215 protein-coding genes, 4 tRNA genes and 1 pseudogene (2 of these 220 only partly in view) are annotated in these 224987 nt (G+C 70.0%); 122 read left to right on the top strand and 98 right to left on the bottom strand.

Translation table 11 applies throughout. The features are described from left to right. Nucleotides 1–2139 carry the 3' portion of a DEAD/DEAH box helicase gene (locus tag MTO99_RS11815; protein ID WP_243553811.1) on the top strand. The gene continues 1014 nt to the left of window position 1, outside the view, so the window shows 2139 of its 3153 coding nt (coding positions 1015–3153); its start codon lies beyond the left edge, outside the window; the stop codon is at nt 2137–2139. 206 nt (nt 2140–2345) lie between these two features. Here the strand turns inward: MTO99_RS11815 and MTO99_RS11810 are convergent, their stop codons facing one another. From MTO99_RS11810 to MTO99_RS19085, 3 genes are all read right to left on the bottom strand, one after another. Then, nucleotides 2346–5081, bottom strand: a complete 2736-nt coding sequence (locus MTO99_RS11810; protein WP_243553810.1) for a cation-translocating P-type ATPase — start codon at nt 5079–5081, stop codon at nt 2346–2348. A 344-nt stretch (nt 5082–5425) separates the two neighbouring features. Then, nucleotides 5426–5680: a MafI family immunity protein gene (locus MTO99_RS11805; protein WP_243553809.1), complete on the bottom strand. Its 255-nt coding sequence runs from the start codon at nt 5678–5680 to the stop codon at nt 5426–5428. Beyond that, nucleotides 5677–6930 (bottom strand): EndoU domain-containing protein, encoded by a 1254-nt coding sequence (locus tag MTO99_RS19085; protein ID WP_290428386.1) that lies wholly within the window; start codon nt 6928–6930, stop codon nt 5677–5679. Before MTO99_RS19085 ends, MTO99_RS11805 begins: the two co-directional genes overlap by 4 nt. A gap of 459 nt (nt 6931–7389) precedes the next feature. On the opposite strand from MTO99_RS19085, the gene MTO99_RS11795 reads away from it, so the two are divergent. Further along, nucleotides 7390–8139 (top strand): M23 family metallopeptidase, encoded by a 750-nt coding sequence (locus MTO99_RS11795; RefSeq protein WP_243553807.1) that lies wholly within the window; start codon nt 7390–7392, stop codon nt 8137–8139. Nucleotides 8140–8146: 7 nt separating this feature from the next. Here the strand turns inward: MTO99_RS11795 and MTO99_RS11790 are convergent, their stop codons facing one another. The 4 genes from MTO99_RS11790 to MTO99_RS11775 all read right to left on the bottom strand — a co-directional run bounded on the left by MTO99_RS11790 (nt 8147) and on the right by MTO99_RS11775 (nt 10184). Further along, a complete protein-coding gene (locus MTO99_RS11790) occupies nt 8147–8554 on the bottom strand; it encodes an ATP-binding protein (protein WP_243553806.1) in 408 nt (135 codons plus the stop codon). A gap of 20 nt (nt 8555–8574) precedes the next feature. Further along, on the bottom strand, nt 8575–8775 hold the full coding sequence (locus MTO99_RS11785; RefSeq protein ID WP_243553804.1) for a hypothetical protein: 201 nt from the start codon (nt 8773–8775) through the stop codon (nt 8575–8577). 143 nt (nt 8776–8918) lie between these two features. After that, entirely contained in the window at nt 8919–9941 is a 1023-nt protein-coding gene (locus MTO99_RS11780) for an epimerase (RefSeq protein ID WP_243553803.1), read from the bottom strand. Between the two features lie 45 nt (nt 9942–9986). Further along, entirely contained in the window at nt 9987–10184 is a 198-nt protein-coding gene (locus MTO99_RS11775; protein WP_243553802.1) for a hypothetical protein, read from the bottom strand. A gap of 268 nt (nt 10185–10452) precedes the next feature. On the opposite strand from MTO99_RS11775, the gene MTO99_RS11770 reads away from it, so the two are divergent. From MTO99_RS11770 to MTO99_RS19185, 4 genes are all read left to right on the top strand, one after another. After that, the gene (locus MTO99_RS11770) at nt 10453–10773 is read left to right on the top strand and encodes a nucleotide pyrophosphohydrolase (protein ID WP_243553801.1); all 321 of its coding nucleotides are present in this window, start codon (nt 10453–10455) and stop codon (nt 10771–10773) included. Continuing rightward, a complete protein-coding gene (locus tag MTO99_RS11765) occupies nt 10760–12511 on the top strand; it encodes a DUF2075 domain-containing protein (RefSeq protein WP_243553799.1) in 1752 nt (583 codons plus the stop codon). Before MTO99_RS11770 ends, MTO99_RS11765 begins: the two co-directional genes overlap by 14 nt. Before the next feature lie 200 nt (nt 12512–12711). Next, nucleotides 12712–13974, top strand: coding sequence for a hypothetical protein (locus MTO99_RS11760; protein ID WP_243553797.1), 1263 nt, complete (start codon nt 12712–12714; stop codon nt 13972–13974). A 43-nt stretch (nt 13975–14017) separates the two neighbouring features. Next, the gene (locus MTO99_RS19185; RefSeq protein WP_354002535.1) at nt 14018–14146 is read left to right on the top strand and encodes a PH domain-containing protein; all 129 of its coding nucleotides are present in this window, start codon (nt 14018–14020) and stop codon (nt 14144–14146) included. On the opposite strand, the gene MTO99_RS11755 is transcribed toward MTO99_RS19185, so the two are convergent. The 3 genes from MTO99_RS11755 to MTO99_RS11745 all read right to left on the bottom strand — a co-directional run bounded on the left by MTO99_RS11755 (nt 14095) and on the right by MTO99_RS11745 (nt 16360). Continuing rightward, the gene (locus tag MTO99_RS11755; protein ID WP_243553795.1) at nt 14095–14316 is read right to left on the bottom strand and encodes a hypothetical protein; all 222 of its coding nucleotides are present in this window, start codon (nt 14314–14316) and stop codon (nt 14095–14097) included. The two genes, MTO99_RS19185 and MTO99_RS11755, sit on opposite strands and share 52 nt — an antisense overlap. Before the next feature lie 674 nt (nt 14317–14990). Then, the gene (locus MTO99_RS11750) at nt 14991–15530 is read right to left on the bottom strand and encodes a hypothetical protein (protein WP_243553794.1); all 540 of its coding nucleotides are present in this window, start codon (nt 15528–15530) and stop codon (nt 14991–14993) included. Between the two features lie 266 nt (nt 15531–15796). Beyond that, nucleotides 15797–16360 carry a hypothetical protein gene (locus MTO99_RS11745; protein WP_243553793.1) on the bottom strand — a complete coding sequence of 188 codons (564 nt, stop codon included), beginning with the start codon at nt 16358–16360 and terminating at the stop codon, nt 15797–15799. Nucleotides 16361–16676: 316 nt separating this feature from the next. Between MTO99_RS11745 and MTO99_RS11740 the strand changes: the two genes are divergently transcribed. Further along, nucleotides 16677–17552: a hypothetical protein gene (locus MTO99_RS11740; RefSeq protein WP_243553792.1), complete on the top strand. Its 876-nt coding sequence runs from the start codon at nt 16677–16679 to the stop codon at nt 17550–17552. Between the two features lie 106 nt (nt 17553–17658). Here the strand turns inward: MTO99_RS11740 and MTO99_RS11735 are convergent, their stop codons facing one another. Next, entirely contained in the window at nt 17659–18267 is a 609-nt protein-coding gene (locus tag MTO99_RS11735) for a beta-class carbonic anhydrase (RefSeq protein WP_243553791.1), read from the bottom strand. A 253-nt stretch (nt 18268–18520) separates the two neighbouring features. Between MTO99_RS11735 and MTO99_RS11730 the strand changes: the two genes are divergently transcribed. The 3 genes from MTO99_RS11730 (at nt 18521) to MTO99_RS11720 (ending at nt 20072) form a co-directional block, all read left to right on the top strand. Continuing rightward, a complete protein-coding gene (locus MTO99_RS11730) occupies nt 18521–19018 on the top strand; it encodes a hypothetical protein (RefSeq protein ID WP_243553789.1) in 498 nt (165 codons plus the stop codon). Then, entirely contained in the window at nt 19015–19410 is a 396-nt protein-coding gene (locus MTO99_RS11725) for a hypothetical protein (protein ID WP_243553788.1), read from the top strand. The genes MTO99_RS11730 and MTO99_RS11725 overlap by 4 nt, the downstream gene beginning before the upstream one ends. A gap of 98 nt (nt 19411–19508) precedes the next feature. Beyond that, nucleotides 19509–20072 carry a contact-dependent growth inhibition system immunity protein gene (locus MTO99_RS11720; RefSeq protein ID WP_243553787.1) on the top strand — a complete coding sequence of 188 codons (564 nt, stop codon included), beginning with the start codon at nt 19509–19511 and terminating at the stop codon, nt 20070–20072. Nucleotides 20073–20177: 105 nt separating this feature from the next. On the opposite strand, the gene MTO99_RS11715 is transcribed toward MTO99_RS11720, so the two are convergent. The 4 genes from MTO99_RS11715 to MTO99_RS11700 all read right to left on the bottom strand — a co-directional run bounded on the left by MTO99_RS11715 (nt 20178) and on the right by MTO99_RS11700 (nt 24689). Continuing rightward, the gene (locus MTO99_RS11715; protein WP_243553785.1) at nt 20178–21314 is read right to left on the bottom strand and encodes an epoxide hydrolase family protein; all 1137 of its coding nucleotides are present in this window, start codon (nt 21312–21314) and stop codon (nt 20178–20180) included. A 102-nt stretch (nt 21315–21416) separates the two neighbouring features. Beyond that, nucleotides 21417–22709 carry an MFS transporter gene (locus MTO99_RS11710; protein ID WP_243559076.1) on the bottom strand — a complete coding sequence of 431 codons (1293 nt, stop codon included), beginning with the start codon at nt 22707–22709 and terminating at the stop codon, nt 21417–21419. A gap of 35 nt (nt 22710–22744) precedes the next feature. Next, on the bottom strand, nt 22745–23185 hold the full coding sequence (locus MTO99_RS11705) for a nitroreductase/quinone reductase family protein (protein WP_243553783.1): 441 nt from the start codon (nt 23183–23185) through the stop codon (nt 22745–22747). A 46-nt stretch (nt 23186–23231) separates the two neighbouring features. After that, nucleotides 23232–24689 carry a sugar porter family MFS transporter gene (locus tag MTO99_RS11700; RefSeq protein ID WP_243553782.1) on the bottom strand — a complete coding sequence of 486 codons (1458 nt, stop codon included), beginning with the start codon at nt 24687–24689 and terminating at the stop codon, nt 23232–23234. A 208-nt stretch (nt 24690–24897) separates the two neighbouring features. On the opposite strand from MTO99_RS11700, the gene MTO99_RS11695 reads away from it, so the two are divergent. The 10 genes from MTO99_RS11695 to MTO99_RS11650 all read left to right on the top strand — a co-directional run bounded on the left by MTO99_RS11695 (nt 24898) and on the right by MTO99_RS11650 (nt 33731). Continuing rightward, nucleotides 24898–25695 carry an SDR family oxidoreductase gene (locus MTO99_RS11695; protein WP_243553780.1) on the top strand — a complete coding sequence of 266 codons (798 nt, stop codon included), beginning with the start codon at nt 24898–24900 and terminating at the stop codon, nt 25693–25695. Between the two features lie 52 nt (nt 25696–25747). Then, a complete protein-coding gene (locus tag MTO99_RS11690) occupies nt 25748–26341 on the top strand; it encodes a TetR/AcrR family transcriptional regulator (protein WP_149160989.1) in 594 nt (197 codons plus the stop codon). Between the two features lie 8 nt (nt 26342–26349). Continuing rightward, on the top strand, nt 26350–27372 hold the full coding sequence (locus tag MTO99_RS11685; RefSeq protein ID WP_243553779.1) for an NADPH:quinone oxidoreductase family protein: 1023 nt from the start codon (nt 26350–26352) through the stop codon (nt 27370–27372). Then, on the top strand, nt 27369–28157 hold the full coding sequence (locus MTO99_RS11680) for a glucose 1-dehydrogenase (protein WP_435520752.1): 789 nt from the start codon (nt 27369–27371) through the stop codon (nt 28155–28157). Before MTO99_RS11685 ends, MTO99_RS11680 begins: the two co-directional genes overlap by 4 nt. A gap of 89 nt (nt 28158–28246) precedes the next feature. Continuing rightward, entirely contained in the window at nt 28247–28591 is a 345-nt protein-coding gene (locus MTO99_RS11675; RefSeq protein ID WP_243553777.1) for a cupin domain-containing protein, read from the top strand. Nucleotides 28592–28742: 151 nt separating this feature from the next. Beyond that, nucleotides 28743–29507 carry an ABC transporter ATP-binding protein gene (locus MTO99_RS11670; protein ID WP_243553776.1) on the top strand — a complete coding sequence of 255 codons (765 nt, stop codon included), beginning with the start codon at nt 28743–28745 and terminating at the stop codon, nt 29505–29507. Then, on the top strand, nt 29504–30220 hold the full coding sequence (locus MTO99_RS11665; RefSeq protein WP_243553774.1) for an ABC transporter ATP-binding protein: 717 nt from the start codon (nt 29504–29506) through the stop codon (nt 30218–30220). The genes MTO99_RS11670 and MTO99_RS11665 overlap by 4 nt, the downstream gene beginning before the upstream one ends. Continuing rightward, a complete protein-coding gene (locus MTO99_RS11660; protein ID WP_149160993.1) occupies nt 30221–31099 on the top strand; it encodes a branched-chain amino acid ABC transporter permease in 879 nt (292 codons plus the stop codon). It abuts the gene before it with no gap. Then, complete coding sequence (locus tag MTO99_RS11655) at nt 31096–32433, top strand: ABC transporter permease subunit (RefSeq protein ID WP_243553773.1); 1338 nt, start codon at nt 31096–31098, stop codon at nt 32431–32433. Before MTO99_RS11660 ends, MTO99_RS11655 begins: the two co-directional genes overlap by 4 nt. Nucleotides 32434–32435: 2 nt before the next feature. Beyond that, the gene (locus MTO99_RS11650; RefSeq protein WP_243553771.1) at nt 32436–33731 is read left to right on the top strand and encodes an ABC transporter substrate-binding protein; all 1296 of its coding nucleotides are present in this window, start codon (nt 32436–32438) and stop codon (nt 33729–33731) included. Between the two features lie 88 nt (nt 33732–33819). Here MTO99_RS11650 and MTO99_RS11645 read toward each other — a convergent pair whose 3' ends face one another. Continuing rightward, the gene (locus MTO99_RS11645) at nt 33820–34014 is read right to left on the bottom strand and encodes a Rossmann-fold NAD(P)-binding domain-containing protein (protein WP_243553769.1); all 195 of its coding nucleotides are present in this window, start codon (nt 34012–34014) and stop codon (nt 33820–33822) included. A 2-nt stretch (nt 34015–34016) separates the two neighbouring features. Between MTO99_RS11645 and MTO99_RS11640 the strand changes: the two genes are divergently transcribed. Continuing rightward, complete coding sequence (locus MTO99_RS11640; RefSeq protein WP_290428385.1) at nt 34017–34283, top strand: winged helix-turn-helix transcriptional regulator; 267 nt, start codon at nt 34017–34019, stop codon at nt 34281–34283. Between the two features lie 70 nt (nt 34284–34353). Next, complete coding sequence (locus MTO99_RS11635; protein WP_243553768.1) at nt 34354–35298, top strand: hypothetical protein; 945 nt, start codon at nt 34354–34356, stop codon at nt 35296–35298. A gap of 55 nt (nt 35299–35353) precedes the next feature. Here MTO99_RS11635 and MTO99_RS11630 read toward each other — a convergent pair whose 3' ends face one another. The 5 genes from MTO99_RS11630 to MTO99_RS11610 form a co-directional block, all read right to left on the bottom strand. Then, nucleotides 35354–36949 (bottom strand): long-chain-fatty-acid--CoA ligase, encoded by a 1596-nt coding sequence (locus MTO99_RS11630; protein WP_243553767.1) that lies wholly within the window; start codon nt 36947–36949, stop codon nt 35354–35356. A 52-nt stretch (nt 36950–37001) separates the two neighbouring features. Further along, nucleotides 37002–38267, bottom strand: coding sequence for an acyl-CoA dehydrogenase family protein (locus MTO99_RS11625; protein ID WP_243553766.1), 1266 nt, complete (start codon nt 38265–38267; stop codon nt 37002–37004). Next, a complete protein-coding gene (locus MTO99_RS11620) occupies nt 38267–39391 on the bottom strand; it encodes a phosphotransferase family protein (RefSeq protein WP_243553765.1) in 1125 nt (374 codons plus the stop codon). Before MTO99_RS11620 ends, MTO99_RS11625 begins: the two co-directional genes overlap by 1 nt. Before the next feature lie 312 nt (nt 39392–39703). Next, nucleotides 39704–40117, bottom strand: a complete 414-nt coding sequence (locus MTO99_RS11615) for an acyl-CoA thioesterase (RefSeq protein WP_149161001.1) — start codon at nt 40115–40117, stop codon at nt 39704–39706. A gap of 36 nt (nt 40118–40153) precedes the next feature. Further along, nucleotides 40154–40861 carry a QsdR family transcriptional regulator gene (locus MTO99_RS11610; RefSeq protein WP_168209185.1) on the bottom strand — a complete coding sequence of 236 codons (708 nt, stop codon included), beginning with the start codon at nt 40859–40861 and terminating at the stop codon, nt 40154–40156. A gap of 89 nt (nt 40862–40950) precedes the next feature. On the opposite strand from MTO99_RS11610, the gene MTO99_RS11605 reads away from it, so the two are divergent. Together MTO99_RS11605 and MTO99_RS11600 are read left to right on the top strand one after the other, a co-directional pair. Beyond that, complete coding sequence (locus MTO99_RS11605) at nt 40951–42195, top strand: acyl-CoA dehydrogenase family protein (RefSeq protein ID WP_243553764.1); 1245 nt, start codon at nt 40951–40953, stop codon at nt 42193–42195. A 15-nt stretch (nt 42196–42210) separates the two neighbouring features. Further along, on the top strand, nt 42211–43455 hold the full coding sequence (locus MTO99_RS11600; RefSeq protein ID WP_243553763.1) for an acetyl-CoA C-acetyltransferase: 1245 nt from the start codon (nt 42211–42213) through the stop codon (nt 43453–43455). Between the two features lie 96 nt (nt 43456–43551). Here MTO99_RS11600 and MTO99_RS11595 read toward each other — a convergent pair whose 3' ends face one another. The 3 genes from MTO99_RS11595 to MTO99_RS11585 all read right to left on the bottom strand — a co-directional run bounded on the left by MTO99_RS11595 (nt 43552) and on the right by MTO99_RS11585 (nt 45869). Beyond that, nucleotides 43552–44490, bottom strand: a complete 939-nt coding sequence (locus MTO99_RS11595; protein ID WP_243553762.1) for an NAD-dependent epimerase/dehydratase family protein — start codon at nt 44488–44490, stop codon at nt 43552–43554. A 14-nt stretch (nt 44491–44504) separates the two neighbouring features. Next, nucleotides 44505–45404 carry a ScbA/BarX family gamma-butyrolactone biosynthesis protein gene (locus MTO99_RS11590; protein ID WP_494337198.1) on the bottom strand — a complete coding sequence of 300 codons (900 nt, stop codon included), beginning with the start codon at nt 45402–45404 and terminating at the stop codon, nt 44505–44507. 108 nt (nt 45405–45512) lie between these two features. Further along, nucleotides 45513–45869, bottom strand: a complete 357-nt coding sequence (locus tag MTO99_RS11585) for a hypothetical protein (RefSeq protein WP_243553760.1) — start codon at nt 45867–45869, stop codon at nt 45513–45515. A gap of 1006 nt (nt 45870–46875) precedes the next feature. On the opposite strand from MTO99_RS11585, the gene MTO99_RS19180 reads away from it, so the two are divergent. Then, the gene (locus MTO99_RS19180; RefSeq protein ID WP_354002534.1) at nt 46876–47352 is read left to right on the top strand and encodes a helix-turn-helix transcriptional regulator; all 477 of its coding nucleotides are present in this window, start codon (nt 46876–46878) and stop codon (nt 47350–47352) included. Nucleotides 47353–47580: 228 nt separating this feature from the next. After that, nucleotides 47581–48252: a ScbR family autoregulator-binding transcription factor gene (locus tag MTO99_RS11575; RefSeq protein WP_243553759.1), complete on the top strand. Its 672-nt coding sequence runs from the start codon at nt 47581–47583 to the stop codon at nt 48250–48252. Between the two features lie 341 nt (nt 48253–48593). Here the strand turns inward: MTO99_RS11575 and MTO99_RS11570 are convergent, their stop codons facing one another. Further along, nucleotides 48594–48779, bottom strand: a complete 186-nt coding sequence (locus tag MTO99_RS11570) for a hypothetical protein (protein WP_243553758.1) — start codon at nt 48777–48779, stop codon at nt 48594–48596. 102 nt (nt 48780–48881) lie between these two features. Between MTO99_RS11570 and MTO99_RS11565 the strand changes: the two genes are divergently transcribed. From MTO99_RS11565 to MTO99_RS11550, 4 genes are all read left to right on the top strand, one after another. Continuing rightward, complete coding sequence (locus MTO99_RS11565) at nt 48882–49523, top strand: hypothetical protein (RefSeq protein WP_243553757.1); 642 nt, start codon at nt 48882–48884, stop codon at nt 49521–49523. 73 nt (nt 49524–49596) lie between these two features. Next, nucleotides 49597–50697 (top strand): peptidoglycan-binding domain-containing protein, encoded by a 1101-nt coding sequence (locus MTO99_RS11560; RefSeq protein ID WP_243553756.1) that lies wholly within the window; start codon nt 49597–49599, stop codon nt 50695–50697. After that, nucleotides 50694–51335 (top strand): ABC transporter ATP-binding protein, encoded by a 642-nt coding sequence (locus tag MTO99_RS11555; protein ID WP_243553755.1) that lies wholly within the window; start codon nt 50694–50696, stop codon nt 51333–51335. Before MTO99_RS11560 ends, MTO99_RS11555 begins: the two co-directional genes overlap by 4 nt. A 134-nt stretch (nt 51336–51469) precedes the next feature. Then, nucleotides 51470–52558 (top strand): ABC transporter permease, encoded by a 1089-nt coding sequence (locus MTO99_RS11550; protein WP_243553754.1) that lies wholly within the window; start codon nt 51470–51472, stop codon nt 52556–52558. A 250-nt stretch (nt 52559–52808) separates the two neighbouring features. Here the strand turns inward: MTO99_RS11550 and MTO99_RS11545 are convergent, their stop codons facing one another. Then, a complete protein-coding gene (locus MTO99_RS11545; RefSeq protein WP_243553753.1) occupies nt 52809–54035 on the bottom strand; it encodes an IS256 family transposase in 1227 nt (408 codons plus the stop codon). Between the two features lie 1224 nt (nt 54036–55259). Here MTO99_RS11545 and MTO99_RS11540 point away from each other — a divergent pair. Then, the gene (locus MTO99_RS11540) at nt 55260–55592 is read left to right on the top strand and encodes a hypothetical protein (RefSeq protein WP_243553752.1); all 333 of its coding nucleotides are present in this window, start codon (nt 55260–55262) and stop codon (nt 55590–55592) included. Nucleotides 55593–55853: 261 nt separating this feature from the next. Continuing rightward, the gene (locus MTO99_RS11535) at nt 55854–56234 is read left to right on the top strand and encodes a hypothetical protein (protein WP_243553751.1); all 381 of its coding nucleotides are present in this window, start codon (nt 55854–55856) and stop codon (nt 56232–56234) included. A gap of 184 nt (nt 56235–56418) precedes the next feature. Here the strand turns inward: MTO99_RS11535 and MTO99_RS11530 are convergent, their stop codons facing one another. Continuing rightward, complete coding sequence (locus MTO99_RS11530) at nt 56419–56928, bottom strand: hypothetical protein (RefSeq protein ID WP_243553750.1); 510 nt, start codon at nt 56926–56928, stop codon at nt 56419–56421. Between the two features lie 201 nt (nt 56929–57129). Between MTO99_RS11530 and MTO99_RS11525 the strand changes: the two genes are divergently transcribed. Next, nucleotides 57130–57339, top strand: a complete 210-nt coding sequence (locus MTO99_RS11525) for a type II toxin-antitoxin system HicA family toxin (protein ID WP_149161005.1) — start codon at nt 57130–57132, stop codon at nt 57337–57339. Continuing rightward, a complete protein-coding gene (locus MTO99_RS11520) occupies nt 57336–57806 on the top strand; it encodes a type II toxin-antitoxin system HicB family antitoxin (RefSeq protein ID WP_149161006.1) in 471 nt (156 codons plus the stop codon). The genes MTO99_RS11525 and MTO99_RS11520 overlap by 4 nt, the downstream gene beginning before the upstream one ends. Nucleotides 57807–58181: 375 nt before the next feature. Here the strand turns inward: MTO99_RS11520 and MTO99_RS11515 are convergent, their stop codons facing one another. The 3 genes from MTO99_RS11515 to MTO99_RS11505 are packed head-to-tail and all read right to left on the bottom strand — an operon-like array spanning nt 58182 to nt 60588. Continuing rightward, nucleotides 58182–58667, bottom strand: a complete 486-nt coding sequence (locus tag MTO99_RS11515) for a MaoC family dehydratase (protein WP_243553749.1) — start codon at nt 58665–58667, stop codon at nt 58182–58184. Then, entirely contained in the window at nt 58664–59413 is a 750-nt protein-coding gene (gene fabG / locus MTO99_RS11510) for a 3-oxoacyl-ACP reductase FabG (protein WP_243553748.1), read from the bottom strand. The genes MTO99_RS11515 and fabG overlap by 4 nt, the downstream gene beginning before the upstream one ends. Then, on the bottom strand, nt 59410–60588 hold the full coding sequence (locus tag MTO99_RS11505) for an alcohol dehydrogenase catalytic domain-containing protein (RefSeq protein WP_243553747.1): 1179 nt from the start codon (nt 60586–60588) through the stop codon (nt 59410–59412). The genes fabG and MTO99_RS11505 overlap by 4 nt, the downstream gene beginning before the upstream one ends. Before the next feature lie 130 nt (nt 60589–60718). On the opposite strand from MTO99_RS11505, the gene MTO99_RS11500 reads away from it, so the two are divergent. Beyond that, nucleotides 60719–61897 carry a serine hydrolase domain-containing protein gene (locus MTO99_RS11500; RefSeq protein WP_243553746.1) on the top strand — a complete coding sequence of 393 codons (1179 nt, stop codon included), beginning with the start codon at nt 60719–60721 and terminating at the stop codon, nt 61895–61897. 93 nt (nt 61898–61990) lie between these two features. Here the strand turns inward: MTO99_RS11500 and MTO99_RS11495 are convergent, their stop codons facing one another. Both MTO99_RS11495 and MTO99_RS11490 read right to left on the bottom strand, forming a co-directional pair. Continuing rightward, entirely contained in the window at nt 61991–64123 is a 2133-nt protein-coding gene (locus MTO99_RS11495; protein WP_243553745.1) for an ABC transporter ATP-binding protein, read from the bottom strand. After that, the gene (locus MTO99_RS11490) at nt 64120–65898 is read right to left on the bottom strand and encodes an ABC transporter ATP-binding protein (protein ID WP_435520751.1); all 1779 of its coding nucleotides are present in this window, start codon (nt 65896–65898) and stop codon (nt 64120–64122) included. Before MTO99_RS11490 ends, MTO99_RS11495 begins: the two co-directional genes overlap by 4 nt. Nucleotides 65899–66100: 202 nt before the next feature. Here MTO99_RS11490 and MTO99_RS11485 point away from each other — a divergent pair, with 202 nt between their 5' ends. From MTO99_RS11485 to MTO99_RS11475, 3 genes are all read left to right on the top strand, one after another. After that, on the top strand, nt 66101–67156 hold the full coding sequence (locus MTO99_RS11485) for a hypothetical protein (RefSeq protein WP_243553744.1): 1056 nt from the start codon (nt 66101–66103) through the stop codon (nt 67154–67156). A 120-nt stretch (nt 67157–67276) separates the two neighbouring features. Next, nucleotides 67277–68884: a collagen-binding domain-containing protein gene (locus MTO99_RS11480; RefSeq protein WP_243553743.1), complete on the top strand. Its 1608-nt coding sequence runs from the start codon at nt 67277–67279 to the stop codon at nt 68882–68884. Between the two features lie 9 nt (nt 68885–68893). Next, entirely contained in the window at nt 68894–72805 is a 3912-nt protein-coding gene (locus tag MTO99_RS11475; protein WP_243553742.1) for a methionine synthase, read from the top strand. A gap of 57 nt (nt 72806–72862) precedes the next feature. Here the strand turns inward: MTO99_RS11475 and MTO99_RS11470 are convergent, their stop codons facing one another. Continuing rightward, a complete protein-coding gene (locus MTO99_RS11470) occupies nt 72863–73483 on the bottom strand; it encodes a TetR/AcrR family transcriptional regulator (RefSeq protein WP_243553741.1) in 621 nt (206 codons plus the stop codon). Between the two features lie 73 nt (nt 73484–73556). Here MTO99_RS11470 and MTO99_RS11465 point away from each other — a divergent pair, with 73 nt between their 5' ends. Continuing rightward, nucleotides 73557–75068, top strand: a complete 1512-nt coding sequence (locus MTO99_RS11465) for an MDR family MFS transporter (RefSeq protein ID WP_243553740.1) — start codon at nt 73557–73559, stop codon at nt 75066–75068. Here MTO99_RS11465 and MTO99_RS11460 read toward each other — a convergent pair. Together MTO99_RS11460 and MTO99_RS11455 are read right to left on the bottom strand one after the other, a co-directional pair. Beyond that, on the bottom strand, nt 74950–77898 hold the full coding sequence (locus MTO99_RS11460; protein ID WP_243553739.1) for an ATP-binding cassette domain-containing protein: 2949 nt from the start codon (nt 77896–77898) through the stop codon (nt 74950–74952). The two genes, MTO99_RS11465 and MTO99_RS11460, sit on opposite strands and share 119 nt — an antisense overlap. A gap of 7 nt (nt 77899–77905) precedes the next feature. Then, complete coding sequence (locus MTO99_RS11455) at nt 77906–78472, bottom strand: hypothetical protein (protein WP_243553738.1); 567 nt, start codon at nt 78470–78472, stop codon at nt 77906–77908. Nucleotides 78473–78633: 161 nt separating this feature from the next. Between MTO99_RS11455 and MTO99_RS11450 the strand changes: the two genes are divergently transcribed. Then, nucleotides 78634–79068, top strand: a complete 435-nt coding sequence (locus MTO99_RS11450; RefSeq protein ID WP_243553737.1) for an Hsp20/alpha crystallin family protein — start codon at nt 78634–78636, stop codon at nt 79066–79068. A 76-nt stretch (nt 79069–79144) separates the two neighbouring features. Here the strand turns inward: MTO99_RS11450 and MTO99_RS11445 are convergent, their stop codons facing one another. Next, nucleotides 79145–80038: an aggregation-promoting factor C-terminal-like domain-containing protein gene (locus MTO99_RS11445; RefSeq protein WP_243553736.1), complete on the bottom strand. Its 894-nt coding sequence runs from the start codon at nt 80036–80038 to the stop codon at nt 79145–79147. Between the two features lie 156 nt (nt 80039–80194). Between MTO99_RS11445 and MTO99_RS11440 the strand changes: the two genes are divergently transcribed. After that, nucleotides 80195–81973: an acyl-CoA dehydrogenase family protein gene (locus MTO99_RS11440; RefSeq protein WP_243553735.1), complete on the top strand. Its 1779-nt coding sequence runs from the start codon at nt 80195–80197 to the stop codon at nt 81971–81973. Between the two features lie 22 nt (nt 81974–81995). Beyond that, the gene (locus MTO99_RS11435; RefSeq protein WP_243553734.1) at nt 81996–83444 is read left to right on the top strand and encodes a phytoene desaturase family protein; all 1449 of its coding nucleotides are present in this window, start codon (nt 81996–81998) and stop codon (nt 83442–83444) included. 57 nt (nt 83445–83501) lie between these two features. On the opposite strand, the gene MTO99_RS11430 is transcribed toward MTO99_RS11435, so the two are convergent. Then, nucleotides 83502–84695, bottom strand: a complete 1194-nt coding sequence (locus MTO99_RS11430) for an FAD-dependent oxidoreductase (RefSeq protein ID WP_243553733.1) — start codon at nt 84693–84695, stop codon at nt 83502–83504. 19 nt (nt 84696–84714) lie between these two features. On the opposite strand from MTO99_RS11430, the gene MTO99_RS11425 reads away from it, so the two are divergent. Continuing rightward, entirely contained in the window at nt 84715–85326 is a 612-nt protein-coding gene (locus MTO99_RS11425; RefSeq protein WP_243553732.1) for a TetR/AcrR family transcriptional regulator, read from the top strand. 10 nt (nt 85327–85336) lie between these two features. Here MTO99_RS11425 and MTO99_RS11420 read toward each other — a convergent pair whose 3' ends face one another. Next, the gene (locus MTO99_RS11420) at nt 85337–85630 is read right to left on the bottom strand and encodes a DUF1905 domain-containing protein (RefSeq protein ID WP_243553731.1); all 294 of its coding nucleotides are present in this window, start codon (nt 85628–85630) and stop codon (nt 85337–85339) included. A 303-nt stretch (nt 85631–85933) separates the two neighbouring features. On the opposite strand from MTO99_RS11420, the gene cspE reads away from it, so the two are divergent. Further along, nucleotides 85934–86137, top strand: a complete 204-nt coding sequence (cspE, locus tag MTO99_RS11415) for a transcription antiterminator/RNA stability regulator CspE (protein WP_149161023.1) — start codon at nt 85934–85936, stop codon at nt 86135–86137. Nucleotides 86138–86204: 67 nt separating this feature from the next. Here the strand turns inward: cspE and MTO99_RS11410 are convergent, their stop codons facing one another. The 6 genes from MTO99_RS11410 to MTO99_RS11385 form a co-directional block, all read right to left on the bottom strand. Next, complete coding sequence (locus MTO99_RS11410) at nt 86205–87005, bottom strand: sulfite exporter TauE/SafE family protein (RefSeq protein ID WP_243553730.1); 801 nt, start codon at nt 87003–87005, stop codon at nt 86205–86207. Beyond that, complete coding sequence (locus MTO99_RS11405) at nt 87002–87847, bottom strand: NAD-dependent epimerase/dehydratase family protein (RefSeq protein ID WP_243553729.1); 846 nt, start codon at nt 87845–87847, stop codon at nt 87002–87004. The genes MTO99_RS11410 and MTO99_RS11405 overlap by 4 nt, the downstream gene beginning before the upstream one ends. Before the next feature lie 46 nt (nt 87848–87893). Then, entirely contained in the window at nt 87894–88436 is a 543-nt protein-coding gene (locus tag MTO99_RS11400; protein WP_243553728.1) for a VanZ family protein, read from the bottom strand. Nucleotides 88437–88516: 80 nt separating this feature from the next. Continuing rightward, nucleotides 88517–88927 (bottom strand): VOC family protein, encoded by a 411-nt coding sequence (locus MTO99_RS11395; RefSeq protein ID WP_243553727.1) that lies wholly within the window; start codon nt 88925–88927, stop codon nt 88517–88519. 91 nt (nt 88928–89018) lie between these two features. Continuing rightward, a complete protein-coding gene (locus tag MTO99_RS19045) occupies nt 89019–89261 on the bottom strand; it encodes a YbdD/YjiX family protein (RefSeq protein ID WP_256461010.1) in 243 nt (80 codons plus the stop codon). After that, nucleotides 89261–91540 carry a carbon starvation CstA family protein gene (locus MTO99_RS11385; RefSeq protein ID WP_243553726.1) on the bottom strand — a complete coding sequence of 760 codons (2280 nt, stop codon included), beginning with the start codon at nt 91538–91540 and terminating at the stop codon, nt 89261–89263. The genes MTO99_RS19045 and MTO99_RS11385 overlap by 1 nt, the downstream gene beginning before the upstream one ends. A 201-nt stretch (nt 91541–91741) precedes the next feature. Between MTO99_RS11385 and MTO99_RS11380 the strand changes: the two genes are divergently transcribed. The 3 genes from MTO99_RS11380 to MTO99_RS11370 all read left to right on the top strand — a co-directional run bounded on the left by MTO99_RS11380 (nt 91742) and on the right by MTO99_RS11370 (nt 93365). Next, entirely contained in the window at nt 91742–92119 is a 378-nt protein-coding gene (locus MTO99_RS11380; protein WP_243553725.1) for an ArsR/SmtB family transcription factor, read from the top strand. Further along, nucleotides 92116–92601 (top strand): SRPBCC family protein, encoded by a 486-nt coding sequence (locus MTO99_RS11375; RefSeq protein ID WP_243553724.1) that lies wholly within the window; start codon nt 92116–92118, stop codon nt 92599–92601. The genes MTO99_RS11380 and MTO99_RS11375 overlap by 4 nt, the downstream gene beginning before the upstream one ends. Nucleotides 92602–92762: 161 nt before the next feature. Further along, the gene (locus MTO99_RS11370) at nt 92763–93365 is read left to right on the top strand and encodes a hypothetical protein (RefSeq protein WP_243553723.1); all 603 of its coding nucleotides are present in this window, start codon (nt 92763–92765) and stop codon (nt 93363–93365) included. A gap of 11 nt (nt 93366–93376) precedes the next feature. Here MTO99_RS11370 and MTO99_RS11365 read toward each other — a convergent pair whose 3' ends face one another. After that, complete coding sequence (locus MTO99_RS11365; RefSeq protein ID WP_243553722.1) at nt 93377–94294, bottom strand: arginase family protein; 918 nt, start codon at nt 94292–94294, stop codon at nt 93377–93379. A gap of 54 nt (nt 94295–94348) precedes the next feature. Here MTO99_RS11365 and MTO99_RS11360 point away from each other — a divergent pair, with 54 nt between their 5' ends. Then, entirely contained in the window at nt 94349–95338 is a 990-nt protein-coding gene (locus MTO99_RS11360; RefSeq protein WP_243553721.1) for an aldo/keto reductase, read from the top strand. Between the two features lie 94 nt (nt 95339–95432). Here the strand turns inward: MTO99_RS11360 and MTO99_RS11355 are convergent, their stop codons facing one another. Continuing rightward, a complete protein-coding gene (locus MTO99_RS11355; RefSeq protein ID WP_243553720.1) occupies nt 95433–97880 on the bottom strand; it encodes a phosphoketolase family protein in 2448 nt (815 codons plus the stop codon). A gap of 96 nt (nt 97881–97976) precedes the next feature. Here MTO99_RS11355 and MTO99_RS11350 point away from each other — a divergent pair, with 96 nt between their 5' ends. The 3 genes from MTO99_RS11350 to MTO99_RS11340 all read left to right on the top strand — a co-directional run bounded on the left by MTO99_RS11350 (nt 97977) and on the right by MTO99_RS11340 (nt 100531). Next, nucleotides 97977–98897, top strand: a complete 921-nt coding sequence (locus tag MTO99_RS11350; RefSeq protein WP_243553719.1) for an AEC family transporter — start codon at nt 97977–97979, stop codon at nt 98895–98897. Between the two features lie 59 nt (nt 98898–98956). Next, nucleotides 98957–99706 carry a DUF1353 domain-containing protein gene (locus MTO99_RS11345; protein ID WP_243553718.1) on the top strand — a complete coding sequence of 250 codons (750 nt, stop codon included), beginning with the start codon at nt 98957–98959 and terminating at the stop codon, nt 99704–99706. A gap of 405 nt (nt 99707–100111) precedes the next feature. Then, nucleotides 100112–100531: an LGFP repeat-containing protein gene (locus MTO99_RS11340; protein ID WP_243553717.1), complete on the top strand. Its 420-nt coding sequence runs from the start codon at nt 100112–100114 to the stop codon at nt 100529–100531. A 19-nt stretch (nt 100532–100550) separates the two neighbouring features. On the opposite strand, the gene MTO99_RS11335 is transcribed toward MTO99_RS11340, so the two are convergent. Beyond that, entirely contained in the window at nt 100551–100820 is a 270-nt protein-coding gene (locus tag MTO99_RS11335; RefSeq protein ID WP_243553716.1) for a putative antibiotic biosynthesis monooxygenase, read from the bottom strand. 111 nt (nt 100821–100931) lie between these two features. On the opposite strand from MTO99_RS11335, the gene MTO99_RS11330 reads away from it, so the two are divergent. After that, nucleotides 100932–101570, top strand: coding sequence for a TetR/AcrR family transcriptional regulator (locus MTO99_RS11330; protein ID WP_243553715.1), 639 nt, complete (start codon nt 100932–100934; stop codon nt 101568–101570). A gap of 114 nt (nt 101571–101684) precedes the next feature. Further along, entirely contained in the window at nt 101685–104300 is a 2616-nt protein-coding gene (locus MTO99_RS11325; RefSeq protein ID WP_243553714.1) for a DEAD/DEAH box helicase, read from the top strand. A gap of 33 nt (nt 104301–104333) precedes the next feature. Here MTO99_RS11325 and MTO99_RS11320 read toward each other — a convergent pair whose 3' ends face one another. Continuing rightward, entirely contained in the window at nt 104334–105206 is an 873-nt protein-coding gene (locus tag MTO99_RS11320; RefSeq protein ID WP_243553713.1) for an EamA family transporter, read from the bottom strand. A 215-nt stretch (nt 105207–105421) separates the two neighbouring features. On the opposite strand from MTO99_RS11320, the gene MTO99_RS11315 reads away from it, so the two are divergent. From MTO99_RS11315 to MTO99_RS11285, 7 genes are all read left to right on the top strand, one after another. Beyond that, the gene (locus MTO99_RS11315; protein ID WP_243553712.1) at nt 105422–107677 is read left to right on the top strand and encodes a 5'-nucleotidase C-terminal domain-containing protein; all 2256 of its coding nucleotides are present in this window, start codon (nt 105422–105424) and stop codon (nt 107675–107677) included. 76 nt (nt 107678–107753) lie between these two features. Next, nucleotides 107754–108380 (top strand): hypothetical protein, encoded by a 627-nt coding sequence (locus tag MTO99_RS11310; protein ID WP_243553711.1) that lies wholly within the window; start codon nt 107754–107756, stop codon nt 108378–108380. An 89-nt stretch (nt 108381–108469) separates the two neighbouring features. Further along, the gene (locus MTO99_RS11305; RefSeq protein WP_243553710.1) at nt 108470–109174 is read left to right on the top strand and encodes a YcnI family protein; all 705 of its coding nucleotides are present in this window, start codon (nt 108470–108472) and stop codon (nt 109172–109174) included. Continuing rightward, complete coding sequence (locus MTO99_RS11300; RefSeq protein WP_243553709.1) at nt 109174–109788, top strand: copper resistance CopC family protein; 615 nt, start codon at nt 109174–109176, stop codon at nt 109786–109788. The genes MTO99_RS11305 and MTO99_RS11300 overlap by 1 nt, the downstream gene beginning before the upstream one ends. A gap of 219 nt (nt 109789–110007) precedes the next feature. Further along, nucleotides 110008–112026, top strand: coding sequence for a DNA helicase RecQ (gene recQ, locus MTO99_RS11295; protein WP_243553708.1), 2019 nt, complete (start codon nt 110008–110010; stop codon nt 112024–112026). Between the two features lie 71 nt (nt 112027–112097). Further along, nucleotides 112098–112508, top strand: a complete 411-nt coding sequence (locus tag MTO99_RS11290) for a DUF7144 family membrane protein (RefSeq protein WP_243553707.1) — start codon at nt 112098–112100, stop codon at nt 112506–112508. 203 nt (nt 112509–112711) lie between these two features. After that, nucleotides 112712–114808: an acyl-CoA dehydrogenase family protein gene (locus tag MTO99_RS11285; RefSeq protein ID WP_243553706.1), complete on the top strand. Its 2097-nt coding sequence runs from the start codon at nt 112712–112714 to the stop codon at nt 114806–114808. A 161-nt stretch (nt 114809–114969) separates the two neighbouring features. Here the strand turns inward: MTO99_RS11285 and MTO99_RS11280 are convergent, their stop codons facing one another. The 4 genes from MTO99_RS11280 to MTO99_RS11265 form a co-directional block, all read right to left on the bottom strand. Then, on the bottom strand, nt 114970–115143 hold the full coding sequence (locus MTO99_RS11280) for an HPP family protein (RefSeq protein ID WP_243553705.1): 174 nt from the start codon (nt 115141–115143) through the stop codon (nt 114970–114972). 101 nt (nt 115144–115244) lie between these two features. Further along, on the bottom strand, nt 115245–116489 hold the full coding sequence (locus MTO99_RS11275) for an acyl-CoA dehydrogenase family protein (protein ID WP_243553704.1): 1245 nt from the start codon (nt 116487–116489) through the stop codon (nt 115245–115247). Between the two features lie 108 nt (nt 116490–116597). Further along, on the bottom strand, nt 116598–117728 hold the full coding sequence (gene sfnG, locus MTO99_RS11270; RefSeq protein WP_243553703.1) for a dimethylsulfone monooxygenase SfnG: 1131 nt from the start codon (nt 117726–117728) through the stop codon (nt 116598–116600). 139 nt (nt 117729–117867) lie between these two features. Next, the gene (locus tag MTO99_RS11265; RefSeq protein ID WP_243553702.1) at nt 117868–118887 is read right to left on the bottom strand and encodes a malate dehydrogenase; all 1020 of its coding nucleotides are present in this window, start codon (nt 118885–118887) and stop codon (nt 117868–117870) included. Nucleotides 118888–119208: 321 nt separating this feature from the next. On the opposite strand from MTO99_RS11265, the gene MTO99_RS11260 reads away from it, so the two are divergent. Continuing rightward, nucleotides 119209–119634, top strand: coding sequence for a VanZ family protein (locus MTO99_RS11260; protein ID WP_243553701.1), 426 nt, complete (start codon nt 119209–119211; stop codon nt 119632–119634). Between the two features lie 176 nt (nt 119635–119810). Here MTO99_RS11260 and MTO99_RS11255 read toward each other — a convergent pair whose 3' ends face one another. Genes MTO99_RS11255 through MTO99_RS11245 form a run of 3 tightly spaced genes read right to left on the bottom strand, consistent with a single transcriptional unit; the run spans nt 119811 to nt 122575 of the window. After that, nucleotides 119811–121091 (bottom strand): ATP-grasp domain-containing protein, encoded by a 1281-nt coding sequence (locus MTO99_RS11255; protein WP_243553700.1) that lies wholly within the window; start codon nt 121089–121091, stop codon nt 119811–119813. A gap of 9 nt (nt 121092–121100) precedes the next feature. Then, nucleotides 121101–122285, bottom strand: a complete 1185-nt coding sequence (locus tag MTO99_RS11250) for an acyl-CoA dehydrogenase family protein (RefSeq protein ID WP_243553699.1) — start codon at nt 122283–122285, stop codon at nt 121101–121103. 26 nt (nt 122286–122311) lie between these two features. Beyond that, nucleotides 122312–122575, bottom strand: a complete 264-nt coding sequence (locus MTO99_RS11245) for an acyl carrier protein (protein ID WP_243553698.1) — start codon at nt 122573–122575, stop codon at nt 122312–122314. Between the two features lie 220 nt (nt 122576–122795). Between MTO99_RS11245 and acpS the strand changes: the two genes are divergently transcribed. The 12 genes from acpS (at nt 122796) to MTO99_RS11185 (ending at nt 139784) form a co-directional block, all read left to right on the top strand. Next, nucleotides 122796–123254: a holo-ACP synthase gene (gene acpS, locus MTO99_RS11240; RefSeq protein ID WP_243553697.1), complete on the top strand. Its 459-nt coding sequence runs from the start codon at nt 122796–122798 to the stop codon at nt 123252–123254. Between the two features lie 185 nt (nt 123255–123439). After that, nucleotides 123440–124402 (top strand): class-II aminoacyl-tRNA synthetase family protein, encoded by a 963-nt coding sequence (locus MTO99_RS11235; protein ID WP_243553696.1) that lies wholly within the window; start codon nt 123440–123442, stop codon nt 124400–124402. A gap of 95 nt (nt 124403–124497) precedes the next feature. Continuing rightward, nucleotides 124498–126126 carry a hypothetical protein gene (locus MTO99_RS11230; protein ID WP_243553695.1) on the top strand — a complete coding sequence of 543 codons (1629 nt, stop codon included), beginning with the start codon at nt 124498–124500 and terminating at the stop codon, nt 126124–126126. Then, complete coding sequence (locus MTO99_RS11225; RefSeq protein WP_243553694.1) at nt 126068–126733, top strand: flavin reductase family protein; 666 nt, start codon at nt 126068–126070, stop codon at nt 126731–126733. The genes MTO99_RS11230 and MTO99_RS11225 overlap by 59 nt, the downstream gene beginning before the upstream one ends. A gap of 234 nt (nt 126734–126967) precedes the next feature. Next, nucleotides 126968–130639, top strand: a complete 3672-nt coding sequence (locus tag MTO99_RS11220) for a beta-xylosidase family glycoside hydrolase (RefSeq protein WP_243553693.1) — start codon at nt 126968–126970, stop codon at nt 130637–130639. Nucleotides 130640–130845: 206 nt separating this feature from the next. Beyond that, nucleotides 130846–131898 carry a Gfo/Idh/MocA family protein gene (locus MTO99_RS11215; protein ID WP_243553692.1) on the top strand — a complete coding sequence of 351 codons (1053 nt, stop codon included), beginning with the start codon at nt 130846–130848 and terminating at the stop codon, nt 131896–131898. Then, complete coding sequence (locus tag MTO99_RS11210; RefSeq protein ID WP_243553691.1) at nt 131895–133013, top strand: DegT/DnrJ/EryC1/StrS family aminotransferase; 1119 nt, start codon at nt 131895–131897, stop codon at nt 133011–133013. The genes MTO99_RS11215 and MTO99_RS11210 overlap by 4 nt, the downstream gene beginning before the upstream one ends. 4 nt (nt 133014–133017) lie before the next feature. Then, nucleotides 133018–134076 carry a glycosyltransferase family 2 protein gene (locus MTO99_RS11205; protein WP_243553690.1) on the top strand — a complete coding sequence of 353 codons (1059 nt, stop codon included), beginning with the start codon at nt 133018–133020 and terminating at the stop codon, nt 134074–134076. Between the two features lie 67 nt (nt 134077–134143). Beyond that, nucleotides 134144–135937 carry an ABC transporter ATP-binding protein gene (locus MTO99_RS11200; protein ID WP_243553689.1) on the top strand — a complete coding sequence of 598 codons (1794 nt, stop codon included), beginning with the start codon at nt 134144–134146 and terminating at the stop codon, nt 135935–135937. Beyond that, nucleotides 135934–137088 carry an acyltransferase family protein gene (locus tag MTO99_RS11195; protein ID WP_243553688.1) on the top strand — a complete coding sequence of 385 codons (1155 nt, stop codon included), beginning with the start codon at nt 135934–135936 and terminating at the stop codon, nt 137086–137088. Before MTO99_RS11200 ends, MTO99_RS11195 begins: the two co-directional genes overlap by 4 nt. Nucleotides 137089–137311: 223 nt before the next feature. Beyond that, complete coding sequence (locus MTO99_RS11190; protein WP_243553687.1) at nt 137312–138622, top strand: glycosyltransferase; 1311 nt, start codon at nt 137312–137314, stop codon at nt 138620–138622. Further along, the gene (locus tag MTO99_RS11185) at nt 138612–139784 is read left to right on the top strand and encodes a glycosyltransferase (protein WP_243553686.1); all 1173 of its coding nucleotides are present in this window, start codon (nt 138612–138614) and stop codon (nt 139782–139784) included. Before MTO99_RS11190 ends, MTO99_RS11185 begins: the two co-directional genes overlap by 11 nt. Nucleotides 139785–139896: 112 nt before the next feature. On the opposite strand, the gene MTO99_RS11180 is transcribed toward MTO99_RS11185, so the two are convergent. After that, the gene (locus MTO99_RS11180; RefSeq protein WP_243553685.1) at nt 139897–141732 is read right to left on the bottom strand and encodes a DUF4082 domain-containing protein; all 1836 of its coding nucleotides are present in this window, start codon (nt 141730–141732) and stop codon (nt 139897–139899) included. Between the two features lie 288 nt (nt 141733–142020). On the opposite strand from MTO99_RS11180, the gene MTO99_RS11175 reads away from it, so the two are divergent. The 3 genes from MTO99_RS11175 to MTO99_RS11165 all read left to right on the top strand — a co-directional run bounded on the left by MTO99_RS11175 (nt 142021) and on the right by MTO99_RS11165 (nt 144849). Beyond that, nucleotides 142021–142719 (top strand): hypothetical protein, encoded by a 699-nt coding sequence (locus tag MTO99_RS11175; RefSeq protein ID WP_243553684.1) that lies wholly within the window; start codon nt 142021–142023, stop codon nt 142717–142719. After that, nucleotides 142716–143465, top strand: a complete 750-nt coding sequence (locus MTO99_RS11170; protein ID WP_243553683.1) for a YveK family protein — start codon at nt 142716–142718, stop codon at nt 143463–143465. Before MTO99_RS11175 ends, MTO99_RS11170 begins: the two co-directional genes overlap by 4 nt. A gap of 94 nt (nt 143466–143559) precedes the next feature. Further along, nucleotides 143560–144849, top strand: coding sequence for an O-antigen ligase family protein (locus tag MTO99_RS11165; protein WP_243553682.1), 1290 nt, complete (start codon nt 143560–143562; stop codon nt 144847–144849). A gap of 43 nt (nt 144850–144892) precedes the next feature. Here the strand turns inward: MTO99_RS11165 and MTO99_RS11160 are convergent, their stop codons facing one another. The 7 genes from MTO99_RS11160 to MTO99_RS11130 all read right to left on the bottom strand — a co-directional run bounded on the left by MTO99_RS11160 (nt 144893) and on the right by MTO99_RS11130 (nt 153647). Beyond that, nucleotides 144893–146134, bottom strand: a complete 1242-nt coding sequence (locus tag MTO99_RS11160) for a glycosyltransferase family 4 protein (protein ID WP_243553681.1) — start codon at nt 146132–146134, stop codon at nt 144893–144895. A 29-nt stretch (nt 146135–146163) separates the two neighbouring features. Further along, complete coding sequence (locus tag MTO99_RS11155) at nt 146164–147798, bottom strand: glycosyltransferase family 2 protein (RefSeq protein WP_243553680.1); 1635 nt, start codon at nt 147796–147798, stop codon at nt 146164–146166. Nucleotides 147799–147968: 170 nt separating this feature from the next. Then, nucleotides 147969–149672 carry a GMC oxidoreductase gene (locus MTO99_RS11150; RefSeq protein WP_243553679.1) on the bottom strand — a complete coding sequence of 568 codons (1704 nt, stop codon included), beginning with the start codon at nt 149670–149672 and terminating at the stop codon, nt 147969–147971. Next, nucleotides 149669–150658, bottom strand: a complete 990-nt coding sequence (locus MTO99_RS11145) for a glycosyltransferase (protein ID WP_243553678.1) — start codon at nt 150656–150658, stop codon at nt 149669–149671. The genes MTO99_RS11150 and MTO99_RS11145 overlap by 4 nt, the downstream gene beginning before the upstream one ends. Beyond that, on the bottom strand, nt 150655–151473 hold the full coding sequence (locus tag MTO99_RS11140) for a WecB/TagA/CpsF family glycosyltransferase (protein WP_243553677.1): 819 nt from the start codon (nt 151471–151473) through the stop codon (nt 150655–150657). The genes MTO99_RS11145 and MTO99_RS11140 overlap by 4 nt, the downstream gene beginning before the upstream one ends. Before the next feature lie 2 nt (nt 151474–151475). After that, the gene (locus MTO99_RS11135; protein WP_243553676.1) at nt 151476–152111 is read right to left on the bottom strand and encodes an acyltransferase; all 636 of its coding nucleotides are present in this window, start codon (nt 152109–152111) and stop codon (nt 151476–151478) included. Further along, entirely contained in the window at nt 152112–153647 is a 1536-nt protein-coding gene (locus tag MTO99_RS11130) for a sugar transferase (RefSeq protein ID WP_243553675.1), read from the bottom strand. Nucleotides 153648–154041: 394 nt separating this feature from the next. On the opposite strand from MTO99_RS11130, the pseudogene pip reads away from it, so the two are divergent. The 3 genes and pseudogenes from pip to ypfJ form a co-directional block, all read left to right on the top strand. Beyond that, nucleotides 154042–154992 (top strand): annotated as a pseudogene (gene pip, locus MTO99_RS11125) (prolyl aminopeptidase); the annotation flags it as partial. A 236-nt stretch (nt 154993–155228) separates the two neighbouring features. After that, a complete protein-coding gene (locus tag MTO99_RS11120; protein ID WP_243553674.1) occupies nt 155229–156032 on the top strand; it encodes an alpha/beta hydrolase in 804 nt (267 codons plus the stop codon). 67 nt (nt 156033–156099) lie between these two features. Beyond that, a complete protein-coding gene (gene ypfJ, locus MTO99_RS11115) occupies nt 156100–156990 on the top strand; it encodes a KPN_02809 family neutral zinc metallopeptidase (protein WP_243553673.1) in 891 nt (296 codons plus the stop codon). 418 nt (nt 156991–157408) lie between these two features. Here ypfJ and MTO99_RS11110 read toward each other — a convergent pair whose 3' ends face one another. Continuing rightward, complete coding sequence (locus MTO99_RS11110) at nt 157409–158113, bottom strand: alpha/beta fold hydrolase (protein ID WP_243553672.1); 705 nt, start codon at nt 158111–158113, stop codon at nt 157409–157411. Further along, nucleotides 158098–159063: a DMT family transporter gene (locus MTO99_RS11105; RefSeq protein ID WP_243553671.1), complete on the bottom strand. Its 966-nt coding sequence runs from the start codon at nt 159061–159063 to the stop codon at nt 158098–158100. The genes MTO99_RS11110 and MTO99_RS11105 overlap by 16 nt, the downstream gene beginning before the upstream one ends. A gap of 74 nt (nt 159064–159137) precedes the next feature. On the opposite strand from MTO99_RS11105, the gene MTO99_RS11100 reads away from it, so the two are divergent. The 6 genes from MTO99_RS11100 to MTO99_RS11075 all read left to right on the top strand — a co-directional run bounded on the left by MTO99_RS11100 (nt 159138) and on the right by MTO99_RS11075 (nt 165819). After that, nucleotides 159138–161630, top strand: a complete 2493-nt coding sequence (locus tag MTO99_RS11100) for an HAD-IC family P-type ATPase (protein ID WP_243553670.1) — start codon at nt 159138–159140, stop codon at nt 161628–161630. Nucleotides 161631–161890: 260 nt separating this feature from the next. Continuing rightward, entirely contained in the window at nt 161891–162934 is a 1044-nt protein-coding gene (locus tag MTO99_RS11095) for a zinc-dependent alcohol dehydrogenase family protein (RefSeq protein ID WP_243553669.1), read from the top strand. 41 nt (nt 162935–162975) lie between these two features. Further along, nucleotides 162976–163836: a sulfurtransferase gene (locus MTO99_RS11090; protein WP_243553668.1), complete on the top strand. Its 861-nt coding sequence runs from the start codon at nt 162976–162978 to the stop codon at nt 163834–163836. Between the two features lie 71 nt (nt 163837–163907). Further along, complete coding sequence (locus MTO99_RS11085) at nt 163908–164255, top strand: PadR family transcriptional regulator (protein WP_243553667.1); 348 nt, start codon at nt 163908–163910, stop codon at nt 164253–164255. Further along, nucleotides 164252–165085, top strand: a complete 834-nt coding sequence (locus MTO99_RS11080; protein ID WP_243553666.1) for a hypothetical protein — start codon at nt 164252–164254, stop codon at nt 165083–165085. The genes MTO99_RS11085 and MTO99_RS11080 overlap by 4 nt, the downstream gene beginning before the upstream one ends. A 50-nt stretch (nt 165086–165135) precedes the next feature. Further along, nucleotides 165136–165819: a hypothetical protein gene (locus tag MTO99_RS11075; protein WP_243553665.1), complete on the top strand. Its 684-nt coding sequence runs from the start codon at nt 165136–165138 to the stop codon at nt 165817–165819. A gap of 38 nt (nt 165820–165857) precedes the next feature. On the opposite strand, the gene MTO99_RS11070 is transcribed toward MTO99_RS11075, so the two are convergent. The 9 genes from MTO99_RS11070 to MTO99_RS11030 all read right to left on the bottom strand — a co-directional run bounded on the left by MTO99_RS11070 (nt 165858) and on the right by MTO99_RS11030 (nt 173612). After that, complete coding sequence (locus tag MTO99_RS11070; protein ID WP_243553664.1) at nt 165858–166556, bottom strand: DNA alkylation repair protein; 699 nt, start codon at nt 166554–166556, stop codon at nt 165858–165860. A 379-nt stretch (nt 166557–166935) separates the two neighbouring features. Next, nucleotides 166936–167814, bottom strand: coding sequence for a Fic family protein (locus MTO99_RS11065; protein WP_243553663.1), 879 nt, complete (start codon nt 167812–167814; stop codon nt 166936–166938). A 3-nt stretch (nt 167815–167817) separates the two neighbouring features. After that, on the bottom strand, nt 167818–168579 hold the full coding sequence (locus MTO99_RS11060) for a hypothetical protein (RefSeq protein WP_243553662.1): 762 nt from the start codon (nt 168577–168579) through the stop codon (nt 167818–167820). 356 nt (nt 168580–168935) lie between these two features. Then, nucleotides 168936–169847: a nucleotidyl transferase AbiEii/AbiGii toxin family protein gene (locus MTO99_RS11055; protein ID WP_243553661.1), complete on the bottom strand. Its 912-nt coding sequence runs from the start codon at nt 169845–169847 to the stop codon at nt 168936–168938. Then, nucleotides 169844–170845: a type IV toxin-antitoxin system AbiEi family antitoxin domain-containing protein gene (locus MTO99_RS11050; RefSeq protein WP_243553660.1), complete on the bottom strand. Its 1002-nt coding sequence runs from the start codon at nt 170843–170845 to the stop codon at nt 169844–169846. The genes MTO99_RS11055 and MTO99_RS11050 overlap by 4 nt, the downstream gene beginning before the upstream one ends. Before the next feature lie 134 nt (nt 170846–170979). Then, nucleotides 170980–171480 (bottom strand): hypothetical protein, encoded by a 501-nt coding sequence (locus MTO99_RS11045; RefSeq protein WP_243553659.1) that lies wholly within the window; start codon nt 171478–171480, stop codon nt 170980–170982. Beyond that, nucleotides 171401–172030, bottom strand: a complete 630-nt coding sequence (locus MTO99_RS11040; protein ID WP_243553658.1) for a hypothetical protein — start codon at nt 172028–172030, stop codon at nt 171401–171403. Before MTO99_RS11040 ends, MTO99_RS11045 begins: the two co-directional genes overlap by 80 nt. A 116-nt stretch (nt 172031–172146) precedes the next feature. Beyond that, a complete protein-coding gene (locus MTO99_RS11035; protein WP_243553657.1) occupies nt 172147–172569 on the bottom strand; it encodes a GntR family transcriptional regulator in 423 nt (140 codons plus the stop codon). Next, on the bottom strand, nt 172566–173612 hold the full coding sequence (locus MTO99_RS11030) for a hypothetical protein (protein WP_243553656.1): 1047 nt from the start codon (nt 173610–173612) through the stop codon (nt 172566–172568). Before MTO99_RS11030 ends, MTO99_RS11035 begins: the two co-directional genes overlap by 4 nt. 276 nt (nt 173613–173888) lie before the next feature. Here MTO99_RS11030 and MTO99_RS11025 point away from each other — a divergent pair, with 276 nt between their 5' ends. From MTO99_RS11025 to MTO99_RS11010, 4 genes are all read left to right on the top strand, one after another. Further along, complete coding sequence (locus MTO99_RS11025; protein ID WP_243553655.1) at nt 173889–174467, top strand: hypothetical protein; 579 nt, start codon at nt 173889–173891, stop codon at nt 174465–174467. 148 nt (nt 174468–174615) lie between these two features. Then, nucleotides 174616–175032 carry a hypothetical protein gene (locus MTO99_RS11020; protein ID WP_243553654.1) on the top strand — a complete coding sequence of 139 codons (417 nt, stop codon included), beginning with the start codon at nt 174616–174618 and terminating at the stop codon, nt 175030–175032. Nucleotides 175033–175176: 144 nt separating this feature from the next. After that, nucleotides 175177–175578: a hypothetical protein gene (locus MTO99_RS11015; protein WP_243553653.1), complete on the top strand. Its 402-nt coding sequence runs from the start codon at nt 175177–175179 to the stop codon at nt 175576–175578. Nucleotides 175579–175589: 11 nt separating this feature from the next. Then, nucleotides 175590–176276, top strand: coding sequence for a Pr6Pr family membrane protein (locus MTO99_RS11010; RefSeq protein ID WP_243553652.1), 687 nt, complete (start codon nt 175590–175592; stop codon nt 176274–176276). A gap of 30 nt (nt 176277–176306) precedes the next feature. On the opposite strand, the gene MTO99_RS11005 is transcribed toward MTO99_RS11010, so the two are convergent. From MTO99_RS11005 to MTO99_RS10985, 5 genes are all read right to left on the bottom strand, one after another. After that, a complete protein-coding gene (locus MTO99_RS11005) occupies nt 176307–176729 on the bottom strand; it encodes a hypothetical protein (protein ID WP_243553651.1) in 423 nt (140 codons plus the stop codon). Between the two features lie 274 nt (nt 176730–177003). Next, complete coding sequence (locus tag MTO99_RS11000) at nt 177004–177300, bottom strand: hypothetical protein (protein WP_243553650.1); 297 nt, start codon at nt 177298–177300, stop codon at nt 177004–177006. Nucleotides 177301–177610: 310 nt separating this feature from the next. Beyond that, nucleotides 177611–177683: transfer RNA gene (locus MTO99_RS10995), tRNA-Phe, on the bottom strand. Between the two features lie 92 nt (nt 177684–177775). Next, nucleotides 177776–177849, bottom strand: a tRNA-Asp gene (locus MTO99_RS10990). Between the two features lie 38 nt (nt 177850–177887). Continuing rightward, nucleotides 177888–177960, bottom strand: a tRNA-Glu gene (locus MTO99_RS10985). 258 nt (nt 177961–178218) lie between these two features. On the opposite strand from MTO99_RS10985, the gene MTO99_RS10980 reads away from it, so the two are divergent. Both MTO99_RS10980 and MTO99_RS10975 read left to right on the top strand, forming a co-directional pair. Then, nucleotides 178219–179583 (top strand): M23 family metallopeptidase, encoded by a 1365-nt coding sequence (locus tag MTO99_RS10980; protein WP_243553649.1) that lies wholly within the window; start codon nt 178219–178221, stop codon nt 179581–179583. Between the two features lie 85 nt (nt 179584–179668). Then, complete coding sequence (locus MTO99_RS10975; RefSeq protein ID WP_243553648.1) at nt 179669–180943, top strand: C40 family peptidase; 1275 nt, start codon at nt 179669–179671, stop codon at nt 180941–180943. A gap of 102 nt (nt 180944–181045) precedes the next feature. Here MTO99_RS10975 and ppa read toward each other — a convergent pair whose 3' ends face one another. Further along, nucleotides 181046–181540 carry an inorganic diphosphatase gene (gene ppa, locus MTO99_RS10970; RefSeq protein WP_243553647.1) on the bottom strand — a complete coding sequence of 165 codons (495 nt, stop codon included), beginning with the start codon at nt 181538–181540 and terminating at the stop codon, nt 181046–181048. Between the two features lie 75 nt (nt 181541–181615). On the opposite strand from ppa, the gene tilS reads away from it, so the two are divergent. Beyond that, nucleotides 181616–182791 (top strand): tRNA lysidine(34) synthetase TilS, encoded by a 1176-nt coding sequence (gene tilS, locus MTO99_RS10965; RefSeq protein ID WP_435520750.1) that lies wholly within the window; start codon nt 181616–181618, stop codon nt 182789–182791. Nucleotides 182792–182817: 26 nt separating this feature from the next. Here tilS and MTO99_RS10960 read toward each other — a convergent pair whose 3' ends face one another. Both MTO99_RS10960 and MTO99_RS10955 read right to left on the bottom strand, forming a co-directional pair. After that, nucleotides 182818–183162: a hypothetical protein gene (locus tag MTO99_RS10960; protein ID WP_243553645.1), complete on the bottom strand. Its 345-nt coding sequence runs from the start codon at nt 183160–183162 to the stop codon at nt 182818–182820. A gap of 106 nt (nt 183163–183268) precedes the next feature. Continuing rightward, on the bottom strand, nt 183269–183676 hold the full coding sequence (locus tag MTO99_RS10955) for a hypothetical protein (protein ID WP_243553644.1): 408 nt from the start codon (nt 183674–183676) through the stop codon (nt 183269–183271). A 179-nt stretch (nt 183677–183855) separates the two neighbouring features. Here MTO99_RS10955 and hpt point away from each other — a divergent pair, with 179 nt between their 5' ends. The 15 genes from hpt (at nt 183856) to cls (ending at nt 197054) form a co-directional block, all read left to right on the top strand. Continuing rightward, on the top strand, nt 183856–184407 hold the full coding sequence (hpt, locus tag MTO99_RS10950) for a hypoxanthine phosphoribosyltransferase (protein ID WP_243553643.1): 552 nt from the start codon (nt 183856–183858) through the stop codon (nt 184405–184407). Between the two features lie 222 nt (nt 184408–184629). Further along, complete coding sequence (ftsH, locus tag MTO99_RS10945; RefSeq protein WP_243553642.1) at nt 184630–186648, top strand: ATP-dependent zinc metalloprotease FtsH; 2019 nt, start codon at nt 184630–184632, stop codon at nt 186646–186648. Nucleotides 186649–186656: 8 nt separating this feature from the next. Further along, complete coding sequence (gene folE / locus MTO99_RS10940) at nt 186657–187256, top strand: GTP cyclohydrolase I (protein WP_243553641.1); 600 nt, start codon at nt 186657–186659, stop codon at nt 187254–187256. Continuing rightward, nucleotides 187249–188106 (top strand): dihydropteroate synthase, encoded by an 858-nt coding sequence (gene folP / locus MTO99_RS10935; RefSeq protein ID WP_243553640.1) that lies wholly within the window; start codon nt 187249–187251, stop codon nt 188104–188106. Before folE ends, folP begins: the two co-directional genes overlap by 8 nt. Further along, entirely contained in the window at nt 188099–188470 is a 372-nt protein-coding gene (gene folB / locus MTO99_RS10930; RefSeq protein ID WP_243553639.1) for a dihydroneopterin aldolase, read from the top strand. Before folP ends, folB begins: the two co-directional genes overlap by 8 nt. Then, nucleotides 188467–188961, top strand: a complete 495-nt coding sequence (folK, locus tag MTO99_RS10925) for a 2-amino-4-hydroxy-6-hydroxymethyldihydropteridine diphosphokinase (protein WP_243553638.1) — start codon at nt 188467–188469, stop codon at nt 188959–188961. The genes folB and folK overlap by 4 nt, the downstream gene beginning before the upstream one ends. After that, on the top strand, nt 188958–189431 hold the full coding sequence (locus MTO99_RS10920) for a DUF3180 domain-containing protein (RefSeq protein WP_243553637.1): 474 nt from the start codon (nt 188958–188960) through the stop codon (nt 189429–189431). Before folK ends, MTO99_RS10920 begins: the two co-directional genes overlap by 4 nt. Continuing rightward, nucleotides 189424–190005, top strand: coding sequence for a PH domain-containing protein (locus tag MTO99_RS10915; protein ID WP_243553636.1), 582 nt, complete (start codon nt 189424–189426; stop codon nt 190003–190005). Before MTO99_RS10920 ends, MTO99_RS10915 begins: the two co-directional genes overlap by 8 nt. Next, the gene (locus tag MTO99_RS10910; protein WP_243553635.1) at nt 190002–191675 is read left to right on the top strand and encodes a PH domain-containing protein; all 1674 of its coding nucleotides are present in this window, start codon (nt 190002–190004) and stop codon (nt 191673–191675) included. Before MTO99_RS10915 ends, MTO99_RS10910 begins: the two co-directional genes overlap by 4 nt. Then, nucleotides 191668–192456 carry a DUF2520 domain-containing protein gene (locus MTO99_RS10905; RefSeq protein ID WP_243553634.1) on the top strand — a complete coding sequence of 263 codons (789 nt, stop codon included), beginning with the start codon at nt 191668–191670 and terminating at the stop codon, nt 192454–192456. Before MTO99_RS10910 ends, MTO99_RS10905 begins: the two co-directional genes overlap by 8 nt. Next, nucleotides 192453–193316 (top strand): pantoate--beta-alanine ligase, encoded by an 864-nt coding sequence (panC, locus tag MTO99_RS10900; RefSeq protein ID WP_256461009.1) that lies wholly within the window; start codon nt 192453–192455, stop codon nt 193314–193316. Before MTO99_RS10905 ends, panC begins: the two co-directional genes overlap by 4 nt. 170 nt (nt 193317–193486) lie before the next feature. After that, nucleotides 193487–195001, top strand: a complete 1515-nt coding sequence (gene lysS, locus MTO99_RS10895) for a lysine--tRNA ligase (protein WP_243553633.1) — start codon at nt 193487–193489, stop codon at nt 194999–195001. A gap of 52 nt (nt 195002–195053) precedes the next feature. Beyond that, on the top strand, nt 195054–195200 hold the full coding sequence (locus tag MTO99_RS10890) for a hypothetical protein (RefSeq protein WP_243553632.1): 147 nt from the start codon (nt 195054–195056) through the stop codon (nt 195198–195200). 189 nt (nt 195201–195389) lie between these two features. Further along, complete coding sequence (locus MTO99_RS10885; RefSeq protein ID WP_243553631.1) at nt 195390–195569, top strand: hypothetical protein; 180 nt, start codon at nt 195390–195392, stop codon at nt 195567–195569. A 9-nt stretch (nt 195570–195578) separates the two neighbouring features. Continuing rightward, nucleotides 195579–197054 carry a cardiolipin synthase gene (gene cls / locus MTO99_RS10880; RefSeq protein WP_243553630.1) on the top strand — a complete coding sequence of 492 codons (1476 nt, stop codon included), beginning with the start codon at nt 195579–195581 and terminating at the stop codon, nt 197052–197054. A 227-nt stretch (nt 197055–197281) separates the two neighbouring features. On the opposite strand, the gene MTO99_RS10875 is transcribed toward cls, so the two are convergent. After that, entirely contained in the window at nt 197282–198340 is a 1059-nt protein-coding gene (locus MTO99_RS10875; protein WP_243553629.1) for a pirin family protein, read from the bottom strand. Between the two features lie 153 nt (nt 198341–198493). On the opposite strand from MTO99_RS10875, the gene MTO99_RS10870 reads away from it, so the two are divergent. Continuing rightward, nucleotides 198494–198958, top strand: coding sequence for a hypothetical protein (locus MTO99_RS10870; protein ID WP_243553628.1), 465 nt, complete (start codon nt 198494–198496; stop codon nt 198956–198958). Here the strand turns inward: MTO99_RS10870 and MTO99_RS10865 are convergent. From MTO99_RS10865 to MTO99_RS10855, 3 genes are read right to left on the bottom strand one after another with little or no spacing between them, the layout of a single operon-like run. Continuing rightward, nucleotides 198951–199193, bottom strand: coding sequence for a helix-turn-helix domain-containing protein (locus tag MTO99_RS10865; RefSeq protein WP_243553627.1), 243 nt, complete (start codon nt 199191–199193; stop codon nt 198951–198953). The genes MTO99_RS10870 and MTO99_RS10865 overlap by 8 nt on opposite strands. Then, a complete protein-coding gene (locus MTO99_RS10860; RefSeq protein ID WP_243553626.1) occupies nt 199193–199807 on the bottom strand; it encodes a hypothetical protein in 615 nt (204 codons plus the stop codon). The genes MTO99_RS10865 and MTO99_RS10860 overlap by 1 nt, the downstream gene beginning before the upstream one ends. Further along, complete coding sequence (locus MTO99_RS10855) at nt 199807–200424, bottom strand: hypothetical protein (protein ID WP_243553625.1); 618 nt, start codon at nt 200422–200424, stop codon at nt 199807–199809. Before MTO99_RS10855 ends, MTO99_RS10860 begins: the two co-directional genes overlap by 1 nt. A 176-nt stretch (nt 200425–200600) precedes the next feature. Here MTO99_RS10855 and MTO99_RS10850 point away from each other — a divergent pair, with 176 nt between their 5' ends. From MTO99_RS10850 to MTO99_RS10840, 3 genes are all read left to right on the top strand, one after another. Continuing rightward, nucleotides 200601–203129, top strand: a complete 2529-nt coding sequence (locus tag MTO99_RS10850; protein WP_243553624.1) for an ATP-dependent Clp protease ATP-binding subunit — start codon at nt 200601–200603, stop codon at nt 203127–203129. 215 nt (nt 203130–203344) lie between these two features. Beyond that, a complete protein-coding gene (locus MTO99_RS10845) occupies nt 203345–203848 on the top strand; it encodes an amino-acid N-acetyltransferase (protein WP_243553623.1) in 504 nt (167 codons plus the stop codon). 79 nt (nt 203849–203927) lie between these two features. After that, a complete protein-coding gene (locus MTO99_RS10840) occupies nt 203928–204572 on the top strand; it encodes a hypothetical protein (RefSeq protein ID WP_243553622.1) in 645 nt (214 codons plus the stop codon). Nucleotides 204573–204595: 23 nt separating this feature from the next. On the opposite strand, the gene MTO99_RS10835 is transcribed toward MTO99_RS10840, so the two are convergent. After that, on the bottom strand, nt 204596–205393 hold the full coding sequence (locus MTO99_RS10835) for a DUF8817 family protein (RefSeq protein WP_243553621.1): 798 nt from the start codon (nt 205391–205393) through the stop codon (nt 204596–204598). A 124-nt stretch (nt 205394–205517) separates the two neighbouring features. On the opposite strand from MTO99_RS10835, the gene MTO99_RS10830 reads away from it, so the two are divergent. Then, the gene (locus MTO99_RS10830) at nt 205518–205928 is read left to right on the top strand and encodes a dehydrogenase (protein WP_243553620.1); all 411 of its coding nucleotides are present in this window, start codon (nt 205518–205520) and stop codon (nt 205926–205928) included. Between the two features lie 222 nt (nt 205929–206150). On the opposite strand, the gene radA is transcribed toward MTO99_RS10830, so the two are convergent. Then, complete coding sequence (gene radA / locus MTO99_RS10825; RefSeq protein WP_243553619.1) at nt 206151–207515, bottom strand: DNA repair protein RadA; 1365 nt, start codon at nt 207513–207515, stop codon at nt 206151–206153. A gap of 122 nt (nt 207516–207637) precedes the next feature. On the opposite strand from radA, the gene MTO99_RS10820 reads away from it, so the two are divergent. Continuing rightward, nucleotides 207638–207728: transfer RNA gene (locus tag MTO99_RS10820), tRNA-Ser, on the top strand. A gap of 172 nt (nt 207729–207900) precedes the next feature. Here MTO99_RS10820 and MTO99_RS10815 read toward each other — a convergent pair. Next, nucleotides 207901–208845, bottom strand: a complete 945-nt coding sequence (locus MTO99_RS10815) for an SDR family NAD(P)-dependent oxidoreductase (RefSeq protein WP_243553618.1) — start codon at nt 208843–208845, stop codon at nt 207901–207903. A gap of 91 nt (nt 208846–208936) precedes the next feature. Between MTO99_RS10815 and MTO99_RS10810 the strand changes: the two genes are divergently transcribed. The 5 genes from MTO99_RS10810 (at nt 208937) to MTO99_RS10790 (ending at nt 213233) form a co-directional block, all read left to right on the top strand. After that, nucleotides 208937–209485, top strand: a complete 549-nt coding sequence (locus MTO99_RS10810; RefSeq protein WP_243553617.1) for a TetR/AcrR family transcriptional regulator — start codon at nt 208937–208939, stop codon at nt 209483–209485. Nucleotides 209486–209600: 115 nt separating this feature from the next. After that, nucleotides 209601–210104, top strand: coding sequence for a MarR family winged helix-turn-helix transcriptional regulator (locus tag MTO99_RS10805; RefSeq protein WP_243553616.1), 504 nt, complete (start codon nt 209601–209603; stop codon nt 210102–210104). A gap of 49 nt (nt 210105–210153) precedes the next feature. After that, on the top strand, nt 210154–211467 hold the full coding sequence (locus MTO99_RS10800; protein WP_243553615.1) for an acyltransferase family protein: 1314 nt from the start codon (nt 210154–210156) through the stop codon (nt 211465–211467). A gap of 93 nt (nt 211468–211560) precedes the next feature. Further along, nucleotides 211561–212865: a peptidoglycan-binding domain-containing protein gene (locus tag MTO99_RS10795; protein WP_243553614.1), complete on the top strand. Its 1305-nt coding sequence runs from the start codon at nt 211561–211563 to the stop codon at nt 212863–212865. Continuing rightward, the gene (locus MTO99_RS10790) at nt 212862–213233 is read left to right on the top strand and encodes a hypothetical protein (RefSeq protein WP_243553613.1); all 372 of its coding nucleotides are present in this window, start codon (nt 212862–212864) and stop codon (nt 213231–213233) included. The genes MTO99_RS10795 and MTO99_RS10790 overlap by 4 nt, the downstream gene beginning before the upstream one ends. A gap of 7 nt (nt 213234–213240) precedes the next feature. On the opposite strand, the gene MTO99_RS10785 is transcribed toward MTO99_RS10790, so the two are convergent. The 3 genes from MTO99_RS10785 to MTO99_RS10775 form a co-directional block, all read right to left on the bottom strand. Beyond that, a complete protein-coding gene (locus MTO99_RS10785) occupies nt 213241–213987 on the bottom strand; it encodes a glutamine amidotransferase (protein WP_243553612.1) in 747 nt (248 codons plus the stop codon). A gap of 220 nt (nt 213988–214207) precedes the next feature. Then, the gene (locus tag MTO99_RS10780; RefSeq protein ID WP_243553611.1) at nt 214208–215302 is read right to left on the bottom strand and encodes a DNA polymerase IV; all 1095 of its coding nucleotides are present in this window, start codon (nt 215300–215302) and stop codon (nt 214208–214210) included. Between the two features lie 15 nt (nt 215303–215317). Further along, the gene (locus MTO99_RS10775) at nt 215318–216031 is read right to left on the bottom strand and encodes a LysR family substrate-binding domain-containing protein (protein ID WP_243553610.1); all 714 of its coding nucleotides are present in this window, start codon (nt 216029–216031) and stop codon (nt 215318–215320) included. Between the two features lie 59 nt (nt 216032–216090). Between MTO99_RS10775 and MTO99_RS10770 the strand changes: the two genes are divergently transcribed. After that, nucleotides 216091–216480, top strand: a complete 390-nt coding sequence (locus tag MTO99_RS10770; protein WP_243559065.1) for a DUF5997 family protein — start codon at nt 216091–216093, stop codon at nt 216478–216480. 178 nt (nt 216481–216658) lie between these two features. Here the strand turns inward: MTO99_RS10770 and MTO99_RS10765 are convergent, their stop codons facing one another. Beyond that, nucleotides 216659–217288 carry an alpha/beta hydrolase gene (locus MTO99_RS10765; protein ID WP_243553609.1) on the bottom strand — a complete coding sequence of 210 codons (630 nt, stop codon included), beginning with the start codon at nt 217286–217288 and terminating at the stop codon, nt 216659–216661. Nucleotides 217289–217487: 199 nt separating this feature from the next. On the opposite strand from MTO99_RS10765, the gene MTO99_RS10760 reads away from it, so the two are divergent. After that, complete coding sequence (locus tag MTO99_RS10760; RefSeq protein ID WP_243553608.1) at nt 217488–218066, top strand: NUDIX hydrolase family protein; 579 nt, start codon at nt 217488–217490, stop codon at nt 218064–218066. 16 nt (nt 218067–218082) lie between these two features. Here MTO99_RS10760 and MTO99_RS10755 read toward each other — a convergent pair whose 3' ends face one another. Beyond that, nucleotides 218083–218583 (bottom strand): nitroreductase/quinone reductase family protein, encoded by a 501-nt coding sequence (locus MTO99_RS10755; RefSeq protein WP_243553607.1) that lies wholly within the window; start codon nt 218581–218583, stop codon nt 218083–218085. Between the two features lie 164 nt (nt 218584–218747). Next, the gene (locus MTO99_RS10750) at nt 218748–219254 is read right to left on the bottom strand and encodes a GNAT family N-acetyltransferase (RefSeq protein ID WP_243553606.1); all 507 of its coding nucleotides are present in this window, start codon (nt 219252–219254) and stop codon (nt 218748–218750) included. Nucleotides 219255–219416: 162 nt separating this feature from the next. On the opposite strand from MTO99_RS10750, the gene MTO99_RS10745 reads away from it, so the two are divergent. After that, nucleotides 219417–220922: a S1C family serine protease gene (locus tag MTO99_RS10745; RefSeq protein ID WP_243553605.1), complete on the top strand. Its 1506-nt coding sequence runs from the start codon at nt 219417–219419 to the stop codon at nt 220920–220922. Between the two features lie 188 nt (nt 220923–221110). On the opposite strand, the gene MTO99_RS10740 is transcribed toward MTO99_RS10745, so the two are convergent. The 3 genes from MTO99_RS10740 to MTO99_RS10730 all read right to left on the bottom strand — a co-directional run bounded on the left by MTO99_RS10740 (nt 221111) and on the right by MTO99_RS10730 (nt 224286). Beyond that, complete coding sequence (locus tag MTO99_RS10740; RefSeq protein ID WP_243553604.1) at nt 221111–222667, bottom strand: DEAD/DEAH box helicase; 1557 nt, start codon at nt 222665–222667, stop codon at nt 221111–221113. Between the two features lie 402 nt (nt 222668–223069). Next, complete coding sequence (locus tag MTO99_RS10735; protein ID WP_243553603.1) at nt 223070–223699, bottom strand: DUF1684 domain-containing protein; 630 nt, start codon at nt 223697–223699, stop codon at nt 223070–223072. Further along, a complete protein-coding gene (locus MTO99_RS10730) occupies nt 223696–224286 on the bottom strand; it encodes a hypothetical protein (RefSeq protein ID WP_243553602.1) in 591 nt (196 codons plus the stop codon). Before MTO99_RS10730 ends, MTO99_RS10735 begins: the two co-directional genes overlap by 4 nt. Nucleotides 224287–224374: 88 nt before the next feature. Between MTO99_RS10730 and MTO99_RS10725 the strand changes: the two genes are divergently transcribed. Next, nucleotides 224375–224987: the 5' end (the start) of a hypothetical protein gene (locus tag MTO99_RS10725; RefSeq protein ID WP_243553601.1), read on the top strand. The gene runs 644 nt beyond the window's last position; the window shows 613 of its 1257 coding nt (coding positions 1–613); the start codon lies at nt 224375–224377; its stop codon lies off the right edge, out of view.

Below are 224987 nucleotides of genomic sequence, written 5' to 3'. Positions count from 1 at the left end.
TCCGGTCGGCCCGTGGCATCCGATTCCGGCGGTGCATCCGGTCAGCCCGTGGCATCCGATCCGACCGACGCGACCGGCCTCGACGACGACGCGCTCGACGTGCTCGCCCGCGTCCGCGACGAACTCGGCGGGCTGCCGCTCGGCGCGATCGTGGTCCGCGGCGAGGATGTCGCGTGGTTCGCCGACCGAGCGCTTCCGCGACTCGAGGCGATCGAGCGCGTGCGCGTCGAGGTGCGCGGCGAGCGGCCCGATTACCGCGAGCTGACCGAGGCGCCCGAGCTGACCGTCTCGACCGTCGAGTCGCGGCAGCGCGACTGGTTCGATCTGGGCGTCATGGTCACGGTGCAGGGGCGGAGCATCCCGTTCATGCCGCTGTTCCGGGCGCTCGCGCGCGGGCAGAAGCGGCTGCTGCTCGTCGACAAGACGTACCTGTCGCTCGAGCAGCCGGTGTTCGAGCCGCTGCGCGAGCTCATCGAGGAGGCCGGCACCCTCGCCGAGTGGGAGACCGGGCTGCGCATCCATCGCAGCCAGGTCGGGCTGTGGGCCGACTTCGAAGACCTCGCAGATGTCGCGGAGCCCGCCGTGGCGTGGCGGAATCTCGTGACGGGGCTCGCGTCCTCGCAGACGGAGGTCGCGGGTTCCGCCTCCGGCGGGGATGCCGCGGCGCCCATCGACCCGCCCGCCGGGCTCGCGCTGCCGCTGCGTCCGTACCAGCTCGACGGGTTCCGGTGGCTGCACGCGCGGTGGGCGAACGGGGTCGGCGCGGTGCTCGCCGACGACATGGGGCTGGGCAAGACGGTGCAGACCCTCGCGCTGGTGGCGCACGCCGCCGGACGCTCATCGACCGGCGGGCACGGCGCGCCGTTCCTGGTCGTGGCACCCACCTCGGTGGCGTCGAACTGGGTCGCCGAGGCGGCGCGCTTCACGCCGGGGCTTCGCGTGGCGTCCGTCACCGCGACCGAACGGCGGCGGAGCGGGTCGGCACCGCTCGCCGAGCTCGCCCGAGACGCCGATCTCGTGATCACGACGTACGCCGTGCTGCGACTCGAGGCGACCGCGTTCGCGGCGATCGAGTGGGGCGGGCTCGTGCTCGACGAGGCGCAGTTCGTGAAGAACGCGGCGACGAAGGTGCATGACGCGGCCCGTGGCATCCGGTCGCCGTTCGTGCTCGCCGTCACCGGCACCCCGATCGAGAACAATCTGTCCGAGCTGTGGGCCATCCTGCGGCTCGTCGCGCCCGGGCTCTTCCCGAGCCGGCGCGCGTTCGACGAACGGTACCGCCGCCCCATCGAGCTCGACGGCAATACCGAGCGGCGCGAGCGGCTGCGCCGGCGCATCCGACCCCTCGTGCTGCGCCGCACGAAAGAGCAGGTCGCACCAGAACTGCCCGACAAGCAGGAGCAAGTGCTCACCGTCGAGCTCGCGCCCAAGCACCGCCGCCTCTACGACGCGACCCTGCAACGCGAACGGCGGAAACTGCTCGGGCTCCTCGCCGACGAAGACGACCGGCAGCGGTTCATCGTCTACCGATCCCTCACGCTGCTGCGCATGCTCGCGCTCGACGCGGCGCTCATCGACCCCGAGGCGCACGACGGCATGCCGTCGGCGAAGCTCGACGCGCTATTCGAACAGTTCGACGACGTGCTCGCCGAGGGGCACCGGGCGCTCGTGTTCAGCCAGTTCACGTCGTTCCTCGCCCGCGCGAGCGCGCGCCTCGACACGGCGGGGGTCTCGTACGCGTACCTCGACGGGTCGACCCCCGTGAAGCGTCGCGACGCCGAGATCGCGCGGTTCCGCGCCGGCGAGGCATCCGTCTTCCTGATCAGCCTGAAAGCCGGCGGGTTCGGCCTGAACCTCACCGAAGCCGACTACGTGTTCCTGCTCGACCCGTGGTGGAACCCCGCGAGCGAGGCGCAGGCCGTCGACCGCGCGCACCGCATCGGGCAGACCCGCCCGGTGAACGTGTACCGCCTTGTCGCGGCCGGCACCATCGAAGAGAAGGTGATGGCGCTGAAGGCGCGCAAGGGCGAACTCGTCGCGTCGGTGCTGGACGGGGTGGGGCTCGATGGGGTGGAGGCCTCTGCCTCGCCCGATGGCGCCCTCACCGCCGCCGACCTGCGCGAGCTGCTCGCCGACTGACGGGCGGGCCCGGCGGACCGCCGGCAGCCCGCCGGCCCGCCTTCATGCCGTCCCGCCTTCGCGCCGTCCCGCCTTCCCACCCTCCGCTCTGCGCCACTTCGGCCGGGTGCGCGCCAGCTCATCTGGCGCGGACCGCGCGCAAGTGGCGCAGCCGCGAGCGGGGCTACGCCGCCCGTCGCGCGCAAGTGGCGCAGCCGCGGGCTGGGCTACGCCGCCCGCCGCGCGATCCGCCGCCGCTTCAGCCACTTGTCGCCCTCGACGACGGCGAGCGGCACGAGCAGCAGCGCGATGCACTCGAGCCACTGCCATCCGGTGAGCGAGACCGCGCCGACGATGCGCTGCAGGAACCCGATCTCGGTCGAGCAGACGATGATGACGACCGGCCACACCAGGTACTTCAGCGTCGTGCCGATGGGCGGCAGCAGGCCCGACTCGGGCGAGCGCCGCATGAGGATGCCGCTCAGCACGGTGCCGAACCCGACGATCACGTACACCATCGTCATCGAGGCGCTCGGCTCGAGCGGGTCGGGCTGGTCGGGACCCCAGACCAGCGGGATGAGCGACACGATGAAGATCGAGAACCCGTACAGCAGCCATTCGCCGATCGCCCGCGGGTTCGCCACGCCGAGCTTCGGGTCCCGAGGCCGGCGGTCCATGAGCCCGGGCGGCGACGGGTCGGCCGCGATCGCGAGCACCGCGAACAGGGTGACGAAGAAGTTCAGGAACAGCACCATCACCGGGAACAGCGCGACGCCGTCGTTGATGCCGAACGCGCTCGCCGCGACGAACAGCATGAGCAGCGAGAACAGCTGCGACATCTGGAACCGCAGGTAGCCGACGATCTTCTCGTAGACCATGCGGCCGATCTCGACGGCGTGCACGAGCGTCGCGAAGTTGTCGTCGGTGAGCACGAGCTTCGCGGCCTGCTTGGTGACCTCGGAGCCCGACCCCATCGCGACGCCGACGTTGGCCTGCTTGATCGCTGCGGCGTCGTTGACCGCGTCGCCCGTCATCGCGACGATCGAGCCCTGCCCCTGCAGCAGTTTCACGAGCCGCAGCTTGTCCTGCGGGGTGACCCGGCCGAACACGTGGAGGTCGGGCAGGTCGCGGTTGAGCTCGTCGTCGCTGAGCTGCTGCAGGTCGTGCCCGCTGATCGCGCCGGGGCCGAGTCCGAGCTCGGCGCCGATCGCGCCCGCCGTGACGGCGTGGTCGCCGGTGATCATGCGCACCTCGATGCCGGCGCGCTGCGCGACCTCGATCGCGCCCTTCGCCTCGGCGCGGGGCGGGTCGACGATGCCGACGATGCCGATCAGCACCAGGTCTTGCACGTACGACATCGGGTCGGCTTTGACCGCCGCCTCATCGCCGTCGGGCAGCACCCGCGCGGCGAGCGTCAGCGTGCGCAGGCCCTGCTTCGACATCTGCTCCATGGCGGCGGTCGCGGCGGCCGCGTCGACGGGCGCCGGGGTGCGGTCGGCGGTGAGCATCTTCGTGCACCGCGACAGCACGATGTCGGGCGCGCCCTTCACGAGCTCGAGGAAGTGCGCCTCACCCTGCCACGGGAAGTGCTGGAACGTCGCCATGAACTTGTAGTCGGAGTCGAACGGCACCTCGGCCACGCGCGGGTACTGGGCGCGGGCCGCGTCGGCGTCGACGCCGAGCTTCGCGGCGAGCACGATGAACGCCGCCTCGGTCGGGTCGCCGACGACCTGCCCGTCGAGGCTCACCGTCGCATCGTTCGGCAGCGACAGCACCGCGGCGAGGGGCGCGGCATCCACCTCGTCGCCGCCCGGCTTCAGCACCTTGCCGTCGAACGAATAGCCCTCGCCGGTCACCGTGTACCACTGCCCGGCGAACCAGACCGAGCGGGCGGTCATTTGGTTCAGCGTCAGCGTGCCGGTCTTGTCGCTGCAGATCGCGCTCGTCGCCCCGAGGGTCTCGACGTCGTTGAGGCTCGCGACGACGGCCCGCTCGGCGGCGAGCTTCGTCGCACCCCACGACAGCAGGCCCTGTACGAACACTGGCAGGCCCGTCGGAATCGCCGAGATCGCGACGGCCGTGCCGAGGAAGAGCAGCGAGCCCAGGTCTTGCCCGCGCACGAAGCCGATGACGATGATGAGCAGCACCGCGCCCCATGCGACGAAGCCGAGCACTTTGGTGAGCCCGTCGAGTTCGCGCTGGAGCGGCGAGCGCGACGTGCCGACGCCCGTGAGCAGGGTCGCGATCTGACCGACCTGCGACCGCATGCCCGTCTCGACGACGACCATGGTGGCGGTGCCGCGGGTGACCGAGGTGTTCTGGAACAGCATCGAACTGCGGTCGGCGAGCGCGGTCGCCGGGTCGGTGTTCGGTTCGACTCGCTTCGCGATCGGCAGGGACTCGCCGGTGAGGGCCGACTCCTGCGTCTCGAGGTTCGCGGCCCGGATGATGCGGCCGTCGGCCGGCACCAGGTCGCCGGCTTCGAGCTCGACGAGGTCGCCCGGCACGATATCGGGCGCCGGGAGTTCCTTCAGCACCCCGCCGCGGGTGACGCGGGCGTGCGGGGTCTGCAGGTTGGCGAGCGCGTCGACGCTGCGGCGGGCCTTCAGCTCCTGTCGGGTGCCGAGCACGATGTTGAACAGCACGAGCACGGCGACGACGATCGCGGTGGTGACCTGGGCGATCAGGAGCGACACGATCGCGACCGCGATGAGCATCAGCGTCATCGGTTCGACGAGTTGTCGCAGCGCGATCTTCCACCAGCTCGGCGGTGGCGCCGCGTCGAGCGTGTTCGACCCGAACTGCGCGAGACGGTTCGCCGCCTCGGCATCGGTCAGCCCGGTCGCCGCGTCGGAGCCCGCTTCGGCGACGGCCGCCTCGGGCGTGAGGGTCCACCAGAACGGGCCGGATGCTTCGCCAGCCGACCCCGCCGACTCGACCTGCGACGATGCCCCTGTGCTCATCTGCTCCCCCAAGCTGCCGATGGGTTCACCCTAGCCGCGGGCGTGCGCGTGCGGGAGTGGGGATGTGGCGCGCGTCGTGCGCCGCGCCGCGCGCCTGCTGGGCAGCCGTCGGCTCGCCCGCGTTGCACGGTTGGGTGCGGCGGTTCACGAAACCGTTCTGCCAGTCAGCCTGGGTTGACGTTGGGGCCGGCGACCGTTGGCAGCATCGATCTTGCCGGCGTCGGCATCGGATAGCACGACGCCGGCATGGCGGGCGCGTCCTGCAGGAACTCCCCGAACTCGCCCAGACGTCGATCACGATGGCTTCGGCAAGTCTCGGCCCCGAGGCGAGGATCTCACTTGCATCAACTCACCGTCAGATGACTCCAATTGCTCGAATCGAGGCTCATCGCGCGCCCGGCTGCCTCGAGGCGGAGGTAGGCGCTCCTGGCGATCGGAACGTCGTACTCGTAGATCTGTGCGCAGAGGTTCTCGAGCGCGACACCGGGTTCGCCAGCGTCAAGGAAGATGCGGGCGTTCTGGAGATCGGAGTCGGGGAGCTGTCCGCTCAACTCATTGACGACTTCGCGAATCGTCTGGGTGATGGTTTCGAAGTTCATTTCTTCTCCGTTGGGAAGGCAGTGATGATGCCTTCCCCTCGTGGTTCGATCGACACGAGGATGTCGATACCGTCGCGGTTGCCGATCACGCTATAACGTGACGGAGCGCCGTTCCGGGTGAAGTCCTGCCCCGCAATTCCCTTCGTCTGCGACCACTCGAGAGTTGGGTCCGTTGCGATGTCGAGCACGGCATCGATGATCCGCTCACCGGTCCACGATTCAGGGAACGGGGTCTTTCCTGGCTGTGCTGGATGAAGGTGACCCCCACCTGTCTTGTCGCCGTACAGGATGTGGATGCGGCGCTGCTCGCTGAAAACTTCATCGATCGACCCCAGGAGCGCAGCGTCGTTGGCGGTGGCTGGGCTGATGCGCTTGTTGGCTGGTCCTGCCCCGGGAACCCCTGCAATCGCCGCAGCAAGGAGTCCACCACCGAGGATGTCACCGACATTCTGCGGTTCATACCTCGGGTCGACCGCGGCGCGGAGTTCGCTGAACCCGATCTGGGCTGCCACCGCGGCAACCCCGGAGGCGATGGAATCCTTGACGAGGTGCGCCGCACCTCGCCCGGTGATTCGCGCCGCGGCCAGGGCGCCCCGCACGAGCGTGGCGAGCCGCCGGCAGACCTCCGCGATGCGCAGCGCCCATCGCCCGACCGTGAACGCGATCTTCGCGGCCGTCGCGGCAGCCCCGACGCCGGCCGTGAGGAAGCTCAGCGCGACGCCGACACCGATCTCCAGCATGATCTCGGCGGCCATCTGGCCGATGAGCCATCCGATCTCGTCCCAGGCCTTCGCGACGGCGTCGCCCAGTGCACGGGCGTACGCCGCGATCGCGTCGGCCGACGTCGCGGCGGTGTCGAGCCGCCTGGCGATGCCGTCGCGGCACGAGGCGATCCGTGCGTGGTTCGGCAGCCCGGGAGCGATCGAGGCGTGCAGGCTCGTATCGACCTCGGCTCGCGCCCGACGAAACGAGCCGGCCAGATCTGACCACGCCCGCTCGGCGGCGTCGATCTTGCCGGTGTCGGCATCGGGCAGTACGACGCCGAGCATGGCGAGCGCGTCCTGCAGGAACTCGCCGAACTCGCCCAGCGGGGTCGTCGGGCCCGGACCGAGGGCGCTCGGCACCCGCACCTCGGTCGAGACGAGTGCGGGCTGGACGGAACGGAAGATCGAACTGGACGGCTCGCGGCACGCGCCGACCAACTGGGCGACGTCGTAGGCCCGAGCGGTGTTCGCGAGCGCGGCGTCCATCGAGCGGAGCGCGTTCACCGTCTCGAGCGCGCCCTGCAGCACCTGCGTCGCGGATCCGTCGTACCCATCGGGGCCGCCGTCGCCGAGCGCGCACGCGCGGGCGGTCTCCTCGTCGCCGGCCATTCCGCCGGTGCTCGACAGCGCGGCCTCGCAGGCGCGTACGGATGCCTCGACACGGTGCCCGATCGCCCACAGCACGTCGCCCTCGGCGACGAGTCGGGCCGGGTCCACGAGCACCTGGGACATCCGCCTCCCTCCCTCTCAGTTGACGCGGATTCAGACACTCAGCCGAGGGAAGGACCGAGGGGCGTGGGCTCTCCCCAGTTGTGGATGGCGGCGACCTCGACTGTCGGGAGCCGGATATGCTGCGAGGTCGTCACCGCCGCTTCCGCGGGACATCCGGCCCGTACCTCCCGCGGAGGGAGGCGGCCGAGCAGTGCGCGCGGTATCGTCCGGCGCGTGCATGAGGAGCTTCGCGACCCCGTCGTGGTCGACTTCCCGCTGCGCGGCGAGGGGTGGATGGCCGTCACCACGCCCGCGCATCGCGTGCCGAGCCACGGCACCGACATGCTCGGGCAGCGGTTCGCGTACGACTTCCTGAAGGTGGACGGGCGCCGCGGCGCGCACGTGCACCCCGCGAGCACGTGGCGCACCGCGACCGTCGGCGTGCGCACGAGCGAGTGCTACGCGTGGGGTGAGCCGGTGCACGCCCCGTTCGACGCCGAGGTGATCGAAGCCGCCGACGGCATCGCCGAGCGGCAGTGGGTGAACATGTTCCGCGAGCTGTTCGGCGTGCTGCGCACCGCGATCACGTTCACGCCCGAGATGCTGCCGCGGGTGCTCGGCAACCACGTGCTGCTGAGGGCGACGGATGCCTCGGTGGGGCGAGCCTCGGCGGGTTCTCGTTCCCCGGTCTTCGCGGGTTTCGCCCACCTCGCGCCGGGGTCGGTCGCCGTCGCGGCGGGCGACCACGTCGCCACCGGCGACCAGCTCGGACGCGTGGGCCACACCGGCAACTCGACATCGCCGCACCTGCACTTCCAGCTGATGGATTCGCCCGACCTGATGACGGCGAAGGGGGTGCCGTGCGCGTTCACGGCGTACGAGGTCGAGCGCGATGGGTCGTGGCATCCGGTCGCCGATGGCGTGCCCGGGCGAACGGAGCGGATCCGGTCGGGGCAGGACTCAGCTCCCGGGCACTACACCTGACCAGAATTCAATGAGGGAGATCGGGCAGTTCACGTTCGACGATTCGTCTGAGGTGACTGTCGAGCTGGGCACCGCGGGCCCGGTCGGGCAGATCGCGGATGCCGGGGAAACCGGACCGGAGGATCTCGTCGGTGTAGTCGGCAAGCGTTGAACTCGGCTCGCCTTCGATCACCGGCGCCTCCCCGCGAAGAAGCTTGCGAAGCGACACCGTCGGCTGCACCAGGCCGCGTTCGGAGAACGCCAGCGGGCGCATGACGAGACTCACCATGCGGCCCGCATCGGAGTGAATCCGTGTGCCAGGGGTGACTTCGGCCGATCCGGCGAGAAGGAACTGCTCACCGGATCCGTCGTCATCCACACCGCGACGCACGTGGTCCCAGACCGGTGGATACAGTTGCCATTCGTCGATGAACACCGGTTTCGCCGACCGATCGATCAATCCGGGATCGGCCTCGAGCGCCGTGCGCTGCGGAAGGCCGTGCGCTGCGGAAGATCGTCGAGGGCGAACATCGTTCGGGCTCGTTGCCGCGCCGTTGCGGTCTTGCCGACGCCCTTCGCGCCCTCGAGCGCGATCGCGGCGAGAGAGGGGAACAGCTCGTCGATGACGTCATCGACGATGCGTCGGTGGTAGGTCACGCCCTGAATCCAACAAATCGCGGTGAATATATCTCACAAAATCGCGGAGAGGTGATCAGGCAGATCGCGGCCGGATTCATCGGACGGTTGGTTGGGCGCATCTGCTCGCCGTGAGCGCATCTGCTGGGTTGCGGGCTGAACCGCTACCGGGTCGTCTTCTCGCGCGCCCCGGTGATGTCGCGCACCGCCGGCTCGAGGTCGGGCCAGCCGAACGCGAAGCCGGCCGCGGTCAGCCGCTCTGGCAGCACCCACCGGCTCTTCAGCACCAGTTCGGGCTCGGTGCGCAGTGCCCACATGGCGGGTTCGAGCATCCACCGGTAGGCGGGCAGGCCGACGGGTGCGCCGACCGCGCGTCGGAACATCGCCATGAGCTCGCGATTCGTGCTCGGGCTCGGGGCCGCGAGGTTCACCGCGCCGTCGATGGTGTCGTCAGCGGCGAGGAACCGGATCGCCCCGATCGCGTCGTCGATGTGGATCCAGCTGAAGCGCTGGTCGCCACGGCTGCGATGCCAGGTCGGCGGCGCCGGCGTGGCATCCGGCCCGATGCCGCGATAGCGGCGCGACCGGAACCACGGCCCGTCGATCTGCGGGCCGCCGAGGCCGAGCCGAGCGAGCCGTTCGATGAGCGAGGTGGCCGGCCCGCCGAGCACGATCGCCATCCGCAGCGCCACGCGTCGCGTGCCGGGCAGGTCGCCGGCGAAGCACTCGGCCTCCCACGCGCGGGCGATGTCGACCGAGAACCCGGTGCCGAGTTCGCCGCTCGACTCGGTCTGCGGGCGGTCTTCGGCGTGCCGGTAGATGGTCGCGGTGCTCGCGTTCAGCCAGACACGGGGCGGTACGGATGCCTCGGCGATCGCCGTGCGCAGCGCCGCCGTGGTGGCGAGCCGCGATCGCAGCAGCTCATCGCGGTTGCGGTCGGTGTAGCGGCAGTTGACGCTCTTGCCCGCGAGGTTCACCACGACGTCGGCGCCGTCGACGGCCCGCGCCAGCGACGAGGCATCCGACCAGGATGCATCAGGGCCCGCGCGGCCGACGCGGAGGACCTCGTAGCCGTCCTCCTGGAAGCGGTCGGCGAGCCGATGACCGATGAAGCCGTTCCAGCCGGCGATCACGGCGCGAGAGCGTTGCGCGTGCTCGTCGGGTACGGCGGGGGAGGAGGCGGGCATGGGTTGATCCTGACATGGGCGAGCCCGGGGCGACGGCGCTACCGTCTATGCGACACGCCCCGGGCTGCTTGACACCCACTTGGTGTCTACCCCGAAGTACGCGTTCTGGTGGATCGCTTGGATGATCGCCACGAGCGGGAGGATAAGGAGGAGGTAGAGGGAGAACGTCACGACGACGCAATAGACCCCGATGTGCATGAGCACGGTGTCACGGTCATTGACCATCCCGATCAGGGCGAGCACGCCGACGATCCCAGGGATCGCACACAGGATGCAGAGCGCGACGAGCGCAGGCGGCGTGGGACTGCGAGAGGCTGCGGTGGTACGTCGAGGAGGTGCGGATGTCGGTTGCCCCGCGGCGGGCGAGCTGCCGGAGGGCGGGTACGAGATGAACGACGTTGCGGGATCGGATCCGTTTGTCATGTGAGCCATTCCGCATTTGCTGCTTCGCGCGCGTGTCGCGGATGCCCCGAGTCGCGCCTGCCGGGAGATCGGCTGCTACGCTCCCCTCGTGTTCGACGAAGCCGTACGCACCGCTCTCCGAAAGTTCGTCGCAGAGCGGGCCTGGGAGCGTTTCCACACCCCCGAGAACCTCGCGAAGAGCGTGAGCATCGAGGCTGCCGAACTCCTCGAGTGTTTCCAGTGGGACGACTCGGCAGACGATGCGCGCATCGCAGAGGAACTCGCTGACGTCCTCACGTACTGCCTGCTGCTCGCCGACAAGCTCGGCGTTGATCCCGACAAGATTGTCATCGACAAGCTCGAAGTGACACGCACCAAGTACCCCATCCACCGCGCGCATGGCCGGAGCACGAAGTATGACCAGCTTTAGGATCGAGCGCTTTCCGTTCACCCGCGCCATGGTTGGTCAATGGACCGAGGATGACGGCCGGCACGCGAACTGGCCGGTCGTCTATACCTTGAGCAGTGACGGCGACATCTATATCGGCGAGACGCTGAACGCGAGAGGTCGGCTTAGGCAGCACCTCGATACGGCGTCGAAACAGCACCTGACGGCGGCCAGGATCGTCATCGACGAGACCTTCAACAAATCCGTCTGCCTCGACCTCGAGTCGTATCTCATCCGCCTCTTCGCGGGCGACGGCAAGTACCAGGTCGTCAACCGCAACGAGGGCATCACGGATGCCGACTACTACGACCGCGTGCGGTACCGGGCGACCTTCGATGAGGTATTTGATGAGCTTCGCGCGGCGGGGATGTTCACACGAGACATCCCCGCCATCGAGAACAGCGACCTCTTCAAGCTCTCGCCCTTCAAAGCGCTGAACCAGGAGCAGGCTATCGCGATGGAGGGCATCCTTGAGGGGCTGTTCGAAGACCTCGAACTCGGCGGCGGAAGCACGATCGTGGTGCAAGGCGATCCCGGCACCGGGAAGACGATCGTCGGTGTCTTCCTGATGAAGCTGCTTCGGGACATCCAGATCTCGAATCCGAATGACCGACCTGAGTCGGACTCGCTCTTCTCAGAGTTCTTTGTCGAGGGGTACGCCGAACTTCTCCGCAACTTCAAGATCGGGATCGTCGTTCCTCAGCAGTCGTTGCGGAAATCGATCCAGAAGGTGTTCGCCAAGACGCCTGGGCTCGGTAAGAACCTGGTGCTCACCCCGTTCCAAGTCGGCGAATCCACAGAGGAGTACGACCTCCTCGTCGTCGATGAGACCCATCGATTGAACCAGCGCGCGAATCAGCCGTCGGGAGTGCAGAACAAGAAGTTCAGAGAGATCAACGAGCGGCTGTACGGCAACGACGACCTGACCAAGACGCAGCTCGACTGGATCCGCTCGCGGAGCCGTCACCAGGTGTTCCTTCTCGACGAAGCGCAGAGCGTGCGGCCGGCTGATCTTCCTGCCGCGGTTCTCGGTCCGCTCGTTCAGGGCGCTAAGTCCGCGGATCGCTTCTACCCGCTGGTGTCGCAGATGCGGGTCGCCGGCGGCGCCGACTACATCGACTTCATTCGCCGAATGCTTCGTGGAGAGGCATCCGAGTCGCGGACCTTTCCCAACTACGACCTCCGCATCTTCGACGACCTGGGCGCGATGCGCGATGCGATCCGGGTTCGCGACGTCGAGCATGGCCTCGCCCGGCTGGTCGCCGGCTATGCATGGCCATGGAAGAGCAAGAAGGATGCCTTGAAGCCCGACATCGAACTCGACGGCGTCGCATTGCAGTGGAATCGCACCGCCACCGACTGGATCAACTCACCCGGCTCGATCGACGAGGTCGGCTCGATCCACACCGTGCAGGGGTACGACCTGAACTATGCCGGCGTGATCATCGGGCCCGACTTGCGATACGACCGCGTCTCGCGGCGGGTCTTCGCCGATCGCGACTCCTACTTCGACACGAAGGGCAAGGAGAACAACAAGACGCTCGGGGTCACCTACGACGACGACGACCTGCTGCAGTTCATCGTGAACATCTACGCTGTGCTGCTCACACGAGGCATGCTGGGGACGTATGTGTATGTGTGCGATCCTGCGCTGCGGACGTATGTCGAAGAACTCCTTCAAGGCTCGAAGCCGACGGAGAAGCCCCGTCCCAACGGATAGCCGTCGGGGTGTCAGTGTGGTGACGGGCGGCTTGCGAGGAGGTGATCATCGCTTCGTGCAGGACGTTCGGCGAGATGATGGGGTTGGCTAGGCACGGAGGCTGAGCGCTCGCGTCCGGTCAGTCTGCTCCGCGGGTGTCGGCGGTACGCAGTAGCGTCCTGTTCCCCGGCACACACGCCGGAGTGCGATAGGAGCCTTCGTTGATCGACTTGTCCCGCGCATCCACAATGCCAGCGATCCGCGCCGAGTTTGGGCAGGGCCTGCCGGCGGATTTCGCCCGGGTGCTGCTCGGCGTGATTCTTGCGAGCTTCACGTTCATACTGATTGCATTCGAGCTCGCGGTGGCTGGGTACAGTGTCCTCGCTGGAGGTTTCCCGGACGGTCTCGGGGCGTTGGCAGCTGTTGCCGAGGGCATGAGCGAGTTCGGTAAAGCCGCGGCGTCGCACTCCCTCGAGTACACGACAACCATGCTCGGTCTTGTGGTCGCCTTGCATGCGGGGGCGGCGGTCGGGGCGAAGCGTTCGACAAGCCCCGAGGATGTCAGCGACCAGCGCCGCCTGCTCGCCGCGCTGGCCTTCTTCGCCGCGAGTGCGGTGGTCGTCTGGATGGCTGTCGTCATGCTGAGCGGGGCTGCAGATACCGATGCACCCGTCGTCGCCGCTTCGATTCTCGTCAGCGTCGTCATTGTGGTGCTCGCCGCGTGGGTGGGTCGATTTTTCGTGCCTGCTCTGGCGATGCAGATCTCGGTCGCCGAGTTGGACGTCGAACGAATCGAACTGCGTCGCAAGCGAATTGGTTCACCATCGACGACGCCGGCTTCGACGATTGCGGCCTGGATCGTGCTTCTCCTCTGGGTCGTGGTGCCAGCGTTCGTGACAACAGGTGGCATCCTCTCAACGTGGGTGACCGAGGGCTATGCGCGATCGATAGTGGTTCAGGCGTTCATGCCGCTGAGCGTTCTCGTCACCCTGCTGTTGTTTGCGGCGTGGATTGCGCTGATCGAGACACGCGCGGCGCCTCAACGGTGGATCCGTGTTTTCGGACGCGCTCTTGGGGTCGCACCGATTGCGCTGATTCTGCTGACGGTGATCTCGTACATGGGTGGTAGCCCCCAGCACCCCGCTGCGTCGACCTCGACGATCAGTTGGTACCTGGTGTGGGCTGCGGCCATCGCCCTTGGATTCGCCATACGGCCGCGGTCGAGAACGGGCGTGCGCCGATGGTCGGCGAGAGGTGCCCTGGACCTGGTCCTCTTCTATCGCCTCAGCCGCAACCTCGCGCGCGCCGAACAACGGCTTGAACTGCTGCGTGAGGAAGCCGCGGCCCGGAGTGCAGTCCTGGCCGTCTCAAACCCGCCGAATCCGGAGGCCGATCGGTTCCGCGCGCGCGCCCTCTCCTACCTCGCCGTGGGTGCGACCGCATCCGCACTTATCGGCTTGGTCGTGCGTCATGCACGTCGCTGACCGCGATTGAGGGGTATGCGGCGGGAAGCCGTCTGAACTTGAGATCCCTGTTCCAGCGGACGCGCAGGCGCTGCTAGTCAAAGGTGAGCACGCCATCACTTCGTTTCGGACGATCCGCGACTACGCGATCGTCAGCAGGAAGCGCCTTATCGTGCGCGACGCGCAGGGGTGACCGGCAAGAAGTTCGAGATCTCTTCGCCGGCCTAACGCGCCATCAACATGCGGTCGACCGAGAACGCACGCCGGATCCTCGATCGCGACGCCGAGGTCGAGCTTGGGACGTTCGCCGGTCACATCCCGGTCAAGCTGACGAAGGGAACTCCCCGGGTTCGGATCGAGCATGTTCCCGCCCCTGCCGTCGACGCGGATGCATCCCCGGCACCCCGGTCACGCCACGATGGCGCGAACTGGAGGGGATCAGGAATCGTCCTCGTGCCGCCGAAGGAAGATCCAGCGAGCGTCTGCGACGCAGAGCAGATTCCGATGACCGAGGATCTTCAACTCGTGGTCACCTCGAGATCGGGGCCGACGAGGTCCTCCAGGTCGGAACGGATGTCGGCCACATCCGTTCGTCGACCTCGCCGGCCAGAGGGGACAACTGCACGTGCAGCCGGACATGCCTTCCATCGACAGTGACACCGACAGCGAGCGCATTCCGTGGGATATCGACGAGGGACGCTTATACGGCCTGAGTGACGATGTAGTTCTCCCAAACCGGGGCGAGCCCGCGGTCGTCGGGCGTTGGAAACCTCACGGCGCCCCGTCCAACACTCCCAGTGCGCGCTCGAGGAGTCCTTCGAGTGACTGGTGGCCGTCGGATCTCACCCACGCGGTGAGCACGGCGTCCATGCATGCGAAAGCAGCGGTCTACCGCCATACCGGGGATCTGCTTCGTCATCGCGGGGCCGCGCGAGTTCACGCGCGCCGGAACGCGGAACGTCGACGCCTGAGACAGCGCGACATCCGACCAGCCCAATGTGATGCATCAGCCTCCGTGCAGGTGCTCACCCGGCGGCTCAGCAGCCGGGGCCTGAGGGGTTCTGGGTGCAGGTTCCGTTCACCAAGACGGTGTCGATTCGACCGACTTGGATGCTTCGGGCCTCGCCCGGAATCTCGAGGGCGCCGGGCACGGGGAGCCATGCGGATCCGTCGAACCGGTACTCGGCGAGATACGTCGTGGTCGGGGTCACGGTGAACGTGCCGCGCTCGGTGAACACGTGGCTCGTCGCGGTCGCCGTGAACTCGCGTTGGCCGAGTTCGGCCCACGTCGCGCCCGGGTCGTCGGAGGTGACGGTGGCGCCGTCGGAGAACTCCCACCGGTACCCGACCGGGGTGAACCGGACCTCGGCGGGCCTGCCGAGCAGGGTGCCGGTCGTGGTGTGCGCGGATGCCTCGTCGATGAAGTTCGCCGGAAGCCCGATGACCGCCCACCCATCGGGTTCCATGAATCCGCCGGGCTGAGCCGGCCGGAACTGCGCGACATCACGGATCGTGACCCCGGGCGAACCCGGCTCGGACGGCGCCCCGGGCTCGCAGAGATCATTCGGATCGAGCACCCGACAGTCATCGATCAAGCGAGTCCCGTCGGGAAGCTCCGTGACCGGCGGGGCCGCCCCTGCGCCGATGCCGATCACGCCGGGATTGTCTTCGTGCGGTCTACTGGCCGATGCGGGCCACCCTTCAGTGCCGACGAGCTCAACAGCATCAAGTTGATTCCCATCCTGATCGTGAACCTGACCGAGAAGGGCCTCCGTCGACGTCCAGTTGCTTCCTTCTCCGGGGGGCGCATCAGCCACGGTAGGCCCCACTGCAAGAGCGGCTGTTAGCAGAAGTTCTTGCCAGACCACAGCTGAACACCCTTCACGACGAGGGTCGACGGAGCATCGGTAGATGAGACGAGGAAGACCTGTTGTGGAGTGATCTCCTGTCTGCTCGGGAGCGTGATGTCGGCTCCCGTCGAGTCAAAGATGCGAGTTGGGGACACGTCCACGCAGACATAGATGGTTACCTCGGCAGCGCCGGCAGTCTCCGCTCGTTCGGCCAGGCTCGGCCTAGAGACCTGGGCGACTCCGGTCGTGTGTACGCCGCGCTCACGAAGAGTCTCGAATTGCTCGACGTTCTCGTCAACGAACGATGCAGCGACGGTGTCAGCGATGCTAGCTGTGTCGATCGAAGAGTCCGCGAGGATCGTCGCCGATTGCTCGGTGTACCGCTCGAATGCAGTCACCGCCGCGTCAAGCGCTTCCTCGTCCGACGCGAAGATCGGAGCGGCTTCGGTCGCGGTCGGCTCGGGCGGGCTCGTCGGCGTTGCCTCGCCAGCGCAGCCGGAGAGCAGCAGCACGCACGCGAGGGTGGTCGCGGTGATGGCGTGGAACGTGCGGGGCATGAGATCCAACGGTAGGCGAAGACCACACCCACGTTCTCGGTTCTCCACAGCCATCCGGTCCGTCCCGTGCGCGTGCCGTTGCGGTCATCTTCTCGCGGACGTTTTCTCGTCGAGGCTGGCGATCGTCATCGGGCCGTGTGGGATGTCGGTGGGGTGTCCGATGCTCAGAAGCACCGACTTCGAGAGATGAGAGATGGCGAATGATCGATCTGCTGTTCGAGCACTATCTGGACTTCGCGCTCATGGTCATCTGCACGGTGCTCTCGGTGATCCTCGCCGCGTGGCATTCACGATTCGGCCGCAAACGGGACCGGCGATGAGCATGTGGGTGACCATCTGCGCAAGTCTGCTCGGCGTGGTCGTCGGGACTCCGATCGGTTCAGCCTTCACTCCTCTGGTGTGGCAACAGGCCGATGGACGATCTCTGTCACTCGACGAAGCGATGGCGCACGCACGGTCGCGAACTGACTGGCGATTGTGGGCGAGGACACGTGCGTTCTTCTCGACTGGGCAGCCCGCAGTTCGCGGCGGTTCTTCGATGAACGACGACTCGGCCAAGATCGTCGCGGTTCTCGTGTTCGTGCTCTGGCTGGTGTATCTGTACGCCATTCATGCCGTCGAGGTCGCGACGGCGCTCGCGGTTGTCTCGGTCACAGTTGCCGTTGCGACGGTCCTCACCTTCACGATCCTCTACTGGCGAGGCGTCGTGCAGGGGCGGAGGCTCGCATGGGAGTTGCTCTTCCTACTGCTGTATGTGCTGGCGAGCATCACGAGTGCGATCTGGCTGCTTTATCCGCCGATGCATCCGGTGCTCTCGGACTTCGTCGCCCGCGTCAAGGATGCCTCCAACTTCACCATCGGAGCCGCCCTGCAAGCAGCGCTCGCCTCTCACGAAGGCGAGATACCGGTGCTCCTGTTTCAAGCGTTCGGCGCGATGATCGCCTTCGGAGCCATGATCCTCGGGTTCGCGCTCTGCGTCGCCGCAGTGGCGAGTGTCTACTGCATTCTGGGGGTGAGAGGTGAGAGGTGGACCTGGCTTCCCACATTCTGGGCGGTTCGGTGGGCGACGGAACCTCGCGTGCGGCGTCTCGCGCCGGTTCTCGCGGTCCTCGCGTTGCTGTTCACAGGCGGCTTCGTGGTTGAGGGGTTTGAGCAGTTGGCGGGTCTGACCTCATCCGCTGTCCATTCATGAGTGGCATCTTCGATGTGGCGCGCGCGCCGAGCACGCCACGGCGTGCCGTTCGGCGTCATCGACGCGTGGTGCGCGAAGCTGTGACCTCCGCTCGCCGAGTGGCTATCTACGCCACCAACCCCTCGCCCGAGGCATCCTCTTCGCCGATCTCGAACGACCCGGTCGCAGGTACCTCGATGAGCCGACCGCTGCGCACGTCGTACAGGTAGCCGTGCACGACGATGTCGGCGGGCACCAGCGGATGGGCGGTGATGCGGGCAATGTCCTCGCGGATGCTTTCGGCCTGATCTGCGATGGTCAGCCAGTCGATGTACTTCCCCTCGGCCGACCCCGGGCCGGTGCCGACGTCGACGAAACCCTGTTCGGTGAGGGGCGCGGTCTCGAGCGAGTTCGCCAGCAGGCCGCGGATCACCTCGTCGGTGAAGAATTCCATGCCGCAGTTCGAGTGGTGGATCACGAACCACTCGTTCGTGCCGAGCAGCTTGTGGGAGATGACGAGCGAGCGGATCGCGTCATCCGATGCGCGCCCGCCGGCGTTGCGGATGACATGTGCGTCACCCTCGGCGAGCCCCGCGTACTTCGCGGGGTCGAGCCGCGCATCCATACACGTGAGAATCGCGAACCCACGCGCCGGCGGAAGAGCCAGCTCGCCTTTCGCCCCGAAATCCTTCACGTAGGCCGCGTTCGCCGCGAGCACTTCGTCGAGCACCGACATCGGTTCCTCCTTCATCTGGCTTCGCTCGCGAGGGTAGAGAGGGCCCAACCGGCCGTCACGGATGTGTCGTGCGGTGACCTCGGGTGACGTCGCGTTGCGGAGCTGCTGGTCGAGGGGTGCCCGAGGGGACCGAGGACGCGTGGATCGAACCGTGAACCATACCCGCGAACGCGCGACTGCATCGATTGCCGTCCACAGCTGTGGAGAGCGTCGGCTCGGTGCTCCCGGTGCTGGATAGCGTCACTGCCCGTCGATGGTCGACGGAGAGAAGGGGTCGCTGTTGTCGCAGGTGGTGGTGGATCCGGCGCGTCTCGTCGCCGAGGGCGACGTGTTATGGGCGATCGGACATCGCGTCGAAGCATCCGTGCACACCTGCGAAGCAGCGCTCGCCGGCACCGGCGGCATGGCCGGTGACGAGGACACCGCGCGGGTGTTCGCGTTCGGTGACGGCGGCGACCCCGGCTACGACGCATACGCCGCTCAGGTCTTGCAGTCAGCACTGGAAAGCGTGAACGCACTGCGGGCGATGGATGCGGCGCTCGCGAACACGGCTCGCGCGTACGACGGTGCCCAACTCGTCGGCGCGTACCGCGAAGCATCCACCTCGATCTACCGGGCCGCCGAACCGCAGCTCATCCCCGCCTCGGTGCAGGTGCCGCCCGCGCTCGGCCCCGGCCCGTCGACCCCGTTGGGGGAGTTCGCCGCAGCCTGGGCAATCACACGCCGATCGTGTGGGATTGGTGAACGATGACTGATTACTGGAAGTTCGATGGGTTTCAGCACCTCTACCTCGAAGACAGCTGGGTGCTTCGATTCGCTTTCGCGCCGGGCAAGCTGACCATTGAGGTCGAGTTCGTCCTGCGCGAGTCCCACCCCGCATTCAGTCCGCCGTTGGCCGGCGAGCAGTACTGCTACCGGCGCGGATCGATCCACTTCGACGCTATGACTGCCTTTGCCTGGTCAGGGCGGAACGTCGTACCTGCCGTCGATGCGAGCGGCGAGATGGACCTGGGATCATTCGATGGTTTCGAGGCCCGCGACGATCGGTACATCATCACGGGCGAGTTCGGCCGTTTGGAGATTGTGTCAGTACCTCCTCGCGTCGATCTGGGCATCGATAGCTCTGCGAATTCGCCAGCGTAGGTGTGGAAGCGGGGTGAGTGTTCATTGCGCACCATGCCAGGCCGACCGGGCCGCAGAGTTGCCTCGACGCCGCGCCGAGGGTGCCCACCCGATTGGACTTGAGCGAGTTGGGTGATGCGCCAGTCTCGGTGACCAGCTTGGTACTGGCCGCCCTGGATTCGGTGAAGGGGCGATTGCGTGAGTTCGATCGGGCGAACGCGCAGAGTTTCATCGATCACGGCGAAGCCGTGATCGGGCTCGAGCTCATCTGCGATCAGCTCTACGAGTACGACGTCGCTGTTCCCTCCGCTGCGCGCGATCTGATCCGATCCGCGAGTGAGGCCGCACACCTCGACCCCGCGGGGTGGGCGATGTTGCGAATCGACGACTCACCCGCTGATTCGCATGGGCAGATCGTGTACCTGGCGCGCGCGTACTTTCGAAAGCGCCACCAACTCGAAGGCCAGAGTCCCGAGGAGGTCCTTCGCCGATTTCGTGAGAGCGAGGCGCCCGCCGATATCGAACAGCTCAGAGGTGAGTTGCGTTCCGCTCTTGCGTCGCACCGATCCGAGGATCAGCTCGCTTCGCTCTGGCTGGAGACGGCGGAAGGCTCGTACGATCCGCGCAACGATGGAATGACGATGACCGAGTGGCTGACAGAGGTTCTCGAGGTGCTTTCGTAGGCCGCCGAGGCGCAAGACGCCTGCGAGAACAGGATGAGCCGGGTCATCCGCCCCAGGCGGCGGGGATGACCCGGCTCATCCTGTTTTCGCACGACGCCGGCGGGATCAGGCGCCCACCAGCAACCCCAACTCGCGTGCAAACCCCCGCAACCGATCGGCGAGCACCTCGGGCACCTCGGCGGCCGTGAAGTGCCCGCCCTCGTCCAGCCGTTCGAACACCCGCAGGTCGCGGTAGTGCCGGCGTGAGATCGACTCGGGGTTCGACGCTTCGTGGCGCTGGATGTGCACCGACGCCGGCACCGAGGTCGGCGGGATCGGGGCGGGCTTGTCGGCGCCCTCGAAGTACGGGCGGAACGACGTGCCGATCGACTGGGTGACCCAGTAGATCATCGCCTCGGTGAGGATGCGGTCGCGTGAGATGCGGCGCTCGACGGCGGACGGGTCGCCGGGCGGGGTGTCGCTCCACTCGACGAGCTTCTCGGCGAGCCAGGCGATGAGGCCCGCGGGCGAGTCGTTCAGCGCCGCGGCGAGGGTGTCGGGGCGGGTCGCCTGCACGTGCCCGTACGCACCGTTCGGGCCGTGGTTGGCGGCCAGTTCGTCGAAGAACGCGCGCTCGGCCGGCTCGGTGAGCGCGGCACGTTCGTCGTCGGTCGGGAAGTGCGCGTGAGTCACGAGGATGCCGGCGACGTGCTGGGGGTAGGTCGCCGCGATGAGGTCACTGACGTTCGCCGTGACATCCTCGCCGTAGGTCAGGTACTGCTCGTAGCCCAGCGCCTCGGTCATGAGGCGGTGCATCGTCGCGGCGATGCGGGTCTCGCTCATGGGTCCGTCGGCGTACGGCGTCGAGAACGCGAACCCCGGCAGGCTCGCGACCACGACGTCGAACTCGGGCAGCGCGTCGGCGAAGTCGAGCTGCAGCGCGAACGTGTGCGGCCAGCCGTGCATCACGAGCAGCGCGGGCGCATCGGGCGCGGCGGAGCGCAGGTGCGCGAAGTGCACCACCGTGTCGTCGATCTCGGCGAGGAACTGCGGGTGCGCGTTCAGCCACGCCTCGCGCGCCCGCCAATCCCACTCGCGCCAGCTGTCGACGAGTTCGCGGAGGTACGCCGCGGTCATGCCCGACGGCGGCCGGCGCGGCGAATCGTCGAGGAACCGGGTGCGCGCGAGCCGCTCGCGCAGGTCGTCGAGCACGGCGTCGTCGACGTGGAGTTCGAAGGGCCGGATGCCACGGAGCGCGCGCATATCGTGACGCTACGCCGCCCCACCGACACCGACACCGACACCGACACCGACACCGACACCGACACCGACACGGACGTCAGCCCCGCCCCACCGACACGGACCTCAGCGCCCGCGCCGCCGCGCCCGCGGCTCGTCCAGCCCGATGTGCACCCGCGTGCGGGCCCGCTCGATCACGATGAACAGCGTGCCGATCGCCCAGATCGGCAGCTGCGTCAGGAACGCGAGGCGGAACGCGTCGAGCGAGTACGTCTCGGGCGAACCTGCGCCCTGCAGATCCATCGCGAGTCCGATCAGGAAGATCGCGATGAGCCCGGCGATGAATCCGCCGCCGTTCACGATGCCGGTCGCCGTGCTGAGCCGGTGGCTCGGGTTGTGGGTGCGGGCGTGGTCGAACGCGATCATCGACGCCGGGCCTCCGGTCGCGAGCGCGAGCGCGAGGGCGAACAGCAGCCAGAGCGGCGCCGGCCCGGGCCACGCGGCCACCGCGATCCACACCACCGCCTGCACAGCCACGACGGGCAGCACGAGCATCCGCGACCGACGAAGCGGATGCCTCGCCGAGAGCGCCCCGAGCACCGGGCCGACCGCCATGCCGAAGATCACGAACGTGCTGATCACGGTGGAGGCCATCGCGGGCGACAGCCCCTCACCGGCGGTGAGGAAGGGGAACCCCCACAGCAGCGCGAACGCGGTGCCCGCGAACGGCGTCGTGAAGTGCGACCAGAACGCGAGCCGCGTGCCCGGGTGCGACCACGACTCGCGGAAGCCCTGCCGCAGGTCGGCGGAGGACCGCACGACCTGGATGGCGCCGGTGTCGGTGTTCACCGAGACATCCGCGTCGACGGTCGGCGGGTGATTGCGGATGATCGCGACGGTCAGGATCGTGAACAGCACGCCGAGCCCGGCGAGGCTGCCGAACGCGATCGTCCAGTTCGTCGCGTGCAGCAGCGCCGCCATCGGCAGCAGCGCGAGCAACTGGCCGCCCTGCCCGATGATGCCGGTGAGCTGCACCATGAGCGGCGCCCGCTGCTGGGGGAACCAGGTCGCGATGACGCGCAGCGCGCTCGGGAAGATCGCGGCGTCGCCTGCGCCGAGCAGCACGCGTGCGATGAGCGCGGTCGCCGTGTCGGGCGCGAACGCCATCACCGCCTGCCCGACGGCCAGCAGCGCCATGCCGATCGTGATGATGGGCCGCGCGCCGTACTTGTCGAGCAGCAGCCCGACGGGGATCTGCATGCCGCCGTACACCGCCAACTGCAGCACCGCGAACAACGACAGCACCGAGGCATCCGCGTCGAACCGCACCGCCGCATCGACGCCGACGGCGGACAGCGACGACCGGTTGGTGACCGAGACGACGTACGCGGCGACCGCGACCGACCACACCAGCCACATGCGCCAGGGGCGCGCGAGGGGCGGGGGAGTTGCGGTCACTGCCCTCCATGGTACGTCGCGTGCAGGTGGCGGAACTCCGACCGATGCAGCAACCGCAGCACCCAGGAGGCGGGCGGCCCGAACGCGCGCAGGCCCTCCTCCGTCGAGATCGGCTCGATCGCGTCGATCGGCACCTCGCGCCGGCCGCGCACCACGACGCCGCCGCCCGCGGCGACGAGGTTGCGGTACCAGTTCACGTCCTCGCCGTAGGTGAGCTCGGCGACGAACCCGTCGGGTACCTCGGCGAGGATGAGCGGCGTCTCGTACGTGCGGCCGGTCTTGCGCCCGGTGGTGCGGATCAGCGAGAACGGCCCGCGGCCCCATCGCGCGAGCGCGCCGGTCAGGCGGTTGAGGGTGTGCTTCAGCGTGGTCAGCCACGCGCGGCGCACGCGGGCGGGCCACTCGCGGCGGCGAGGCATCCGCTCGTGCTCGGCCATCCGGATGCTCCGCCCTGTCGCGACCGTTTCGCCCGAGCCCTCGCCGTCAGGCCGACGTGCCCGTCTTCGCGCTGCCCTTGCGCGCGAAGGTGACCTCGGCCTCCTCGAGCGCCATGCCGCGCGTCTCGGGGATCTTCGCGATCACGAAGATGCCCGACAGCAGCGCGAACACCGTATACATGCCGTACGTGAGCGGCAGCGACCAGCCCGACAGCGCCGGGAAGCTGACCGTGATGAGGAAGTTCGCGATCCACTGCGCCGAGGCCGCGACCCCGAGCGCTTTGCCGCGAATACGGGACGGGAAGATCTCGCCGAGCAGCACCCAGACGATCGGCCCCCAAGACGCACCGAACGCGACGACGAACAGGTTCGCGGCGATCAGCGCGATCGGCCCCCACGCGCCGGGGAGCGTCACGTTGCCGTCGGCATCGGTGCTCGCGAACGCGAACGCGATCGCCATCACCCCGAGCGACACGAACATGCCGGCCGAGCCTGCGATCAGGATCGGGCGCCGGCCGACCCGGTCGACCAGCAGGATGGCGACGACCGTGACGGCGACGTTCGTGACCGAGGTGAACACGCTGATGCCGAACGAGTCGCTCTCGTCGAACCCGACCGCGCTCCAGAGCGTCGTCGAGTAGTAGAAGATCACGTTGATGCCGACGAACTGCTGGAACACCGACAGAATGATGCCGATCCAGACGATGCCCTTCAGCCCGAGCTTCGGCCCGCGCAGGCTGGCCTGCTTGCCCGCCTGATCCTCGGCGATCTGCTGCTCGATGTCGGCGATCGACCGGTCGAGCTCGCTCGCCGGCACCAGCTGGGCGAAGATGTCGCGCGCCTCGTCCTCGCGGCCCTTCGTGAGCAGGAACCGCGGCGACTCGGGCAGGGTGAACGCGAGCACGGTGTACACGGCCGCGGGCACGACGCACGCGATGAACATCCACCGCCACGCGTCGAGCCCGAACCAGAACGGCTCGTTCGCGCCGCCCGCGCCCCACGCGAACAGGGCGTCGCTGAGCAGCGCGGCGAAGATACCGAGGGTGATCGCGAGCTGCTGCAGGGATGCCAGGCTGCCGCGAATGCGTTTCGGTGCGATCTCGGCGATGTACGCGGGGGCCACGACCGAGGCGATGCCGATGCCGATGCCGCCGATGACCCGCCAGAGCGCGAGGTCCCACGCGGCGAACGCGAAGCCCGAGCCGATCGAGCTCACGAGGAACATGATGCCGCCGAGGAACATCACCCGCAGGCGCCCCCACCGGTCGGCGATGCTGCCGGCGAGCCACGCGCCGAGTGCGCAGCCGAGTAGTGCGATGGCGACGACGAAGCCCGTGATCACGTCGTTGAGCTCGAAGTCGTGCGAGATCGCGTCGACCGCGCCGTTGATGACCGACGAGTCGAACCCGAACAGGAATCCGCCGACGGCGGCGGCGATCGCCAGGCCGATGGCCTTGGCCTGCATGGCTCTGGTAGGCCCGCCTTCGGTGCGCGACTCGGACATCATGCTCCTCTCGGGCGGGCGCTCGGCTCGCCGTCGGCGGACGGCGGCACTGCCTCGCCCGATTCCCCCTGGGCCGAGTCTTCACCTTCGGATGCGACGGGGGCAAGGCGGCAGGCCGAGGCTGTGATAAGTTGGCCAAACCGACCAGACGGTATGTCAGCAACCGGGCGATCCGAAGTCGACCGACGACCGCAGCGAAGGAGCAGCAGTGCAGCGATTCGAGGGCAGGGTGGCCCTGGTCACCGGCGGCAGCCGCGGCATCGGGTTCGCCATCGCCCGTCGACTCGTCGCCGAAGGGGCATCCGTCGTCATCACCGGGCGCAAGCAGGACTCGCTCGACGCCGCCGTCGCCGAGCTCGAGGCGGTGCTCGAGGCCGAGCAGGTCGCGGCCGGGAGCGGCGCCGGGCCGCGCGTGAGCGCGATCGCGGGCCGGGCGGATGACCCCGAGCACCGCGCAGCCGCCATCGCCCACGCCGTCGCGACGCACGGCCGGCTCGACCACCTGGTGAACAACGCCGGCATCAACCCGATCTGGGGTCCGGCGCTCGACGCCGACCCCGTCGTCATCCGCAAGATCCTCGAGGTCAACCTCGTCGCCGCCTTCGAGTGGACCCGCGACGCGGTGCGCGCCCGCGCCGAGTCGTCGCCCGGGCTGCGCTCGATCGTGAACCTCTCCTCGATCTCGGGCGTCGCGGCCGCGCCGAACATCCCCTTCTACGGCGTCTCGAAGGCCGCGCTCATCAACCTGACGCAGCAGCTCGCCGCCGAGCTCGCGCCCGGCGTGCGCGTGAACGCGGTGGCCCCCGCGGTCGTGAAGACCGACTTCGCCCGTGCGCTCTACGAGGGGCGCGAAGCATCCGTGGCATCCGAATACCCCCTCGCCCGGCTGGGCGAACCCGACGACGTGGCCGGGCCCGTCGCCTTCCTCCTCTCCGACGATGCCGCCTGGATCACCGGGCAGACCCTGCTCATCGACGGCGGCGCGAGCATCCGGCCGATCGGATGACCGCGGATGCACCGCCCGCACGGGCGAGGATGGACGCAGGAGGAAGCCGCATATGAAGGACGTCAGCGTCGCCGACGAGGTCACCAGGGCCGCCGTCGAGCTCTTCGCAGCACAGGGGTACGCCAACACGAGCGTGCAGCAGATCGTCGAGGCCGCAGGCGTCACCAAAGGCGCCATGTACCACTACTTCGAATCGAAGGACGACCTGCTGTTCGCGATCTACGACCGCATGCTGACCCTGCAGCAGTCGCGGCTCGACGAGATCATCGCGCGCGGGGGCGAGGTCGACGACGTGCTGCGCGCCGTCTGCGTCGACGTCATCGAGACGTCGATCGACTTCCTGCCCGAGGGCACCGTGTTCTTCCGCAGCCTGCACATGCTGAGCGCCCCGCGCCAGCAGGAGGTCACCCGACGCCGCCGCGTCTACCACGACCGGTTCGCCGCGCTGCTGCAGCAGGGGCAGGACGCCGGGCTGTACCGCACCGACATCCCGCAGCCCGTGCTCATCGCGCACTTCTTCAGCGACGTGCACTACCTGTCGCACTGGTACTCGCCCGAGGGTCCAGAGACGAAGTCCGAGGTCGCCGAGCAGCTCACCGACCTGTTCCTCACCGGGATCAGGCTCACGAACGGATCCGCAACCTAGGAGGACGGATGGCCCCCACCGACGACCTGCCCGCGACGATGCGCGCCTGGCGTGTGACCAGGCTCGGCGAGCCCGAGGACGTGCTCGAACTGCACGACGTCCCCGTGCCGTCGCCCGGCCCCGGCGAAGTGCTGGTGCGCACGCGCGCCGTCGCGCTGAACTTCCCCGACGTGCTGCTCGCGCGCGGCCAGTACCAGGTGCGGCCCGAACTGCCCTTCGTGCCGGGCATCGAGCTGAGCGGCGACGTCGTCGCGGTCGGCGGGACTCCGGATGCCTCGGGCCCCGACGTGTTCGCGATCGGCGACCGGGTCGTCGGATCCGAGATCGGGGTGCTCTCGGAGTACGCCGTCCTGCCGGCCGCGGCCGTGCGCCTCGCGCCCGACGCGCTCGACGACGAGGCCGCCGCCGCGCTCACGATCGCCTACCAGACCGCGTGGTTCGGTCTGCACCGACGGGCCGAGCTGCGCGCCGGCGACTGGCTGCTCGTGCACGCCGCCGCAGGCGGGGTCGGCGTGGCGGCGGTGCAGCTCGGTGTCGCGGCGGGCGCCCGGGTGATCGGCGTCGTGGGGAGCGACGCGAAGGCCGAGGTCGCACGCGCGGCGGGCGCGGAGGTCGTGCTCGTGCGCGGACGGGACGACCTCGTGGCCGCGGTGAAGGAGGCGACCGGCGGCCACGGTGCCGACGTCGTGATCGACCCCGTCGGCGGGGATGCCTACGACGCCTCGACGAAGTGCATCGCCTTCGAGGGGCGCATCGTCGTCGTGGGGTTCGCCGGCGGTCGCATCCAGCAGGTCGCGGCGAACCATCCGCTCGTGAAGAACTACTCGGTGCTGGGGCTCCACTGGGCGCTCTACCAGCAGCGCCGACCCGACCTCGTCGCCGAGGCGCACGACGAGCTCGCCCGGCTCGCGGCGTCCGGCGCGATCGCACCCGTCGTGGACGTGGTGCCGTTCGCGGACGCACCGGCCGCGGTCCAGCGGCTCGCCGGCGGGGCGACCACGGGACGCATCGTCGTGCGGGTCGGCTCGTGAACGAGGCATCCGTGGAGTCCGACGCATCCGTACCGCCCTTCGCAGCGCCCTCGTTCGCGCTCGACGGGCGCATCGCGATCGTGACGGGCGGGGCTCGCGGCCTCGGCGAGGCGTACGCGAGATCGTTGCACGCCGCCGGGGCGACGGTCGTGATCGCCGACGTGCTCGACGATGCCGGCGCGGCGCTGGCCGCAGAGCTCGGCGACCGGGCGCGTTTCGCGCATCTCGACGTGACCGACGAGGACGGCTGGGCCGCCGCCGTCGACGGGGTGGTCGCCGAGTTCGGCGGCGTCGACGTGCTCGTGAACAACGCCGGCATCGCGAACGCCGCGCCCATCGAACACTTCTCGCTCGCGAAGTGGGACGCGGTGATCGGGGTGAACCTCACCGGCGTGTTCCTCGGCTGCCGCGCGGTCGTGCCCGCGATGAAGGCCGCCGGGCGCGGATCGATCGTCAACGTCTCGTCGGTCGAGGGGCTGCGCGGCAGCCCGCACCTGCACGGGTACACGGCGTCGAAGTTCGGCGTGCGCGGACTGACGAAGTCGCTCGCCGTCGAGCTCGGAGCCGACGGCATCCGGGTGAACTCGGTGCATCCGGGGTTCATCCGCACCGACATGACGACGCGGATCGACCCCGAACGGCTCGACATCCCGCTCGGGCGGCCGGGCGACCCGGTGGACGTCGCGGGCGCGGTCGTGTTCCTCGCCTCCGACGCGTCGTCGTTCGTCACCGGCGCCGAGCTCGTCGTCGACGGCGGCATGGTCACCGCGATCGCGCACCGCTGACCGCGCAGCCCTGCCGGATCGGCCCTGACGGGGCGCGGGTCGATGCCGTAGCCTGACCGCACGGATCGTCGACGACGGAGGGTGGCAGCGTGGCGCACGACGAGAGCCTGGTCGAGCTGGTCGAGGAACTGCTCACGACCGCCCGAGCCGCGTCCAGCGGGCGTGCCGCCCGCACCATCCAGGGCGATCACGTGCACGCCCTGCGCGAGACCGTCATCGCACTGCAGGGCGGCCGGCAGCTCGCCGAGCACGAGAGCCCCGGCGAGGCGACGCTGCAGGTGCTCGTCGGGCGCGTGCGCCTGGTCGCCGGCGAGGACTCCTGGGAGGGCGCCGTCGGCGACCACGTCGCCATCCCGCCGCGCCGACACAGCCTCGACGCGCTCGAGGACTCGGCGGTGCTGCTCACCGTCGTGAAGCAGCCCGCCGCGGAGTAGCGCAGCGCGACCCAGCGCACGTCACGAGGTCTCGAGACGCGTGCTCCTTCGTCGCGCGCTCCTCGACCAACGGATACGCGCGCAACATTGACATACCGTCTAGTCGGTTTCTCGGGTACAGTGAGCATCACTCCGACACGAAGAGGTGCCGATGCCTGACCGAACCCCCACTCCATCCAGCGCCGACCCGCGCCTCGCGGTCGACGGGCTCACCGTCGCGTTCGGCGGGCTCGTCGCCCTCGACGACGTGACGTTCGACGTCGGCCACGGCGAGACCGTCGCCCTCATCGGCCCGAACGGCGCCGGCAAGACCACGGTCTTCAACGCGATCTGCGGCCTCGTGCGGCGCCGGGCGGGCGCGATCCGCCTCGACGGCCGACCCGCTCCGCGCACCTCGGTCGGTCTCACCGCGGCGGGCGTGGCGCGCACGCTGCAGGGTCTCGGCCTCTTCGACGGCATGACGGTCGCCGAGCACCTGCTCGTCCCGCTCTCGCGCGCACCCCGGGCAGGCGGCACACGCGCCGGCGAGGCATCCGATCGGGTCGCGCAGGTGCTCGACGACCTCGACCTGACGGCCGAGGCCGCCCGCCGCGTCGACGAACTGCCCTACCCGGTGCGCAAACGGGTCGCGCTCGCCCGGGCGCTCGCCGCCCGCCCGTCGCTGCTGCTGCTCGACGAGCCCGCGGGCGGACTCGGCTCCGACGACATCGACGCGCTCGCCGCGGTGGTGCGCAAGGTCGCGGCAGACGGATGCTCCGTGCTGCTGGTCGAGCACCGCGTCGACTTCGTCATGGGGCTGGCCGACCGGGTCGTCGTCCTCGACTTCGGCCGGGTCATCGCGCGCGGCGCGCCCGCCGACGTGCAGACCGACCCCGCGGTCGAAGCCGCCTACCTCGGCGTCACGGCGGCATCGTGAACGCCATCCTCGAACTCGACGCCGTCACCGTCGGCTACGTCGGCGTGCCCGTGCTCGACCGGCTCTCGCTCTCCATCCCAGAGGGGGCCGTCGTCGCCCTGCTCGGAGCCAACGGCGCCGGCAAGACCACGCTCATGCGGGCCGTCGCCGGGTTGCTGCCGACGCGGGCCGGAGGCATCCGCTTCGACGGCCGCGACCTCGCGGGCGTCGCCGTCGAAGACCGCACCCGCTCAGGGCTCGCGCAGGTGCCCGAAGGGCGCAGCGTCGTCGCCGAGCTCACCGTCGACGAGAACCTGCGGCTCGGCGCGCTCTGGCGGTACCGCGGCGCCGAACGCGACCGCGCCGTCGCCGCGATGTACGAGCTGTTCGAGCCGCTCGCCCGGCGCCGGCGCAGCCTCGGGCACCAGCTCTCGGGCGGCGAACGCCAGATGCTCGCCCTCGCCCGCGCGCTCGTCGCGAACCCGCGCGTGCTGCTGCTCGACGAACCCTCGCTCGGCCTCGCGCCGCTCGTCGTCGCCCAGCTCATGGGCGTGCTGCGCGACGCCGCCGACCGCACCGGACTCACCGTGCTGCTCGCCGAGCAGAACGTCACCAGTGCGCTGTCGATCGCCGACCGCGGCATCGTGCTCGGCCTCGGCGAGATCGTCGCCGACGCGCCAGCGGCCGACCTCGCCGCCGACCCCGCCCTCCGCCACGCCTACCTGGGATTCTGAATGGACCGCCTGCTCTTCCTCCTCGCCACCGGGCTCGCGCGCGGCGCGATCTTCGCGCTGTTCGCGCTCTCGCTCGTCATCATCTGGCGCGCCGCGCGCATCGTGAACTTCGCGCAGGGCGCGATGGCCGTGGTCGCCGCCTACGTCGCGTTCGCCGTTACCGGACTCACCGGGTCGTACTGGATCGGGCTCGCCTCGGCGCTCATCGCCGGCGCGCTCGTCGGCGTCGGCGTCGAACGCGGAGTCATGCGCTTCGCCCCCGCCCGGTCGCCGCTGGCCGGGGTCATCATCGCGATCGGGCTCGTCATGGTGCTGCAGTCGCTGCTCGGCATCCTGTTCGGGCAGCAGCACCTGCCGATGCGGGCGCCGTTCGACCAGTCGCCGATCGTGATCGGCGGGGTCCCGGTGCTCTCGCCGTACGACGTGTTCGTGCTCGTCGTCGCGATCGTCGTGATGGGCGGACTCGGGCTGCTGTTCACCCGAACCACGCTCGGCCTGCAGTTGCGCGCCTCGGCGTTCGCGCCCGAGGTGTCGCGCCTGCTCGGCGTGCGCGTGCCGCGCATGCTCACCACCGGGTGGATGCTCGCATCGGCGGTCGCCGCGCTCGCCGCCCTGCTGCTCGTGCCCACCGAGCTCGGGCTCACGCCGCACTCGACCGACCTGCTGTTCGTCTACGCGTTCACCGTCGCGGTGGTCGGCGGGCTCGACTCGCCCGTCGGCGCGCTCGTCGGCGGGCTCGTCGTCGGCGTGCTGATGAGCCTCGTCACCGGATACCTCGGCTCGACCGTCGCGCCCATCGCGGTGCTCGTGCTGCTCGTCGCGGTGCTGCTCGTGCGACCCGGAGGCATCTTCGCGATGCGGGAGGCGAGGGCGGCGTGAGCGAGACATCCGTGAGCGAGACGTCCGTGCCCGAGGAGGCGTCCGTGCCCGAGGAGGTGTCCGTGCCCGAGGCATCCGCGAACCAGCCGCTCCCAGCGGCGGTGCACCCCGCATCCGCTCGCGCCGCTGCCGCGCGACCGGCCGTCGCGCGCCGCGCCTCGACCGGCCGCCTCCTCGCGACCGCCCTGCTGGTGACCGCGCTCGCGATCGGCGGAACGTTCCTGCTCGACCCGTACCGCAACTACCAGCTCGCGCTCGTCGCGGCGACGTTCTGCGCGACCGGCGGCCTCACGCTGCTCATCGGCCTCAGCGGCCAGCTCTCGCTCGGGCATGCCGCGCTCATGGCGGCGGGCGGCTACGGGTACGCGCTCGCCGCGAACGCCGTGACCGAGGCGGGCGTCGACGGGGTGCCGCGGTTCCTCATCGGCATGGCCGGCGCGATCGCCGCGTCCGGCGCGCTGGGGCTGCTGCTCGGGCTCGCCGGGGCGCGGCTGCGCGGGCCGTACCTCGCGGGCGTCACGCTCGCGGTGGTCATCGCGTTGCCGGCGGTGACCGCGGTGTTCCCGAGCGTGTTCCGCGGCGACCAGGGCGTGCAGATCGCGTACTCGGGGGTGCCCGAGTTCCTGAAGCTCGTCATCGTCGTCGAGCAGTGGCAGGCGTGGGTCGCGATCCTCGTCACCGCGGTCGTCGTGACCTGGCTCGCGGCGCTGCGGCGCGGCCGGCTCGGGCTGCGCATGCGGGCCGTGCACGGCGACGAGACCGCGGCGCGCCTCGCCGGCGTGCCGACCCGGCGGGTCAAGGTGCAGGCGTTCGCGGTCAGCGCGGTCGCCGCCGGCGCCGGCGGCGCGCTGCTGTGCTTCATCGCGCAGTCGGTGAGCCCCGGCGCCTACACGCTCGCCTACTCGCTGCTGCTCGTCGTCGCGGTCGTCGTCGGCGGGCTCGGCAGCCTCGGCGGCGCACTCGCCGGCGCGGTCGTCGTCGTGCTGCTGCCGTGGGTCATCGGCACGTTGACCGCCGCGCTGGCGCTGCCGAGCGACCTCGAACAGCGGCTCAGCGGCAACCTGCCCGTGCTCGTGTTCGGCGCGCTGCTCATCGTCGTCATGGCCGCCTGGCCCGGCGGACTCGCGGGGGCGGTCGCGCGCGTGTCGACCCCGGCGCGCGGGTTCTCGAGACGCGTCCTCGCTGCGCTCGGGCGCTCCTCGACCGGCGGAGCACCGCAGCCCGTCGCATCCGTCTCGCCCGAGGCATCCGTCTCGCCCGTGGCATCCGCCCCGCTCGCTCCCGTGCCCGCCCCACCGCACCCGCAGTCAGTCCCAACCGAATCAGAGAGGTGATCATGTTCCACAGCACACCCCGCCGCCGCACCCTCGCGGCGCTCACCACGTCGGCCGCGCTCGTCGCCGCCCTCGCCGCCTGCAGCTCGCCCGCCGCCGTCTCGGGCGGCGGCGAAGCCGCGGCCGCACCCGGCATCACCGACGACACCGTGACGATCGGCACGCACACGCCGCTCACGGGCCCGGCCGCCGCCGGGTACTCGTCGATCTCGGCCGCCACGAAGGCGTACTTCGACTACGTCAACGACCAGGGCGGCATCAACGGCCGCACCATCGAGTACCTCGTGAAGGACGACGGCTACAACCCGGCGACCACGCAGACCGTTGTGCGCGAACTCGTGCAGGAGGACGAGGTGTTCGCCATCCTGAACGGCCTCGGCACGCCCACGCACACCGCCGTGCTCGACTTCCTCAACCAGAACGAGGTGCCCGACCTGTTCGTGGCATCCGGTTCGACGAGCTGGAACCAGCCCGAGACCTACCCGTGGACCTTCGGATTCAACGCCGACTACGTCGTCGAGGGGGCCGCGCTCGCGCAGTACGCCGAAGACCAGGCGCCCGATGCGACCGTGTGCCTGCTCGGCCAGGACGACGACTTCGGCGACGAGTTCATCGAAGGCGCCGAACTCGTCCTCGGCGAGGGCGGGCTCGCGCACATCGAGCGGTACTCGGTGTCGAACCAGGACGTGACCGCGCAGATCGGCGCCATGCAGGCCGCCGGCTGCGAGATCAACCTGCTCGCGACCATCAACGGGTTCACCGCGCTCGCCGTGGGCACCGCCGCGAAGCTCGGCTGGTTCCCGCAGTGGTACTCGTCGTCGTCGGGCGGCGACTACCCGACGCTCGTCGGCTACCTCGGCGAAGACCTCGGCCCGAAGCTGCTCCAGGGCTTCACGTCGTCGAACTACCTGCCGTTCAGCCCCTCGGGCGAGTGGGTCGCGCTGTTCCAGCAGATCAACGACGAGTACAACGACGGCGCGCCGTTCACCGGCAACACCGTCTACGGCATGAGCGTCGGCTACCTGTTCGCCGAGGCGCTCGCGCGCGCCGGCGAGCACCCCACCCGGCAGGGCATCGTCGACGCCATCACGTCGGGCGACCTGGTCGGCAACGGCATCGTGCCGCTCGCGTTCTCGGCCGACAGCCACGCCGCCTACCTCGGCGTCGGCATCACGACCGTCGACCAGGGCGTGCAGGACTTCGTCGGCGCGACGTACGTGCTCGACGGCGACACCGTCGAGGCGGTCGAGCCCGAGGACGTGCCGGTCGAGAACGCCGGAGTGCCGACGGGCGACTGAACCCTCACGGCGCACCCGGAACGGGCCGGCCCTCCACGAGAGGGCCGGCCCGTGCGGCGTCCGCTCGCAGCTGCACGATCGATCGCCGTCACGACCGCCCACGGATGGTCGCGAGGAGAGACCCGGTGATCCCCGCGAGGCGCTCGGCGTCGTCAGCGGCCGCGAGGAGCTGCCGACCCTTCGTCGGGTTGCTGCCCAGGGCGACGACGGTGTCGCCGCGCTCCAGCCGAGCGAGGGCGAGGGCACGCCCCATGCCGTCGGTGCCGCCGCTGACGACGACCACCCGTGGGCGGGCAGGACGGGAGATCGGATGAGGTGTCGAGTCGGTCACACCGCGGCATCGAGAGCATCAGCCAACGGATGCTGACGAGAACCTTGCGCGGTCTGGAGGCCGATGGGCTGGTGCACCGGGAGGTGTTCCCGACCACCCCTCTCAGCGTCGAATACCGCCTCACCCCGCTCGGCGAGAGTCTGCTCGTGCCGCTGTCCGCCCTCGCCGACTGGGTCGTGGAACACCGAGCTGAGATTGCAGCACGACGACGCTCGGACTGAGCCGCACCCACGGACGCCCGTAGGATGGCCGGGCCGTGTCGGTCCACGGCAGGGAGGGTGAGCACCGACGATGACGGATGCTGCGCCCGCAGATCCCGGTCGACCAGCCGACCGGGCGGCCGAAGCACACGCGCTCGCAGAGCGAGTCACGGCACCGTGGTTCTGGCGGCGCAGCAACGGCGGCGGGTCGCGGCCGCTGAGCGGCGCCGAGATCGAGTCCGCGCTGTTCGTCGAACTCGGCCTCCGCGACGAGTCGGCCCGCGTGTGGCGCGAGTCGCGCGCCGTCTCGGATCGCGCGCACCGACGGGTCGGAGCGCTGCTGCGTGCTCGGTACGGCATCCGCAGTCCCCGCGGCGGGCTGGTCACCGTCCTGGTGCTCGTGTGCGTGCTCGGCATGGTGGCGCCGCTCGTGCTGCTCGGGATCGGCTATCGCGGGCACGCGCTCGAACCCGATCCCCGAACCGGGGCACTCCTCACCGCGATCGTCGGCACGGTGATGCTGGCCGCGTCGATGCTCACGCTCGGACGGCCCGTCGCACGGCCCACCTTCTTCCAGTCGGGCGTCGTCTGCGTGCTGCTCGGCGGGTTCGCGCTGCTGTGGATCCTCGCGTCGGGCGTAGACCCGTCGACGCGGACCTGGTTGGCCGTCGGGGCGATCGGCCTCGTGCTCGCCGTCATCGTCTTCTGGTTCGGCCGGATCCGCGATCCCGAATCCACGGCCCGCATCGACGCCGCGCTCGAGACCGTGCGGGCCGAGGTGCTCGTCGAGGTCGAGCACGAGCGGCAGCGCCTGTTCGCCGAGCTCGAGCAGGTGTTCGCCGTTCGCGGCGACCGTGAGCTGCTGCGTCGCGCGCGCGCCATCGCGCTGGCGGTGCTGCATGCCGGCGGCAACGACGCCGACGACACGCAGCCCGACAGCGTGCCGGGCGCGTACATCGTGGTGGAACGCACGAGCGACTGGCTGCCGAAGCGATGGCCGCCGTCATCGCGGCATCGCGGTGACGTGACGCGCTGAACACCGTGCCCGGCGGACGCGGGGGCCGACCGGGGCAGCCCGGCCCGGCCCCGCCTCAGCTCGCGACGCCGGCGAACTGCTCCACCAGCGAGCGCTTCAGCACCTTGCCGCTCGCGCCGATCGGCAGTTCGTCGACGACGTGCACGACGCGCGGGTACTTGTAGGCGGCGAGGCGCTCCTTCACGAACGCGACGACCTCGTCGGCGTCGAGCTCGTGCCCGTCGTGCGCGATGACGGCGGCGTGCACCTCCTGGCCGTGCACGTGGTCGTCGACGCCGAACACGGCCGACAGCGCGACGTGGGGGTGGCGTGCGAGCACCGCCTCGACCTCCGACGGGTACACGTTGTAGCCGTTGCGCACGATCATGTCCTTCTTGCGGTCGACGATCGTGACGACCCGGTCGGCGACGGTGCCGAGGTCGCCGGTGCGGAACCACCCGTCGACCATCACCTCGTCGGTCGCGTCGGGCCGGCCCAGGTATCCCTTCATGAGGTTGTGCCCGCGCACGACGATCTCGCCGAGCGCGCCGGGCTCGGCGAGCAGCTCGATGCGGCCCTCGACCTCGGGGTCGGCGACCGCGACGTCGACGCCCCAGAGCGGGCGGCCGACGGTGCCCGGGCGGATCGGCTCGCCGAGGATGTTCGACGACACGATCGGCGCGGTCTCGGTGAGGCCGTAGCCCTCGTGCACGTCGGCGGCGAACGCCTCGCGGAACGCCTCGAGCACCGCGACCGGCAGCGCCGCTCCGCCCGACACGGCGAACCGCAGCGGCGGGCGCGCCTCGGTGCGGCCGGCCGCCTCGATCAGCCCGACGAACATCGTCGGCACCGCCGTGAACACCGTCGCGCGGTGCGCGACGAGCAGCTCGACGGCCTGGTCGGGGTCGAACTTCGGCAGCAGGATGATCGACGCGCCGACCCGGAACGCGATGTTCAGCACCGCGGTCTGCCCGAACGCGTGGAACAGCGGCAGCCCGCCGAACACGACGTCGTCGGCCCTGATGTCGAACGAGTCGATGAGCGAGCAGTGCACCTGCTCGACGACCGCGAGGTGCGATCCGACGGCGCCCTTCGGGAACCCGGTGGTACCGCTCGTGTAGAGGATTGTCGCGGCATCGGTCGGTTGCACCGCGACGTGACGCTCGATGGGCGTCGCCGCGGATGCCTCGTCCTCGAGCCGCGGCAGCGGCGGCACCCCCGCGACGGTGCCCGGTGCGGGCAGCAGCACGGTCACGAGCGGCACGCCCGCGGCGGTCGCGGCGGGCACGGCCTCGCCGAGCAGGGGTGCGGCGACCACGACGAGGTCGGCGCCCGAGTCGCGCAGCACGTACTCGATCTCCTCGGCCTTGAACAGCAGGTGCACGGGCACGACGACCGCGCCGAGCGACAGCACCGCGTAGTAGACGCGCGCGAAGTCGGGCACGTTCGGCACGATGATCGCGACCCGGTCGCCGCGGCCGATGCCGCGGGCCGCGAGGGCGCCCGCGTAGGCGCGGGTCTGCTGCCACAGATCGCCGTACGTGGTGGTCGCGCCCATGAAGTGCAGGGCGGGCCGGTCGGGGTGCCGCGCCGCGGTCTCGGCGAGGATGCTCGCGACCGAGAGGGTGCCGAAGCCGGCGCCGTCGACGGCGGGGTCGGGGGAGTGCGTCATTGCAGGTTCCTTCCGTTGGGGTTGGGTGGTGGTCGGATGCCTCGGGCCGGGGTCACTCGCCCGCGGCGTGGTCGGCATGCCGGGGGTCGGCACGCCGGGGGTCGGCATGCCGCAGTTCGGCCCGCAGTTCGGCCCGACCGAGCGAGGCGAGGTGCACCTCGTCGGGTCCGTCGGCCAGGCGCAGCGCACGCGCGCCGGCGTAGAGCTCGGCCAGCGGCTGGTCGGCGCTCAGCCCAGCCGCGCCGAACACCTGGATGGCCCGGTCGACGATGCGCTGCACCGCACGGGGCACGGCGATCTTGATCGCCTGGATCTCGGTCATCGCCCGCCGGTTGCCGACGGTGTCCATGAGCCATGCGGTCTTCAGCACGAGCAGTCGCAGCGCCTCGATCTCGACGCGCGCCTCGGCGACCCACTCGCGCACGACGCCCTGCTCGGCCAGCGGCACCCCGAACGCCACGCGCTCGCGCGCCCGGTCGCCGACGAGCGCGAGCGCCCGCTCGGCCATGCCGATCGCGCGCATGCAGTGGTGGATGCGCCCCGGCCCGAGCCGCGCTTGCGCGATCGCGAACCCCTCGCCCTCGCCGCCCAACAGGTTCGCGGCGGGCACGCGCACCTCGTCGAACACGATCTCGGCATGTCCGCCGTGGTCGCGGTCGTCGTAGCCGAACACGGTGAGCGGCCGCACGACCCGCACCCCGGGAGCGTCCCGCGGCACCAGGATCATCGACTGCCGGCGGTGGCGCGGAGCATCCGGATCGGTCTTGCCCATCACGATGAGCAACCGCGCATCCGGGTTCATCGCACCCGTCGACCACCACTTGCGACCGGTGACCACGTAGTGGTCGCCGTCGCGGCGGATGCGGGTCGCGATGTTCGTGGCATCCGATGAGGCGACCTCGGGCTCGGTCATGCAGAACGCCGAGCGGATGCGCGCGTCGAGCAGCGGGTCGAGCCACTCGGCCTGCTGCGCGGGCGTGCCGAACTCGGCGAGCAGCTCCATGTTGCCGGTGTCGGGGGCGGCGCAGTTGAACGCGACCGGCGCGAGGCGCGGGCTCCAGCCGGTCTCTTCGGCGAGGGGCGCGTACTGCAGGTTCGTGAGGCCCGCGCCGCGCTCGCCGGGCAGGAACAGATTCCAGAGCCCGCGGTCGCGGGCGGCGGCGCGCAGGTCGTCGACGATCGGGCGGAAGCGCCACTCGGCGGGCGTCGCGGCGAGCTGGGCGTCGAGCACCGCCTCGGCGGGGATCGCCTCGTCGCGCACGAAGGCGCGCACCTCGTCGCGCAGGGCGGCGGTGCGGGAGTCGAGTGCGAAATCCATCAGCGGATGCCTCCGGCCGAGGCCGCGGCGGCTGCCGGGGTTGCGGCTGCTGCCGGCGCGGTGGCTGCGCGCCTCGTCGCCCACGCCAGCCCCTCGCGTGCGAGCGGTTCGACCAGCTCGCCGATGCGGTCGAAGCCGTCGCCGACGGTGCCGCCGGCCTGGAACCGGAAGTGGATGCCCTCGAGGATCACCGCGAGCTTGTACGCCGCGAACGCCCGGTACCACGCCAGGTCGGGTGCGCGTCGGCCGAGCCGGGCCGCGTACGCGTCGACGAGCTCGTCGAACGACGGGTAGCCGGCCGCCGGGTCGACCGAGCTCGGCGCGATGCCGGAGCCGCCCGGCAGATCGGCGATGGTCCAGTAGAGGCCGAGCATGCCGAGGTCGACGAGCGGGTCGCCGATCGTCGCCATCTCCCAGTCGAGGATCGCCGCGATCCGCGGCGCCTCGACCGGCCCGGCGACGATCGCGTTGTCGAGGCGGTAGTCGCCGTGCACCAGGGTCGAGACGGATGCCTCGGGGCGGCGCTCGCCGAGCCGGTGCTGCAGTTCGTCGAGCGCGGGCAGCTCGCGCGACCGGCTGGCGTCGTACTGGCGCCGCCAGGTCGCGAGCTGCCGGTCGAGGTAGCCGTCGCCGCGGCCGAACCCGTCGAGGCCGACCCGGTCGGGATCGACCGAGTGCAGCTCGGCGAGCACCTCGGCGAGTTCGAGGCCGAGTCGGTGCAGCGCGGCGGGCGGCCGGCCGGCGTTGTGCCGGCGGTCGTTCAGCACGACACCCTCGACGCGCTCCATCAGGAAGAACGGCGTGCCGGTCACGCGCGCCTCGGCGGTGTCGTCGACGACGTCGATCGCGTCGGGTACCGGCACCGCCGAGCCCCGGAGCGCGTCGATCACCCGGTGCTCGCGGAACATGTCGTGCGCGCTCGAGAGCACGTGCCCGAGCGGCGGACGGCGCAGCACGAGCGGCCGCGCGGCGCCGTCGACGCGGTAGGTGAGGTTGCTGCGCCCGCCGGCGATGAGGGTCGCGGTGAGCGGAGCGGCGGGGTCGTCGCCCGCCACGAGCTCGGGATGCTCCGCCGCGATCCAGCGGGTCAGCCCCGCGGTGTCCAGGCCAGGGACGTCGGTCATCCTCGACCGCCTCTCGTCGTCTCGCGGCGCTGCGCGCCGTTCGTCATCAGGTGGTGCCGGCGTCGGCGCGAGGCATCCGATCGGAGCCCGGCGTCCGCCGCACCTCGACAGCATACCGCGCGGTCGGTATGTACCGCGACCGCCGGAAACCGACTGTGCCGGCCTGACCGCGTGCGCGGCGTAGGAGATTCCCGGCGACTCGCCGAGGATGCCGGCGGGCGATCGGCGTGTCGCTGCGAATCTCCTACGCCGCGCACCCGGTCGGCACCGGTCGGCACCGGTCGGCACCGGTCGGCACGGTCGGCACGCGGCTCAGGCGCCGAGCCGCGCCTCGATCGCGGCGCGCACGCCTGCCGGGATGTCCACCGGCCGCCGGTCGTCGGCCCCGACGAACACGTGCACGAACGAGCCCTCGGCGATCGGGGCATCCGAACCCGGCCGGAGGATCCCGAGCGACCAGGTGACGCTGGTGCGCCCGAGCCGGCCCACGCCGATGCCGACCTCGAGCTCTTCTGGGTACGAGGCCGACGCGTGGTACTCGCACGACGACGCCTTCACGACCGCGATCGGCCCGTCACCGTGCGGGTCGAGCCCGCCGTGGCGGATCATCCACGCGTTCACGGCCGTGTCCATCGCGGCGTAGTAGACCACGTTGTTGACGTGCCCGTACTGGTCGTTGTCGTTCCAGCGGGTCGGGAAGGGGTGGCGGTCGGGCCAGCGCGTCATCGGGGCATCCGTTCGGGTCGGGATCGGGGCAGGGGTTCAGTCGGCCCGCAGCAGCACGCGGAACGCGACCCGTGCGCGCTCGGCGCTGGGCTGGTCGCCGGTGATGAGGTCGGCGTAGGTGAACGACTCCGACACCCGCACGAGCAGGTACGCGAGCGACGCCGGGTCGATCGCGCCGCCGAGCGGCGTCTCGCCGAGGTCGCGCCGCACGAGCCACTCGGCGGTCGCGAGGTAGCGGCGCTGGATCTCGCTCTCCTTCGTGGTGAGCAGCCGCAGCGCCCGCGCAGGCTCGCGCCGCAGGAACTGGCGGAAGTAGTCGGCCCGGTTCAGGTCGGCGACGAAGTGGGTGAGGATCGCGGCGACCCGCTCGGCGCCCGCGAGTCCGGCCTCGTCACCGGCCTCCTCGGCCTGCGCGAGGGTCGGCATGGCCAGCGACCACAGCACCTCGCTGAGCAGTGCGTCGCGGTTGCCCACCCAGCGGAACAGCGACGTGCGATCGACGCCGAGCGAGGTCGCGAGCGCGCCCATGTCGATGCGGCGGCCCGCGATGAAGGTCTCGCGGGCCTCGTCGAACGCCCGGCGCGCGTCGGCGTGCGTCTCGAGTCGCTCGCTCAGCCACGAGGGCGCGGACTCGAGGCCGACGGTCGCGATCGGCGGGCGGGAGGGCGTCGCGGATGCTCCGGATGCGCCGGATGCACCGGATGCGCCGGGCTCGACCGTCGCGGTGGAGGACGTGGAGGGCATGCGGGAATCGTACCCCCGTGGCATCCGAATGATGCAACATTCTAGAAAATGTTGCATACTGCCTGTGATCACCGACGATCGGAGACCCCATGACCCTCACCATCACCACCCCCCTCGACGGCCCCGACGAGGCCGTCGGCGAGCCGGCCGCCCTGCTCGACGCCGACTTCTACCGCTTCCAGCAGAAGCTGACGCCCGCCGAGCAGGCGTCGATCGCCGACATCCGCGCGTTCCTCGAGCGCGAGGTGCGTCCGCACGCCGACGACCTGTGGGAGCGCGCCGAGAGCCCGCGGCACCTCATCCCCGGCTTCGCCGAGCTCGGCATGTTCGGCTCGGCCCTGCCCGAGGTGCGCCACTTCGCGAACAGCGCGGTCTACCGCGGCTGGGTCGCGCTCGAGATCTCGCGCATCGACCCGTCGTGCGCGACGTTCGTCGGCGTGCACTCGGGGCTCGCGATGAACTCCATCGCCGTCGGCGGCTCGCCCGAGCAGAAAGCCGAGTGGCTGGAGCCGATGGCCCGCGGCGAGCTGATCGGCGCCTTCGGGCTCACCGAGCCCGGGCACGGCTCCGACACCGCGCGCGGCCTCGAGACGACCGCCACCCGGCATACCGCCGCCGACGGCAGCGACGAGTGGGTGCTGAACGGCGCCAAGCGCTGGATCGGCAACGCGACGTTCGCCGACGTCGTCGTGATCTGGGCGCGCGACACCGCCGACGACCAGGTCAAGGGATTCCTCGTGCGCCAGCCCGCAGCCGGCTTCACCGCCACGAAGATCGAGCGCAAGCAGTCGCTGCGCGGCGTGCAGAACGCCGACATCGTGCTCGACGGCGTGATCGTGCCCGAGTCCGACCGGCTCCAGGCGATCAACGGATTCCGCGACCTCGCGGTCGTGCTGCGCCTCACCCGCGAGGGCGTCGCGTGGCAGGCCGTCGGCGTCGCCGTCGGCGCCTACGAGGCGGCGCTCGCCTACGCGAAGGAGCGCGTGCAGTTCGGCAAGCCGATCGCATCGTTCCAGCTCGTGCAGCAGAAGCTCGCCGAGTCGATCGGCGACATCACCGCGTCGATCGCGATGTGCGTGCGCGTCAGCGAGATGCTCGACGAGGACGAGCAGAAGGACCACCACTCGGCCATGGCGAAGGCGTACGTCACGAAGAAGATGCGCGAGGTCGTCGCCCGCTGCCGCGAGCTCGTCGGCGGCAACGGGATCCAGCTCGACCACGGCGTCGCCCGCTTCTTCGCCGACGCCGAAGCGGTGTACACGTTCGAGGGCACCTACGACATGAACACCCTCATCGTCGGCCGGGCCATCACCGGCATCGCGGCGTTCCACTGATCGGGGATGACACGCATGACCGAAGCCTTCATCGTCGCCACCGCCCGTTCGCCGATCGGGCGCGCCCGCAAAGGGTCGCTCGTCGATCTGCGACCCGACGACCTCGCCGCGCAGATGGTCGCCGCCGCGCTCGCCGCGGTGCCGGGGCTCGACCCCGCCCGCGTCGAGGACCTGCTCATGGGCTGCGGTCAGCCCGCGGGCGAGCAGGGCAACAACCTCGCGCGCATCGTGGCCGTGCTGCTCGGGCTCGACGGCGTGCCCGGCACGACCGTGAACCGGTACTGCTCGTCGAGCCTGCAGACCACGCGCATGGCGTTCCACGCGATCAAGGCCGGCGAGGGCGACGTGTTCGTCTCGGCCGGGGTCGAGTCGGTCACGCACTACGACCGCGGCGCGGCGGATGTCACGCCCGGTGTCGATGTGCGCAACCCGCGGTTCGCGGAGTCGTGGGCGCGCACGGATGCACGGGCCGGCGGCGAGGCATCCGATCCTGCCGTGCCGCTTCGCCCGTGGCACGACCCGCGCGACGACGGCGCGCTGCCCGACCCGTACATCGCGATGGGCCAGACCGCCGAGAACGTCGCCGAGCTGATGGGCGTGACCCGCGCCGAGCAGGACGAGTTCGCCGCACGCAGCCAGCAGCGCGCCGAGCGCGCGATCGCCTCCGGGTTCTGGGCGCGCGAGATCACGCCCGTCACACTGCCCGACGGGCGGATCGTCGACGCCGACGACGGCCCCCGCGCCGGGGTCACGGTCGAGGCGCTCGCCGGGCTCGACCCGGTGTTCCGCGCCGACGGAACCGTGACCGCGGGCAACTGCTGCCCGCTCAACGACGGCGCGGCGGCCGTGGTCGTGGTGTCCGAGCGCATCGTCGACGAGCTCGGCCTGCAGCCGCTCGCGCGCATCGTCTCGACGGGCGTCTCGGCGCTCTCGCCCGAGATCATGGGCCTCGGCCCGGTGGATGCCTCGCGGCAGGCGCTCGCCCGCGCCGGTCTGTCGATCGACGACATCGACCTGGTCGAGCTCAACGAGGCGTTCGCGGCGCAGGTGATTCCGTCGGCACGCGAGCTCGGCATCGACCCCGAACGGCTGAACGTGCACGGCGGGGCGATCGCGGTGGGGCATCCGTTCGGCATGACCGGCGCGCGCATCACCTCGACGCTGCTGAACGGCCTCGCCGCCACCGGCGGCCGCTACGGACTCGAGACCATGTGCGTCGGCGGCGGCCAGGGCATGGCGATGGTGGTCGAGCGGGTCTGATCTGCGCTCTACACAGATGGATGCCTCGCTCGCACCGGGCATCAGCAACGCTTCGCGTGGTGATCGACGGTTCGTCCCAATGGGATGACGCCGCCTCTACACCACCACCGGCCCGACCGTGGAGTGTTCGAGGTCATGCTCGCGGTACCACTGTCTTTCCGGGCGGCTCAACCGAAACGGGGCAGACAGGCTGGGACTATCCACGAGCGCCTGAATACGCGCCGTGGAGAACGTGTGCTCCACTTCGAGCAATGATGCGGCGTGAGCGAGGCGCGCATCCTTTTGGGCACTTGTCGGCGCCGTTGATCCGATTGCATGCGCCGGGACCGAGTCGATGACGCCCGCGAAGAGGGTTACCAACTCGGTCAACGAGAGGGTCGTTTGCGCCACGTTGACGGAACAATTCACCGCATCGGGGGCTTCCAAGAGATCGACGATGGCGTTGCCGAGATGCGAGACCTCGACCACTGAATGACGCGCGTCTCCCGACGAACGTGGGAATCCACCGAGTGTCCGCGCGTACCGAATCACGCCGGGCCCCACCCACTTGTCTCCGACGCCGAGCACCAGGTGGGGTCGGACGACGACGCCACCAGCGTCGAGCACTATTTGTTCGGCCCTCGCCCGACTCTTGCTCAATGCCGAACTCGGTCGAACGGACGTCGCGCGTTCGGACGCCATGTGAAATGGGCCGCGGCCGTACACGGCTGCAGTACTGACGTACATGAGCCGTTCACCGTTCGATCCTAGGAACGCCTTGGCGATATTCTCCGTCCCTCGCACGTTGATCTCATAGCAGAGATCCGGATCGTTGCCGATGTACGAAGCGGCATGGACGACTACTGCCGTGCCCGATAGTGCGGCATACACAGCGTCGGCATCGCGTACGTCAAAGGCAGCCGGCGATGCCGATCTCGCGATTTCACGTACCGCCCAGTGCGCTCGCTTGTGTGCCGCTCGAGCAACTGCGGATCCAATGAACCCTGATGCTCCGACTACCGAAAGTCCGGCCAGCGGTGTCAATCTTGACGACACGAGCGATCGATCCCTTAGGAAACTGATGTCGTTGCCACGGCAGATGCAACGACCGCCGAAGCGTCAACCGCTATGGCATCGTCCTGTGTAATAACGAAGCAAGCGCCATCGCCGCTCCGCTGGATCGAGGCGCGCGCGGGCGAACTGAATTCAACGGTGCGCACGAACTCCGCCTCGAATGTTCGGAGGTCGAGCGTGGGATCACCGGTCTCGACACAAGCAAGCTGTCGGCAGGCCTCGACAAGCGCTACGCCGGGTACGTGATCGAGTGGGTGATCGAAGTAGGTCGAATGGCTGCCATCGACAGCCACAACCCATCCATGGCGATCACCTTCCAGCAGGATGTCCTCTGAGGCGTCGACACCGACATCCGCAGGCGAAATGACGCTCTGGCGAATCCTTGCCGGTGGGTGCGCGCCCGCATGGCTGCCTCGCAGACGCAAGTATGTCGAGTCATCGACCAGCATCGCGTCTCCATGTCCTGACGCGATGGGCGCGCCATTCTGGCTGAACGAGAAGCCGATCCGAACGCTTCGAAGCCCGCGAGCGCTACGGCGAACTCTGCTTCCACTGGCGTGAGCGCGTATCTCGATCGCCTCACCCGGAAGTGCTCGCAATGGTTCCCCCGCGAGATCGAACCCGAGGCCGGTCATCAGGAATCGGGTTTGTGGCGAGACAGAGTACCCCAGATGGCACGTAAGGATCGTCGATTGCCTGATTGTCTCAGCGATCAAGCTCGATCGCAGCGGGTTGGTTTTCCAGAGCGGGTGCCGACGCGGCCACTGAATCGCGATCTCGAACGTATCTGCGCCGAGATCGACGAAGTCTGTTGGGAGGACTTCGTGCGTCGAACGGCGATGCACGAGCGATCTGTGCACGGGACGATCAAAGGACAGTGGGCGGGAATCCGACATGGTTCTCCGTTCGGCGCGACGACCCCCAACTTCACGAGGAGATTAGCATGCGTGATGACCGGTTTGTTTTTGACAGGTTTGCCACGACAGCTGCCCTGGCTTGACCCGCTAATTGAAATAGGTCGGCGGCGGGCACGCCTGAACGATCTCCTCGATCTGGCTCCCAGAGGTTCCCTGAACTGAGGCGATCGCGAACCACCACTTCGCCGTGTCATAGGTGTCGATGTAGTTCTGCTCAGACGGGGCGTCCCCGACGGTGTAGCCGAGCTCTTCGATACACGCCTTGTTAGCGAGTTCGAGCTGATACATCTCCCGGATTTGAGATTCGTTCAGCGGCACGTACGGGTTGTCGTCGCCGCACGAGGCAAGGGCGCTGTCGAAGCTCTCCTTCTGCGCCGACGGTACAGGAGGGAATGACAATGTGCCGTCGTCGGCGATGGTCCCCTCATATCCGAGCTGCGACATGCAGCTGATCAGAGCTTCGGCCCTACTCCCCGGGCTGGGCAGTGTTTCAGGTTCTGACGGAGGAATCGACGGTGATGCCCCAGCTGCCGCACACCCGGCGGCGCAGATGATCACAACGATTGAGAGGGATGCGAGGGTCAGGTTTCTTCGGATGGAGAGCACGGTGGCAGTGTTCCATTCACGGTCGGCTTCGTGATAGGCGTACGTGCGATCACACGATCCACAATCCGCAAAGGAGAGACGAAGTGAGACGACGATTAATGGGTGCGATCGGAGCTGCCGGCGCGATCTTGCTGTCAGTAGCCGTGAGCCTTCCGGCTGGGGCGACTGATGGTTTCAGCGGGCAGCGCGCATGCCCGGGAGGTGCTTCCGCGGTAGGGATGCAGACGGTTTCGTTCGGCTGGACCAGCGGTGGCACCGCGATCGACACTCACCAGTATTTTTCGCCTCTGACCGGGGATTGGGTCGGCCCGTTCAAGACCACACCAGGGTTTTTCTCGTCGAATTCTGGGCAGACCTCAGTGCAGTACCGAGCACAGACTCCAGGCACCTTCAGCAGCGCTTCGAGTCTCTGCATCTGAGCCTTCCGCGCGGTGACGAGCACCACGGTTCGGCAGTCTCTGGGATTGTCGGGCCGTGGTGCGCTCGCCCGATCTAGCCACAGCTCGCTCCCCGCGGCGCTCTGCTCGCCAGGGATTCTTCTACGCCTTAAGACACACCGGCCTGTTCACTTCCGCCCGATAGCAAACCGGTCAAATGGTTGGTTAGTGTGGTGGCGGCCCGTGTGGCTCCGGGGGTCTCTAGGAACTTCGGCGCTTCCCACGACCGGCGACCGTATTGATGGAGGAGAGACTTGAGCGCTTCTACTTCCGATGTGTTCTACTCGCGGGTCGTAGTGCTGTCCTCCCGCCCGATCTTTGTCGAAGGGGTGGCTTCGTCCATCCGTCATCGTGCTGGTTGCACCGTGGTGGGCTCGACCGCTTCGATCGATCAGCTCGGAGCGATCATGACCTCACGACAATGTGGGCTACTCGTCGCAGACATTGACTGCATGACAGTGCGAGACACGCGGACCGCGATTTCAAGTTGGCGCATTCCGAGGGGTACCCACGTTGTCGGGTTGGCGAGCATGCCGCAATCTCCGCTCGCAAGGGTGATCGCCCATTCGCCTCGATCGATCTTGCTTCCAGGTTCCTGCACGCCAGTCCAACTCGCCCACGCACTATCAACTCTGATGTCCGCCACAGTAGAAGGCTCGGCAATTGGTCACAAGCTGGCGCCCAATCGCGGATTGACCCCCCGCCAGATCGAAGTTCTCCGCACCGTCTCACACGGTCTGACGAATCAACAAGTGGCGGTGGAACTCGGCATCGCGGAAGGTACGGTGAAACGACATCTCTACGAGAGCTTCGTGTTTCTGGGTGCACAGTCCCGACTCGACGCCGTAAACCGGGCTCGTGCAAGAGGAATGATCTCCTCATAGACAGCAAGGCAGTCGATCCGACGAAGACGCGGGTTCTTGGCGTTCGAATACGGTTTCGGGCGCATCTGCACCTGGGCTGCGAAGGTTCGCTACGCCAAATCTGAAGCACGCATGGTTGGCTCACTCTCGACCTGGATGGGATGTTGACTGCAGCGGCGATGCAGCTGTATCCGGCGATGCACGCTTCGCTAGCATTGCTGGACGCGGCAACGCAGAAACCGGAGGCGCATGGTTCAGCAGGCCAGGGCACGAGTCACTCGTGACAAGATCATGCAGGGGGCCGCCGAGGTTATTCGCGAGGTCGGTTACGCGAACGCCTCGCTGGGGCAGATCAGCGAAGCCGCTGGCGTAACAAAGGGGGCACTTTACTTCCATTTCAACTCGAAGGAAGAGATTGCGCGCGCGTTGATTGATGAGCAACACCGGATCACGCGCGAAGCAGCAAAGAAGATCATGTCGCATGATGCTTCGGCCATCGAACACATGGTGCAACTCACTGCGGATCTCGCCGGACGGCTCGTCGGCGATCCGATTGTCAGGGCAGGGATTCGACTCACGACGGACTCTTCCACCTTCGACTCTCCCATCGCGGGTCCCTATCAGGATTGGATGGAGACGTTCGAACAGCTCGCCATGCGCGCGCAGCACCAGGGAGAGACGAACGGAGTGATCGCCCCCGATCTACTCGCGCGCTTCATCATTCCAGCGTTCACGGGTGTGCAGCTCGTGTCTGAAGCGTTTACCGGACGTCGCGACCTTCCCGAGCGCGTGCATGAGATGTGGAAGATCCTTATCGCCGCCGTCGTTGCCGAAGATCGGCAGGAACATGTGCTCGGAATGATTGAGGCGACGTTCTCTCGTCTTGAGCGTGATACGCGCCGACGGCAGTCAGAGGCGTAGTCGCAGCACATCCCGGAGCTTCTCCGACCGCCACTCGACCGGTCAATGCACAAGGAGCCGACCCGCAAAATCCCTGGAATGCTGATCTTCATTTCCGAACCGGTGTAGCGGATGCGCGCCTCTATCGCCGCCCAGCTCCCTTGGTTGAGAAGTCAGCGACGGAGGGGAACGTAGCTTCAGCATCCGTCGTACTGATGGGTTGGTCGCTGAGTTCGAACGTTTGTGGCTGATCAGCTCGATTCCGATGTGGCGTCGGACGTGTTGATCGCCGATTCCTAGCCATCCCTTGGATTCTCGCTTCCCCAGCACGGTGCTGGAATCAGCGTGTCCAAGATCAGGGGTCAAGCGCCAGTCACGTTGAACGTAATGCTGCCCCATCCGGTCTGATCCACGGTCGCCCGCTGCGTGCGGGGGCTCGAGCAGATCTGGTTGAGGGTTTCCGTGGCGGCGAACGCCGGGGCAACGGCGCTGACGACCAACGCGGCGGCAACCGCCAATGACGCCATTGCCATACTCCGCTTCTTCATGATTCTCCTATCCAGTGCAAGGGTCCGAACTTGCGGGTCGGAGTATTCGTCGCAAAAACCGGCTGTCAAGTATTGTTTTGATGGAGCAAGAAGGGTGGATCGATGGTTATGCCGATTCGTGGCAGTGCGCGACTCGGGGTCGCGCTGCTCCTCGTATGGATGATGACCGGGTGTGCCGCAGATGGTCCGCCACCGTCGGCGAGCCGCCAGACTGAAACGTACGACGCGCTGACTCTCGACCTGATCGATCAACGCTGGGAGCAGGTGGCGAGCCAGTTTCCCAACGCAGTTCGGCCGGAGGTTCGGCTTGTCCGTTATGTCACGCCAGAATCGGCCCCGGCGGAGCTGGCCGGATGCCTTGTCGACGAGGGGTTCCCAGATGCCGAGATTCGCGCAGACGGCAATCTCGAGACAGGGCCGATGTCCGTTGCCCAGCAGCAGGCGTATGCGGTCGGACTCTGGAAGTGTTCCGCTATGTTCCCGTACGATCCGGCGTTCAATCAGAAGCTGACGGAGCAGCAGATCGGGCGAATCTACGAGTACTACACCCAGGAATTGACTGATTGTCTTGATCGGGAGGGGTACATGGTGGAGGAACCCCCGAGCGAAGCGAGCTTCATCGAGGGCTACTACAGCGAGCCGGAATTATGGTCGCCCTATGCCCGTCTTGCGATCTCTTCGGAGTCCGAATCGATGAGGCTGCACCGCGAATGCCCCGCGATGCCTGCTGACCTGTTCGAGTAGGGGTCGCCAAGCCGTACGGAGGTCAAGCAATGCTCGTTGGCGAGGTTCGCGGTGTGATCGCGGGAGGGTGGCGATGACCGGTAACACCGAGGTGTCCGGCGCCCGCCGCCGTGGTTGGCCGTTGGTTGCGGCGGGTGGTGTGCTGGTGCTGGCGGTGGGTGCTGGGGTGGGGTGGGCGGTGTCTGCGGTGTTTGCTCCGCCGGAGGATGCGTTGGTGGAGGCGCCGTTCACGTTCGTAGAACTCGTGGATGGTGAGGTGGGGTCGTCGGTGTCGTTGAACGCGGTCGCGGAGTGGCCGCAGGCGCCGGCGGGGACGAATCAGGCGGTCGGGACGGTGACGTCGGTTTCGGTGGCTGCGGGGGATGAGGTTGCGCCGGGGCAGGTGTTGTATTCGGTGAATCTGCGTCCGGTGGTGGTCGCGGCGGGGGCGACGCCGTCGTTCCGGTCGATGAGTCGGGGCGTGTCGGGGGCGGATGTCGCGCAGTTGCAGGGGCTGTTGGCCGGGCTCGGTCTGTTCGACGGTGACGCCGATGGGGTGTTCGGGTGGGCGACCGAGGCTGCGGTGCGGGACTGGCAGGACTCGCTCGGCATCGAGGACGACGGGGTCGTCCAGGCAGGGGACGTGGTGTTCGTGCCCTCGCTCCCGGGCCGGGTCGCGGTGGACGAGGAGGTCGTGTACCGGGGCGCGAGCCTGGCGGGTGGTGAGGAGGTGGTGTCGGGGTTGGCGGTCGAGCCGACGTTCACGATTCCCGCGACGGCGGCGCAGGCGGCGATGATGCCGGCCGGTACCAGGGTGGAGTTGACCGCACAGGACGCGGCCTGGGGTGCGGTCGTGGCGGGGCAGGAGCCTGACCCGGCCTCACCGGATGTGGTGAATGTGGGGTTGCAGGCTGATGGTGACGGTGCGATCTGCGCGGACCGGTGCGGGCTGATCCCGGTGACCGGGCAGAGCCTTTTGAGTGCGAAGATCATCACCCAACCGACCGTGACCGGTGTCGTGGCCCCGTCCGCTGCCCTGCGGTCGGACCCGGATGGCAGCGTGTCGGTGATCGACGAGACCGGGGTCGCGCATGTGGTGACGGTGGTTGCGTCGGCGAAGGGCATGTCGGTCATCGAGGGCGCTGCGGCTGGGTTGCGGGTTCGGGTGCCGGCCACGGGTGAGGCATCCGGGTGAGCGCCTTGTTGGAAGCGGACGCGGTGTCGTTCCGGTACGACCCCGGCACCCCGCTTTTGGAGGGGTGGTCGGCGGCGTTTCACCCGGGTGAGGTGGTCGCGGTGACCGGCCCGTCTGGTCGGGGCAAGTCGACCCTGTTGTACCTGCTCGGGTTGATGTTGAAGCCCCGGGAAGGTCGGGTGCTGCTGGATGGGCGGGAAGTGCAGGGCTTGTCGGATCGGGCGCGGGCGGGGCTGCGGGCGGAGGTGTTCGGGTTCGTGTTCCAGGATGCTGCGCTGGATGCGACCCGCACCGTGATGGACAACATCGTCGAGACTGCCCTGTACCGCGGCGACGACCGCAGGGACGCGACCCGTCGGGCGGACGAGTTGATGCACCGGTTCGGTGTCGGGCTGCGTCGGGGTGCGAAGCCGGGGCAGGTGTCAGGCGGGCAGGCGCAACGCATCGCCCTGTGCCGGGCGCTGCTCGGGCAGCCGCGGGTGCTGCTCGCGGACGAGCCGACCGGGAACCTCGACCCCGACTCCGCGGATCTCGTCGTGGACGCGTTCCACGACCACGCCGCCCGGGGTGGGACCGCGGTGATCGTGACGCACGACCCGGCCCTCGTGGCCCGCTGCCACCGCCGGATCCCACTATGACCCGCACCGACGAGCCGGTCACCGTGCCCGCGCGTGCGACAGCAGCCACGGAGCATCCGACCCGATCCATCGCCCAACCGTGGCCGTCGCCCCGACCGGGCCGAGCCAGTCGTCGGCGGCGGAGCATCTTGCCGGTGCTGCGCGAAGCGATCGTGTCCGCGGTTGCGGCACCGGTCGCGAGCATCCTGACGATCGTGATGATCGCGGGCATGTGCGCCGCAGTCCTGCTGACCTCGGGCCGCACCGTCGGCGCCCAGGAAGCGGTGGTCGGGTCGATCGACTCCGCCGGCACCCGGTCGATCATCATCCGCGCCGACCCCGCCGCCGGGCTCGATACCACCGTCCTGGACCGGATCGGGAATCTCGACGGCATCGACTGGGCGGGCGCGTTCAGCCTCGCGACCGACGTGCAGAACACCGCGTTCCCCGGCGGTACCCGCGTCCCGCTCCGCCACGCCTACAGCGCCGACTGGGACGAGCTCGGCCTACCCGAAACCGGCACAACGGCAGGGGCGGGCGATATCGCGTACGCGTCCACGACCGCCGCCGAACAGCTCGGGCTGAACGAACCCGTCGGGCAGGTCGCGACCACCACCGGGGCCGGGTACGCGGTCGCGGGCCTGATCGAGGTGCCCGACCATCTCGCGTTCCTCGAACCCGTGCTGATCGCACCCCAACCCGACACCACCCACCCCGAACCCGTCGGGATCCTCGTCGTGATCGCCGAACGCCCCGACCTCGTCGCCCCCGTCGCGGCCGCCGTCACCAGCGTCCTCGCCGTCGAGGACCCGACGAAAGTGACCGTGCAGACCAGTGAGAGCCTCGCCACCCTCCGCGCCCTGATCGAAGGACAACTCGGCGGCTACGGGCACGCCCTGACCCTCGGGATCCTTGCGCTGACCGCGATCCTGGTCGGCGCGATCCTCTACGGCATCGTCATGCTCCGCCGCAAAGACTTCGGCCGACGCCGCGCCCTGGGCGCAAGCCGGGCCCTCATCGTCGGGCTCCTCCTCACCCAGACCGCGCTCCTGGCCGCGGCCGGCGCGATCATCGGATCGACCATCGCGCACGTCACCCTCGCGATCACCGGCGACCCGCAACCCGGCTGGGAGTACACCCTCGGCGTCGCCACCCTCGCCACCGCGGTGGCGGTTGCAGCGGCCCTCATCCCCGCCCTGGCCGCCGCACGCCGCGAACCCATCCGAGAACTCCGCGTCCCATAGCGCGGGCAGCGTCGCGAGAGCCATCGACCACTTACGGGTGCGGAACAGGACGGTTCGCCCGTCGGCGAAGGACAGCATCCCGTTCGGCGAAGAGCGTATGGAAATCCGAGATAGCCCGGCCTCAGTAGTACCAAGATGGCGGCGGGCAACTGGTGAAGAGAGCCTTGAATTGGTCCCGCGAGAGCTGGGTCGGGTGGCGTCCCTCTGAGTGGTGGAGTTTCTCAACACCGGCGAGGTCAGCTGCTTCTGATTATGCCGCGATGAGTTCGGGGATGCTGTCCTCCTCTCCGGTGGTGTTCAGCAGGGCCATGGAGGCGTCGCTGAAGTAGCGGCGGTCGGCGCTGTCCCATTCGTCGTGCTGCTCGATCAGGACGTGCCCGGCGAGGCGCAGCAGCGCGGCAGGGTTGGGGAAGGTGCCGACGACGTCGGTGCGGCGCTTGATCTCCTTGTTCAGCCGTTCCAGCGGGTTCGTGGACCAGATCTGCTGCCAGTGCGCGGCCGGGAACCCGGTGAACGCGAGGAGCTCATCGCGGGCATCCTCGAGCATCTCGGCGATGGCCGGATGGGAGCGTTCGAGCATGCGAACGACCTCCCCGAACTGTGCTTTGACGAGGCTGGCCTTGCCGCGCGGGACGAACACGGTGCGGATGATGGAGGCGACCATCGGGCCGGCGACCTTGGGGACCTTCGCCAGGACGTTGCGCATGAAGTGAACCCGGCAGCGCTGCCACGAGACGCCTTGGAACGCGACCTGGATGGCTTTGATCAGCCCGGAGTGGGCGTCGGAGATCACCAGGCGCACTCCGCCGAGACCGCGGGCCTTCAACGACCGGAAGAACGCCGTCCAGAACGGCTCGGACTCCGTATCGCCGACGTCGAAGCCGAGGACTTGCCGGGTGCCGTCGGAGGCGACGCCGATCGCCACGACGATCGCCTGCGAGACAACCTGACGACCGACACGGGCCTTGCAGTAGGTCGCATCGACGAACACATACGGGTAGTCCTGGGCGTCCAGCGGCCGTTCGCGGAACGCGGCGACGTCCTCGTCGAGGTCCTGGCAGATGCGAGACACCTCGGACTTGGAGATCCCCGAATCGGCGCCGAGCGCCTTGACGAGGTCGTCGACCTTCCGGGTCGAGACACCGTGGACGTAAGCCTCCATCACGACCGCGAACAGCGCCTGATCGACCCGGCGGCGCCGCTCCAGCAGCGACGGGAAGAACGACCCCTGTCGCAGCTTCGGGATCCGCAGATCCAGATCCCCGGCCGTGGTGGTCAGCGTCCGCGGACGCGACCCGTTACGGACCGCGACACGCCCCTCCGAGCGCTCGTAGGACGCGGCGCCGATGAACGCAGTCGCTTCCGCGTCGATCAGCTCCTGGTAGAGCTTCTGCGTCGCGAGCCGGATCCGGTCGCTGACATCGGTGGACTGCAGTTCCCCGAGGAGCTCGAGGAGGGCAGACTGGTCTAGAGCCATCGTGCGTTTGTGTCTTCCTGTGAGTGACTTTGATCGGTACTCACTGACCATCGCACGATGGCTCACCAGCGTCTACGACGCCGCGAGCCCTGCCGGAAACCCCACCACACCCGGGGACGCCACCGCTGGGTCGTCTCTACTTCAGACATCGCGAACCACCGCTGATCCGAGTCGAATGTGTCCGAGTACACCTGGGGAGACGGCGGTTCCGAAATCGCGTATCCATGTTCGATCAGGCATCTTCGCTGCTCCAACTCAAGTTCGTAGAGCGCTTCGATGTCATTCCTTGTGAACGTGAACTCGTGTGCGTGTGTGGATTCAACGCACCCGCTCGCAACCTTCTCGTACGCAGCTGCTTGATCTTTCGGTATCGGCTCAGCGAGTTCGACCGTGGATTGCCAGGTCACCACAGCATCGAAGCCGGCTTCGTGGATACAGGCCGCAAGGTCTTGAGCTCGTTCAGTCGCCGAACGTTGGGAAGCGAGGGCGCTCGATGGTTCGGTCGAAGCGGTACATCCGGTGAATGAGATCACCACTGCGAACGAGAGAATGAGTAACGAAGTGCGAGTCCCGCATCGCATCAGTAGCAGTACGAGGTTGCGTTCGTCACAGCCCCCGACGAGCTGATGATCCAGTGCGCGCTAAAGAACGGCGAGCCAGTGTCCCAGGCGCCTCCAGCGACATAGTCGACTCGGGCGTACTGCGTGGCAGTGTCGAATCGCGTGTAGCCCGGCCCACCAGTTGTTGCTTTCGCGGCGACCAGTGTGGCGTGCCCAGGGCACGTTCGCCCACCCGAAGCCGACGCAGCGAAGGCCGGCGCGGCTCCCCCGCACAGAAGGGCGAACGCGGCCGAAGCAGCGATGGTCGAGATGAGAACGTGCCTCTTCACATTTCCTCCAATAGTGTCGGTCAACCGGTATCTAACAACCGATCTACACGCACGGCAACAAGTGCAGCAGACGCGGAAGGCGCAGTGCGCGTCACTAGGCAGCTGCTCGGTCGCGCGAGCTGGTGGTTGCCAGGAGCCCGCTCGAGGTGGGCGAAGTCAACGAGGCGCTGCAGGCAGAGCGCCGAGAACCTGCGAGGGGAACGCAACGGTTCTCTGGGCGTAAGCTCCGTGCCGATGTGTCCCGAACGACACATTGAGCATCAAGAAGAACTACCGCTTGGATGGCGTCGACGACACAACATCACCGGCCTTATTGGGCTGGATATGGAGGATCGATGAAGAATCTGTTTGCATCGACGACGGCGATCCTCGTGGCGGTCGCGTTGAGCCTTGTTGCAGCCGCGCCGGCCCAGGCGGCCGCGGATGAGACGTACGGGTATCTGTCCTGCGGGTCGCAGTGGGCAGGCACGCAACTGATGGGAATCGGTTCGCACAATCACACAGCGACACAGTCCGGAATCTTTCGTCAGTACACGTATCCATCTCAGGGCGCGCAGGCTGAATGGATCAGTAACTGGGGCGGGGCTTTCCACTGGGTTGACCAGCAGACCGTGTTCTCAGGCGGTAGCTTTCGCGCGGCGATGAGCGGCCCGTACTGCGCAGCCTGACCCATGCGGTCTGCAATGAAGCCGGCCGGGGTTGCTGCACTCTCACTGATATTGAGCGCAACTCTTGCTGGGTGCGCACCCCGCGAACCCACCCCGACTCCCACACCCGACGCGCTCTCAGCCGCTGAGAGCCAGGCTCTCATCGAGGAAGCGATCGACCAGGCGTGGCTGGAGTTCGGGACGCCGGATCAGCCGCGCCCCGAAGTCCCCCTCGTGAGAGTAATCGAGCGGGCAGAGTGGCCAGAAGTGATGGTTGGCTGCATGGCAACGCATGGTTTCACGGTCACCGTGGGCTCCGATGGCGGTTTGGCATCCGGGGATCTGCCCAGCGCGCAAGCAGCGACGTACAACCTTGCGCTCTTCACGTGCGAAGCCTCATACCCGCTCGATCCGAAGTACAACGCTCCGTTGAATGAGTCCCAGCGGCGGTTTCTCTATGACTACCTGTCGAATGAGCTCGTCGACTGTCTCGAAGAAGAGGGCTTCGATATCGGATCGCCCCCGAGTTGGCAACAGTTCACCGAGAGCCTCGACGGCGAAAGCATGTGGAGCCCGTTCAATGAACTGTCGGGCATATCCCCGCGCCGCTTCCATGAGGTGAGCGAAGCCTGCCCGCAGATTCCGACCGGACTCTACGGTTGAACAACCGGGCGTCGATTCAATACGCGGCCGCTACGGCCTCGAGACCATGTGCGTCGGCGGCGGCCAGGGCATGGCGATGGTGGTCGAGCGGGTCTGATCTGCGCTCTACACAGATGGATGCCTCGTGCTTCGCGCTCGAGGCATCCGTGCTGTTGCTCGTGATGAGACGCGGATTCCGCGGGGCCTACGGCCAACGCACGCGACCCGGCGTCCCGTCCGAATCCGATGGGCGGCTCAGTGCATCCTCTGCTCGCAATGCCGTGATGTCGCGGACCATGCCGGTCACGGACAGGACGAGCAGGATCGCGACGACGACCGCGATCACCGTTGACACGATGTGCAAGACGACGAAGACGACGGGCGACGTGGCGAGGGCGCCGGCGAGTGCTGCGCTCACCGCGACCATCCAACAGAGGATCCCGACGGGTCGGAGGTTGGTGCGCGCCAGCGCGGCGAGCCACCCGAAGAACCAGATCAACGGCGGCGCGACCATCGCGACGACGACGAGCGTGGTGTTCATCAGGTCGGGGTCGATGGCGATCGGCGTGGCGAACCAGCCGTCTGCGGTGATGTGTTCAGCCTCGGCCACGCGCTGGTTGACGAAGAGCACGGCGGCGAATCCCAGGTAGAACGCGCAACACCCCGCGGCGAGGATTCCCGTCGCGATACGGAATCGTCGTCGATGTCGGCTCATCCCTGCCGCTCGGTTCGTGGAATCTGCTTCACACTCTTCTCGTGTTCGGCGTGCATCTGGACGTGAGCATATCGATCTCGCTGGTTCCGGACATGATCAGACGAACGCACGAGACGAGGGAGGCGAAATGCGGGAACGGCCTCCCGAGCCAAGGTGTTTAGCGTCTGGACACTTGCGCTGTTTAGGAACTAAACTTAGACTGTGAAGGCACGCGAGGTGAACCGGGCGATCGAGGTCCGCGGTGGCGCGGTGCTCCGCCAGAAGGGATCGCACCGCTTCTACCGGGTCGAGGTCGACGGTGTCGTTGGGCACACCACGGTCCCACAGCACACCGGCGATATCCCGACCGGGCTCCTCCGCAAGATCGAACGAGACCTCGAACCGGTGCTCGGGAAGGGATGGCTCCGATGAGCTACACGGTCGAAGTGACCCGCGAGGGCGACGCGTGGATCGCAGACGTCATCGACCTCGACGGAGCCCACACCTACGCGCGCAACCTCACCGCCCTCGACGAGGCTGTGCACGAGGTCATCGCGCTCGTCACCGATGCTGCTGACGACGACGAACGCCCTGACCTGCACTACGTCTACGTCGGCGTCGACGCCGAGTTCACCCGCGCCGCCGAGCTCGGCGAAGCTCGTGATGCTGCCGAACGCCGGCAGCGTGACCTCAATGCCGCAACGGCTACGACCGCGGCGAAGCTGGCAGCAGCCGGCTACTCGGTGCGCGACATCGCCGGCGTGCTCAAGATGTCGCCAGGCCGTGTCTCTCAGATCCTCGGGTCGAAGGGCGTGAACCCGAAGGTTCAGAACCGGGTGAATCGAGGCAAGCGCGCCATCAACGGGCCGACCGCTGCGCGAGTCACGTCGCCGTCGTAGGAGTGCTCTCGGCGGCGAATGTTGATGGCTGACCGCGCCCGCCCGGGAGTGACGCGCGGGACGAGAGGAAGCAGATGAGATCGACATCGCGCAGCGCCGATCGGATCGACGCATGGGCGTGATCCTCGTCTTGAGTCTGATCGCACCGGGAGCCCTGATCGGCGGATGGCTGCTCGGAGCCGGTGTCCTGTTCCTCACGTCGGTCTTCAGCACACGCGAAGACCCGAATCACTTCGACCCGGTTCCGGTCTGGAATGCGTACGTGATCACGGGAAGCGGCCTGCTCGGCGGGTTGACGAGGCCGCGAGCAACAGAATGGATGCCTCGGGCTTCGCGCCCGAGGCATCCATTCGTGTTCGTCGCAACGGTCGACGCTCAGCCCGGCACGATCAGCGTCACCCACTGGGCGACGAGCGCCGGGCGGTCGGAGTTCTCGATCTCGATCGTGAGGTGCTGCACGACGCGGATGCCGGAGCCGGTCTGCTCGGCCGACGCGATCGAGCCGACCGCGCGCACGCGCGAGCCGACCGTGACCGGCTGCAAGAATCGCACCTTCTCGAACCCGTAGTTCACCCCCATCGCGACGCCGTCGACGGCGAGCAGGGGCCCGGCGAGCGCGGTGAGCAGTGAGAGCGTGAGGAACCCGTGTGCGATGGGCGCGCCGAACGGACCGGCGGCGGCCCGCTCGACGTCGACGTGGATCCACTGGTGGTCGTCGGTCGCGTCGGCGAACGCGTCGATGCGCGCCTGGTCGATCGCGAACCAGTCGCCGGGTCCGAGCGCGGTTCCGGCGGCGCCGAGCAGGTCGGCGGGCGAAGCGAAGCGGGCGGGCGCGGTGCGCGCGTCGGGTGCGGTGCTCATGCGCGCGGCCCACCCGCCACGTAGAGAACCTGGCCCGACACGAACCCGGCCTCTTCGGAGGCGAAGAACGAGACGGCGGCGGCGATGTCCTCGGGCTGCCCGGCGCGCCCGACGGGGATCTCGCGCGCCGCGGCCGCGAGGAAGTCCTCGAACGGCACGCCGACGCGTTCGGCGGTCGCGCGCGTCATGTCGGTCTCGATGAACCCGGGTGCGACCGCGTTCGCGGTGACGCCGTACCGGCCGAGTTCGATCGCGAGGGTCTTCGTGAAGCCCTGCATGCCGGCCTTCGCGGCGGCGTAGTTCGCCTGTCCGCGGTTGCCGAGCGCCGATGTCGACGACAGGTTGACGATGCGACCCCATCCGGCTTCGACCTGGTGCGCCTGCACCGCGCGCGACATGAGGAACGCGCCGCGCAGGTGCACGTTCAGCACCGCGTCCCAGTCGGACTCGCTCATCTTGAACAGCAGGTTGTCGCGCAGAATCCCGGCGTTGTTCACGAGGATCGTCGGCGCGCCGAGCTCGTCGGCCACGCGGGCGACGGCGGATGCGACGGCGTCGGCGTCGGAGACGTCGGCCCCGACCGCGATCGCGCGACCGCCGTCGGCCTCGATCGAGGCCGCGGTCGCGGCGGCCTGGTCTTCGAGCAGGTCGACGACGGCGACGGCGTGCCCGTCGGCGGCGAGTCGGCGTGCGGTCGCGGCGCCGATGCCGCGGGCGGCTCCGGTGACGATGGCGGTGCGGGTCATGCGGTGGTCCTCTCGGTTGCGGGGGTGGTGGGGCGGTCGGGCGAAGCGGATGCCTCGAGGTCGATGAGCTGGCGCAGTTCGTCGCCGGCGGCGAGTCGGTCCATCGCGGCGTCGATCTCGTCGAGGCGGATGCGCGACGACACCAGCCGTTCGAGCGGCAATCGGCCGGCTCGCCACAGGTCGACGTAGCGCGGGATGTCTCGGCTCGGCACCGCGGAGCCCAGGTAGCTGCCGATCACGGTTCGCGCCTCGGCGGTGAGGGCGAGCGGTGAGATCGACGCCCTCGCTCCGGGTGCCGGCAGGCCGACGGTCACGGTCGTGCCGCCCGGCGCCGTGAGCGCGAACGCGGTTTCGAACGCGCGCGCCGATCCGGCGGCCTCGATCACGACGGGAGCGCGCAGACCTCGGTCGGTCGCGTCCTGCGGCAGCAGCGCATCGGATGCTCCGAAGCCGCGTGCGAGGTCGAGCTTGGCGGGCACCGCATCGATGCCGATCACCTCGTGGCCGAGCGCGATCGCGACGAGCAGGGCCGCCATGCCGACGCCGCCGAGGCCGACCACGATGACGCGGTCGCCGGGTGCGGGTCGGCCGGCATTCACGACCGCGCCGCCGCCCGTGAGCACCGCGCAGCCGAGGAGTGCGGCGACGTCGGCGGGCACGTCGGCCTCGACCGGCACGATCGAGGTGCGGCTCACGACCGCGTGCGTGGCGAACGCGCTGACGCCGAGGTGGTGGTGCACGGGCTGGGCGCGTTCGCCGGGCTCGCCCGCGTCGCGTCGCAGCCGGATGCCGCCGCCGACCAGCGTGCCCGCGGTGTTCGCCGCCGTGCCGACATCGCACGGCAGGCGTCCGTCGGTGCGGCAGCCATCGCACTCGCCGCACCGGGGGAGGAACGTCATCACCACGCGCGTGCCGACCGCGAGATCGTCGACGCCGGCGCCGATCTGTTCGACGATGCCCGCGGCCTCGTGGCCGAGCAGCATCGGCGTCGGTCGCACGCGGTTGCCGTCGACGACGCTGAGGTCGGAGTGGCAGACGCCGGCGGCCTCGATGCGCACCAGCACCTCGCCGGGGCCCGGCGGGTCGAGTTCGAGCTCGCCGACCGTGAACGGGCGGCTGGTCGCGAACGGCGCCTCGGCGCCCGAGCGTTCGAGCACGGCTCCGGTGATGCGCATGTCGCCTCCTCGTCGAGTTCTCCGCACGAATCGTACCCAGGGATGACAAGCATACCGACCGCGCGGTATGTTGAGTCAACTCTCGCGCCGTGCGCGACGAGCCTCCCACCGACGACGCTGAGGAGCACCCATGACGGACACCACCGCCGAACGCGACCGCACCGCGAGCAGCCCCGCCCCCGAACCCGCCGGCACCTGCGCGCCCGAGTTCGCCGCTCTCCGCGACGAGTTCGCCCACCGGCTCGCGAACGGCGACGAGCTCGGAGCATCCGTCGCCGTATTCGTGGGCGACGACCTCGTCGTCGACCTCTGGGGCGGCTTCGCCGACGCGAACCGTACCCGGCCGTGGCAGCGCGACACGCTCACCAACGTGTGGTCGATCTCGAAGACGGTGAGCGCGCTCGCCGCGCTCGTGCTCATCGACCGCGGGCAGCTCGACCCCGACCGGCCCGTCGCGCAGTACTGGCCCGAGTTCGCCGCCGCCGGCAAGGAGGGCGTGCTGGTCAAGCACGTGCTCATGCACACGTCGGGCGTCTCGGGGTGGGCGCAGCCCACCGAGCCGGCCGACCTGTACGACCAGCCGGCGGCGGCCGCGCGACTCGCCGCCCAGCCGAGCTGGTGGCCCGCCGGCGCGATGTCGGGATACCACCTGCTCGACTACGGGCACCTCGTCGGCGAACTCGTGCGGCGGGTCGACGGGCGGGCGCTCGGCGACTTCGTGCGGGAGGAGCTCGCCGAGCCGCTGGGCGCCGACTTCTGGCTCGGCCTGCCCGAGTCGGAGCATCACCGGGTGAGCGACGTCGTTCCGCCCGCCGGCACCCTCGATCTCGGCGCGCTGCCGCCCGACTCGCCCGCGTTCCGCACCTTCACCGGCCCGATCCTGAGTGCCGAGCTCACCTGGACCCCCGAGTGGCGCTCGGCCGGCATCGGCGGTGCCGGAGGCCAGGGCAACGCCCGTTCGGTCGCCCGGCTCAACTCGGTGCTCGCCGGCCGAGGCGAGGCCGGCGGCCGTCGCATCGTCGCGCCCGAGACCGTCGAGCGGGTGTTCGCCGAGCACACCGACGGCATCGACCTCGTGCTCGGCATCCCGCTGCGGTTCGCGCTCGGGTGGGCGGTGTCGAACCCCGTCTCAACGCCCGCGATCCCCGAGGGCCGGGTCGCGTTCTGGGGCGGGTGGGGCGGTTCGATCGTGATCGCCGACGCCGACCGCGGCGTCACCTTCGCCTACGTGATGAACCGGATGTCTCCGGGCATCATCGGCTCGGAGCGATCGGACGCCTACACCCGGGCGGTGTACGCCGCACTTTGAGCCGCGCACTCGCAACCGAGGCACCATGTTCAGACGGAGGCACCGCCTGGCGTGCCTCGGACTGAACACGGTGCCTTCGCGGGGAACAGGGCGTCAGACGCGCGCCGACTCCGGTTCGGTCGCGCCCTCGTCACCCGATGCACCCTCGTCGCCGGTCGCACCCTGACCGCCTGCGAGTGCCGCCTCGGCGTCGAGGTCGGTGGCGGCCTGCTCGAACTGCGAGTTGTAGAGGCGGAAGTACGCGCCCTGTGCGGTGATCAGCTCGTCGTGCGTGCCCTGCTCGACGATGTCGCCGTGCTCCATCACGAGGATGAGGTCGGCGTCGCGGATCGTCGAGAGCCGGTGCGCGATGACGAACGACGTGCGCCCCTCGCGCAGCGCGGCCATGGCGTGCTGCAGCAGCAGTTCGGTGCGGGTGTCGACCGAGCTCGTCGCCTCGTCGAGGATCAGCACCGACGGCTGCGACACGAACGCGCGGGCGATCGTGATGAGCTGTTTCTCGCCGGCCGAGATGTTCGAGGCGTCCTCGTCGAGCACCGTGTCGTAGCCGTCGGGCAGCGAGTGCACGAACCGGTCGACATAGGTCGCCTTCGCCGCCTCGATGATCTCGTCGTCGGTGGCGTCGTCGCGGCCGTAGCGGATGTTCTCGCGGATGGAGCCGGCGAACAGCCACGGATCCTGCAGCACCATGCCGGTGCGCGCCCGCACATCGTGGCGGGTGAGTGCCGCGATGTCCTGACCGTTCACGAGGATGCGCCCGCCGTCGAGCTCGTAGAACCGCATCAGCAGGTTCACCAGCGTCGTCTTGCCTGCACCCGTCGGCCCGACGATGGCGACCGTCTGCCCGGGTTCGACCCGGAACGACAGGTCGCGGATCAGCGGGTGCTCGGGCGAGTACGAGAACGCGACGTGCTCGAACTCGATCGTGCCGTCGCCGTCGGCGGGCCCGGGGGCGTCGGCGTCGTCGGGCTCCTGCTCGTCCTGGTCGAGCAGGTCGAAGACGCGCTCGGCCGACGCGGTGCCCGACTGCACGACGGCCATCATGCCGCCGAGCTCGGACAGCGGTTGCGTGAACTGCTGCGAGTACTGGATGAACGCCTGCACGTCGCCGAGCCGCAGCTGACCGGTCGCGACCATGAGCCCGCCGATCACGGCGATGCCGACGTAGGTCAGGTTTCCGATGAACATCATCGCGGGCATCATGATGTTCGACAGGAACTGCGCCTTGAAGGATGCCTCGTACAGCTCGTCGTTCTCGGCGCGGAACGCCTCGAGCGAAGACCGCTCGCGACCGAAGACCTTCACGAGCGCGTGGCCCGAGAACGACTCCTCGACGCGCGCGTTCAGACGGCCGACCTTGCGCCACTGGATGCCGAACGCCTTCTGCGACTTCGGCCCGATGACGCCGAAGATGACGCCCATGAGCGGCAGGGTGACGAGCGCCACGAGCGAGAGCTGCCACGAGATCGAGAACATCATGATGAGCACGCCGACGACCGTGAGCACCGCGGTGAGCGCGCCCGACAGCGACTGCTGCATCGTCTGGGTGATGTTGTCGATGTCGTTCGTCACGCGCGAGATCAGCTCGCCGCGCTGCACCCGGTCGAAGTAGCTGAGCGGCAGGCGGTTGATCTTCGCCTCGACCTGGTCGCGCAGCCGCCACATCGCCCGCACCATGATGACGTTGATGACGTAGCCCTGCAGCCAGGTGAGCACCGATGCGGCCAGGTAGAGGAACATCACGAGGATCAGCACCTGGCTGAGCCGCACGAAGTCGACGCCCTCGCCGGGCACCGCGCCGGCTGCCGCGACGATGTTCGCGATGTCGCCCTGGCCCGATGCTCGCAGCATCTCGACGGCCTGCTCGGTGGTGAGCTCGGGCGGCAGCTGCGCGCCGATGAACCCGGCGAAGATGATGTTCGTCGCCTCGCCGAGGATCTTGGGCGCGGCCACGGTCAGCACGACGCCGATCGCGCCGAGCAGCGACACGAACGCGAATCCGAACGCCCACGGCTTCAGCAGCCCGAGCATGCGGCGGAACGCCTTCGGGAAGTCCTGCGCCTTGCCGGGCGCGACGGCACCGCTCCAGTCGTCGGCCGACAGGCGGGCCTGCTCGGCGAGCTCGAGTTCGAGCCGCTCCTCTTCGGTCTGCGCGACCGCCGGTGCGGCGGCTTCGCCGACGATCTCGGCGGCCTTCGCCGCCTTCGATTCCTTGCGCCCGCTCATCGCGCGGCCTCCACTCCGAGCTGGGATTCGACGATCTCGCGGTACGTCTGGCACGTCTCGAGCAGCTCGTCGTGCGTGCCGATGCCGACCATGCCGCCGTCGTCGAGGACGATGATGCGGTCGGCGTCGGTGATGGTCGACACGCGCTGGGCGACGACCACCTTCGTCACCTCGGGCAGTTCGTTCCAGAGCGCCTGGCGCAGCCGCGCGTCGGTGGTGAGGTCGAGTGCCGAGAACGAGTCGTCGAAGACCAGGATCTTCGGCCGGTGCACGATCGCGCGGGCGATCGCGAGCCGCTGCCGCTGCCCGCCCGACACGTTCGTGCCGCCCTGCGCGATGCGCGCGTCGAGCCGGCCCTCCATCTCTTCGACGAAGTCGCGGCCCTGGGCGATCTCGAGCGCATGCCAGAGCTCGTCGTCGGTCGCGTCCTCGCGGCCGAAGCGGAGGTTCGACGCGACGGTGCCGGCGAACAGGAACGGCCGTTGGGGCACCAGCCCGATGCTCTGCCACAGCGCATCGAGGTCGGCGCGGCGCACGTCGACGCCGTTCACGAGCACCTCGCCGCCGGTGACGTCGAACAGCCGCGGGATCAGCGAGACGAGCGTCGTCTTGCCGGCGCCCGTCGACCCGACGACCGCGACCGTCTCACCGGGTTCGGCCCGGAAGGCGATCTGCGAGAGCACCGGGTGTTCGGCACCCGGGTACGTGAACGTCGCGCCGCGGAACTCGACCGCGCCCGGCTCGGGGAAGTCGGTGACCGCGTCGGTGGGACGTGCGAGCGACGTGTCGGTCGCGAGCACCTCGCCGATGCGGCCGGCCGAGACCGCCGCACGCGGGATCATCATCGTCATGAAGCTCGCCATGAGCACGCCCGACAGGATCGTCATGACGTACTGCATGAAGGCGAACAGCGTGCCGATCTGCATGTCGCCGGCGTCGATGCGGATCGCGCCGAACCAGATGACGCCGATGATCGTGACGTTGAGCACCAGCATGACGAGCGGGAACAGCAGCACGAACAGCGACCCGATCTTGCGGCCGACGACCATGATGTCGGTGTTCGCGTCGCGGAACCGCGCCTCTTCGATGGGCTCGCGCACAAAGGCCCGGATGACCCGGATGCCGGTGAGCTGCTCGCGCATGATGCGGTTGACGCCGTCGAGCTTGCCCTGGAAGCTGCGGAACAGCGGCACCATGCGGCTGATGATGAGGCCCGCGATGACGAGCAGGGTGGGCACCGCGACCGCGATGATCCAGCTCAGGCCGACGTCTTGGCGCAGGGCGAGGATGATGCCGCCGATGGCGAGCAGCGGCGCGGTCACGAGGAACGTCGCCGCCATCATCGTGAGCATCTGCACCTGCTGCACGTCGTTGGTGTTGCGGGTGATCAGCGAGCCGGGGCCGAACGTGCTCACCTCGCGCTCGGAGAAGCCCGAGACGCGTTCGAACACGTCGTTGCGGATGTCGCGGCCGAGCCGCATCGCGGCCTTGGCCGCGAAGTACGTCGCGATGATCGAGCAGAGGATCTGCCCGAGCGAGATCGCGAGCATGAACGACCCCGTCGACCAGATGAAGGCGGTGTCTCCTTGCGAGACGCCTTTGTCGACGATGTCGGCGTTGAGGCTCGGCAGATAGAGGCTGGCGAGCGCGGACAGGAACTGGAAGACGAGCACGCCCACGAGAAGCAGCCAGTAGGGCTTCAGGTAGCGCGCCATGAGCTTGATGAGCACGAGGAGATCTCCGAGACGGGTGCCCGTCAGCGGGCACTCGTCCATTCTGATCGCACCCTCCGACAGCAGACCGACGGGTGCCGCGATTCCGACTACGCGGACCGCGAACAGCTCCCCGGGGCATCCGTGCCGTCCGTCCCGAATCAGGGCTGGCACCGTGGCCGCCGACCGGCACGCGGCGGAGCATGGTGCCGACCGGGCCGCACGACCCGGCCCCGACAGGCCCGACACGGGAGAGGGGCAGCCCATGCACATCGAAGACGGCACCGGCGGGGCATCCCGCAACGAGCGAGTGGTGCTCACCCAGGCCGAGCGCGGCGTCGCCGAGCGGATCGGAGCCCGCGCGCTCGCCGCGCCCGCGCCGAGCGAGGCCGACCTGCGCGTCGAGCGTTCGAGGCGCGAGCTCAACCGCCTGACGCGCGACGCGTTCACCGAACTCATCCCCGGCCTGGCCGATCGCGCCCGCGAGCACTCCGAGGCGTTCGACACGGCGTTCGACGAGCTGAAGGGCCTCGGCGGCGTGGTCGAGCGGTTCCCCGGGTTCGACCTGGACGACCTCGTCGCGTTCCCGCCCCCGCCGCACCTCGTGACCTTCGACGACCTCGACCTGATCGGCGGCGTGCACGTCGGCGCGCTGGCGCAGCCGGCGGGAGCGGGCGAGCTCTGGTGGGCCGAGACGAACTGGGGCATGACCGCGCCCGCGAACAGCCTGTTCGTCGACATCGACAGCGGCGACCGCTCCCGCATCTGGGGGCACATCCGCTACGCCGGCGACGACCTGTTGACCGGGTCGGTCGGCATCGCGATGACGTTCATCCTCAGCCCCGACCGGTACCCGCGCATGCCCAAGCGCACCTTCGAGGTGCGGCCCGAGCTGCGCACCGGCGGCTGGCTGTCGGGCTGGACCGACCAGTACCACCCCATCTGGCACGCCGACGACAAGTGGTCGAAGCTCTGGCGCCGGTTCGAGGCGAACCTGACGCTGAGCTCGGGCGAGTCGCTCGCGGCCTCCGCCCTGCACGACTCGCTGATCTTCCTCGAGAACGCGAACCCGGTGGGGCAGGCGAACGTGAACGAGTTCCTCGGCTGGGGTCCGATCCTGCGGTTCGACGCCGATTTCGCGGACCTGCGCCGACGCGGGGTGTCGATGATCCTCACGACGCTGCTGCGGTTCGACTTCCAGCTGGAGGGCGGCGCCGACCTGTGGTGGCGGCACCGCCCCGGATCGCAGAACGAGTCGGTCGCCGCGTTCGACAACGCGGTCGAGTACCGCTGCTGGCCGGGGTCGGTCGTGCCGGCCTGAGGGATGCCCCGGGCGGATGCTTCGGGCGGATGCCCCGGGCGGATGCCCCGCGCGGATGCTTCGGGGACCCGATGTCCGCGAGCGGTTGACCTCGCGGCGCTCGTCGCGCAAGGTGAGGAGATGGGGGAACGGCCAGGACGGACACGACGGATCGGGCTCGGCGCAGTCGCCGCGCTCGCGGCGGGACTGATCGCGACCGGCGCGACGGCGGGCGCACCGCCCGCCGCCGCCGATGTCGCGCCCGTGAATCCGGTGCGGGTCGACCTCGACGGGCATCCCGCGAACAGCGGCTTCCTCGCGTTCATCGAGGGCGACGCCTTCCTCGGCGCCGACGAGGCCGAGGGCACCATCGCGGTCGGCGGCGACCTCGGGTTCGGCACCGGCTACGACATCGCCGCGGGCACTGTGCCGGGCCCCACCTTCGTCGCGCCGGGCGACCCCGACGGGGCGTACGTCTACGCCTACGTGGCCGGCGGCATGGACTTCAGCCAGGCGGGCGGCAACATCCTGCGGGTGCTGAACGGCGGCTACGCGAAGATCGGCGACGCCTCGACCTACAGCGCCCACCAGGTTCCCCCGGGGTGGCAGGTGACGCCGGCCGGCATGCCCGCCGATTCGCTGCCGCGCATGGAGGGCGTGGTCTCGCAGTCCGCCGAGTCGATCGCGACGCCCGTGCCGCCCGGGCTCATCGACATCCCCGCCGCCTTCGAGCTGTACCGCACGCTGTCCACCGATCTCGCGGCCTGCCCGGCCACCATCCAGCTGCTCGACGACCAGGGCGCCCCGCTGCCGTCGCCGATTCCGGCGGGCGCGCGCGGGCACGTGCGACTCGTGGAGGGGCAGACGAACGTGCTCACCATCAGCGGCGAGGACTGGGATGCGCTCAGCGAGATGGTCTTCGACGACGTGCCGACGGCCACGACGCCGCTGCTGGTGAACGTCACGGGCACGGAGGTCTCGGTCACGACGCCGAACATGCCCGGATCGGGTTCGGCGGCGGCGCCCTACATCCTGTGGAATTTCGCGGATGCCACGGCGATCACCGTGACCGGCGGCGATTCGCTCGAGGGTACGATCTACGCGCCGCGCGCGGACCTGCACTGGGAGGTCACCCAGAACATCGAGGGCAACGTCATCGCGGCGGCGTTCACGCACGGCGCGGACCCGTCGCCCGGCGCGCCGCGTGAGATCCACGATTTCCCGTTCGCCGCCGAACTGAGCTGCACGACCTTCGCCGAGCAGGCCGAGCTCACCCTCGTGAAGGAGGTCGTCGGCGGCACGGCGAGCCAGGGCGACTGGCAGCTCACCGCCGAGGGCGACACGATCACGATCACGGGTGCGACCGGTGACGACGCCGTGACCGGCGCGATCGTCGACCCGGGCACGTACCTGCTCTCCGAAGCCGGCCCGGCCGGATACGCACCGTCGGGCTGGGTGTGCGTCGGGGCCACCGCCTTCACGTCGACGTCGGTCACGCTCGAGGCGGGCGACGACGCGGTCTGCACGATCGTGAACACGTCGACGCCGACACCGCCGCCGCCGGTTCCACCCGAGCCGCCGGCCCCGATCGGGCCGGGCGGGCTGCCGGCCACCGGCGTCGCGCCCGGAGCATCCCTCGCCCTGATCGCCCTGCTGCTGGTCGGCGGAGCCGCGCTCGCGACCGTGGGCGCGCGGCGCAGCGCGGCACGAGCGGGCCGGCCCGGCACCGCGGTCGGCGGTCGCCGCTAGACTCCCCGCGTGACATCCGCCACCGCCGCCCGCTTCGCCCTCGACATCGACGGCGTGCCCCGCCCCGAGCGGGCGCAGGCGCTGCTCGACGCGCTGCACAGCCGGGTGGTCATCGCCGACGGTGCGATGGGCACGATGCTGCAGCAGCACGACCTCTCCATCGAAGCCGACTTCGAGGGCCACGAGGGCTGCAACGAGGTGCTGAACGTCACGCGGCCCGACGTGGTCGGCAGCATTCACGACGCGTACCTCGCGGTCGGGGTCGACGCCGTCGAGACGAACACGTTCGGCGCGAACTGGTCGAATCTCTCCGACTACGGCATCGACGACCGCATCCACGAGCTCGCCGAGGCGGGCGCGCGCATCGCCCGCGAGCGCGTCGAGGCGCTCGAGCACGCCGACGGCCGCATCCGCTGGGTGCTCGGCTCGATGGGCCCGGGCACCAAGCTGCCGAGCCTCGGTCACACGACCTACGCGCATCTGAAGCAGACCTTCGCCGAGCAGGCCGAGGGCCTCATCGACGGCGGCGCCGACGCGTTCCTCATCGAGACATCCCAAGACCTGCTGCAGACCAAGGCCGCGGTCAACGGCTGCAAGCAGGCGATCGTGAGCCGAGGCATCCGGTTGCCCATCTTCGTCGAGGTGACGGTCGAGACCACCGGCACCATGCTCATGGGCAGCGAGATCGGCGCCGCGCTCACCGCGCTCGAACCGCTCGGCGTCGACGCGATCGGCCTCAACTGCGCGACCGGGCCGACCGAGATGAGCGAGCACCTGCGGCACCTGTCGAAGCACTCGCCGGTGCCCGTCGCGTGCATGCCCAACGCGGGGCTGCCCGTGCTCGGCGCCGACGGTGCGCACTACCCCCTCACGCCCGCCGAGCTCGCCACCGCGCACGAGCAGTTCGTGCGCGAGTTCGGGTTGGGTCTGGTGGGCGGATGCTGCGGCACCACGCCCGAGCACCTCGCCGCCGTGGTGGAGCGGTTGCGGTCGAGCTCGCTGAGCCCGTCGAGCTCGCTGAGCCCGTCGAGCTCGCTGAGCCCGTCGAGCTCGCTGAGCCCGTCGAGCTCGCTGAGCCCGTCGAAGCGAATGGATGCCACGGGGCCGGCCACGCGGCATCCGACCCCCGAGCCCGGCGTGGCATCCCTCTATCAGCACGTGCCGTTCGACCAGGACGCCTCGTACCTCGCGATCGGCGAGCGCACGAACGCCAACGGCTCGAAGGCGTTCCGGGAGGCGATGCTCGCCGAGAACTGGGACGAATGCGTCGAGATCGCCCGCAACCAGATCCGGGTCGGCGCGCACCTGCTCGACGTGTGCATCGACTACGTGGGCCGCGACGGCGTCGCCGACATCCGAGAGGTGGTGTCGCGGTTCGCGAGCGCGTCGACGCTGCCGCTCGTCGTCGACTCGACCGAGCCCGCGGTCATCCAGGCGGGCCTCGAGCTGATCGGCGGGCGGCCGGTCGTGAACTCGGTGAACTACGAAGACGGGGATGCTCCGACGAGCCGATTCGGTCGCATCATGCCGCTCGTGAAAGAGCACGGCACCGCGGTCATCGCCCTCACGATCGACGAGCAGGGGCAGGCCCGCACGACCGAGGGGAAGGTCGCGATCGCGTCGCGGCTCATCGACTCGCTCGTGGGCGAGTGGGGGCTGCGGGTGAGCGACATCATCGTCGACTGCCTCACCTTCCCGATCGCGACGGGCCAGGAGGAGACGCGCCGCGACGCGATCGAGACGATCGAGGCGATCCGCGCGATCACCGCGAAGTACCCGGGAATCCACACCACGCTCGGCGTCTCGAACGTGTCGTTCGGGCTCAACCCGGCGGCGCGCAGCGTGCTGAACTCGGTGTTCCTGCACGAGGCGGTCGAGGCGGGCCTCGACTCGGCGATCGTCGACGCGGCGAAGATCGTGCCGCTCGCGTCGGTCGACCCCGAGCAGCGCGAAGCCGCGCTCGACCTGGTGTGGGACCGCCGCCGCTACGACGCCGACGGCAACCTCGAGTACGACCCGCTGGCGCGCATGCTCGACCTGTTCGCCGGCGTCGACACGGCGGCGCTGCGCGACCAGCGCGCGGCCGAGCTCGCCGCGCTGCCCGTCGGCGAGCGGCTGGAGCGCCGCATCATCGACGGCGAGCAGAAGGGGCTCGAAGCCGATCTCGACCTCGCGCGGGCGGGCGGGCTCAGCGCGCTCGACATCATCAACGTGCACCTGCTCGAGGGCATGAAGGTGGTGGGCGAGCGGTTCGGGTCGGGCGAGATGCAGCTGCCGTTCGTGCTGCAGTCGGCCGAGACGATGAAGCAGGCGGTCGCCCTGCTGGAGCCGCACATGGAGAAGCAGGAGGCATCCGGTAAGGGCACCATGGTGATCGCCACCGTCCGCGGCGACGTGCACGATATCGGCAAGAACCTCGTCGACATCATCCTGACGAACAACGGCTACAAGGTCGTCAACCTCGGCATCAAGCAGCCCATCTCCGACATCATCGCCGCGGCAGAAGAGCACGGCGCCGACGTGATCGGCATGAGCGGCCTGCTGGTGAAGTCGACCGTCGTGATGAAAGAGAACCTCGAGGAGCTGAACGCGCGCGGGCTCGCCGAGCGCTGGCCGATCATCCTCGGCGGTGCGGCGCTGACCCGCACCTACGTCGAGGACGACCTCGCCTCGCTCTTCGACGGCGAGGTGCGCTACGCCCGCGACGCGTTCGAGGGGCTCGCGCTCATGGAGCCGCTCGTCAAGATCGCACGCGGTGCGGCGCCCGACGAGGTCGGGCTGCCGCCGCTGAAGAAGCGCATCCATGCGTCGGGCTCGAAGCTCACCCTGACCGAGCCCGAGGCCATGCCGGGCAGATCGGATGTCGCGGCCGACAATCCCGTTCCGGCTCCGCCGTTCTGGGGGACGCGGATCGTGCGGGGCATCGCGCTCGCCGACTTCGCCGCGTTCCTCGACGAGCGCGCGACGTTCATGGGGCAGTGGGGGTTGAAGCCGGGGCGCGGCGCGGAGGGGGCGTCCTACGACGAGCTCGTCGAACGCGAGGGCCGGCCGCGGTTGCGGTACTGGCTGGACCGCATCCTCGCCGAGGGCATGCTGGATCCTTCCGTCGCCTACGGGTACTTCCCGGTGGTGTCCGAGGGCGACGACGTCGTGGTGCTGCACCACGGCGACGACCCCGACGGCGTGCTCGGCGTGCCTGGCCTGCTCGCGCCCGACGGCGGCTCCGCGGGCGCCGGCTCCGCTTCGACGGGCTCAGCGGGCGCAGGCTCCCTGAGCTTGTCGAAGGGCGCCTCCGCTTCGACGGGCTCAGCGAGCCTCGGATCCGCTTCGACAAGCTCAGCGGGCGCCGGCTCCCTGAGCTTGTCGAAGGGCGCCTCCGCTTCGACAGGCTCAGCGAGCGCAGGCTCAGCGAGCCTCGGCACCGACCGCCTGCGCTTCCACTTCCCGCGGCAGCGCCGCGACCGGCACCTGTGCCTGGCCGATTTCGTGCGCTCGCGCGAGTCGGGGCAGGTCGACGTGCTGCCCGTGCAGCTCGTCACCGCGGGCGCGAAGATCGACGGGTTCACCGCGAAGATGTTCGCCGAGAACCGCTACCGCGACTACTACGAGCTGAACGGCCTGGTGATGCAGCTCACCGAGGCGCTCGCCGAGTTCTGGCACGCCCGCATCCGCTCCGAGCTGGGCTTCGCCGACGAAGACCCTTCCGACACCGCGGGCCTGTTCAAGCTCGAGTATCGCGGCGCGAGGTTCTCGCTCGGCTATCCCGCGTGCCCCGACATGGAGGACCGCCGCAAGGTCGTCGAGCTGCTGCGTCCCGAGCGCATGGGCGTCGAGCTCAGCGACGAACTGCAGCTGCATCCCGAGCAGTCGACCGACGCGTTCGTGTTCCACCACCCCGAGGCGAAGTACTTCTCGGTCTGAGCGCGGCGGGGCAGACACTCGGCGAACGGCAGGAAGGGGCGGTCGGCGAGCGGGCGCTCAGCGCGCGTAGTGCTGCACCAGCGGCATGAACACCTCGTCGACGATGCCCTCGAGGTCGGCGTCGTCGAGGGGGCGCATCGTCATCATGAGCTGGTGGCGGAACAGGTCGAACGGCAGTTCGGCGACCCGCGCGGGCACGTGCGCGAGGTCGACCTCGCCGCGGGCGGCGGCGCGCTCGAGCAGACGCCGGGCGCCGCCGGGGCCGCGGTCGCGCAGGATCCGGTCGCGCAGGTCGGCCAGGGTCGTGCCCGAGTCGGCGTAGTAGGCGCCGACGAGCACGCTGAACAGCGGCATGAGCTGCGAGCGTTCGGCGTTGGCCGAACGCAGCAGGCCCAGCATGTCGTCGCGGAGCGACCCGGTGTCGGGCAGGGCCAGGGGGCGGGCGCCGACGCCGTGGGTGATCGCGTCCCGGATGAGGGCGGTCTTCTCGGGCCAGCGCCGGTAGACGACGGGGCGGCTCGTGCCCGCGCGCTCGGCGACGGCCTCGAACGTGAACGCGCCGTAGCCGCCTTCGACGAGCTGATCCCACGCGGCGTCGAGCAGTGCCTGTTCGAGCGCGGCGCCGCGGCGCCGGGTCGCCGGTGCGGCGGCGGGAGCGGCATCCGGATTGAGATCCATTTGCGTATCTTATCGCGCGGGCGTACGATCCGAATTAGATACATATATGTATCTCTTCGACCCGGGAGCACCCATGAAGTCCGACCCATCCGAACGCCGCGCGATCGTCACCGCGCTCGTGCTCATCGTCGGCGGCCTCGCCGTCATATTCGACAGCACGATCGTCAGCATCGCACTCGACACCCTCGCGACCGACCTGCACGTGCCGGTCAGCACCGTCCAGTGGGTCAGCACCGGGTACCTGCTCGCGCTCGCGGTCACCATCCCGGTCGTCGCGTGGGGGCAGGCGCGCATCGGCGGCAAACGGCTCTGGATGATCGCGCTCACGGTGTTCCTCGTGGCATCCGTGCTCTGCAGCCTCGCCTGGGACGCACCCAGCCTGATCGCGTTTCGGGTGCTGCAGGGCCTCGGCGGCGGGCTCATGATGCCGCTCATGGCGACCCTCGCGATGCAGCAGGTCGCGGGCACCGGCGTCAAGCTCGGCAAGCTGATGGCGGTCGTCAGCCTGCCGGCCGCGCTCGGGCCGATCCTCGGGCCGACGCTCGGCGGCGTCATCCTCACCTGGCTCGACTGGCACTGGCTGTTCTGGGTGAACGTGCCGTTCTGCCTGGTCGGGCTGCTGCTCGCGTGGCGGATGCTGCCGGCCGACCGGCCGACCGGCCGCGCGAAGCTCGACGTGGTCGGCCTGCTGCTGCTCTCGCCGGCGCTCGTCGGCGTGCTGTACGGGCTCAGCAACGCGGGCCGCGACGGCGGGTTCGGCCGGTTCGACGTCGTCGTGCCGCTCGCCGTCGGTGCCGTGCTGCTCGTCGCGTTCGTGATCGTCGCGCTGCGGCGCGCCGGGGCGGCGCTCGTCGACGTGCGGCTGTTCGCGCGCCGCGCGGTCGGATCGTCGTCGACCGTGCTCTTCCTCTCGGGCGCGACGCTGTTCGGGTCGATGCTGCTGCTGCCGCTGTACTTCCAGAACGTGCGCGGCGAGACCGCGCTCGTGGCCGGCCTGCTGCTGATCCCGCAGGGCGTCGGCACCCTCGTCAGCCGCACCCTCGCCGGCCGGCTCACCGACCGCATCGGCGCGCGATGGGTCGCGGTCGGCGGGTTCGTGCTGACCGCCGTCGCGACCGTGCCGTTCGCGCTCGCGGACGCCACGACGAACGTGCCGTGGCTGCTCGCGGTGCTGTTCCTGCGCGGTGTGGGGCTCGGCGCGGTGATGATCCCGGTGATGTCGGTCGCCTACGTCGGGATCGAGCGATCGGATGTCCCGCACGCGAGCATCCTGACCCGCCTCGCTCAGCAAGTGGGCGGTGCGTTCGGCACCGCGATCCTCGCCGTGATCCTCGAGGCCGGCATCATGTCCGCACACACGCCCGTGGAGGTCGCGGCCGCGTTCGACGGCGCGTTCTGGTGGGCGGTCGGGTTCACCGTGGTCGCGACGGCCGTCGCGTTCGTGCTGCCGGGCCGGGTGCCCGAGGTCAGCTCACCGGCGTCGGCGCCCGGTCGGGCCGGGGCGCCCGCCGCCCCGCCCCGGGCCGAGGCGCCCGCGGGGGTCGAGACGTCCGTCGCAGCGAGCGCGAGCCGGCCGACGGCGTGAGCCTCGTCCGGCGCAGCGCCGCGAGCACGGCCGGGCCGGCGACGACGAGCCCGATCACGGTCGTGACCGCGCGCAGCGTGTCCCAGCCGGCGGTCGAAGTCACGAACGAATACAGCAGGAAGCTCGTCAGGTTCTGCGCGAAGGGCGCCGCGCCGTCGTACGAGACGGCGGTGCCGGCGCCCACGGCGAACGGCCAGAACCACAGGTTCATCGCGAGGCCGAACACGTACGACGCGATCACGCCGTAGACCGAGAGCAGGGCGATCTCGGCCGGTGTGCTCCGCAGGCGCGGCAGCAGCCCGGCGCCGGCGCCGACCCACGCGCACGCGAACATCTGGAACGGCGTCCACGGCCCCACCCCGCCCTGGAGCACCGACGACAGCGCGATGACGAGCACCCCGAGCAGGAACCCGAACCGCGCCCCGAACACGCGCCCCGCGGTGATCAGCAGCACGAACACCGCTTCGACGCCGCCGACCCCGGTGCTGGCGATCCGCACCGCCGCGCCCACCGCGGTCAGGGTGCCGAGCATCGCGAGCAGCTTGGCCGACCGCACCCGGTCGTCGAGCACGAGCACCAGCACCGCGAGCAGGAACGGGGTGAGCGCGATCGCGGCGAACGGCGCCGCGGCCTGCGCCTGCGAGGGCAGCGCCGGCGTGAAGAACGGCCACGCGAACGCGACGGCGGCGATGAGGTTGCCGAGGACGAGGGCGAGCGCGGTGACGAGGGGGTGGATGCGTCGGGCAGGTCGGGGGGCACGGTCTCGCGGCGCGGCTCGACCGGCGGGAACCGCCACCGCCGGTCGAGGAGCGCCGACGCGACGCGGCGGCGCGTCTCGAGACGTCGTGTCCGCCGCGCCGGCGGATCCACCCGCCCCGACCCGCCCCCCGACCCGCCCCGCGACCATCGGCACGATGCGGTCGGCGACGGCCGAGGCGAACGCCCCATCGTGCGTGGCGATGACGACCGCGCCGCCCGCGGCGGCGACCGCGCCCAGCGCGCCGCCGACGAGCGCGCACGCGTCGGCGTCGAGACCCCGCGTCGGCTCGTCGACCATCAGCACGCGAGCTCCGGCGGCGAGCTGGAGCGCAAGCGCGAGCACGCGTCGCTCACCCGCCGAGAGGTCGCGCGGATGCGCGGCCAGCAGTCGCGTCGCGTCGGGCGAGTCGGCGGTCAGGCCGAGGAAGGCCGCGAACCTCGCGGCGGTCGCTCCGGCGGGCGCGTGCGCGGCCCGGTCGGCGCGCCGGCACTCCTCGCGCACGGTGAGGGCGAGCAGCAGGTCGTCGGATGCCTCGGGCACGAGCACGACCGCCCGCCGGCGTCGGCGGCGGTCGAGCCGGGCGACGTCGGCCCCGGCGACCTCGACCGTGCCGCGATCGTGCGGCAGCGCGATCGCGGTGAGCAGGCTCGACTTGCCCGCGCCGTTCGGGCCGGCGAGCGCGACGATCTCGCCGGCCGCGACCTCGAGCGAGGCATCCGTCACCGCCTCCCGGTCGCCGTGCGCGACCGACAGCCCGGCCACCCGCACCAGCGCCGCGCCGCCGCCGCCCTCCGCGGGTCGAGGAGGGAGAGGAGGGAGCGGAGCGACCGTCTCGAGCCCCCGTGAGGTGCGCTGGAGCTCGCCGCCGACCGCCTCCGCGCGACCGGCGGCGATCGACACGACTTCGTCGGCGATGCCCGCGAACGCGTCGACCCGGTGCTCGGCGACGACGACGCAGACGCCGGCCTCGTGTGCGAGCCGGTCGAGCAGCCGCACCACGCGGTCGCGTGCGTCGTCGTCGAGGTCGGCGAGCGGTTCGTCGACGAGCAGCAGCGAGGGGCGTTCGACGAGCGCGGCCGCGATCGCCACGAGGGTCGCTTCGCCGGCCGACAGTGCGCGGATGCCGCGCCCGAGCAGGTGCGCGATGCCGACGTGCCCGGCGATCTCGGCGACCCGCGCCGCGACGATCACGGGTGCGACGCCGCGCACGTCGAGCGCGAACCCGATCTCGGCGTCGACGGTCTCGGCGGCGAACCCGAGTCGGGGGTTCTGCAGCACGACGCCCACGAACCCGGCCGTGTCGCGCGGCAGCACCGCGGCCCGGTCGACGCCGCCGACCAGCACCGTGCCCGAGAGGTCGCCGCCGTCGACGTGCGAGAGCAGTCCGCTGAGACCGTCGAGCAGGGTCGACTTGCCCGATCCGGTCGGCCCGGCGACGAGGGCGAGGGCGCCCGGTGCGAGCACGAGATCGTCGACCTCCAGCGCCCAGGCGCCGCCCCGTGACATCCGGGCGCCGCGCACCTCGACGGGCCGCTCGCACGCCCCCTCGACCCGGTGCGCCGCGGCGAACCCGCGGACCTCCATGGCCGCGGCGACCGCGACCGCGCGTTCCACGGTGCGCTCGAACACCGGCACGAGCAGCGATGCCGCCCCGCGCTCGCCGCGCAGCCGCCGCGCGAGCCGCACGCTGCGCACCGCGTCGGCGAGCCCCGGGAACGTCGCCCACGCGATCACGAGCGCCCGTGCGATGCCGCGCACCGGCCCGCGCCGCGCGCCGCGCGCGAACAGCCGCGAGATGTCGACGACCGCGTTCAGCGCACCGAAGGCGAGGATCGTGAGCGCGATCGGCGCCGCGCCGACGACTGCGCGCCACAGCCCGTCGAGCGTGACGGCGCCGAACAGCACGACGTGCCCGAACGGTGCCGGCAGGCGCACTTCGGGCGGATCGAGCAGCACGGGCCCGCTGCCGCCGGCGCCGTCGAAGAGCACCCGGTAGGCGATCCGGAAGGCCACGAACACGGCGGCGAGGAGCGCCGCCGTGCGCAGGGCTTCAGGCCGGAAGCGCAGCATCAGCCCGTCACGACGCGGGCTGCGCCGGTTCGCCGTTCAGGGTGAAGAAGAGCCCGAGGCGATCGCCGGGGGCGAGCTGCTGGGTCGCGAGGCCCTCCTGCGCGTACGCCCACTCGCCGTCGGCGGGGCGCACCCACACCGCCCAGTACGCGAACGCGGCGGGCATGGTGCTGCAGGTCTCGTGGTACTCGGTGCCGTCGTCGGCGACGATCGTGTCGGTCTCGGCGGGTGCGCCGTTCACGCGGCACACGACCTGGTCGCCGTAGTCGTCGGTGCCCTCGGTGGTGACGCCGGCCTGGGCGAGCGCGTCGGCTGCGATGATCGGCGCGTCGACGGGGAGGCAGGCTTCGGTCGACGGGTCGTCGGCCGCGTCGAGGTCGCCGGCGTCGACGATCACCGCGACGCCGGCGCAGTCCTCGGATGCGCCGGGGCCGACGACGACGTCATCGCCCTGGTGCGCCGGGCTGATCGTCGAGGTCGATTCGGGCGCGGTGTCCGGGCTGGAATCGGCGCATCCGCTCAGCACGAGCGCGGTGAGAGCGAGGGCGGCGATCGCGAGCGGTCGGGCAGTCATCCGCCCAGCTTATTGCGGCGGCGGACGCCGGTGATCGCCCTCGGCGAACCATTGGCACTCTCGGGTGCTGAGTGCTAATGTCGTTCACAGTTGAGTCGATGCGACTCAACTCTTCGAACCATCGGTCGCGCAGTCGCGACCGCACACGAGAGGAGAGGCTGATGGCCATGACCTGGGATCCGTTCCGCGACCTCGACCGGCTCGCGGCGAGCATGCTCGACTCGCGGCAGGGGCCGCGCATGATGCCGATCGACCTGCACCGCGACGGCGACCACTACGTGCTCTCCGCCGACCTGCCCGGCGTCGACCCCGGCTCGATCGACATCGACATCGACGGGCAGCTGCTCACGATCCGCGCCGAGCGCACGCTCCGCGGCGAGACCGAGGTGAAGTGGCTGGCCCACGAGCGACCGAGCGGTTCGTTCCTGCGCCAGCTCACCCTCGGCGAGGGCATCGACACCGCTGGCATCAGCGCGCACTACGACAACGGCGTGCTGAGCGTGGTCATCCCCGTGTCCGAGCGCGCCAAGCCGCGCAAGGTCGCGGTCGAGTCGACGCTGCGCAGCGCGGAGTCGCAGGAGGTCACGGCCGGCTGATCCGGTACCGCGGCGGCCGGCCGCGCGGGCGAGGGCGGGAGTCGGACGGCTCCCGCCCTCGTCGCGTCCGCGCCGGTCAGTACCAGCCGGTCGACTGGATGTGCCCCCACGCGCCGCACGGGTTCCCGTAGCGGCCGGCGATGTAGTCGATGCCCCAGGAGATCTGCGTGGCGGGGTTCGACTGCCAGTCCGCGCCGTGCGACGCCATCTTCGAGCCGGGCAGCGCCTGCGGGATCCCGTAGGCCCCGTTCGGGTTCGACGCGGACACGTTCCAGCCCGACTCGTAGTTCCACACCGCCACGAGGCATCCGAACTGATCGTCACCCCAGCCGTACCGGCCCGCGATCATCTCGCGGGCGATCTGCTGCGCGCCGCTGGGGTTCGCGGGCGCCGCCGGGCCGCCGCCTCCGCCGGTGCCCGCACCGCCTCCGGCCGCCGACTGCCCGGCCGCCTGGCGGGCGGCCCGCTCGGCTTCGATGCGCTCGGCCTCGATGCGCGCCGCCTCCTCGGCGGCCTTGCGCTCGGCCTCGACGCGATCCCATTCGGCGATCGCGGCGGCCAGGTCGTCGGCCTGCGTCCGCGCGGCCGCGATGAGTTCGAAGACCCGCGCCGGATCCATCAGCTCGGATGCCTCGAGCTGCGCGAGTGTGGCCGTGAGCGCGGCCGCATCGACCTTGCCCGCGGCCGAGGCGACCACGGGTTCGGCCCCGGCGACCGCCTCGTCGGCGGCGCCGACCGCCCGCGCGACGAGGATGTCGCGGTTCGCGCCGAGCTGGGCCGGGTCGGGTTCGCTCGCCGCCCGCAGCGCGGCCGTCTCGGCGACCCGTCTCGTCTGGTCGTCGATGGTCGATTGCAACATGAATCCGGTGCCCGCTGTGACCGCGAGGCCCGCGACCGCGGCCGATGCCACGACGGCGCGTGCGAGCGACCCGAGTCGATGCGGTTGCTTCGACGTGGTGCTGTTCCCCATGCGTTCCCCCGGGGTCGGGCGCCCGCCGGCGCATCGACCCGTGCTGCTCGTGAGCCCGGGTGATTCGACCCGGGCAAGTCGTCCCGTGCACCTTACGCGAGGATGGCTCAGGTCACAAGACGGTAACGGACGCCGGGTCGAGCGCAGAATGTGGAGATGGCGACGACGCATGAGGTCCGGAACCAGGTGCCCGAGCGGGCCGGCATCGACGAGTTCGCGACGAACGCGCCGCTCGTCGAAGCGGTCGCGAAGTGGGGCTCGGAGGCCGGTTCGCCGGCGCGGGGCGGAGCATCCGATCGCCTGACCGAGCTCGGTCGCCTCGTCGGTTCCGAGCCCTTCCAGCGCGATGCCGAACTCGCGAACACCCGTCCGCCGGTGCTGCGCAGCCACGACCGCTGGGGCCGGCGCATCGACGAGGTCGACTACGACGAGTCGTACCACCGCATCATGGCGGCCGCCGTCGGCGCGGGCGCGCACACCTCGGCGTGGGCCGAACCCGGGCCGGGCGCGAACGTCGACCGCGCCGCCGCGTTCTTCCTCCTCGCCCAGGTCGAGCCGGGCCACGCCTGCCCGATCTCGATGACGCACGCGGCCGTGCCGACACTGCGGCTCGGAGCATCCGGCCTCATCGGCGACTGGATGCCGCGCCTGCTCAGCCGCGACTACGACCCGTCCCTCGCCGTCTCAGCCGATCAGGAGTTCCTCGCCGACACGCCGGACCCGGACACCTCGGCGACGGCGAGTCGGCAAGGGATTCCTGATCCGCGAACGGCACCGGCCAAGCGCTCGGCGCTCATCGGCATGGCGATGACCGAGAAGCAGGGCGGCAGCGACGTGCGCGCGAACACGACGCGCGCCGAGCCCACCGGCGCCGACACGCCGTGGGGTCGCGAGGTCGTGCTCACCGGGCACAAGTGGTTCTGCAGCGCGCCGATGAGCGACGCGTTCCTCGTGCTCGCGCAGACCGATGGCGGGCTGAGCTGCGCGTTCGTGCCGCGGATCCGGCCCGACGGGTCGCGCAACGCGTTCGCGATCCAGCGGCTGAAGGACAAGCTCGGCAACCGTTCGAACGCGTCGAGCGAGGTCGAGTTCGACGGCACGGTCGGCTACCTCGTCGGCGACGAGGGCCGCGGCGTCGCGACCATCGTGCAGATGGTCACCCGCACCCGCCTCGACTGCGTCATCGGCTCGGCCGCGGGCATGCGCCAGGCGGTCGCCGAGGCCGCCTGGCATGTGCGGCACCGGCGCGCCTTCGGGTCGCTGCTGGTCGACCAGCCCGCGATGCGGGCGGTCGCAGCCGACCTCGCGCTCGAGAGCGAGGCGGCGACGTGGACGGCGATGCGGCTGGCGGCGGCGTACGACGACGATGCGGATGCCTCGACGGATGCCGCGTTCCGGCGCCTTGCGACCGCCGTCGCGAAGTACCACGTCTGCAAGCGCGGCGCCGGCCACGCGGCCGAGGCGCTCGAGTGCCTCGGCGGCAACGGGTACACCGAGGCGTGGCCGCTCGCGCGGCGCTACCGCGAGCAGCCGCTGCTCGCGATCTGGGAGGGGTCGGGCAACGTCATCGCGCTCGACGTGCTGCGCGTGCTCGGGCGCGAACCCGAGGCGTTCGAGGCGTTCTTCGAGGTGGTGCGGCGGGCGGGCGGCGCGGATGCCGCGTTCGACGTCGGCCTCGCGCACGCCGAGTCGCTCGCCCGCGAGACGGCGCGCGACCTGGCCGACCCGGGCGCCGGGGCATCCGTCGCCGCGTTGCGCGCCCGCGAGCTCACCGAACGCCTCGCACTCGTGCTCCAGGGCGCGCTGCTCATCGAGCACGCGCCCGCCGCCGTGGCCGACGCGTTCTGCGCGACCCGGCTCGGCGGCGAGGGCGGTGCGCAGTACGGCGTGCTGCCGCGCCGCGCCGACCTGACGGCGATCCTCGCCCGCGCGTAGGCTCGCAGCCGAGGGGGAGCGCATGCCGGAACTCGACGCGATCGTCGTCGGCTCAGGGCCGAACGGGCTCGCCGCCGCGGTCACGCTCGCCCGTGCCGGGCTCTCGGTGCAGCTCTCCGAGCGCGCCGACGAGGTCGGCGGCGGGCTGCGCACCGCCGAGCTCACCCTGCCCGGATTCCAGCACGACGTGTGCTCGGCCGTGCATCCGCTCGCGCTCGCCTCCGGGTTCTTCCGCGCGTTCGGGCTCGATCGCCGGGTGGAGTTCGCGGTTCCGGAGCTCTCGTACGGGCACCCGCTCGACGACGGCCGGGCGGCGCTGGCGTGGCGTGATCTCGAGCGCACGGTCGACGGGCTGGGCGTCGACGGCGAGGCGTTCCGCGCCCTGATGGGGCCGCTCGTGCGCCACGTCGACGCGGTGGCCCGGTTCACGGGCTCGTCGCTCGTGCGGATCCCGCGGCATCCGTTCGTTGCCGCCCGCTTCGGCCTCGCGGCGCTCTCGCAGGGCACGCGGGCCTGGAACGCCGGATGGCACGACGAGCTCGCTCCCGCACTGCTGACGGGGGTCGCGGCGCACGCCATCCTGCCGCTGCCGTCGCTCACCGCGGCGGCCGCGGGGTTCTCGCTCGGCGTGCACGCGCACGCACGGGGCTGGCCGGTGCCGATCGGCGGCAGCCGGGCGATCGCGGACGCGCTGGTCGCCGACCTCGTCGCCCACGGCGGCCGGATCGTCACGGGTGACGACGTGCGCGACCTGCGCGACCTGCCCAGTGCACGCGCCGTGCTGCTGGACGTCACGCCGCAGGCGCTCCTCCGCATCGCGGGCGATGCCCTGCCCCCCGGCTACGCCGACCGGCTCGCCCGGTTCCGCTACGGCAACGGGGTCGCGAAGGTCGACTTCGCGCTGTCGGGGCCGGTGCCGTGGCGCGACCCCGAGCTCGCCCGCGCCGGCACGGTGCACGTGGGCGGCACGCGCGCCGAGATCGCCGCAGCCGAGAACGCGGTGACCCGGGGCCTCCACCCCGATGCGCCCTACGTGCTCGTCTCGCAGCCGTCGGTCTTCGACCCGAGCCGCGCCCCCGACGGCCGTCACACCCTGTGGACCTACACGCACGTGCCGCGCGGGTCGAACGTCGACCGCACCGAGGCCGTCACCCGGCAGCTCGAGCGGTTCGCGCCCGGATTCCGCGACGTGGTGCTCGCGTCGGCCTCGTCGACCGCGGTCGACGTGGCCGCCCACAACCCGAACTACGTGCTCGGCGACATCGCCGCCGGCGAGCCCACGCTCGACCAGCTCATCGCCCGGCCCGTGCTCGCACGCGACCCGTGGCGAACCCCGGCCCGCGGCGTGTACCTGTGCTCGGCGTCGACGCCGCCGGGCCCCGGCGTGCACGGCCTCGCCGGCTGGTACGCGGCGCGCAGCGCCCTGCGCCGCGAGTTCGGCGTGCGACGGATGCCGCACCTCGCGCCGTGAGCGCACCGGCGCCGCGCCGCCGCCCGCCGCGAGACCCACCGTCGACCCGGTCGACGGTCAGCGCAGCGGGCTCCGCTCGAGACCGGAGATCCATCCGGCCAGCCGTCGCTGCACGGCGGCGACCGTCATGGCGCGGCTGAGCACCGCGTTGCGGATCCAGCGCAGCGGCGCGGGCCGGATCAGGGCGAGGCGCGTGATCCGGTCGGTGAGCCGGACGACCTCTTCCGCCGCGGCGAGGCGGGCGGGCTCGTAGCCGTCGAGCGCGTCGGTTCGGCCGTCGAGCGCGTCGGCGAGGCGTTCCGCGAGGTCGTACGCATCGGCGATGCCGGTGTTCATCCCCTGCCCGGCGGCGGGGGAGTGGACGTGCGCGGCGTCGCCGCAGAGGAAGATCGCGCCGGAGCGCAGCCGGGCGGCGACGCCGTGCGAGATCCGGAACCGCGAGGACCAGGCCGGTTCCGCGGCGGCACGGGTCGGGATCTCACGCGCAGCGAACAGCGCATCCAGGTAGGCGGCGTCGGGATGCGGCGGAACCTCGTCGCCCGGCGAGGCGGTGCCGATGACGCGGTGGTTGCCGGACGGAAGCGCACCGAACACGGTCACGCCGTCGGGTGAGAGGGTGATGCGCGCCTGGTCCGCGGGCGACGGCGGCGGGTCGAGCGGCAGGTCGGCGAGCAGGAAGTCCGCCCGGTACCGCCGGGCGGTGAACGGGATCCCGGCGCCGGCGCGCACCGCGCTGTCGTGGCCGTCCGCCCCGATCAGGTACCGGCTCCGGATCGTCCGGGAGGCGCCGTCGCCGGTCGCCACGACGCGGCATCCGGCGGTTCCCTGATCGACCTGCTCGACCCGCCATCCGCGCTCCACGGTGACGCCGAGTTCGGTCAGCCGGGCGATGAGGAGCCGCTCGGTCAGGTCTTGCGGGAGTCCGAGTGCGAACGGGTAGGGGCCGTCGAGCACGTCGAACGGAACCCGGGCCAGGACGCGGGGTCCGGCCGAGATGCTCACCGCGTCGATGCGGCGGCCGAGCCGGATGGCTTCGTCGGCGACGCCCAGGCGGTCCATGATCTCGATCGTCGCCGCGTGCACGAGGGCTGCGCGCGATTCGTCGACCGGGTGCGGGGCGGCGTCGAGGATCCGCAGAGCGACGCCGCGCTGCGCGAGCCGGATGGCAGCGGTCAGCCCGGTCGGCCCCGCTCCGACGATGAGGACATCGGTGTCCAGCGGGGCGGTCGAGTGCTCATCAGCGGCGGTCATGCGCTCATAATAGACAGTAATGTCTCTTAACGATGCAGCGCGGGGTTCCGCGCACGGCCGCCCGCGGCGGCGCGGCGCGGCGCTCGAGGACGCGATCTACGACGCCGTGGTCGAGGAGGTCGCCGAACTGGGCTGCGATGCCGCCTCGCTCGAGGGCATCGCGACCCGGGCGCGAATCGGGCGGATGTCGCTGTACCGCCGCTGGCCCGACAAGACCGCACTCGTGCTGGCGACCCTGCGGGACCGGCTCCCCGAAGCCGTCGAACCCGAGGCCGGTGCCGGGCCGCGCGAGCGGCTGGGGCAGGTGCTCGCCTCGATGTTCGACGCCTCCGACCGGTCCGCAGCGTTCCTGCTGCGGGTGGCGAGTGCGAAGGCCCTGGCGCCGCCGACCGACGCGGTGGCCGCCGCGGTCAGGTCGGAGGTGCTGGAACCGCGGATCGCCCGCCTCGCGGAGATCCTGAGGGACGCCCAGTCGGACGGGTTCCTCGCGGAAACGGCGGACGTCGAACTGCTGGCCAGCACCGGGCCGGCGCTGCTGTTCCAACGACTGGTGCTCACCGGCACGGGGCCGACGGCGGAGGAGGTCGGGAGGATCGTCGACCTCATCCTGCCCGCCCGAGACCGAGAGTGAGACGCGCGCGCTAGAAATCCACCAGGCGCAGGTCGACCGCGACCGGCCCGCCCTCGACGAGGCCCTCGGCGACCCGCACGGCACGCTTCACCGGCAGCACGTACGCGCCCTCGGACGAGTCGGGGAAGATCGACGTGCGCCACGTGGACCCGCCGACGGTGGCCTCGACGCGCACCGACCCGAACCCCCGCGGCGGCAGCGGCACGTCGCGGATATCGGCCGATGCGGCCTCGGGCACGGTCACGAAATACCACTCGGCGCGCGCCCGCCACTCCCACAGAGGGGCCTCGAACCGGAACCGCATGGGGCAACGCTAGCCCGCCCCGCCGACACACAACGAGACATCCGCTCGACATCATGGACTCTTCGCCCCGGAATCACGCTAGGCTTGCACCACCGAATCCTCCACCCGGCGGGCACATGTCCGCTGCTCCATCTGATTGCCCGGAGGCGGAACCTTCCGCGTGGCATGACCCGACCGAGTCGATGTCGACGACGCCACGTCGCCGTCGCTCGCCAACCTCGCCGCTCCCAGCCGCGAGGATAGCGATCGAAAGCCGATCGCATGGGCTCGCGTCGCGGGCCCCGTGAACGAAGGAAGAACAGCATGGCAACCGGAACCGTCAAGTGGTTCAACGCGGAGAAGGGCTTCGGCTTCATCGCCCCCGACGACGGCAGCGCCGACGTCTTCGCACACTTCAGCGCTATCTCGGGCAACGGCTACCGTTCGCTCGACGAAGGCCAGAAGGTCGAGTTCGAGATCGCCCAGGGCCCCAAGGGTCCCCAGGCCGAGAACATCCGCGCCCTGTAGAGCGCGAACCACGAAGGGCCCTTCGGCAGCACGGCTGCCGGAGGGCCCTTCGGCATGCCGGGCGTCGTCAGCTGCGGCGCTGCAATCGGATGGCGCGCACGGTCATCTGCACGATCGTGAACGCCAGCAGCCCCGCGAACAACCAGGTCGCGACCGCGGGCGGCAACGCGAACGACACGGCGACGCCGCCGAACGAGCCGACCACGGCGGCCAGTCCCACCGACAGCCCCTGCTGCCACTCCACGAGCCGGGCGCGCAGGTTGGCGATCGTGCCGCTGATCGAGGTCGGGATCATGACGAGCAGCGAGGTGCCCTTCGCGATCAGGTCGCCCATGCCGAACACGCCGATGAACACGGGCACCATGAGCACGCCGCCGCCGATGCCGAACAACCCCGAGGCGATGCCCACGAACAGGCCGAACGCGATGAGCGCCAGGGCGATGAGCGGACTGATCTCGAGCGCACCGGTGTCGCGCTCGGGCACGGCGAACAGGAGTCGCACCGCGATCACGACGAGCAGGGCGATGAATCCCCAGCGCAGCACGGCGACCGGGAGCCGGCGCAGCAGCCAGGTGCCCAGCTGCGATCCGACGATGCTGCCGACCGCGACGAACAGCGCCGCCCACCAGTCGACCTGGCCGCCGGCGAGATAGCCGATCGATCCGGCGATCGACGCGGGCAGGATCGCCGCGAGCGAGGTCGCCGCCGCCCGCCGCTGGTCGAGCCGGGCGAGCAGCATGAGCAGCGGCACCATGATGATGCCGCCGCCGACGCCGAACAGGCCCGACATGAACCCGCCGGCCAACCCGATGAGGGCCAGGCGGACGAGCCCGACCGGCGGCCGGGCGCCGTCGTCGCGACCGGTCACCCCGTCGCCTCGTCGCGCCACGAGTACTGCGGTTCGTACCCGAGCACGCGGCGCGCCTTCTCGATCGAGAGCAGCGTGTCGTTGCGGCCCAGCTCGCCGCGCACCTCGACGCCGGGGAACACCTCGGCGACGAGCTCGGCGTTCGGGCGGCTCATCACGGTGTCGGCGGCCGCGATGACGTACCGTTCGAAGCCCGGCTTGCCGAGCGCGAGCGCGCGGCCGACCGCCTGCGCGCCGTCGCGCGCGTCGACGTAGCCCCACAGGTTCCACTTGCGCAGTGCGGCGTCGGCATCGAACGACGGGAACGCGGCGTAGTCCTCGGGATCCATCACGTTCGAGAAGCGCAGCGCCGAGATCGACAGCGCAGGATCCCATCGGCAGAACTGGATCGCGAGCTGCTCCTCGAGGTGCTTCGCGAGCGAGTAGCTCGATTCGGGGCTGGTGACGGCTTCATCGACCGGGATGTACGGCGGCGGCACGTCGAACGGCAGCCCCAGCACGGTCTCGCTCGACGCCGTCACGATGCGGCGGACGCCGAGGCGGCGGGCCGCCTGCAGCACGTGGTAGGTCGAGAGCAGGTTGTTGCGGAACGTCTCGACGTCGGTCGCGAGCCCCGGGGCCGGGATCGCGGCGAGGTGCACGATCGCGTCGGCGCCCGAGCCGTGCTCGTCGACCCCCGCGATCGCGTCGAGCACCTGGCCGTAGTCGGTGAGGTCGGCGACCACCACGGTGCCGCGCTCGCCGGCGCGGTCGAGGTTGACGACCTCGTGCCCGTCGTCTCGGAGGGTTCGGACGACGGTGCGGCCGAGCTTGCCCGAGCCGCCGGTGACCACGATGCGCATGGCCTCCAGTCTGACACCAGTGCGTCGCACCCTCGTCATGTGCGGGTCAGGCGGCGCGGTCGAGTTCGCGCACCGCGCGGCCCGATGCCGAGGTCGCGGCGGTCGAGGCCGCGACCGAGCCGCGCGCAGCGGTGCCCGGCGCGGTCGTCACCGGCGGGGCCGCACGCGCGATCCTGCGGGCGACGGCGGCGACGAGCCATCCGATCGCCGCGATCGCGACGCCGATCACCGCACCGGTCGAGTTCGCGGCGAGGTCGCGCGGGTCGGAGATGCGGTCGTCGATCGGGATCTGGGCGATCTCGATCGCCGCGCTCAGCGCCGCCGCGGCCAGCAGTGCGACGAGCCATCGCCGCCGACCGGCCAGCATCGCGAACAGCACGCCGATGGGCACGAACATCGCGACGTTCAGCCCCCACTCCACGGGCGATCCGACGCTCCACGTGGCCGAGTCGAACCAGGTCGACGGGCTCAGCACGCCGTACTCGGCCTGCCACCCGATGCGGTGGAACGACACCGTGCCGAACGTCGCCCACGCCACGAGCGCGAGGTACGCCACCGTGGCGACGACGAGGGCGGGGCGGCGGCTCATTCCTCCAGCCTTCCGCGCGCACCTCGGAATCGGCTGACATCCTCGGGCGATTCGCAGGCCGCCCGAGTCGTGTCACGCCCTCACGCCGCCGCGCCCGCGATGTTCACCATCCAGCCGACGCCGTAGCGGTCGACGAGGATGCCGAACGCATCGCCCCACGGGGCGACCTCGAGCGGTTCGACGATGGTCGCGCCGTCCGCCAGGCCGTCCCAGTAGCGGCGCAGGGCTTCGTCGTCGTCGCCCGAGAGCGAGATCGAGAACCCGGCTGGGCGCTGGTACTCGACGCCGTTCGGGTTGTCGGCGGCCATGAGCGTGAGGCCGCCGGCCGTGAGCTGGCCGTGCATCACCTTGTCGGCCTCGGATGCCTCGCCCTGGCCGAACTCGCCGAAGGTGCTGGTGTTCAGTTCTCCGCCGAAGACCGAGTGGTAGAACTCGAGTGCCTCGCGCGCGTTGCCGTCGAAGCTGACGTACGGGTTGAGTGTGACCGCCATGATCGTCCGTTCCCTTCCGCGGCGTCGTCGCCTGCCGCGATTCTGCCCTTGATCGGCCGGATCCGCGAGGGTCGTGGGACGCGCCGAACGCTCAGCAGCAGCGCGCGCCGGGGTTCGCGTCCTGCTCGGCGTAGCGCTGCCGCCAGAAGGCGCGCTCGTCGAGGGCGGGCTGGCCGGGGTGGGTGCGCCGGTGATGGTCGAGATAGGTCGCGTACGCGCGGTCGCCCATCAGTTCGGTCACGAACCAGCGGATGCCCCGGATGCCCCGCAGCACGCCGGCGGGCGCCGCCCGGGCCGCAGCCCGGACGACGCCCGCCTTCGAGGCATCCGTCATCAGTGCCCCGCGCGCTCGACCGGGCGCAGCTCGGCCGGCAGCGCCGCCCACTGCGCCTCGATGGCCTGCTCGGCGCGCGTCGCGAACAGGCCGGCCGGGGCGAACCGGTGCGAGGGCACCGCGGCGTCCTCGGTGTCGACCCCGCCGCCGTCGCGGAACGCCCGCACCGTGACCGCGACGGCCGCGATGATCACGATCACCGACAGCGTCACGAAGATGATCGACAGCGTGCCCTGGATGAAGGTGTTGCGCACGACCGCCTCCATCGCCTCGACGGTCTTGGCGGTGCCGAAGCTCGTCTCGCCCGCGGCCAGCGCGTCGCGGAATGCGACGTGGTTGGCCCAGTAGCCCACCGCGGGCACCGGCGAGAAGATCTTGAACAGCGACGCCGCGATCGTCACGACCGCGGTGAACGCCAGCGGCACCGCCACGATCCACAGCCACCGGAACGCCCCGCGCTTGGCGACGATCGTCATCACGACCGCCAGCGCGATCGCGGCGAGCAGCTGGTTCGCGATGCCGAACAACGGGAACAGCGTGTTGATGCCGCCGAGCGGATCGGTGACGCCCATCAGCAGGATCGCACCCCAGGCGGCGACCATGATCGCGGTCGTGATCCAGACGCCGGGCCGCCAGCCCGTGTCCTTGAACCGGGGCACGACGTTGCCGATCGAGTCCTGCAGCATGAACCGGGCGACCCGGGTGCCGGCGTCGACGGCGGTGAGGATGAACAGCGCCTCGAACATGATCGCGAAGTGGTACCAGAACCCCGCGAGCGCGGAGCCGCCGATGAGCTGGGACATGATGTTCGACAGCCCGAGCGCGAGGGTCGGGGCACCGCCCGTTCGGGAGATGATCGTCTCTTCGCCGACCGCCGAGGCGGCCGAGGTGAGCTGGTCGGGCGTGAGGTTCACGCCGGTGAGCCCGAGGGAGTTCACGAACGCGACCGCGCCCTCGACGGTGCCGCCCGTCGCGGCCGCCGACGAGTTCATCGCGAAGAAGAGGCCGCGATCGAGCGTGAGCGCCGCGACCAGGGCCATGATCGCCACGAACGACTCCATGAGCATGCCGCCGTAGCCGATGAAGCGGGTCTGACGCTCCTTCTCGATGAGCTTCGGCGTGGTGCCCGACGAGATGAGGGCATGGAATCCGCTGAGCGCGCCGCACGCGATCGTGACGAACAGGAACGGGAACAGCGGGCCGCTGAAGACCGGGCCGAGCTCGCCGCCGGCGAACTCGCTGATGGCCGGCACCGTGATCTCGGGGCGCACGAGCACGATCGCGCCGGCGAGCATGACGATGACGCCGATCTTCATGAACGTCGACAGGTAGTCGCGCGGCGCCAGCAGCAGCCACACCGGCAGGATCGCGGCGATGAAGCCGTAGACGATGATGCCCCAGGCGATCGTGGTGCGGTCGAGGTGGAAGGCCGCGTAGCCCCACTCGGTGGAGGCGACCCAGCCGCCGCCGATGATCGCGAGCATGAGCAGCGCGAACCCGATGAGGGAGACCTCGGTGATCCTGCCGGGGCGGAGGTATCGCAGGTAGACGCCCATGAGCAGCGCGATCGGGATCGTCATCGACACGCTGAACACGCCCCACGGGCTCTCCCCGAGGGCGTTCACGACGACGAGCGCGAGGATCGCGACGATGATCACCATGATGAGCAGCGCGGCGACGATCGCGGCGGTGCCGCCGATGCGGCCGAGTTCGTCGCGGGCCATCTGGCCGATGGTGCGGCCGCCGCGGCGCATCGAGAAGAACAGCACCGTGTAGTCCTGCACCGCGCCGGCGAAGATCACGCCGACGATGATCCAGAGGGTGCCGGGCAGGTACCCCATCTGGGCGGCGAGCACCGGGCCGACGAGCGGGCCGGCGCCTGCGATCGCGGCGAAGTGGTGGCCGTAGAGCACGCGCCGGTCGGTGGGCACGAAGTCCTTGCCGTCGCTCTCGCGCTCGGCGGGGGTCGCGCGCCGGTCGTCGGGCTTGGTGAGGTAGCGCTCGATGACCTTCGAGTAGAAGCGGTAGCCGATGAAGTACGAGCAGACCGCCGCGAAGACGAACCAGATCGCGTTGATGGTCTCGCCGCGCACGATCGCGATCATCGTCCACGCGACGCCGCCGAGCAGGGCGATGGCCGCCCAGAGGGCGATCCTGCCGGGTGTCCACGTGCGCTCGCGCTCGAGTTCGGCTTCGGGCACGGCGACCGGCGGCAGGGATGGATCCTGGTCGAGCTCGTCCGCGGGTGGGGCCGCGGGGCCGCTGGGGGTTCGGGTCATTCCTGGTCCTCCTCGAATGCGTCATTGCACGGGCGTTCCGCCCCGGAGATCGTAGGCAGCGGGTTGGCCCCCGTTGGGGGGTCATGCGGTGAGCGGGTCGGTTCGTCGGTGAACGGTAGGGATCCTGCGACGAACGGATTGACGGCGGAGCATCCGTCTGGTGATAATCAATCTATCGATTGATCAAGAAGAAGATTGAATATGCGCGATGCCGGATCCGACGACGGATGGCTCGACCGGGCGTTCCTCGCCCTGGCCGACCCGGTCCGTCGCGGCATCATCGCGCGGCTCAGCCGCGGCCCGGCGACCGTCAACGAGCTCGCCGAACCGTTCGCGATCACCAAGCAGGCGGTCTCGAAGCACATCCAGGTGCTCGAGCAGGCCGGGCTCGTCACGCGCACGCGCGACGCGCAGCGCCGGCCCGTGCATCTCGCGCCGGCCGAGCTCGAACGGCTCACCGGCTGGATCGACCGCTACCGGCTCATCCACGAGCAGCGGTTCCGCTCGCTCGACGCGGTGCTCGAGGCATCCGTCGGCGACGCCACCGCCGCCCACCATCCGAAGGAGAAGGAATCATGAGCAACCCCGTCATCGTCACCGCACCAGAGGGCCTGCCGTTCATCGACATCGAGCGCGAGTTCGACGCCCCCGTCGCCGCGGTCTTCCGCGCGCACCGCGAACCCGACCTGGTGAAGCAGTGGCTCGGGCCGAACGGCTACGAGATGGACATCGCCGAGTGGGACTTCACCACCCACGGCGCCTACCGCTACGTGCACCACGACCCGCAGGGCGGGGCGTGGGGGTTCCACGGCACGTTCCACACCGTGCGCGAGAACGAGTTCGCCGTGCAGACCTTCGAATTCGAGGGCGTGCCCGACGTGGTCGCGGTCGAGACGATCGCGTTCGAAGACCTCGGCGGCGGGCGCTCGCGCGTGCGCATCCACTCGACGTACCCCAGCGTCGAGGCCCGCGACGGCATGGTGCAGTCGGGCATGGAGGGCGGTCTCACCGAAGGCTTCGCCCGGCTCGACGGCCTGGTGGGCGGCGCCGAGGGCGCCTGAGCCCCCGTCGGCGGGCCGCACCGGGTCGAGCGGCTCGCCGCGGATGCTCCGCCCCATCGGTGACCGCCCGGTGAACGTTCTGTGACAGGAATGGACGGATGGTCGCTCCCGAGGCATTGCATCACCGCCGAGCGCGGTGGATCATGTCGGAGGGGGAAGCGATGGGGCGTGAATCGAGGGCGTACTGGCTCGACTCCGGCGACCGCGCGGCGGTGACGCTGCGACTCGAATGGGACGCGCTGACCGTGCGCGGTGCGCGGCGGGCGACCGTTCCACGAACGGAGTTCCGACGAGTCGACGCCAGCGACGGCGTCATCGAGCTCGAAGCGGCATCGGGAGCGCAGTACCGATTCCAGGTGGGGCGTGCGGCGACCGACTGGGCGGAGGCGCTCTCGCGGCCGCCGCGCCCGCTCGACCAGAAACTCGGCGTCGGCCCCGAGGTGCCGATCGCCGTGCGCGGTGCGCTGCCCGTGCGAGCGCTCGCCGAAGCGCTCGTCGAGTCCCCGCGCGTCGCCCCGTGGGAAGCCGACCTCGTGTTCGCCGTGGTGTACGACGACGCCGAACTCGAGGCGCTGCCCGTGTGGCTCGCCGAGACCGGTGTGGTCGCGCCGGTGTGGGTCATCCACGGCAAGGGCCGCGACTGCGATGCGCCCGGCGACGCGGCGGTGCGGGCGGCGATGCACGAGGCCGGGCGCCACGAAGCGGCGACCAGCGCGATCGCCGAATGCTGGTCGGCGACGCAGTACGCGCTGGGCAAGCCCTAGCGGCGCGGCGCTCACCCGGACCGCCCGAGCCGCCCCAGCCCATCACGGGCGACCGCGACGATGGTCAGCGCATGCTCGCCCGTCGGGTCGAGGTCGGGGTCGTAGATCGCGAGATCGGCGCCCACGGCGTGCGGCGCCAGCAGCGCGAGCAGCCCGGCGAGCGTTGACGGGTCGATGCCGACGGGATCGGGGCTGTCGACCGCCGGCATCCACCGAGGGTCGAGCACGTCGACGTCGACGTGCACCCAGAACCCGTCGAGCCCCTCGGCCGCGACGACGTCGAGCACCCGCCCGGCGACCGCCGCCGCACCGTCGGCGAGGATCTCGGCCGCCGGCACCACCCCGCCCAGCACCGCACGCAGTTCGTCGATGTCGTCGTCGTCGTCGCGGCAGCCGACCTGCACCACGTCGCCGGGCCGCACGAAGGGCCGCCGCCCCTCGAGATCGGCGATCGCGTCGAGATGCAGACCGACCGCCGCCGCCAACGTCTCGCCGCCGAGCGTGTCGGCCCCGTCGCTGTTGCCCGGATGCCGGAAGTCGCCGTGCCCGTCGAGGTAGACCAGGCCGTACCGCCCGCGCCGCCGCAGCGCCAGCAGCGGCCCGAGGGCGAGGCTGCAGTCGCCCCCGACCACGAGCGGCGACCGCCCCCGGCCGAGCGATGCGTCGACCTCGGCGGCCAGGCGCGTCGTGTAGTCGACGAGCGCGGCCTGGTTGCGCAGCACCTCGCCGGGCGCCGGGTCGGCACGGTACCGGCCGGGCAGCACGATGCCGGCCTCGACCACGTCGCCGTCACCGGCAGCGCTCGCGAGGGCGGAGACGAGACCCGCCGCCCGCAGCGCCTCGGGCGCCTTCGCGGTACCCGGCACGCTGCCGGGCTCGGGTGGGCGCAGACCGAGGTTCGTCGGGGCGGCGATCACGTCGACGGGCATGCCGACATCGTGCCCGCAGCATCCGACATCGTGGTCGGGAGTAGGTTCGAACCCATGCAGACCCGCGTTCTCGGCCGCACCGGCCGCACCGTCTCCGTGATCGGCCTCGGCACCTGGCAGCTCGGCGCCGACTGGGGCGAGGTCGACGAGGCCGACGCCCTCGCCGTGCTCGACGCCGCGTACCAGGCCGGCGTCACCGTCTTCGACACCGCCGACGTCTACGGCGACGGGCGCAGCGAATCGCTCATCGGCGCGTGGCTGCGCGCCAACCCCGACTCGGGCGTCACCGTCGCGACGAAGATGGGCCGGCGCCTCGAGCAGCTGCCCGAGAACTACTCGATGGCGAACTTCCGCGCCTGGAACGACCGATCGCGCCGCAACCTCGGCGTCGACACGCTCGACCTCGTGCAGCTGCACTGCCCGCCGACCGCCGTGTACTCGACCGACCGGGTCTTCGACGACCTCGACACGCTCGTCGACGAGGGGCGCATCGCCGCGTACGGCGTGAGCGTCGAGACGGTCGACGAGGCGCTCACCGCGATCGCGCGGCCGCACGTGGCATCCGTGCAGATCATCCTGAACGCGTTCCGGCTGAAGCCGCTCGACGAGGTGCTGCCCGCAGCGGTCGCCGCCGGCGTCGGCATCATCGCGCGCGTGCCGCTCGCCTCGGGCCTGCTGTCGGGCCGGTACACGCTCGACACCACGTTCGCGGCGAACGACCACCGCACCTACAACCGGCACGGCGAGGCCTTCGACGTCGGCGAGACGTTCTCGGGCGTCGACTACGAGACCGGCGTGCGCGCCGCGCAGGAGTTCGCCGCGCTCGCGCGCGAGGCCGCCCCGGATGCCACGACCGCCCAGGTGGCGCTCGCCTGGGTCGCCGGGCTCGACGGGGTGTCGACCGTCATCCCCGGTGCGCGCAACCCCGATCAGGCGCGCGCGAACGCGGCCGCGGGGTCGCTCGACCTGCCCGCGTCGTTCGACGCCGCCGTGCGCGACCTCTACGACCGCGAACTCCGCGCGTCGATCCACCCCCGCTGGTAACCCCCGGCCCCTGCACCCGACCCGTCCCTGCACGCGATCAGGAACTCCGACGGCACTCGCGGCGTGTCGCGCGCCGACACGCGAGCCCGGGCGGTCAGCGCGCGAAGCGCCAGCCCGTGATCCAGGCGGGGTCTTCGCCGTGCTCGTACGCGTAGGCCCGCGCGTCGTCGCGCGCGGCGCGCCACTCGTCGGCCACCGCCGCGATGCCGGGCGCCTCGAGCAGCCCCGGCACCCGGTCGAGCACGTCGAGCGCGAGCCGGTACCGGTCGAGGTCGTTCAGATGCACCATGTCGAACGGCGTCGTCGTCGTTCCCTCCTCCTTGAACCCGCGCACGTGCAGGTTGGCGTGGTTCGTGCGCCGGTAGGTGAGCTGGTGGATGAGCGACGGGTACCCGTGGAAGGCGAACACGATCGGCCGGCCGGTCGTGAAGATGCGGTCGAACTCGGGGTGGGTGAGGCCGTGCGGATGCTCCTTCGAGTCCTGCAGCCGCATCAGGTCGACCACGTTCACGAACCGCACGCGCAGCCCGGGCACCCGCTCGCGCAGCAGTTGCGCCGCGGCCATCGCCTCGAGCGTCGGCACGTCGCCCGCGCACGCGAGCACCACGTCGGGGTCGAGCCCCGGGTCGTCTTCACTTCCGGCCCAGTGCCAGATCGACAGTCCGGCCTCGCCGTGCGCCCGCGCTTCGGCGAGCGAGAGCCACTGCGGCTGGGGCTGCTTGCCGGCGACCACCACGTTCACGTGGTCGACGGTCGTGAAGCAGTGCTCCATCGTGACGAGCAGCGAGTTCGCGTCGGCCGGCAGGTAGACCCGCACGACCTCGGCCTTCTTGTTCACGACGATGTTCAGGAACCCCGGATCCTGGTGCGAGAACCCGTTGTGGTCCTGCCGCCACACGTGGCTCGACAGCAGGTAGGTCAGCGATGAGACCGACGCGCGCCAGGGGATGTCGTCGCACGCCTGCAGCCACTTCGCGTGCTGGTTGAACATCGAGTCGACGATGTGGATGAACGCCTCGTAGCTGGTGATGAGCCCGTGCCGCCCGGTGAGCAGGTACCCCTCGAGCAGGCCCTGCATGAGATGCTCGCTGAGCGCCTCGGTGACGCGGCCCTCGCGCGCCAGGTGCACGTCGCCGGGCACGAGCTGCTCGGCCCACACGCGCGGGGTCGCGTCGAAGACGTCGTCGAGCCGGTTGGAGGCGACCTCGTCGGGTCCGAACAGGCGGAACGAGGTCGGATGCTCCGCCATCACGTCGCGCAGCCACCGACCGAGCACGCGCGTCGACTCGCCCTCGACCCAGCGGTCGTCGGGGATCTCGACGGCGTGCGCTTCGATGGGCGGCAGGTCGAGCGGCTCGCGCAGCACGCCGCCGTTCGCGTGGGGGCTGGCGCTCATGCGCAGGTCGCCGTCGGGGCGCAGGGCGCCGAGTTGGGCGATCGGTCGGCCGTCAGCGTCGAACAGTTCGTCGGCGCGGTAGCTGCGCAGCCATTCCTCGAGCTGGGCGAGGTGCGCGGGGTTGTCGCGCACGCCGGCGAGCGGCACCTGGTGCGCCCGGAACGTGCCCTCGACCGGTACGCCGTCGACCTCCTTCGGGCCGGTCCAGCCCTTGGGAGTGCGCAGCACGATGAGCGGCCAGCGCGGGTCGGATGTCTCGTCGGGGGCGATCGTGGCATCCAGTGCATCGGGCGAATCCGAGGCATCCGAGGCATCCGAACCCGAGACGCCCGAGGCATCCGACCCGCCCGACCTGGCCGCCTGCTGGATGTCGCGGATCGCGTCGTACGCCGCATCGAGCGCATCGGCCATGCGCTCGTGCACCCGCATCGGATCCTCGCCGTCGAAGCCGCCGGTCACGAAGATCGGCGCGTAGCCCTGCCCGAGGAAGAACGCGGCGAGCTCCTCCTCGGGGATGCGTGCGAGCAGCGTCGGGTTCGCGATCTTGTACCCGTTCAGGTTGAGGATCGGCAGCACCGCGCCGTCGGTCACGGGGGAGCAGAACGCGTGCGCGCGCCAGCTCGCCGCGAGCGGGCCGGTCTCGGCCTCGCCGTCGCCGATCACGCACGCGACCACGAGGTCGGGGTTGTCGAGCGCCGCGCCGTACGCGTGCATGAGCGAGTACCCGAGCTCGCCGCCCTCGTTGATCGACCCGGGCGTCTCGGGCGCCGCGTGCGACGGGATGCCGCCCGGGAACGAGAACTGCCGGAACAGCCGCGCCATGCCCGGCGCATCGAGCGTCACCCGCGGGAACAGCTCGCTGTACGTGCCCTCGAGCCACGTGTTCGCGACCATCGCCGGCCCGCCGTGACCGGGGCCGCAGACGTAGATCGTCGGGGTGCCGCGCTCGACGAGGACGCGGTTCAGGTGCGCGTACACGAGGTTGAGCGCGGGCGAGGTGCCCCAGTGCCCGAGCAGGCGCGGCTTGATGTCGTCGCGCGTGAGCGGCCGGGCGAGGCGCGCGTTGTCGAGCAGGTAGATCTGCCCCACGCTCAGGTAGTTCGCCGCGCGCCACCACGCGTCCACGGTCGCAAGGTCGATGGCCATGCTTCCCCCAACCGATCGGGGCGCCTCCCCGCGGTGCCCGCCGGCACGAGCCTACGGCGCAGATGGCTGCTGGTCGAGGAACTAGGCTCGACCACGATGAGCGGCATCGTCACGGGCTTCGCGGTCATCGGCCTCGCGGTCTTCGTCGGTTGGGCGGCCGCGCGCACCGGCGTCATCGGGCCCGAAGCGCGCCCCGTGCTGGCGAAGCTGAACTTCACGGTGCTCGGGCCGTTCCTGCTGTTCTCGGTGCTCTCGACCGCCGACGTGGGCGAGCTGTTCTCGACCCTGCTGCCGGTCTACGTCATCGCCTCGGTCGGGATGATGGCGCTCGCCGCGGTGTTCGCGCTGATCGCCCGGCGCACCCTGCCCGAAGCCACCGTCGGTTCGCTCGCCGCCGGCTATGTCAACGGCAACAACATCGGGATCCCGGTCGCGCTCTACATGCTGGGGGATGCTGCGCTGTCGGCGCCGGTCGTGCTCCTCCAGCTGCTCGTGTTCATGCCGGTCGCGCTCGCCGTGCTCGGCGCGACCGTCGACGGTCGCACCTCGGTCGCGGGCATCGTGCGCGGCACCCTCGGCAACCCGATCATCATCGGATCGCTCCTCGGCGTCGGCGTCGCGGTGTCGGGCCTCGAACTGCCGACCTGGGTGAGCGAGCCGATCTCGTTCGTGGGCCACGCGACCGTGCCGCTCATGCTCATCGCCTACGGGCTCTCGCTGCACGGGCAGCGAGTGCTCGCGCCGGGCCGGCACCGGCTCGACGTCATCGTCTCGTCGACGCTGAAGCTCGTCGCGATGCCGCTCGCGGCGTGGGCGCTCGCCCGGTTCGTCTTCGGGCTCGCCGACGACCAGGTGTACGCGGTGACGGTGCTGGCGTCGCTGCCGACGGCGCAGAACGTGCACGTGATCGCCCAGCGGTACGACACCGCCGAGCTCGTCGCGCGCGACACGATCTTCGTGACGACGCTGGGAGCGGTGCCGCTGCTCGTCACGGTCGGCTTGCTGCTGGGCGGGTAGCGGCGGGGGAGCCGCAGGATGTCGGTCGCGGCGGGCAGGATGACGTCTCAGGAGGTCGCATGCCGTTCGAACGACTCGACGGGTCGCCGCTCGATGCGCTGCGACTCGACCAGCGCCCCGCCGACGGGTTCCGGTTCGATCTCGTCGAGGGGTTCGCGTACCGCGACCCGGTGACCGGCGATCGGTTCACCGTCCCCGGCGGGGCATCCGGTCTTCGCGGCAGCGACCTCGCGTCGGTGCCGACCGCACTGTGGAGCTTCATCGCGAGCTATGGTCGCCAGTCGGCGCCGGCGTTGCTGCACGATCATCGTTCGCTCGTGGCATCCGAGCTGGCCCGCACCGACCGGCGCGCGGCGCTCGCACAGCGCCGGGGCGACGACCGCGTGTTCCGTACCGCGCTGCGCGAGCAGCGCGTCCCGCTGCTGCGCGCCTGGCTGATGTGGGCCTGGGTGTCGGCCGACCGCGAGCGCGAGTTCAACGGATGGCTCGGGCGGCTGTTCCTCGTGCAGGGCATCGTGGGCGCGCTCGCGGTGGTCACCGGGCTGGTGCTGGCATGGTGGCAGCCGGCCTGGCTCCTCCTCCTCGTCGCGGCGGCCGTCGCCGCGGTGTGCTGGGGCCGGCTCGCCCCGCTGCAACTCGTGCTGGCGTTCGGCACCGGCCTGCTCGCGCCGCTGGTCGTCGGCCAGCTCGCCGTGCTCGCGCCCTTCCGGCTGGTCGAGGCCATCGTCGAGCTCGTCACCGGCGGCGACCCCGGCGGGGTGGTGCGGCCGACGGTGGCCGCCTCCGGGGAGGATCAGGGTCAGCCCTGATGCCCCGGTCGTCCCGCCGCGCCTAACCTGAACTCGATCGCGGCCGCCGGGTTGCAGGGGGAACCGCCCGGGCCCGCGATCCCGAGCCGGCCCCGCCCGATCCAGGGGGAGCGAGCGGAGGCCGGCTCCCCGCTGCTCCAGGTTCGCCAGGAGCAGCGGGCGCCGTGGCATCCGGGCCGTGGCATCCGGTCCGTGGCATCCGGTCGTCCGCGGATCCGCTGCGTCCGCGGATCCGCGGACCGAATCAGGGATACCACCGATGCCGAGCGTCGGTGGCCTGCCGTAGCGTCGCAGCACACCCGACCCGCCCCGAAGCACCCGAACCACCCGACTCGCCCCGAAGCACCCGAACCACCCGACTCGCCCCGAACCACCCGAACCACCCGACCCGTACAGGAGCCCGAGATGCCCGCTGCGACCATCGATCCGCGTCCGGTCCGTTCGGTGAGCTGGTCCGACTTCCAGAAGGCCGTGCGGTTCGGCGCCGACCCCGACACCGTCGTCGCCGTGGCCGAGATCACCGCGAAGCGCGCCCAGCATCGGGGTCTCGGCGAGCCCGTCGGTCCGCACGCCCGCCTCGGCGGGGTCGGCTACCTGCGCGAGTACGAGCGCGGCCTCGTCTTCTGGACCCGCGAGCACGGTGCGTCGGCGTTGCACGGCATGGTCCGCGACGTGTGGGACCTGCTCGGCCGCGAGCGATCCGTGCTCGGCGCGCCGATCGGCGACCTCGAATACGACGCCGCACTCGAGGAGTGGATCGGTCGATTCGAGCGCGGCCGGGTGCGCTGGTCGTCGGCGATCGGCCCACAGGTCGAGCTTGACTGAGCGCGCGCGGCCGAGCCGGTCAGCGCCGGCGCAGCGCGCCGAGCGCTCGCAGCAGCTGCGGCACCACGAGGTAGACCGCGAGCGGCACGACGACGGCGGTGAGCACGAGTGCGCGCAGCACCGGATGCCATGAACCCGAGACGGGCGCGAGGGCCAGCATGCCGATCGAGACCATCGGGAAGATCGCGAGCCAGGTCGCGATGGCCCGCACATGCACCGAGGGCGGGCCGGCCTGGGATGCGGGGACGGCGGTTGTGGGTGCGGTCGCGATCGCGGTCTGCTCGGTCATCTACGAGCCCTTCCTGATATCCAACTGATTGGTTGCAACTGAATGGTTGCAAGTGAAGCACGCGTCCGGACATTCCGCAACCGTCTGGTTGGAAGTTGCTACGATCGACGCATGGCCTGGGACACCGAGCGCACCAAGCGTCTGCTGCTCGACGCGGCGACCGCCGAATTCAGCGAGCACGGCCTCGCGGGCGCCCGGGTCGATCGCATCGCCGCCGCGGCCGGCGTCAACAAAGAGCGCATCTACCAGTACTTCGGCAACAAGGAGTCGCTGTTCGAGACGGTGCTGGGCACCCGGCTCGTGAACCTCATCGACACCGTGCCCATGGTGTCCGCCGAGGGCGACGCCGTGGGTGCCGCCGCGGTCGCCGACTACGTCGGCCGGCTGTTCGACCACCACCTCGCCGACACCACGATCCCGCGGCTCATCTTCTGGGAGGGCCTCGAACTCGGTGACATCGAGCTGCCCCCCGACCGCGTCGCCTCCCACGATCAGAAGCTCGACACGCTGCAGCGCATGCTGCCCGGCGTCGGCCGACGTGCGACCGGCGAGTTGCTGTTGACGATCGTGACGCTCGTGAACGCGTTCCCGGTGCTCGCGCAGCTCGACCGTCAGATGACGGGCGGCGAGACGGCGGCCGGCGGGCACGATCGTCGCCTGGCCGAACGCCGCGCGATCATCGTCGACGCGGTCGCCGCGCTCGCGCAGGCGGCGATCGATCGAGCGGCCGCCGGCGATGCATCCGACTGACCGCGGTGGGCCGGCTCGTGATGCGGCCCGACCCTCGTGATGCGGCCCGACCCTCGTGATGCGGCCCGACCCTCGTGATGCGGCCCGACCCTCGTGATGCGGCAGACTGACCCGATGGCCCCGCAGCTGCTCGACCTCGCGCCGAACCCGTACGACGCCGACGCGATGTACGACGCGTTCGTCGAGTGGGCCGAGCGCCGCGGCTTCGCGCTGTACCCCGCGCAGGACGAGGCGGTCATCGAGATCGTGTCGGGTTCGAACGTGATCCTCTCGACGCCGACCGGCACGGGCAAGTCGCTCGTCGCGGTCGCCGCGCACGCGGCCGCGGTCGCCGCCGGCGGGCGCACCTACTACACCGCCCCGATCAAGGCGCTGGTCAGCGAGAAGTTCTTCCAGCTCGTCGAGATCTTCGGCGCGCAGCGGGTCGGTATGGTCACGGGCGACACGTCGGTGAACGCGGATGCCCCGATCATCTGCTGCACGGCCGAGATCCTCGCGAACCTCGCGCTGCGGCAGGGGGCGGATGCGCCGGTCGACCAGGTCGTGATGGACGAGTTCCACTACTACGGCGATCCCGAGCGCGGCTGGGCGTGGCAGGTGCCGCTCATCACGCTGCCGCACGCGCAGTTCGTGCTCATGTCCGCCACGCTCGGCGACGTCACCGCGATCGCCGACGACCTGACCCGTCGCACCGGTCGGCCCACCGCGCAGGTCACGGGGGTCGATCGGCCCGTGCCGCTGCACTTCTCCTATGCGAAGACGCCCGTGCAGGAGACGGTGGAAGAACTGCTCGAGACCCGCGAGGCGCCGATCTACATCGTGCACTTCTCGCAGGCCGCGGCGATGGAGCGGGCGCAGGCGCTCGCGTCGATCCGGGTCGCCACGCGCGAGCAGCGCGATGAGATCGCGGACGCGATCGGCGGGTTCCGGTTCACCACCGGGTTCGGCCAGACCCTGTCGCGGCTCGTGCGCGCGGGCATCGGCGTGCACCACGCCGGGATGCTTCCGCGCTACCGCCGACTCGTCGAGACGCTCGCGCAGCGCGGGCTGCTGCGGGTGATCTGCGGCACCGACACGCTCGGCGTCGGCATCAACGTGCCGATCCGCACGGTGCTCGTCACCGCGCTGTCGAAGTACGACGGGCAGCGGATGCGCCAGCTCAGCGCCCGCGAGTTCCACCAGATCGCCGGGCGGGCCGGGCGCGCCGGCTACGACACCGCCGGCAACGTCGTGGTGCTCGCACCAGATCACGAGATCGAGAACGAGCAGGCGCTGCGCAAGGCCGCCCTTCGCCAGGCTCAGGGACCGGGCAAGGCGAAGAAGGTCGTGCGCAAGAAGGCGCCGGCGGGGTTCGTGTCGTGGGGTGAGGGCTCGTTCGAGCGGCTCGTCGCCGCGCCGCCCGAGCCGCTCGTGCCGCAGCTGAAGCTCACCGCCGCGATGCTCATCAACGTCGTCGGCCGGGGTGGCGACGTCGTCGGAGACATCCGGTCGCTCGTCTTCGACAACCACGAGCCCCGCGCGAGGAAGTTCGCGCTCGCCCGCCGCGCGCTCGAGATCCTGCGCACCCTGCGCGACGCCGGCGTGGTGACCCTCCGTCCTGCGCTCACCCCATCCGCCGACGGTTTCGGTTCGAGTGGAAACCCCGCGCACGAACGGGACCACTCGACGGGTGGGGCGGCCGGCGGGGGGCTCGGGGTCGAGATCGCGCTCACCGTCGACCTGCAGCCGAACTTCGCGTTGAACCAGCCGCTGTCGCCGTTCGCGCTCGCTGCGATCGAGCTGCTCGACCCCGCCACGAGCGAGCAGGGCACCGGGCACTACGCCCTCGACGTCGTCTCGATCATCGAGTCGACCCTCGACGACCCGCGGCAGATCCTCGGCCAGCAGGAGTACAAGGCGCGCGGCGAGGCGGTCGCCGCGATGAAACAGGACGGCATCGAGTACGAGGAGCGGATGGCGCTGCTCGACGAGGTGACGTACCCGAAGCCGCTCGCCGACCTGCTCGCGCACGCGTTCGAGACGTTCGCGTCGAGCCAGCCGTGGGTGCGCGACTTCGAGCTCAGCCCGAAGTCGGTGGTGCGCGACCTGTTCGAGCGCAGCATGTCGTTCGGGGAATACGTCTCGTTCTACCAGCTCCAGCGCAGCGAGGGGCTGGTGCTGCGATACCTGTCCGACGCGTTCCGGGCGATCCGGCAGACGGTGCCCGATGAGGCGAAGGACGAAGAGCTGCTCGACCTCATCGAGTGGCTCGGCGAGCTCGTGCGCCAGGTCGACTCGAGCCTGGTCGACGAGTGGGCCGAGCTGATCGACCCGAATGCCCACCTGCCCGAGGACGAAGCGCCCGTCGTGCCGCCCGCGCCGCCCTCGGTCGTGACGAACCGGCGCGCGTTCACGGTGCTGGTGCGCAACGAGCTGTTCCGCCGGGTGCAGTTGGCGGCGCTCGAGCGCGACGACGAGCTCGCCGACCTCGATCCCGACGTCGACTGGCCGGGTGCGCTCGACCGGTACTACGCCGAGCACGATGCGATCGGCGTGGGTCCGGCGGCGCGCTCACCGCGCATGATCGCGATCGACGAGACGGATGCCTCGCGCGGCATGTGGCGGGTCGAGCAGACGATCGACGACCCCGAGGGGGACCACGACTGGCGCATCCGCGCCGAAGTCGACCTCGACGCGTCGGCCGAGCAGGGCGCCGCGGTCGTGCGCGTCACCGAGGTGGTGCGGTTGTAACCGCCGGGGCGTCGGCAGTCGTGGAGGGAACGCTCAACCGAGCGCGAGCATGGCCGCTGCGGCGAGGGCGAGCACCAGCCCCGCCCACTGCACGGGTGCGATGCGCTCCTTCAGCACGAGCGCCGCGAGCAGGATCGTGCCGGCGGGGTAGAGCGCCCCGAGCACCGCCGCGACCGACAGGTCGCCGGCTCGCAGGGCGAGCAGCAGCAGCGCGTTCGCGGAGGCATCCAGCAGCCCTGCCCCGAGTGCGAGGCGCAGCCCGCGCGACCGCGCCCCACCGCCTCGCGGTGCGGCGATCACCCGTCGGCGCACGACGAGGGCGACCACCCCGGCCGCCGCGAACCCGAGCACCGCGGTGACGCCGCGGGTCGCGACGAGCGGCGCGAGCCCCGAGGCATCCGAGGTCTGCGCGATGAGGATGTAGTACGTTCCGATCCCCGCGCCCGCCCCGACCGCCATGAGCAGGCCGCGCGCGCTCGGCCGCACCGCGCCGCGCTCGGGCACGAAGCCGACGAGGACCACCGCGACCAGCGCGAGCCCGATCGCCCAGATGCCGAGCGGACCGAATCGCTCGCCGCCGACCGCGACGCCCCACACCATCGGGGTGATCGCCGAGACGACGGCGGTGAGCGGCGACAGGATGCTCATCGGCCCGACCGCGAGGCACGCGTACAGCAGTCCGATCGCGATGGTGCCGGCGACGCCGGCGAGCGCACCCCAGGCGAGATCGGTCGCGCTCCAGGTCGCGCCGAGCAGCGGCAGCACCAGCAGGATCGCGACCAGACCGGATGCCGCGCCGAGCGCGGTGGCGAGCACCGCGCTGATCCGCTTCGCGGCGAGACCTCCGAAGAAGTCGGCGGCACCGTAGACGAGGGCGCCGCTGAGCGCGAGGACGGCGGTGAGCACGCAGACGAGCCTAGAGGGCGCCCGCGAACCCGCGATCGGGGCCGATCCTGCTCAGATGAGCATTTTTCGCGTCGATCAACTTAAGCGCAGGTGACGAGCGCATCCGCCCCCTTCCGCAGCGGGGTTCGCCGTCCGTAGCATGCGGTGTGTTCCCCGCATGCGGTGCAGGTGCCCCGCCGCCGATGCGCGTCCGCGGGGCTCTGGGGAGGAGAGACATGCATCGACGCACCGCTCGGGGGATCTCGACGGCGGCTCTGGCCACCGCCGGGTTCGTCGCCATCGGGCTGCTCGGCCCGGCACCCGCCTTCGCCGAAGACGACGTGACCATCAACCTGGTCACCGTCAACGACTTCCACGGCCGCATCAAGCGCGACGGCGCTGCGGCCGGTGCGGCCGCGCTCGCGACCGCCGTCAAGGACATCCGCGCCCAGAACCCGAACACGATCTTCGCCGCGGCCGGCGACCTCATCGGCGCATCGACGTTCGAGTCGTTCATCCTCGACGAGCTGCCCACGATCGACGCGCTGAACGCCGCGGGGCTCGATGTCAGTGCCGCGGGCAATCACGAGTTCGACCGCGGCTGGGAGACGCTGCGCACCGACGTGCAGGATCGCGCGAACTGGGAGTACATCGCCTCCAACGTGTTCTACAAGGGCACGGATGACACGGCGCTCGCCGAGTCGTGGACCAAGACGGTCGGCGGCGTCACGGTGGGCTTCGTCGGCGCCGTCACCGAGGAGCTGCCGTCGCTGGTGAGTCCGGCGGGCATCGCCGACCTCGAGGTGCGCGACATCGTCGACTCGGTGAACGCGGCCGCCGACCGGCTCACCGCCGACGGCGCCGACATCGTGGTGCTGCTCATCCACGAGGGCGCGGCGACCACGGCCGAAGCGTCCGCGACCGACCCGAACTCGCCGTTCGGGCAGGTCGTGCTCGGCGTCGACGACGACGTCGACGCGATCGTGTCGGGTCACACGCATCTCGCCTACAACCACGTGATCGACGGTCGACCGGTGATCTCGAGCGGTCAGTACGGCGAGAAGTTCAGCGACATGACGATCGTGTACGACACCGACACCGACACGATCGTGTCGATGGACAACGAGCTGATCGACGCGTCGACGCCGGTTCCGGGCACGAGCAACTTCACGTATCGCGACGTTCCGGACCAGGCGGTGACCGACCTGCTCGCGCCGTACCTGGCCGAGGCCGACGTCCGCGGTGCGGTGCCGCTGGGCTCCGTCACCGCCGACCTGGCGCGCGGGCTGCAGCCCGACGTCGATGCGAACGGCGACGTCGACCCGACGAAGCCGCCGGTCGAGAACCGCGGCGCCGAGTCGACCCTGGGCAACTTCGTCGCCGACGTGCAGTACTGGTCGGCGAGCCAGGATGCCGCGGTCGACATCGCGTTCATGAACCCGGGGGGCCTGCGCACGAACATCGCGTACGCACCCGACGGCGTCGTCACCTACCGCGAGGCGGCGAACGTGCAGCCGTTCGCGAACAGCCTGTTCACCCAGACGCTCACGGGCGCGCAGGTGAAGCAGGTGCTCGAAGAGCAGTGGCAGCCGGCTGGCTCGAGTCGCCCGTTCCTGAAGCTGGGCGTGAACCAGGGGTTGGAGTACACCTTCGATCCCACGCTGCCGCCGGGCCAGCGCATCACGGGCATCACGCTCCACGGGGTGCCGATCGACCCGGCGGCGACCTACCGGGTGGTGGCGAACTCGTTCCTCGCCGCGGGCGGTGACAACTTCTTCACCCTCGGGCAGGGCACCGACCGGCGCGACAGCGGCAAGATCGACCTGCAGTCGATGGTGGACTGGTTCACCGAGTTCCAGACCGGCAGCCCCGACCCGGTGCAGCGCTCGGTGGGCATCCACCTGTCGGCGGCCGACGCCGACGGGTACGACCCGGGCGACTCGCTCACCGTCGATCTGTCGTCGCTCGACTTCTCGGCCGACCCGGCCGGGGGCGAGGTGGTCGTCTCGATCGGCGGCAAGGAGTTCGGCCGCAGCGCGATCGACACGTCGCTGGTCCGGTTGAACGACGAGTTCGGGCGGGCGTCGATCACGGCGCCGATCCCGGCGGGCGTGTACGGCGCGCAGCAGCTCACCGTGAGGGTGCCCGGCACCGGAACGACCGCGACGCTGCCGATCACGGTCAACCCGAAGCCCGTCGCCGTCACGGTGGTGGGTCTGCCCAACCCGATCATCACGACCTCGTCGAAGGCGGTCTCGTACGTCGGCGTGGTCATCGCCCATGACCTCAGCCGCCCGGTCGGCACGGTCACCGTGTACGAGGGCTCGAAGGCGGTCGGCTCGGTGCAGGTCACGGCCGCCTCGCGAGGTGCGTTCACCGTGCCGGTCGGCAAGCTGAGCCGCGGAGTCCACCTGCTGAAGGCGGTCTTCGACGGCGGGCCGGGCTACGGCGACGACACATCGTTCACCGTGCCGGTGGTCGTGCTGAGGTAGTCGACGACCGATGGGCGGCCGGCCGGGGAACCGGTCGGCCGCCTGCTGTATCGGATGGCGCGGGTACGCTGGCACGGTGATGACTCGCGGCGCTCGGGCGGTGCGCGGCACGGCGGTGGCCGGGTTCGCGGCCTTCGTCGCCGCTCTCGCGCACACCGCCGGCGGGGGTGCCGCGCCGGGCCCGGTCGCGATCGGTCTCGCCCTCGCGTTCTCGGCGCCGCTCGCGATGCTGCTCGCGGGCGCGCGCGCCCGCACGCTCGCCACGGCGGTCTCGGCGCTGGTCACCCAGGCACTGCTGCACCTCGTCTTCGCGATCGGCATCGGCGCTGCGGATGCTCCGGGGCCCGTGACATCCGCAGCGCACCTGTCGCACGTCGTCCACCCGGGCCATACCGGCTCGCTCGGTGCGCTCGGGTCGGCTCAGCCGCTCGTCGACCACGGCGGCGTCGCGATGCCGTTCACGCACCTCGTCGCGGCCGCGCTCACGGTGGCGTTCCTCGTCATCGCCGACGACGTGTTCGCCGCGTTCGCACGGCTCGCCCGAGGCATCCTCGCCCGGCTCTCGCGGATGCGCATCCCGCTCGCCGACCTGCCCGCCGCACCGCGCGTGCGCGCCGAGCGGCCGCTCGCGACGCCCGTCGTCCTCCGTCTGGTCGATGCCCTCCGGTACCGGGGCCCGCCCGCAGCATCCGTCGCGCGCTGACGCGCGACCCACGCATCGGCTCACCCCATCCCATCCGCCGGGCGCGCCCGCGCGCCCGCGCGAACGAACTCCGAAGGACTCCTCAGATCATGCGCATCGCGCGACTCTCCGCCGCCGGCCTCGGTGCCGGCGCCCTGCTCGCCCTCGCCGCCGCGCCGCTCGCCGCGTCGGCCCACGTCACCGTCACGCCGGGCGACGCGCCCGCCGGGGCGTACACCGTGCTCACCTTCTCGGTCGGGCACGGATGCGACGGCTCGCCGACGACCGCCCTCACCTTCGACCTCCCCGAGAACGTGCTGTCGGTCACCCCGACCGTGAAGCCCGGGTGGACGGTCGAGAAGGTCATGGTGCCGCTCGACGAACCCGCCGAGGGCGCCCACGGCGACACCGTGACCGAGCGCGTCGGACAGGTCGTCTACACGGCCGACACCCCGCTGCCCGACGGCTACCGCGACACGTTCGAACTCCAGGTGCGCACGCCCGACGACGCGGCGGGCACGACGCTCGCGTTCCCGGTGCTGCAGTCCTGCGTCGAGGGCGAGACGAACTGGGCCGACCTGCCGACCGACGACGGCGCCGAGCCCGAGACCCCGGCGCCGACGATCGCGGTGATCGAGGCGGTCGCCGACGAGCATGCGGGCCACGGTGGCGATGCGACCGAGTCGACGGATGCCTCGCAGCCGGCCCCGTCCGAGCCCGATGTGCTGGCCCGGGTGCTCGGCATCGGCGGACTCGTGGTCGGTGTGATCGGTATCGTGCTGGCCATCGCCGCCCGCGCCGGGGAGCGCGCGTGATGTCCGCTCGCGTGCGGTTCCGGCGGGCCGCCGGGTTCGCGGCCGCCGGTGCGGCGGTGTGCGCGGCCGCACTGCTCGCCGTCGCACCGGCCGCGCCGGCGGCGGCGCACAACTCGATCACCTCGACTTCGCCGGCCGACGGCGAGACGGTCACGACCCAGCCCGGCGAGGTGTCGCTGACCACGAGCGACGAACTGCTCGACCTCGGGTCGGGCAACGTGATCGACGTGGTCGGCCCCGACGGGCTGCACTACGCGACGGCGTGCGCGACGGTCACCGGGTCGGATGCCTCGGTGCCGCTCGCGCTCGGCAAGGCCGGCGAGTACACGGTGGAGTGGCGCGTGGTGTCGGCCGACGGCCACCCCATCGCGGGTGAGTTCGCGTTCGAGTGGGCGCCCGCTGAGGGGGAGGTACTCGCCGAGGGAACTGCGGAGCCTGCCTGCGCCGACCTCGCCACGGGTGAGACGACGGATGCTCCGGCCGGCTCGGATGCCTCGCCGCCGGCGTTGCCCGCCGATGCGCTCTGGATCGGCGCGGCGGCCCTGCTCGTGGTCGCAGCGGGCGTCGCGACCTGGCTCCTCGCCCGCCCGCGCCGCACCCCGCCCGCCGAGTAGCCGGCCCGTCCGTCCGGTCGGCCGTTCGCTAGGTAGGTAGGTAGGTAGGTGTAGGTAGGTAGGTGCAGGTACGCAATTCAGGTCCGCGCGCGGCGTGTCGCGCGCGAAACCGGTTTCGACGCCGCCCGACACACCTCCGCACCTGAATTGCGTACAGGTTGTGCCTGGGGAGGGGAGGGGAGGGGGTTGAGGTCGGGGGTGGCGGGTAGGGTCGAGCGGGTGAACCGCAGCGCGTACGAGCCGGCCTGGGAGCCCGACGACATCCCGTTCGACCCCGACGCGCTCACCCCTCCCGACGACGACGAGGCGTGGCTGCCGCCCGACTCCGCCTCCGACCGGTTCGGCGGGGCCGCCGCGCCCGCGACGGGCTCCGTGGCATCCGTCGCACCGCCCGTCACGCGCGCCGCGCCCGCCCGGTTCGCGACCGCGCTCGACGCGCTGCACACCGTGTTCGGGTACGACGCGTTCCGCGGCGAGCAGGCCGAGATCATCGACCGGGTCGCGGGCGGCGGCGACGCCGTCGTGCTCATGCCGACCGGCGGCGGCAAGAGCCTCTGCTACCAGATCCCGGCGCTGCTGCGCGAGGGCACCGGCGTGGTGGTGTCGCCGCTCATCGCGCTCATGCACGACCAGGTCGACGCGCTCGTGCGCAACGGCGTGCGTGCGGGGTACCTGAACTCGAGCCAGTCGCCCGCCGAGCGCGCGCAGGTCGAGCGGGCGTACCTCGCGGGCGAGCTCGACCTGCTGTACATCGCACCCGAGCGGCTGAATTCCGAACCGGTCAAGCGGTTCCTCGAGCGGGGCACGATCGCGCTGTTCGCGATCGACGAGGCGCACTGCGTGGCGCAGTGGGGTCACGACTTCCGGCCCGACTACTTGGCGCTGTCCGAGCTCGCCGAGCGCTGGCCCGACGTGCCGCGGATCGCGCTCACCGCGACCGCCACCGAGGCGACCCATCGCGAGATCACCGAGCGGTTGTCCCTCGGTGATGCGAAGCACTTCGTGGCGAGTTTCGATCGGCCGAACATCCAGTACCGCATCGCACCGAAGAACGAGGTGCGTAAGCAGCTGCTCCAGTTCATCCGGGCCGAGGGGGTCGACGGTGACGGGCGGGCCGCCGCGGGCATCGTCTACGCGCTGTCGCGGGCGTCGACCGAGAAGATCGCGGCGTTCCTCGTGCAGAACGGCGTCGACGCGATGCCGTACCACGCGGGTCTCGACGCCGACGTGCGCCGCCGCACGCAAGAGCGGTTCCTCCGCGAAGACGGGGTCGTGGTGGTGGCGACCATCGCGTTCGGCATGGGCATCGACAAGCCCGATGTGCGGTTCGTCGCCCATGTCGACCTGCCGAAGTCGGTCGAGGGGTACTACCAGGAGACGGGGCGGGCCGGCCGCGACGGCCTGCCGTCGACGGCGTGGCTCGCGTACGGCCTGCAAGACGTGGTGCAGCAGCGTCGCATGATCGACGAGAGTCCGGGCGACCTCGCGCATCGACGCCGCCTGAGCGCCCACCTCGACGCCATGCTCGCGCTCTGCGAGACGGTGCAGTGCCGTCGGCAGAACCTGCTCGCGTACTTCGGGCAGCGAAGCGCCCCGTGCGGCAACTGCGACACCTGCCTCGAGCCGCCCGCCGCGTGGGACGGCACCGTGCCCGCGCAGAAGCTGCTGTCGACCGTCGTGCGGCTGCAGCGCGAGCGCGGGCAGCGGTACGGCGCCGGGCACCTGATCGACATCCTCCGCGGCAAGCGCACCCCGAGGGTCGAGCAGTACGGACACGACACGCTCGCGACCTGGGGCATCGGCGACGACCTCGGCGACCAGCAGTGGCGCGGGGTCGTGCGGCAGTTGCTGGCCCAGGGGCTGCTGCAGTCGCAGGGCGAGTACGGCGTGCTCGCGCTGACCGACGCATCGGCGGAGGTGCTGTCCGGCCGTCGACAGGTGCAGTTGCGCACCGAGCCCGAACGCGCACCGCGTGCGCAGGCGAAGCGGGCCGCGCCCGCGGCATCCGATCTCGAACCGGCGCAGGCCGAACTGTTCGAAGCGCTGCGCGCGTGGCGGGCCGGCGAGGCCCGCGAGCAGGGCGTGCCCGCCTACATCGTCTTCGGTGATGCGACGCTGCGCGCCGTCGCGGTCGCGCGCCCGTCGAGCATCGCCGAACTCGAAGGCATCTCGGGCATCGGGGCGAAGAAGCGCGAGCAGTACGGCGACGCGCTCGTCGCGGTGGTCGCCGCGAACTGACGCACGGTCGCGCTACGATCGCCGCAGGGGAGCGCTGCGAGGGGCGGCGTGCAGGCGATGCGGAGGGGCACATGGCCGACAGGGCGATTCGACCGACGGGGGTCACCGTCGTGGCGGTGCTGGCGTGGATCTCGGGGGCGCTCGATCTGATCTCGGGCATCCTGCTGCTGTTCCTGCTGCCGGTGCAGGCCGTCGTCGACCAGTTCCAGGGCACCGGCGGGCTGCTGACCGCCGCGATCGGGTCGATCATCGTCGGCCTCATCGTGGTGTTGGTGGCCGGTGGCCTGCTGAACGGCAACTCGGCGGCGCGCCTGGTCGTCACGGTCGTCGAGGTGCTGTCGATCATCGGCGGGCTGTTCCTCGTGTTCGCGTACTACGGCAACCGCCCCGAGGTGATCTGGGAGTGGCTCGGCATCCTCTTCTCGCTCATCGTCGTGCTGCTGCTCTGGAGCCGGAAGGCGAGTGCCTTCTTCCGCAGTTGACCGACGAAGGGCCCCGGATGCCTCGGTCCACCGTTGTGGGGATGCGACCGAGTCGGGCACGCCGAATTGTAGGGTGCGGACAAGCTCGCGCGCGGGCCTCGGAGCGCCGTTTGTAGGCCCCTCACGCACCGTTTCCCGGGCGCCGAGCGACCCCCGTAGCGTGGACGGCAGTCTTCATTCGATCGAGAAGGACGGCACCGACGATGGTTGACACCGCACCCCGTACGAAGCAGCAGCCCGCCGCGGCGGCGCCCGCGAACGCGGCCTCCGAGGCATCCGACCGGCCGAAGGTCGATGTCGAAGCCCTGGGCCGCCAGCTGCTGGGCACCTGGGCCGACATCCGCCTCGAGGCGCGCGAGCGCGCGGCGCAGCCCGAGTACCAGCGCATTGAGGGCCAGTCGATGGCCGAGCACCGCGAGCGCGTGCTCGCGCAGCTCCAGCTCCTCGTCGACTCGGGCGCCGTGCACCGGGCGTTCCCGAAGGAGCTCGGCGGCATGGACGACCACGGCGGCAATATCGCCGCGTTCGAGGAGCTCGTGGTCGCCGACCCGAGCCTGCAGATCAAGTCGGGCGTGCAGTGGGGGCTGTTCGGCGCCGCGGTGCTGCACCTCGGCACGAAGAGCCACCACGAGCGGTTCCTGCCGAAGATCATGTCGCTCGAGGTGCCGGGCGCGTTCGCGATGACCGAGACCGGGCACGGGTCGGACGTCGCGTCGATCGCCACGACGGCGACCTATGACGAGGCGACGCAGGAGTTCGTCATCGACACGCCGTTCCGCGGCGCGTGGAAGGACTACCTCGGCAACGCGGCGCTGCACGGCAAGGACGCGGTCGTGTTCGCCCAGCTCATCACCAAGGGCGTGAACCACGGCGTGCACGCGTTCTACATCCACCTGCGCGACGACGAGGGCGAGTTCCTCCCCGGCGTCGGCGGCGAGGACGACGGCCTGAAGGGCGGCCTGAACGGCATCGACAACGGCCGCCTGCACTTCACGGGCGTGCGCATCCCCCGCGACTACCTGCTGAACCGCTACGGCGACGTCGCCGCGGACGGCACCTACTCGAGCCCGATCCAGAGCCCCGGCCGTCGGTTCTTCACCATGCTCGGCACCCTCGTGCAGGGCCGGGTCTCGCTCGACGGAGCATCCACCGCGGCCGCGGCGATGGCGCTCACAATCGCGATCACCTACGCGACCCAGCGCCGCCAGTTCACCGGCGCGAGCGAGACCGAGGAGGAGGTGCTGCTGGACTACGGCCGGCACCAGCGCCGACTCATCCCGCGGCTCGCGACGGTGTACGCGCAGACGTTCGCGCACGACGAGTTCCTCGTGAAGTTCGACGCGGTGTTCAGCGGCAAGGCCGCGTCCGACGAGGACCGCGAGGACCTCGAGACGATCGCCGCCGCCCTGAAGCCGCTGTCGACCTGGCACGCGCTCGACACGCTGCAGGAAGCGCGCGAGGCGTGCGGCGGTGCGGGCTTCCTCGCCGAGAACCGCATCGTCGGGCTGCGCCAGGACCTCGACGTGTACGTCACGTTCGAGGGCGACAACAACGTGCTGCTGCAGCTGGTCGCCAAGCGACTGCTCACCGACTACTCGAAGCAGTTCAAGGGTGCCGGCTTCGGCGCGCTCGCCCGGTACGCGGTCGGTCAGACCGCTGAGAAGGCGTTCCACGGTTCGGGGCTGCGCCGTCTCGGGCAGAACCTCGCCGACTTCGGATCGACCGCCCGCTCGGTGTCGGGGCTGCGCGATGAGAAGGCGCAGCACGACCTGCTCACCGACCGGGTCGAGACGATGATCGCCGAGATCGCGGGCCGTCTGAACGGCGCGCGGAAGCTGCCGAAGGCCGACGCCGCGGCGGTGTTCAATCGCAACCAGAACGAGCTCATCGAGGCTGCTCGCGCGCACGCCGAGCTGCTGCAGTGGGAGGCGTTCACGCGCGGGCTCGAGCGCACCGCCGATGCGGGCACCAAGCAGGTGCTCACCTGGGTGCGCGATCTGTTCGGGCTCGGTCTCATCGAGAAGCACCTCGAGTGGTACCTCATCCACGGCCGGCTCTCGCCGCAGCGCGCGCAGTCGGTGACCGCGTACATCGACCGTCTCATCGAGCGGCTGCGTCCGTACGCCCTCGACCTGGTGAACGCGTTCGGGTACACCGACGAGCACCTGCGCGCCAAGATCGCCTCGGGTGCCGAGCAGGAGCGCCAGGACGAGGCGCGGGCGTACTTCGAGGCGCAGCGCGCGTCGGGCACCGCGCCGGTGCACGAGAAGACGCTCGCCAAGAAGGGCAAGAAGAAGTAGCGGATGCTCCGCAGCGCGGGCCGTCGTCCCTCCGGGGGCGGCGGCCCGTTCGGTCTGCGCGGCGGGCCGGGGTGCGCGGCTGGCCGGGGTGCGTGAGTCGCCAGGGTGCGCGGCTCGCCGGGGTGCGCGAGTCGCCGGGGTGCGCGGCTGGCCGGGGTGCGCTACTCGCCGGGCGGTTTCATGATCGCCCCGGCGGCGAGTCCGACGGCGGCACCGGCGGCGAGCCACAGCCAGAATCCCGTCCACAGGCTGATGCCGACGCCGACGAGCAGGCCGACGACGAGGCCGACGATCAGCTGCTGACGCCGGGCTGGGGACATGGGTTCGCGTGCCATGCCCCCAGCCTCGCAGATCGCGGCTGCGTGGCGACCGATCGGTGCTCCGTCGGTCGGGCGCTGCGCCGGTCGGGCGCCGCGCCGGTCGGGTGCCGCGTCGGTCAGGTGTACCAGGTGGGCTCGGGCAGTTCGCCGAGCAGGGCGTGGATGCCGACCTCGCGCTTCTTGTACGGGATCGGGTCGTGCAGGCTGTGCGTGCGCAGGTTGCGCCAGAAGATGTCGAGGCCGACCGAGTTGGCGCTCGCCCGGGCGCCGGTGAGCTCGAAGATCTTCGTCGCCGTCTCGAGGCCGTCTTCGACGATGCGCAGCTTCGCCGCGGCGATGCGCACCGCGAGCTCGCCACGACGGTACGGCGTGGTCTCCTCGCGCGGCGCATGCAGTTCGGCGCTGATCTCGGCGCCCACCTGGTCGATGAGCGCCGCGTCGGCCCAGAGCTTGGACTGCAGCTGCCCGTACCCCTCGAGGATGTACCACTCCTCGGTGGCCCGCGCCTTGTCGTCGCCGCCGTATGGCCACGCCCGGGTGTGCGACCGGGTGTACCCGGTTGCGGTGCGCAGCGCCCCCTCGGCGATGCCGAGGTAGAAGTTCGCGAACACGAGCTGGATCGCGGGCACGTTCCAGGTGTTGTAGACCAGTGGCACGAACTCGCGGTCGACGAAGCCCGCGGCCTGCGACCACGGCACCCGCACGTCGCGGATCTCGACCGCGCCCGACTCGGTGAGGCGCTGCCCGAGGTTGTCCCAGTCGTGCGCGAACACGATGCCCTCCTGGTCGGTGGGCACGATCGCGAAGATGTGGGTGTCGGTGCCGTCGAGCACTCCCTCGAGCACCGTCAGGTCGGAGACGACGCCACCGGTCGAGAACGACTTGCGGCCGTTGAACACGAGCTCGTCGCCGTCCTCGGTGATGACGAGGTCGGCGTCGCGCGGGTTGACCGCGCCGCCGAAGAACAGGTTGCCCGCGGTGTACGCCTCCTCGACCGCGGCGATCTGCTCGTCGGTGGCGACGAGGCGTGCCGCCCACGCCCAGAGGTAGTGGTATCCGAGGAGCTGGCCGATCGAGCCGTCGCCGCGGGCGATGATGCGGATCACGCGGTACGCGGTCTCCCATCGCTGCCCGCCGCCGCCGTGCTCGACGGGGCCGAGCAGCGTCACGAGGCCCGACGCCTTGAGCAGTTCGACCTCGGCCCGCGGGGTGCCGCCGGCTCGGTCGCGCTCGACCGCGTCGGCGGCCAGGATGTCGGAGACCTCCTCGGCACGCACCAGCCACTCGGCGCTAGTCTGTGGTCGGGCCGCGCCTCGCCAACGGTCGGTGACGACGTCGGGCGTCGCTGATGTCAGAGTCATGATCGTCCTTTCGGTGTCGCTGATCAGTGGGTTCGCCCTGCGTCGACGGGGTCCAGCCGTCGACGTCGGGACGTCTGCGGCGAGGCGCGGCTCGCCTCGCCGATGCGCTCAGACGGCGACCGGGTCGACGGCCCCCGTGCGGTCGAGTTCGGCCTCGAGTTCGCGCACGATCGGGATCACTTCGGTGCCGAACCGCTCGACCTCCTCGATGAAGTGCAGGAAGCCGAGCAGGAGGAGGTTCACCCCGCGCTGCTTGTACGCGATGATGCGCCGGGCGACCTGCTCGGGTTCGCCGATGAGCTGGGTGCGGAACCCGTCGTTGTACTGCACCAGGTCTTCGAAGGTGGAGTCGGCCCACATGCCCTTCTTGTCGTGCGTGGAGGGGCCGGCCTGCTGCACCGAGCGGCGGAACCCCTCGACCGATGCCTCGTCGGCCTGGGCGATGATCTCGCGCAACTGCTCGCGCGCCTCGGCTTCGGTGTCGCGCACGATCGCGAACCCGTTGAGGCCGAACCGCACGGTGCGCCCGTGCTCGGCGGCGATGCGGGTGACGTCGTCGTACTGCTCGGTGAAGCCGTCGAAGTCCTTGCCGTTCGAGAAGTACCAGTCGGCGTGCGCGCCGCCGTTGAACCGCGCGGCGGTCGAGTTGCCGCCCTGGAAGATCTCGGGGTGGGCGCGGCCTTCGACGGGGTACGGCCCGGGGCGCAGCGTGAAGTCGTCGACGCGGTAGAAGTCGCCCGCGAACTCGAAGTTCTCCTGCGTCCAGAGCCCGCGCAGCACCTCGATGAACTCCGCCGACCGACGGTAGCGTTCGTCGTGCTCGAGCCACGGCAGGGCGAGCTTCGTGTACTCGTCCTTGAACCAGCCGCTCACGACGTTGACCGCGGCGCGGCCCTTCGAGAACTGGTCGGCGGTGAGGATGAACTTCGCGAGCACGGCCGGCTCCCAGAGCCCCGGGTGCACGGCCGCGATGACCTTCAGCTTCTCGGTCGCGAGCAGGAGGGCCAGCGAGATCGACGTCGACTCGTGCTGCTGCGCCGCGCCGTAGCTCGACAGGTAGCGCACCTGCGAGAGCGCGTACTCGAAGCCGACGCGCTCGGCGGTCTGCGCCAGCCGCACGTTGTAGTCGTAGGACCAGTCGGTGCGCTGCTCGATGTTCGACACCACGAGCCCGCCCGAGACGTTCGGCACCCAGTAGGCGAACTTCAGCGGCTCGTGGATCAGGCTGTTCTGCGACACGGTCGGCTCCTCACGGTGGATCGATGCGGATGCCGGTCACGCTAGGCGGGGGCGGATGCCGCGGGCCAGCGTTGTTGCCGAGGATGACCCTTCGTTGCGGGATGTGTCGGGGTAGGGGAGGGGCCTCGATACGGCCCGCTCAGGGCACGAGGCCGAGGTCGCGCACCGCGCTGCGCTCGTCCTCGAGTTCGGCGACGGATGCCTCGATCCGGTGCCGCGCGAACTCGTCGAGCTCGAGCCCCGGCACGATGCGCCAACCCGTACCGTCGCTCGTCACCGGGAACGACGACACGAGGCCCTCGGGCACGCCGTACGAGCCATCCGACACCACCGCCGCGCTCGTCCACCCGCGCTCGCCGGTGCCGAGCACCCAATCGTGCACGTGATCGATCGTCGCCGATGCCGCCGACGCGACCGACGACGAACCGCGCACCTCGATGATCTCGGCGCCGCGCTTCGCGACCCGAGGGATGAACTCGTCGACGAGCCACTCGTGGGCGGCATCGGCGCCGCCGAGCCGTGCCGCGAGCACCCCGAGCACCGGATCGCCGCCCGCGGTCGCGTGCGAGACATCCGGGAACTGGGTCGCCGAGTGGTTGCCCCAGATCGTGACGTCCCGGATCTCGCCGACCGGGCTGTCGACCGCGGCCGCGAGCTGGCCGAGCGCGCGGTTGTGGTCGAGACGGGTGAGGGCGGTGAACCGGTCGGCCGGGACATCCGGCGCGTTCGCCTGCGCGATGAGCGCGTTCGTGTTCGCGGGGTTGCCGACGACCACGACGCGCACGTCGTCGGCGGCATGGTCGTTGATCGCGCGGCCCTGCGGACCGAAGATGCCGCCGTTCGCGGCGAGCAGATCGCCGCGCTCCATGCCGGGGCCGCGCGGTCGCGCGCCGACCAGCAGCGCCACGTTCGCCCCCTCGAACCCGACCGCGGCATCGTCGGTGATCTCCACGCCGCGCAGCAGCGGGAACGCGGCATCCTGCAGCTCGAGCGCCGCGCCCTCGGCCGCGCGCAGCCCCTGCGGGATCTCGAGCAGCCGCAATCGCACCGGTAGGTCGTCGCCGAGCATCGCGCCCGACGCGATGCGGAACAGCAGCGCGTAGCCGATCTGGCCTCCGGCGCCCGTGATGGTGATCGTGACCGGTGTCGTGGCAGCCATGCGCAGAGCCTACGCCGGTGGGCGCGACACCGAGGGTGGTGCGCCGAGGTGGTGCTGATCGTCCGACCCCCGGTTTGGGGGCGTCGCTGAGGTGTTGGGACTCTTATCGTGGTAGCGCCGTGGATCTGACAGGCAGCAGGCGCGGAGAACAATTACAGCAGTGTCGGGTACGAGTCGCTACCCGATATCACCCACACGCGACACGAGGATCGAGGATCCCCGGCCCGACCGTTCCGTGCCGCATCCTCCCGAGCCGGCGCTTCTCGGCGCAGGAATGCCTGGCACTGCGCGTCGCATCACGCACGTCCGAACGGAGCCATCTTGCACAGCCCGTCGTCCTGGGTCAGCCGCAAGCTGCTGACCGTCGCGCTGGTCGTCTACGTCGGCGGCGCGCTCGCGGTGCTCCTCGTGCCCACGATCGGAACGGCGTTCGGCAGTGTGTACAGTTGGTTCTTCAATGTCGTCGGCTGGCATTGGATGCGCCCGTCCTACCTGGACGTTCCCGCCAACGTGCTCTTGTTCGTCCCCATCGGCTTCCTGGCGGTCGCGTGGTTCGAGCGGTTCTGGTGCGGCTTCGCGATCGCTGTCGCCCTCTCGGTGGGTGCCGAGTTCGCCCAGATCCTGCTCCCCGCCCGCGACGCCAACCCTCGGGACATCCTGAGCAATGCTCTCGGTGCCTGCCTCGGTGCGGTCCTGGCGACGGTACTGCTGCGTCGGAAGACGATGAGTACGGCGCGGTCGGAATGAGGCGCTACGTGGAGCGGGATGAACTTCGCCTCTCGCGACGCCTTTGAGGATGCTTCTGCGAACGCCATCCTCCTGCTGACTGTCGGTCAGGACGACCGGTGTGGTGGTGGCCATGAGGGGGCCCACGCCTACGCATGCCGGTACGACTGCCTTCGTTGATGGGACGCGTCGCTGGATCAGTCGTGTCCGTTGATCCGCACGCGTGTCGTACTCGCGGCGATTACTCGGCGGAGTCCATCGAGATCACGGGCAGTACCAGTGAAGTGGAAGACGTGAGCCTCGGACCCCTCGCGCCAGTCGATGCGCTGCCCCGGACCACGTACGAGGACGATCTCTTCGACTCCGTCGAAGGCCCGCAGGTCGGACAAGCCCTCGACCGTATCAACGACGCCGGCATCCCACGGGGGAAAGACGTAGAGGAGATACCCGATTCGGTCGCAGGGGACGGGCCCCTCGAGCTCGACGGGCGCACCAACCGCGAGACGAAGTGCAGCCCTGAGGATACTGAAGCCGGAGGCTCGCTCGAGCATCTCGGACATCCCGCCGCCAGGTCGACCGTTGACCTCGATCACGACTGGTCCGGCATCGGTGAGCTTGATCTCCGTGTGCAGACAGCCCACAGTCACACCCACGGCGAGAGCCGCATCGCGAGCGGCGCGCAGAACGTCCGCCCGGACGTCGGGCGAGAGCGCGCTGGGAGTGAAATAGCCCGTCTCACGGAATGGCCATCGAAACGGGGTGCGAGCACTGATCGAGGCATGCGCCACGCGGCCGTTCTCGATAACACTCTCGACCGAGACGAAGTTCGCGAAGCCCTCGCCGCCGAGCGGCGCATCGGTGTCCGGAACATACCCCTCGAGGATGTACTCCTCCGCCGGCGTTCCGGGTCGTGCACGCAGTTCGCGGACGGTGACCTCCAGTTCCGGCCCGGACTCGATCGGGAGCGTATCGCGGCTCTGCTGGCCGCGGCGCGGCTTGAGGACTGCAGGAAACGGGAACTCGCGGGCGACCCCAGCCACGGTCATCGCGTCGGCATCGGCGGGAATCACACGGAAGGCCGGAACGGGAAGCCCACCCTCCGCGAGTGCCCGGCGCTGGACGTGCTTGTCCGTGAGCGCGATGGCAGTTTCGACGCTGTGGAAGGCGAGACCGAGGTGTTCGGCCAGGAGCGCTGTCCAGACCAGATCCGCATCGTGCAGTGAGACGATGCCGTCCGGGGCGTGGTCTCGCACGGACTCCGCGACCGCTGCGAGGGACCGGCCGGCGGCATCCACGACCGGACCGAACCGTTCCAACAGGCGCCGAAGCGTGGCCACTGCAGGCTGTGAGGAGTCGACGATCCAGACCAACTGGCAGACACTCTCTGCTGCCTCGATGATCGACAACGGAGCAAACGATTCCGGATGGTAGACGTACGCGAGCGTCGGCAGTTCTGCGTTGTCGGGTTGTCGTGCCATGGGGTCCGGTCAGATCGATTTCCGGACGGCGAGCATCTCCGCGTTCTCGTCGAGGTAACGGTCGTTGCCCACCATGATGAGCCCGCCATGAGCGTCGCGGATCACTCGCTCGAGCCGGTACTCCTTGCCGCGGCGGAAACCGTTGATGCTGCAGATCTGGAGTGCCTTGGTGGCTGTATGCACGGCGGTCGTGGTGGTGATCACCTTGACGTTGCGAAGCGTCATGATGAGATCGATGTTCTCGAGGTCGTCGGCGGCCGCCGCCGCCTCCACACGGCGTAGGGCCTCCGCAAGCGTGCTGCGCGCTGCTTGGACGTCTGCCGCCATCTCAGCCAGGCGCATCGCCGACATGGGGGTTTTGCCGATGCTGCGCCGGGCGGAGACGCGTACAGCGGCGTGCGCTTCCTCCAAGGCAGCCTCGGCGAGGCCGGTCCATACGGCGGTCAGAAGGACGTGTCGAAGCTGACCGCCGCCGCCATTGGCGATATCCGCGAATGGTACGGGAAAAATGTCGTCGTCGGTCACGTGCCCGGTGAGATGGATTCCTGTGCTGCACGTGCCGCGAAGGCCGAGCGTGTCCCAGCCGCTCGTCGGGTCGAGACTGAATTTCGCTGCGCGGAAGAGCACCGACACTTGGTCGGTCTCGGCCGCATCTGGATTGCGACGTGCGGTGCACGCGATGAGGTCCGCGCTCAGCCCGTACGAGACCGCGTATGACTGCTTGTCGAGCCGCCAGCCGTCGCCGTCCGGCTCGAGCGCGGCGATACTGCGCATGACATCGCCACCGAGGCCGGCCTCGCTGTTCGCGTTCGCGATGAGCAACTGCTTGTCGACGATCTCCGAAAGCAGGGCTCGAAGGGCCGGGGTGGTGCCGTACTTCAGCAGAAGGAAGATTTCAATCGTGTGCATTGCCAGCGCAGCGCCCGTCGCCGAGCAGTACCGAGCGAGCACGCGGATCGCGTTGCTGATATCCGTGAGCGTGGCTCCCATGCCGCCGAGCTCAACGGGCACCAGGGCGGTGAGCACGCCTTCCTTCTTCAGAGCGTCGAATGCTTCGGATGGAAAGCGCGCCTCGCGGTCGACATCGTAGGCCGCCGGACCGGCGACCTCCTTGCCGACACGTTCGGCGATCGTGAGAAGTCGTTCTCCGGGCGTTTCCGCGGTGTGCGGCTGCGCCAGTGCGATGTCTGTCATGTTCTTGTCCTCTTCGGGGTGTCGAATCAGAGAACCGCGTCGAGTACGCCGAGGGACTCGAGTGCCTCGCGGATGGCCGCGACGGACTGGAAGGTGGACTTGCGGAGGAGTTCATCGGGGAACTCAACCTCGAATGCGTCCTCGAGGGCGAGCATGACGTTGACGCTCGCGTGCGAGGTGAAGCCGGCCTGATAGAGATCGGCGTCATCGCTGAGTTCGATGATCGGAATCTGCGTCCTCGCGTATTCTGCGAGAACCTTGCGGATCCTTTCGTCGATGGAATTGCTCATGGTTGCTCCCAGCCTTGGTGCAGGGCGGCGACGGCCGCGTTCGGGTTGGTGCACTTGCACACGGGTTGCCGGGGATACGGTGCATGCTGCGATCCCCTGCCTGAGGATACTCGGGCGAGGCGATCAGCCTGCCCCCCAGTTTGAGGGATCCTCTCGGTGCGGATACGGTCGCGGCCAGGTGGGACCATCACGGTGGACTCACATACGGAAGGGGCGGAACATGGGCACGGACAGGGTGACGCAACGGGAGGTCCAGGTGAGGGTCGGGTGCGATGTGCAGAGCATCATCGACATCCGCGAAGGTTTGGTCGATTTCGGAGACCGATATCTCCGACGCATTCTGAGCGACGCGGAGCGAGCGTCGATCGTCGGCGATGTGACCGATGCATCCGTCGTCCGCTACACGGCTGGCCGGTTTGCGGCGAAGGAGGCGGTGTTCAAGATCCTCCGATGGGGCCCTGAGCAGGCGTTCGGCTGGCCCGACATCGAGATTCTGGCGGATACCGTGGGCGCGCCGACCGTCCGGCTGACCGCACCGGCGGAGGCGCTCGCCCTCGGAGAGGGCATCGAGGAGATCTCGGTCTCGATCAGCCACGCGACGCCATTCGCATTCGCGGTCGCGACGGCGCTTGTCGCAACTCGGAGGTCGGCGGCGGTGGGGTCGGGTGTCGACGAGTAGAGCTGCTCCGAGCGGATCGGCGTCACCCGATTTGGGGAGGGCGCGAGACCGGATGGGTCGGTAGAACTGAACCCGACTCGTTTCCCAGTCGGCTTCATCCTTGATCTCCGGAGCCTCGGCTCGTATCTGCGGTGCCCCTGATCCCACGAAGGAAGCGAACTCGGACGGGGGAGAGGACCACTCGCATGACCAGACCCGACACACTCGAAGACATTCGCGCCGAGCAGCGCCGAGCGTTCCGTACACGACTCGTGGAACACGGGTGGTTGCTCCCGTCGAGGGCCGCCGCTCTTCCGGGCCTCGGGCCGCGGGCTGTCGCCGTCTACGACGGACTGACGGCCCTGATCGCACGTACCGCTCGCCGCGAGTTCCCAGCGGAAGTTACCTCTGTGCGGTTTCCGCCGGTGTTCGCTGTCGGCATGCTGGAGCAGACGGACTACGTCGCGTCCTTCCCGCAGCTGCTGGGCACGATCAATTCGTTCGCCGGCGGTCAGAGCGAATACCGAGATCTCATCGCCGTGTACGACGAAGGGGGTGACTGGCAATCGATGCTCTCGACGACAGGTCTGGCGGTCGCGTCGGCCGCGTGCCACGCGCTCTATGCGTATCTCGAGGGCGAGACCGTCGACGCCGGTCGGTTGTACGAGATGACGGGGGAGTGCTTCAGGCACGAGCCGTCCGAGGACCCGATGCGATTCGTCAGCTTCCGGATGCGAGAGTACGTTCGACTGGGAACGGAAGACCAGGCCAAGGAACACCGACGCACCTGGTTGGAGATCGATAGAGGAATCTTCAGCGCGCTCGAGTTGCCCGTCGATATCGTCCCCGCGAACGATCCGTTCTTCGGACGCGGCGGTGTAGTGCTTGCCGCAAACCAGATCGAAGCGGAGGCCAAGTTCGAAGTGGTCACGGAGGTGTATCCCGGCACGGAGACCGCGATCGCCTCCGCGAATTACCATGGCACGCACTTCGGCGACGAGTTCGCGCTGTCGCTTCCTGATGGCACGCCCGCGCAGAGCGCGTGCGCGGCATTCGGCATGGAGCGCATTGTCTTGGCGCTCGCGCGCCGACACGGATTCGAGCCCGAGGCCTGGCCTGATGGTGTGCGAAGTGAGCTTGGATTGGTCGATTCCGCGGTGTTGCCATGAGCTCACTAGGTGAGCCAACCTGGCTTCATTCGGCCGGTCGCAGCATCGAGGCATGGGTACACCGGCCGGATGATGGACGAGTCGTCGGGGCCGTCGTGATCGCTCCATCACTGGCACATGAACACATCTGGACATACGAGTACCTTCGGCTCCTCGCCGTGATCGGCGCTCGGCGGGGATTCGTGGTCGTTCGATTCAGCTGGACGGGCCAAGGGGATTCCGAGTCAGCGCCGCCAGGGACGGATCTCGCCGACGCATGGCGGGATGACCTCGCCGCGGCAGTCGAGGCGGCGTCGGCAGTCTCGGGGATGGGTCGTGTCGACGCCATCGGTTTGCGAGTCGGGGCGGCAGTGCTGGCGTCAACGCCGGAGCTGCCGATCGGGTCGCGGGTGCTGTGGGAACCGATCGGTGGGCGTGCTTTCCTTCGCCAGCAGGCCGTACTGCGGAAGCTGGCACTTCCTGACTCACTCCCGATCAGTTCGACCGGAGTGGAACTGAGCAGTCAGTTCTACGACGACGTTGGAGCGGACTCGATCCGTGCGCTCGTGGACCCTCGAACGATCGAGCCTGGACGACTTCCGGTCGGCACTCATATCGTCGAAACGGACGCTGACGTGCTCCGTCGCTACCCTGAGATCGCGCGGCTATTCCGCAGCGACCCACATGGTGCAATCGACGCCGTCCTCGCGCGGCTCACCCCATCTCCTCCGGCTGCGCTGCCACCGTGGGAGCCGATCCGTGAAACGGTCGTGGTCGATCGCGAAGCGGGCGCAGAGGTTCGTCAGACATTCGTGGAGGTCGGCCGAGACCGACTTCCCGGTGTGTATTCGACACCGGTCGGGACCGCGTTGCCCGTTGCGGCACTTCTCATCCCAGCCTCGGTGGAGGCGAAGGGAGTGAACCGCCTCTGGGCACCCGCTTCTCGTCACCTGGCCGCGCGCGGAATGCCGAATCTCCGGGCCGACCGGCGTGGTGTCGGCGACGCGAAAGACATCGAGGATTTCGAGGTGCCGATCCCGCTTCGCATGTCGGCCGTCGATGATGTCGCACGTTCCGTCCGATGGTTGTCTGATCGCACGGGTTCGCCGGTTTCGGTGGTCGGTGTCTGCTCCGGCGGCTGGCTCGGCGTGCTCGCTGCCGACAAGGTGCCGATTCGGCGTCTCGTCATGATCAACATGCTGGCCTGGCGTCGCTCGAGCAGGCATTGGCCACAGTTCTTCCTCAGGGATGAGATGAACAAGCGCGCGGCGGAGGACGCCGGGGCCGCACCGGTACTCACCGATCACGAGGTGGTTCCTGCAGCGCCCTCGGCGCCGCGAGGCATCGTTGCGCGGCTCAAGCACGTATACCGGAGGCATACGCCATACGCGCTCCAGCTCGCGATCGCGAAGCTCGATATCGGCGACTACTTCGTGGAGACGGTTCTCGGTCCGGTTCCGCCCGAGACGGGCATCCGTCTCGTTTTCGGCGCGGCCGACCATGGGTGGTATCTGAAGGCGCGCGGCGCGAGGGCATCCGAACGGCTCCGCAAGCGCGGACGCCGGATCGACGTCCTTCTCGACGAGCGCGCAGACCACTCTCTCGTTTCGCAACTGGCGTTCGAGAGCGTGATGGACGCGCTCGACCGTGAACTCGAAGACGCGGTCGAGGAAGCCACTGGTACGGATGCTCGTCAACGATCAGTGCGGCCGAGCCGGGACCGGGCAGTCCCAACAGGGGTATAGGGAGCAGGCAGACATGAAGGGAGTGGTTGCGATGGGGGTTACTGATGTCGCGGTCGATACGACCATCGATGTGGCAGTTGCGGAGATCGACGAGCCCGGTCTCGATTCCACGCGGTTCAAGCTCGCATTCAGGAATCATGCTGCTGGCGTCGCCGTCGTCACCGCCGACCCTGGGAGCGGGCCGGTCGCGCTGACCGCGACATCGGTCTTCTCGGTGAGTGCCGAGCCTCCCCTGCTGGTGTTCTCGTTGTCCCGGATGTCCTCATCGACTCCGTTCATCCTTGCGGCAGAGACTGTCGTGGTGCACCTGCTTCGTAGCGAGGATCTCGCGCTCGCCCGGCTCTGTTCGATGAGCGGCGCCGATCGGTTCGCAGACACGACAGCCTGGGAAAGGCTCGACACCGGGGAGCCGCGGTTCCACTCGGCGCATACCTGGGTTCGCGGACGTATCGTTCATCTCCTGGACGCCGGCGGTTCCGTCGTGGTCGTCGTTCACGCTTTGGAGGCGAGCACTCCCGGCGAGAGTGACGCAGAGTCCGTGCATCCGCTCGTCTACCACAACCGCCAATGGCACGAACTCAGCGAGATCTCGCGTATCGGGGAATAGGCGGCGAGCCGGCGTCACCCGATCTGGGGCGCGCGACGGGGAGCGCGCTTCGATATACAAGCTTGTAGGCATCGCAAGTGCGATCCTCCCCCGGCGAGTGATACCCGACCGCGCGGGGCGAGTCACGGCTACGCCGACGTGCGGTAGCTCCGCGAGGCCGCGATTCGGGTGGAGAGAGGGCGCACCATGAGTCGGCCTGCATTGTCACGGAGAATTCGGCCGATCGGAATCGGGGTGCTGACGCTCTTGGTCGTCGCGGCAACGGCAGTCGCCGGCTCCGTGACGGCTGAGCGGGCTGCTGCAGCGGATGGCTACACCGTCGAGCAGCCCGACTGGCCGGAGAGGCTCGACGTCACACCTTCTCAGATCGTTTTCCATGCGGATGCCGGACAGGCCTGCGACACACCTCAGAGCATCTCCGTCGTATCGTGGGCGGAACAGGCGACCTGGTCCGCCACAGCGAGCGACGGCTGGCTGCACTTGGATGCATCGGCGGGTTCGACGCCTGCGCAGCTGTTCGCGACGGCGGACTGCGCGTCACTCGAGGCGGGCGTGCACAATGCCACCGTGACCGTGGTCTCTGGAGATGGGGATTCCCGTTCCGTCGAGGTCGCAGCGGTGATTAACCCGGACGGTCCGATCCGCGTTGCAACCTGGAGAGATTCGCACCGGGGCGCATTCAGTTCGACCACGGATGACAGCTATCCGGCAGGCGCCTCGACGCTTATGGCCGCAGGCCTCACGGGGACGTTCGTGATGAACGGCTGGGCGGCCCCTTCCTACTATCCGGCGCTGCACGACGCGGGGATGGAACTCGGCGTGCATCTCGCGTCGCACGAGTGCGTGATCAAGGACGCGGGCTACGTCATTTCCCAGATCACCGACAACTTGGAGGCTGCCGCGGCGGCCGCCGGCTCTCTCGATGAGATCGCGTCCATGGCGTGGCCTTGTGGGGTGCGCAACTTCGAATCTGGAGTAATCGCCTCCAGATACCTCCTCGCCGCACGCGGGTACAACTTCAACGAACTCGAGTCGACGACTCCCTCGGATTTCATGAATCTGAAGAGCTACAACTCGCATGAACACACGCCGTACCCGCCCGGCGACCTGAAGACGATCGTCGACGATGCCGTCGCGCAGGGCAAATGGGCGAATCTCGTGCTTCACGAGCACACGAATGACGACGGCGCGATCGCCTATGCGTCGACCCAGAACGTTTGGGCAGCGCCGGTGAGCACGGTCGTGAAATACATCCTTCAGCGGGACCGCACATTCATCTCTGACGTGAGCGTGTCCTCAGATGGGGTCAGCTTCGATTTCAGTCGAATCGCCCTTCCCGAGGTCGGCGCGCGTGATTCCGAGGCATTCATCAGACCTCAGGATCTGGTCACGTTCACTCAGGACGTCACCGACTCTCCAGCAGTCAGGGACGTAACGGTCGGCGGTGTCGCCGTACCGTTCTCCTTCCGAATGGAGAACGATCGACGGATCCTGTTCTTCTCGGCTTCGGTGACAACTGCGACGCAGACCGCAGTGGTGGCGTACTCGCCGACCGCGCAACTCCGGGTGGAGTCGGAACATGTTTCGCTGAACGCTACTGCGGACGCGGCGGTCGTGACGACCGATGTCTCGGTTTCGATCGACGGCACCGGCACCGGCACCGGCACCGGCCCCGTCTCGTGGGACGCGAGCGCCGGTGGCACCAGCTGGTTGTCGGTCAGCCCCGCAACCGGCTCGGGCGGGGGCGAACTGACCATCACGGCCGATCCTGCGGGACTTACGGCGGGAACCTATTCGGGTACCGTCACCGTCGCCGCGGACGCACCGGCTTCAGGTTCGCGCTCGATCGAGGTGTCGTTCAACGTCGCTCCGACCGGCACGCAGGTCTTCAACTTGGACTACATCAGTCGTGCCGAGTTCCTCGCCGACGGTTGGAGCTATCTCGCTACGACCGCTGCCGGGGAGGTGCGCGACACCGAGATCACCTCGGGGCCGGGGGCGGTCGCGTACTACCCCACCGGCGTGCGGGTGCCCACTATCGACGCGACGCTCTGGGAGACGACGTGGAACGACTCTCGGAACACCGCGTTTCGCGCACTTCCGGCGAACTGGACGAGGGTGGAGGTCGCGGTCCCGGATTTCGCTCCGTGGACGAACTTCGCGCAGGCCGGTCTCCTCATCTACGGTGACGACGACAACTACGTGCAGCTCATTCGCGGGTACTCGAACTGGAACATCGTGAATCTCTCGAGCGAGACTGCCGGTCGCGCGACCGATGTCGCGTCGATAGCGGCGGCACCGAGCGATTTCCGCCTCCGCATGGACCGGAACGGCGAACTCATCACCGCGACCTACTCGGTTGACGGAAGCACCTGGATTCCGGTCGGCGAGGTTGCGCACAGCGTCGCGAACGCCAGGCTGGGGTTGATCGCAGGCGGGGACATCTCGGGCGATAGCGCGGTGGCGAACGCGACGTTCTCGCAGGTGATCGTGACAGCAACCGAGCCGGAGCCGGAGCCGGAGCCTGAGCCGGAGCCGGAGCCGGAGCCGGAGCCGGAGCCGGAGCCGGAGCCTGAGCCGGCTGGTGGGTCTGGGGTGTTCGATTTCACCGGGTATGCGGATCGTGCGGCATTGGTCGGTGATGGGTGGAGCTTCCTGGCTGAGACGGCTGCCGGTGCGGTTCGGAATACCGAGGGCGCGGGATTGGCGTATTCGGCTGCGGGGCTGCGTGTGCCGATCGCTTCGGGTGATATCTGGAGTCGGGGTGGCGGCTGGAACAGCTCGGTGAACAGCCTGTTCCATCCGATCTCGACGGACTGGTCGAGTGTGGTGTTGTCGCTGGACTTCAACCCGACGCTGGATTACAACAAGGCGAGTCTGGTCCTGTACGGCGATGATGACGACTACATCGAGCTCACGAGGAACAACTTCCCGGGAGTCGGCGGGCAGAGTGTGATCCTGGACAACGAGGTGGACGGCGTCGGCAGCATCGTTGCGTCTCAGCTGACCTCCGCGACCTCGATATTGCTGCGGTTCACGACGGATGGATCGACGGTGACCGGGTCGTTCTCGACGAACTCCGGGTTGACGTGGACGACCGTGGGCACGGTCTCCCGTACTGTGTCCAGTCCACGGGTCGCGATCGTCACGGGCAACGGTTCAGGCATCATCGTGGCCACCATCAAGAACGTCACCGTCACCGTCACCGATGGCGAGGAACCGGAACCGGAACCGGAGCCGGAGCCGGAGCCGGAGCCGGAGCCGGAGCCTGAGCCGGCTGGTGGGTCTGGGGTGTTCGATTTCACCGGGTATGCGGATCGTGCGGCATTGGTCGGTGATGGGTGGAGCTTCCTGGCTGAGACGGCTGCCGGTGCGGTTCGGAATACCGAGGGCGCGGGATTGGCGTATTCGGCTGCGGGGCTGCGTGTGCCGATCGCTTCGGGTGATATCTGGAGTCGGGGTGGCGGCTGGAACAGCTCGGTGAACAGCCTGTTCCATCCGATCTCGACGGACTGGTCGAGTGTGGTGTTGTCGCTGGACTTCAACCCGACGCTGGATTACAACAAGGCGAGTCTGGTCCTGTACGGCGATGATGACGACTACATCGAGCTCACGAGGAACAACTTCCCGGGAGTCGGCGGGCAGAGTGTGATCCTGGACAACGAGGTGGACGGCGTCGGCAGCATCGTTGCGTCTCAGCTGACCTCCGCGACCTCGATATTGCTGCGGTTCACGACGGATGGATCGACGGTGACCGGGTCGTTCTCGACGAACTCCGGGTTGACGTGGACGACCGTGGGCACGGTCTCCCGTACTGTGTCCAGTCCACGGGTCGCGATCGTCACGGGCAACGGTTCAGGCATCATCGTGGCCACCATCAAGAACGTCACCGTCACCGTTCCGTAGTTGCATGACGCTCGGGTACGACGGGGATGCGCGGCTTGCGATGGTCGCCCCCGAAGTGGGGCGTGAATCACTGAGCCGACTATGACACATTTTGTATCTGTCCTCGTCCCGACGACGGCATGTGCGCTCATCCCTGGCGGCGCGGGCCCGACCTGACAACCCGGGTGTCGTCGAGAACCCGAACTTCGCCCGAGGAAGGCGCCTGTATGACCAACGAACTCGGAGTGGCAGTCGTCGGCGCCGGCTACTGGGGGCCCAACCTCGCCCGCAATTTCCAGTACAGTCCGCACTGGCGCCTCGAATCGATATGCGATCTCGATGGCGACCGGGCGAACGCACTGGCCATGCGGCTCGGTGGCGCGCGTGTGACGACGTCCATCGCCGAGGTCCTCGCCGATCCTGCGGTCGATGCCATTGCCGTTGCAACTCCAGCGCGGACTCACTACGGGATCGCGATGGCGGCCATGGAGGCAGGCAAACACGTCGTGGTGGAGAAGCCGCTGGCGGACAGCGTCGACCGCGCGAACGAGATGGTGGCAGCCGCTGATGCGGCCGGCGTGACCCTCATGACTGATCACACGTACTGCTATACGCCAGCGGTACTCAAGATGCGAGAGCTCATCTCGGACGGACACCTCGGCGACATTCTCTATATCGACTCCGTCCGCATCAATCTCGGACTCATCCAGCCGGACGTCGATGTGTTCTGGGATCTTGCCCCTCATGATCTGTCGATCATGGATTTCCTTCTCCCAGGGGGCCTGGATCCGGTATCCGTGACGGCAGTGGGTGCCGACCCGTTGGGAGCCGGCAAAGCATGCGTCGGCTATCTTTCGATGGAACTGCTCAACGGGGCCATCGGCCACGCGCACGTGAACTGGCTCAGCCCCACGAAGATCCGACAGATGGTCATCGGGGGCTCACGCCGTACGCTCGTTTGGGACGATCTCAACCCTCAACAGCGCATCAGCGTGTACGACCGCGGGATTGATTTCGCGGATCCTTCGCTCGCTCAGGCGGATCGCCGTGCCGCCCTTGTCTCATATCGGCTCGGGGACACATGGTCACCCGCTCTCAAGGAGCGTGAGGCGCTCGAGGCGATGGTTGCCGAGTTCGCCGGAGCGATCCAAGAACGACGGCGGCCCCGCACTGACGGCCATGCCGGATTGCGCGTGCTCGCCACGCTCGATGCGGCCGCTCGGAGTCTTGCTACGGGCACTCGACAGCGGCCGGGCGTCCTCGTCGAGGAGCTCTCGTGAGCGTCGCGGCGGTCCCGTTCCTGGATCTGCCCGCGCAGCAAGCGGAGATCGCCGACGAAGTCCTTCCCGTGCTGCATGCCCAGTTCGCGGCGGCGTCGTTCATCGGAGGCTCAGAGGTCGCCGCGTTCGAGCGCGAGTACGCCGAGTACATCGGCGTCGCCCACTGCATCGGTGTCGGCAACGGAACGGACGCACTCGAACTCTCGCTCAGGGCGCTTGGGATCGGCCGTGGGGACGAAGTGATCATCCCGGTCAACACGTTCATCGCGACGGCGGAGGCGGTTACGGTAGTCGGTGCGACCCCGGTCTTCGTGGATGTCGACTCGGACTACCTCCTCATGGACCCGGCGGCGTTCGAAGCGGCGATCACGCCACGGACACGGGCCGTCATCCCAGTTCACCTATATGGGCAGACCGCTCCGCTCGATCGCATCACGCCCACCGCCCGCCGTCACGGCATCCACATCGTTGAAGACGCGGCTCAGTCGCAGGGCGCGGACTCCGCTGCCGGACGGGCGGGGACTCTGGGCGCGATCGCGGCCACGAGCTTCTATCCGGGCAAGAACCTGGGGGCGGCCGGCGACGCAGGCGCCGTGCTCACCGACGATGACACCCTGGCGGCATTCGTCCGAAACTACTCGACACACGGCAGCTCGACGAAGTACGTCCACGATCGTGCGGGGCAGAACTCCAGGCTTGACGCGATCCAGGCAGCCGTTCTCCGGTCCAAGCTCCGTCGGCTCGATAGGTGGAACGCCGCCCGGCGCGCCAGAGCTGATCACTACTCGGAGTTGCTGGCAGAGATCCTGGAGGTGCGTACCCCGAAGGTGCGACCGGGCAATGCCGACGTGTGGCACCTCTTCGTCGTGCAAGTCGATGAGCGTGACCGTGTACACGCCGAACTGGGTGCCGCGGGAATCGGCAGCGCGATCCATTACCCGACACCGTTGCATCTCACGGCCGCGTACGGGGGACTCGGATACAGCGCAGGAGCGTTCCCGGTCGCCGAGGCGGCGGCACGCCGCATCCTCTCGCTCCCGATGTTCCCGCACCTGACGACGGACCAGCAGGAACGCGTCGTCAGCGTGCTCGCACGCGTGGTGGCGCGAGGCTGAGGACATGCGATTCCGCATTCCAATCCGACGGAAGACCCCGCTTTCACCGACCGTGACCGCGGTGGTCCCCTGCTACAACTATGGGAAGTATCTTCCGGACTGCGTGAGGAGCGTGCTCGGGCAGCCGCATGTAGAGGCGTCCGTGATCATCGTCGATGACTGCTCTACGGATGGCTCGTGGCAGGTCGCACAGATGCTGGCGGCACAGAACCCTCGTGTTCGGGCGGTGCACCACGAACGCAACGAGGGCGCCGTCGCGACGTTCAACCACGGGATCTCGCTCGTCGAGGCGGAGTATCTCGTCTTGATATCGGCCGACGACGCGCTTGCGCCAGGCGCGCTCGCGCGAGCGACTGCGCTGATGGCGGCGAACCCGCAGGTCGGCCTCGTCTACGGCCATACATCGAGTTTCAGTGGGGAGATTCCGCGGTGGCGCGAGCGGCCAGTGAGCTGGTCGATCTGGTCGGGCGAGGAATGGCTGCGAGCGCAGTTCCGACTCGGATGGAACTCGATCAGCAGCCCGGAGGCCGTTGTTCGAACATCGGTACAGCATGCCGTTGGCGGCTATGACGCCGACTTCCCGCACACCCATGATCTCGAGATGTGGTTGCGGATCGCGGCTATTTCCGACGTGGGACACATCAACGGCCCGGACCAGGCATTCCATCGGGATCATGGCTCCAATCTGTCCGGCGCGTTCACGGGTGCTCGCGACCTCGAAGAACGGTTTCGTGCGTACTCGAGATTCCTCGACGTAAGCGCGGAAACAGTGGATGTCGCGAGTCTGCGTCCCGTACTCATCGATCGTGCAGCTGAAGAGGCGATGGCGCTCGGCCTCGAGGCGGCTGCGGTCCGGCCGCCAGATGCCGACGCGGTCACCGAGGCACAGCGCTTGGCACAACGGATCGATCCGGGCATCGCGAATCGACCCGGTTGGCGCGAGCTCGAGGCCGCCAGGAAGGGAGCGCTCGCGCGGGCGACGATGAGAGAACGCCTCCGAAAGGTGCAACGACGAATCGACGACCGTAGGCGGTGGTGGAGATGGCGACTGATCGGAGCCTGAAGATGCACACCGCTCAGATCACGCCGCCGACCGAGGGGCTCTCGTCCCCCAGCCTCGAGGAGCCCCGATGAAACGCTCGACCTTCCGACTGCTGTTCTCCGCCCCGACGAGGCACAGGCTCACGCTCGGCACGCTCGGCACGGTGGCGACAGGATTCGCGGACGCTGCGGGTGTGGCCCTCATTGTCCCCCTTATGCAGTTGCTGAGCGGTGCCGCCGTCGACCAGGGGGTGCTCCGATGGCTCGATGAACTCTTCGGCAGTCCTGGCCGCGAGACGCTGGCGATGTACCTCGCCATCATCACGTTCGGCGCCTTCTTCCTGAAGGGCGTCGCGGTGATCGGATTCCGCTGGTGGCTGCTGGGGTTCCTGGGGCGCGAAGAAGCCGAGATGTCGACCCGATTGCTCCGCTACTTCTTGAACGCACCGTACGGGTTGCATCTGAAGCGGAGTTCCGCCGATTTCATCAGAGTCATCAACGATGCCGTGCACGTCGTCTTCAAGCAGAGCGTGATCGGCGTGATGAACATCATCAGCGAACTTGTGACGATCATCGCCGTCTCGATCACTCTCGTCATACTCGTTCCGGTTCCCGCATTCCTCCTCCTCGCCTACTTCCTCCTCATCGTCGCGCTGTTCTATTCGGTCGTGCGTCCGGCGGCCAAACACGCCGGGACGCGGTTGATCTCATCCATCGCCCGGGTTTACGAAGGGGCGATGCATGCGCTCGGTGGTATCAAGGAGATTCGCATCCGGCACAAGGCTCCGTACTTCCTGCGCCGCTACAGCCGAGCACGCCACGACTACGCGGCGGCCGAACATACCGCTGCCTTCCTGGGCGAACTCCCCAAGTATCTGTTCGAGGTTGCCTTCATCCTGGGCATCGCCGGTATCAGTCTCTACATCTTCGCGACGATGACTCCTGCCGAGTCGGTGAGCGCGCTCGCTGCGCTCACCGCCGCTGGTTTCCGTCTGCTCCCGAGCGTGACCCGCCTCGTGTCGTCGATGAGTACCGTTCGACTGGGACGCCCCTCCTATGAGGTTGTGCTCGCCGACCTCCGCGACGCTGAACTCGCGGAGGAGAACGAGGCCGCAGATGATCAGGTCACGGCCCCCTTCGCGAGGTTGCGCCGCGATGTACGATTCGACAACGTGACGTTCACACATGACGGCCGCGAGCGCCCGGCGGTCGATAACGTGTCGATCACGGTCCCGGTGGGCGAATCGGTTGCGCTCGTCGGCCCGAGCGGAGCCGGCAAGAGCACCATCGTCGACCTCCTTCTCGGTCTCTACGCGCCCGAGAGCGGGACGATCCGCGCTGACGGCATCGAGATCCACGACATGCTCCCGGCGTGGCAGCAGAGCGTCGGCCTCGTCCCCCAGGAGGTCTATCTGCTCGACGATAGTCTGCGTGCGAACATCGCGTTCGGTGAGGAGCCCGAAGACGTCGACCCGGTGCGTCTTGCCGAAGCGATCGACGGAGCGCAGCTGACGGAACTCGTGGCCCAACTCCCGGAGGGCCTCGACACCTTCATCGGCGAGCGTGGCATCCGCCTGTCAGGCGGACAGCGGCAGCGCATTGGCATCGCGCGCGCGCTCTACACCAAGCCGCAGCTGCTCGTGCTCGACGAGGCGACTTCGGCGCTCGACAACGAGACCGAACAGAGGATCTCGGAGACCATCGCCAACTTGCATGGCACTGTCACGATCGTCATCATCGCGCACCGCCTCTCGACGGTCCGGGACTGCAACGAAGTGATCTTCCTGCAGGACGGTCGCGTCGCAGCGGCAGGCGGGTTCGACGAGCTCCAGCTTCTGAACGATGACTTCGCTCGACTGGTGAAACTGGGGAGCCTCAAGTGAGCGTGGGCGGGCCGGCGGAATCCGGGACCCCAGCGGAGCCGCGCGCGAATTCTCGGGTCCTCAACCGCATCCGGATCTTCGGCAGCGGCGCTTCGAGAGTCCTTTCGCTTGCGAATCCGGAGGACGCTGGCACGGATGCGGTGCGGGGCGCGCGGGAGTCTGTGCGCGTCCCGGGTCTTGATGGTCTGCGCGGGATCGCCGTGTTGTGCCATTACGACATCGGCAAGGTGCGCGCGGGCGGCGCGATCGGCGTGACCGTGTTCTTCGTCCTCTCGGGCTACCTCATCACGACGCTGCTTGTGAGCGAATTCCGGGCGACCGGGCGGATCGACTTCAAGGCGTTCTACATGCGTCGGATCATTCGACTGCTTCCGGCATTTCTGTTGCTCGTCGCCGTCACGCTCGTGATCCTGACGGTGTTCCAGGATCCGACGCGCGTGTCCTACTGGGGGCACGCGCTCGCGTCCATCGCCTACATCGCCGACTACGTGTCGGCGACTGGCTCGAGCATGTCCGTCGTCGGTCACACATGGTCGCTCGCCGTCGAGGAGCAGTTCTACCTGCTCTGGCCGCTGGTTCTCCTCGGCGTCCTCACTTTGGCTCTCCAGAGGCGACGCGAGCCATTGGTTGCGATCGCGCTCATCCTCGGTGCCGCCGTCGTCTGGCGCGTGGCGGCAAGCGTCGTGCTCTCGCCCGATTGGGTGTACCACGCGTTCGACACGAATGCCTACGCACTGCTGACCGGATGTCTCATCGCGGTGCTGCTCATCCACCGGCCGAACCTCGTGGGTTGGCGTACGGCGACCTTCGCGGGTCGCCGCGTGTCCGCGACGATCGCATGGAGTTCGCTGGCGCTGCTCGTCGGATGCTCGTTCTGGATCCTCCCGTTCTACCCAGGCAACTGGATCTGCGTGTTGGCAATCTTGCTCACCGGTGCGCTCCTAATCGCCGGGGTCGAGCGCCTTCCGATCCTCTCGTGGCGACCTTTGCGGTGGTTCGGCACCATCTCATACGGGCTCTACCTCTGGCACGCGCCTCTGCTCTTCGTCCGGCCGCACGACGACTGGATCGGGAACCCCAGCGCATCGGCCACGTGCTTCTCGCGATCGGCCTCGCGGTGCTCTCGTACTATCTCGTCGGGCAGCCGATGATGCGTCTCAAGGGGCGGTTCGAGCGGACGCGGAACAGCATCCACTCCGTGACGGTCTCGCCGGCGGAGCACGGACCGGAGTGGAGTATGCCCGCACGACGTTCGGATCTGGAACGCGAGTGAACGGCACGCTCGCGCGAATGATCCGCGCAGCACAGCGCGCGGCGCACCGGGTTCCTGCGCCCGTCCGGAGACTCCTCAGGCCCGTGTTGGCGAGGCAAGGCGTGGGCCCCGAACTCGAAGGGTGGGATCGGACGCTCGTCACTGCCCTGGACGGAGAACTGGTCTGGCCGGCCGCTGCATCGTCGGCAACGGTGCATCGGGTTGCGGGGGTATCCGGCGGTGACGGTGTCCGCTGTCTGCTCGTCACCGAGTCGCTCGACGGCGGCGGAATGGACGAGTTCGTCGCGTTCCTCGCGCGGCAGCTCCCCGCCTTCGGTGTGCATGCCGCGGTGCTCCTCGCGCCGGTCGGGATGTCCCGGGGGCTGGGACCGATCGCCCAGGAGCTCGCGGCGGAGGGCATCGAGGTAGCCGATCCCGGGGATGAATCCGAGGCGTGGATCACGCGCTGGAAGCCGGATGTGATGGCTGTCCACGGGAATGCGAAGCGCCCCCTGGAGATCGCCGCGGTCCTCGGCGTTCCGGCGGTGCTCGTGCTGCACGGGATGCACGATCTTTTCGACATGCCCGAGTCGGAAGTCGTCGACAGATATGACCTGCTCTCCGGAGTCATCTGCGTCAGCGAACTCGTACGCACCCAGTACCTCGCCCGATCGAGCCGGATCGACCCGGCACGCGTGCGGACGATCGTGAACGGCATCGACGCACAGCGCACTCAGGGAATCGACCGGGCGGCGGCGCGCGACGCGCTGGGACTCGACGATCAGTTCCTCTTCCTGTCGTTGTCACGGCATAGCATGCAGAAGAACACCTACGGGCTGGTCAGCGCGTTCGGTGAGGTCGCTCGCGATCGCGCGAACGCCCATCTGCTGGTCTGCGGCCGAGCAGACGACTACTCGTATACGGAACAGGTGCTCGGGCTCCGCGAACGGCTGCCCGCCCGCGACCGGATCCATCTCCGGGGGAGCACTCGTCGAGCCGATGTGCTGCTCGCAGCGGCCGATGCTTTCGTGCTCGACTCGTTCTTCGAGGGTTGGGCGCTCTCGAGCATGGAGGCGCTCGCAGCCGGCGTCCCAGTGCTCATGAGCGATGTCGGCGGCGCGCGCGAGCAGCTCGCGGGCGGACCGACACGGGGCCGCTTGGTCCGCAATCCCATCGGCGACCCGCTCGCTGTCAACTGGGAAACCATGTCGAAGGCCAGATTCGCCCCCCAGGCCAACCGAGCCGAGTTCGTCGCTGCGATGTCCTCGTTCGCCGATCGCGAGATGGACTTCGCGGATCGGGAGACGATCGCCGGCGACGCCGTCGAGCGGTTCAGCGCGGCGCGGTGCGTCGCGTCCCACGCCGAAGCGCTCGAGGCCATCGCCCGGGACGGCCGGTGGAGGCGGCAGGAGGGGATCGGGGATGAGCACTGACGACGCGAACGGCCGGAGTCCGATCGTCTGGGTCGCGGGAGTCGGCTGGGACGACATTCCGGGAACCGATCGGAGGATGGCCGAGGCGCTCGCAGCGCTTTGTCCCGTGATCTGGATCGACTCGCCGCAGAAGCTCACGTGGTCCGGGCTTCGTTCGCGCCGGACACACGCGAGCGAGCAGGTCGGCGAGAATCTTCAACGGGTTCGTGTACCTGCCCCCCCGGGTTTCTCGCGCTGGCCGATCAGGCTGCTGACAGCGGTCATCCATCGGCGGGTGATCGCCAGGAGCCTTCCCCGTGGAACCGTGCCGCGAGCGATCGTGGTGGCGGATCCAGTCATGCGATTTCCCGACGGCGTGCCTGGCCCCCGGCTCCTGTACGTGACCGACGATTGGCTCGCCGGCGCCAGCGCCGGGCTCATGCGCTATGCCGAATCGTGGATCAGGGGCGTCCTGTCGTCCAACGCGCAAGAGGCCGACGCCGTCGCCGCGATCACCACCCCGATCCTCGATCAGGTCCACACTCTCGGCGTCCGGACGGGCACACCGGTCGCCATCGTGCCGAACGGTGCCCCGAAGGTGGAACGGGTCGCACGCACGCGTCGCGCGATCGCGGGGTTGGTGGGACAGCTCAACGAACGACTCGATCTCCCGACGCTCGAGGCAGTCGTGGACTCCGGCGTTCCGCTGCGGTTGATCGGGCCGCGATTCGACCGTCAGGCCGAGTTCTCGGACCGCCTCGATGCCCTCATCGCCCGTGACGACGTCGAGTGGACGGGCAGTCTCGGCTCGCAGGCCCTCGCGGCGCAGCTCGCGGAGATCGGCGTCGGACTCACCCCGTACGCCGAATCGGATTTCAACCGAGCGAGCTTTCCGCTGAAGACCCTCGAGTATCTCGCCGCCGGGGTCGCCGTCGTTTCGACTGATCTCGCGGCGTCGCGCTGGCTTGACACGGAGCACGTCACGGTGACGACGAGCGCAGCAGAGTTCGCCGATGCGGTGCGCAGCCGGGCGAGTGCGGTCGGTTTCGAGGGCGAGGCCATTGAGCTCAGCCGGATCGAACTCGCGGAACGGCATGGCTGGCCCCAACGAGCGGTTGAGTTCCTCGCGCTCGCGGACCGGGCGGCGGTGTTCGCCGGTCTGCGCGGGGACGGGAGAGCCTGACCGGAAGTCGGCCGCCGCGTTCGTCCATCGCGGTGGTCGATCACTCCGCCGATGCGCGGGAACCGCGGATGCCTGCTGAGGCGGTTCTCGCAAACCCAGCAGCTCGTGCGGCTCAGAGCGCGATCTTGTACACGTGGTACGTGTACTCGTTCGGGAAGGCGTCGGTGAACGAGCCGTCCGAGACGGAGAGCGTGCGGCTCTCGCCAACCACCTCCACCGTCTTGCCGTCGATGCCCGCAGGGAGCTTGAAGGAGCGGCTCCCGGTCGTTCCGTCGGTCATCGCAAAGATGTACGCACTGCCGTCGTACGCCTTGAGCATCGTGTCGAGACCGCTCCCGAAGCTCCATTCGTATGACTGTGTGTTCAGTACCCGCGCGAGGCTCTTCACGAAGTTGTTGACTTCACCCATCGCTTCGATTTGCCTGTACCCGCACCATTTCGCGCCCTTCGTCTGCGCGTCCCGGATGGCCATGCCCGACGGGCAGGGACCTTGGAAGGATTGGTTGAAGTAGATCAGGCCGCGAGCTTCGTTGATGATCGAGTTCATGGCGGCGCCTTTGATCTGGTCGGGCGAAATCGTGAGGTCGTAGTCGTAGTACGGATCGGATGGGTCCAGGAGTTCGATGTAGTTCCAACGCGGTTGCAGCGTTCCATCTGCCGCGTCACGCTGCGTCAGCCCGTTGACTGTCTTGCCATAGCTCGAGGACGTGTGGCACGCACCCAGCTCGACTGGATCGGCGAGCAACCACCCCCGGTACGGCTGGAAGTCGCAGTATGGGGCGGTGTACCAATAGAGATCCACGGACACGGCATCGGTGAATTCGTTGACGTAACGTTGCTGGTCTTTCAGCACCATGTCTGGGCCGATCACCAGGCTCGTGTAGTTGGCATACAGGAACTTGCCGCTCGCAGCCCAGCGGTCTTTGATCGCCTGCAGGTGTGCGAATCCGTCCGCTGGAGTGTCCGACCAACCGTCGACCTCGTCGTCCATGAACACGCCGGGCCAATAGCGCGAAGTCTCCTTGAACGTGTTGTTCAGTTTCGGCCCGACCCAGTACACGCCGCCCTCTTCGAAGAGGGAGAAGTCTGTGCCTTCCCACATTCCTGCGTAGAAGTTGATGCCGTGGGCTTTGTCCCAATTGACTTCATCGGCGCTGCTCACATTTCCCCACCAGACCCCGATGGGGAAGAACGACGAGTCCGCCCAGTCGGTTGCGGCGGGGAATTGCGCCCAGTATTCGGACCCGCCTTCCCACGGCACGTGCGGGAGGTTGAGCTCGTTGGGCTGCGGATTCGAAGGAGCAGCTGTGGGCGACGGATCAACGCTCGGTGTCGGCGTGGGTGTCGGTGACGGTGCTGGTGCTGGCTTCGGTGTCGGCGTGGGCGTGGGCGTGGTGGGACGTTTCGTGGCAGTCGGTCTCGGAGTCGGCACCGGACCCGGAGCGAACACCACATCGACGAGATAGTTGGGCCCGTGATAACTCAAGGTTGGGAAGCCTCTCCCATACCGGAACATGCCTCCGCCGCGAGGCACCGTCAGCCCATTCTTGCGATAGGTCTTGGCGTACGTCTTTCCAGACACCGCGAAGTGGCCTCCGGAGGCGAGGTACGAGACGGTGATCGTCTCACCGGCAGCGAGCCGTACCGGCCGGTCGAGCGCCGCGGTCTGCCACCCCGGGGTGGATGACTTCGGGAACGTCGCTTGGGCGATTCGACGACCGTGCGAGGACCACACGGTGGCAGCGTACGACCCGTGTTGCGCCGCGCTGCGGTAGAACTGGACGCCAGTGAGGGTACCGGGGCGATCGCTCGAGAGCGTCACCCCGAGTTCCACGGTGTACGGCTCCGATTCGACAGGGGTCGTCGGGCGGACGCTTTCGCTGAACAATCCAACGGTTGCCGGTGTAGCGAGGGCGGGCACGACCACGGAAGTCCCGATCAGCGCCATCAACCCGAGTCCGACCGCTCCGATTCGCTGCCAAGTTGTTCTCGGAGCTCGAGCGGCGTGTCGTGGATGCATGCCAGACCCTTCCGTGTATCACCGTCGGGTGCTCGGTGCCGTAGAATTGCGGTAGGGCAAGCGTTACGGTACCAGCCGCTCCCAGTGGCGTCCAGATCGCTGTCTCGCCGTCGAAGGTCCTTCCTGCGACGGGTCATTCGGTGGTCCGATTGTCCGGCTTGGTGCACGAGAGTGACAGTCCCGCTGCATCCCGAGTAGTGAGGAAACAAGGACTCCGTGATCTTTCGAGAGGTCCTCGTCGCGATGGTGCGTCGGTGGTATGCCGTCGCTGCGGTGTCGGTGGTCGGCGTGATCTTGGCTGTGTCATTAGTTCACGACAGCGGATCGTATTCGACCCGGACCGTGGTCTCGTTCATGTTCCCGAACATGCAGACGCTTTCGCCGTATAACGGCACAACCGACGACAGCGTCATCGGGTTCGCGGCCTCGGTGGCCAAGGTGATCAATAACGGCCGCGAACCGGCGTCGTATGCGAATTCCGATGCGCCGTATTACGGCGCAGGAGTCCGCGAAGGCGTTCTCGTGAACCTTCCGAAATGGGGCGGGCAGTGGACGAAGAGCTACTCGAGGGCAGAGATCGAGTTGCAGATCGTCGGGCGGAGCGAGGAGTGGGTTGAATCTATGCAGGCGAAGCTGATCTCGAGAATCGGTGAAGTCGCCGAGGAACAGCAGGCGTCGATGAACATCCCGGCGGATCAGCGCATCAACCTCGTTGTCGAACCGCTCACCAAGTCGATCGAACATGTCATACCGGGCCGCACAGCCGTGCTCGCTGCAATCGGCGCTCTGCTCGCGGCGGTAGTGCTCGTGTCCGCTTGGGTTGCGGTCATCTGGGAACGCTTGGCGTCTGGCCGCGCAGCGAGGCGGCGACGCCGTCGCGGCGGTCGAGAAGCCATCCTCGAGGGAGTCGCATGAACCCGTATGATGTCGTCCGCGCAATTGCGCGGCGCTGGTATATCCCGCTTGCGGGCGTGGTGATCGGAGCGGTTCTCGCGATTGTGGCGTGGTCCGTCGTGCAGCCGACGTACGAGCGGAGCGCGAGCCAACTCCTCCTTCCAGGGGAATCGAGCGTTCCTGATGGAGATAACCCCTACCTGTACATCGGCGGTATCGGGCCTGCCGGTGATGTGCTGGTGAGAAGCATCGCGTCGACCAACGCGTTGAATGACCTTGAACGTGAGTTCCCTGGTGCTGAAGTGGCGGTCGGACGTGATCCGACCACATCGGCTCCAGTGATCAATATCACGGTGACTGCTCGCAGCGACGACGAGGCTGCCCAGGTTCTCGACCTGTTCGTCAAGCGCACCTCAACCGTGCTCGAGGATCTGCAGGCTCAAGAGAGAATCCCCGAACCCGACCGGATCACGGTGATCCCGATTACCGTCGACTCGGAGAGCGTGCTCCGCCAGAAGGAACGCATGATGGTCACGGTCGCGGCGGGGGCCATTCCGGTGGTGTTGTCGGCATTCGTTGCAGCGCTCGTCGACGGACTGATCGTCGCCCGTTCCCGACGGCGTCGTTCTCCCGACGACTCGACCGACGAAACCACCGTGCGGGGCCCGGCCGATTCGTGGTCGGCGGATGGGTTGGAGTTCGAGGACTCCGTGGAAACCGGATATGACACGCTCGAGCCAGTGAGATCCGTTCGTCGAGACGAGTGAGACGACATTGTCATCGATGAAGGGCGAGTGGCGTCCAGTTCCGGCCGTAGAGCATCGTGGCTTCGGTCGTCCGCACCGAGCGAACGCGGTGACGATGCTCACGGTCTACCTCGTGCTGTTGCTCGCGATTCCATCGAACGTCGTGATCGAGCCGCTCGGCTCGCTCGGGCGACCGTCGATGCTCTGGGGACTTCTCTTGTTCGCCTGGTGGGTGATGGCTCGACTTCAAGCGCCGAGCTACGCCGTTTCTCGCGTACCGCAACCAGTGCGTACGGCGTTGGGCGCGCTCCTCATTGTCGCCCTCGTGAGCTATGCGAGCGCATTGCTGCGCGGCCAGCCGTTCGATCAGGTCAGTCCAGCGTCGACTTCGATGTTCCGGTTGTTCGCGTGGGCCGGAGTGCTCCTTGTCGCGCTCGAGGGCGTTCGTACCATTCGTGATCTGACCACGCTCGTGCGGCGCATGACGATCATCGTGAGTCTGCTCGCGCTCCTCGGCATGGTCCAATTCGTGACCGGACGGGTCCTGGTCGACTTCTTCGGCTCAATCCCCGGGCTCGAAGTCTCGTGGGGGGGCGTCGATGCGCGCGGCGACTTTACCAGAGCGGTCGGCACGGCCACGCACCCGCTCGAGTACGCCGCCGCGCTGAGTGCGGCATTACCAATCGCGATCGCGGTCCTTCTGGCGAAGGGGTTCCGCCAGGACAACCAGCAGGGAGCATGGGGCTGGTGGTTGCCAGTGGTCTTCATTTCGGTTTCGTCGCTGCTCGCCGTCTCTCGCTCGGCGATCATCGGTTTCGCCGTCGCGGTAATCGGAATGATTCACGCGGTGCCGCGAGCGTATCGTCTGGTGGTCGTGCTCGGCGGAGCTGTGATCGCCGGCGGAATCGTCGTGGCGGTGCCTGGCTTGTTCACGATGCTGGTCCGGCTGTTCGCCGAGTCGGGGACTGACGCGAGCACGACCTCACGCACAGACGGTCTCGCGCGAGCGCCCGAGTTCATTCTGACGAGCCCCTGGTTCGGTGCCGGCTTCGGTACGTTTCTTCCCCGGTACTACATCTTCGACAATCAGTGGGTGCTCACGACCGTCGAACTGGGCATCCTTGGCGTTCTCGCGTTGGCTGCGATCTTCCTTGCGGCGATTTGGAGCGCGTTCAGTGCCAGGAAGCGTTCTCGGCATGCTGATGTGATGGTTCTCGGTAGCGCATTCTCGACATCCGTCTTGTCGCTCGGAGTGCTCTTCGCGTTCTTCGACGGCCTATCGTTTCCGATCGCCGCCGGGCTCTTCTTCCTCGTGGCTGGACTGTGCGGTGCGTTGCGCACAATAGGGGAAGCTGATCACTCGATGACTTCGGCTGCGCCGTTTCCCACGACCGCGTTGAACTGACGACAACGAGTTCACGCGGCCTGATCTCGAGACCACCCCGACACTACTGGCTCACGGGCCGCGCTACTTGCTCGTAGTATCGGCCCATTTGGTCGAGTCGATGCCTCCACAAATGATGGCTCGCGGCGTGCGATCGCGCAGCCTCGCCCATGCGGATTCTGAGCGCCGGATCCTCCACCAGGCTCCGAATGGCCGCGGCGCAGTCGCGGGCGAGTTGTTCGGGAGTGACGGCAGGGACCCTGATCGCGCTGGCGTCGTCAACGAATGCCGCAGGCCCCCCTCGATCAGCGAGGATGAGCGGGAGGCCGTGCGACAGGGCCTCGAGCACGACGCCGCCACCAGGCTCGCGGTAGCTCGGGAACACGAAGATATCGGCCTCGCGATAGAACTCGTCAACCGCAGCGCGCGCGACCATTCCATGGAATGTAACGCGGTCACCGAGGCCGAGCTCGTGGACGAGTGCTTCACAAGCTGCGCGATCATTGCCGTCGCCGAGTACGTCGAGGACCAAGGAAAGGTCCCGCAGCTCTGCGAGAGCTCGGATAACGTCGCGCAATCCTTTCGTTCGGATGGTTCGTCCGACGTGCAGGAGTCGGACCGGGCCGGCTCGCCTGGCCCGATCGATCGGGGGCTGTACCTCATGCAATGCGACTTCGCTCATCGATTCGAAGCGACGGATCGGACTATCCGATAGAACGTCGCGTACGTAGGGCGCGATTCCGACGACACAGTCCGCGGACTCATAGGTCGCGCGCAAGGAGCGATCGTGTTTCAGCCGGAATCGGTCGATGCCCCGCAGCCTCTGATACCAGGGAGTCGCCCCCTCTTCACAGACGAACGCGGGTGGTGACAGCAGGCTTCCCCCCACCGGACCGATGACGAACGGGATGCCCAAGCCGGCCGCCGGAGACGGATACCTCATGGCAACGGGGACCACTTGGTGCGCGAGGTCGAACTGCTCGCCAGAGGCGAGCTGGCGCCGGATCCAGCGGCGTGCCCGAAAATAGAACGGTGCGTACCCCGGCTGCATGAGGCTGTTGAGTCTTTCGAACCTGCTGACGAATGGCGGCTCACTCCATTCGATGACGCGAGCGTTGGACAGCTGCTTCGAGAGCGGGGTGTGCCCCTTCTTGTACGAGGCGATCACTGTCAACTCGAACCGTTCCGACAGCAGCCTGGCCCACTGGAACGCGTTCCATGCTTCGCTGATGTCCTCGCCGTCGCACGCCGGCGCGATCAGGAGGATCTTGCGTACACGGCGTTCGCTGACACCGTCTCGTTTCACGGTCGATTCCGCCGCCTCCCCGGGACTCGTCATGACTCGTGACCGATCGTTCTCCGAGAGCGGGAAACCGTGGTCAGCAGCGTGAAGACCGCGGCATCGACCAACGAGAAAGGCCCTCGAACCGTACCGAATATGCCGGCGAGCGCTCCCGCACGTGCGCCAGCGGGTCTTGTCGGTGGCGCTACGGCACCAGTCCGCTTGAGTGTCCCGAAGAGGGCGCGCGTGGTGCGAGGCGCGGGAACGAGCACGAGATCCGTCTCCACAATCTGCGAAGCAGCACTTCCGTGATCACCCGCGGTGAACCCGCTGACGGCGGTATCGCGTACTGGATCCGTGGCGCCGCAGACGCGAGCCCGAGCCCGAAGGTAGGACCGGACGACCCAGGATGCTGCTGCGACATCCCACGCGGTCGGAGGGTGAGCGCTCGCATGCTCGAGGTCGGCATCTCGGAGGAAGTCGAGCGTGTCGAGGATTGCCGCCGACGAAACGTCCGCGCGGGCATCCACCACCACTCGGGGCCATCCCCCGGAGACCGTCTCCACGACATCGAGGAGCGTTCGGCCAACCGGTGGGTCGTCGATGATCGTCACGCCGGTAGGCAGCGCCGCGGGATCGAGTCGGCTCGCGTGAGCGAGTTTGAGGTCGCCGATGATGAAGATGCCGACGGGGGAGCCGGCCGTGAATGGCCTGAGCACCTTCAGCACACGCTCGACATCCGATTCGCGGTCCCGGGCGTCGATGATGATGACGCCGGTCGCCTGCGCGTAGCGTTCGCGAGGCGGGTATCGTCGCGCCCTCGGGAGCGATGTCCACGACGACTCGAACACGACTGCACGAAGCATCGCCCGATAGACGGGTTTGTCGGCTCGCACGATCTGGTGCATCACGATGACACCCCGATAGATCGCCGACCTGAGCGGGCTTGCGTGTTTCCGCATATAGCGGAGGCGATTCACGGCGATCAGGCGCTCGAGATCCATCGAGACACCCGAGCCATGTCGGGAATGGCGCACAACGGCGGCCGGCTCGTACCAGACGTGATACCCCGCCTCACGAACACGTCGAAAGTAGTCGGTCTCCTCCGAGTAGAGGAAGAATCGCTCGTCCCACGAGCCAATTTCGTCGGCGACGCGTGCATCGATGAGCAGTGCCGCGCCTGTCGCCCATTCAATGCGATGCGGTGCAGCGTATTCGTCAGGTCGAAGAACCCATTCGCTCCAGGCGGTCGGCCTGCTCCCGAAGGCGACTCCGAAGGCGGCATCGCCGACTGCGCGCGCGACGGTTGGTTCGCGACGGAGCGAGATGAAGTGTCCACCGTCAGCCTCGAGTATTCGCGGGACGACCAACCCTGCCCCAGTTGTGCGCATCCGCTCTCGGAGCCGAAGGAGGCATCCGGGTTCCACGACGAGGTCGGGATTGAGCACGAGGATGGAATCGGTTTCGCCGACCTGCCCGAGCGCGATGTTGATGCCACCGGCGTAGCCGAGGTTGCCACCCGTCTCGAAGACGACGACATCGTCGAACTCGCGCGCGACGTGGAGTGTCTCGTCCTGCGATGAATTGTCCGCGACGATGACGCGGACACGTTGCTGTTGGGCCTCGGCTCGCAGCGATGTAATGAGCGTAGCGAGATCGTTCGCGCTCTGATAGGTGACGATGATCACCGTGACATCGGCGTGCTCATCAGCACCAGCGAAGCGGGCCGCAGTGGCCGCTGTTCGTCCCCCGGCCGCTTCGCTCGTGGGTGACGCCATGTCGCGTCGTGAACGTCCACCGCTCTCGCGCTCGGTTGCTGCGCGCGGCGCAGTGAACGGAGCCGCGTCGATTGACTCCATCACGAGCGGACCGCATTCGTTTGCTGCTCGTGCGCATCTCCCGGGCAGGTTTCGTCGGTCGAGCGCCTCGACACCCCGGACAGATGATTCGCGAGCCGCACACCGAGGCACGCGGCGAGGAACGTCGGGTTCGCTTCGCCGGCGGTCCGGAACACGCTGCTCGACGCGATGAAGAGGTTGGACGACCAGAACGTACGGCAGTCGCGGTCTACGACTCCATCCGTCGGGTCGAAACCCATGCGCGTTGTGCCGATGCTGTGGAAGCCGTCAGTCGTCTGCTCCCACGCGGACTCACGTACACCCGCCGGGTCGGCAGCGAGATACTCCAGTCGCCCGATTCCGGACTCGCGGAGCCGCTCGTCGAGCAGCTGGTGGCACCGAAGTAAGGAATCGATGTCCTCCTCCTGATACCGGTAGTCGACTCGGAGGACCGGCGTGCCGTCCGGAGCCGTAGCCATGGTCAGCCGACTGTCAGCGAACGGCAGCTGTTCGGCATGATAGTGCAGGCCATACCGGCCTCGGTCGTTCCGCAGGATGAACCCGGGCTTCCGGACGGACGACAGGTATCGTCGGCGCAGGATGTCGAGAACATCGCCGACCGCGCGCCACGGCTTGCGAAGGACGTTCCGCAGGTGCGCGGAGATCCGGTACGGCGGCCGACCGATGTGGCGAAGGCGGATTCCCTCCGCGAGAATACGGCGGCCGATCGGCCGCAGGATCAGCCCGAGGAATACGAGGGAGAGTGTGGGGTTGCGGTGCTCGTGCTCGTAGAATGGCGGGTTGTCGAGGTAGAAGGCCGTGTTCAGCACCCGGTGCTTGCGCTGGGCCTCCTCGCTGAACGAGAACCGACGCCGGACGTACGTGTCGTGCTCGTCGAGGACGAAGTCGAGGTCGGCGGCGCGGGCAGGATCGTCGAGCACGATGTCGGCGATGCTTCCAGTCAGATGACCCATGTAATACCGCCCGAGTGGTCCGTCCGGGCCGCCGAATGAGTCGGGCCGCCGACGCTGCTGCTCGAGCAGGAAACGGGTGGTCTCCAGACCCCCTAAAGCGAGCACATACGATCGAGCCCGAAGGCGCATCTGAGTGCCTGCCCGCTCGACGACGAGGCGCGCGACCTTTCCGTCTGCAGCGAAATCCGCGTCGACCAGGCGTGTGTCGAGCAGAGCCGTCACATTGGGGTGATCGATGACCCTTCGGCCGAGTCGGGTGGCGAACTTTGGCTGGCGTGCCCAACGCTCGAGATTCGACATGTGGATGTCGCCGAGGCCATTCCAATCCGGTTGATCCGACCGAAAGACGGATGCGCCGCAGTCGAGGAACCGCGCTGCCGTTTCGACATACGGCTCGACATCGCGAGCATCGATCGGCCACGCGCTGTCGGGTACGTAGTCGCGCTCCTCGAAGTCGATCGGCTCGAATGGTACGCATCGACCTCCCCAGATCGACGACGTGCCACCGACCCCGCGTCGAACGGTCTGCTGGAGCGGCGCGTGGCGGGCCGGATCGAGGATCTCCGTCCGCTGGCCGGAGTGCGGCCGGATGTCTCGCGCCGCGGAGCGCTCTGTACCCGCGTCCACGAGCAAGACGGTGAGCCCGGCCTCCGCGGCCGCCATCGCGAATGCGAGCCCGACGGGGCCGGCGCCGATGACGCAGCAGTCCACGTCACCGGGCGGCTCCGTCCAGGATCGGAGCAGTGTCATCGTCGGGCCTCGTCGTTGTGGGTCTGCGGTGTCGCACGGGGGCGCCCTACGCGGGTTGATGCATCCCGCTCCCACACGACTTCGCGCCGCCGCATGATCCACGCGGACGGGCGGCGGGCGATCGCCGTCAGAGCGAGATACCAGCATGCGTCGATCGCGCTCCGAGGGCCTCGAATCGAGGCGAGCACAGCTCGGACACGCTTCTGCGCCGCCGAGGGGATCCCGAGTTCTACATGGCCGCGGTGCTGGCGGGCGAGCACAGCGAGGAGGCTGTGCATGTCGCGTGGTGTGCGTACCCGCATCGGCGGTGCAGGGACCACCAGCTTCTCTTCCTCCTCGAACTGTTCGTCGAACCACGAGTCGTCTGCCGTCACCGACGCGAACACCCCGAAACGGCGGTGTCCGATCTCGTTCGCCGCATAGCCTCCCGCTCCCCAGAGTCTGGTCGCAGGTGCGGGGATGCGGCTGCGTGCGCGATAGTAGGCCCGCACGGGTGCGGAAGCATCGCCGATGTCGTAAGCGAAGTAGGGACGAGCCGCCAGCGCTCCACCTTCGGCGAGTGCGTCGAAGAGAGTGAGCACGGTCACCGGCTCGATGTCGATATCAGCGTCCAGGTAGAGTCGCGGCCACCTGCTGGCAGCAGCGTCCCCGGCGTTCATGGCGGCGGTCTTCGACGCGGTCGTGATCTCGAGGACACGGATTCCCGGATGCCGGCGCGCGGCCGCCGCGGTGCCGTCGGAGCATCCGTTGCACACCACGATGACCTCGATGCCCGGCAGTCCGCCCAATCGAGTGATCGAGCGCAGCGTGCGGTCGATCACTGCTTCCTCGTTGTGTGCGGGAATGATGATCGCGCCACGAGCGTTGGCCGCGCGCCCGCGCACGTCGACGGCCCACGCGGGCGAGAACGACTGAAGGACGGCGCCATCGCTCGGAAGAGCGAGGTCGACCGCTGACTCGAGCCGAGCAGCCGCTCTCATCGTCATGTCCCTGCTCGTCGGAGCATCGCGTACGCGCCCGGCCCCTGGACGACGTAGCGTCTGAAGAGTCGCCGCGGTTCGAGCGCGAGCCGCCAGGCCCATTCGAGTCCCGCGTCGGCGACCCACGTCGGGGCACGGCTCACCCGCCCGGCGAGGAAGTCGACGACCGCGCCGAATGCGAGCAGCACGTTCGCTCCGGTCTCGGCGCCGAAGCGGTCGATCCAGAGCTCTTGGCGCGGCTTGCCGAGGCAGACGACGAGCACGGACACCTGGGCGGCGGCGATCTCGGCGGCCAGGTCGGCCGACCGGTCGGCGTCGAGCAGGTCGGCGCGATCGGGCGCCCAGAGCCCGGCGACGCGGAGCCGCGGGTAGTGCTCGCGGAGCGACTCGGACAGCGCGGCGTGCGTGTCGGGCGATCCGCCGAGGAATCCGATGGCGGCGCCCTCGCGTTCGGCCCGTTCGAGCACCGGCGCGATGAGGTCGCTGCCGGCCAGCCGCGGGTGCGGCCGACCGGTGAGCCGCTGCGCGTGGGCGGCGATCGGCGCGCCGTCGATCAGGTGGAGCCACTCGATCGCGCTGCGTCGGCCCTCGCGCAGGCCGAACGCGCCGTTGAGCGCACGCCCGTCGCCGAAGTGGTGCAGGTGGTCGAGATTCACCGAGACGACGGCCAGCGGTCGGTCGCCGCCCGACGTCGCGCGGCGGGAGACCAGCTCGACCGCCTCGTCGAGCGAGCACAGGTCGACCGGTACGCCGCCGAGGCGCACCCGTCGGATCGCGGATGCCGCACCCGGCTCCGCCTCGCGGCGCTCGATCAACGTCATCGTCACTCCCCCTCGCGGAGCCCGTCAGCGGTCTCGGTGTAGCGTGCGCCGGTGCGCGGGCACCGCCAGATGTCGTCGCCGACCGGCACGAGCGGTACGCCCGCGCGTCCGACCCAACCCACCCGGCGGGCCGGCGTGCCGACGACGAGGGCGAACGGGGGTACGTAGGTCGTCACCACGGCCCCGGCCGCCACCAGCGACCACTCGCCGATCGTCACGGGCGCGATGCAGACCGATCGGGCGCCGATCGAGGCGCCGGTGCGCACCGTGACCCCCACCGGCGTCCAGTCGTCTGCGGACTTCAGCGTGCCGTCGGGGTTCACCGCGCGGGGGAACTCGTCGTTCGTGAACACCACGCCCGGCCCGACGAACACGCCGTCCTCGAGGACCGAGGGTTCGTAGAGCAGTGCGCTGTTCTGCACCTTGCAGCGGTCGCCGATCACCACGCCCGGGCCGACGTACACGTTGCGTCCGATGATGCAGTCGGCGCCGATGACGGCGTGCTCGCGCAGCTGGGTGAGGTGCCAGATGGTCGTTCCGTCGCCGATGATCGCGGTCGAGTCGATCGACGCCGAGGCTGCGACGCGGACGATCGGAGCCTCGGCGACGTCGAAGGTGGACGGATCATGGGTGCTCACTCAGTACGCTCCTTCGGGATGGAAGACGACCTTCAGCGTCCGCCAGATCAGCATCAGGTCCCCCGTGAGCGACCAGTTCTCGACGTAGTAGAGGTCGAGTCGGACGCCCTCCTCCCAGGAGAGATCCGAACGCCCGCCGACCTGCCAGAGGCCGGTCAGGCCGGGCTTGATGTACAGCCGGCGGTGCACGTCGGAGGTGTACTCGGCGACCTCGCTCGGCAGCGGCGGACGCGGGCCGACCATGCTCATGTCGCCCCGCACCACGTTCCAGAGCTGCGGCAGTTCGTCGAGGGAGTGGGAACGCAGGAACGCGCCGATGCGGGTGATCCGCGGGTCGTCCTTCAGCTTGAACAGCGGCCCGCTGCCGTCGTTGCGCGCCTGGAGGGTCGCGAGTCGCGCCTCGGCATCGGTCACCATCGAGCGGAACTTCAGCATCTCGAACGTCTCGCCGTTGCGGCCGATCCGGCGCTGGCGGAACAGCACCGGCCCGCCGTCGTCGAGCTTGATCCCCGCCGCGATCACCAGGAGCAGGGGCGTGATGAGCAGGAGCCCGAATCCGGCCGCGAGGATGTCGAACCCGCGCTTGAGGACGTGCTTGCCGCCCTCGAACCGAGGCGTCTCGACATGGATCAGCGGCAGGCCCTCGACGGGGCGGAAGTGGATGCGCGGGCCCGCGACGTCGACGAGCCGGCTCGAGAGCACGAGCTCCGAGCCGATCGGCTCGAGCGACCAGGCCAGGGAGCGGATGTAGTTGCTCCCGCCGGACGGCTGGCCCGCCACGATCACCGACTCCGCGCCGACCCTGGCGGCCGCGGCGGCGGCATCGGCGAGCTCGCCGATCACGGGGATGATCCGGCTGCCCACCCGCACGGAACCGCCGGTGCCATCGGAACGATCGAGCACGACGCCCTCGACCGAGAACAGCGGACCGCAGCTCTGGCCGATCGTCTCGACGACGTACCGCACGTCGTCCTCGTGCCCCACCACGATGGCGCGCGACAGATAACGGCCGGCGGCCCGGTCGACGAACAGCCGCTTGCGCCAGAGCCAGCGCTCGAGCAGCAGCAGGAGCAGTCCGAACGGCAGCGCGACCAGCAGCAGGCCTCGGGAGTCGGGGATGGGCGCGAGCGCGCACACCGTCGCGAGCACGCCGAACGCGAGCAGGGTGGCGTTGGCGACCCGCTTGTACTCCGTGACGCCGATGCCGAGCACGCGCGGGTCGCGCGAGCGCATCGCGGTGAGCAGCGCGAGCCAGCCGACGACGATCAGGGCGGCTGCCGCTACCGACACGACGGACACGCCGTTGACCGTCGCGGACGCGGCGGCGACGGCCGCCTGCGGCACGGGGACGGCGACGCCCGCCGCCACGGCGATGAGCACGACCGCGAGGTCGGAGGTGATGAGGCGTCGGCGGTGCACGTCGGCCCGTCGCTCGCGCTGCCGCCGGGTGCGTGTGCGCGTCGACGCCTCGTCCAGACCGGCGAGACCGGAGCGTCGCGGTTCGAACTCTGCGAAGCCGTTCGAGATCACGCTCATGCCGGCCTCCGGCCGCAGGCGCTCGAACGGCTGCTTCGGGGGACCGGCCGCGATGCGGCCGGCCCCCCGGCGGGCAGCGTGATTCGGGGGCTCATCGGGTCACTCCCTGAGCTGAGAGAGTCGGGTTTTCGGGTTGTTCGGGCAGTGCTTCGGGTTGTCTTCACTGCGGGAGGCGGGACGCTTCATCCGGCCGATCTCCACCGCACCGGTTGAACCGGATCGGGCCCCCTGCGGCTACTGGCGACAGTACTGCGATGGACCTCCCGAGGGCTTCCCCCAGTCCGGGGGGCCCGTTGCGCGGGGAGTCGCATCGTGCCCTCGTGCGCGGCCCCGCCGCGGCCGCTCGCGGCGCGGCATCTGACGGCGGAGCGGCCGCCCGCACTACCGTTGCCGCATGAGGGACCTGTATCCGGAGATCGAGCCGCTGGAGACCGGCATGCTCGACGTGGGGGACGGACAGCACATCTACTGGGAGGTCTCGGGCGCACGGGGCGGCAAGCCCGTGGTCTTCCTGCACGGCGGGCCCGGGGGCGGCACCACGCCCGAGCACCGGCGCCTGTTCGACCCCGAGCGCTACCGCATCGTGCTGTTCGACCAGCGCGGGTGCGGGCTCTCGATCCCGCACGCCTCCGAACCCGACGCCGACCTCTCGGCGAACACCACCTGGCACCTCGTCGCCGACATGGAGCGGCTGCGCGACCATCTCGGCATCGATCGCTGGCAGGTGTTCGGCGGGTCGTGGGGCAGCGCCCTCGCTCTGGCGTATGCGCAGACGCATCCCGAGCGCGTGACCGAGCTGGTGCTGCGCGGCATCTTCACGTTGCGGCGCAGCGAGCTCGACTGGTTCTACGAGGGCGGTGCGTCGGCAATCTTCCCCGATCTGTGGGAGGACTTCATCGCGCCCGTCCCGGTGCTCGAGCGCACCCATCTCATCGAGGCGTACGGCCGTCTGCTGCGGGACCCGAATCCCGAGGTGCACCAGTCCGCGGCGATCGCGTGGAGTCGGTGGGAGTCGTCGACGATCACCTTGCTGCCGCAGGTGGAGACGATCGCGAAGTTCACCTCGCCCGAGTACGCGACCGCGTTCGCACGCATCGAGAACCACTATTTCCGTCACGGCGGCTGGTGGGACGAGGGTCAGCTCATCCGCGACGCGTCGCGGTTGCGCGGCATCCCCGCGGTGATCGTGCAGGGGCGGTACGACATGTGCACGCCGATGATGACGGCCTGGGATCTGCATGAGGCGTGGCCCGAGGCCGAGCTGCGCATCATCGGCGATGCGGGTCACGCGTTCGACGAGCCCGGCATCCTCGATGCGCTGATCGAGGCGACCGATCGGTTCGCCACGGTGGGACGAGCGGATGCTCCGGATGCTCCGGCCGAATCGGATGCTCCGGATGAATCGGATGCTCCGGACGACGACGACCCCGAGGCATCCGGTGGGATCGTCGATGGTGCGGACGGCCCGGATGCCGCGGATGAGCGCAGCGGCGGAGCATCCGGCTGGCCCGAATCGACGGCGTCGGCCGAGGCGGCCGACCCGCCGGACGGGGCCGACGACCCGGCCGACCCCGAGCGCGCATGAGCGCCGGCGAACGGCGCGGCGTGCGCCTCGCCCTGGGCATCGGCGCCGGGGTGGTCACGGTGCTCGTGCTCGCCGTCGTCGTGTTCGCGGCGTGGGCGCACACCGTCCGCACCGGTGACCGGTCGGCGGTGATCGCCGCGTGGCGCGACGAGGCGGTCGCGATCGCACCGCTCGGCGACGGGCCGTTCGACGGCGCCCGCAACGGCTTCGTCATCACCCCGGCCGACGCGAGCGGCGACGGCCTCGTGTTCCTTCCGGGTGCTCGGGTGGAGCCGGCCGCCTACCTGTGGAAGCTGAGCGGCGTCGCCGCCGAGACGGGGCTCACGATCGTCGTGCCGCGGCCCGCGTGGAACCTCGCGTTCTTCGACACCCGACCGGTCTCGGCATTCACTGCGCTGGTGCCCGGCATCGACCGGTGGTACGTCGGCGGGCATTCGCTCGGCGGGGTGCGGGCCTGCCAGCTCGCCGGCGGCGCGGATGCCCCCGATGCCGGTGTGGTCGGCGTCATCCTCTTCGGCAGCTACTGCGCGAACGACCTGTCGCAGACCGACCTGTTCGCCGTGGCGTTCGCGGGCGAGTTCGACGGGCTCTCGACCCCCGACGAGATCGTCGCCGCGTCGGGCAACCTGCCCGAGAGCTCCGCCGTCTTCGTGCTGCCAGGGCTCAACCATGCCTCGTTCGGCGACTACGGAGCCCAGTCAGGCGACGGCGAGGCGACGGTCGACAGCGACACTGCGCGGCGCGAGATCGCCGAGGCGGTCGCTCAGGTGATCGGCGTGCCCGCCTCCCTCGAGACCTGATCCGGCGCGGCCGTCAACCCCGCTCGCCGGACTCGTCGGGCGACGGGCAGAGCGGTACCGTCGGAGCATGACGTTCAATCCCGACTCCGACATCAGCCGCGGGCGGGCGTCGAAGCGCGGGCGTGGCACGGCCATCGCGGTCGGCGGCGGCGGGATCGGCATCGTCGCGCTGTTCCTGCTGTCGCAGCTGTTCGGCGTCGACCTCACCCAGTTCGTCGGCGGCGGTGTCGACGGCGGCGCGGGCGGCGGCGGCGAAGAATCATCGCTCGAGCACTGCGTCACGGGGGCCGACGCGAACGAGTACGTCGAGTGCCGCATGCAGGGCGCGGCCGCCTCGCTCGACGACTTCTGGGTCGATGAGGCGCCCGCCATCGGCATCGCGTACCGGTCGCCGACCGATCTGGTGATGTTCGAGCAGTCGGCCTCGACCGGCTGCGGCTCGGCGACGGCGGCCACGGGCCCGTTCTACTGCCCGCCCGACGAGACGATCTACCTCGACGTGTCGTTCTTCGACGAGCTGCGCACCCGGTTCGGATCGAGCGGCGGGCCGCTCGCCGAGATGTACGTCGTCGCCCACGAGTGGGGGCACCACGTGCAGCAGCTCGCCGGCATTCTGGATGCGGCCCGCGACGGGCAGACCGGGCCGGCGTCGAACTCGGTCCGGGTGGAGTTGCAGGCCGATTGCTTCGCCGGTGCGTGGGCGGCGGGGGCCTCCACGACGACGGATGCCTCGGGCGAGCCGTTCCTGCAGCCCATCACGCCGGCGCAGTACCGTGATGCGCTGGACGCCGCTGCCGCCGTGGGCGACGATCGCATCCAGGCAGCGGTGGGCGGGCAGGTGCAGCCGCACACGTTCACGCACGGCTCGAGCGACCAGCGGATGCGGTGGTTCGAGACGGGGTACGACCAGGGAGCCGGAGCCTGCGACACGTTCAGCCCGTCGGCCGGCGCGCTCTGACGCGGGTGCGCGCCCGCTGACGCGTCCGCGCCCGCTGGACGCGCCCGCGCCCGCTGGACGCGTCCGCGCCCCCTGACGCGTCCGCGCCCCCTTGACGCGCCCGCGCCCCCTGACGCGTCCGCGCCGGCTGACGCCTTCGCGCCGGCGCCCGTCGGCCGCTTCCCCACGCGGCGGATTTCGGGATGCCGCGTCATGATCGCGCGGATTCGCCGTCTCATACCGTGACGGGCCGACACGGAGGCCGGCCCGCGGAACGAGGGATCCCGAACGATGCGACGACAGCAGCGCCCGGTGCCGCACCGCGAGTTCTTCCGCGCGGTCGACGGCGACGACGTGATCGCGTGCACGTGCACCTGCACCCGAGGCGTCGACCACTGGTATTCGAAGCCCGAACCGCGCAGCGCCGCGCCCGCAGCGCTCAGCCGGCCGCAGGCAGTGCCGCCGCGATCGCCTGCCCGAGCTGCACGGGCTTGGTGAACTGCGGCCAGTGACCGGTGGGCAGGTCGACGTACTCGACCTGCCGGATGCGCGCCAGCTCGCGCACCCAGTGCTGCCCCGCCGCGATCGCCTCGACGAGCAACGCGCTCGGGAACTCGCACGCGATGATCGTGACCGGCACGTCGTAGCGCCGCTCGTCGACGAGCCGGATGGGGTCGCTCGTGACGGCGGCCGGCTCGGGCACGGCACGCGCGCGGAACTCGGCCCGCAGGTCGTCGTCGAGGTCGACGAGATCGGCGTCTTCGAAGACCGACCAGTCGGGCAGCGGCACCTCGCCGTCGACGACGGGCAGCTCGTCGTTGATCGCGTCGCCGTCGGCCGGGGGACCGGCGTCGACGTACACCACCTTCGCGATGCGGTCGGGGCGAGCGTCGACCACGCCGTGCGCGATCGCCCCGCCGCCCGAGTGGCCGACGAGCGAGACCGGGCCGTCGAGCCGGTCGACGAGATCGACGACCGCGGCGACGTGATCGGCGAGGCCGATGCCCGAGCGGTCGGCGTCGGCCGACTCGAGCCCCGGCAGGGTGACCGGGTGCGCGCGGTGGCCTGCGGCCTCGACGAACGGGGTGACGGGGTTCCACGACGAGGCGTCGAGCCAGAAGCCCGGAATCAGGATGACGTCCATGGCTCGACGGTAGGGGATGCCTCCGACACGGGCGCCGGAACGCGTCTTGCAGCGGGCACGGCGAGCACGACGATGCCGGCGGCCAGCACGGCGAGCCCCGCCCAGGCGCCGGCGGTGAGCTGCTCGCCGAGCAGCAGCACCCCGAGCAGGCCCGCGGTCAGCGGTTCGGCGAGGGTGAGGGTCGACACGGTGGCAGGCACGAGCCCCGTGAGCCCGGCGCCGAACAGGACGTACGCGAGTGTCGTGGTCACGAGCCCCAGCCAGAGCGCCATGGCGAGCCCCGCGGGTGTGGTCAGCCATGAGGCATCCGTCAGCAGCAGGATCGGCACGCCGACCGCCGCGGCCGTGCCGAACATCGCGCCCATGCTCTGGTTCGACCCCCACCCGCGATCGATCAGCGCCTTGCCGGCGAGCGTGTAGACCGCGTACGAGGCGCCCGCGCCGAGCGAGGCCAGCAGGCCGAGCGCGGAGGCGTCGCCGCCGCGGTCGCCGTCGGCGAAGGCGAGCAGCGCCACACCGGCGGTGGCGATCGCCGTGGCGACCAGCCAGCGGCTGCCCGGGTAGCGGCGCCGGGTGAGCCAGTCGAGCGCACCGGTGATCACCGGTGCGGATCCGAGCGCGACGACGGTGCCGATCGCGACCCCGTTCGCCGCGGTGCCGGCGAAGAAGGCCGGCTGGTAGGCGACGATGCCCGCGGCGCCGAGCAGCACCGACGCCCAGGTCGGCAGGGTCCGGCGCGCTCCGGCGACGGATGCCGCGTCGACCCGTCGCGGCGGGTCCGACCGTCGCGCGAACCATTGGACGGCGGCGAGCAACCCGAGCGTGCCGCCGCCGATCACGAGCCGTGCGGCCCCGATCGAGACCGGGTCGGCATCGGGGCCGAGCGCCTGCGCGGTACCGGTCGTGCCGAAGCAGACCGCGGCGAGCAGCACCGCGGCGACGTATCCCATCCACGGATTGTTCCACAATCGACCGCCGAACGCATCTGTGCGACACTCGACGCAGCGACCGCGGAGGGGGAACGGTGACGCAGACGATCGACGACGCGCCCGGTCTCAGCGCGGCCGAGGTCGCCGAGCGCGTCGCCGACGGTCGCGTGAACCGTTCGACGGATGCTTCGAGCCGCAGCGTCTGGTCGATCCTCCGCGCGAACGTGCTCACCCTCTTCAACGCGATCGTGATCACCGCGTTCGCGTTCCTCTTCCTCCTCGGCCGCTGGCAGGACGCGCTGTTCGGATTCGCGGCGATCGCGAACGCCATCATCGGCGTCGTCCAGGAGTACCGCGCCAAGCGCTCCCTCGACCGGCTCGCCCTGCTGCACGCGCCGAAGGCGCGCGTGCGGCGCGACGGCGTCGAAGACGAGATCCCCATGCAGGACGTCGTGCTCGACGACCTGCTCATCGTGCGCAGCGGCGACCAGGTCACCGCCGACGCCGAGGTGCTCGACGCCGTGCGGCTCGAAGCCGACGAGTCGCTGCTCACCGGCGAGTCCGAGCCGATCGACAAGGGCGCGGGCGACCGGCTGCTGTCGGGCTCGATCGTGGTCGGCGGCGAGGGCATCGCCCGCGTCACCGCGGTCGGCGCCGACGCGTTCGCCGCGAAGCTCACCGCCGAGGCCAAGCGGTTCTCGCTCGTGAAGTCCGAACTGCGCAGCTCGATCGACCGCATCCTGCGGTGGATCACCTGGGGCATCGGCCCGATCGCGCTCATCGTCGTGAACGCCAACATGCAGGCCGCGGGCGGCTGGGAGGAGGCGTTCCGCTCGGGAGCCTGGGACGAAGCGGCCACCGCGTCGATCGCCGCCGTGATCGCGATGATCCCGCTCGGGCTCGTGCTGATGACCAGCATCGCGTTCGCCGTCGGCGCGGTGAAGCTCGGCGCGCACAACGTGCTCGTGCAGGAGCTGCCCGCCGTCGAGGGGCTCGCCCGCGTCGACGTGATCTGCCTCGACAAGACCGGCACCATCACGAGCGGTGAGGTCCGCTTCGACGCTGCGCACCCCATCGGCCACGACCAGCCCGACGGCTGGCGGCACGTGCTCGCATGGAACGGGCGGGTGCCCGACGCGAACGCCACCGCGCGCTGCCTCGCCGACGAGTTCACCGAACTGCCGCACCTCGAGCCCGTCTCGCGCATCGAGTTCTCGTCGGCGCGCAAGTGGAGCGCCGCGAGCTTCCGCGGCCACGCGCAGGGCACCTGGGTGCTCGGCGCACCCGAGTTCGTGCTCGCCGGCCGCACGCCGGCCGACGAGCCGGCGCTCGCCCAGGCATCCGAGCTCGCCGCGACCGGCCGGCGCACCCTGCTGCTCGCCTGGTCGCCGGGCGTGGTCGTCGACGAGGCCGCGCTCGCCGAGGCATCCGGGATCGCCCCCGGCGAGGCATCCGAGGCATCCGAGGCATCCGACGAAGCCCGCCTGCCGTCCGACCTGCGACCCGTCGCCCTGCTGACCTTCCGCGAAGTCGTGCGACCCGACGCGAAGGCGACCATGTCGTACTTCGCGAAGGAGGGCATCTCGGTACGGATCATCTCGGGCGACAACCCGCTCACCGTCGCCGCCGTCGCTCGCGAGGTCGGCATCGACGCCGGCGACGGCTACGACGCGCGCACCCTGCCCACCGACGTGGCCGAACTCGCCGAGGTGCTCGAACAGCACCACGTCTTCGGCCGGGTCACCCCGTCGCAGAAACGCGAGATGGTGCGCGCGCTGAAGTCGAACGGGCACACCGTCGCGATGACCGGCGACGGGGTCAACGACGCGCTCGCCATCAAAGACGCCGACATGGGCATCGCCATGGAGTCGGGCTCGGCCGCGACCAAGGCGGTGTCGCGCATCGTGCTGCTCGACTCGAAGTTCTCGCATATGCCCGGCGTCGTCGCCGAGGGCCGCCGGGTCATCGCGAACATCGAGCGCGTGTCGATGCTGTTCCTCTCGAAGACGTCGTACGCGGTCGCCATGTCGCTGCTGTTCGGGATCCTGCTCTGGCCGTTCCCGCTGCTGCCGCGCCAGCTCTCGATCACCGACGGGCTGACCATCGGCATCCCCGCGTTCCTGCTCGCGCTGCTGCCGAACACCCGGCGGTACATCCCCGGCTTCCTGCAGCGCTCGCTGTCGTTCGCGATCCCCGCCGGTCTCGTCGTGGCGCTGTCCATCGCGTACGTGTCGGGGCACGCGCGGGCGATCGACGCCTCGGAGTCGCAGGTGCAGACCGCGTCGATGGTGACCCTCGCATGCATCGGGCTGTGGATCCTGGTCGTGCTGTCGCGGCCGTTCACCTGGATCAAAGCGGCCGTCGTCGCCGCGATGGTCGCGGGGCTCGTGCTCGTGCTCATCGTGCCGATCGCCATCGAGTTCCTCGCGCTCGAGCTGCCCGACATCGACACCGTCATCGACATGGCGATCGTCGTGCCGATCGCGATCATCGCGCTCGAGGCGCTCGGGTTCTGGCATCGCCGCCGGTTCGGCACCGCGTCCGAGATCGCCGAGCCCGAGCGCGCGCGCCTCCCCCGCCGCGCCTGAGCCGCCCCCGGCCCCGCCGCGCCTCCGCCCCCGCCCAGGCCCGCCGACCTGTACGCAATTCAGGAGCGCGCACGGCGTGTCGCGGGTTCGCTCGGCGTGTCGCAGGCGCGACACACCTCCCGGCCTGAATTGCGTACAGGTCATCGGGCGAGCCGAGCCCGGCCGAGCCCGGCCGGGCGGGATGGGGACGCGGCGGCGCGGATTGCGCGCCGGGGCGCCCGGCGCGGCATACTCGCTTGGGGCGTAGAACGAGGAGGAGCATGCGCGCGGTCCGCTACACCGAGTTCGGTTCAGAACCCGAGGTCGTGGAGGTCGATCGACCCGCGTGCCCGCCGCGCGGCGCGATCGTGCGCGTCCGCGCCACCGGTCTCTGCCGAAGCGACTGGCACGCCTGGATGGGCCACGACGACACGGTGCGGTTGCCGCACGTGCCGGGGCACGAGTTCGCCGGCGAGATCCTCGAGCTCGGCGCCGAGGTGTCGCCCGACAGCGGCTGGGCCGTCGGCGACCGCGTCACCGCGCCGTTCATCAGCGCCTGCGGCCGCTGCCCCGAGTGCCTGAGCGGCAACGAGCAGGTCTGCGACCAGCAGCAGCAGCCGGGGTTCACGTACTGGGGCTCGTTCGCCGAAGAGGTCATCGTGCACGAGGCCGAGCTGAACCTCATCCGCCTGCCCGACGCGCTCGGTTTCGTCGAGGCCGCGTCGCTCGGCTGCAGGTTCGCGACGGCGTATCGCGCGGTCGTCACGCGCGGCCGGCTCCAGCCCGGCGAGCGCATCGCGGTGCACGGATGCGGCGGGGTCGGCCTCTCGGCGATCATGATCGCCGTCGCGGCCGGCGTCGAGACCTACGGGGTGGATGTCTCGCCGGCCGCGCTGGCGCTCGTCGAGAAGCTCGGCGCGATCCCGGTGGAGGGCGGCGAGGGCGCCGCCCAGCGGGTGCGCGAGATCAGCGAGGGCGGCGTCGAGCTGTCGATCGACGCGTACGGCAGCCCCGAGACGTCGCTCGCGAGCGTGCGCAGCCTGCGCAAGCGCGGTCGCCACGTGCAGATCGGGCTCATGGTGGGGGATGCCGCGTCGGCGCCGATGCCGATGGACGCCGTGATCGCGGGCGAACTTGAACTGCTCGGCAGCCACGGCATGGCTGCGCACGAGTACCCCGACATGCTGGGCGCTGTGGCGAGCGAGGCGTTCCGGCCGATCGAGCTCGTCGGGCGCACGATCCGCCTCGACGACGTGCCCGAGGCGCTGGCCAAGATGGGCACCGCGGGCGCGCAGGGCTCGGGCATGACGGTCGTCGAGCTGTAGGCACCGGTTCGGCCGGCTCGCTTGCGAGGTAGGGTCGGGCCATGCCCCGCCCCGAACGTTCCTCCGTGCTCGTCGAGCCCCGCGATCTCGCGGCGCTGCTCGCATCGCCGACTCCGCCCGTGGTGCTGGACGTGCGGTGGCGGCTCGACCGGCCCGACGGGCGCCCGGCCTACCTCGAAGGTCATGTGCCGGGTGCGGTCTACGTCGACCTCGATCACGAACTGGCGCGTCACGGCGAGCCGACCGACGGCCGGCATCCGCTGCCCGCGATCGGCGATCTGCAGCGGGCCGCTCGGCGGTGGGGGTTGCACGAAGGCCAGCCGGTCGTCGTCTCCGACGACCTGTCGAACCTGTCGGCGGCGCGGGCGTGGTGGCTGCTGCGCTTCGCGGGCGTGGCCGAGGTGCGGTTGCTCGACGGCGCGCTCGCCGGCTGGGCGGCGGCGGGACTGCCGCTCGAGGCGGGTGCGCCGCCGGCGCCCGAGCCCGGGGACGTCGTGCTCGCGTACGGGGCGCTGCCGACGCTCTCGATGGACGAGGCAGCCGAGCACGCGCGACGGGCGACGCTGCTCGACGCGCGCGCACCCGAGCGGTACCGCGGTGAGGTCGAGCCCGTCGATCCGCGCGCCGGGCACATTCCGGGTGCGCTGAACGCACCGGCGGCGTCGATGCTCGACGAGGCGGGGCGGTTCCGCGCGGGCGACGACCTGCGCGCCGCGTTCGACGCGCTCGGCGTGCGGCCGGATGCCCCGGTCGGCGTGTACTGCGGGTCGGGCGTGAACGCGGCGGCCGCGGCGGTCGGGCTCGAGCTGGCCGGGTTCGAGCCGGCGCTGTACCCGGGCTCGTGGTCGCAGTGGTCGAATCATCCCGATCGACCCGCGGCGACCGGGGCCGACGCGGGCTGAGCGGACGCGGCCGAGTCGGAGCATCCGATCGCCTCTTGAACTATAGGAAGATATCTTCCTATAGTTCATCCATGCCACGCAGACGACCGGGAGTGCTGCTCCCACTCGAGCTCGACATCCTCGAAGCCGGCGTGCGGCTGCAAGCCGCCGGCGGTGCCTTCCACGGCTTCGGGCTCGCCCGCGAACTCGCCGACGGCGACGGCTCCGCCCTCACCGCGCACGGCACCCTGTACAAAGCGCTCTCGCGCATGGCCGACGCGGGCCTGCTCGAGTCGGAGTGGGAGCCCGTGGAGCGCGCCGCCGCCGAGGGCCGGCCACGGCGGCGCCTCTACCGCGTGACCGCCGAAGGCGCGCGCGTCGCCCGCGCCCAGCGGGCCGGCGCCGCCGCGGCGGCCGCCCCCCGGCTGGGGCTCGCATGAGCGCGGCGACACCGGTGGTGCCGGTCACGAAGGCGACGGCGACGGCCAAGCGACCGGATGCCTCGGGCAGCACGGATGCCTCGGGCTCCCGTCGCCCCGCGGCATCCGGCCTCGGGAGATCGCCCGAACGCAGCCCGCAGTTCCACCGCGCCGCCCGCGGGGTGCTGCGCTGGACGCTGACCTACACGCGGGGCCTCGACGCGCGCGTCGCCGCCGACCGGCAGGACGAGATCGCGAGCGACCTGCACGAGCACGCCGTCTGGGCCGCCGAGGAGGGGCTCTCGCCCGCGGCGCTCGCCCGGCAGGTGCGCCGGCGCCGCCTCCTCGGCATGCCGGCCGACCTCGCCTGGCGGCACCGGCAGGTGCGACAGTCGGAGCCGGACCGCCGCTTCGCGCTCCGCACGAACGGTGCGCTGCTGTCGGCCGTGCTCGCCGTCGGCGTGGTGCTCGCCGGATCCGGCGTCTTCCTCGTCTTCCGCATCGTGCGCGCGCTCGCGATCGGCGACATCGGGTACGTGCCCTCCGACGTGGTGACCGTGATCGGCCTCGCCGCCGTCGCCGCGCTCGCCACACTGCTGGTGCTGCGCCGCCGCAGCCGCGCATTCGGCGCGCTCGTGCTGGCCGTGCCCGCCGCACTGCTGCCCTCGGCCGTCGGGCAGGCGCTGTACTGGATCAGCGCCTTGATGGTCGTTGTCGTCAACCGCGTCCCGTGGTGGGAACCCGCCGCGTACGTGCTCGGCGGCGGCCTCGCCGTGCTCTGCGTCACGGCCGCCGTCAACTGGTGGTGGTCGTCGCGCCCGCGGCGCCCCGAGGCATCCGTCACCGTCTGATCGCACCGCTCGCCGAACTGCTCGCCGCACCGCCCGACGAAAGGACCGCCATGCCCGACCTCCAGGATCTCCTCGACGACGAGCGCCGGCGCGACGCCCGCCCGTCGCGCGCACCGCGCGTCGCGCTCATCGCCGGGGCCGTCGGCGTCGCCGTCGCGCTCGGCGCGGGTGTCACGCTCGCCGCGTCGGCTGCGGCCTCGATCGCGAGCCTCGAACCGCCGGCCGAGCGGGTGGTCGCCGAGTCCACAGCGACGGATGCTCCGAGCGCCGAGCCCGAGGCATCCGATGGTGTCGAACCGACCTTCGGAACCGACGTGGGGGCCGGCGCCGCCGAACCCGCGGGCGAGGTGGGCGCCGACCCGGTGCTGCCGCCCGGCGCTGTCGCCCTGAACGCGGCCGGTTCGCCCATCTACGACGAGACGACCGACGTCTCGCTCATTCCGTTGCCCGCCGACTGGACGCAAGCCGAGATCGACCACGCGAAGATCTGGCTGAAACAGGCTGAACTCGACGGCGACTGCATGGTCGAGAAGGGCTTCGGCTATCGATTCACGCCGTATTGGATGCGCGTCGAGGGCGATTGGGGCGAGAACCTGAACGACTACAGCGACCCGGCCTACGCCGAAGCGCTCGACGGGCCCGCCGACCGACCGCTCGGCGAGGACTACGACTGGCAGCAGGCCGGATGCCACGGCCGCTCGGTGCACGTCACGGGCATGGACGACGCGCACTGACGGGCGGTTCGCGGCGGCGCGGTTCGCGGCCGGATGCCTCAGCCGAGCGCCGACCGCGCCGTGCGCCGCGCGTGCGCGCTGAGGTCGTCGCCTCGCCGGGCGAGGAACTCCTCGAGCCGCACCCGGTCGACCCGCCCGATCTCGCGCAGCGCGACGCCCACGTTCGTCTGCACGAAGTGCACCGCGTCGGCCGCGAGCAATTCGCAGAGCGCGAGCGGGTCGTCGAGGTCGCCGGCGCGGATGATCCAGAACGCGGCCGTGATCGCGGTGCGGCGGTGCCACCACTCCTCGTCACGCGCGAGCTCGAACAGGATGTCGCGGGGCTTGTCGAGCAGATACCAGCCGATCACGCGCGGTGCCGCGCGGTCGATGAGATCCCACGTGTCGAGGCGGTCGAGCCGCCGCATCCACAGCTCGAACATCGCCCGCCGGTCGGCGTCGGTCGTGCGCCGCTGCCGAGCTGTGAAGTCGAGGATGCTCACCGCTGCGACGCGCACCTCGTACGTGTCGTCGTCGAGCATCCGGTCGACCTCGGCGAGCGGCATCCCGACGTTCGCCTTCGCGATGGCGAACACCGTGCCCATGCGCACGCCCAGCACGGGAGTCGCGGCATCCGTCATGCGCTTCATCGTCTTCTCGCGCTCGGCGAGCGACGCGGATGCCTCGAGCTGCCGCCGCACGTCGGCGGCGGTCGGGGCGGGCTGGCCGCCCGCGGCCGGTGCGGTGGTCGACACCATGCGCTCGATCATGCCGGTGGATGGCGGTGCTGTCGAGGAGTCCTCGCTCGGACCTCACGTCGGAGAGCATCGCGCCATGGCGACCAGACGACGGCTCAACCGTGCGGCCGTCGTCGCGGCTACGATCGGTGTCGCCGCGTTGACGGCCTGCGCATCCGGTCCGCAGACGGGCCCCGATCAGGAGGTGCCCCATGTCGTCGAGGTCGATCCGGCCGATGCGCTGACCGGCGCGGAGCTCGAAGCCCTCGGGGCCACCCACGGCGATGCGATGCCCGCGGAGTTGAGCGACCTGGCGACGGTCGTCACCTCGCGGCATCAGGCGAGCCCGGGCTTCCCCGGGTTCGAGTGGGTGCGCGAGCGTCACGTGCTCCGTTTGACGTCACCGCGCGCAGTCCGCGAGCAGGTTCATGTAGCCCGTCGCGTCGTTGGTCGAGAAGAGACGGTCGAGGGAGACGTTCTGCTCGTAGAGCCGGCTGTACGGCACCGAGATCGCGTCGAAACCCGCCGACATGAGCACTCCCGACGCCATGAGCTTCGCGGTGCGCTTGTTGCCGTCGAAGTAGAACTGGTGCCGCGTCGCCGAGGCGGCGTAGAGCAGCGCCTTCTGACGCGGGTCGCTCACGCCGTCGAGGTAGTCCGTCAGGTCGTTGAACGCTTCGACGAGCACGCACACACCATCACCGTGCGCCCGCCCGTCGACCACACCGCCGGTCGACAACCGCACCGACCCGCCGCCGTCCACCAATCCCTCGCCGCGGAAACGTCCCGACTCGATCGCTTCGTGACGTGCGACGAGCCCGTGCAGCTTGTCCGAGACATCCTTGGTCACCCTGAACTCGCCGGCCCGCATCAAGCGGTCGAGCTCGTTGTAGGCCTCGTTCAGAGCGAGCACCTGCTGCTGCTCCTCGATCTTCTTGCCCTCGACGGTGACGCCGTCGAGGAGGGTCTGCACCTCGGGGAGCGTGAAGGTGTTGCCCTCGAGCCGCGCGGCATCCCAGACGATGACCGCCAGGTTGGCCCGGAAGCGCGCGAGCGATCGCTCGACCGCAAGTTCGCCTTCGCTCCCGCCGATCACGGACGTGTCGATGCCCGACCAGTCCCAGTCGATGCCGAGCAGGTCGAGCTTCTCGGCGCGCGTGAGCTCGTCGCCTGGAAACGTGCCGCTCTGAGTCGCCGGCCACCCAGTTCGTGCGCGACCGGCAGGCCGCCGTACGTATGCGGGGCCGCTGCCGCGCGGCTCATCCGTTGCGGCGTTCATCGTTCACCAACTCCCTGCGAGTTGTTCGGCGATTTCGCGGTCGATGCCGCCGATCGCGACTGCGTCGATGATCCCCTGCATCGGGGACACGAGGTTCACGTCCTCGATCGTCGTCGAGCCCGCGAACACGCTCGGATGGGCGGGCGCCACGATCACGTCGGCGGCCGCGTGGATCTTGACCTGGCGGTGTGTGGCTGTAAGCAACTCCGCGACGTGCTTCGCGTCCTCGGCCCAGAATACGACGGTCTTGCCCGGGTCGGCTCCGAGCGCCTCGAGCGAAGCAGAGCCCGAGAGCACCCATCGTGCGCCTGACGAGCGACCGGCCGAAACCAGCCGGTCGGCGTCGTTGCGGCCGCTGAACATGACCGCGCCCTCGCGGTGATGAGCGCCCGACACGCGAGCTGCTTCGGTGATGACAGCAAGCGTGTCCAGGCCTTCACCCGATGCGCCATCGACCCCCACGTAGCGCTCCAGTCGCGCGATCCAAGCGTCGAGTTCACGAACCTCGAGGATCTCGCGGAGAGCCGTCTCCCCGAGCATGACGCGTGCTGCCGCCGCCGCCAGTGGGTCGCTTGCGCGATCGAGCTCGATGGAGATGTCGTAGCCGAGGGCGAGTGCCAGCTCGCGGAGCGTGTCGACCCGCGCGCGTGACTGGTTTGCGGACACTGAGAGTGCAGTGGTGCGCGAAACGTGAGCTCGACGCGCCAACTCCGATTTGCTGTACGGCATCCGCGCAACGGCGTCGCGGATCGTGAACACGCTCATCCAACTCACCTCACCTCGCTCTGGCAGGCATCCAATTAACTGAACAGTGTACTCACATGTTCAAATTAGTGGACATCGCGCTGGGGTGGGCTCGGAAGAATCCATGGCTCCGACGGGCGTCGATCCGGTGCCTGGGGCGGTTTTCGGCACTGTTCCTATGGTTGTGATATCGCGCTGATCAGGGATTCCGCGAAATCGTCACAGTTGGTTTCAGTTACGTTTGCGCCATTAATGGCCCAAATGGCCCAAGATCGGCTGATCTGCTTACCTTGCTTCTTCCGGGTGGGACATCGGAGCCGCTCGCTTGACCGCCGCGAGCGGCGGGTTACTCGCGTCCGGCAACCCCGCGCGGACGCTCATCTCCAGGCGAGCAGTTTCGGCGACCACGTGAGGACGGATGCTTCGCCCCGAAGTACGGGGTCGATGAAGATATGCACTAGTTCGAGCGCGGCGTCGACCGAGCGGAAGTCGCTGCATGCAGGGAGAGGTGCGGCGAGTTTGGCGTAGCGGGAACCCCAAGTCGCCGGGACCGTGAACGCGGCGGGGAGTACCAGCGACCGGTTGCGCGCCTCAACTTCGAGTGCCCGCCGCAGTTTGACTGCGTCGACGTCTTGGGTGACGGCGAGCACGACGAGGTCGACGAGATCCTTCTCGCGGCTGGACGGGTGGCCGTTGTACCGTACAAGGGTCGCGCATACCTTGTCGGCGATCTGGTCGACGACCGGGTAGAGGCGGTAGGGGTGGCTCGGAAGCTTCGGGAGATCGAGGGCGTTCGCGGGGGAAGCGACATCGGCATCGTCGGTGGTGAGGACGTTGACGACCAGGTCGACGTGCAGCGGATCCTTCCGCTTGATGCCGATGTACACGTCGAAGCGGACTCCGTACCCCTCGGTATAGGTTTGCTGGCCGCCGCCGACAGCGCTGGTGTGATCGAGGTACTCGAATCGGAAGTAGTCGCCAAGGTCGACGGCCGCGAGCCGGCGGAGGTCATCCAGAGCCGCGTCGATCGAACGGTTCGCGCGGAAGAGATCGACGTCGATCGTCGTGCGTGCGGAGGGCACCCGGGCAAGCATGCTCGTGCCGCCCTTGAGCATCCACCCGGGGTTGTCTGGCTCGGAGAAAATCCGGCTCAGGAAGCGGTTGAAGTACTCGAGCCGAACACGTTCCTGCACAGTGAGCGACGGGTCGGCTGCGCTGGCCTTGCGGGCCGCTGCGTTGATCGCGGACTCGACGGCGGCGGGGCTGCCGTACTTCTCGGGTTCGGTCATGAGGGCTCGGTCTCCTGGGCTGCTCGGGCGAGGCGCAGGGCGCTGGCGAGTTCGGCCCAATCTGTTGACTCCATGACATTCGCGATCTCGCGGATCTCTGCGAGGGTTGGGCCGTCACCAAGAGCTGAGGCTTCATCTTCGTTCGGACTCACGGATTCCAGCGCGTGGCGTAACTCCTCCGACTTGGCGATGAGTTTTTCGAAGACCGGTTGCAGCGTCATCGCCAGCTGTACGTTCGCCGGATCCCGGAACATGGAAACGTCGAGGTTTGCGAGTCGCTCCAGATTCTTCACCATGACGCGAGTGCTGAGCTCAGGCACGGCGTCGATCTGCTCGATGACACTGTCACGATCGATTCCAGCAATTCGATAGAGCTCGGCGAGGAGCGCTGTCCCGTTGCCCTTGCGATAGCCGTTCCGCGCGGCGAGTGGCGCGAGCAGTTCGATGAGCCGGTCGGTGTCTAGCTCGGATTGATTGACGGCATCGCGGAGCACATTGCCGACGTTGCTGAGATCTTCGCGGGCTTCGACGAGGTCGGCAATCGTGCGTTCGCGGGTCGTGACCGGCAGGCCCTCGCGCACAGTGACGTCTTCGATGGGAAGCTCGCGTGTTCGGTAGCGGATGTCGGCATGACGTGTCTGCCGCCGAGTTGCCGTCGTGAGTTCACTGCGCATGGCCCGCAGGTCGCCGATGCGGTGCAGACGTGCGGCCGATTCGCCAGAGACGACGGCGCTCGGTGTGCGATCCGACAGTCGCTCCCAGGCGAGCCGTTTCGGCTCGGTCGCGAGCCAGGCTGCGTGCAGTTCCTCATGCTCGGGGCCGGGCGCGCCGGCATCCCGATACACGCCATGGGCCAGTCGAATGAGGTCGCCTGCGTCAGCCAGGCGGGCGAGGTTCATATGGCTCACGCCGCGCGCGAGCGCCTGCGCCGACGTGACCAGTCCCCACTGGGACTCCGTCACTTCGGCGAGCACTCGGAGCGCCTCGCGTGACTTCATGCTGCAATTCTAACGCGTTAGCGTGAGTTAAGCAGAGGTCATTGCATTTTCCCTGCTCAGTGAGTGATGCGGCCGCTTGCGCACGCGGCAGCTATCTCCGTCCCGACCGGTTCCGCTCGCCGCGCACAGGATGGTTATCCTCCGTACCAGCCGAGCGTTCCCCAGTTCTCGTCGAGGTTCCTGCAGAATGCGTTGACCTCCTGGACCGCAGCATCCAGCTTGTCGAGGTTGTCCGCCCACTTCGACGGGTCGTCAGTGGCGTGCATGTCGATATTCATCGCGTTGGAAGCCTGCTCAAGAGAGGTGATGGGCGTGCTGAGGACGGAATCCGTCATGCTCTTCCCGATCCGAGCGAACTCCCAACCCGCCGTGAAGTACAACCCACGCGCCGTGACCTTGTCCATGGCGCCGTCAGGAGCCAGCTGCGCATTCTGAACCAGGGAGATCGGAGCGGTGAGCTGAGCGCATGCATCTGCGTCAGCATCGGACGAGCCCGCGACCGGGTCCGGTATCCCTGCCGGGGTGGTGGCCGGCGGGGGGCCCGAGGCCACCGAATCACTGGGGGCGCAACCGGTGAACAGCGCGGCGAGACCGCATACGACAATCACGGTTCCGACGACGGAAATGTTCTTCAAGCGTCCTCCTCGACAGGTTGCGTGAATCGTACCGGCCGCCGGCCCGCCCGTCGGATCCCATCCTCCAAGCGCGCTGCGGGACGACCCCCGCCTGCGGTGGGGTGTCGTTGCTCTGGTCGACGACGGAGTAGAAACGGTAGTCGTTGCTCGGGAGCCGCGGCAGGTCGCGGCGATTGGCCGGCGCCGCGACCGTCACCTCGTCCGTCACGATAACGCCGGCGACGAGGTCGACGTGCAGCGGTTCCTTGCGGTCGGCACCGATGTCGACGTCGACGTCGACGCCGCATCCCTCGGTGTAGGTCTGCTGATCACCGCCGACGACCGCCCGGTGCCTCGTGTAGACGAATCGGAAGCAGTCGCCGAGGCCGATGGCGGCGAGGCGGATCAGTTCTGCGAAGGCGCCGTCGAGCGTGTAGTTCGCTCGGAACAGGTCGACGTCCGTGGTGCATCGGCCCGAGGCGACCCGGGCGAGGACGCCAGTTCCGCCCTTCAGGAGCCATTCTGCGCAAGACCGGGGCCGTGGCGGCGATCGTCGAGTCTCATCGACCAACCCATGGTTGCGTCAGTCAGGCGGCTCGTCGGTGGGCTTCGGGAGGTAGGCGGTAACGTCGAGCGGTTGTGTGGGCGGCAGGCTGATCGCTGCAGGATCGACAGGTTGGGCGTTCATCAGTGTGTCCAGCTTCCATTCGGCGGAACTTGTGAGTTCGAAGTTTCGGGCGACGTGAGACTCGGCTGCCATGCGAGGCGAAGCACGTCGATGACGTCGTCAGGGTTCGCGTGGGCGGCGTCGGCTTCGGCGATGAGTTCGCGGATGCGTCGTACGACGTTGCCGGGGAGCACCGCCGCTTGCGCAGCGACGCGGGTCCCTGCGGCGGTGCGGGTGACGACGAGTCCGTCGCGTTCGAGCATCTTGTACGCCCTGGCTGCGGTGCCCGGTGCGACGCTGAGGTCACTGGCGGTCTGGCGAACCGTGGGGAGTCGTTCGCCCGCTCCGAGTTGTCCCGAAACGATGAGGCCGCGGAACTGGCGGTAGATGCCGAGCGCGGGGCTCGCCTCTTCGGTCGGGGGTGTGATGGGCTGGGCGCTCATCGCACGACCTGGGGGTCGGGGGTCTGCTGAGTGGTCTCGACCGTCGAATGACTGGAGCTCGCGCGTCCCAGCCGGCTTGCGACCACCAGAAGCAGCACGAAGGCGGTGATCTCGAGGGCCGGTGCCAGGAATCCGCCCGCGGCGGCGAACTCGGCGTATCGCCAGGACAGCTCATAGGTGTGGTCCCGCTGGTCACCACCGACGATCAGTTGAGAGATCGTGCCCGAACGGCCGATGAACCGCCAAGCCCCTGCGAGGGCGAGCAGCATCCCTCCAGTCGCGATGAGTGCGACCCCGGAGGCGATCTGAGCGCGGGTCGCCCGCTCGGCAGTCACGGTTTCCGGGCGCCGGAATGGCCGGGTCGCGTTTGCTCGTAGCGTCGCCCAGGTCGCCAAGGCCAGTGCAGCGAGGCAGACGAGGACAGGAACGCCGAACGACCAACCGTAGAACCATGGCCACAGTGGGTCGATCGGTACGTTCGGCACGGCGATCTCAAGGTAGATGTAGCGACCACGCTCATCCGAGGATGACGCCAGACCCGCCGCGATCGTCGTGGTGAGCAGAACTGCGAGTGTCACTCCCGCGCCGAGGAGAGCGCCTCTCGAACTGAAGCTCGTCCACGTGCGACGCGCGATGGGTAAGACCGGGCGCTCCGGTGGAACTGAGCCTCGGAACAAGATCACGACGAGCACCGCCGTGAGGCAGACGGCCGCGGCGAACACCGGTGTCGCGTACTGCCACCACTCGACGATGTCGACCAGATTCATCATGTACCCGCGCACGACGTTCTCGATTGTGAAGGCGGCGATCACGGAGATCGCGCCGACCCCAACCGCAATCTGCTCTGGTCGGTAGTGCTTGGTGACGGACTCCAGCGCGGACGAGGCGATCGGTGGATCGGTCTGGCGGTCGCGGCGGATTCGGGAAACGATGAGCAGAGTCGCAGCGATGACCGCAGCGACGGCGAGCGAGAACAACGGCGTCGAGAACGCGGCGGCGATGAGATCGAGCGGGGCAATGGAGGCGATCTTGTCGTACGGCATGAGACTCCGATCACGGCGGATGTTGTGCCACATGTCTAACACAACTTGTGTCAAGGCACGAGTACAAGATTCGCCGAGTAGGGGCCTCTACGCGCCCGCCTCGCAGCCGGCGCTGAGCATCACTCCGATCACCCCATCATGGCGGTCGCGATCGGCATGATGCTCGTGGTTGGCCTAACGTGTTCACTGCCTGACGACCCTTGCCTGCGGCTGGGTGTCGCGATTGCTGTCGGCCGCACGGCTTGCAGAGTTGGCCGCGGGCGATAGATTCGCCGCATGATGACGACCCGGATTTGCGGTGTCGCCCTCACTGCGGTGCTGGTGCTGCCCGTGCTTTCAGGCTGTACCGCTGCGGACGCCTTGTTCTTGGCCGGCGCCGAGACGGCGCCGAAGGCGACCGCCGCGGCGAATCCGGCGCCGATTAAGGGGGATGCAGACGGGGACGGTGAGCTCTCCGAGTTCGAGAAGCAAGTGCTCGCGAGGCACGCCCCTCGCGACATCATCCTTCACGATGGCACCGTCGTCGTGCTGACGCCCGGGCGGCCCCTGCCGCAGCTGATCATCGACCAGATCGTCGCCGACGCGGTGCCCGGCGCGGCGCAAACACAGACCGTTGATGAGTTCGCGCCCATGGCGGGCCGGAGAAGTATCCTCGAGGTGGCGAGCACGTACGCGGACCAGATCGGTCGCCCCGTCGTCATCGTCTACCAGGACCTCGGCGTCTGGAACACGATCTCCTCCCTCGACGAATCCGGCGGGGCGGAGTTCGTAGGCAACAGCGACAAAGACGCGATGGTCGCGGCGGCCAGCGACTGGGCCGCAACCCACGACGCATACGTCGTCGTTGTCGGGTAACCATCCGCCTCACCGGAGTCCCTCTCTGGACACGCATGATTGATGTGCTCAACATCGACTTCGGGAAATCGCATACGCTCTGGCCATGTCGCGAAGGTTTCCACTAGCCGCCCGAACAAATGGGGCCTTGCTGGGTGGGCTCGTTTCCATGGGACTGCTGACGGGGTGCAGCCTCCTCGAGCTGAAGACACCGCCCGCCGAAGTCGAGACAGCCAACCTGCGGATCTCAGCTGATCAGATCAGGTGGTCCCTCGACGGCTACTGCGGAGTCGGAGTGAGAGTCGAGAACATCAGCACAAGGCCTGTCGATTTTGACGAGGACGACATTGCCGTCTTCGACGGCTCAAGTTGGACCGAGTGGGATCTTCCATTCAACGACGGCTCCGACGCCAAGGAGGTCAGTGGGTACACGATCGGAGAATTCCCCTCGGTCGTCGAGCCGGGCGCGAGCACCACGGATGCGTTCGTTGTGTACTGCAAGGAAGACAACACGTATACCGTCACTGTCACCTCACTCGACGGCGACAGCGCCTCATTCAGTTTCACCAGCGCACCAGGCGGATGACATGGCTGAACTACGCCCCCGTGGGCAGCCAAGAGCGCGCCTCGCAAGTTGGCCGGTACTCGGACGTCCGCGGCACGATCCACTCAGCGACTTGGGTTCGCACGTAAACGCTGCCGCGGGATTCCGGGCCGATAGGTTCGTGACGTGATCAAGATTGATTCACCGATGGCGGAGAACAGGCCTCGACCGGCCGTCAGCCATCTCCACGTGGGGCGGCTCGCTCTGACGTACGGCATCGGTGCGGCGTTGTTGCTGCTCCCGCTCGCGTTCACAATCGAGGGAATCGCCGTTGCGTGCACCTACGCCGGCAATTCAGACCCGACGTCACAGGGGCACGTCCGCGAAGCGATGCTTCAGGCGGAGCTCGCCGGGACGTTTGGAGTGATTGTCCTCACCGGATGCACGATCGTCGCTGGAATGCTCGCTCGACAGGCACGCCTCAACGTCCTGGTCGTGACACTGACAGGCGCCGTTCTTATGCTGCTGGTCACTCTCCCTGTGAGCTGGCTGCTCGTCCGACCGGTCGGTGGGGCGTGGCTGACCTAGAGAGTGACGGCATGAGGTCGCGTCTTGCGCTTCGCGCGTTCGCGTCTGTGATCGGGCCGGCACGGATCACCGTGGCTGCGCTGGGTTTCGTCGTGCTCGGCTACGCCTATGCGCTCCGCATCGCGGTTGGAGACAGCAACCCGCTCGACTATTTCGGCTACTTCACGAACCAGACGACGCTCCTCGTGTGTGTCGTGCTGATCGTCAGCGGATCGTTCAGGGTGAGCAGGCGTGCCATTCCCGGGTGGCTCAATCTGCTGCGGGCGATGGCGACGGCCTACCTGGTTGTCGTGGGAGTCGTCTACAACACCCTTGTACCCGGAACTGGAAGCGCTCCCGCCTGGGTGAGCGCTGTACTTCACATCGTGTTGCCCCTGATCGTCACCATGGATTGGATACTCGTTGCAGATCGCGCCCGGCTTCGTTGGCGGCGGCTCTGGCTGATCGTGGTCTACCCGCTCGTCTGGGTAACCGTCGTTCTCGTTCGCGGCGCGACCGATGGGTGGGTGCCGTACGGCTTCCTCCTCCCCGAACGAGGATTCGCCTCGCTCGGCGCGCACTTACTCGGGCTGCTCGGTGCTGTACTCGCGGCGGGTGCCCTGGTCTGGGCAGCCAGTCGAGTGAATCTCTGGCGCCCCACCCCCGACGGCCTCTACCCGATCGACTCCTCCGGCTCCGAGCGGGTCATGCGCGGCTAGTTATCGCTCAGGCAGTTACCAACCAAGTGTTCAGAGGCGGAGGTCTGGCGCTTGCTGTTCTCGGCGCCTATCAGGTTCAAACGGAGCAGGGCAAGGGTTCCGCGTTTGATATGCGCTCGGGACGAGACCTCGCACGGACTCGCGTGCGGCCGTCGCAGCGCTGTCGAGCCCACGATCGGCGCGGTCGCGCTCCATCGCGAGCACGAATTGCTCGCGCGCGTCGTCCAGGTCGGCCGCGACCAGGTGCAGGCGGTTGGCGTTCCGTCCACGCGTCATCCCCACGTACAGGCTCGCCGCAGCCATCGAGTCGGTGATCACCGTATGCGCCGCGGATGCCGTCGCGCCCTGCGTTCCGTAAGCGGTCGACGCGTAGGCGAGATGGGTGTGCTCCGCGACGTATTCGGCCGGGAGCCGCACCGTATGCTGCCGGGCGCCGGCGACCGCCTCCTTCATCCACACCGCCCGCCCCACCTGCCAAGGCCGTCCGTTCTCGTTAGGCTGACAACGCGTCGCCGAAGTCCCGCCCTGTCCGTCGGGCAACAACCTTGTGAAGCGTGGCAGCCCGTTGGAGTCGGGCCGGCGCAGGACAGGTTCCCGTGTCCATCCAGCCGAGCCCGGAAGTGCAAAGGCTGGCGCGCAACCGCGGAACGTGCTCACCCATGCAGGATCTCTGCGCTACAAGCAGCGGCCTGGGTGTGCCGTCCTGGCCCATCCGCACGTAGACGAATCACACCGAGAATCGATGGCCGATCGCTTTCAGGACATCGCCGAACCAAACGAACTCCCACGGGATCGATGAGTCGTTGGCGGTTCGAAGGTTCGACCAGGATTCGGTTAGCTGGCCGATCGTGAGTTGTGGCACGTCACCTGACACGTCGTACAACTCCGGGATCGGAACGGAGTAGAAGTAGTCCGCTGCTAAGTCGACCGCATCGCCTTCCGACTCTTCGAGAGCGTCGAAAAGTCGCGTCGCGATCCGGCGGAGCTCGTTGACTTCAATCCTCAGATCGTTCGGCGTATTCACGGCTCGAACCTAGTCGCTGGCAGACTCGGTGATTCAATCTGCGACGGGTTTTCGTGGTGTTGTCGGCGGAGGTATCCGTTCCAGTCATCCACAGCTCAGTCCCGTCGGGGGCGAGGTCCGTGTGCGTGGGTTCCCTTCGAAGAAGGGGGGCTCTGGAAGCGTCAACCTGCGCCGCAGGTCGGAGGATACCGAAAGACCGCAGAGCGCTTCCCGCGACTGAGCGGCCGTGCGTGCGAGACCACGATCGGCGCGGTCGCGTTCCGAAGCTGGTAGAACGAGAAAACCCCCGGTAAACCGGGGGTTTTGACTGTGGCTCCGACCGGCATCGATCCGGTGACCTTTCGATTTTCAGTCGAACGCTCTACCAACTGAGCTACAGAGCCCGGGGCATCCGCTTCGCAGAACTGCACGAGAAGATGCCTCGATAAGGAGAAAGCCCCTTCTCTCAACCAAGGGAAAGGGCTTGTCGCCTGAGCGACCCTGACGGGACTTGAACCCGCGACCTCCGCCGTGACAGGGCGGCACGCTAACCAACTGCGCCACAGGGCCTCGTAAAGAAGCTATTCAATTGTACTCACCGTTCGGCGTGACCCCAACGGGATTCGAACCCGTGCTGCCGCCGTGAAAGGGCGGTGTCCTAGGCCGCTAAACGATGGGGCCGGAGGTTCTTGCCTGGCAGAACCACCGAGAGAAAAGCATACGGGTAACGAGACGAGATTCCAAAACGAGGGCGAACGGATGCCTCGACCCGCGGATTTCCGCCCGCCGACGCCGCTGACGTTCCATGCAAGAGCCCCGTCCGGCGTTCGCGCCACGCGCGACGCGAATGCCCGGATCACACCGAACGCGTGCCTAGGGTGGGCAGCGAACGCCTGCAACGAGACGAGGCGCGGGGGACTTCCGCGTGGACGGGGAACCATGGACCGAACCGCTCTGAACCGGCCGCGCGCCCACGCGCGGCCCGACGCGGCACGGCCCGACGCGGCACGCTCCGACGGTGAACACCGGCGGCCCGACGGCGAACACCGGCCCCGCGGCATCCGAACCCTGCGCGCCCGTCGCGCTCTCGCTGCCGTCGCGATCGCCGCGCTCGCGCTCACCCTGCCGGTCCTCCAGCCGGTCGCGCCCGCGGCGCACGCGGCGACCTACCCGACCTGGGACGAACTGCAGGCCGCGAAGGCGAACACCGCGGCCGCGGCGGCGGCCGTCGACCAGATCAAGGCGCTGCTCGTGCAGCTCGAGCAGAACGTCGCCGCGACGCGCGCGGAGGCCGAACGCCGCACCGACGAGCTGATCGCGGCGCAGCAGAAGTTCGACGACGCGGCGCGCCGGGCCGACGAGATCCAGGCGCAGGCGGACGCATCGGCCGCCGAGGCCGACGCGGCCAAGCGCAATGCCGGACAGGTCGCGGCGCAGCTCTACCGCACCGGCGGCAACGACCTGACGATGAACCTGGTGCTCGACCAGGGCGACGCGAAGGCGACCGACGCGCTGCTCAGCCGGCTCGGCAGCATGGACAAGATGGTCGAGCGCACCTCGACGGTCTACCGCCGGGCGCAGGAGAAGTCGAACACCGCGCGCTCGCTCGGCGCCCAGGCCGAGGTCGCGCGCGGCGAGCGCGAGAAGCTGCGCATCGCCGCCGAGCAGGCGTTGCAGGCCGCACTCGAGGCTCAGGCCGCCGCCGAGGCCGCGCTCGCGGAGTCGCAGCAGAAGAAGATCGAGCTCGACCAGCAGCTGAAGTTCCTCCAGGACACGGAGGCGAAGACGACCGCCGCCTACGAGGAGGGCGAGCGCATCCGCAAGGAGGAGGAGCGCCGCCGCATGGAGGAGGCGATGCGCTCGGGCAGCCCCGGCGCGGTCATGCCGTCGGGGTGGGCTCGGCCCGCATCGGGGCGCATCACGGGTGGGTACGGCGCGCGCGGCGCGATCTGCACGGGCGGCGGATGCTCCAACACCTTCCACTACGCCGTCGATCTGGGCACCGGCTGCGACGCCCCGATCTACGCGGCGAACAGCGGCATCGTTCGCCTCGCGGGCTGGTCGGGCACCTACGGCAACTACGTGCAGGTCGACCACGGCGGCGGCATCTGGACGGGCTACGCGCACATCCGCCCCGGGGGCACGCTCGTCGGGACGGGGCAGTGGGTCGACGCAGGCCAGCAGATCGCGTGGACGGGCACGACGGGCGTCTCGACGGCATGCCATCTGCACTTCGAGGTGTGGGCCGGCGGCGGCCGCATCAACCCGATCACATTCATGGCCGATCGGGGCATCAACTTCTGAGGCGGGGTCCTCGCAACCAGGCGACGACGCGCACGTTCCATCACGGATGCTCCGAGCATCCGTTCGCCGGAAGGGGGAATCGGCGATGACCGAATCGCACAACCGCACCAGACCCGTGTCGCGGGTGAAGCCGGCGACGGTGTTCTCGACCGTCGCGATCGGCGCGGTGAGCGCGTCGGTCGCGGTGGTCGGCGGTGCCGGGCCGGCGGCGGCCGACGACTACCCGTCGTGGGCCGACATCGAGCAGGCCAAGCAGAACGAGCAGACCAAGCAGGCCGAGATCGCCCGGCTGGGCGAGTTGCTGGCCGCGCTGGCGCAACGGGCGGATGCCGCGGTGCAGGCCTCGCAAATCGCCGACGAGGCGTGGCGCAATGCGGTGATCGCCCGCGACGCGCAGGTCGAGCGTGAGCGCACGCTGGCCAAGCGCGCGGGGGAGGCCGAGGCGGTCGCCGAGATCTCGCGGATGCGGGCGGGGTTGCTCGCCGCGCACCTCGCCCGCTCGGCGGGTACCGATCTCGCCGCCGAGCTGGCGTTCTCGGGCGACCCCGACGGGTTGTTGCAGCAGCTCGGCATGGCGGCGCAGCTCGGGTCGCGGTCGCAGAGCATCTCGGAGCAGGCGGCTGCCGACCGGAACAGCGCCGAGGCGCTGCGCAGACAGGCCGACCGGGCCGCGGCCGAGCGCAAGCGACTCGCCGCAGCGGCCGAGCAGCGGGCGGCCGAGGCGAAGGCCGCAGCGGATGCCGCGACCGCCGCCGTGGTGGAGGCCGAGCGTCGTTCGACCGAGCTGTACGCGCAGCTCGCGTCGCTGAAGGACACCACCGCCGAGCTCGAGCGGCAGCGGGCCGAGGGCGTCGCGCGTGAGCAGGCCGAGGCTGCTGCCGCGGCTGCCGCCGCCGCTGCTGCTGCCGAGCAGGCGGCGAATCCGCCGGCGGGAGGCGGAGCATCCGGCCCCGCCCCTGCGCCCGACCCCGCTCCCGCACCGCCGAACGGATCGGCCGTGGAGGCGGCGATCGCGTACGCGAGCGCGCAGCTCGGCGAGCCCTACCTGCTCGGCGGGGCCGGGCCGAACGTGTGGGACTGCTCGGGGCTCACGATGCAGGCGTACGGGTCGGCCGGCATCTGGATCGGGCCGCACAGCGCGACCGCGCAGTACCGAACGCTGGCGGCGCAGGGCAAGGCGGTGCCGCTCGGGCAGATCCAGCGCGGCGACCTGCTGTTCTGGGGCGGAGGCGGCGCCTACTACCACGTCGCGATCTACCTCGGCGGCGGGCGCATCATCGAGGCGCCGCGCGAGGGCGTGCCGGTGCGCGAGTACTTCATCTGGGGCTCACCCGCGGCGGCCGCCCGCCCCGCGGCCTGACGCGCCGTCCCCTGCAACGCGAAAGGCACCGTGTTCAGTCGGCGGCACCACCTGCGGTGCCTCCGTCTGAACACGGTGCCTCGAACGTGAAGCGCCTGCGGCTCAGTGACCGGCGGGCGGCACGTACGCCTCGATCGCCTTCTGGATCAGGCGCTCGGCCTCGGCGGCGTCGGCCCAGCCCTCGGTCTTGACCCACTTGCCGGGCTCGAGGTCCTTGTAGTGCTCGAAGAAGTGCTCGATCTCCTTGCGGGTGTACTCGGGGATGTCGTTCACGTCCTGGATGTGGTTCCACCGGGGGTCGCCGGCGAGCACCGCGATGACCTTCGCGTCGCCGCCGCCGTCGTCGGTCATGTGGAACACGCCGACCGGGCGCACCTTCACGCCCACGCCCGGGAAGAGCGGGTAGTCGAGCAGCACGAGCACGTCCAGCGGGTCGCCGTCGTCGCCGAGGGTGTGCTCGAAGAAGCCGTAGTCGGTCGGGTACACGAAGGTCGTGTAGAGCACGCGGTCGAGGAACACGCGGCCGGTCTCGTGATCGACCTCGTACTTGTTGCGGCTCCCCTTGGGGATCTCGATGACGGCGTTGTAGTCGCCCATGTGGGTTCTCCTGTCAGGTGGAAGTCTCGCCGGGCCACCCTGAGGGCGCGCGATCGGCGGAATAAGGTTACCCCGATGCCTTCCGACCAGCCTTCCGAGCAGCGCGCGGATGCCGCGGGCCCACGCCGCCCGCGCTTGACGCCGCCGATCGCCGACACTCGTCGCGCCGTTCGGGCCGCCCTCCACCTGCCCGCGGGTCACGGCGTAGGAGATTCGCGCCGACACGCCGAACCCGCGGGGGTGGCACCCGGCGTGTCGCCCGAGACTCCTCCGTCGCGCACCGGTGCGGCGGCGGCGCCCGCGTCCGACGCGCCGCTCGCGCTCGTCGCGCTGTCGGGCGGGGCGGACTCGCTCGCGCTCGCGGCGGCCACGGCTTTCGAGGCGCCGCGGGCCGGATGGCGGGCCGGTGCGGTGATCGTCGACCACGGACTGCAGGATGCCTCGGCCGAGGTCGCGGCGCGGGCCGCCGCACAGGCGCGCGAACTGGGGCTCGATCCCGTGCTCGTGCGCCGCGTCGACGTCGATGCGGCGGACGGCGGCGGGCCCGAGGCATCCGCCCGCGCCGCCCGCTACGCCGCCCTCGATGCGGCTGCCGACGAAACGGGCGCGGCCCTCGTGCTGCTCGGCCACACGCTCGACGACCAGGCCGAGACGGTGCTGCTCGGCCTCGCCCGCGGGTCGGGCACGACGAGCCTCGCGGGCATGGCGCCCGCGAGCGGCCGGTACGCGCGGCCGCTGCTCGGCATCCGGCGCGCGACCACCCGGCGGGCCTGCGAGGACGCGGGCCTGGAGCCCTGGGACGATCCGCACAATACGGATGCCGCGTACGCGCGCGTGCGCGTGCGCGACCGCGTGCTGCCGGTGCTCGAGGCCGAGCTCGGCCCCGGCGTCGCCGAAGCGCTCGCACGCACGGCCGAGCAGCTCCGCGAGGACGACGAGGCGTTCCGCGACCAGATCGAGGAGTTCATCGAGGAGGTCTGCGAGCCCGCCGAGGCGGGCATCGCGGTCTCGAGCGGATGGCTCGCCGCGAATCCGGCGGCGATCCGCCAGCGGGTGATCCGTCACGTGGTGCGCAGCGAGTTCGGGGTCGCGCTCAGCCGCACCCAGACCCTCGAGGTGGCCCGGCTCGTGACCGACTGGCACGGCCAGGGGCCGATCGATCTGCCGGCCGGCGTCCGCGCAACTCGGGCGGGAGCGCACGTCGTGTTCTCGACGACCGGGTCGACCGAGGTCCTGCCCCACGATCACTGAGGTGACGCGGGGCGGGACGGTGCCGGTCAGGCGTCGTGGTTGAAGGCGTCCGCCGGCGGGATCGGATCGTTCGGGTCGAAGAAGCTCGCCGCGCTGTGCAGCTGACCCCCCAGGATGACCCGTTTCACCGCGAGGAGCTCCCACGCCACGTGGTCGACCTTCGCGACGAGCTCGTCGAGTCTGGTCGTCAGCTCGTTCAGGCGGTCGTCGTGATCCGCGACCGTCCGACCGGTCGTGGTCGCCCAGTCGCGCAGCTCGTGCAGTCGCCTGAGGTCGTCGAGGTAGCGCTCCAACTGGTCGAGGCGGGCGTCGTCGCTGAGCTCGAGGTTCGGCAGCTTCTTGCGGCGGTCGACCGGGACGGGGTCCGACATGATCCACTCCTTCTTCGCGCGGGGTGCGCCGGGCGTCCTTCGCCCGTGCGGACAGCGTCCTCCGGATGCCGCGGCCGGCGGATCAGGGACAGCACCGAGATCGGGCTCAGACGAAGTACCCCGAAGTGTGCGCCCCGTAGCGCTGCGACGTGTCGCGCAGGAACCGCTTCACCGAGTCGAGCTCCGAGCGCAGCGCGGCGAGTTCCGAGCGCGCGGCCGCGATGTCGGCGTGCAGACCGTCGAGTTCGGCGGCGGCCTGGCCGCCGAGTTGCAGGGCGGTGACGGTTCCGTCGACGATGAGCGGGCCGTCGACGAGCACCGCGCCCTTCGCGCGGATCGCGACGCCGATATCGGGCGCCTTCGCGCGGTTGACCGCCGTGATCGCCGGCTCGGCGGCGGTGTCGCTCGCGATCAGGATCGGCTCGCCGTACAGCAGCGCCGTGATGTCGGGCAGGCCGTCGAAGACCTTCGGATCGATCTCGAGATGCTGGATGGGGATGTCGGGAATGCGCATGTCGTGCTCCTTCTGCGTGTCGGTGGGAGGGATGTGCCGGGTGCGGGAGCACCTGTGCGGACAGCGTCCTCCGGATAGCGAGGGCATCGGATCAGGGGCAGCACCGAGATCGGATGCTGCGGGCGGCGTAGGCTCGTGGCATCCGTTCGCCCGTCGACCGACACCCCGAGGAGCAGCGCATGCAGGCCAGCGACATCGACGGCGACCTCACCGAGGTCCTCGTCACCGAAGCCGAGATCCGGGCGAAGCTCGACGAGCTCGCGCGGCGCATCGAAGCGGACTACGACGGGCGCGACGTGCTGCTCGTCGGGGTGCTGCGCGGCGCCGTCATGGTGATGGCCGACCTGGCGCGGGCGCTCACGCGCCACCTCGAGATGGACTGGATGGCGGTGTCCAGCTACGGTGCGGGCACGAAGTCGAGCGGTGTCGTGAAGATCCTGAAGGACCTCGACACCGACCTCACCGGGCGCAACGTCCTCATCGTCGAGGACATCATCGACTCGGGTCTCACGCTCAGCTGGCTGCGCGAGAACCTCGAGTCGCGCGGCGCCGCCTCGGTCGAGATCTGCGCGCTGTTCCGCAAGCCCGACGCGGCCAAGGTCGAAGTGGATGTGAAGTACGTCGGGTTCGACATCCCGAACCAGTTCGTCGTGGGGTACGGGCTCGACTACGCCGAGCGGTATCGCAACCTGCGGGATGTCGCGATCCTCGCGCCGCACGTCTACAGCTGAGCTCCCTGAGCTCCCTGAGCTCCCTGAGCTCCCTGAGCTCCCTGAGCTTGTCGAAGGGAGCTGGGTTCGCTTCCTCGTTCGCTTCGACGGGCTCAGCGAGCTTCGACGGGCGAGCTTCGACGGGCTCAGCGCGCTTCGACAGGCTCAGCGCGCTTCGACGGGCACAGCCCACAGCGAACACTCGGGCAGCGTCGAGCAGCGCACCGGTAGCCTTGCAAGATCATGAACATGAAGAAGATCCTGCGCGGGCCGATCATCTACATCCTGCTCGCGATCGTCGCGGTGTGGATCGGCTCCAGCCTCATCACCGCGTCTGGATTCAAGCAGGTCTCCACCCAGCAGGGCCTCGAGTTCCTCGACGACGGCAAGGTCGCCGCCGTCAAGATCGTCGACGGCGAGAACCGGGTCGACCTCACGCTGAAGGAATCCGACGACGAGTTCGGCAAGCAGGTGCAGTTCTACTACGTCACGCCGCGCGGCGCCGACGTCGTCGCAGCGGTCGACGCCGCGAAGCCCAGCGACGGGTTCAACGACGAGGTGCCGCAGCCGAACTGGTTCCTCTCGATGCTCGGCATCCTGCTGCCGCTCGTGCTCATCGGCCTCTTCTTCTGGATCATGCTCTCGGGCATGCAGGGCGGCGGCAACCGGGTGATGCAGTTCGGCAAGTCGCGCGCGAAGCTCGTCTCGAAGGAGAGCCCGAAGGTCACCTTCGACGACGTCGCCGGTGCCGACGAGGCGATCGAAGAACTGCACGAGATCAAGGACTTCCTGAAGGACCCGGCCAAGTTCCAGGCCGTGGGCGCCCGCATCCCGAAGGGCGTGCTGCTGTACGGCCCTCCCGGCACGGGCAAGACCCTGCTCGCCCGCGCGGTCGCGGGTGAGGCGGGCGTGCCGTTCTACTCCATCTCGGGCTCCGACTTCGTCGAGATGTTCGTCGGCGTCGGCGCATCCCGCGTGCGCGACCTGTTCGACCAGGCCAAGCAGAACGCGCCGGCCATCATCTTCGTCGACGAGATCGACGCGGTCGGCCGTCACCGCGGCGCCGGCCTCGGCGGCGGGCACGACGAGCGCGAGCAGACCCTGAACCAGCTGCTCGTCGAGATGGACGGCTTCGACCCGAAGACGAACGTCATCCTCATCGCGGCGACGAACCGCCCCGACATCCTCGACCCGGCGCTGCTGCGCCCGGGCCGCTTCGACCGGCAGATCGGCGTCGACGCGCCCGACCTGCGCGGCCGCCAGCGGATCCTCGAGGTGCACGCCAAGGGCAAGCCGCTCGCGAAGGGCGTCGACCTCGAGGTGCTCGCACGCAAGACGCCCGGCTTCACCGGCGCCGACCTGGCGAACGTGCTCAACGAGGCCGCGCTGCTCACCGCCCGCTCGAACGCGCAGCTCATCGACAACCGCGCCCTCGACGAGGCCGTCGATCGCGTGATCGCGGGCCCGCAGCGGCGGACCCGCGTAATGAAAGACAAGGAGAAGCTCATCACCGCGTACCACGAGGGCGGTCACGCGCTCGCGGCGGCGGCGATGAACTACACCGACCCGGTGACCAAGATCACGATCCTGCCGCGCGGTCGGGCCCTCGGCTACACCATGGTGCTGCCGCTCGAAGACAAGTACTCGGTCACCCGCAACGAACTGCTCGACCAGCTCACCTACGCGATGGGCGGGCGCGTGGCGGAGGAGATCGTGTTCCACGACCCGTCGACCGGCGCGTCGAACGACATCGAGAAGGCCACTGCCACGGCCCGCAAGATGGTCACCGAGTACGGCATGAGCGCGAACGTCGGCGCGGTCAAGCTCGGTCAGTCGCAGGGCGAGGTGTTCCTCGGCCGCGACATGGGCCACCAGCGCGACTACTCGGAAGAGATCGCGATGAAGGTCGACGCCGAGGTGCGCGCGCTCATCGAGCAGGCGCACGACGAGGCGTGGCAGGTGCTGAACGACAACCGCGACATCCTCGACAAGCTGGCCGCCGAGCTCCTCGAACAGGAGACCCTCGACCACAACCAGATCGCCGAGATCTTCACCGACGTGCGCAAGCTCCCCGAGCGGCCGCTGTGGCTCTCGAGCGACAAGCGACCGGTCAGCGACATCCCGCCGATCACGTTCCCGCACCAGAAGCTGCCGATCGACGAGGGCATGGTCGACGGCGGCGTCGACTCGGGCGACACTCCGACCGACGAGAAGGCGCCGGCTCGCGCGCCGCGGCAGAAGCCGCGACCCGCGACGGCGTGACGGATGGCATGGCCGACGTCGATACCGAGCGCATCGCACGTGCCGTGCGCGAGATCCTGCTCGCGATCGGCGAGGACCCCGATCGCCCGGGGCTCGAGCGCACGCCCGAGCGCGTCGCCGAGGCCTACGCCGACTTCTTCGGCGGACTGGCGATCGACCCGCTGACCCATCTCGCCGAGAGCGTGCCGGTCGGCGAGAACGACGGCGGTGCCGCGGCGACCGGTGAGGCGGTCGTGCTGCGCGACCTCGACTTCCGCTCGGTGTGCGAGCACCACCTGCTGCCGTTCGTGGGGCGCGCGCACGTCGCGTACCTGCCCGGCGACCGGGTCGTGGGGCTGGGCCGCATCCCGGCCGTCGTCGACACCCTCGCTCGCCGCCCGCAGCTGCAGGAGCGGCTCACGGAGGAGATCGCCGACACCCTGCAGGCCGGGCTCGGTGCGCGGGGGGTGCTCGTCGTGCTCGACGCCCAGCACCGCTGCGTCACGACCCGCGGCGCACGGCAGCAGCACAGCTCGACGGTCACGATCGCGAGCCGCGGCGCCCTGTCGGAGCCGGTCGCGCGGGCCGAGATCATCGCGCTCATCGGCGCAGGCGGTGCCGATGCGTGAGCCGGCGGCGGATGCTTCGGCGCCCGCCCCGGCGGCGGGCGGCGCGGCGACGCTCGTGATGGGCGTGGTGAACGTCACGCCCGACTCGTTCAGCGACGGCGGCCGGTGGTTCGACACCGATCAGGCGATCGTGCACGGGCTCGAGCTCGTCGAGCAGGGCGCCGACCTCGTCGACGTCGGCGGCGAGTCGACTCGACCCGGCGCGGCCCGCGTCGACCCCGCCGAGGAGCTGCGCCGAGTGGTGCCCGTCATCCGCGAACTCGCGGGGCGGGGCATCCGGGTGAGCGTCGACACCATGCGCGCCGCGACGGCCGAGGCCGCCGTCGACGCGGGCGCCTGGCTCATCAACGACGTGTCGGCCGGCCTGGCCGACGACGCGATGGCCGAGATCGCGGCCGCGTCGGGCGTGCACTACGTCGCCATGCACTGGCGCGGGCACTCCGATCGCATGGACCGGCTCGCCGAGTACGACGACGTCGCCGGCGAGGTGCGCGACGAACTGGCGTCGCGGGTCGACGCGCTGGTCGCGGCGGGCGTCGCTCCCGAGCACATCGTGCTCGACCCGGGCCTCGGGTTCGCCAAGCGCGGCGACCAGAACTGGCAGCTGCTCGGCCGGCTCGACGAACTGCAGGCGCTCGGGTTCCCGGTGCTCGTCGGCGCGTCGCGCAAACGGTTCCTCGGCGCACTGCTGCCCGACGAGGCATCCGTCGACGAGCGCGACCTGCCCACCGCGGTGGTGAGCGTCCTCGCCGCGCAGCAGGGCGCATGGGCGGTGCGCGTGCACGACGTGGTGGCCACCCGGCGGGCCCTCGACGTCCTCGGTGCATGGCAGAGTGGTCGACGTGGCTGACCTGCGCGATCGCATCACCCTCACGGGGCTGCGCGTGCACGCCCACCACGGCGTGTTCGACTTCGAGCGGCGCGACGGGCAGGAGTTCGTCGTCGACGTGGTCGCCCACGTCGATCTCGCGCCCGCGGCCGCCGGCGACGCGCTCGCGAAGACGGTGCACTACGGCGTGCTCGCCGAAGAGGTGGTCGCCGCGGTCGAGCGCGATCCCGTCGACCTCATCGAGACGGTCGCCGAGCGGGTCGCCGCCGTCGTGCTCGCGCACGAGGCGGTCGAGCAGGTCGAGGTGACGGTGCACAAGCCGGGTGCGCCCATCGACGTTCCGTTCGCGGATGTCTCGGTCACGGTCGTGCGAGGTCGGGCATGAGCCGCGCGGTGGTGGCGTACGGCGCGAACCTGGGCGACCGCGAGGCGACGATCGACGGCGCGGTGCGCGAGCTCGCCGACACCCCGGGCGTCCGGCTGGTCGCCGTGTCGCCCGTGTACGAGTCGGCCGCGATCAAGCTCGACGGCGTCGACCGCGACGCCCCCGGCTACCTGAACGGCGTGGTGGTGCTCGAGGTCGAGCTCACGCCGCACGCGCTGCTCGACCGGCTCGGCGAGATCGAGCTCGCGCACGGGCGCGACCGCCGGCCCGACGCCGAACGGTGGGGCGACCGCACCCTCGACCTCGACCTGATCGACGTCGACGGGCTCGAGGTCGACGACGAACGCCTCACCCTGCCGCACCCCCGGGCCTGGCAGCGGGCGTTCGTGCTGCAGCCGTGGCTCGACGTCGACCCCGACGCGGTGCTCGTCGGGCACGGGCCGATCGCCGCGTTGCGTGCGCAGGCCGACGACGAGGTGGTGCGTCGATGAAGCGCACCCATCCCTCGACCCTCGTGGCGTTCGCCCTCGGCGGGCTCGTCGTGGGCTACCTGCTCGACCTCGCCATCGTGTCGGCCGGTCGGCCGGCGCTCGTGCCGCCCATCTCGCTCGCGGTCACCCTCGCCGGCATCGGCGTCATCGTCGTGCTGGTCGCCTGGCCGATCCGGCGGGCGGTGAAGGGCACGTCGAAGCGACGCATCGACCCGTTCCACGCGACCCGGGTGGCGGCCCTCGCCAAGGCGTCGAGCGTGAGCGGCGCCCTGGTGTTCGGCTTGGCCGGCGGCATCGCGCTGTTCCTGCTCACCCGGGCCGTGGTGCCGGGTCTCGGCAACGTGTGGCTCGCGGTCGCCACGGCGGTGGGCGCCGCGCTGCTGTTGGCCGGGGGCCTGGTCGCCGAGTGGTGCTGCACCCTGCCGCCCGACGATCCCGAAGCCCAGAAGGAGAGCCACGCGAATGCCTGATGCGCCCGAGCCCGACCTCGAGCCCGAGGCATCCGAACCGGCCTTCGACGCGTCCGCCGGGCCCGGCGCCGTGTCCCCGCTCGATCATGCCGTGCCCCCGCTCGATCACGTCGACGCCGACTGGCGACGCGTCTCGCCGAAGTACGTCGTCGTCGAGGTGATCGGCTCGCTGATCGGCACCGTCGTCGCGGTCGCCGCGCTGCTCGTCGCGTGGAACGTGCTCGGCTGGGCGTGGGGGCTCTGGGCCGCCGTCGCGCTCGCGGTCGTGGCGCTCGTGGCCATCGCCTTCGAACCGCGGCGCGTGCGTTCGATCGGCTACCGGCTGCGCGAGGACGACCTGCTGTTCCGCCGCGGCATCATGTTCAACCGGCAGGTCGCCGTGCCGTACGGCCGCATGCAGCTCGTCGACATCACCCGCGGGCCGATCGCACGCGCGCTCGGACTTGCCGACCTGAAGTTCGTGACCGCGGCGGCGGCGACCGCGGTCACCGTGCCGGGGCTGCCGGCCGAAGAAGCCGACCGGCTGCGCGACCGCCTCGTCGAGCTCGCCGAGTCGCGCCGGGCGGGGCTGTGACCGGCGAGCCCGGCGCAGCACGCACGTCGACCGGCCTCGCCGACGGCGAGTGGCACCGGCTGCACCCCGCGAGCCCGCTGCTGCGCGGCGGACTCGCGTTCCTCGCGGTGCTCGGCATCGTGATCGCCAACCTCCGCGAGCGGCTCGCCGAATTCCTCATCCCGGTGTTCTCGCCCGACGCCGATGACGCATTCGACACCGGCTTCGGCGACTGGCGCAACGACTGGGCGAACGACCCGATCGGCGGCATCGTCTCGCACGGGTGGCTCGGCTGGGCGCTGCTGGGGCTCGCGGTGGTGCTGGTCGCCATCATCGCCGGGTTCTGGCTGTCGTGGCGGTTCCATTCGTTCCGCATCACCGACGAGGCGGTCGAGGTGCGCAGCGGCATCCTGTTCCGGTCGCATCGCAGCGCGAGGCTCGACCGCATCCAGGGCATCAACGTGACCCGGCCGTTCTTCGCGCGCCTGTTCGGCGCGGCGAAGCTCGACGTGTCGGTCGCGGGGCAGTCGGGCAACGTGCAGCTCGCCTACCTCGGCTCGACCCTCGCCGACGGCCTGCGCGCCGACATCCTGCGGCTCTCGTCGGGCGCGCGCGCGGCGCGGGCGGCGGCAGCGGGCGCGCCCGGCACGGCGGTCGGTGCGGATGCCACGACGGATGCCGCGGCCCTCGCGGGCGGCGACGCATCCACCCGCTCGCGCACGGCCGACCTGCTCACCCGCCGCGTCGACGAGTTCCTCGCCCCCGAGCTCGACCCCGACCTCGCCCCGCCCGAGTCGGTCGTGCACCTGCCGATCGGCCGGGTGATCGGCTCGACCCTGCTGAGCGGCTGGACGGTCTGGCTGCTCGCGCTGATCGGGCTCATCGTCGCGGGGACGATCAACGGCTGGTTCTGGATCTGGTTCTCGGTCGTGCCGGGCGTGATCGGCCTCGCCAGCTACGCGTGGTCGCAGATCACGAAGTCGCTGCGGTACTCGATCGCGGGCACGCCCGACGGCGTGCGCATCGGGCACGGGCTGTTGTCGACCGCGAACCGCACGATCCCGCCGGGGCGGGTGCACGCGATCGAGGCGAAGCAGTGGATCCTCTGGCGGCCGTTCGGCTGGTGGAGCGTGCGGGTCAACCTCGCCGGCCAGTCGATCAGCGCGAACGCCGAGTCGCAGACCCGCACCATCGTGCTGCCGGTCGGCACCGCCGACGACGTGCGCCGGGTGCTGGGGCTGATGCTGCCGGGCGAGCCGGGGGCGCTCGATGCGCTCGTGCCCGCGGGGCTCACCGGGCGGGGCGACGCCGGCGGCTTCGAACCCGCGCCCCGCCGGGCCGCGTGGTTGCACCCGTTCTCGTGGCGACGCATCGGCTGGGCCGAGCGCGAGGGCGTCGCGGCACTGCGCCACGGGGTGCTCTCGCGCAGCCTCGTGCTGGTGCCGCTCGCCCGGCTGCAGTCGGTCGCGGTGAGCACCGGCCCGCTGCGACGGATGCTGCGCCTCGCGACGATCCGGCTGCACACCGTGATGGGGCCGATCACCCCGAGGGTGCCCGTGCTCGATGCGGCGGCGGCCGAGCGGGCGTGGGCGCACCTCGCCGGCGAGGCGATCGTGCGCGCGGCCGGCGACACCTCGCACCACTGGGGCGTGACGGCGCCGATCCCGCAGGGCGGGTCCGCCGATGCCTGAGCGTGCGGGGCGGCTCGGTGTCGGGGCGATCGGCGCCGGCCGCGTGGGTGCGGTGCTCGCGGCCGCGCTGGGCGGCGCGGGGCACGCGGTCACCGGGGTCGCCGCGGTGTCCGAGCAGAGCCGCGACCGGGCCGACGCGATGCTGCCCGGGGTGCCCGTGCTGCCCGTGCCCGACGTGGTCGAGCGCAGCGAGCTGGTGCTGCTCGCGGTGCCGGCCGACGAGCTCGAGGAGCTGGTCGCGGGCCTCGCCGCCGCCGGCGTCTGGCAACCGGGTCAGCTCGTGCTGCACACCGCCGCCCGATACGGCACGGGTGTGCTCGAACCCGCCCGGCGTGCGGGGGCGATCCCGCTCGCCGTGCATCCCGCGATGAGCTTCACCGGCACCAGCATCGACGTGGCTCGACTCGCCGGCACCTGGTTCGCGGTCACCGCGCCCGCGCCGGTGCTGCCCATCGCGCAGGCGCTCGTGGTCGAGATGGGCGGCGAGCCGTTCGTGGTCGCCGAGACCGACCGGCCCGCGTACGCCGAGGCGATCGAGACGGCGGTCTCGTTCTCGACGGCGATCGTCGACCAGGCCAGCGGCATCCTCGACGGCATCGGGGTCGCACGGGCGGGCGCGGTGCTCGCGCCGCTCGTGCGCAGCGCCGTCGAGAACGCGCTCGCCCGGCACGACGGCGGTCCGCTCGCCGACGTCGGGCCGCTGCCCGGCGGGCCGCTCGCAGGCGAGGCGGGTAGCATCGACGAGGCCGGAACCGATCGGCCGCCAGGAGGTACCCGGTGACCACGGCCGCACCCGCCACGCGCATCGTCGACGCCATCGACGTGCTCCGCGGCATCCTCGCCGAACGACGCGCCGGCGGAGCATCCGTCGCCCTCGTGCCCACCATGGGCGCCCTGCACGACGGCCATCTCGCCCTCGTGCGCCGCGCCCGCGAAGTCGCCGACGTCGTCGTGGTGTCGATCTTCGTGAACCCGCTGCAGTTCGGCGAGGGCGAAGACCTCGACCGCTACCCGCGCACCCTCGATGCCGACGTCGCCGCACTCGCAGGGCTCGGCGTCGAACTGGTCTTCGCGCCGAGCGTGGCCGAGATGTATCCGACGGGGCCGGTCTCCACACGCGTCACGGCGGGCGAGGTCGGCGACCTCTACGAAGGCGCATCGCGACCCGGCCATTTCGACGGCATGCTCACCGTGGTGTCGAAGCTGTTCCACATCGCCCAGCCCGACGTCGCGGTGTTCGGCCAGAAGGACGCGCAGCAGGTGTTCCTCGTGAAGCGCATGGTGCGCGACCTCGACCTGCCGCTGCGCGTCGAGATCGTGCCCACCGTGCGCGAGGCCGACGGGCTCGCCCTCTCGAGCCGCAACCGGTACCTGTCCAGCGATGACCGCGGTGCCGCGCTCGCGCTGTCGGAGTCGCTGCGCGCAGCGGAGCGCGCCGCCGCCGACGGCGTCGCCGAAGCGCTCGCCGAAGCCGACGCGGCGTTCGGGGCGCACGACCTGCAGCCCGACTACCTCGTGATCGTGGACCCCGAGACGTTCCTGCCCGTCGCCGACGACGCGACCGGCGACGCGATCGTGATCGTCGCGGCCCGGGTGGGCACGACCCGGCTCATCGACAACGCGCGGGTGCGGCTCGGCTGACGCATCCGGCGCGCCCCGCGCGCCGGGCGCGCCCTGCGCCGTCGCTCGGAGATGCCCCGCGCGCTCAGGGATGCCCCGGGCTGCGCCGGTAGGCTTGAGACGCCGGTTCCACGCCGCCTGTGCCGCGCATCCGGTCCACGCACCCCGTTCCACCCGCACGAGAGAGAGCCATGGCCGACACGCAGATCGACGCCGCCACCGAGCCCACCGCCGAGGAGATCTCGGAACAGAAGGCCGTGCGGCTCGCGAAGCGCGACCGGCTGAACGACGGCGCCGAGCTCGGCGGCGGCGCGTACCCGGTGAGCCTGCCCGTCACGGCGACGATCCCCGAGGTGCGCGACCGGTTCATCGGCCTCGGCGTCGACGAGCAGTCGGGCGAGCGCGTCGGACTCGCCGGCCGGGTCGTGTTCTCGCGCAACACCGGCAAGCTGTGCTTCGCGACCCTGCAGTCGGGCGACGGCAGCCGCATCCAGGCCATGGTCTCGCTCGCCTCGGTGGGCGAGGAGTCGCTGAAGGCGTGGAAGGAGCTCGTCGACCTCGGCGACCACGTGTTCGTCGAGGGCGAGGTGATCACGAGCCGCCGCGGCGAGCTGTCGATCATGGTGAGCGAGTGGCGCATCGCGGCCAAGGCCGTGCTACCGCTGCCGAACCTGCACAACGAGCTCAGCGAAGAGACCCGCGTGCGCAGCCGCTACCTCGACCTCATCGCGCGCGAGCAGGCCCGGCGCAACGTCCTCGACCGCGCCAAGGTCAACGCCAGCCTGCGCGCCACCTTCGCGGGCCGCGGCTTCATCGAGGTCGAGACCCCGATGCTGCAGGTCATGCACGGCGGGGCATCCGCCCGCCCGTTCGTGACGCACTCGAACGCGTTCGACACCGAGCTGTACCTGCGCATCGCGCCCGAGCTGTACCTGAAGCGCGCCGTCGTCGGCGGCATCGAGCGGGTCTTCGAGATCAACCGCAACTTCCGCAACGAGGGCGCCGACTCGACCCACTCGCCCGAGTTCGCGATGCTCGAGGCGTACCAGGCGTACACCGACTACCACGGCATCGCCGACCTCACCCAGCAGCTCATCCAGGACGCCGCGGTCGCGGTGTCGGGCTCGCACGTGGTCGCCTGGGCCGACGGCACCGAGTACGACCTCGGCGGCGACTGGGCGCGCATCTCGATGTACGACTCGCTGAGCGAAGCGGTCGGCGAGCAGATCACGCCCGAGACGCCGATGGCGCGCCTGAAGGAGCTGGCCGACGCGGCCGGCATCGAGGTCGACCACCCGCTGCCGGGCAAGTACGTCGAGGAGCTCTGGGAGCACCACGTGAAGGCCCACCTGGTCGCGCCGACGTTCGTGATGGACTTCCCGCTCGACACCTCCCCGCTCGTGCGCTGGCACCGCAGCATCCCCGGCGTGGTCGAGAAGTGGGACCTCTACATTCGCGGCTTCGAGCTCGCGACCGGGTACTCCGAACTGGTCGACCCGGTCGTGCAGCGCGAGCGGTTCGTCGAGCAGGCCAAGCTCGCCGCCGGCGGCGACCCAGAGGCGATGCGCCTCGACGAGGAGTTCCTGCGCGCGCTCGAGTTCGGCATGCCGCCCTCGGGCGGCATGGGCATGGGCATCGACCGGCTGCTCATGGCGATCACGGGCCTCGGGATCCGCGAGACCATCCTCTTCCCGCTGGTCAAGTGAGCGATCGGATGCTCCGCATCGACGGATGCCTCGCAGTGAACGGATACCCCGCATGAACGACTACCTCCCCAAGGAAGAGCTCGAGCCCCGCGACCCCAGGAAGCCGAGCCCGACCCGCATCGCGATCTGGATCATCGTGGGGGCGATCGGCCTGTACCTCATCGGTTCGGGCGTGTGGGGCATCGTCACCGGCGGCTGAGCCGGGGTTGGCTCGCTGAGCCTGTCGAAGCGGCTCCCGAAGCGGCTCCCGAAGCGGCTCCCTTCGACAAGCTCAGGGAGCTTCGACGGGCTCCCTTCGACAAGCTCAGGGAGCTTGTCGGCTCGCTGAGCCTGTCGAAGCGGCTCCGTCCAGCGCGCTCCGAGGCATCCGGTCTAGGCTGAGGTGACTATGGACGATTTCTGGGCCAACGCGATCTGGTCGCTCGCACCGACCGTGCTGATCGGGCTCATCTTCTGGTTCGTGATGCGCGCGTTGATCCGCGCCGACCGCACCGAGCGCGAGGCGTACGCCAAGGTCGAGGCCGAGGAGCGAGCGCGCCGCTCATCACGCGAACGACCCGCGGGCTAGCATCCCTGCATGGGGGAATCCGGGTGGGACCTCGCGGCGTTCATCGCCATCGCGATCATCCTCGTCGACATCGTCATCCGCGTCATCGCCGTCATCATCGTCCCGCCCAACCGGCGGCCCACCGCCGGCATGGCCTGGCTGCTGGCGATCTTCTTCCTGCCCATCCCCGGCATCCTCATCTTCTGGCTCATCGGCGACCCGAAGCTGCCGAAGGCCAGGCGCGCCAAGCAGGCCGAGGTCAGTCGGTACATCCTCGACTCCACGCACGGCGTCGAGCGGGTCAGCGACTCGAGCTCATGGCCCGGCTGGTTCGAGGGCGTCGTGCAGCTGAACCGCAACCTGGGCGCGATGCCGCTCATCGGATCGAACAGCGCGAGCCTGATCGGCGACTACGAGGCGTCGCTCGCCGACATGGCCGCGGCGATCCGCGGTGCCGAGCGCTACGTGCACGCCGAGTTCTACATCTTCGCGCTCGACCGCACCACCGAGGACTTCTTCGACGCCCTCGGCGAGGCCGCCGCCCGAGGCGTCGAGGTGCGGGTGCTGCTCGACCACGTCGCCTCCTTCCGGGTGAAGGGCTACCGGCAGACACTGCGGCGGCTCACCGAGCTGGGCGTCGAGTGGCGGCTCATGCTGCCGGTGCAGCCGCTCAAGGGCAAGTACCAGCGGCCCGACCTGCGCAACCACCGCAAGATCCTCGTCGTCGACAGCGAGGTCGCCTTCATGGGTTCGCAGAACGTCATCGATCGCAGCTACAACAAGAAGTCGAACCAGCGGCGCGGGCTCAAGTGGAAGGAGCTCGTCGTCCGCGTCGAAGGCCCGATCGTGTCGGGGCTCGACGCGATCTTCGCCACCGACTGGTACCTCGAGACCGACGAGGTGCCGCACCGCGACGAGTTCGTGAACGCGTTCGAGCAGGAGGGCGCGGCGCAGGACCTGGACTGCCAGGTCGTGCCGTCGGGGCCGGGGTACTCGACCGAGAACAACCTGAAACTGTTCCTCGCCCTGCTGTACGCGGCGCGCGAGCAGATCATCATCACCAGCCCGTACTTCGTGCCCGACGAGGCGATGCTGTACGCGATCAGCGGCGCGACCCAGCGGGGCGTCCACGTCGAACTGTTCGTGTCCGAGATCGGCGACCAGGCGCTCGTCTACCACGCGCAACGGTCGTACTACGAGGCGCTGCTGCGGTCGGGCGTGAAGATCTACATGTACCGCGCACCGTACATCCTGCACGCCAAGCACTTCACGATCGACGACGACGTCGCGGTGATCGGGTCGAGCAACATGGACATCCGCTCGTTCGAACTGAACATGGAGGTGTCGCTGCTCGTGCGCGGCGCCTCGTTCGTGCGCGAGATGCGCGAGGTCGAGGCCGGCTACCGTCGGGAGAGCCGCGAGCTCACCCTCGACGAGTGGCTCACCCAGCCGCTCCGCTCGACGGTGCTCGACAACCTGGCGCGGCTCACCAGCGCGCTGCAGTAGCCCGATCGCTCGCTGAGCCCGTCGAAGCGGGGCCGCTGCCCGGATGGCGTTCGGTTCGACGGCTCTGGGGGCGGGGGGCTTTGGGAGCGGGGCGGGGGGCTCCCTTCGACGGGCTCAGGGAGCGGACGGGCTCAGGGAGCGGGCGGGCTCAGGGAGCGGGGCGGGGGGCTCCCTTCGACGGGCTCAGGGAGCGGGGCGGGCTCAGGGAGCGGACGGGCTCAGGGGGCTCACGACCGAGGGCGCAGGCGGACCGTCGGCAGTTCGGGGGCAGGCAGCGGTGCTCCGTCGTAGCCTTCGACGGTGCCGAACCGCCCGTGCGCGTCGCCGCCCGCGATCACCTCGGACTGCCACTGTCGGCGGAACTCCTCGACCTCCTCGTGACTGCGCCCGATGAAGTTCCACCACATCACCAGCTGCTCGCCGAACGGCGCGCCGCCGACGAGCAGCACGCGCACCGGAGCATCCGTCGCCCGAAGCCGAACTCCCTCGTGACCCTCGGGGAGCAGCCCGAGCTCGCTCCACGCGAGCGTCGTCGCGTGCCCGGCGACCGCGAGCGGGTCGGCGCCGTCGGGCGTGTCGTCCGCCTCGCCCTCGACGGGCGGCACGGTGAGATGCACCGGACCGCGGTCGACGAGCAGGCCGTGCTCGAACGCCGGGTCGAGGTCGATCCACGCCTCGCCCCCGGCGGGAAGCTCGATCTCGGCGGCCACGAGCGGCGAGAAGACGGTCACGGCGGTGCCTCCATCGCGCTCGAGGTACGGCAGCGAGCCCACGAACACGCGAACGGATGCATCGTCGACCTGCACGGGCGTCGTTTGCGCGTGCTCGAAGAAGGGGAGGGCGTCGCGGGCGGCGTCGGGCAGCGCGACCCAGAGCTGCACGCCGTGCAACCGCGCGGTCTGCGGGGTCGAGACCTCGGAGTGCGAGATGCCCTGCCCCGCGGTCATCAGGTTCACCTCGCCGGGGCGCACGAACGCGTGGTTGCCGGCCGAGTCGCGGTGCTCGATCTCGCCCTCGAAGAGCCAGCTCACGGTCTGCAACCCCGTGTGCGGGTGCGGCGGCACGACCATGCCGCCGGTCTCGGCCACATCGTCGGGCCCGTAGTGATCGATGAAGCACCACGCGCCGATGGTCGTGCGACCCCGCTGGGGCAGCGTACGTCGCACGTGCATCGCCCGCGGCCCGCCGAGGGGCACCTCGCGCGGCGCGAGCACGTGCACGCGCGGGCCGCTGGACTCGTCGGGCGAGCTGAGCAGTTCGGTGGGATCGCGCTCGAGGTTGCTCATGCTCGGCATGCTACGCCTGCCGCGCGGCACGCCCCACGCGCCCGCCTCGGGATGCCGGGCGACCCCCGCCGGGGTCGCTCGTGGTCGCTTCGAGCGGTCCGAAGCGGCCACGAGCGACCCCGTTGCGGAGGTGCGACGGGCTACGATGTCGGCATGGCATCCTCGACCTCCGTCCGCCGCGTCGTGCTCGCGGCGGCCGCGCTCACGTCCGTGTTCCTGCTCTCCGCCTGCGCGCCCGGCACGTCGTCGGTCGAGCACTTCTCGGGGCTGCCCACGGTCGAGCACGCGGTGGTGGGCGAGGAGGGCACCATCGAGACGGCCGAGCAGGAAGGCGGCGACGGCCAGCCGGTCGCGATGTGGCTCGAGCTGGGCGGCAAGATCGCCGTCACGGTGTGGGGTTCGTCGACCTGCGCGCCGATCGGCGAGCGGATCTCGGTCGTCGCACCCAAGGGCGAGGGCAACACGGTCGCCATCTCGCTGAAGGAGTACCGCGACGGCGCCTGCACGGCCGACCTCGTGCCGCACACCACCGTGTTCTGGACGCCGATGAACATCACCACGACCGAAGAGCTCACCGTGCAGGTGGCCGACACCGAGGTCACCGTTCCGGTCAAGTAGCCGACCGGGGCCGGCGCACCAGCAGGTCGCCGACTTCGCAGCCCAGCGCGTCGCAGATCGCCTGGAGCGTGGAGAACCGGATGGCTCGTGCCCGGTCGTTCTTCAGCACGCTGAGGTTCACCACGCTCACGCCGACGAGTTCGCTGAGCCGCGCCAGGGTCATGCCGCGGGCGGCGAGCAGTTCGTCGAGCCGGCAGTGGATGTCGTGCCCGTCGTCGGGTTCGGCGGGAGCCATCAGACGAGCCCCTCGGTCTCGTGCTGCAGACGTTGCCCGATCTCGAAGGCCGAGGCGACCACGACGAGGGCGAATGCCCATCCGACCGGTGCAACGTCGAACACGACCATGAATGCGGCGACCCCGTCGAGCCCGAGCGTGTCGGCCGCTTCCGCGTGTGCGATGCCGGTGAACAGCGGCCCCGCGAGGGCCGAGACGATCACCAGGACCGCGACGATGCCGATGCCCCAGGTCGCAGAGCGTACGAACGGCTTGCCGACGAACACACGCACGCACAGCCACGTCAGCACGGCGCAGATGCCGATCGAGACGAGCGAACCGGCCACGGCGGCGGCCATCAGGGCGGCGCGCGCGGTGGCGGGCAGACCCTGAACCGTGACCGTCGCGGTGTCCGACGTGGCGGCGACGACCGCCGGTGAGTCGACGTCGACAGGTACCGGTTCGACGAGCACGACGTCGAAGAGCGTGGTCTCGGCTCCGCCGGCGAGTTCTGCGAGCTGCAGTGCGACGAGCACGACCGTCACGGCACCGATCGCCGCTGCTCCTCCCGCGATGAGTCCGAGGATCGTCTTCTCGGCGAGGCCGAGCGCTCGCCGGGTTGTGGTCGTCGCCATCAGATGAGCCCGTCGGTATCGTGCTGCAGGCGCTCGCCGATCTGGAACGCGGCGCCGATGACGGCGAGGGTGAGCACCGCGAAGAAGGGCGCCCAGTTCGTGGAGAAGAGCACCCCGTCGTAGGTGTGCTCGCTCACCGCCGAGAGGGCTCCGTTCACGCCCATCGTCTGGAAGAGGGTGCCGAACACCCAGCCGCCGGTGAGCACCGCGGATCCCCACCAGATGATGCGCGTGTTCGCGCGCGTGAAGGCGCGGCCGCGGGCGAGGTTCCACGCGAGCAGACCGAGCAGCACGATCGCGGCGATGATCGAGCACCCGACGACGATCGGCTCGGCCACGAGCGCGAACTGCGTCGCGACGGCCGGGGAGGGAACGGTCACGACGGCCTGCGCGACGGCGACCTCGACGGATGCCCCGTCGGGCCCGATGGGCAGGGTCGACGCCTCGCTGACGAACGGTACGAGCACCGGCACGTCGCGCCCGGGCAGCACTTCGACGAGCCGCGAGATCGCGAGCCACGCGGTCGCGGCGATCGCAATCACCGCGATCACGATCGTGAGGAACATGCCCGCCTGGTCGCTCGGCCGCAGCCTGGCGGGATTCGTGCTCTGGGACATCCGATCACCTTCCATATCGAAAATCGATAATAACGATGATCGATACGGTAGCGATGCTCGTCGCCGCGCGCAACCCGCGGTGCGCCCACGGCGAACACCGGCGAATCTCGGAGCCGGGACGCTTACGCTCGTTGGTAACGACGCCCCGTCCGCACCGGGGTCGTGAGGAGTTGAGCATGTTCGAGAGATTCACCGACCGAGCCCGTCGTGTCGTCGTCCTGGCCCAAGAAGAGGCCAAGATGCTGAACCACAACTACATCGGCACCGAGCACATCCTGCTCGGCCTCATCCACGAGGGTGAGGGCGTGGCCGCGAAGGCGCTCGAGTCGCTCGGGATCTCGCTCGACGCGGTGCGCGAGCAGGTGCAGGACATCATCGGCCAGGGCCAGCAGCCGCCCACCGGGCACATCCCCTTCACGCCGCGCGCCAAGAAGGTGCTCGAGCTCTCGCTGCGCGAAGCGCTGCAGCTCGGCCACAACTACATCGGCACCGAGCACATCCTGCTCGGACTCATCCGCGAGGGCGAGGGCGTCGCCGCCCAGGTGCTCGTCAAGCTCGGCGCCGACCTCAACCGCGTGCGCCAGCAGGTCATCCAGCTGCTCTCGGGCTACCAGGGCAAGGAGCAGGTGCAGGTCGGTGCGAACGAGCAGCAGCAGGCTCAGGGCGGCTCGCAGATCCTCGACCAGTTCGGCCGCAACCTCACGCAGGCCGCACGCGAGGGCAAGCTCGACCCCGTGATCGGGCGCGAGAAGGAGATCGAGCGCGTCATGCAGATCCTGTCGCGCCGCTCCAAGAACAACCCGGTGCTCATCGGCGAGCCCGGCGTCGGCAAGACCGCCGTCGTCGAGGGGCTCGCGCAGGCGATCGTCAAGGGCGAGGTGCCCGAGACGCTGAAAGACAAGCAGCTCTACTCGCTCGACCTCGGGTCGCTCATCGCCGGGTCCCGCTACCGCGGCGACTTCGAAGAGCGCCTGAAGAAGGTCACGAAAGAGATCCGCACGCGCGGCGACATCATCGTCTTCATCGACGAGATCCACACCCTCGTGGGTGCGGGGGCCGCCGAGGGCGCGATCGACGCGGCATCCATCCTGAAGCCGCTGCTCGCCCGCGGCGAGCTGCAGACCATCGGCGCGACCACCCTCGACGAGTACCGCAAGCACTTCGAGAAGGACGCCGCGCTCGAGCGCCGGTTCCAGCCGATCCAGGTCGCCGAGCCGAGCCTGCCGCACGCCATCAACATCCTGAAGGGCCTGCGCGACCGCTACGAGGCGCACCACAAGGTGTCCATCACCGACGGCGCCATCGTCGCCGCGGCGAACCTCGCCGACCGCTACATCAGCGACCGCTTCCTGCCCGACAAGGCGATCGACCTGATCGACGAGGCCGGCGCGCGCCTGCGCCTGTCGATCCTGTCGAGCCCGCCCGAGCTGCGCGAGTTCGACGAGAAGATCGCCGTCGTGCGCGCCGCGAAGGAGACCGCGATCGAAGACCAGGACTTCGAGAAGGCCGCGGGTCTGCGCGACGAGGAGAAGAACCTCCTCGGCGAGCGGCTGCGCCTCGAGAAGCAGTGGAAGTCGGGCGACGTCACCACCACCGCGGTCGTCGACGAGGGCCTGATCGCCGAAGTGCTCGCTCAGGCGACCGGCATCCCCGTCTTCAAGCTCACCGAAGAGGAGTCGAGCCGGCTCGTCTTCATGGAGAAGGCGCTGCACGAGCGCGTCATCGGCCAGGAGGAGGCGATCTCCGCCCTCTCGAAGACGATTCGACGCACCCGCGCCGGGCTCAAGGACCCGAAGCGCCCCTCGGGGTCGTTCATCTTCGCCGGCCCCACGGGCGTCGGCAAGACCGAGCTCGCCAAGGCGCTCGCCGAATTCCTCTTCGACGACGAGGCCGCGATGATCTCGCTCGACATGAGCGAGTACGGCGAGAAGCACACCGTCTCCCGACTGTTCGGCGCGCCTCCCGGGTTCGTCGGCTTCGAAGAGGGCGGCCAGCTCACCGAGAAGGTGCGGCGCAAGCCGTTCAGCGTCGTGCTGTTCGACGAGATCGAGAAGGCGCACCCCGACATCTTCAACTCGCTCCTGCAGATCCTGGAGGAGGGCCGCCTGACCGACGGCCAGGGCCGCGTGGTCGACTTCAAGAACACCGTGATCATCATGACCACGAACCTCGGCACGAAGGACATCTCGGGCGGGCCGGTCGGCTTCCAGATCGAGGGCGACCCGCGCACCGGGTACGACCTCATGCGCGCGAAGGTGAACGAAGAGCTCAAGAAGCACTTCAAGCCCGAGTTCCTGAACCGCGTCGACGAGATCATCGTGTTCCCGCAGCTCTCGAAGGCCGAACTGCTCCAGATCGTCGACCTGTTCATCAAGCGGCTCGCCGAGCGCATGCTCGACCGCGACATGACGGTCGACCTGACGACTGCGGCGAAGGAGCGGCTCATCGAGGTCGGGTTCGACCCGGCGCTCGGCGCCCGGCCGCTGCGCCGTGCGGTGCAGCACGAGGTCGAAGACCGGCTGAGCGAGAAGATCCTGCACGGCGAGCTCAACTCGGGCGACCACGTGCACGTCGACTTCCGCGATGGCGAGTTCGTGTTCACCACGTCGCAGCGAGCGCTGCCCGTCGGCATCGGCGTCAACACCGGCGCCGCGCTCGGCACCGGCCAGGCGACCCCCGACCTGGCGGCCGGCACGGGCTCGTAAGCGCGACCCCAGCGACACGAGGGGCGGATGCCACGTGGCATCCGCCCCTCGTCGTCTCCCGCGCGCCCCGCCCCACCCCGGAACGCAATTCAGGAGCGGAGGCGTGTCGCGGCCGCGACACGCCGGGTCTGCACGCGACACGCCGCACGCGCTCCTGAATTGCGTACAGGTGGGGTCGGGCCGACGGGGCTCGCGCGCGGCTCTACGATGGGCGGATGGCCGACTTCACGGTGCGCCGGGCGCGCACGAGCGACATCCCCTCGATCCTCGCCCTCGTGGAGCCGCTCGTCACCCGACGCATCCTGCTCGGCAAGGAGCGCGTCGACCTCTACGGCGCGGTGCAGGAGTTCCGCGTCGCCGAGACCGCCGACGGCGAGGTCATCGGCTGCGGGGGGCTGCACGTGATGTGGGAAGACCTGGGCGAGGTGCGCACACTCGCCGTCGCCGATCCGTGGCTCGGCCGCGGGGTCGGGCACGCGCTGCTCACGGTCCTGGAGGCGGACGCGCGCGAGCTCGGACTCACCCGCCTGTTCTGCCTGACCTTCGAAGTCGCGTTCTTCGGGCGCAACGGGTTCGAGGACATGGGCGACGAGACCGTCGACCCCGAGGTCTACGCCGAACTGGTGCGCTCGCACGACGAGGGCGTCGCGGAGTTCCTCGACCTCGCGCGGGTCAAGCAGAACACCCTCGGCAACACCCGGATGCTGAAAGTGCTGTAGCACGAGCGGGGAACCGCCGCGCTCCGGCACGCCGGGCGCGCGGCGCGGGGCCGGGGCGCCGGAGACGTACCCTGTGCACATGTCGACGAATCGCACCTCGCAGGGCAAGGTGTCGCCCGCGGTCTACCGTCGTCGGCGACTGCTCGTGCTGCTCGGCCTCGTGGCCGTCATCATCGCGATCGTGCTGATCGTCGTGCGGCCCGGCGCGAGTCAGGGTGAGCCGGCCTCGACCGACGGGAAGTCCGCGGGGGAGACGGAACCCCCCGTCTCGACGGAGCCGGCCACCGCGATCCCCACCGAGCCGACCGCGGCCGACGGCGACCCCTGCAAGCCAGACCAGGTCCTCGTCGAGGCGGTCACCGATGGCACCGAATACGCTGCCGACCAGCAGCCGCAGCTGTCGGTCACGATCACGAACACCGGCAAGAACGCCTGCGTGATCAACGCGGGCACGAGCGCGCAGGTCTTCACGATCCGCAGCGGCGAGGAGCAGTACTGGACCTCGACCGACTGCCAGACCGAGCCCGTGGACGCCGAGGTGCTGCTCGCTCCCGGCACCCCGATCAGCTCCGCCGTGCCGATCATCTGGGACCGCACCCGTTCGAGCCCCGACACCTGCGAACAGGCGCGAGAAGCGGTGCCCGCCGGAGGCGCCTCGTACCATCTCGAAGTGAGCGTCGCCGGCATCGAGTCGGAGTCGAGCAAGCAGTTCATGCTGTTCTGAGCGCCGGCCGGTCGGCGCCCGCCTCAGGCCCGCGAGCCTGCGTCCTCAGCCGCGACGGCCTGTGCCAGCGTCTCCCGTGCCTCCCTGAGGGCCGCATGGACGACGCCGTCGCCGTCGGCCGGCATGCTCTCGAGATCGGCGAGCGCGCGATGCGCGGCATCCGTATCGTGCAGCCGCAGGGCCAGCTCGACCAGGTACGCGAGCGCACGCGCCCGATCGGCCGGGAGCGCATCCCCATGGCGCCGGAGTGCGCCGACCAGGATCTTCCGCCCTTGCTGAGCGTCGCCGTGCGAGTCGCCCACCACGACCGCGTTCTCGACGGCCCGCGCGAGCGGGGTTGCCGCGGACGTCGTCCACGATGTGGTGTCATGGTCGCCCGCCCGCACGGGTGACTCGGCCGCTCGCGTCACCCGGATCCAGTTGCCGGCCGGGTCGATCAGGCTGAAGCCGCTGAGGCCGCCGTTGTTCGCGCGTTCGCGCGGCCTGGTGATGCGGGGGAACCCGCTGAGCGGTACTCGCCCGTAGCGGGCACGCAGACCTTCGCGGAACCGGTCGTGGAGCGGCCTGGGGTCGGGCACCGCGACGGCGCAGGTCGAGTGGCTCGCCTCCGGGTCCCAGCCGGGCATCCCGTAGTAGTGCAGGTCGATGGCGCCGGCTCGGAGCGCGACGTACGGGTTCGGACGCAGCTGCCGGTAGGTGAGCTCGAGCCCGAGCTCGGTCCAGAATGCGACCAGCTCGTCGACGTCGCCGCAGGGAAGCATCGGCACCATGGTCGCGGCTGCCGCCGCGCGCGTGAAGCCGTCTTCGATCGGATTCGTCATCGTCTCACGCTATGCCACCGCCCGACGGTTCGCGACCGCCCGAACTCCGCCGCCGCGCGACCCCGCCGGGCAGTGGGATCGACCGCGGCCGCCGTGGCATCTTCACGCTCGCTACGCTGGACGGATGGCAGGCAAGGCGCGCAAGAAGCCGCAGCAGCAGCCCCTCGAGTTCCGCTCGCAAGCACTCGCCGAGGCGCTCGGGAAGCAGGACATGGCGGCGGTCGCGCTCGCACTGCGCCACGGCAACACCGTCGTGCCGCTCATCAAGCCGGGGCCGCGCGACAACCCCCTCGACGGCGGCGAAGTGTGGACCTACCGCGACCAGAACACGGGCGAGGTCGCGCTGCTGCTGTTCAGTGATGCGGCGAACAAGCCCGCGAACCTGCCGCCTGCCGTCGGCCTGCAGAGCCCCGCGTGGCTGCGGACCTTCCTGAAACGGTACGAGTCGACGATCACCACGGTGTTCCTCGACATCGCGGGGCCGCACCCGATGCAGGCGTCGCCGAGCGAGCTGTTGCGCGCGCTCGAGGCGTAGCCGTCTCGGTGGTGGTGGCGTTTGCGCCGTCCGCCCGGCGGTCGCGCTCCTCCTTCCGGCTCTGCGCCAGTTCGCCGCGCCCTGCGCCATCTTGGCTGGCGCGGAGGGCGCCGAAGTGGCGCAGAACGGGTGGCTCGGGGCCGCGCGGAGGGCGGCGACGTGGCGCAGAACGGGTGGCTCGGGGCGGATCGCACGGCGGCGCAGCGCGGGGGGATGGCCCGCTCAGAACGCCGCGTCGAGTTCGCGTTCGCGCGTGGTGACCGAGGCGCGCATCGCCTGCTCGACGGCGGCGTGCACGCTGCCCGACTCGACGTCGAGCAGGCGGGTGTAGCCGAGCCGTCGCGCCTCGGCGCCGCGCTGCTTCGCCGCGGTGACGGGGCGGATCTCGCCGGCGAGGCTGATCTCGCCGAACGCGGCGAGTTCGTGCGGCACGGCGCGGTCGCGTACCGCCGAGGCGATGGCGATCGCGATCGCGAGGTCGGCGGCGGGCTCGATGAGACGTACCCCGCCGACCGTCGACACGTAGACGTCGTGTTCGCCGATGCGTCGCAGCCCTGCGCGTCGTTCGAGCACCGCGAGGATCATCGCGACCCGTGACGGGTCGACGCCGTTCACGACGCGCCGGGGCTGCGGTGCCTTCGTCTCGACGACGAGCGCCTGCACCTCGACCGGCAGCGCCCGCCGGCCCTCGAGCGCGACCGTGACGCAGGTGCCGCTGACCGCGGTGCGCGAACGGCTGAGGAACAGCCCCGACGGGTCGGGAACCTCGGCGATGCCGTCGCCGGCCATCTCGAAGCAGCCCACTTCGTCGGTGGGACCGAACCGGTTCTTCAGCGCCCGGACGAACCGCAGCGAGGTCTGCCGGTCGCCCTCGAACTGGCACACCACGTCGACGAGGTGTTCGAGCAGGCGCGGGCCGGCGATCGCGCCGTCCTTCGTGACGTGCCCGACGAGCAGCACCGGCAGTTGCCGTTCTTTCGCGAGCCGGATGAGGGTGGACGCGACCTCGCGCACCTGGCTCGGCTGGCCGGGCAGCCCGTCGGAGAGCGAACTCGCGACCGTCTGCACCGAGTCGACGATGAGCAGGTCGGGGCCGACCTCGTCGACGTGGCCGAGCACCGTGGCCAGGTCGGTCTCGCTCGCGAGGTACAGCTCGGGCGTGAGTGCACCGGTGCGGCCGGCACGCAGGCGCACCTGCGCCGCCGACTCCTCGGCGCTGACATAGAGCACGCGCCGCCCGGCCGAAGCGACCCGCGCGGCGACCTCGAGCAGCAGCGTGGACTTGCCGACCCCGGGCTCGCCCGACAGCAGGATGGCCGCACCCGCGACCAGACCGCCGCCGAGCACCCGGTCGAACTCGCCGATGCCGGTCGGTCGGTGCGCGGTGTGCTCGACCTCGACCTCGGCGATCGGCCGCGCGCGTCGATCGCCGGCGGGAATGATCGCGGTCGGCATGCGCGCGGGCGCCGCGGCGGCGCCCGTTTCGGCGACCGTGCCCCACTGCTGGCATTCGCCGCACCGACCGACCCATTTGATGGTCGACCACCCGCACTCGGAGCAGCGGAAGGTCGGTGAGGGGCGAGCCATGCGGCGAGACTACTGCGCGCCACCGACATCGGATGCCGCGACCTGCGTGTCCCGCTGCGTCGCCGAACCGGACCGCGTGCGACGATTTGGCCGAGCCGCCGCCGCCGTCTACACTCGATCCCGGTGACGTGTCCGAGCGGCCGAAGGTGCAACTCTCGAAAAGTTGTGTAGGGTAACCCCCTACCGTGGGTTCAAATCCCACCGTCACCGCCATCCGAACCCCCGCAGATCCCATGGAAACACTGGGATCTGCGGGGGTTTCGTCGTGCGCTCGGGGGAGCGGCGGGGTCGCAGCGAGAGCGCTTCGGCCGGAGGCCGTCGCACCGCAGGTGGCGGCATCGACGATGGTGACGCGGCCGAGTTCATCGCCGGCCGGGGTTCCCGTTCAGCCGCCGGTTCGCACGCCGACCGGCAGCGTGACTCGTGCGAGCGCCTCGATCTGATTCCACAGGCTCGCCACGAGCGCGGCATCGGCCTTCGCGGTGAGATCCGCGGGCGTCACCGGCACGGGAAGCCCGCGCATCGACCCGGTCGGGCCGTAGTATTCCCCGCCGGTCGCCGCGGGGTCGGTGAGCGCGCGCACCGCCGACCACGCCGCGGTGTCTTTGCCCTGCGCGAAGGGCGTGAACGGGTTGCGGCGGGAGGGGGTGTGTTCGTCGCGGATGCCCGGTCGCCGTGGGGTGCGCGCGTCGACGCCGATGCCCGGGCGTGCCACGAGCGACGCGACCGGCGTGCCCGCGCGGCGCAGCCGCCGGTCCAACTCGAAGGCGAGCACTTCGGTGATCGCCTTCGCTTTGGTGTACTCGCGCACGCCGGTGCGCTCGCCCGCCGATGCGTCGTCGATCGACACGCGGAACCGGCCGACGAACCCGGTCGACGTGTGAACGATGCGCGACTGCCCGTGCGTCTCGCCGGACGCGACGAGCGTGGGAAGCACGCCGGCCAGCAGCGCGACGTTCGCGACGACATGGGTGCCGAGCAGTTCCGGCAGCCCGTCGGCCGTCGTGGCTCCGCGGCGCAGGTCCATGGCGCCGCCGTTGAGCAGGATGCCGTCGAGGCGGGGCAGCGTCGCGAGTTCGGCGGCGGCCCGGTCGACGGATGCGAGCGACGCGAGGTCCACGACGACGGCCGAGGTCGTGGCATCCGGCACCTGGCCCGAGATCGCGGCGCGCGCCGTCTCGAGCTTCGCGGCTGAACGGCCCGCGAGGACGACGTGCGCGCCCGCAGCAGCGAGCTGCTCGGCGGCGAAGTATCCGATGCCGGCGGTCGCGCCGGTGACGACGAAGGTTCGGTCGGACTGGTCGGGAAGACGGGTGGGATCCCAGTTCATGGGTGCCTCCAGGATTGAAACGGATGAAGTATCCGAATCAAGCTAGCACGGAATCGGATGAGCTATCCGCTTCGTGTGCAAGACTGATCGGATGACCCAGCTCCGCTCCGACGCGGCCCGCAGCCGAACCCGCATTCTCGAGACCGCTCGCGGCCGCGACGTGGACGCGCTTCGGCTCAACGATCTCGCGCGGGAGGCGGGCGTCGGCGTGGGCACGGTCTATCGGCACTTCCCGACCGTGCAGTCGCTGATCGAGGCGCTCGCGGCCGACTCGCTGCAGCGCCTGCGCGACCTCGCCCGCGAAGCCGAGGCGGAACCCGACCCCGCCCGCGCGCTGGAAGGGCTGGTCCGAGGGGCGGTGGCACTCCAGCTCGAAGACGACGGACTCCGAGCCGTGCTGCTCGCCGACGACGCCGGTGACGAGACGCGCGCCGCCAGGCGCGAGGTGTTCGCGCGGTTCGCGACGATCCTCGATCACGCCCGCCGAGCCGGCGTCGTGCGGCCCGGCCTCACCTCCGCCCGCCTGCAGCATCTCGTGTGCGGGCTCGAGTACGCGGTGCGCATCGGGTCGACCGACGACCGGGACTTCTACATCGACGTCGCACTCGCGGGGCTGAGGGCCGACGCAGCCTCGGAATGATCGGCACCGAGGCGGGAGCGACCGGCGCTCCGCGGGCGCATCCCGCCCGGCGTCCGCCGTACCGGCGTCGTCTGCGAGAGACTGGACAGGTCGCATCGGGCGGGAGGGAGCAGGCATGGCGCAAGCGGACGACGACGTCGACGCGATCATCGACGCGTGGGCCGAGATCCTGCCCGACCTCGATCTCACGCCGCTCGACGTCATGTCGCGGCTGCGCCGCGTCGCGATCGACCTGCACCGCGCCCGCGAGGCGGCGTTCGCCGCCGCCGGCCTGCGGGTGTGGGAGTTCGACATCCTCTCGGCGTTGCGCAAGGCCCCGGGCGACGGCTCGATGACGCCGTCGGAACTCGCGAAGACGACCCGCACCGCGACGGGCACGATCACGTACCGGCTCGATCGGTTGGCCGCACGCGGCCTCGTCTCCCGCACCGAGCACCCCGACGATCAGCGCAGCCGCCTCGTCGCGGTCCTGCCCGAGGGGCGGCAGCGGGTCGAAGCTGCGATGCGCACGCTGGTCGGCGCCGAATCCGAGATGCTCTCGGGCCTCTCACGCGACCAGATGGCCACGGTCATCGCGTCGCTGCGGATCATCGCCGCGACCGCGGCATCCGGTCACTAGACTGCGGCCACCCCACCCGATGCGGCATCCATCCCGACCTGGAGGACCCGTGGCGCCATCCAAGACCGGCCCGAGCGAGACCGACCCCGCCGCGCACGCCGACCCGCGCGCCGCCGCGCTCGCCGGTCGCGACCTCGTCATCGATCTCGCGCGGGTGACCGCGGTGGTGCTGGTGGTGATCATCCACCTGCTGATGATCGGCGTGGGGTTCGACGAGTCGGGTGCGATCGTGATGTCCCGGCCGCTCGAAGCGCAGCCGTGGTTCGCGGCCGCCACCTGGATCGGGCAGATCATGCCGCTGTTCTTCGTGGCGGGCGGATTCACGGCGCTCGTCTCGTGGCGCAACCTGGTTCGCCGCGGCGGCGACTGGGTCGACTTCGTGCGCGGGCGTGCGCTGCGACTCGGGGCGCCGGCACTGCCGCTGTTCGTGTTCTTCGCGGTGGTCATCGGCGCCGCGACGGTCATCGGCGTCGACCCGGTGATGCTCGCCTACGTGGCGACCGGAACCGGTTCGCCGCTGTGGTTCCTCGCGGCGTTCCTGCTCGCGCAGGCGCTCGTGCCGCTCATGGCGCGATGGCACGAGCGGGCCCCGCGCACCACGATGGCGGTGCTCGCGGCGGGTGCGGTCGTCGTCGACGCGGCGCGCATCGCGACGGGCATCGTCGACATCGGTCTCGTGAACCTGCTGTTCGTCTGGCTCTTCGTGCAGCAGCTCGGGTTCTGGTACCGCGACGGATGGTTCCTCCGACGCCGCACGCCGACGCTCGTGGTGATCGCGGCCGGTGCCTGGCTGCTCATGGTGCCGCCCGTCGCGGCGGGGTGGTACAGCCCCGACATGCTCGTGAACCTGAACCCGCCCACGGTTCCGCTCATGCTGCTCGGCATCGCCCAGGCGGCGCTGCTCGCGGCGCTGCACCGCCCGCTCGACGCGTTCATGCACCTGCGCCCGGTGCAGGCGGTCGCGTTCCTCGTCGGCAGCCGGGCGATGACGATCTACCTCTGGCACCTGCCGGTGATCATCGCGGTGATGGGGCTCACGCTGCTCATCCCCGGCGCCGCGCCCGAGCCGGCGAGCGTCGCGTGGTGGCTCACCCGTCCGGTCGTGTTCGCGGTGGTCGGTGCGATCGTGCTCGGTATCTCGACCTGGCTGGTGCGCTTCGAGCGGGTGTCGATCGCGATCCCCGACGGTCGTCGCCGGCCGGGCGCGGCGGCCGTCGTGGCCGCGACGGTGTGCGCGTTCATCCCTCCGTTCCTCGTGATGGAGTTCTTCCTCGACCTGCAGATCGCGATCGCCGGCGTCGTGCTGGGGGTCGCGTCGCGGCTGCTGCTGCGGCCGCGGCGGGTCGCAGACGCGACCGTCTGACCCGGTCGGCGTGCCCGATCGGGCAGGAATGGTCGCCCGCGCGTCGGGCCCCGGCCGCGTGGCGCGGCGGCGGTCGCGGAGCATCCTGTGGGCATGGGCCGAACGCTCGTGGAGGCCGGTCGCGACGACGACGTCGAACGTTCGCCGCAGTTCCGCGGCGAGTCGCCGGCGGCTGCATCGGCGCGCACCGCGGACGAGGGCGCCGGTCTGCGACCGGCGGCGTCCATGACGGATGCCGCGACCCGCCCCGTCCTGCAACGACTGCAGCGCACCGCCGGCAACCAGGCGACCGCGGCCATCGTCGTCGCGCGCCAGAGCGTCGAAGAGGAACCGGCCGGTCCCGGTTCGCTCGGGCAGGCGCCCGAGTCGGGGCCGACGCAGCTGCCGGGCGTGACGACCGGGCCCGTGACGGGCGGGGCGGGTGCGGGCGGCGCGGGCGCCGAGGGCCCGGCCGCGCCGCAGCGGCCGATGCTGCGCCGCGGGTCGGTGGGGCCGTCGGTCGGCGAGCTCCAGACGAAGCTGAACGAGCGCGGCGCCGAGCCGCCGCTCGCCGTCGACGGCATCTTCGGACCGTTGACGGATGCCGCGGTGCGCGCCTTCCAGACGCAGCAGGCGATCGGGGTCGACGGCATCGTCGGGCCGATCACGTGGGGTCGTCTCGACGCCGGCCCCGGGCCGGAACCCGAGCCCGACCCGGAGCCCGAGCCCGAGGCCGACCCGCTCGACGGCATCTGCACGATCGAGGGCCACGGCTCATCGCCCGCCGCCGTCGCGCAGGCCCGGGTGCAGGCGCTCGAACTCTACGGCGGCATCGCCCCCGAGAACCGCACCCGCATGGAGGCCGACCCGATCACGATCGACGTCATCCCGCACGACAGGAAGCTCACCGAGCTCGCCCCCTATGCGCACCTCGCCGGGACCCAGACCTTCGACGGGCGCATCTGGGACGACGTGCGCGGCATCCAGACCGAGGTGAACGGGGTGCGCCGCGTGGCGATCGCCGAGGAGGACCTGGTGTCGGTGCCGGGCACCGCCGCGAGCTACGGCCCCGGATTCCTCGCCGCGCACGAGGGCGGTCACGGGCTGCAGTTCTCGGCACTCACGCCCGCGCAGGTCACCCAGCTGACCGCCCTGCACGCTGCACGGCTGGCGGCGAGCGGACCCATCACGCAGACCACCCCCGCGGGCGCCGCGACCGACCTGTGGCTCGACCCCGCGTGGTACTCTGCCGCGAACAAAGAGGAGTACTTCGCGAACTCCGTCGCCGCGTACCTCGGGCACCCGTACAGCACCGCCGACGCGACGGTCGCGAAATACAACCAGGGGTGGCTCCAGGCGAACGACCCCGGCATGTTCACGCTGCTCCAGCAGGTCTACGCATCGGGAGGCACGCCATGACCGAGGCATCCGAGGCATCCGGTCAGGGCTCGCCCGAGGCATCCGGTCAGGGCTCGCCCGAGCCATCCGGTCAGGGCTCGCCCGGGGCATCCGGTCGGCCCGAGCCATCCGGCCCGCGCAGCTACCGCCTCTTCCGGGGAGACCGGCTCGTGCTCGAGCTCCGCGGCGAGCCGGGCATCCTGGTGAGCACGTCCGCGCCGCCGCCGCTGCCCGGCGCCGGGCCGGTGACGCACCCGTTCGCGACGGCCACGTTCCACACCGCCGAGACCGAGGGCGAACTCGGCGCGCTCCTGCGCGGAGCATCCGATCTCGACGCGTTCCTGGTCGCCGCCGAGCAGGCCGGGTACCGCGTCGAGCGGGTCGGCTGAGCGCCGCTCAGCCGTCGGCGAGCGCCGCGAACCGGCGCAGCAGCCGCAGCGGTTCGGGAACGGATGCTTCGCGCACCACCCGCGCGATGTCGTCGAGTTCGTGCGACGGGAAGTACCCGTAGTCGCGGTAGAGCGTCGCGCGGGCGATGAACGAGTCGGTCGTCACCTCGGGGTGGAACTGGGTGGCGTACACGCGGGATCCGGTCGCGCGGTACACCTGCACCGGGCAGGTCGCCGACGAGGCGAGCAGGGTGGCGCCGGCCGGCAGCTCGGAGGTCGCCTCTTTGTGGCCCGCGAGCGCCGTGAACGGCTCGGCGAGCGTGCCGGTGAGCGGGTCGGCGCGGCCCTCGTCGGTGAGCGTGATCGACACCGGGCCGACGGCCTCGCCGTACTCGGGCCCGACGGTGCCGCCGAGGACGCGTGTGAGCACGCCGATGCCGTAACAGGTGAACAGCACCGGCAGGTCGGTCGCCAGGCCGTGCTCGGCCAGGCGCACCAGGTCGGCTTCGACACGTCGCTGCACGGGCGACTTGGATGCCTCGGGCGTCGACACGTTGAACGGGCTGCCGCCGATGACGACCGCGCCGACCGCGTCGAGGTCGACCGTGTCGAGCGTGTCGAGGTCGAGCCGCAGGTGCGCGAACCGGTCGGCGGGCACACCCGCGGCCTGGCGCACCGATTCGGCTTCGGCGGCGGCGGCGGGCGTTTCGGGGCGCACCGACACGAGCAGCACGGGGCGCGGTTCGGCGGGCATGCTCCCATCGTCCCCTGACTGACGGGCGGAGGCCAGTCGGATGACGCGGTGTGCAGCGCCGGGCGCGCTCGGCTCGCCCGACCAACTGCGCCACTTCGGCGCCCTCCGCGCCACCCGAGTTGGCGCAGACCGTGGCCAAGTGGCGCAGTTGCGCAGTGGCGCGGTGGCGCGGTGGCGCGGTGGCGCGGTGGCGCGGTGGCGCGGTGGCGCGGTGGCGGGTTCACCACCCGCTGCGGGTGGGCGTGTGCCCGTCGCGGGCGTCGTCGGGCATGGTCATCTCGGCGCGCACCCCGAGCAGGCGGATCGGCCGGCCGGGCTCGATGCGGTCGGCCGCCAGCCCGAGCAGCGCGGCGAGCACCGCCCCGCGGTCGGAGGTTTCGGAGATGCGCCGCTGGTACGTCTTCGTGAGGAACGGCGCGTACCGCACCTTCAACGTCAGCCCGATGACCGGCCGACCCTCGGCGGCGACGTCGTCGAGCACCTGCCCGGTGAGCTCGACCAGCGCGGCCTCGATCTCGGCAGGATCTGCGAGGTCGACCTGGTAGGTCGTCTCACGGCTGTGCCCGCGCGCGACCCACGGCGTGTCGTCGACGAGGCGCTCGCCCTCGCCGCGACCGAGCGTGCGGTACCACGGCCCCATCTTGGGTCCGAACTCGGCGACGAGCGGATCCAGCTCGGCGCGGGCGAGTTCGGTCACGGTCGCGATGCCGAGCCCGGCGAGCCGGCGCGACACCTTCGAGCCCACGCCCCAGAGCTCGATCGTCGGCCGGTCGCCCATCACCTCGAACCAGTTCGCCGCGGTCAGCCGGAACACGCCCTGCGGCTTGCCGAACCCCGTCGCGATCTTCGTCCGCACCAGCGTGTCGCCGATGCCCACGCTGCAGTGCAGGCGGGTCGCCTTCAACACCGCGCGCTGCACGTCGCGCGCGTACGCTTCGGGGTCGGCGGTGCGCACGCCCACGAACGCCTCGTCCCAGCCGAGCACCTGCACGGTCGCGCCCGGCTGCGCGCGCAGCGTCGCCATCACCGCACCGGATGCCTCGCCGTAGTGCTCGGCGTCGACGGGCAGGATCACCGCATCGGGTGCCTTGCGCGCCGCGATGCGCAGCGGCATCCCCGACCCGACGCCGAACTCGCGGGCCTCGTACGACGCGGTCGACACGACGGCCCGCTCGGTCGGGTCGCCCCGGCCGCCGACGATCACGGGCTTGCCCGCGAGTTCGGGCCGGCGGAGCACCTCGACCGCGGCGATGAACTGATCGAGGTCGACGTGCAGCACCCAGTACGGCGCGCCCTCGTCGATCGGCTCGGTCATCGCTGCGGCCCTCGGTCAGCGGCGCTTCCGCTTCGGCTGGGGGCCGCGGCGGGTTCCGCGGGGGCGGGTCGGGCGGGCCGGCTTGCCGCCGGTGCCCGCTCCTTTCCCTTTCGCCGGATGCTTCGAGCCGGCGCCGTTCGCCCGTTTCGGCGTGGGCTTCGAGGCATCCGTCTCACCCGGAGCATCCGAGACATCCGACCCTCGCGAACTGCGCGCCGACCGCCCGCGCACCACGCCCACGAACTCCTGGATGTCGGCGTCGTCGCGATCGACGCGCCAGACCAGCGCGATGCGGGTCGGCGGTGCGTCGGAGACGGGCACCGCGACGACGTCCTTGCGGTGATGCAGACGCGCGATCGAGTGCGGAACGATCGCATAGCCGGTGCCGGCGCCGACGAGTTCCATCGTCATGGCGGGGTCGTCCTGCACCGGCGCGTGCGGGATGTCGGCGAGGTCGGCGAGCGTGATCGACTCGGCGTCGGCGAGGTCGTGGTCCTTCGGCAGCGCGGCGACCGCCACCTCCTCCCACAGCGGGATGCGGTGCAATCCCTGCTCGTCCACGGGCAGTCGCACGAACGCGAGGTCGGCCTCGCCCGCGCGCACCGCGTCGAGCTGGGCGGACTCGTCGACCCGGCGCGCCTCGAGCGGCAGATCGGGGCGGCGGTCGGCCCACGCGCGCAGCCACTTCGCGGGGCTCACGCCCTGCACGTAGTCGAGCCGAAGCGCCATCCGTTCAGGCTATCGGGCCGATCGGCTACGGTGGCAGGGTGAGCAAGCAGGCCCAGACCATGAAGCCCGAGACCGCGGCGAAGAAGCTCGGCGTGCTGCTCGAGGCGACGCCCGACGAGTTCCGCGCGGCGCCGATCACCCGCGAGGCCTACAACGCGCTGCAGGCCGACCCGCCCGAGTGGTTGCAGGTGCTGCGCCGGGACGGCCCGCACCCGCGGCCGGTCGTGGCCGCCAAGCTCGGCGTCTCGAACTCGGGCCTGGCCCGCGGCGGCATCACCGAGCCCCTCACCACCGCCGAGATCAAGGCCCTGCTCGCGGCGCCGCCCGAGTGGCTCGTGCGCGAACGAGCGACCCAGGCCGAGGTGCGCGCCGAGAAGCAGCGCGTCGCCGACCGCGACCGCGGACGTGCCGCCATGCGCGAGGCCCAGTCGGGCGGCGGCGGCCGCTGAGCCGCGCCTGCGCGTTCGGCGCAGACCGTCGGCGCGCTGCTGCCGCTTCGTGCCGGCCTCGTCGCGTTCTCGCGCCGGCCTTCTCTCTCGTTGCGCCACTTCGGTGCCCTCCGCGCCAATTCGGCCGGCGCAGAACCCGCCGAGGTGGCGCAGCGGCGAATGGGCGGGCGGCGGGGCCTCAGGCGTAGCGTGCCCGGAGCCAGGCCACGAGATCGCCGAGCTCGCGCTCGTCGACCGAGTGCGCGAGCCCCTCGTAGATGCGCGCATCGAGGTCGGCGTGCTGCGGCAGCCACCGCTGCGTGTGGCGCACCAGCTCGGCCGGGATCACCTCGTCGGCCGTGCCGCGCCCCCAGAACACGGGCGGATGCTCCGTCGCGAGTCGCGCGTCGCCCTCGCGCTCGCCCGGCAGCGCGAACCCCGCGAGCGCGGCGGCGAATGCGAACCGGTCGGCATCGCGTCGCAGCAGTTCGAGGGCCATCGCCCCGCCCTGCGAGAAGCCGAGCAGGCCGATGCCCGTGGCATCCGGTGCGACGCGGTCCAGCCAGTCCACGATCGCGGTGACGGATGCGTCGGCGGTCTCGGCCGCGGCATCCGCCCCTTCGTCGAAGAGCGGGAACCAGGCGAAGCCGTACCCCGCGTCGATCGGCGCGCGCAGCGACGCGATCACGGGCTGCAGCGGCAGGTACGGGGCGAGGCCGAACAGGTCGCCCTCGTGCGAGTTGTAGCCGTGCAGGAGCAGCAGGAGCGGCCGCCCCGCCCGGTCGGTCTCGCCGGCCGACCAGAGGACGGCCTCGTCGTCGATGCGCATCACGGCATCGTACGGGAATCGGGCCAGATGCTCCGCCCGCGCATGTTCGTCTCCGGCGCGCCACTTGGGCGCGCTCCGCGCCATCTCGTCTGGCGCGGAGGTCGCCCAAGTGGCGCAACGCCGCACAGAGCCGCCCGCCCGAACCCGGCCGTGGTGCGCCCATCGGGCCGCTCGAACGGGGGTGGGGCAGAATCGACCCATGAGCGTGCGCACCCCGGACCCCGACTGGCACCCCGACGAGCCGTCGCAGACGCCGCCGGCGAACCCGGGCTGGCTGAGCGATCTCGAGCTCGCGCAGGTGCGCGGCCGGCTGCCGCTGCTGTACGTCGAGGCGGTGCCCGTGCGCGTCGACGGGCTCGGGCAGGTCACCGAGGTCGGCCTGCTGCTGCGGGCGAACTCCGTGGGCGAGATGACCCGAACCCTGGTGTCGGGCCGGGTGATGTACGGCGAGACGCTGCGCGACGCGCTCTTCCGCCATCTCGAGAAGGACCTCGGACCGATGGCGTTCCCGCTGCTGCCGGCATCGCCGGTGCCGGCGACGGTGGCCGAGTACTTCCCGCTGCCCGGCATCTCGCCGTTCTCCGACGAGCGCCAGCACGCGGTCTCACTGGTCTACGTGGTGCCGGTCACCGGAACGTGCGAGCCGCGCCAGGATGCGCTCGAGGTGACCTGGATGCCTCCGGCGGAGGCCGCGAGCGACGGCGTCGTCGCCGAACTCGAGGGCGGTCGGGGGGTGCTCGTGCGGCGGGCGCTCGCGTCGGTGGGCGCGCTGGGCTAAGCCCGCGGGATCCCGCTCAGCCGGCCGTCCGCGGTTCGAGGACCACGACCGCCGTCTCGGTCGGGCGCAGCGACGCGTGCGCGTCGAGGTCGTCGCCGAAGGTGCGCCATGCCGCCCACAGCCGCGACCGCTCGGACCCCGCGGCCGCACGACCTCGCACCGTGCGCGACTCGCCGTCGACCACGACCGTCGCCTCGGGGTCCGCCTGCAGATTGAGCCACCAGGCCGGCTCGGGCGCGGCCCATCCGTTCATCGCGAGGGTGACGAGGTTCGGTCCGTCCTCGAAGTACGCGACGATGACCGATCGCTCCTTGCCGGTGCGCCGGCCGACCGTCGTCAGGTGCATCATGCCCCAGCGTCCCGGCTGCGGCGGGCGCAGACCGAGCCGCCCGCCGGTCGACCGGTAGATGCCGCGGTGCACCACCCATGCGGTGCGCACGAACCATCGGGGCGGGATCCGCGCGTCGCGGCCCGGGCCGGCGGTGGTGACGGCCTCGGCGGTCTCATGCTCGTCCATGGGTGGGTCCCTTCGCTCGGCACCACGATCGCGCGCCCGCCGCAACGCGTCAATCGGCCGAACGGCCACATCGACGCCGACCCGCCTCGGCCGATCGGCCGACGACGGGGTCGATGGGCGCGGCCCGACAGCCGCGGTCCGGGAACCGATCGCCCGCGCGCTCGTCAGCGCACCAGGCGCACCTCGTGGATCTCCTCGCCGAGGAACGGCTGGTCCTGGGCGGCGCCGTCGGCGACGAACCCGTTGCGTGCGTAGAACCGGTGCGCGCGGGGGTTGTCCTCGGCGACCCACAGGTACACGCCCTCGCCCTCGCCGATGACGGCGTCGAAGAGCTGCTTGCCGATGCCGGTGCCGTGGTAGGCGTCGAGCACGTAGATGAAGTACAGCTCTCGTTCGCGCGGAGCATCCTCGTCGCGCGCCGGACCGGAGCCCGCGAAGCCGACGATCTCGCCGTCGACGACCGCCGCGTACTGCGCGTACTCCTCGCCTCGCTCGGCGAGGTGGTTCCACAGCTCGGCCATGCGGCGCGGCGAGAGGTGCTCGAACGCGGCGGCGCTGATCAGGTGGTCGTAGGTCTCGTGCCAGCAGGTCGCATGCACGCGACCGAGCGCCTCCGCATCGGAGTCGCGGATGGGGCGGATGACTGCTTGGGCAACGACGTCGGTGCTCATGTCGGTCAAGGGTAGGCGAGGGAGTCTCGGACACGAAATCGAGCGGCCGGACCCGTCACGGATGCCTCAGGGCCCGCACCGACCCGCGGCTCAGTGCCGACCGCTCCGGGAACGAGGGATGCCACGGTGCCCGCCGCCCCGTGGCATCCGTAGCTTGCGATCATGCCCACACGCACACACACCGTCATCACCGCTGCCGCCGGAGCCGGCGTCATCGCGGTCGGCCTCACCGGATGCTTCGCGATCGGAGGCGGCGGGTCGGGGCCCGTCGGCTTCGACGGCGTGCAATCCGCCACGATCCAGCTCGAATCCGTCGGCACCTTCGTCTCGCCCGAGGAGGGCGGGTACGAGGCGGCCGGTCGCGGGTCGGGGTTCCTCATCACCCCCGACGGCCTGGCCGTCACGAACAACCACGTCGTCACCGGCGCCGGCACCATCAAGGTGTGGCGCGGCGGCGACACCACGAAGGAGTTGAGCGCCAAGGTGCTCGGCTCGTCGGAGTGCCTCGACCTCGCGGTCGTGCAGCTCGAGGGGTCGGGGTATCCGTTCCTCGACTGGCGCAAGGGCGACATCGAGACCGCGCTCGACGTGTACGCGGCGGGGTTCCCGCTCGGCGACCCCACCTTCACCGAGACGAAGGGGATCGTGTCGAAGGCGGTCACCGGCGGTGAGACGCCGTGGGCGTCGATCGACTCGGTCATCGAGCACGACGCGCGCATCCGCGGCGGCAACTCGGGCGGCCCGCTGGTCGACTCGAACGGCGCGCTGGTCGGGGTGAACTACGCCGGCAACGACGCGCTGGACTACAACTACGCGATCCACCGCGACGCGGTGCTCGACGTCATCGGCGACCTCGTCGACGGTGAGGACGTGCTGAGCCTGGGCATCAACGGCGAGGCGCTCGTCGGCGAGGACGGCACGGGGCTCGGCATCTGGGTCAACTCGGTGAAGTCGGGTTCGGTCGCCGACGAGGCCGGGGTCGAGCCGGGCGACCTGCTCACGACGATGGAGGGCGTCAGCCTCGGCGTGAACGGCACCCTCACCGAGTACTGCGACGTGCTGCGCACGCACGGTCAGGATGCCACGCTCTCGGTCGAGCTCTACCGCCCCAGCGAGGACGCGTACTACCGCGGCCAGTTCAACGGCGACCCGCTCACGGCGGTGCCGGTCGTCGGGTCGGGTTCGAGCGCCGAGCCGTCGGCGGACACGGTCACCGTCACCGATGACTCGGGCGCGATCACGTTCGAGGTGCCGGCGTCGTGGGCGCAGACCGACGGCGCGCCCGTCACCGACGGGAACGGCACGACCTGGCAGTCGGCGTCGGCCTCGCCCGACCTGGCCGGGTTCCAGGGCAGCTGGGCCACGCCGGGGGCGACGGTCTACGCGACCCGGGGTGCCCCCGTCTCGCCGGATGCCGCGGCCGACCTGGTCGCGACCGGCGCCGCCGAGGAGGGCTGCACGTCGACCGGGCGGGAGCCGTTCGACGACGGATTCCACACCGGCGTCTGGGAGATCTTCACCGGCTGCGGAGGTTCGGCGACCTACGTCGTCGTCGGCGCAACCGATTACGCCGGCACGTACACGACGATCGTGGCGGCGCAGGGGATCTCGGACGCCGACCTCGAGGGCATCGACCAGGTGCTCGCCACGTTCTACGCGAGCTACTGACGCCGACCCCCCCGGGAGGCGATTCAGGAACGCGCCCGGCGTGTCGGGGGTTTCACCCCGCGACACGCCGGGCGCGCCGGTGTGCGTACCTGAATTGCGAACGCACGCGGTGCGCGCCCTGCGCGCCGGCTGTTCTGCGCGCGCTGCGCGGCTGCGCGCGCTGCGCGCGGTGCGCGCGGTGGCGCGCGTCAGCCCTGCGCGCGGCGGTTCGTGCGCTGGTTGCGGCTGGGGCTCACGAGGCTGCCGACGCGAAGCGGCTGCTTCGCCGACGAGCGGCCCTGCGAACCGGATGCTCCGCGCTTCGCGCCCGACGCCTGCGCGGGCTGGCCCGACGCCTGACGCTGCGCGCCCGTGGTCTGCGCGCCGCGGCTGTGGCCCTGGCCGCGCTTCGGGGCGCTGGCCTTGGCTTCGGCCGGACGGCCCGAACGGTCGCGCCGGCGCGGGCTCGAGACATCCGCCGCCTGGCCCTGACCGCCGCCGCGCGCCGCGCGCTTGCGCTGCGCGTTCGCACCCTGCGACCGCCCGCCGCCCTGCTGGGGCGCGGCCGACTTCGGAGCCGGCTTCACGTACGGCGCGACCTCGCCGACGAGCGCCGTGACGCTCGGCGACGACGGGGTGACCCGCTGCGGGGTGACCTGGATCGCAGCCTTGCGCAGCAGCTTCTTCAGGTCGTCCATCTGGCCGGGGATCGCGATCGTGACCACGTCGCCCTCGCTGCCGGCGCGGGCGGTGCGGCCCGAGCGGTGCAGGTACGCCTTGTGCTCCATCGGCGGGTCGACGTGGATGACGAGTTCGATGTCGTCGACGTGCACGCCGCGGGCCGCGACATCCGTGGCGACCATGACGCGCACCGAACCGTCGCCGAACGCGGCGAGGTTGCGGTCGCGCTGCGGCTGCGACAGGTTGCCGTGCAGGTCGACGGCGGGGATGCCCTGCTCGGTGAGCTTCTTCGCGAGCTTCTTCGCCTGGTGCTTCGTGCGCATGAAGAGGATGCGACGGCCCATGCCGCTCGCGAGGGTGCGCACGAGCTCGTTCTTCTGGTCGGTGTCGGCGACCTCGAACACGTGGTGGGTCATCGCCGCGACGTGCGAGGTGGCCTCGTCGACCGAGTGCAGCACCTCGTTGTGGAGGAAGCGCTTCACGAGCTTGTCCACGCCGTTGTCGAGCGTCGCCGAGAACAGCAGGCGCTGGCCGTCGGCGGGCGTCTTGTCCATGATGCGCGTGACGACTGGCAGGAACCCGAGGTCGGCCATGTGGTCGGCCTCGTCGAGCACGGTGATCTCGACGGCGTCGAGGGTGACGTGGCCCTGCTTCATGAGGTCTTCGAGCCGGCCGGGGCAGGCGACGACGATGTCGACGCCGGCGCGCAGCGCGTCGACCTGGCGCTTCTGGTTGATGCCGCCGAAGATCGTCGTGGTCTTCATGCCGTAGGCGGCGGCGAGCGGCGCGAGCACTGCGTCGATCTGGGTGGCGAGCTCGCGGGTCGGGGCGAGCACGAGGCCGAGCGGGCGGCCCGCGCGACGGCGGCCGCCGGCGAGCTTCGTGCCGAGGCGCGCCACCATGGGCAGCGCGAAGGCGATGGTCTTGCCCGAGCCGGTCTTGCCGCGGCCGAGCACGTCGCGGCCGGCGAGCGTGTCGGGCAGGGTGTCGGCCTGGATCGGGAAGGGGGAGGTCTTGCCGTCGGCCGCGAGCACGGCGACGAGCGGGGCGGGCACGCCGAGCGTGCCGAAGGTCAGGTCGGTCATGAGGTCCTGTTCGGGTGGGCACCGGGGTTCAGGGCGCAGCCGGATGCCACGCCCGGGCGCGCATCGTGGCGCGAACCCTGCGGTGAGAAGTGGGCGAAGGCGCCGGTCGGCGCATCCGTTCGCCGTATGAAATCCATCAGGCCGGAAGCCCGGAAAGCGTGTCTACGACGCAGGCCGCACGACGGCGGCCGTGCACCACCATAGCGGATCCGGCTGGACGCCCACTCAGCGAGCCCCCGTGCCCCCGCCCGTGCCCCCTGCCCCCGCGGTGTGCTGTGCTGTGCGCAATTCAGGTCGGGAGCGGCGTGTCGCGGCGTGTCGCCGGGGAAACCGGGGCGCGACACACCTCCGAACCTGAATTGCGTTCCGGGGAGGGAGGGGGTGAGAGGGGGTCAGCGGGGGTCAGCGGGGCATTCGCTCGCCGACCGGCACTTCTTCGCGCAGCGTGTTGCCCGCCTGCGCCAGCGGGCACGACCACGACGGGTCGTATGCGCACGACGGGTTGTACGCGAAGTTGAAGTCGACCACGAGGCTGTCGTCGTCGGCTCCGGGGCCGAGGTCGGCGCCCTTCATCGTGTCGAGCAGGTAGCGGCCGCCGCCGTACGTGCCGCCGGGCGCGCCCGCGAGCCCGTCCTTCACGGGCAGGAACAGTCCGCCCGCGTACCCGGTGATGCGCCAGACGTCGAGCGTGCCGAGATACGGCAGCCGCACGGTGCCGACCAGCAGCATCGGGATCGCGCCGTCGGTCGCGGTGTCGACCGTGATGCGCACGGGCTCGTCGGGGCGGCGCACTCTGAGCTCGAACCGCCAGTCGGGGTCGTACGGCGCCACGGTGAGCCCCGTGAACCGGGCGCGATCGTCGGGCAGCAGCGGCGACTGCGGGTGGCCCGCGAAGAGTTCGTCGCGGCCCGACTTCCACAGCTCGTGGCCGGTGCGCGGGTCGCGGGCGCTGAGCTGGCGGACCCCCGCGTAGAGGCCGGCGACGCGCCGTCGCCAGTCGGCGAGCTGCAGGGCGGCGAGGGTGGCGCTCATCGGTCGCCTCGCGCGCGGCCGGCGGATGCCCCGGACGAGACGGATGCCCCGGACGAGACGGATGCCTCGCGGCCGGCGCGGGCCGTCGCATCCGCACTGCCCGGCGGATCGAACGCCCACCCGGGCGCGAGCGCGCGGATGCGCGCACCCCGCCACTGCCAGAACGCCCACAGCGGGTACCAGATCGCCGCATCCGCGATCGGCGACCCGGTCGACGCCCGCAGCCGGTCGCGGTACAGCGTGCGCCCGCCGGGCAGCGGCGAGACCGCCATCCGGTGGTCCCACGACTCGAGCGCGGCGAACGGGCCGGTGACCGCCCCGCCGCCGTCGCGGAGCATCCGCACGCCGTCGGGCAGCCCGCCCGGGTACGACACGTCCACGAACTCCTCGCCGGTCGGCCAGCGCCGGAACGCGAGCGCCTGCAGCCGGTGGCGCCCGGGCGGCCAGGTGGTCGGCAGGCCGTCGGGTTCGAGGGACGAGAAGTCGAGCCACGGCGCCACCACCTCGCGCAGCACGGACGGGCTGCGGATCGCGCGCCACGCGGCATCCGCATCGCAGTCGAGGGTCAGCTTGAGAAGCACCCGCATGAGCGAAGCGTAGGCCGAGCGGATGCCGCGGCGCAGCATTCCCGGCCGACGCGGCGGAGGTGCGGGGTCACGTCATAGACTCCCCGGCATGCTGGACGCGCTGTGGTGGGTGCCTTCGCTCGTGGTCTTCGGTGCGGCCGCGGTCGTCGCCGTGGGCGCGGTGGTGGGGGTGCGGCGGCTCGGCGCCGGCCGCGAACGCCGCGCGCTCGACGGCGTCCGCGCCGACGAGGTCGAGGCGAAGGTGCTCATCGTCCGCGCCGACGAGGCGGTGCGCGAGGCCGAGCGGGAGGCCGGGTTCGTCGAGGCGGGCTTCGGGTCCGAGGCGGGCCGCGTCTTCCGGGCCGAGATCGAGCGGGCGCGGGGGCCGCTGCGCGAGGCGCTGCTCCTCCAGCAGCGGCTCGACGACGCGATCCCCGACACCGCCGCGCAACGGCGGGAGTGGAGCGGGCGCATCGCCGCGCTCTGCGGGTCGGTGCTCGAGATCGTCGAACGGGCGGATGCCTCGGCCGCCGACGCCCGGGCCGCCGAGCGCGACGCCGCCGGGCGTCTGCCGCAGGTGCGCGAGCGCGCCGCAGCCCTCGAGGTGCGACACGGCGAGGCGGTCGCACGGCTCGACGCACTGGCGGCCCGGTACGCCGGGACGGCGCTGGCGACGTCGCGCGACGCGGCCGATCGGGCGGCGACGGCGCTCGCCGAGGCGC

The sequence above is a fragment of the Agromyces larvae genome (assembly GCF_022811705.1).
GTDB lineage: Bacteria > Actinomycetota > Actinomycetes > Actinomycetales > Microbacteriaceae > Agromyces > Agromyces larvae.
The sequence above is the reverse complement of the archived record's forward strand: the minus strand, read 5'-3'. Positions and strand labels throughout refer to the sequence as shown.

Excerpts from the sequence above, each read along its gene's own strand:
- MTO99_RS11810 (WP_243553810.1), bottom strand. The coding sequence starts at position 5,081 with ATGAGCACAGGGGCATCGTCGCAGGTCGAGTCGGCGGGGTCGGCTGGC.
- MTO99_RS11805 (WP_243553809.1), bottom strand. The coding sequence starts at position 5,680 with ATGAACTTCGAAACCATCACCCAGACGATTCGCGAAGTCGTCAATGAG.
- MTO99_RS19085 (WP_290428386.1), bottom strand. The coding sequence starts at position 6,930 with ATGGACGCCGCGCTCGCGAACACCGCTCGGGCCTACGACGTCGCCCAG.
- MTO99_RS11780 (WP_243553803.1), bottom strand. The coding sequence starts at position 9,941 with ATGCCCGCCTCCTCCCCCGCCGTACCCGACGAGCACGCGCAACGCTCT.
- MTO99_RS11765 (WP_243553799.1), top strand. The coding sequence starts at position 10,760 with ATGACCAGCTTTAGGATCGAGCGCTTTCCGTTCACCCGCGCCATGGTT.
- MTO99_RS11755 (WP_243553795.1), bottom strand. The coding sequence starts at position 14,316 with ATGCTCGATCCGAACCCGGGGAGTTCCCTTCGTCAGCTTGACCGGGAT.
- MTO99_RS11745 (WP_243553793.1), bottom strand. The coding sequence starts at position 16,360 with ATGCCCCGCACGTTCCACGCCATCACCGCGACCACCCTCGCGTGCGTG.
- MTO99_RS11740 (WP_243553792.1), top strand. The coding sequence starts at position 16,677 with ATGAGCATGTGGGTGACCATCTGCGCAAGTCTGCTCGGCGTGGTCGTC.
- MTO99_RS11735 (WP_243553791.1), bottom strand. The coding sequence starts at position 18,267 with ATGTCGGTGCTCGACGAAGTGCTCGCGGCGAACGCGGCCTACGTGAAG.
- MTO99_RS11730 (WP_243553789.1), top strand. The coding sequence starts at position 18,521 with ATGGTCGACGGAGAGAAGGGGTCGCTGTTGTCGCAGGTGGTGGTGGAT.
- MTO99_RS11725 (WP_243553788.1), top strand. The coding sequence starts at position 19,015 with ATGACTGATTACTGGAAGTTCGATGGGTTTCAGCACCTCTACCTCGAA.
- MTO99_RS11715 (WP_243553785.1), bottom strand. The coding sequence starts at position 21,314 with ATGCGCGCGCTCCGTGGCATCCGGCCCTTCGAACTCCACGTCGACGAC.
- MTO99_RS11710 (WP_243559076.1), bottom strand. The coding sequence starts at position 22,709 with ATGTGGCTGGTGTGGTCGGTCGCGGTCGCCGCGTACGTCGTCTCGGTC.
- MTO99_RS11705 (WP_243553783.1), bottom strand. The coding sequence starts at position 23,185 with ATGGCCGAGCACGAGCGGATGCCTCGCCGCCGCGAGTGGCCCGCCCGC.
- MTO99_RS11700 (WP_243553782.1), bottom strand. The coding sequence starts at position 24,689 with ATGTCCGAGTCGCGCACCGAAGGCGGGCCTACCAGAGCCATGCAGGCC.
- MTO99_RS11690 (WP_149160989.1), top strand. The coding sequence starts at position 25,748 with ATGAAGGACGTCAGCGTCGCCGACGAGGTCACCAGGGCCGCCGTCGAG.
- MTO99_RS11685 (WP_243553779.1), top strand. The coding sequence starts at position 26,350 with ATGGCCCCCACCGACGACCTGCCCGCGACGATGCGCGCCTGGCGTGTG.
- MTO99_RS11670 (WP_243553776.1), top strand. The coding sequence starts at position 28,743 with ATGCCTGACCGAACCCCCACTCCATCCAGCGCCGACCCGCGCCTCGCG.
- MTO99_RS11660 (WP_149160993.1), top strand. The coding sequence starts at position 30,221 with ATGGACCGCCTGCTCTTCCTCCTCGCCACCGGGCTCGCGCGCGGCGCG.
- MTO99_RS11650 (WP_243553771.1), top strand. The coding sequence starts at position 32,436 with ATGTTCCACAGCACACCCCGCCGCCGCACCCTCGCGGCGCTCACCACG.
- MTO99_RS11635 (WP_243553768.1), top strand. The coding sequence starts at position 34,354 with ATGACGGATGCTGCGCCCGCAGATCCCGGTCGACCAGCCGACCGGGCG.
- MTO99_RS11630 (WP_243553767.1), bottom strand. The coding sequence starts at position 36,949 with ATGACGCACTCCCCCGACCCCGCCGTCGACGGCGCCGGCTTCGGCACC.
- MTO99_RS11625 (WP_243553766.1), bottom strand. The coding sequence starts at position 38,267 with ATGGATTTCGCACTCGACTCCCGCACCGCCGCCCTGCGCGACGAGGTG.
- MTO99_RS11620 (WP_243553765.1), bottom strand. The coding sequence starts at position 39,391 with ATGACCGACGTCCCTGGCCTGGACACCGCGGGGCTGACCCGCTGGATC.
- MTO99_RS11615 (WP_149161001.1), bottom strand. The coding sequence starts at position 40,117 with ATGACGCGCTGGCCCGACCGCCACCCCTTCCCGACCCGCTGGAACGAC.
- MTO99_RS11610 (WP_168209185.1), bottom strand. The coding sequence starts at position 40,861 with ATGCCCTCCACGTCCTCCACCGCGACGGTCGAGCCCGGCGCATCCGGT.
- MTO99_RS11605 (WP_243553764.1), top strand. The coding sequence starts at position 40,951 with ATGACCCTCACCATCACCACCCCCCTCGACGGCCCCGACGAGGCCGTC.
- MTO99_RS11600 (WP_243553763.1), top strand. The coding sequence starts at position 42,211 with ATGACCGAAGCCTTCATCGTCGCCACCGCCCGTTCGCCGATCGGGCGC.
- MTO99_RS11590 (WP_494337198.1), bottom strand. The coding sequence starts at position 45,404 with ATGTCGGATTCCCGCCCACTGTCCTTTGATCGTCCCGTGCACAGATCG.
- MTO99_RS11585 (WP_243553760.1), bottom strand. The coding sequence starts at position 45,869 with ATGTCGCAGCTCGGATATGAGGGGACCATCGCCGACGACGGCACATTG.
- MTO99_RS19180 (WP_354002534.1), top strand. The coding sequence starts at position 46,876 with ATGACCTCACGACAATGTGGGCTACTCGTCGCAGACATTGACTGCATG.
- MTO99_RS11575 (WP_243553759.1), top strand. The coding sequence starts at position 47,581 with ATGGTTCAGCAGGCCAGGGCACGAGTCACTCGTGACAAGATCATGCAG.
- MTO99_RS11570 (WP_243553758.1), bottom strand. The coding sequence starts at position 48,779 with ATGAAGAAGCGGAGTATGGCAATGGCGTCATTGGCGGTTGCCGCCGCG.
- MTO99_RS11565 (WP_243553757.1), top strand. The coding sequence starts at position 48,882 with ATGGTTATGCCGATTCGTGGCAGTGCGCGACTCGGGGTCGCGCTGCTC.
- MTO99_RS11560 (WP_243553756.1), top strand. The coding sequence starts at position 49,597 with ATGACCGGTAACACCGAGGTGTCCGGCGCCCGCCGCCGTGGTTGGCCG.
- MTO99_RS11545 (WP_243553753.1), bottom strand. The coding sequence starts at position 54,035 with ATGGCTCTAGACCAGTCTGCCCTCCTCGAGCTCCTCGGGGAACTGCAG.
- MTO99_RS11540 (WP_243553752.1), top strand. The coding sequence starts at position 55,260 with ATGAAGAATCTGTTTGCATCGACGACGGCGATCCTCGTGGCGGTCGCG.
- MTO99_RS11535 (WP_243553751.1), top strand. The coding sequence starts at position 55,854 with ATGGCAACGCATGGTTTCACGGTCACCGTGGGCTCCGATGGCGGTTTG.
- MTO99_RS11530 (WP_243553750.1), bottom strand. The coding sequence starts at position 56,928 with ATGAGCCGACATCGACGACGATTCCGTATCGCGACGGGAATCCTCGCC.
- MTO99_RS11520 (WP_149161006.1), top strand. The coding sequence starts at position 57,336 with ATGAGCTACACGGTCGAAGTGACCCGCGAGGGCGACGCGTGGATCGCA.
- MTO99_RS11515 (WP_243553749.1), bottom strand. The coding sequence starts at position 58,667 with ATGAGCACCGCACCCGACGCGCGCACCGCGCCCGCCCGCTTCGCTTCG.
- fabG (WP_243553748.1), bottom strand. The coding sequence starts at position 59,413 with ATGACCCGCACCGCCATCGTCACCGGAGCCGCCCGCGGCATCGGCGCC.
- MTO99_RS11505 (WP_243553747.1), bottom strand. The coding sequence starts at position 60,588 with ATGCGCATCACCGGAGCCGTGCTCGAACGCTCGGGCGCCGAGGCGCCG.
- MTO99_RS11500 (WP_243553746.1), top strand. The coding sequence starts at position 60,719 with ATGACGGACACCACCGCCGAACGCGACCGCACCGCGAGCAGCCCCGCC.
- MTO99_RS11495 (WP_243553745.1), bottom strand. The coding sequence starts at position 64,123 with ATGAGCGGGCGCAAGGAATCGAAGGCGGCGAAGGCCGCCGAGATCGTC.
- MTO99_RS11490 (WP_435520751.1), bottom strand. The coding sequence starts at position 65,898 with ATGGACGAGTGCCCGCTGACGGGCACCCGTCTCGGAGATCTCCTCGTG.
- MTO99_RS11485 (WP_243553744.1), top strand. The coding sequence starts at position 66,101 with ATGCACATCGAAGACGGCACCGGCGGGGCATCCCGCAACGAGCGAGTG.
- MTO99_RS11480 (WP_243553743.1), top strand. The coding sequence starts at position 67,277 with ATGGGGGAACGGCCAGGACGGACACGACGGATCGGGCTCGGCGCAGTC.
- MTO99_RS11470 (WP_243553741.1), bottom strand. The coding sequence starts at position 73,483 with ATGGATCTCAATCCGGATGCCGCTCCCGCCGCCGCACCGGCGACCCGG.
- MTO99_RS11465 (WP_243553740.1), top strand. The coding sequence starts at position 73,557 with ATGAAGTCCGACCCATCCGAACGCCGCGCGATCGTCACCGCGCTCGTG.
- MTO99_RS11460 (WP_243553739.1), bottom strand. The coding sequence starts at position 77,898 with ATGCTGCGCTTCCGGCCTGAAGCCCTGCGCACGGCGGCGCTCCTCGCC.
- MTO99_RS11455 (WP_243553738.1), bottom strand. The coding sequence starts at position 78,472 with ATGACTGCCCGACCGCTCGCGATCGCCGCCCTCGCTCTCACCGCGCTC.
- MTO99_RS11450 (WP_243553737.1), top strand. The coding sequence starts at position 78,634 with ATGGCCATGACCTGGGATCCGTTCCGCGACCTCGACCGGCTCGCGGCG.
- MTO99_RS11445 (WP_243553736.1), bottom strand. The coding sequence starts at position 80,038 with ATGGGGAACAGCACCACGTCGAAGCAACCGCATCGACTCGGGTCGCTC.
- MTO99_RS11440 (WP_243553735.1), top strand. The coding sequence starts at position 80,195 with ATGGCGACGACGCATGAGGTCCGGAACCAGGTGCCCGAGCGGGCCGGC.
- MTO99_RS11435 (WP_243553734.1), top strand. The coding sequence starts at position 81,996 with ATGCCGGAACTCGACGCGATCGTCGTCGGCTCAGGGCCGAACGGGCTC.
- MTO99_RS11430 (WP_243553733.1), bottom strand. The coding sequence starts at position 84,695 with ATGACCGCCGCTGATGAGCACTCGACCGCCCCGCTGGACACCGATGTC.
- MTO99_RS11425 (WP_243553732.1), top strand. The coding sequence starts at position 84,715 with ATGTCTCTTAACGATGCAGCGCGGGGTTCCGCGCACGGCCGCCCGCGG.
- MTO99_RS11420 (WP_243553731.1), bottom strand. The coding sequence starts at position 85,630 with ATGCGGTTCCGGTTCGAGGCCCCTCTGTGGGAGTGGCGGGCGCGCGCC.
- cspE (WP_149161023.1), top strand. The coding sequence starts at position 85,934 with ATGGCAACCGGAACCGTCAAGTGGTTCAACGCGGAGAAGGGCTTCGGC.
- MTO99_RS11405 (WP_243553729.1), bottom strand. The coding sequence starts at position 87,847 with ATGCGCATCGTGGTCACCGGCGGCTCGGGCAAGCTCGGCCGCACCGTC.
- MTO99_RS11400 (WP_243553728.1), bottom strand. The coding sequence starts at position 88,436 with ATGAGCCGCCGCCCCGCCCTCGTCGTCGCCACGGTGGCGTACCTCGCG.
- MTO99_RS11395 (WP_243553727.1), bottom strand. The coding sequence starts at position 88,927 with ATGGCGGTCACACTCAACCCGTACGTCAGCTTCGACGGCAACGCGCGC.
- MTO99_RS19045 (WP_256461010.1), bottom strand. The coding sequence starts at position 89,261 with ATGACGGATGCCTCGAAGGCGGGCGTCGTCCGGGCTGCGGCCCGGGCG.
- MTO99_RS11385 (WP_243553726.1), bottom strand. The coding sequence starts at position 91,540 with ATGACCCGAACCCCCAGCGGCCCCGCGGCCCCACCCGCGGACGAGCTC.
- MTO99_RS11380 (WP_243553725.1), top strand. The coding sequence starts at position 91,742 with ATGCGCGATGCCGGATCCGACGACGGATGGCTCGACCGGGCGTTCCTC.
- MTO99_RS11375 (WP_243553724.1), top strand. The coding sequence starts at position 92,116 with ATGAGCAACCCCGTCATCGTCACCGCACCAGAGGGCCTGCCGTTCATC.
- MTO99_RS11370 (WP_243553723.1), top strand. The coding sequence starts at position 92,763 with ATGGGGCGTGAATCGAGGGCGTACTGGCTCGACTCCGGCGACCGCGCG.
- MTO99_RS11365 (WP_243553722.1), bottom strand. The coding sequence starts at position 94,294 with ATGCCCGTCGACGTGATCGCCGCCCCGACGAACCTCGGTCTGCGCCCA.
- MTO99_RS11360 (WP_243553721.1), top strand. The coding sequence starts at position 94,349 with ATGCAGACCCGCGTTCTCGGCCGCACCGGCCGCACCGTCTCCGTGATC.
- MTO99_RS11355 (WP_243553720.1), bottom strand. The coding sequence starts at position 97,880 with ATGGCCATCGACCTTGCGACCGTGGACGCGTGGTGGCGCGCGGCGAAC.
- MTO99_RS11350 (WP_243553719.1), top strand. The coding sequence starts at position 97,977 with ATGAGCGGCATCGTCACGGGCTTCGCGGTCATCGGCCTCGCGGTCTTC.
- MTO99_RS11345 (WP_243553718.1), top strand. The coding sequence starts at position 98,957 with ATGCCGTTCGAACGACTCGACGGGTCGCCGCTCGATGCGCTGCGACTC.
- MTO99_RS11340 (WP_243553717.1), top strand. The coding sequence starts at position 100,112 with ATGCCCGCTGCGACCATCGATCCGCGTCCGGTCCGTTCGGTGAGCTGG.
- MTO99_RS11335 (WP_243553716.1), bottom strand. The coding sequence starts at position 100,820 with ATGACCGAGCAGACCGCGATCGCGACCGCACCCACAACCGCCGTCCCC.
- MTO99_RS11330 (WP_243553715.1), top strand. The coding sequence starts at position 100,932 with ATGGCCTGGGACACCGAGCGCACCAAGCGTCTGCTGCTCGACGCGGCG.
- MTO99_RS11325 (WP_243553714.1), top strand. The coding sequence starts at position 101,685 with ATGGCCCCGCAGCTGCTCGACCTCGCGCCGAACCCGTACGACGCCGAC.
- MTO99_RS11315 (WP_243553712.1), top strand. The coding sequence starts at position 105,422 with ATGCATCGACGCACCGCTCGGGGGATCTCGACGGCGGCTCTGGCCACC.
- MTO99_RS11305 (WP_243553710.1), top strand. The coding sequence starts at position 108,470 with ATGCGCATCGCGCGACTCTCCGCCGCCGGCCTCGGTGCCGGCGCCCTG.
- MTO99_RS11300 (WP_243553709.1), top strand. The coding sequence starts at position 109,174 with ATGTCCGCTCGCGTGCGGTTCCGGCGGGCCGCCGGGTTCGCGGCCGCC.
- MTO99_RS11290 (WP_243553707.1), top strand. The coding sequence starts at position 112,098 with ATGGCCGACAGGGCGATTCGACCGACGGGGGTCACCGTCGTGGCGGTG.
- MTO99_RS11285 (WP_243553706.1), top strand. The coding sequence starts at position 112,712 with ATGGTTGACACCGCACCCCGTACGAAGCAGCAGCCCGCCGCGGCGGCG.
- MTO99_RS11280 (WP_243553705.1), bottom strand. The coding sequence starts at position 115,143 with ATGGCACGCGAACCCATGTCCCCAGCCCGGCGTCAGCAGCTGATCGTC.
- MTO99_RS11275 (WP_243553704.1), bottom strand. The coding sequence starts at position 116,489 with ATGACTCTGACATCAGCGACGCCCGACGTCGTCACCGACCGTTGGCGA.
- MTO99_RS11265 (WP_243553702.1), bottom strand. The coding sequence starts at position 118,887 with ATGGCTGCCACGACACCGGTCACGATCACCATCACGGGCGCCGGAGGC.
- MTO99_RS11255 (WP_243553700.1), bottom strand. The coding sequence starts at position 121,091 with ATGGCACGACAACCCGACAACGCAGAACTGCCGACGCTCGCGTACGTC.
- MTO99_RS11250 (WP_243553699.1), bottom strand. The coding sequence starts at position 122,285 with ATGACAGACATCGCACTGGCGCAGCCGCACACCGCGGAAACGCCCGGA.
- MTO99_RS11245 (WP_243553698.1), bottom strand. The coding sequence starts at position 122,575 with ATGAGCAATTCCATCGACGAAAGGATCCGCAAGGTTCTCGCAGAATAC.
- acpS (WP_243553697.1), top strand. The coding sequence starts at position 122,796 with ATGGGCACGGACAGGGTGACGCAACGGGAGGTCCAGGTGAGGGTCGGG.
- MTO99_RS11235 (WP_243553696.1), top strand. The coding sequence starts at position 123,440 with ATGACCAGACCCGACACACTCGAAGACATTCGCGCCGAGCAGCGCCGA.
- MTO99_RS11225 (WP_243553694.1), top strand. The coding sequence starts at position 126,068 with ATGCTCGTCAACGATCAGTGCGGCCGAGCCGGGACCGGGCAGTCCCAA.
- MTO99_RS11215 (WP_243553692.1), top strand. The coding sequence starts at position 130,846 with ATGACCAACGAACTCGGAGTGGCAGTCGTCGGCGCCGGCTACTGGGGG.
- MTO99_RS11205 (WP_243553690.1), top strand. The coding sequence starts at position 133,018 with ATGCGATTCCGCATTCCAATCCGACGGAAGACCCCGCTTTCACCGACC.
- MTO99_RS11200 (WP_243553689.1), top strand. The coding sequence starts at position 134,144 with ATGAAACGCTCGACCTTCCGACTGCTGTTCTCCGCCCCGACGAGGCAC.
- MTO99_RS11185 (WP_243553686.1), top strand. The coding sequence starts at position 138,612 with ATGAGCACTGACGACGCGAACGGCCGGAGTCCGATCGTCTGGGTCGCG.
- MTO99_RS11180 (WP_243553685.1), bottom strand. The coding sequence starts at position 141,732 with ATGGCGCTGATCGGGACTTCCGTGGTCGTGCCCGCCCTCGCTACACCG.
- MTO99_RS11170 (WP_243553683.1), top strand. The coding sequence starts at position 142,716 with ATGAACCCGTATGATGTCGTCCGCGCAATTGCGCGGCGCTGGTATATC.
- MTO99_RS11165 (WP_243553682.1), top strand. The coding sequence starts at position 143,560 with ATGCTCACGGTCTACCTCGTGCTGTTGCTCGCGATTCCATCGAACGTC.
- MTO99_RS11150 (WP_243553679.1), bottom strand. The coding sequence starts at position 149,672 with ATGACACTGCTCCGATCCTGGACGGAGCCGCCCGGTGACGTGGACTGC.
- MTO99_RS11145 (WP_243553678.1), bottom strand. The coding sequence starts at position 150,658 with ATGACGATGAGAGCGGCTGCTCGGCTCGAGTCAGCGGTCGACCTCGCT.
- MTO99_RS11140 (WP_243553677.1), bottom strand. The coding sequence starts at position 151,473 with ATGACGTTGATCGAGCGCCGCGAGGCGGAGCCGGGTGCGGCATCCGCG.
- MTO99_RS11130 (WP_243553675.1), bottom strand. The coding sequence starts at position 153,647 with ATGAGCGTGATCTCGAACGGCTTCGCAGAGTTCGAACCGCGACGCTCC.
- MTO99_RS11120 (WP_243553674.1), top strand. The coding sequence starts at position 155,229 with ATGAGCGCCGGCGAACGGCGCGGCGTGCGCCTCGCCCTGGGCATCGGC.
- ypfJ (WP_243553673.1), top strand. The coding sequence starts at position 156,100 with ATGACGTTCAATCCCGACTCCGACATCAGCCGCGGGCGGGCGTCGAAG.
- MTO99_RS11110 (WP_243553672.1), bottom strand. The coding sequence starts at position 158,113 with ATGGACGTCATCCTGATTCCGGGCTTCTGGCTCGACGCCTCGTCGTGG.
- MTO99_RS11105 (WP_243553671.1), bottom strand. The coding sequence starts at position 159,063 with ATGGGATACGTCGCCGCGGTGCTGCTCGCCGCGGTCTGCTTCGGCACG.
- MTO99_RS11095 (WP_243553669.1), top strand. The coding sequence starts at position 161,891 with ATGCGCGCGGTCCGCTACACCGAGTTCGGTTCAGAACCCGAGGTCGTG.
- MTO99_RS11090 (WP_243553668.1), top strand. The coding sequence starts at position 162,976 with ATGCCCCGCCCCGAACGTTCCTCCGTGCTCGTCGAGCCCCGCGATCTC.
- MTO99_RS11085 (WP_243553667.1), top strand. The coding sequence starts at position 163,908 with ATGCCACGCAGACGACCGGGAGTGCTGCTCCCACTCGAGCTCGACATC.
- MTO99_RS11080 (WP_243553666.1), top strand. The coding sequence starts at position 164,252 with ATGAGCGCGGCGACACCGGTGGTGCCGGTCACGAAGGCGACGGCGACG.
- MTO99_RS11075 (WP_243553665.1), top strand. The coding sequence starts at position 165,136 with ATGCCCGACCTCCAGGATCTCCTCGACGACGAGCGCCGGCGCGACGCC.
- MTO99_RS11070 (WP_243553664.1), bottom strand. The coding sequence starts at position 166,556 with ATGGTGTCGACCACCGCACCGGCCGCGGGCGGCCAGCCCGCCCCGACC.
- MTO99_RS11065 (WP_243553663.1), bottom strand. The coding sequence starts at position 167,814 with ATGAACGCCGCAACGGATGAGCCGCGCGGCAGCGGCCCCGCATACGTA.
- MTO99_RS11060 (WP_243553662.1), bottom strand. The coding sequence starts at position 168,579 with ATGAGCGTGTTCACGATCCGCGACGCCGTTGCGCGGATGCCGTACAGC.
- MTO99_RS11055 (WP_243553661.1), bottom strand. The coding sequence starts at position 169,847 with ATGACCGAACCCGAGAAGTACGGCAGCCCCGCCGCCGTCGAGTCCGCG.
- MTO99_RS11050 (WP_243553660.1), bottom strand. The coding sequence starts at position 170,845 with ATGAAGTCACGCGAGGCGCTCCGAGTGCTCGCCGAAGTGACGGAGTCC.
- MTO99_RS11035 (WP_243553657.1), bottom strand. The coding sequence starts at position 172,569 with ATGAGCGCCCAGCCCATCACACCCCCGACCGAAGAGGCGAGCCCCGCG.
- MTO99_RS11030 (WP_243553656.1), bottom strand. The coding sequence starts at position 173,612 with ATGCCGTACGACAAGATCGCCTCCATTGCCCCGCTCGATCTCATCGCC.
- MTO99_RS11025 (WP_243553655.1), top strand. The coding sequence starts at position 173,889 with ATGATGACGACCCGGATTTGCGGTGTCGCCCTCACTGCGGTGCTGGTG.
- MTO99_RS11020 (WP_243553654.1), top strand. The coding sequence starts at position 174,616 with ATGGGACTGCTGACGGGGTGCAGCCTCCTCGAGCTGAAGACACCGCCC.
- MTO99_RS11010 (WP_243553652.1), top strand. The coding sequence starts at position 175,590 with ATGAGGTCGCGTCTTGCGCTTCGCGCGTTCGCGTCTGTGATCGGGCCG.
- MTO99_RS11005 (WP_243553651.1), bottom strand. The coding sequence starts at position 176,729 with ATGAAGGAGGCGGTCGCCGGCGCCCGGCAGCATACGGTGCGGCTCCCG.
- MTO99_RS10980 (WP_243553649.1), top strand. The coding sequence starts at position 178,219 with ATGGACCGAACCGCTCTGAACCGGCCGCGCGCCCACGCGCGGCCCGAC.
- MTO99_RS10975 (WP_243553648.1), top strand. The coding sequence starts at position 179,669 with ATGACCGAATCGCACAACCGCACCAGACCCGTGTCGCGGGTGAAGCCG.
- ppa (WP_243553647.1), bottom strand. The coding sequence starts at position 181,540 with ATGGGCGACTACAACGCCGTCATCGAGATCCCCAAGGGGAGCCGCAAC.
- tilS (WP_435520750.1), top strand. The coding sequence starts at position 181,616 with ATGCCTTCCGACCAGCCTTCCGAGCAGCGCGCGGATGCCGCGGGCCCA.
- MTO99_RS10960 (WP_243553645.1), bottom strand. The coding sequence starts at position 183,162 with ATGTCGGACCCCGTCCCGGTCGACCGCCGCAAGAAGCTGCCGAACCTC.
- MTO99_RS10955 (WP_243553644.1), bottom strand. The coding sequence starts at position 183,676 with ATGCGCATTCCCGACATCCCCATCCAGCATCTCGAGATCGATCCGAAG.
- hpt (WP_243553643.1), top strand. The coding sequence starts at position 183,856 with ATGCAGGCCAGCGACATCGACGGCGACCTCACCGAGGTCCTCGTCACC.
- ftsH (WP_243553642.1), top strand. The coding sequence starts at position 184,630 with ATGAACATGAAGAAGATCCTGCGCGGGCCGATCATCTACATCCTGCTC.
- folE (WP_243553641.1), top strand. The coding sequence starts at position 186,657 with ATGGCCGACGTCGATACCGAGCGCATCGCACGTGCCGTGCGCGAGATC.
- folP (WP_243553640.1), top strand. The coding sequence starts at position 187,249 with ATGCGTGAGCCGGCGGCGGATGCTTCGGCGCCCGCCCCGGCGGCGGGC.
- folK (WP_243553638.1), top strand. The coding sequence starts at position 188,467 with ATGAGCCGCGCGGTGGTGGCGTACGGCGCGAACCTGGGCGACCGCGAG.
- MTO99_RS10920 (WP_243553637.1), top strand. The coding sequence starts at position 188,958 with ATGAAGCGCACCCATCCCTCGACCCTCGTGGCGTTCGCCCTCGGCGGG.
- MTO99_RS10915 (WP_243553636.1), top strand. The coding sequence starts at position 189,424 with ATGCCTGATGCGCCCGAGCCCGACCTCGAGCCCGAGGCATCCGAACCG.
- MTO99_RS10905 (WP_243553634.1), top strand. The coding sequence starts at position 191,668 with ATGCCTGAGCGTGCGGGGCGGCTCGGTGTCGGGGCGATCGGCGCCGGC.
- lysS (WP_243553633.1), top strand. The coding sequence starts at position 193,487 with ATGGCCGACACGCAGATCGACGCCGCCACCGAGCCCACCGCCGAGGAG.
- MTO99_RS10890 (WP_243553632.1), top strand. The coding sequence starts at position 195,054 with ATGAACGACTACCTCCCCAAGGAAGAGCTCGAGCCCCGCGACCCCAGG.
- MTO99_RS10885 (WP_243553631.1), top strand. The coding sequence starts at position 195,390 with ATGGACGATTTCTGGGCCAACGCGATCTGGTCGCTCGCACCGACCGTG.
- cls (WP_243553630.1), top strand. The coding sequence starts at position 195,579 with ATGGGGGAATCCGGGTGGGACCTCGCGGCGTTCATCGCCATCGCGATC.
- MTO99_RS10875 (WP_243553629.1), bottom strand. The coding sequence starts at position 198,340 with ATGAGCAACCTCGAGCGCGATCCCACCGAACTGCTCAGCTCGCCCGAC.
- MTO99_RS10870 (WP_243553628.1), top strand. The coding sequence starts at position 198,494 with ATGGCATCCTCGACCTCCGTCCGCCGCGTCGTGCTCGCGGCGGCCGCG.
- MTO99_RS10865 (WP_243553627.1), bottom strand. The coding sequence starts at position 199,193 with ATGGCTCCCGCCGAACCCGACGACGGGCACGACATCCACTGCCGGCTC.
- MTO99_RS10860 (WP_243553626.1), bottom strand. The coding sequence starts at position 199,807 with ATGGCGACGACCACAACCCGGCGAGCGCTCGGCCTCGCCGAGAAGACG.
- MTO99_RS10855 (WP_243553625.1), bottom strand. The coding sequence starts at position 200,424 with ATGTCCCAGAGCACGAATCCCGCCAGGCTGCGGCCGAGCGACCAGGCG.
- MTO99_RS10850 (WP_243553624.1), top strand. The coding sequence starts at position 200,601 with ATGTTCGAGAGATTCACCGACCGAGCCCGTCGTGTCGTCGTCCTGGCC.
- MTO99_RS10845 (WP_243553623.1), top strand. The coding sequence starts at position 203,345 with ATGGCCGACTTCACGGTGCGCCGGGCGCGCACGAGCGACATCCCCTCG.
- MTO99_RS10840 (WP_243553622.1), top strand. The coding sequence starts at position 203,928 with ATGTCGACGAATCGCACCTCGCAGGGCAAGGTGTCGCCCGCGGTCTAC.
- MTO99_RS10835 (WP_243553621.1), bottom strand. The coding sequence starts at position 205,393 with ATGACGAATCCGATCGAAGACGGCTTCACGCGCGCGGCGGCAGCCGCG.
- MTO99_RS10830 (WP_243553620.1), top strand. The coding sequence starts at position 205,518 with ATGGCAGGCAAGGCGCGCAAGAAGCCGCAGCAGCAGCCCCTCGAGTTC.
- radA (WP_243553619.1), bottom strand. The coding sequence starts at position 207,515 with ATGGCTCGCCCCTCACCGACCTTCCGCTGCTCCGAGTGCGGGTGGTCG.
- MTO99_RS10815 (WP_243553618.1), bottom strand. The coding sequence starts at position 208,845 with ATGAACTGGGATCCCACCCGTCTTCCCGACCAGTCCGACCGAACCTTC.
- MTO99_RS10810 (WP_243553617.1), top strand. The coding sequence starts at position 208,937 with ATGACCCAGCTCCGCTCCGACGCGGCCCGCAGCCGAACCCGCATTCTC.
- MTO99_RS10805 (WP_243553616.1), top strand. The coding sequence starts at position 209,601 with ATGGCGCAAGCGGACGACGACGTCGACGCGATCATCGACGCGTGGGCC.
- MTO99_RS10795 (WP_243553614.1), top strand. The coding sequence starts at position 211,561 with ATGGGCCGAACGCTCGTGGAGGCCGGTCGCGACGACGACGTCGAACGT.
- MTO99_RS10790 (WP_243553613.1), top strand. The coding sequence starts at position 212,862 with ATGACCGAGGCATCCGAGGCATCCGGTCAGGGCTCGCCCGAGGCATCC.
- MTO99_RS10785 (WP_243553612.1), bottom strand. The coding sequence starts at position 213,987 with ATGCCCGCCGAACCGCGCCCCGTGCTGCTCGTGTCGGTGCGCCCCGAA.
- MTO99_RS10780 (WP_243553611.1), bottom strand. The coding sequence starts at position 215,302 with ATGACCGAGCCGATCGACGAGGGCGCGCCGTACTGGGTGCTGCACGTC.
- MTO99_RS10775 (WP_243553610.1), bottom strand. The coding sequence starts at position 216,031 with ATGGCGCTTCGGCTCGACTACGTGCAGGGCGTGAGCCCCGCGAAGTGG.
- MTO99_RS10770 (WP_243559065.1), top strand. The coding sequence starts at position 216,091 with ATGAAGCCCGAGACCGCGGCGAAGAAGCTCGGCGTGCTGCTCGAGGCG.
- MTO99_RS10765 (WP_243553609.1), bottom strand. The coding sequence starts at position 217,288 with ATGCGCATCGACGACGAGGCCGTCCTCTGGTCGGCCGGCGAGACCGAC.
- MTO99_RS10760 (WP_243553608.1), top strand. The coding sequence starts at position 217,488 with ATGAGCGTGCGCACCCCGGACCCCGACTGGCACCCCGACGAGCCGTCG.
- MTO99_RS10755 (WP_243553607.1), bottom strand. The coding sequence starts at position 218,583 with ATGGACGAGCATGAGACCGCCGAGGCCGTCACCACCGCCGGCCCGGGC.
- MTO99_RS10750 (WP_243553606.1), bottom strand. The coding sequence starts at position 219,254 with ATGAGCACCGACGTCGTTGCCCAAGCAGTCATCCGCCCCATCCGCGAC.
- MTO99_RS10745 (WP_243553605.1), top strand. The coding sequence starts at position 219,417 with ATGCCCACACGCACACACACCGTCATCACCGCTGCCGCCGGAGCCGGC.
- MTO99_RS10740 (WP_243553604.1), bottom strand. The coding sequence starts at position 222,667 with ATGACCGACCTGACCTTCGGCACGCTCGGCGTGCCCGCCCCGCTCGTC.
- MTO99_RS10735 (WP_243553603.1), bottom strand. The coding sequence starts at position 223,699 with ATGAGCGCCACCCTCGCCGCCCTGCAGCTCGCCGACTGGCGACGGCGC.
- MTO99_RS10730 (WP_243553602.1), bottom strand. The coding sequence starts at position 224,286 with ATGCGGGTGCTTCTCAAGCTGACCCTCGACTGCGATGCGGATGCCGCG.